The 164632-nt window shown below is 36.2% G+C and carries 161 protein-coding genes, 2 pseudogenes and 1 riboswitch; of the genes and pseudogenes, 88 read left to right on the top strand and 75 right to left on the bottom strand.

Annotated elements, in window-relative coordinates:
- Positions 1 to 639 precede the first annotated feature (639 nt).
- Complete coding sequence (locus tag CDA10_RS03395; protein WP_089604116.1) at positions 640 to 951, top strand: ankyrin repeat domain-containing protein; 312 nt, start codon at positions 640 to 642, stop codon at positions 949 to 951.
- 154 nt (positions 952 to 1105) lie between these two features.
- Here the strand turns inward: CDA10_RS03395 and CDA10_RS03390 are convergent, their stop codons facing one another.
- From CDA10_RS03390 to CDA10_RS03370, 5 genes are all read right to left on the bottom strand, one after another.
- Positions 1106 to 2170, bottom strand: a complete 1065-nt coding sequence (locus CDA10_RS03390; protein ID WP_089604101.1) for a porin — start codon at positions 2168 to 2170, stop codon at positions 1106 to 1108.
- A gap of 220 nt (positions 2171 to 2390) precedes the next feature.
- Positions 2391 to 2807 carry an HIT family protein gene (locus CDA10_RS03385; protein ID WP_089604100.1) on the bottom strand — a complete coding sequence of 139 codons (417 nt, stop codon included), beginning with the start codon at positions 2805 to 2807 and terminating at the stop codon, positions 2391 to 2393.
- Positions 2808 to 2835: 28 nt separating this feature from the next.
- On the bottom strand, positions 2836 to 3105 hold the full coding sequence (locus tag CDA10_RS03380; protein WP_089604099.1) for a YARHG domain-containing protein: 270 nt from the start codon (positions 3103 to 3105) through the stop codon (positions 2836 to 2838).
- An 81-nt stretch (positions 3106 to 3186) separates the two neighbouring features.
- The gene (locus CDA10_RS03375) at positions 3187 to 4074 is read right to left on the bottom strand and encodes an NAD(P)-dependent oxidoreductase (protein WP_228704590.1); all 888 of its coding nucleotides are present in this window, start codon (positions 4072 to 4074) and stop codon (positions 3187 to 3189) included.
- A gap of 1 nt (position 4075) precedes the next feature.
- Complete coding sequence (locus CDA10_RS03370; protein WP_089604097.1) at positions 4076 to 5167, bottom strand: alpha/beta fold hydrolase; 1092 nt, start codon at positions 5165 to 5167, stop codon at positions 4076 to 4078.
- A 140-nt stretch (positions 5168 to 5307) separates the two neighbouring features.
- Here CDA10_RS03370 and CDA10_RS03365 point away from each other — a divergent pair, with 140 nt between their 5' ends.
- From CDA10_RS03365 to trpB, 9 genes are all read left to right on the top strand, one after another.
- Positions 5308 to 6495 carry an O-succinylhomoserine sulfhydrylase gene (locus tag CDA10_RS03365; protein ID WP_089604096.1) on the top strand — a complete coding sequence of 396 codons (1188 nt, stop codon included), beginning with the start codon at positions 5308 to 5310 and terminating at the stop codon, positions 6493 to 6495.
- A gap of 113 nt (positions 6496 to 6608) precedes the next feature.
- The gene (locus CDA10_RS03360; RefSeq protein ID WP_089604095.1) at positions 6609 to 6938 is read left to right on the top strand and encodes a YbaB/EbfC family nucleoid-associated protein; all 330 of its coding nucleotides are present in this window, start codon (positions 6609 to 6611) and stop codon (positions 6936 to 6938) included.
- A gap of 10 nt (positions 6939 to 6948) precedes the next feature.
- Positions 6949 to 7545, top strand: coding sequence for a recombination mediator RecR (gene recR, locus CDA10_RS03355; RefSeq protein WP_089604094.1), 597 nt, complete (start codon positions 6949 to 6951; stop codon positions 7543 to 7545).
- Between the two features lie 351 nt (positions 7546 to 7896).
- Positions 7897 to 9039, top strand: a complete 1143-nt coding sequence (locus CDA10_RS03350; RefSeq protein ID WP_089604093.1) for a ribonuclease D — start codon at positions 7897 to 7899, stop codon at positions 9037 to 9039.
- A gap of 181 nt (positions 9040 to 9220) precedes the next feature.
- Complete coding sequence (locus CDA10_RS03345) at positions 9221 to 9526, top strand: YcgL domain-containing protein (protein WP_089604092.1); 306 nt, start codon at positions 9221 to 9223, stop codon at positions 9524 to 9526.
- On the top strand, positions 9519 to 9932 hold the full coding sequence (locus CDA10_RS03340) for a hypothetical protein (protein ID WP_089604091.1): 414 nt from the start codon (positions 9519 to 9521) through the stop codon (positions 9930 to 9932). Before CDA10_RS03345 ends, CDA10_RS03340 begins: the two co-directional genes overlap by 8 nt.
- A gap of 20 nt (positions 9933 to 9952) precedes the next feature.
- Positions 9953 to 10804 (top strand): AAA family ATPase, encoded by an 852-nt coding sequence (locus CDA10_RS03335; RefSeq protein WP_010114595.1) that lies wholly within the window; start codon positions 9953 to 9955, stop codon positions 10802 to 10804.
- A gap of 15 nt (positions 10805 to 10819) precedes the next feature.
- Positions 10820 to 12007 (top strand): vWA domain-containing protein, encoded by a 1188-nt coding sequence (locus tag CDA10_RS03330; protein ID WP_089604090.1) that lies wholly within the window; start codon positions 10820 to 10822, stop codon positions 12005 to 12007.
- A 136-nt stretch (positions 12008 to 12143) separates the two neighbouring features.
- Entirely contained in the window at positions 12144 to 13352 is a 1209-nt protein-coding gene (gene trpB, locus CDA10_RS03325; RefSeq protein ID WP_089604089.1) for a tryptophan synthase subunit beta, read from the top strand.
- A gap of 104 nt (positions 13353 to 13456) precedes the next feature.
- Here the strand turns inward: trpB and CDA10_RS03320 are convergent, their stop codons facing one another.
- The 3 genes from CDA10_RS03320 to CDA10_RS03310 form a co-directional block, all read right to left on the bottom strand.
- On the bottom strand, positions 13457 to 13888 hold the full coding sequence (locus tag CDA10_RS03320; RefSeq protein WP_089604088.1) for a CBS domain-containing protein: 432 nt from the start codon (positions 13886 to 13888) through the stop codon (positions 13457 to 13459).
- 140 nt (positions 13889 to 14028) lie between these two features.
- Positions 14029 to 14406, bottom strand: a complete 378-nt coding sequence (locus tag CDA10_RS03315; RefSeq protein WP_089604087.1) for a DUF2750 domain-containing protein — start codon at positions 14404 to 14406, stop codon at positions 14029 to 14031.
- 156 nt (positions 14407 to 14562) lie between these two features.
- Positions 14563 to 14796, bottom strand: a complete 234-nt coding sequence (locus CDA10_RS03310) for a hypothetical protein (protein WP_010114587.1) — start codon at positions 14794 to 14796, stop codon at positions 14563 to 14565.
- A 221-nt stretch (positions 14797 to 15017) separates the two neighbouring features.
- Here CDA10_RS03310 and CDA10_RS03305 point away from each other — a divergent pair, with 221 nt between their 5' ends.
- Both CDA10_RS03305 and CDA10_RS03300 read left to right on the top strand, forming a co-directional pair.
- Entirely contained in the window at positions 15018 to 15374 is a 357-nt protein-coding gene (locus tag CDA10_RS03305) for a hypothetical protein (protein ID WP_089604086.1), read from the top strand.
- A 275-nt stretch (positions 15375 to 15649) separates the two neighbouring features.
- Positions 15650 to 15976, top strand: a complete 327-nt coding sequence (locus CDA10_RS03300) for a hypothetical protein (RefSeq protein ID WP_089604085.1) — start codon at positions 15650 to 15652, stop codon at positions 15974 to 15976.
- A 10-nt stretch (positions 15977 to 15986) separates the two neighbouring features.
- On the opposite strand, the gene CDA10_RS03295 is transcribed toward CDA10_RS03300, so the two are convergent.
- Together CDA10_RS03295 and CDA10_RS03290 are read right to left on the bottom strand one after the other, a co-directional pair.
- Positions 15987 to 17540: a M16 family metallopeptidase gene (locus CDA10_RS03295; RefSeq protein WP_089604084.1), complete on the bottom strand. Its 1554-nt coding sequence runs from the start codon at positions 17538 to 17540 to the stop codon at positions 15987 to 15989.
- Positions 17541 to 17550: 10 nt separating this feature from the next.
- Entirely contained in the window at positions 17551 to 18915 is a 1365-nt protein-coding gene (locus tag CDA10_RS03290; RefSeq protein ID WP_089604115.1) for a M16 family metallopeptidase, read from the bottom strand.
- Between the two features lie 210 nt (positions 18916 to 19125).
- On the opposite strand from CDA10_RS03290, the gene ftsY reads away from it, so the two are divergent.
- The 5 genes from ftsY to CDA10_RS03265 all read left to right on the top strand — a co-directional run bounded on the left by ftsY (position 19126) and on the right by CDA10_RS03265 (position 23386).
- A complete protein-coding gene (gene ftsY, locus CDA10_RS03285) occupies positions 19126 to 20241 on the top strand; it encodes a signal recognition particle-docking protein FtsY (protein WP_089604083.1) in 1116 nt (371 codons plus the stop codon).
- A gap of 258 nt (positions 20242 to 20499) precedes the next feature.
- Complete coding sequence (locus CDA10_RS03280; RefSeq protein ID WP_089604082.1) at positions 20500 to 21093, top strand: nitroreductase family protein; 594 nt, start codon at positions 20500 to 20502, stop codon at positions 21091 to 21093.
- 551 nt (positions 21094 to 21644) lie between these two features.
- Entirely contained in the window at positions 21645 to 22310 is a 666-nt protein-coding gene (locus CDA10_RS03275) for a YccT family protein (RefSeq protein WP_089604081.1), read from the top strand.
- Between the two features lie 138 nt (positions 22311 to 22448).
- The gene (locus CDA10_RS03270; protein ID WP_089604080.1) at positions 22449 to 22994 is read left to right on the top strand and encodes a GNAT family N-acetyltransferase; all 546 of its coding nucleotides are present in this window, start codon (positions 22449 to 22451) and stop codon (positions 22992 to 22994) included.
- Positions 22995 to 23011: 17 nt separating this feature from the next.
- Positions 23012 to 23386: a hypothetical protein gene (locus tag CDA10_RS03265; RefSeq protein WP_089604079.1), complete on the top strand. Its 375-nt coding sequence runs from the start codon at positions 23012 to 23014 to the stop codon at positions 23384 to 23386.
- Between the two features lie 44 nt (positions 23387 to 23430).
- Here the strand turns inward: CDA10_RS03265 and CDA10_RS03260 are convergent, their stop codons facing one another.
- The 8 genes from CDA10_RS03260 to CDA10_RS03225 all read right to left on the bottom strand — a co-directional run bounded on the left by CDA10_RS03260 (position 23431) and on the right by CDA10_RS03225 (position 29513).
- Positions 23431 to 23727, bottom strand: coding sequence for a cyd operon YbgE family protein (locus tag CDA10_RS03260; protein WP_089604078.1), 297 nt, complete (start codon positions 23725 to 23727; stop codon positions 23431 to 23433).
- A 3-nt stretch (positions 23728 to 23730) separates the two neighbouring features.
- Complete coding sequence (gene cydX, locus CDA10_RS03255; RefSeq protein ID WP_004653762.1) at positions 23731 to 23832, bottom strand: cytochrome bd-I oxidase subunit CydX; 102 nt, start codon at positions 23830 to 23832, stop codon at positions 23731 to 23733.
- A gap of 41 nt (positions 23833 to 23873) precedes the next feature.
- On the bottom strand, positions 23874 to 25019 hold the full coding sequence (gene cydB / locus CDA10_RS03250) for a cytochrome d ubiquinol oxidase subunit II (RefSeq protein ID WP_089604077.1): 1146 nt from the start codon (positions 25017 to 25019) through the stop codon (positions 23874 to 23876).
- On the bottom strand, positions 25016 to 26608 hold the full coding sequence (locus CDA10_RS03245; protein WP_089604076.1) for a cytochrome ubiquinol oxidase subunit I: 1593 nt from the start codon (positions 26606 to 26608) through the stop codon (positions 25016 to 25018). Before CDA10_RS03245 ends, cydB begins: the two co-directional genes overlap by 4 nt.
- Entirely contained in the window at positions 26608 to 26799 is a 192-nt protein-coding gene (gene cydP / locus CDA10_RS03240) for a cytochrome oxidase putative small subunit CydP (RefSeq protein WP_010114557.1), read from the bottom strand. Before cydP ends, CDA10_RS03245 begins: the two co-directional genes overlap by 1 nt.
- A gap of 727 nt (positions 26800 to 27526) precedes the next feature.
- Positions 27527 to 28141, bottom strand: coding sequence for an OB-fold-containig protein (locus CDA10_RS03235; protein ID WP_089604075.1), 615 nt, complete (start codon positions 28139 to 28141; stop codon positions 27527 to 27529).
- Positions 28142 to 28181: 40 nt separating this feature from the next.
- On the bottom strand, positions 28182 to 28490 hold the full coding sequence (locus CDA10_RS03230; protein WP_089604114.1) for a Rieske (2Fe-2S) protein: 309 nt from the start codon (positions 28488 to 28490) through the stop codon (positions 28182 to 28184).
- An 18-nt stretch (positions 28491 to 28508) separates the two neighbouring features.
- Positions 28509 to 29513, bottom strand: a complete 1005-nt coding sequence (locus tag CDA10_RS03225; RefSeq protein ID WP_089604113.1) for an adenosine kinase — start codon at positions 29511 to 29513, stop codon at positions 28509 to 28511.
- A gap of 114 nt (positions 29514 to 29627) precedes the next feature.
- Here CDA10_RS03225 and CDA10_RS03220 point away from each other — a divergent pair, with 114 nt between their 5' ends.
- The 6 genes from CDA10_RS03220 to CDA10_RS03195 all read left to right on the top strand — a co-directional run bounded on the left by CDA10_RS03220 (position 29628) and on the right by CDA10_RS03195 (position 36600).
- Positions 29628 to 30095 carry a GNAT family N-acetyltransferase gene (locus tag CDA10_RS03220; protein WP_089604112.1) on the top strand — a complete coding sequence of 156 codons (468 nt, stop codon included), beginning with the start codon at positions 29628 to 29630 and terminating at the stop codon, positions 30093 to 30095.
- 316 nt (positions 30096 to 30411) lie between these two features.
- Positions 30412 to 30687, top strand: a complete 276-nt coding sequence (locus CDA10_RS03215; RefSeq protein WP_089604074.1) for a hypothetical protein — start codon at positions 30412 to 30414, stop codon at positions 30685 to 30687.
- Positions 30688 to 30864: 177 nt separating this feature from the next.
- On the top strand, positions 30865 to 31392 hold the full coding sequence (locus tag CDA10_RS16975) for a hypothetical protein (protein WP_228704589.1): 528 nt from the start codon (positions 30865 to 30867) through the stop codon (positions 31390 to 31392).
- Positions 31393 to 31449: 57 nt separating this feature from the next.
- On the top strand, positions 31450 to 32238 hold the full coding sequence (locus CDA10_RS03205; RefSeq protein WP_089604073.1) for a COG4705 family protein: 789 nt from the start codon (positions 31450 to 31452) through the stop codon (positions 32236 to 32238).
- 247 nt (positions 32239 to 32485) lie between these two features.
- On the top strand, positions 32486 to 35434 hold the full coding sequence (locus CDA10_RS03200; protein WP_089604072.1) for an insulinase family protein: 2949 nt from the start codon (positions 32486 to 32488) through the stop codon (positions 35432 to 35434).
- 17 nt (positions 35435 to 35451) lie between these two features.
- Positions 35452 to 36600, top strand: a complete 1149-nt coding sequence (locus CDA10_RS03195) for a phospholipase A (protein WP_089604071.1) — start codon at positions 35452 to 35454, stop codon at positions 36598 to 36600.
- A gap of 107 nt (positions 36601 to 36707) precedes the next feature.
- Here the strand turns inward: CDA10_RS03195 and CDA10_RS03190 are convergent, their stop codons facing one another.
- Both CDA10_RS03190 and CDA10_RS03185 read right to left on the bottom strand, forming a co-directional pair.
- On the bottom strand, positions 36708 to 38060 hold the full coding sequence (locus tag CDA10_RS03190; RefSeq protein WP_089604070.1) for a TrkH family potassium uptake protein: 1353 nt from the start codon (positions 38058 to 38060) through the stop codon (positions 36708 to 36710).
- A gap of 9 nt (positions 38061 to 38069) precedes the next feature.
- The gene (locus tag CDA10_RS03185; protein WP_089604069.1) at positions 38070 to 38720 is read right to left on the bottom strand and encodes a potassium channel family protein; all 651 of its coding nucleotides are present in this window, start codon (positions 38718 to 38720) and stop codon (positions 38070 to 38072) included.
- Between the two features lie 241 nt (positions 38721 to 38961).
- Here CDA10_RS03185 and CDA10_RS03180 point away from each other — a divergent pair, with 241 nt between their 5' ends.
- Both CDA10_RS03180 and CDA10_RS03175 read left to right on the top strand, forming a co-directional pair.
- Positions 38962 to 39507: a hypothetical protein gene (locus CDA10_RS03180; protein WP_089604068.1), complete on the top strand. Its 546-nt coding sequence runs from the start codon at positions 38962 to 38964 to the stop codon at positions 39505 to 39507.
- Positions 39508 to 39570: 63 nt separating this feature from the next.
- The gene (locus CDA10_RS03175; protein WP_089604067.1) at positions 39571 to 40167 is read left to right on the top strand and encodes a hypothetical protein; all 597 of its coding nucleotides are present in this window, start codon (positions 39571 to 39573) and stop codon (positions 40165 to 40167) included.
- Positions 40168 to 40239: 72 nt separating this feature from the next.
- On the opposite strand, the gene ilvA is transcribed toward CDA10_RS03175, so the two are convergent.
- On the bottom strand, positions 40240 to 41778 hold the full coding sequence (ilvA, locus tag CDA10_RS03170; RefSeq protein WP_089604066.1) for a threonine ammonia-lyase, biosynthetic: 1539 nt from the start codon (positions 41776 to 41778) through the stop codon (positions 40240 to 40242).
- A 115-nt stretch (positions 41779 to 41893) separates the two neighbouring features.
- On the opposite strand from ilvA, the gene rpiA reads away from it, so the two are divergent.
- Both rpiA and CDA10_RS03160 read left to right on the top strand, forming a co-directional pair.
- A complete protein-coding gene (gene rpiA / locus CDA10_RS03165) occupies positions 41894 to 42565 on the top strand; it encodes a ribose-5-phosphate isomerase RpiA (protein ID WP_089604065.1) in 672 nt (223 codons plus the stop codon).
- 143 nt (positions 42566 to 42708) lie between these two features.
- Positions 42709 to 43389 carry a YgjP family zinc-dependent metalloprotease gene (locus tag CDA10_RS03160; RefSeq protein ID WP_089604064.1) on the top strand — a complete coding sequence of 227 codons (681 nt, stop codon included), beginning with the start codon at positions 42709 to 42711 and terminating at the stop codon, positions 43387 to 43389.
- 300 nt (positions 43390 to 43689) lie between these two features.
- Here the strand turns inward: CDA10_RS03160 and CDA10_RS03155 are convergent, their stop codons facing one another.
- The gene (locus CDA10_RS03155) at positions 43690 to 44505 is read right to left on the bottom strand and encodes an alpha/beta fold hydrolase (RefSeq protein WP_089604063.1); all 816 of its coding nucleotides are present in this window, start codon (positions 44503 to 44505) and stop codon (positions 43690 to 43692) included.
- Positions 44506 to 44509: 4 nt separating this feature from the next.
- Positions 44510 to 45262, bottom strand: coding sequence for an HD domain-containing protein (locus CDA10_RS03150; RefSeq protein WP_089604062.1), 753 nt, complete (start codon positions 45260 to 45262; stop codon positions 44510 to 44512).
- A 490-nt stretch (positions 45263 to 45752) separates the two neighbouring features.
- On the opposite strand from CDA10_RS03150, the gene CDA10_RS03145 reads away from it, so the two are divergent.
- The 6 genes from CDA10_RS03145 (at position 45753) to CDA10_RS03120 (ending at position 52061) form a co-directional block, all read left to right on the top strand.
- The gene (locus tag CDA10_RS03145) at positions 45753 to 46862 is read left to right on the top strand and encodes a GGDEF domain-containing protein (protein ID WP_089604110.1); all 1110 of its coding nucleotides are present in this window, start codon (positions 45753 to 45755) and stop codon (positions 46860 to 46862) included.
- A 119-nt stretch (positions 46863 to 46981) separates the two neighbouring features.
- Complete coding sequence (argC, locus tag CDA10_RS03140; protein ID WP_089604061.1) at positions 46982 to 48031, top strand: N-acetyl-gamma-glutamyl-phosphate reductase; 1050 nt, start codon at positions 46982 to 46984, stop codon at positions 48029 to 48031.
- Positions 48032 to 48110: 79 nt separating this feature from the next.
- Positions 48111 to 48860, top strand: a complete 750-nt coding sequence (locus CDA10_RS03135) for a DUF6776 family protein (RefSeq protein WP_089604060.1) — start codon at positions 48111 to 48113, stop codon at positions 48858 to 48860.
- A gap of 18 nt (positions 48861 to 48878) precedes the next feature.
- Positions 48879 to 49295 carry an ATP-dependent Clp protease adapter ClpS gene (gene clpS, locus CDA10_RS03130; protein WP_089604059.1) on the top strand — a complete coding sequence of 139 codons (417 nt, stop codon included), beginning with the start codon at positions 48879 to 48881 and terminating at the stop codon, positions 49293 to 49295.
- A gap of 9 nt (positions 49296 to 49304) precedes the next feature.
- The gene (clpA, locus tag CDA10_RS03125) at positions 49305 to 51581 is read left to right on the top strand and encodes an ATP-dependent Clp protease ATP-binding subunit ClpA (RefSeq protein WP_089604058.1); all 2277 of its coding nucleotides are present in this window, start codon (positions 49305 to 49307) and stop codon (positions 51579 to 51581) included.
- Positions 51582 to 51707: 126 nt separating this feature from the next.
- A complete protein-coding gene (locus CDA10_RS03120) occupies positions 51708 to 52061 on the top strand; it encodes a YnfA family protein (RefSeq protein ID WP_089604109.1) in 354 nt (117 codons plus the stop codon).
- 26 nt (positions 52062 to 52087) lie between these two features.
- Here the strand turns inward: CDA10_RS03120 and CDA10_RS03115 are convergent, their stop codons facing one another.
- The 9 genes from CDA10_RS03115 to CDA10_RS03075 form a co-directional block, all read right to left on the bottom strand.
- Entirely contained in the window at positions 52088 to 53161 is a 1074-nt protein-coding gene (locus tag CDA10_RS03115) for a hypothetical protein (RefSeq protein ID WP_089604057.1), read from the bottom strand.
- Between the two features lie 374 nt (positions 53162 to 53535).
- The gene (locus CDA10_RS03110) at positions 53536 to 54018 is read right to left on the bottom strand and encodes a lytic transglycosylase domain-containing protein (RefSeq protein WP_089604056.1); all 483 of its coding nucleotides are present in this window, start codon (positions 54016 to 54018) and stop codon (positions 53536 to 53538) included.
- Positions 54019 to 54249: 231 nt separating this feature from the next.
- Complete coding sequence (locus CDA10_RS03105) at positions 54250 to 54813, bottom strand: hypothetical protein (RefSeq protein ID WP_089604055.1); 564 nt, start codon at positions 54811 to 54813, stop codon at positions 54250 to 54252.
- A gap of 26 nt (positions 54814 to 54839) precedes the next feature.
- The gene (locus CDA10_RS03100) at positions 54840 to 55784 is read right to left on the bottom strand and encodes a phosphatidate cytidylyltransferase (RefSeq protein WP_089604054.1); all 945 of its coding nucleotides are present in this window, start codon (positions 55782 to 55784) and stop codon (positions 54840 to 54842) included.
- Positions 55781 to 56479 (bottom strand): lysophospholipid acyltransferase family protein, encoded by a 699-nt coding sequence (locus CDA10_RS03095; protein ID WP_089604053.1) that lies wholly within the window; start codon positions 56477 to 56479, stop codon positions 55781 to 55783. The genes CDA10_RS03100 and CDA10_RS03095 overlap by 4 nt, the downstream gene beginning before the upstream one ends.
- Positions 56480 to 56535: 56 nt before the next feature.
- Positions 56536 to 56970, bottom strand: coding sequence for a hypothetical protein (locus CDA10_RS03090; protein ID WP_089604052.1), 435 nt, complete (start codon positions 56968 to 56970; stop codon positions 56536 to 56538).
- Entirely contained in the window at positions 56967 to 58331 is a 1365-nt protein-coding gene (locus CDA10_RS03085; RefSeq protein ID WP_089604108.1) for a phosphatase PAP2/dual specificity phosphatase family protein, read from the bottom strand. The genes CDA10_RS03090 and CDA10_RS03085 overlap by 4 nt, the downstream gene beginning before the upstream one ends.
- A gap of 516 nt (positions 58332 to 58847) precedes the next feature.
- Positions 58848 to 60596, bottom strand: a complete 1749-nt coding sequence (locus tag CDA10_RS03080) for a bifunctional alpha/beta hydrolase/class I SAM-dependent methyltransferase (protein WP_089604051.1) — start codon at positions 60594 to 60596, stop codon at positions 58848 to 58850.
- A 24-nt stretch (positions 60597 to 60620) separates the two neighbouring features.
- Complete coding sequence (locus CDA10_RS03075; RefSeq protein ID WP_089604050.1) at positions 60621 to 61256, bottom strand: CDP-alcohol phosphatidyltransferase family protein; 636 nt, start codon at positions 61254 to 61256, stop codon at positions 60621 to 60623.
- A gap of 145 nt (positions 61257 to 61401) precedes the next feature.
- On the opposite strand from CDA10_RS03075, the gene ybaK reads away from it, so the two are divergent.
- The 15 genes from ybaK (at position 61402) to CDA10_RS03005 (ending at position 77071) form a co-directional block, all read left to right on the top strand.
- Positions 61402 to 61869 carry a Cys-tRNA(Pro) deacylase gene (gene ybaK, locus CDA10_RS03070; RefSeq protein WP_089604049.1) on the top strand — a complete coding sequence of 156 codons (468 nt, stop codon included), beginning with the start codon at positions 61402 to 61404 and terminating at the stop codon, positions 61867 to 61869.
- Positions 61870 to 62239: 370 nt separating this feature from the next.
- On the top strand, positions 62240 to 64024 hold the full coding sequence (locus CDA10_RS03065; RefSeq protein ID WP_089604048.1) for an IucA/IucC family protein: 1785 nt from the start codon (positions 62240 to 62242) through the stop codon (positions 64022 to 64024).
- The gene (locus CDA10_RS03060; protein ID WP_089604047.1) at positions 64017 to 65498 is read left to right on the top strand and encodes a lysine N(6)-hydroxylase/L-ornithine N(5)-oxygenase family protein; all 1482 of its coding nucleotides are present in this window, start codon (positions 64017 to 64019) and stop codon (positions 65496 to 65498) included. Before CDA10_RS03065 ends, CDA10_RS03060 begins: the two co-directional genes overlap by 8 nt.
- Positions 65495 to 67312, top strand: coding sequence for an IucA/IucC family protein (locus CDA10_RS03055; protein WP_089604046.1), 1818 nt, complete (start codon positions 65495 to 65497; stop codon positions 67310 to 67312). Before CDA10_RS03060 ends, CDA10_RS03055 begins: the two co-directional genes overlap by 4 nt.
- A gap of 33 nt (positions 67313 to 67345) precedes the next feature.
- Entirely contained in the window at positions 67346 to 67993 is a 648-nt protein-coding gene (locus CDA10_RS03050; RefSeq protein ID WP_089604045.1) for a GNAT family N-acetyltransferase, read from the top strand.
- Positions 67990 to 68361, top strand: a complete 372-nt coding sequence (locus CDA10_RS03045; RefSeq protein WP_089604044.1) for a hypothetical protein — start codon at positions 67990 to 67992, stop codon at positions 68359 to 68361. The genes CDA10_RS03050 and CDA10_RS03045 overlap by 4 nt, the downstream gene beginning before the upstream one ends.
- On the top strand, positions 68358 to 69608 hold the full coding sequence (locus tag CDA10_RS03040) for an MFS transporter (RefSeq protein ID WP_089604043.1): 1251 nt from the start codon (positions 68358 to 68360) through the stop codon (positions 69606 to 69608). The genes CDA10_RS03045 and CDA10_RS03040 overlap by 4 nt, the downstream gene beginning before the upstream one ends.
- Before the next feature lie 9 nt (positions 69609 to 69617).
- The gene (locus tag CDA10_RS03035) at positions 69618 to 71873 is read left to right on the top strand and encodes a TonB-dependent receptor (protein WP_089604042.1); all 2256 of its coding nucleotides are present in this window, start codon (positions 69618 to 69620) and stop codon (positions 71871 to 71873) included.
- A gap of 51 nt (positions 71874 to 71924) precedes the next feature.
- Complete coding sequence (locus CDA10_RS03030; RefSeq protein ID WP_089604041.1) at positions 71925 to 73142, top strand: MFS transporter; 1218 nt, start codon at positions 71925 to 71927, stop codon at positions 73140 to 73142.
- A gap of 322 nt (positions 73143 to 73464) precedes the next feature.
- Entirely contained in the window at positions 73465 to 74472 is a 1008-nt protein-coding gene (locus CDA10_RS03025) for an alpha/beta hydrolase (RefSeq protein ID WP_089604040.1), read from the top strand.
- Between the two features lie 136 nt (positions 74473 to 74608).
- The gene (locus CDA10_RS03020) at positions 74609 to 74833 is read left to right on the top strand and encodes a hypothetical protein (RefSeq protein ID WP_089604039.1); all 225 of its coding nucleotides are present in this window, start codon (positions 74609 to 74611) and stop codon (positions 74831 to 74833) included.
- Between the two features lie 455 nt (positions 74834 to 75288).
- Positions 75289 to 75411: a hypothetical protein gene (locus CDA10_RS17080; protein ID WP_267284012.1), complete on the top strand. Its 123-nt coding sequence runs from the start codon at positions 75289 to 75291 to the stop codon at positions 75409 to 75411.
- A 722-nt stretch (positions 75412 to 76133) separates the two neighbouring features.
- Positions 76134 to 76478 (top strand): SMR family transporter, encoded by a 345-nt coding sequence (locus tag CDA10_RS03010; RefSeq protein ID WP_089604037.1) that lies wholly within the window; start codon positions 76134 to 76136, stop codon positions 76476 to 76478.
- A gap of 37 nt (positions 76479 to 76515) precedes the next feature.
- Entirely contained in the window at positions 76516 to 76686 is a 171-nt protein-coding gene (locus tag CDA10_RS16965) for a TetR/AcrR family transcriptional regulator (RefSeq protein WP_228704587.1), read from the top strand.
- On the top strand, positions 76646 to 77071 hold the full coding sequence (locus CDA10_RS03005; protein WP_228704586.1) for a TetR/AcrR family transcriptional regulator: 426 nt from the start codon (positions 76646 to 76648) through the stop codon (positions 77069 to 77071). The genes CDA10_RS16965 and CDA10_RS03005 overlap by 41 nt, the downstream gene beginning before the upstream one ends.
- A gap of 148 nt (positions 77072 to 77219) precedes the next feature.
- Here the strand turns inward: CDA10_RS03005 and putA are convergent, their stop codons facing one another.
- The gene (gene putA / locus CDA10_RS03000) at positions 77220 to 80981 is read right to left on the bottom strand and encodes a trifunctional transcriptional regulator/proline dehydrogenase/L-glutamate gamma-semialdehyde dehydrogenase (protein ID WP_089604036.1); all 3762 of its coding nucleotides are present in this window, start codon (positions 80979 to 80981) and stop codon (positions 77220 to 77222) included.
- A 121-nt stretch (positions 80982 to 81102) separates the two neighbouring features.
- Between putA and CDA10_RS02995 the strand changes: the two genes are divergently transcribed.
- Positions 81103 to 81591 carry an Lrp/AsnC ligand binding domain-containing protein gene (locus CDA10_RS02995; RefSeq protein ID WP_010111721.1) on the top strand — a complete coding sequence of 163 codons (489 nt, stop codon included), beginning with the start codon at positions 81103 to 81105 and terminating at the stop codon, positions 81589 to 81591.
- Positions 81592 to 81739: 148 nt separating this feature from the next.
- On the opposite strand, the gene putP is transcribed toward CDA10_RS02995, so the two are convergent.
- The gene (gene putP, locus CDA10_RS02990; protein ID WP_089604035.1) at positions 81740 to 83239 is read right to left on the bottom strand and encodes a sodium/proline symporter PutP; all 1500 of its coding nucleotides are present in this window, start codon (positions 83237 to 83239) and stop codon (positions 81740 to 81742) included.
- A 367-nt stretch (positions 83240 to 83606) separates the two neighbouring features.
- On the opposite strand from putP, the gene aspA reads away from it, so the two are divergent.
- On the top strand, positions 83607 to 85058 hold the full coding sequence (aspA, locus tag CDA10_RS02985) for an aspartate ammonia-lyase (protein WP_089604107.1): 1452 nt from the start codon (positions 83607 to 83609) through the stop codon (positions 85056 to 85058).
- Between the two features lie 230 nt (positions 85059 to 85288).
- Here the strand turns inward: aspA and CDA10_RS02980 are convergent, their stop codons facing one another.
- The 3 genes from CDA10_RS02980 to CDA10_RS02970 form a co-directional block, all read right to left on the bottom strand.
- Entirely contained in the window at positions 85289 to 86587 is a 1299-nt protein-coding gene (locus CDA10_RS02980) for an MFS transporter (protein WP_089604034.1), read from the bottom strand.
- 413 nt (positions 86588 to 87000) lie between these two features.
- Positions 87001 to 87912, bottom strand: coding sequence for an alpha/beta fold hydrolase (locus tag CDA10_RS02975; protein ID WP_089604033.1), 912 nt, complete (start codon positions 87910 to 87912; stop codon positions 87001 to 87003).
- A gap of 7 nt (positions 87913 to 87919) precedes the next feature.
- Complete coding sequence (locus tag CDA10_RS02970) at positions 87920 to 88471, bottom strand: PadR family transcriptional regulator (RefSeq protein WP_089604032.1); 552 nt, start codon at positions 88469 to 88471, stop codon at positions 87920 to 87922.
- A 175-nt stretch (positions 88472 to 88646) separates the two neighbouring features.
- Here CDA10_RS02970 and CDA10_RS02965 point away from each other — a divergent pair, with 175 nt between their 5' ends.
- From CDA10_RS02965 to CDA10_RS02955, 3 genes are all read left to right on the top strand, one after another.
- Positions 88647 to 90671 (top strand): NADPH-dependent 2,4-dienoyl-CoA reductase, encoded by a 2025-nt coding sequence (locus CDA10_RS02965; RefSeq protein ID WP_089604031.1) that lies wholly within the window; start codon positions 88647 to 88649, stop codon positions 90669 to 90671.
- Between the two features lie 343 nt (positions 90672 to 91014).
- On the top strand, positions 91015 to 91422 hold the full coding sequence (locus CDA10_RS02960; RefSeq protein ID WP_089604030.1) for a nuclear transport factor 2 family protein: 408 nt from the start codon (positions 91015 to 91017) through the stop codon (positions 91420 to 91422).
- Positions 91423 to 91585: 163 nt separating this feature from the next.
- Positions 91586 to 92665: a YheT family hydrolase gene (locus tag CDA10_RS02955; protein ID WP_089604029.1), complete on the top strand. Its 1080-nt coding sequence runs from the start codon at positions 91586 to 91588 to the stop codon at positions 92663 to 92665.
- Between the two features lie 83 nt (positions 92666 to 92748).
- Here CDA10_RS02955 and CDA10_RS02950 read toward each other — a convergent pair whose 3' ends face one another.
- Entirely contained in the window at positions 92749 to 93195 is a 447-nt protein-coding gene (locus CDA10_RS02950; RefSeq protein ID WP_089604028.1) for an internalin, read from the bottom strand.
- Positions 93196 to 93423: 228 nt separating this feature from the next.
- Here CDA10_RS02950 and CDA10_RS02945 point away from each other — a divergent pair, with 228 nt between their 5' ends.
- From CDA10_RS02945 to eno, 3 genes are read left to right on the top strand one after another with little or no spacing between them, the layout of a single operon-like run.
- Complete coding sequence (locus CDA10_RS02945) at positions 93424 to 95064, top strand: CTP synthase (RefSeq protein WP_089604027.1); 1641 nt, start codon at positions 93424 to 93426, stop codon at positions 95062 to 95064.
- Positions 95065 to 95093: 29 nt separating this feature from the next.
- On the top strand, positions 95094 to 95951 hold the full coding sequence (gene kdsA / locus CDA10_RS02940) for a 3-deoxy-8-phosphooctulonate synthase (RefSeq protein WP_089604026.1): 858 nt from the start codon (positions 95094 to 95096) through the stop codon (positions 95949 to 95951).
- A gap of 45 nt (positions 95952 to 95996) precedes the next feature.
- Entirely contained in the window at positions 95997 to 97286 is a 1290-nt protein-coding gene (gene eno / locus CDA10_RS02935) for a phosphopyruvate hydratase (protein ID WP_089604025.1), read from the top strand.
- Positions 97287 to 97360: 74 nt separating this feature from the next.
- Here the strand turns inward: eno and CDA10_RS02930 are convergent, their stop codons facing one another.
- Complete coding sequence (locus tag CDA10_RS02930) at positions 97361 to 98242, bottom strand: HNH endonuclease (protein WP_089604024.1); 882 nt, start codon at positions 98240 to 98242, stop codon at positions 97361 to 97363.
- A complete protein-coding gene (locus tag CDA10_RS02925; protein WP_089604023.1) occupies positions 98229 to 100151 on the bottom strand; it encodes an AbiJ-related protein in 1923 nt (640 codons plus the stop codon). The genes CDA10_RS02930 and CDA10_RS02925 overlap by 14 nt, the downstream gene beginning before the upstream one ends.
- A gap of 229 nt (positions 100152 to 100380) precedes the next feature.
- Here CDA10_RS02925 and ftsB point away from each other — a divergent pair, with 229 nt between their 5' ends.
- From ftsB to CDA10_RS02900, 5 genes are all read left to right on the top strand, one after another.
- Complete coding sequence (gene ftsB, locus CDA10_RS02920; protein WP_089604022.1) at positions 100381 to 100767, top strand: cell division protein FtsB; 387 nt, start codon at positions 100381 to 100383, stop codon at positions 100765 to 100767.
- A complete protein-coding gene (gene ispD / locus CDA10_RS02915) occupies positions 100730 to 101449 on the top strand; it encodes a 2-C-methyl-D-erythritol 4-phosphate cytidylyltransferase (RefSeq protein WP_089604021.1) in 720 nt (239 codons plus the stop codon). Before ftsB ends, ispD begins: the two co-directional genes overlap by 38 nt.
- A gap of 99 nt (positions 101450 to 101548) precedes the next feature.
- A complete protein-coding gene (gene rodA / locus CDA10_RS02910) occupies positions 101549 to 102685 on the top strand; it encodes a rod shape-determining protein RodA (protein ID WP_089604020.1) in 1137 nt (378 codons plus the stop codon).
- Positions 102686 to 102879: 194 nt separating this feature from the next.
- A complete protein-coding gene (locus CDA10_RS02905) occupies positions 102880 to 104196 on the top strand; it encodes a D-amino acid dehydrogenase (RefSeq protein WP_323807399.1) in 1317 nt (438 codons plus the stop codon).
- Positions 104197 to 104311: 115 nt separating this feature from the next.
- Positions 104312 to 104400: riboswitch (glycine riboswitch) on the top strand.
- A gap of 173 nt (positions 104401 to 104573) precedes the next feature.
- Positions 104574 to 105818 (top strand): D-amino acid dehydrogenase, encoded by a 1245-nt coding sequence (locus CDA10_RS02900; protein ID WP_089604018.1) that lies wholly within the window; start codon positions 104574 to 104576, stop codon positions 105816 to 105818.
- A 345-nt stretch (positions 105819 to 106163) separates the two neighbouring features.
- On the opposite strand, the gene nfsB is transcribed toward CDA10_RS02900, so the two are convergent.
- From nfsB to CDA10_RS02885, 3 genes are all read right to left on the bottom strand, one after another.
- The gene (nfsB, locus tag CDA10_RS02895; RefSeq protein WP_089604017.1) at positions 106164 to 106817 is read right to left on the bottom strand and encodes an oxygen-insensitive NAD(P)H nitroreductase; all 654 of its coding nucleotides are present in this window, start codon (positions 106815 to 106817) and stop codon (positions 106164 to 106166) included.
- 109 nt (positions 106818 to 106926) lie between these two features.
- Positions 106927 to 107649 (bottom strand): UDP-2,3-diacylglucosamine diphosphatase, encoded by a 723-nt coding sequence (locus tag CDA10_RS02890; RefSeq protein ID WP_089604016.1) that lies wholly within the window; start codon positions 107647 to 107649, stop codon positions 106927 to 106929.
- 105 nt (positions 107650 to 107754) lie between these two features.
- A complete protein-coding gene (locus CDA10_RS02885) occupies positions 107755 to 108264 on the bottom strand; it encodes a peptidylprolyl isomerase (RefSeq protein WP_089604015.1) in 510 nt (169 codons plus the stop codon).
- A 165-nt stretch (positions 108265 to 108429) separates the two neighbouring features.
- On the opposite strand from CDA10_RS02885, the gene CDA10_RS02880 reads away from it, so the two are divergent.
- Positions 108430 to 110151: a glutamine--tRNA ligase/YqeY domain fusion protein gene (locus tag CDA10_RS02880; RefSeq protein ID WP_089604014.1), complete on the top strand. Its 1722-nt coding sequence runs from the start codon at positions 108430 to 108432 to the stop codon at positions 110149 to 110151.
- Positions 110152 to 110352: 201 nt separating this feature from the next.
- Entirely contained in the window at positions 110353 to 110796 is a 444-nt protein-coding gene (locus CDA10_RS02875) for an SRPBCC domain-containing protein (protein WP_089604013.1), read from the top strand.
- 94 nt (positions 110797 to 110890) lie between these two features.
- On the opposite strand, the gene CDA10_RS02870 is transcribed toward CDA10_RS02875, so the two are convergent.
- Complete coding sequence (locus CDA10_RS02870) at positions 110891 to 111427, bottom strand: lecithin retinol acyltransferase family protein (RefSeq protein ID WP_089604012.1); 537 nt, start codon at positions 111425 to 111427, stop codon at positions 110891 to 110893.
- Between the two features lie 204 nt (positions 111428 to 111631).
- On the opposite strand from CDA10_RS02870, the gene CDA10_RS02865 reads away from it, so the two are divergent.
- Positions 111632 to 112387 carry a phosphodiester glycosidase family protein gene (locus CDA10_RS02865; RefSeq protein WP_089604011.1) on the top strand — a complete coding sequence of 252 codons (756 nt, stop codon included), beginning with the start codon at positions 111632 to 111634 and terminating at the stop codon, positions 112385 to 112387.
- Positions 112388 to 112476: 89 nt separating this feature from the next.
- Here the strand turns inward: CDA10_RS02865 and CDA10_RS02860 are convergent, their stop codons facing one another.
- The 6 genes from CDA10_RS02860 to CDA10_RS02835 form a co-directional block, all read right to left on the bottom strand.
- A complete protein-coding gene (locus CDA10_RS02860; RefSeq protein WP_089604010.1) occupies positions 112477 to 112722 on the bottom strand; it encodes a hypothetical protein in 246 nt (81 codons plus the stop codon).
- A 195-nt stretch (positions 112723 to 112917) separates the two neighbouring features.
- Positions 112918 to 114159 carry an OmpP1/FadL family transporter gene (locus tag CDA10_RS02855; RefSeq protein WP_089604009.1) on the bottom strand — a complete coding sequence of 414 codons (1242 nt, stop codon included), beginning with the start codon at positions 114157 to 114159 and terminating at the stop codon, positions 112918 to 112920.
- 269 nt (positions 114160 to 114428) lie between these two features.
- Positions 114429 to 114659, bottom strand: coding sequence for a hypothetical protein (locus CDA10_RS02850; RefSeq protein ID WP_089604008.1), 231 nt, complete (start codon positions 114657 to 114659; stop codon positions 114429 to 114431).
- A gap of 246 nt (positions 114660 to 114905) precedes the next feature.
- Positions 114906 to 115988 (bottom strand): tRNA (uridine(54)-C5)-methyltransferase TrmA, encoded by a 1083-nt coding sequence (gene trmA / locus CDA10_RS02845; RefSeq protein ID WP_089604007.1) that lies wholly within the window; start codon positions 115986 to 115988, stop codon positions 114906 to 114908.
- A 152-nt stretch (positions 115989 to 116140) separates the two neighbouring features.
- Positions 116141 to 117040, bottom strand: coding sequence for a LysR family transcriptional regulator (locus CDA10_RS02840; RefSeq protein WP_089604006.1), 900 nt, complete (start codon positions 117038 to 117040; stop codon positions 116141 to 116143).
- A 112-nt stretch (positions 117041 to 117152) separates the two neighbouring features.
- A complete protein-coding gene (locus CDA10_RS02835; RefSeq protein ID WP_089604005.1) occupies positions 117153 to 117581 on the bottom strand; it encodes a guanosine-3',5'-bis(diphosphate) 3'-pyrophosphohydrolase in 429 nt (142 codons plus the stop codon).
- Positions 117582 to 117702: 121 nt separating this feature from the next.
- Between CDA10_RS02835 and CDA10_RS02830 the strand changes: the two genes are divergently transcribed.
- Positions 117703 to 118029, top strand: coding sequence for a hypothetical protein (locus tag CDA10_RS02830; protein ID WP_089604004.1), 327 nt, complete (start codon positions 117703 to 117705; stop codon positions 118027 to 118029).
- Positions 118030 to 118050: 21 nt separating this feature from the next.
- Here the strand turns inward: CDA10_RS02830 and ppk1 are convergent, their stop codons facing one another.
- The 5 genes from ppk1 to CDA10_RS02805 form a co-directional block, all read right to left on the bottom strand.
- A complete protein-coding gene (ppk1, locus tag CDA10_RS02825) occupies positions 118051 to 120141 on the bottom strand; it encodes a polyphosphate kinase 1 (RefSeq protein WP_089604003.1) in 2091 nt (696 codons plus the stop codon).
- Positions 120142 to 120327: 186 nt separating this feature from the next.
- Positions 120328 to 120798 (bottom strand): hypothetical protein, encoded by a 471-nt coding sequence (locus CDA10_RS02820; RefSeq protein ID WP_089604002.1) that lies wholly within the window; start codon positions 120796 to 120798, stop codon positions 120328 to 120330.
- A 58-nt stretch (positions 120799 to 120856) separates the two neighbouring features.
- On the bottom strand, positions 120857 to 121594 hold the full coding sequence (locus CDA10_RS02815) for an NAD-dependent epimerase/dehydratase family protein (RefSeq protein ID WP_089604001.1): 738 nt from the start codon (positions 121592 to 121594) through the stop codon (positions 120857 to 120859).
- A 60-nt stretch (positions 121595 to 121654) separates the two neighbouring features.
- The gene (gene argF / locus CDA10_RS02810) at positions 121655 to 122575 is read right to left on the bottom strand and encodes an ornithine carbamoyltransferase (protein WP_089604000.1); all 921 of its coding nucleotides are present in this window, start codon (positions 122573 to 122575) and stop codon (positions 121655 to 121657) included.
- A gap of 126 nt (positions 122576 to 122701) precedes the next feature.
- Positions 122702 to 123355, bottom strand: a complete 654-nt coding sequence (locus CDA10_RS02805; RefSeq protein ID WP_089603999.1) for a TetR/AcrR family transcriptional regulator — start codon at positions 123353 to 123355, stop codon at positions 122702 to 122704.
- 244 nt (positions 123356 to 123599) lie between these two features.
- On the opposite strand from CDA10_RS02805, the gene prpB reads away from it, so the two are divergent.
- The 3 genes from prpB (at position 123600) to CDA10_RS02790 (ending at position 126287) form a co-directional block, all read left to right on the top strand.
- Positions 123600 to 124484: a methylisocitrate lyase gene (prpB, locus tag CDA10_RS02800; RefSeq protein WP_010111653.1), complete on the top strand. Its 885-nt coding sequence runs from the start codon at positions 123600 to 123602 to the stop codon at positions 124482 to 124484.
- Positions 124485 to 124488: 4 nt separating this feature from the next.
- The gene (gene prpC, locus CDA10_RS02795; protein ID WP_089603998.1) at positions 124489 to 125625 is read left to right on the top strand and encodes a bifunctional 2-methylcitrate synthase/citrate synthase; all 1137 of its coding nucleotides are present in this window, start codon (positions 124489 to 124491) and stop codon (positions 125623 to 125625) included.
- Positions 125626 to 125750: 125 nt separating this feature from the next.
- Entirely contained in the window at positions 125751 to 126287 is a 537-nt protein-coding gene (locus tag CDA10_RS02790; protein WP_089603997.1) for a hypothetical protein, read from the top strand.
- 84 nt (positions 126288 to 126371) lie between these two features.
- Here the strand turns inward: CDA10_RS02790 and CDA10_RS02785 are convergent, their stop codons facing one another.
- From CDA10_RS02785 to CDA10_RS02760, 6 genes are all read right to left on the bottom strand, one after another.
- Positions 126372 to 126995, bottom strand: coding sequence for a hypothetical protein (locus tag CDA10_RS02785; protein WP_089603996.1), 624 nt, complete (start codon positions 126993 to 126995; stop codon positions 126372 to 126374).
- 207 nt (positions 126996 to 127202) lie between these two features.
- Positions 127203 to 127736 (bottom strand): DUF2058 domain-containing protein, encoded by a 534-nt coding sequence (locus CDA10_RS02780; RefSeq protein WP_089603995.1) that lies wholly within the window; start codon positions 127734 to 127736, stop codon positions 127203 to 127205.
- A 15-nt stretch (positions 127737 to 127751) separates the two neighbouring features.
- Positions 127752 to 128426 (bottom strand): YoaK family protein, encoded by a 675-nt coding sequence (locus tag CDA10_RS02775; RefSeq protein ID WP_089603994.1) that lies wholly within the window; start codon positions 128424 to 128426, stop codon positions 127752 to 127754.
- Between the two features lie 33 nt (positions 128427 to 128459).
- A complete protein-coding gene (gene sstT / locus CDA10_RS02770) occupies positions 128460 to 129656 on the bottom strand; it encodes a serine/threonine transporter SstT (RefSeq protein WP_089603993.1) in 1197 nt (398 codons plus the stop codon).
- 178 nt (positions 129657 to 129834) lie between these two features.
- A complete protein-coding gene (locus CDA10_RS02765) occupies positions 129835 to 131568 on the bottom strand; it encodes a SulP family inorganic anion transporter (protein WP_089603992.1) in 1734 nt (577 codons plus the stop codon).
- Positions 131569 to 131681: 113 nt separating this feature from the next.
- Positions 131682 to 131993: an ArsR/SmtB family transcription factor gene (locus CDA10_RS02760; RefSeq protein WP_089603991.1), complete on the bottom strand. Its 312-nt coding sequence runs from the start codon at positions 131991 to 131993 to the stop codon at positions 131682 to 131684.
- Between the two features lie 437 nt (positions 131994 to 132430).
- On the opposite strand from CDA10_RS02760, the gene CDA10_RS02755 reads away from it, so the two are divergent.
- From CDA10_RS02755 to CDA10_RS02725, 7 genes are all read left to right on the top strand, one after another.
- On the top strand, positions 132431 to 133582 hold the full coding sequence (locus CDA10_RS02755; protein WP_089603990.1) for a serine hydrolase domain-containing protein: 1152 nt from the start codon (positions 132431 to 132433) through the stop codon (positions 133580 to 133582).
- A gap of 136 nt (positions 133583 to 133718) precedes the next feature.
- Positions 133719 to 133985, top strand: coding sequence for a hypothetical protein (locus CDA10_RS02750; protein ID WP_089603989.1), 267 nt, complete (start codon positions 133719 to 133721; stop codon positions 133983 to 133985).
- 6 nt (positions 133986 to 133991) lie between these two features.
- Entirely contained in the window at positions 133992 to 134738 is a 747-nt protein-coding gene (locus CDA10_RS02745) for an ATPase (RefSeq protein WP_089603988.1), read from the top strand.
- Positions 134739 to 135050: 312 nt separating this feature from the next.
- Positions 135051 to 135470 carry a YeeE/YedE family protein gene (locus tag CDA10_RS02740; RefSeq protein WP_089603987.1) on the top strand — a complete coding sequence of 140 codons (420 nt, stop codon included), beginning with the start codon at positions 135051 to 135053 and terminating at the stop codon, positions 135468 to 135470.
- Positions 135470 to 135880: a DUF6691 family protein gene (locus CDA10_RS02735; RefSeq protein ID WP_089603986.1), complete on the top strand. Its 411-nt coding sequence runs from the start codon at positions 135470 to 135472 to the stop codon at positions 135878 to 135880. The genes CDA10_RS02740 and CDA10_RS02735 overlap by 1 nt, the downstream gene beginning before the upstream one ends.
- A 3-nt stretch (positions 135881 to 135883) precedes the next feature.
- A complete protein-coding gene (locus CDA10_RS02730; RefSeq protein ID WP_171333938.1) occupies positions 135884 to 136762 on the top strand; it encodes an MBL fold metallo-hydrolase in 879 nt (292 codons plus the stop codon).
- A 523-nt stretch (positions 136763 to 137285) separates the two neighbouring features.
- Complete coding sequence (locus CDA10_RS02725; RefSeq protein ID WP_089603985.1) at positions 137286 to 138341, top strand: 3-deoxy-7-phosphoheptulonate synthase; 1056 nt, start codon at positions 137286 to 137288, stop codon at positions 138339 to 138341.
- Positions 138342 to 138422: 81 nt separating this feature from the next.
- Here the strand turns inward: CDA10_RS02725 and gcvH are convergent, their stop codons facing one another.
- From gcvH to CDA10_RS02675, 10 genes are all read right to left on the bottom strand, one after another.
- On the bottom strand, positions 138423 to 138797 hold the full coding sequence (gcvH, locus tag CDA10_RS02720; protein ID WP_089603984.1) for a glycine cleavage system protein GcvH: 375 nt from the start codon (positions 138795 to 138797) through the stop codon (positions 138423 to 138425).
- Between the two features lie 108 nt (positions 138798 to 138905).
- Positions 138906 to 139937, bottom strand: a complete 1032-nt coding sequence (locus tag CDA10_RS02715) for a helix-turn-helix transcriptional regulator (RefSeq protein WP_089603983.1) — start codon at positions 139935 to 139937, stop codon at positions 138906 to 138908.
- 154 nt (positions 139938 to 140091) lie between these two features.
- Positions 140092 to 140541 carry a MaoC family dehydratase gene (locus CDA10_RS02710; RefSeq protein ID WP_089603982.1) on the bottom strand — a complete coding sequence of 150 codons (450 nt, stop codon included), beginning with the start codon at positions 140539 to 140541 and terminating at the stop codon, positions 140092 to 140094.
- 365 nt (positions 140542 to 140906) lie between these two features.
- On the bottom strand, positions 140907 to 141761 hold the full coding sequence (locus CDA10_RS02705; RefSeq protein ID WP_089603981.1) for an FkbM family methyltransferase: 855 nt from the start codon (positions 141759 to 141761) through the stop codon (positions 140907 to 140909).
- A gap of 64 nt (positions 141762 to 141825) precedes the next feature.
- A complete protein-coding gene (locus CDA10_RS02700) occupies positions 141826 to 142164 on the bottom strand; it encodes an antibiotic biosynthesis monooxygenase (protein WP_089603980.1) in 339 nt (112 codons plus the stop codon).
- Between the two features lie 82 nt (positions 142165 to 142246).
- Positions 142247 to 142735, bottom strand: a complete 489-nt coding sequence (locus CDA10_RS02695) for a GNAT family N-acetyltransferase (RefSeq protein ID WP_089603979.1) — start codon at positions 142733 to 142735, stop codon at positions 142247 to 142249.
- A gap of 210 nt (positions 142736 to 142945) precedes the next feature.
- A complete protein-coding gene (locus tag CDA10_RS02690) occupies positions 142946 to 144145 on the bottom strand; it encodes an acyl-CoA dehydrogenase family protein (RefSeq protein ID WP_089603978.1) in 1200 nt (399 codons plus the stop codon).
- 35 nt (positions 144146 to 144180) lie between these two features.
- Positions 144181 to 145467 (bottom strand): acyl-CoA dehydrogenase family protein, encoded by a 1287-nt coding sequence (locus tag CDA10_RS02685; RefSeq protein WP_171333937.1) that lies wholly within the window; start codon positions 145465 to 145467, stop codon positions 144181 to 144183.
- Positions 145468 to 145722: 255 nt separating this feature from the next.
- Complete coding sequence (locus CDA10_RS02680) at positions 145723 to 147099, bottom strand: ABC1 kinase family protein (protein WP_089603976.1); 1377 nt, start codon at positions 147097 to 147099, stop codon at positions 145723 to 145725.
- A 155-nt stretch (positions 147100 to 147254) separates the two neighbouring features.
- A complete protein-coding gene (locus tag CDA10_RS02675; protein ID WP_089603975.1) occupies positions 147255 to 147560 on the bottom strand; it encodes a hypothetical protein in 306 nt (101 codons plus the stop codon).
- Between the two features lie 204 nt (positions 147561 to 147764).
- On the opposite strand from CDA10_RS02675, the gene CDA10_RS02670 reads away from it, so the two are divergent.
- The 5 genes from CDA10_RS02670 (at position 147765) to CDA10_RS02650 (ending at position 151883) form a co-directional block, all read left to right on the top strand.
- Complete coding sequence (locus CDA10_RS02670) at positions 147765 to 148130, top strand: DUF4124 domain-containing protein (RefSeq protein ID WP_157909339.1); 366 nt, start codon at positions 147765 to 147767, stop codon at positions 148128 to 148130.
- 430 nt (positions 148131 to 148560) lie between these two features.
- Positions 148561 to 148935, top strand: coding sequence for a lysozyme inhibitor LprI family protein (locus CDA10_RS02665; protein ID WP_089604105.1), 375 nt, complete (start codon positions 148561 to 148563; stop codon positions 148933 to 148935).
- A 122-nt stretch (positions 148936 to 149057) separates the two neighbouring features.
- On the top strand, positions 149058 to 150068 hold the full coding sequence (gene prmB / locus CDA10_RS02660) for a 50S ribosomal protein L3 N(5)-glutamine methyltransferase (RefSeq protein WP_089603973.1): 1011 nt from the start codon (positions 149058 to 149060) through the stop codon (positions 150066 to 150068).
- A gap of 12 nt (positions 150069 to 150080) precedes the next feature.
- Positions 150081 to 151175: a chorismate synthase gene (aroC, locus tag CDA10_RS02655; RefSeq protein ID WP_089603972.1), complete on the top strand. Its 1095-nt coding sequence runs from the start codon at positions 150081 to 150083 to the stop codon at positions 151173 to 151175.
- A 51-nt stretch (positions 151176 to 151226) separates the two neighbouring features.
- Positions 151227 to 151883: a DUF6988 family protein gene (locus CDA10_RS02650; protein ID WP_089604104.1), complete on the top strand. Its 657-nt coding sequence runs from the start codon at positions 151227 to 151229 to the stop codon at positions 151881 to 151883.
- 51 nt (positions 151884 to 151934) lie between these two features.
- Here the strand turns inward: CDA10_RS02650 and CDA10_RS02645 are convergent, their stop codons facing one another.
- Positions 151935 to 152405, bottom strand: a complete 471-nt coding sequence (locus CDA10_RS02645) for a hypothetical protein (protein WP_089603971.1) — start codon at positions 152403 to 152405, stop codon at positions 151935 to 151937.
- Positions 152406 to 152610: 205 nt separating this feature from the next.
- Entirely contained in the window at positions 152611 to 153339 is a 729-nt protein-coding gene (locus CDA10_RS02640) for a CTP synthase C-terminal region-related (seleno)protein (RefSeq protein ID WP_089603970.1), read from the bottom strand.
- A 385-nt stretch (positions 153340 to 153724) separates the two neighbouring features.
- On the opposite strand from CDA10_RS02640, the gene CDA10_RS02635 reads away from it, so the two are divergent.
- Positions 153725 to 153955 carry a hypothetical protein gene (locus tag CDA10_RS02635; RefSeq protein ID WP_089603969.1) on the top strand — a complete coding sequence of 77 codons (231 nt, stop codon included), beginning with the start codon at positions 153725 to 153727 and terminating at the stop codon, positions 153953 to 153955.
- Between the two features lie 80 nt (positions 153956 to 154035).
- Here the strand turns inward: CDA10_RS02635 and CDA10_RS02630 are convergent, their stop codons facing one another.
- Complete coding sequence (locus tag CDA10_RS02630) at positions 154036 to 154479, bottom strand: universal stress protein (RefSeq protein ID WP_089603968.1); 444 nt, start codon at positions 154477 to 154479, stop codon at positions 154036 to 154038.
- A 68-nt stretch (positions 154480 to 154547) separates the two neighbouring features.
- A complete protein-coding gene (locus CDA10_RS02625) occupies positions 154548 to 155009 on the bottom strand; it encodes a universal stress protein (RefSeq protein ID WP_089603967.1) in 462 nt (153 codons plus the stop codon).
- 312 nt (positions 155010 to 155321) lie between these two features.
- On the opposite strand from CDA10_RS02625, the pseudogene CDA10_RS02620 reads away from it, so the two are divergent.
- From CDA10_RS02620 to CDA10_RS02590, 7 genes and pseudogenes are all read left to right on the top strand, one after another.
- Positions 155322 to 155906: pseudogene (locus CDA10_RS02620) on the top strand (lysozyme).
- Between the two features lie 202 nt (positions 155907 to 156108).
- Positions 156109 to 158712 carry a type VI secretion system Vgr family protein gene (locus tag CDA10_RS02615; RefSeq protein WP_089603966.1) on the top strand — a complete coding sequence of 868 codons (2604 nt, stop codon included), beginning with the start codon at positions 156109 to 156111 and terminating at the stop codon, positions 158710 to 158712.
- Positions 158712 to 159677 carry a hypothetical protein gene (locus CDA10_RS02610; RefSeq protein ID WP_228704585.1) on the top strand — a complete coding sequence of 322 codons (966 nt, stop codon included), beginning with the start codon at positions 158712 to 158714 and terminating at the stop codon, positions 159675 to 159677. The genes CDA10_RS02615 and CDA10_RS02610 overlap by 1 nt, the downstream gene beginning before the upstream one ends.
- On the top strand, positions 159670 to 162612 hold the full coding sequence (locus CDA10_RS02605; protein ID WP_089603965.1) for a T6SS effector BTH_I2691 family protein: 2943 nt from the start codon (positions 159670 to 159672) through the stop codon (positions 162610 to 162612). Before CDA10_RS02610 ends, CDA10_RS02605 begins: the two co-directional genes overlap by 8 nt.
- A gap of 14 nt (positions 162613 to 162626) precedes the next feature.
- The gene (locus tag CDA10_RS02600; RefSeq protein WP_089603964.1) at positions 162627 to 163466 is read left to right on the top strand and encodes a putative type VI secretion system effector; all 840 of its coding nucleotides are present in this window, start codon (positions 162627 to 162629) and stop codon (positions 163464 to 163466) included.
- Positions 163466 to 164293, top strand: coding sequence for a putative type VI secretion system effector (locus tag CDA10_RS02595; RefSeq protein ID WP_089603963.1), 828 nt, complete (start codon positions 163466 to 163468; stop codon positions 164291 to 164293). The genes CDA10_RS02600 and CDA10_RS02595 overlap by 1 nt, the downstream gene beginning before the upstream one ends.
- Positions 164293 to 164632: pseudogene (locus CDA10_RS02590) on the top strand (putative type VI secretion system effector); the annotation flags it as partial. The gene CDA10_RS02595 and the pseudogene CDA10_RS02590, both read left to right, overlap by 1 nt.

Here is a 164632-nt window from a genome sequence, read left to right as displayed (position 1 = left end):
GCAATAGCAGAGGGTGTTTTTTTATTTGTATTTACTTTTAGACTAGTTTATAAAACTATTTTAAGTTCATTTTTGTATGGTAATAACAATATTCATAAGTATTTTTTCTATTATTGTTTCTAGCTTTTCCTTGTTCTTTGCAATTTATTCTTGGCGCCAAGCAAACCGACCATTGATAACTGCAAAAATATCAACTAGTTCAGCCGGAAATTGTGGAACAACCTTAAATATATGGATTGAAAATACTGGAAATAGACCAGCAAAAGAAATTTATTTTGTTGTTGATAAAATAGATGTAAGGAAAGCTTCTTTAAAAAAAAGAAATTCCTTTAGATGCCCAACGATGCTTTTATAGTAATATTTCGATACCAGTGTTAGCGAATAATCGATCAATTAAAAATGCATTTTGGCATTTAGGCTATGAAGATTCATGGAAACCTAACTCTAAAATTCCTATTTTGATTGTGTATCAAGATTTAAATGAACATGTGTACAAGGAAAAAATAAATTTATTTTTAGCCGATGATGAAGGATTTGCTCAAACATCATGGGAGAAGTCTTAGGAAAATGTTTATTAAAAATTCAATTAGTTTTAAAGGAAGTTTANTAAAAATTCAATTAGTTTTAAAGGAAGTTTATATGAAACTCAACTCATTCTCCCCAATTCCCGAAAATGATGAAGAATTACATCTTCCTGAACTTGTCTATTGGTCATCTTTAGGTGACTTAAAACAAGTCAAAAAGTGTTTGGCAGATGGTGCAGATGTAAATACGACTGATGATGAAGGCTATAGTGCTTTACATGCAGCAGCTGAGAATGATCATCTTGAAATTGTAAAGTTATTAATCAGTAAAGGTGCAGATGTAAATTATAAAGCTGAATATACGGCTTTAGAACTTGCAGAAATGGCTGAAAATAAAGAGATTATCGACTATTTAAAAAGCTTATAAAATCTAAACCCATAGATAAAAAGAAACCCCATCATTCTGATGAGGTTTCTTTTATAGTTTGTTTGTCGTTATTGTCTCTAAAGTTATCTTACAAAAAGAGAAACCGAGTTAGTAATTAACTCGGCTTAACCAAACTATTTATTTTAAGGCTTGATTAGAAGTTATATTCCATACCTAGGCCAAACACAGTTTTCTTATCGTTATCTGCATACCAATCACGTTTTTGTTGTGCAACTACACCATAAAAACGTGCTTGTTTGTTAAAGTTGTAATCAACACCTAAACCGTATTGATCAATTTTACGATCATTATTTGTCCAGTCAGTTTTAGCTGATTGATATTGTGCTTTTACAGCCCATGGCGTGCTTGGAATGCTATATGTTCCAGAAACTAACCATGCTTTTTCTTTTAGATCTTTGTATGCAACTACATCATCAGTAGGTTCAGCTTGTTGATAAAGTGCACCGAAGACTAAGCCTTCAGCTCCAACTGGTGTAAGGTCTAAAGAACCAGTAACACGGATCGCATCTGAGTAGTATTTTTTGCCATCAAGTGCATTATAAGCACCTTGTACACCGAAGTTACCTGCGATACCTGTCGCCAAACCAATATCTTTATTTTCATATGTTAAAGATGTTGAGAATGAGTCAAGGCTGTCACGTTTGTTGTCATCACCGGTTTCACCCGCTTTTGGGTCAGTGCTGCTTGATTCACCAGTTTGTGCTTGGAAGTTAAACTGTAAACCAGGAATTAATAAGTTTTTATCTGTTTCAAAACCAATGACGTTATTTAAACGTTCTTCACCGTACATTGTTTTGGTGATATCAAGGTTTGTATCATCATTGAAAATATCTTGATATTTTCCAGCTGAAGTTTTGAAGTATGAATCATATTTACCCGCTTTTAATGTACCTACTTTATTGAATTTAAGACCTAAAAAGCGGTTACGCGCGCTCCATTCTGCATCAGAACCAGCACCATCTGTTGCAAAACCAAACTCTGCTAGATAAACAACGCCAACATTATCTGTTAATTTTTCTTCGCCTTTAACCCCAATACGTGAAGCATTTGAATTTAATTGAGTTTCATTGTTACCAGTAGCATTCACATTGTCTACTTGGTTTAAAGATACATTGAGCTTACCATACAATGTAGGCGCTGCTTGAGCTGCGTTTAAACTAATAGTGGCGATTGCTGCAGCGAGTAGCACTTTTTTCATTGAGATTTCTCCAAAACATGTTCAATTGGCATTTGCCGTTGCTTTTTTTATTCAGCAAGTATTGAGAAATTCATTACTTACTAACTTGCATGCAGTATCAGCAAATTTTGTTACATGTTGGTGAAGAATAAATGACAGTTTGATGACGTGAGAACATTGTTTTAGTTGTTGAATAAAAAATGAGGCTATATGAGCCTCATTGATTCTAAAAAGATTTTAATTAAATAAGCGCTGCTTTAATTTTTTCAGCAAAGCCTTTAATTTTTTCTTGATCGCCCATTTGTGCTGCATGGCGACCTAATTCGTGCACAGAAGTTGGAATGAGGTGGAAGTGTACATGAGGTACAGTTTGCCCAGCAGATGCACCAGAAAGTTGCATTAAAACAATACCTTGAGCACCCAAACTTTTCTCAATTGCTTGCGCAATTTTCTGAACAATTTGAATGGTATAGGCTGCAACCGCTGGATCCAGATCCAATAAGGTAAGTGCGGGTGTTTTAGGAATAACCAGTGTATGACCATCGGCTTGAGGCATGATATCCATAAATGCAAGAACTTGATCATCTTCATACACTTTTATTGCAGGAAGTTCTCCACGCAAAATTCGTGCAAAAATGTTCTGATCATCATAAGCCATAATTATTTCCTTAAATTACCAAAAGTTGTTATTTACAATTCAATTCTTTCTGACGTTCCTTGATTGAGTCAAGGCGTTGTTGTTCTTTTTCAGAAAATTTAGGCTTACTGGTATAGCAATTATCATTGCCATATTTTGCTTTCGCTTCAGGATCTTTAAAACAGAAGCCTTTTGAAGCATAGATAACATTATAATCATCTTGTAGTTTTTTACATTCTTGCACATTATCGTTGGCAAAAACTTGAGTACCTACAAAAATTGATAAAGTAGAAAGTATTGCAATTACAGACTTATTCATGAGATGGCCTCAAATTTGACATATCAGTTTGTCACTTTATTAGATTATATGGTTAGATTGTGGTTATTCAATGGCGAAAAATTAATCCAATGTAATTTTATTCCATAATTCGTACATTTTTATTGCTGTAGAAAAGTCACTATCAGGTTCAGCTAAGCTATTTGCAGTTTGTATTAAACTTTGAGTTAAACCAATAACAGGTGCTGAAAGCTTTGCTTCACGAATTAAATCAACAGCAATACCCGTGTCTTTGGCTAATAAGGGTAGCGCAAAAGTTAGAGGGAAGCTACGATTAAAAACACGTTGCGGTAAAACCGCTTCTGTCACACCGCTTTTACCGCTCGATGCATTGATGCAATCTAGTGCTGCATTTAGGTTTACACCATGTGCTTTTAGTGTAGTAAAACCTTCTGCTGCCGCACATAGATGAACAGCCATCATCATATTATTGACTGCTTTTACAGCAAAGCCTGTACCAGAATCACCCACATGTTTAATTAATTTCCCCATCACTTGCATAGCAATTAAGGCTTGATCAAATGCAGGTTTTTCACCACCCACCATAAAGGTTAATGTCGCATTTTCTGCTCCGATGGTTTGTCCACTCACAGGTGCATCTAAAAATTGTACATTTTTTTCAGCAAGTTGTCGTGAGAGCTTACGTGCTGATTCTGGAACGCCACTGGTACAATCAACCCAAATAGCACCAGATTTAATTTCAAGCGTTTGAATTAAGTCTTCTACGTCCTGACTGATTGGTAAGCATGAGAAAATAATATCAGCTTGAACAGCTTGGCTTAATTCTACAGCTTGAGTGTTGTATTCAGTTGCATGTTGTTTGGCTTTATCAAAATTTCGATTCCAGACGTAAACAATATCGAAATGTTTCGGTAAATGAGCTGCCATGCGGTAACCCATTGCGCCTAAACCTATAAATGCAACTGAGGTATTCATAATATTCCTTAAAATTTTAGATTTTTATCGAACGTTGTACTAACCATTGAGCGAGTGTAGGCCAAAATTCATCAGCGCTTTTTTGACTCGACATCAAGCCTAAATGTCCACCAGGAATAAGAGTAAACGTGACATCACTACTATTTGTCAATTCGATTAATGGCTTAACTGAATCAGCAGTAACCATTTGATCGCCTTTTCCTGCACCAACCATTAAAGAACAATCGATATTTTTAAGTTCAATTTTATGTTTACTCAGTTGAATAGCACCATCTTTTAACGGATTTTGTAACCACACATTAAACAACATATCTTGGTTTACACCACCAGGGTAATCGATCATATGATTGAGAAAGTTGCCAAGTGTTGCGTGTTCATGTAGCAATTGCTCATCATCTAAATTGAGTAGTAATTGTTTATGGCCCTGATACCAGCCTTTAGGATCTAGAATTTTAAATCCGATCGAATTTAAAATGCCTGGCGTGTGAATCAGCTTTTTAGGAAGCCCGCCTTTATAGAGTGTATTTTGTAATTTAGGACTTTTAAGGATGAGATTGTTAATCTTTTTATAAAGTTTTCCAATACCGCCAGAAGCATAACTGTCTATTGGGCTGCCTAAAACAATTAAGTTTTTGACATGGTTTGGTTGCTTAAAGGCAGTATAGAGCAGCACAAAAATACCTGCCATGCTCCAACCATGCAGTGAAATCTGATCACTTTGAGAATGTTCACGGATTTCATTAATGCAGTAGGGAATTGATTCATCGATGAAATTTAAAAAATTAAGAAAACGATCATCATAGTTGAGCTTACCCCAATCCAACAAATAGACATCAAAACCTTGTTCTGAGAAATATTTAACCAAAGAGCGATATGGATACAAGTCATAAATCGCCATATTAATCGCTAAAGGTGCAGCAAATACCAACGGTTCTTTAAATCTTCTTTCAGGCGCAGCATAGTATCTCACTTTAGTTTGATTATGCTCTGCAATAATTTCATAAGGCGTACTTTGAGATAACACCAATGACTCACCATTGAAAATACGGGTAGATAAATTTTTTAATTTCGATTTTCGTTCTTGGAACTTCGCCATAATGTGTGCCATAAGTGCTTTTTGTCTCATTTTTGTACAGAATGCCCGAAGTGTAAGTGATAATTTTAGATTATACCTTGACCTTAAATACATCGCGCGCTCAAAATGTTGGCAATATTTTACAAAGGCAGTTTTAGAACTGAGTAGTTGAAATGAGCCAGCACGACGACATTGAATACCAACTTGATACATTAGCCCTTCGCACAGGTCATACACGCAGTTTTGAAGGTGAACATAGTGAGCCTATTTTCCTCACTTCATCTTTTGTTTATGAAAATGCAGCAGAAGCAGCAGCTAAGTTTTCGGGTGCTGAACCAGGTAATATTTACTCGCGCTTTACCAATCCAACAGTTGCAATGTTTGAAAAACGTTTAGCGGCTATGGAAGGTGGAGAACGTGCTGTAGCAACCAGTTCAGGTATGGCTGCAATTATGGCTGTGGTTATGTCGTTCCTTAAAGCTGGTGATCACGTCATTTGTTCACGTGCAGTGTTTGGGTCAACGGTGTCGTTGTTTGAAAAATACGTTGCTAAATTCAATGTCGCAGTTACTTTTGTCGATTTAACAGATTTAAATGCATGGGAAAATGCAATTCGTCCTGAAACTAAGTTGTTATTTGTAGAATCACCATCAAATCCATTGTCTGAAGTTGCAGATATTCAAGCTTTATCTGACCTTGCACATTCGCATGATGCTTTATTGGCAATTGATAATAGTTTCTGTACGCCAATTTTGCAGCAACCATTAAAGTTTGGTGCTGATCTAGTGATTTATTCAGCAACTAAATATTTAGATGGACAAGGCCGTGCATTAGGTGGCGCAGTGGTTGGAAGTCACAAATTACTTGAAGAAGTATTTGGTTATGTACGTACAACAGGCCCATCAATGAGCCCATTCAACGCATGGGTATTTTTGAAAGGCTTGGAAACTTTACGTTTACGTATGAAAGCACATTCTGAAAGTGCTCAGAAAATTGCAGAATGGTTAGTTTCACACCCAAATGTTGAGAAAGTTTATTTTGCAGGCTTAAAAGATCATGTTGGACATGAGCTTGCAGCAAAACAACAAACAGGTTTCAGTGGTATTGTCTCATTTGAAGTGAAGCATGCGCGTGAAGGCGCGTGGAAAGTCATCGATAACACAAAATTTATTTCGATTACAGGTAACTTGGGGGATGCGAAGTCTACAATTACGCATCCAGCGACCACCACTCACGGTAAACTTTCTCCTGAAGCGAAAGCGGCTGCAGGAATTCGTGAAGGTTTAATTCGACTATCTGTCGGTTTGGAAGATGCTGATGATATTATCCGTGATCTTTCACATGGTTTAGATTTAATTTAATCAATTAACCTGTATATAAGCCATTATTTAACAATTGCTCTAGGTTTGGATCGTTTTTGTTTTAAACCTAGATTACAATGTCTGCCAAATTAGGATTTTGTTCGGAGAATTTTATGAATATTAATATGCTGATGCAACAAGCTCAACGCATGCAAAAAGACATGGAAAGCAATGTTAAAAAAGCAAAAGAACAGCTTGCACAAACTGAAGTTCAAGCGGAAGCGGGTGGTGGTTTGGTAAAAGTTACCATGACTTGTCGTAACGTGGTTAAACGTATTGAAATTAGCCCTGATTTGTTACAAGACGATCCAGATATGATTGAAGACTTGATTGCTGCTGCAATGAATGACGCTGCACGTCAAGTAGAAGTGATTTCTGAAGCAAAAATGAAAGAAGCAAACTCTGGTATGGGTTTACCACCGGGTCTTTCGGGTTTGTTCTAAGGATTAGCAGGTGTTTAGCGACCGTTTTGATCAGCTTGTACAAGCTTTGCGAATTTTACCTAGTGTTGGGCCGAAATCGGCTCAACGTATGGCATTGCATTTGATCATGAAAAATAAAGAGGGAGCGATTGGTTTGGCGCATGCGCTCAATGAAGCGACCTCTTATATTCATGAATGTAGTCTTTGTCATTCACTGACTGAAAATGAAGTCTGTGATATTTGTTGTTCAAATGACCGTGATGATCAGTTGCTTTGTGTGGTTGAATCACCAGCAGATGTGATGGCAATTGAACAAAGTGGCAGTTTTAGAGGTAAATACCACGTATTAGGTGGGCATTTGTCTCCTTTGGATGGTATTGGGCCTGAAGAAATTGGTATTCCATATTTAGTGCAACGACTGAGTGCTGGTAAAATTACTGAAGTGATTTTAGCTACCAATGCAACTGTAGAAGGGCAAGCAACTGCACATTACTTGGTCGAGGCAACAAAGCATCTGTCTTTACAAATGACACGAATCGCTCAGGGTGTACCACAGGGTGGTGAGTTGGAATATGTCGATAGCCATACGCTTAGCCAAGCTGTACATAATCGCATGCGTATGAAATAACAAGCCAAAAGTGCGACTTAAGGGTTTGTTGATCTTTTGGATAGCTTTGCGATAATGCAACTGGTCTGAAATGATGAACAAATCCTTTTTTATTTAAAAATATTTACATTTGTTCAAAAGTTTTATGTAGACTCAAAAATGCAATTTAAGAAATGCTTATATTCATCATTTTTATAAAAATTTTTTGCTTTAGTAAGCTGTAAAAACTATATATAAATTAGCTATACAATGTTAATTTTGTTGAAAAATAAGATATTTATGGAGAATTAGTTGAAAAATCTTATATTTAAATTTTATATATTCAGGTAAAATCATATTTTATTTAAATGTAACATTTTGACACAAACTGACATGTTTCAATTTATCAATCAACAGACCGAACTCGAAAATGTGTTGGATTTAATGCAACATACATCGACTTATGGTCTAGACACTGAATTTATTAAAGTCGATACGCTTTGGCCTAAACTCGGTGTGTTTCAAATCAATGTCAATGGTCAAGTGTTTCTGCTCGACGGTACAACTTTAGATTTAGACAATTTTTGGAATAAGCTTTTTCAAGCACAACAAAATATTTTTCACGCATGTGGTGAAGATATTGATTTGATTTATCATTATTCAGATAAGAAAAATTTAGAAAATGTGTTTGATACACAAGTTGCTTTGTCTTTTTTAGGACATGGCTTGCAAGTGAGCTATCAAAATGCTTTGAAACTGATACTCGATATCGATATCGATAAAGACCAAACTCGTTCAGACTGGTTAGCACGTCCATTGACCAATGAACAAATGAATTATGCAGCCAATGATGTTTTATACATTATGCATTTGGCTGAAAAAGTGAAGTTAGAATTAACGCAGAAAAATTTGTATCAGCAAGCTGTTGAAGACTGTCAGAATTTGACCTTTGAAATCGCCTTAGAAACACCAAAAGAAAAACTTTATAGTGAAATTGGGAACTATCGACATTCTCGTAAACAGTTGATGCAATTGCAGCAATTGAGTGTTTGGCGTGAAGAAATGGTCAAAGCATTGAATCAGCCACGAAGCTTTATTCTTAAAAGTTCGACGATGATTGATTTGGTAGAAATGAATCCCAAGAATAATTTTCAATTATCTCAGGTTAAAGGTATTCGACCGAATATTGTACGTGAACACGGCAAGACCATTTTAGATTTATTGAAGTTCTTACCTGAAATAGATGAATGGCCTTTGCGTATCGCTCGACCGATTAAGCATTCTTCAAAAGGCGTTACGCTTGAAGTGGATGAATTGATTTCAAATATTTCGCTAGAAACGCAAGTACCCAAAGAAGTACTTATGCGCAAAAAGTGGTTGAATGCTTTGTATCATCATGTGGTTTTTCATGGTGATGAACAAGATTTGCCGCGTTATTTATTGGGGTGGCGTTATGATTTATTAACGCAACCGCTCATTCGTATGTTGCATAATGATTTGAATTATTTAAGCACCCAAATGAAAGTGAATGAGTAGTTTTTAACTTATTCATTCATTTTGAATTGCAGGCATTTTGTAAATTTAAAAAAGATTTAGAGTTGATCAAATATTTAACAATTGATTATAAATAACGACTGATGCGTTAATTTTCGATAATGTATCCGTCGTTTTTTTCATGTATGCTGTGATATGAGTTTAATTGAAGCTGTTGTTTAAAATGCATTGTGATATTTATAAATCGAGCAAAAAAGACGAAATGTATCTTTATGTGGCTCGTCCAAATCATCCAAATGAAGATGAAAATGCTGATCCTTTAGCGGTCTTGTCTGAACCTTTACGTGCTGCTTTTGGCCGTGCAACGCATGTTATGCATCTTGAATTAAATGAAGATAAAAAATTAGCACGTGTGAATGTGTTACATGTTTTAGATTCATTGAACACAAAAGGCTTCTTTATTCAAATGCCGCCAGAGGGTTTAATTAACCCAAATGCGGTTGAACCAGAGGGACTACGTGGTGCTTGAACAGTTATCAGGAATATGGGCAAATTTCCTACACCTATTTGATTCTATACCAGAAGATAATATTGCGATCTCAGTCTATGTTCTTGGAACAGTTTTGATTTTGTGGTGCTGGTATTCGATTGCAAAGCGTTTACCTTCACCACTTGGCGGTATTTCATGGATGATTGTATTTGCAATAATTGCAACTCCGACAATTTCTGAAGGACCTAACTCCGAAGTCGCGCCTGCTGTCTTTGGATTGTTATTTGGTATTTTAACTAAAGATTCTCCATTAATTTGGTCAAATCTTGCATTAATCGTTTTTGTGATCGGTGTGGGTTTGATTGTTGGATTCTGTTGGTCTAAATACAAAGCCAATAAAAATATGAAACGAAGCATTGTAGCAAAAAATATTTCACCACTTTAAATAAAAAATAAAGGTTATTTATGTCTGTTGATTCTCAACAATTCACAGGTACTGAGCAATATATTGCGACTGATAGTTTAAGACTAGCTGTAAAAGCAGCTCGTGCATTACAAAAGCCATTATTGGTGAAAGGTGAGCCGGGCACAGGGAAAACCTTGCTTGCAGAACAAGTCGCAGAAAGTTTAGGCTTAAAACTGATTACTTGGCACATTAAATCTACAACCAAAGCCCAGCAAGGTTTGTATGAGTATGATGCTGTTTCACGCTTACGTGATAGTCAGCTTGGTGATGATCGTGTTTACGATATCAAAAACTACATCAAGCCGGGTAAGCTGTGGGAAGCATTTACCAGTGAGGAACGTTGTGTTTTATTGATTGATGAAATTGATAAAGCAGACATCGAATTTCCAAATGATTTGTTGCATGAATTAGACAAAATGTCTTTCTTTGTTTATGAAACAGATGAAACGATTACCGCCACACAACGTCCGATTGTAATTATCACATCAAATAATGAAAAAGAGCTTCCAGATGCGTTCTTGCGTCGTTGTTTTTTCCATTATATTGAATTCCCAGATGAAGCGACGATGCGTGAAATTATTGCCGTGCATTTTCCGAATATTTCAGGAACTTTGGTTTCAGAAGCTTTACAAGTATTCTTTAAATTACGTCAAGTTCCAGGTCTGAAAAAACCACCTTCAACATCTGAATTAATTGATTGGTTAAGCTTGTTGATGGCTGACGATATGCCAGAAGATGTATTGCGTAATCACGATAAATCGAAAGCGATTCCACCATTGTATGGCGCATTGATTAAAAATGAACAAGATGTGCAATTGTTGGAACGTTTAGCCTTTATGTCACGTCGTTAATGGGGGAGTCGCAACATGTTTGTGCGATTGTTTTATACCCTGCGAAAATATGGTGTACCTGTTTCAACACGTGAATTGATCGACTTAAACCAAGCGATTAGTCAAGGTTTGGTTTTTGCAGATCAAGATGATTTCTATCAATTGGTGAAAACGGTCATGGTCAAAGATGAAAGATTCTTTGATAAGTTTGATCGTGCCATGAAAGATTATTTTGAAGGTATTCATACTTTCGATCTTGATGATTTACTCAGTAAGGTTCAAAAATTACCGAAAGATTGGTTTGATTTGGAATTACTCGAAAAGCATTTAACACCTGAACAACGTGCTGAATTGATGAAAGCAGGTTCGCTTGAAGAATTGATGAAAATGTTGGAAGAACGCTTGCGTGAACAACATAAAAAACATCAAGGTGGTAACCGCATGGTAGGTACAGGCGGAACATCACCTTTTGGTGCTTTTGGTGATCATCCTGAAGGTGTTCGGATTGGTGGACCTAGTCGTAAGAATTCGGCTGTAAAAGTTTGGGAACAGCGTAAATATCAAAATCTTGATGATGAGCAAATTTTAGGTACACGCCAAATGCAAATGGCTTTGCGTCGTTTGCGTAAATTTGCTCGTCAGGGTGCAGCTGAAGAGCTAGATATTAATGGCACGATTTATGAAACTGCGAAACAAGGCATTTTAGATGTTCAAATGGTGCCTGAGCGTCGTAATCGTATTAAGGTTCTTATGTTGTTTGATGTGGGAGGATCTATGGATTCACACATTGCACAATGTGAAAAGCTGTTTAGTGCTGCGAAAACAGAGTTTAAAACATTAGAATATTTTTATTTTCATAACTGTTTGTATGACTATGTTTGGAAAGACAATCATCGTCGTTCTTCGACACGGATGAACACGTGGGATTTATTCAATACCTATGGTAAAGACTACCGTGTCATCGTGGTTGGTGATGCGAGTATGGCACCGTATGAGTTAAAGTCAGCTGGTGGTTCTGTTGAGTATATGAATGAGGAAGCAGGTGATGTTTGGCTACGTCGTTTACGTAATCATTTTGAAAAAACAGCATGGTTAAATCCTGAAGAACAAGGGTATTGGCACTATACGCAAACGATTAATATGATTAAGCAAATATTTGACGATCACATGTTTCCAATGACCTTAAAAGGCATTGAAGATATGACCAAATATTTGTCTCGATAAATTGGATTTTTAGCATAGGATCTTTGCTGGCCTCTACAGGCTACAGATTTTTTGAATCTCAAAGATCCTAAAAATATACAAATAAAATTGAAAGTTATAATTCTTAAAAACTAAGATTCTTAAATGAGGAACTCAAATGGATCATCAAATCAATGGTGTTGCTTTACCGAATGAAAACGGATTTTTTGGTGAATATGGTGGTCAATTTATACCGCCTCATTTAAAACAAGCTATGGATGAGATTAATGTGGCTTATGAAGAGATTCGTAAGACACCGGAATTTCAAAATGAGTTGGTTGATTTATTTACCCACTATGTTGGTCGTCCAAGTCCTTTATTTCATGCTAAACGCCTTTCAGATCAATTGGGCGGTGCGCAGATTTATTTAAAACGAGAAGATTTAAATCATACGGGCGCACATAAAATAAACCACTGTTTAGGCGAAGCATTGCTTGCTAAATATATGGGTAAAACCAAGGTGATTGCTGAAACTGGGGCAGGTCAACATGGTGTAGCGTTAGCAACAGCATGTGCCTTAGTGGGTATTCCATGTGAAATTCATATGGGGCAAGTGGATATTGAAAAAGAACATCCTAACGTTGTGAAAATGAAGATTTTGGGCGCAAAACTGGTTGCGGTAACTCAAGGTACTGCAACATTGAAAGATGCTGTAGATAGCGCATTTGATGAGTATTTAAAAGATCCTGAAAATTACATCTATGCCATCGGTTCAGTGGTTGGCCCACATCCATTCCCGAAAATGGTTCGTGATTTTCAATCGATTATTGGTGATGAAATCAAAGTTCAAACTCAAGACCGTTTTGGGGCTCAACCAGATTATGTTGTGGCCTGTGTCGGTGGTGGTTCAAATGCAATTGGTGCATTCACAGCATTCTTGAATGATACGGATGTGAAACTTGTTGGTGTAGAGCCAGCAGGTCATGGTTTAGACACGGATATGCATTCTGCAACATTAACATTGGGCAAACCAAGTCAAATTCATGGTATGGCATGTTATGTCCTTGAAAATGAGCAGGGTGAACCTTTACCAGTACATTCTATTGCTTCTGGATTGGATTACCCTGGTGTTGGCCCTCAACATAGCTTCTTGAAAGATATTGGGCGTGTTGAATATTCAACAGCAACAGATCAGGAATGTTTAGATGCGTTTATGACACTTTCTCGTGTAGAAGGTATTGTTCCAGCATTGGAAAGTTCACATGCTGTAGCTTGGGCAATTCGTGAAGCACCGCAGATGGCAAAAGATATTAAAATCGTTGTGAATTTATCAGGTCGTGGTGATAAAGATGCTGATTATGTTGCAGGGAAATTGGGTTTAAACTAATCCGGTAGTTACCAATTAAATCGGTATTTTAATCATGTTAAAATACCGATTAGATAATTTTTTTCAAAATTCAAAATTCAAAATTCAAAATTCAAAATTCAAAATTAGCCTGAAATATATTGTTGTAATTGTTCAATCAGTTTTCTTTGATCTTCCATTGTTGCTTTGACTAAATCACCAATAGAGATAAATCCAACCAGTTTTTCACCTTCCATCACAGGTAAATGACGTAAATGACCATCGGTCATGAGGTTTAAACACTCTTCTACAGTATGACTTGGCATCACTGAAATGACTTTAGGTGTCATAATTTCTGCGACAGTTGTATGGTCTGAGGTACGCTGCATCAAGGCAATTTTACGTGTGTAGTCACGTTCAGATAAAATTCCAACGACTTTAGAATCTTGAGTGACAACCAGTGCACCAATCCCTTTATTTGCCATGAGGGTAATCGCTGCTAAAACGGTAGCAGTTGGTGAAATGGTATGAATTTCTAATCCTGCTTTATCTTGAATTACTTGTGCTACTGTCGTCATAATTATTTTTCCTTTTGTATTGATGCTTATACTGCATTCTATTAACTTAACTGTATTTTTAAAGATTTAAAATACTTTGCAGTTAAAAATATAACAATAATTTTTTACAATGCTCTTAAAACTTAAGAACAATGCTTAAATTAAATCGCTTGAAATTGAATGTTGTTGTTAAAGAAGAAATGATGCATTTGAGTCGTTGAAAGTTTAAATTTACGTGATGATGAGTTAAACAAAGCAGGTTTAACATTGAGGCGCTTTAATGTCGGTAGCAATGATTCTTCAAAATCTTTTGGTGTGATTCTGCGAGGAGTGTAATGTGGCCAATGTATTTTGGCATATTGAAATGCTTGAGTAGAATTGAGCCAAAAGGGAAAGAATACTTCATTTTGATCGGACTTCATTGCCCAACCTTCATGGTACAAACCCCATAATACGCCACAATACATTAATGATTTTAGAACCGAAATTTTAAGAAACAACTCATTAGAGATGGGTTGAAGGAAAATATATTTTTTCATGATTTACAATCGTGTCTAGTGCATCAACCATTCTAAAGGAAATTCAGTCAAGAACCGTTACCACTTTATGCTGAATCGTAAGCATTTATTAAAATTGATTGAAAAATAAATCATTTAAAGCAGACATAAAAAAAACGCCACCGAGGTGACGTTTGACTAGGCTTGCATCGTGGCCATTTTTTGCCAGTACTGCGCTTTGAGTGAATCTCGTTCTACGCGAAAACCTTGGAAATAAAGTTCTGCAAGAAATGTTGCTGCTTTACCATGTCCAGCTTTTGCTGCATCTTCTAACGCTTTTACCGCATCTACAAAGTTCATTTCACATTGAATTGTATTTACTGCATTTGCATAAACATGTTCTAAGTCTTGATGAGAGATTTGATGAATCATATATAACTCCTTATTGTAATTATGATCTTTAACTTGGCTCCCCATCGGAGCCTATACTTAACTAATCTAACTTAACTTTATTAAAGTAATATTACAATTTACTTCACTTGTCAAGTAATTTGCAAAAGACACTTGACGAATACAAAATTACATGATTAAACATTAATCAGAAATAATATTTATTAAAATTAATATGAGAATTATGACAAAGGGAGAACAACATGACAAATGTAATAGATGGATTTACTTTTGATGTACCTCCAGCTGAATCTCAAATCGTTGAATTAGCTCAGTATCATCGTAAACAATTGGACGAAGCAATTTTCCATCAAGAGATACATCTTGGTGATTATTGTTTGGCACAACGAAAACGTGTGTACGATTATACCAAAGATTTGAATCCAACGCAAAAACTGGGGTTTTATCGGATTTATGATGGCGAATTAAGACGACTTGCAGACGATGATGATTTGCATTCTTCACATACTGAAAATGGGGTGGGGGTTTTTGCTGTGAGTATTGTGCTGATCATTATTGCGGTTATTTTGTATTTCGCATTTTTAAGAGCTGTTATTTGATAGAATGTTTAATAGGGAAATTTGATTCAAACTTTTTCAACTGAATAATGCAAAAAACCTTATTTAATTTCTGTACGAATAAGGTTTTTTTGTCGATAAAAGTTTTTATCGGCATGAGGAGGAGGCTACTGAATTTGTCTAAAATTTCACAATTAAATTGCGAAATTTTTAAATCATATCGGCACTATTTTTAAATGTTATTGTAGTACAAAGCTAAGAAAGCGCTATATTTTTCTGTAAAGGATGATTAGACTATCGCAAGTTAGAGGTAGTTCATGCGCAAACTCAAAGATCATTTTCAAAAACGATATTCTTCTTTTCCTGTGGAAAATGTTTTGAATTATTTCATTATCAGCATGATTTTTATCATTTTGACTGTTGCGACTTTTGCATTGCTTCGACCGATTAATTCTGAACAATATCGTTTAGTGACTCAATACTCAAAACAAGCGGCACTTCCCAAAACACAAAAAATTGCCAATCATTTAAAACATCAAGACGTCATTAAAAAGATTGAATATCTTAGGTTGTTACGTGCTTATCATTTTGAAAATAGTCATGTTAAAAAATATCCCGCAGTGGATATAGCTGATCCTGAGTAAAATTTAAGCTTTATTTAGATGGTCTGATTGTGGTTTTAATGATTAAATTGGGTGTATTCGGTTTAAAAAATTGCCCTGAATTTACATTGCTATTTAACATGTTCTTTAGTGCTTTTTCATCTAACTGATTGGCTACAATCACGAGCGTTAAACGGTTTGCATGTAAGTTTTTTTGAATAGCACGTTGTAATTGCTGAGTTGTGATCTCACTGAGCTGTTTTTGATATTGTGTTAGAAAATCTGCAGGAAGTTGATAAAAACCAATCGCTGCAATTTGTGCATTGATATTGGCATTTGAACTGAACGTCATTGGAAATGAACGTAGCATTCCTTCTTTAGTTTCTTCAAGTTGCTTTTTGGATATTGGATTTTTTATAAAATCGTACAACGCTTGGTGCGTAACACGAATACTATCCATTAACTGATTTTGTTCAGTTGCATAGCTCAAACTGAACAGACCACGCGCCGCAGTTGAGCTTAGTGTGCTATATGCGCCGTAGGTATAGCCACGCTTAACGCGTAATTCTTTCATAAGTATAGAGTTAAAGCCATTGCCACCAAACATCTGATTTGCGACTTCTAAAGCAATACGATCTGGATCATTACGTTTGATAGCCAAATGCCCCATCATCACATGCGCTTGGGTTGAATTGTATGGAATATATTGAATATTGAAATCTTTTTGATCTTGTGGTTCAGGAAGCGGTGGCGCAGTTTGACCTTGAACGATATTTTGACTGATTAAATTAGAAATTTCTGTGGCTTCAACATTGGTCAAATTGCCTGTAATAGCAATATTCATATTTTGTGCAACGAGCAGTTTATCTCGAAATGCTTTTAACAATTCTGGAGTGATTTTTTGAATACTGCCATTGGTTCCCACCGTGGGTTCGGCATAAGGGTGCTGTCCGTATAAAGTCCGATAAAATTTTATACCCAACAGTCTGCTTGGATTTTCTTTAAGTTGCTTTTGTCCTATTTTGGTATTGTTTAAAGCAAGGTTTAAGCTAGAAGCTTTAAACTGAGAATGATTGATCACATGAAGCATCATGTCGATGGCAGGATCAAGTTTTTTAGGATCAGATAAAACTCTAAGCTTGACGATAAACATATCGCGGTAAGCACTGACATCGAATTGTGCTCCTAAGCCTTCAAATGTTGAAGCAATTTCTTTGGCTGAATATTGTTCTGTACCTTCAGTTAGGAGTTTTGCTGCCATATTTGACATACCAAACAGACCTTTACCAAGAGTTTCATCTTGAGATGAACCTGCATTAAAGGTCAGTTGAATATCGACAATCGGTAAATCTTGCGCGGCTACAAATAAAGTTCTAACATTCTGAGTATTTTGTAAATCTTGCACAAAAGGTGCTTGATATTGTTGATGTTCACCTAAATTTTTGAGGCTTTGCAGTGATTTGAGCGCCTTTAAATTTGTATCTGAAATATGAACGACAGCATCTTCACGCTCGTCAGGTGTTGTGTCAGCATAATTTAGCGTTGGGTACAGTAAAATACCTAGCAAAAGCAGAGGGGCTTTTAAGGTTATTTTGTTTAAGCACATTGTTATTATCCTATTTTTCTTCTGAATTTTCTGGCATCAAATACAAACTACTTAGGTTTTCTTTGACAAAGTAAATATTGGCAATACGCTGCAAGTCTTGTGCTGTAACAGTTTCATAATATTTAGGTAATTCATCAATTAAGCGAAAACTCAGACCATTGACTTCAAGTTTACCAATCATATTGGCTTGTCCACTGATGTCATCTTGACTATAAATTAAATTTGAAATGAAGTTGTTTTTAACTCGATCGAGTTCAGTTTGATTGACCAATTCGGTTTTGAATAAATTCATTTCTGTGTCAATCGCTTTTTGTGCTTCTTCCAATGAGATGCCTTCACTTGGAATTGCTGAAATCATAAATAAACTATCGCCACGATTGTATGGGTCATAACTGACACTGATGGCGGTTAAAACTTTTTTATCTCGAACTAAGCGGTCTTGTAGTCGTGCAGAAATGCTACCATCCAATAAAGATTGAATAATCGTGAGTGCATAAGCATCTTGTGGGTTCTTAGCAGTCGCAATAGATCTGACATTCCAAGCCATAAATAAATTGGGAACTTGAACAGGAAGTTGAATTTCCATATGGCGATAACCAACCCGATCAAATTCAAGAACATCATTTCGATCAGGCAGTTCTTTTTTCGGAATCATTGCAAAATATTTTTCAACTTGTTTTAAGGCTTGCTCGGCATTGACATCACCAACAATCACTAAAGTTGCATTATTGGGGGTATACCATGTTTGATACCAATGCTTCAAATCATTGACTTGAATGTTCTTCAAATTTTTCATAAAACCAATCACAGGTTGACGATGGTGACTGGTTGGATAAGCAATCCATTTAAAACGTTCATATGCTAAATTTCGAGGATTATCATCTGTTCTTTGGCGTCGTTCTTCCATAACGACTTTAATCTCAGGCTCAAAATCTTGTTGTTTCAATACAAGATTTTTCATCCGATCTGCTTCTAATTCTAGAGCTAAAGGAAAATATTTTTTAGGATAAAGCTGGTAATAATTGGTGTAATTATTATAGGTTGTGGCATTGGTATACCCGCCATACAGTCGGCTCAGACGAGTAAATTCGTCATCGGGCACTTTTTGTGTGCCTTTAAACATCATATGCTCAAGTACATGTGAAATACCAAGTACATTGCCAGATTCATCGCTGCTGCCCACGCCGTACCAAATTTGTGTCATCACGATGGGAGAACGATGATCTTCACGAATAATGACTTTTAAACCATTTTTTAATGTCGTTTCAAAAGTCGTTCTTGCCAACTGACTCTGTGTTTGGGCCTGAATATGACTTGTCCAAATACTGATAGAGGCAAATAGTATAGAGGTAATAACGATTTTATTGTGTTGCATAGGTCTGATGAATTTCGCTTTGAAAATACGCACAAATCGCCTAGATATTATTTTAAAATTTAGAACTATTCTCAAAAAATTAACACTTTAAAGCAAGTGTTTCATGTTGCATTTTGGTTCGAGTACTTTAAAGCCAGTGAAACGCTAAAAATCAGCGTAATTTATGCTAAACTCTTTCTTTTTTAACGCTATGCTTTTCAAGGAATCGGCATGCAAGAACAGCAAAATAAATTCTTGATTGATGCGGATATCGGGGATGACGATGTCACTTTACCTAGTTTACCAGCCGTTGATGTGCCTATTATTGAAAATAATAAAATAGAAGCTGCTCCAACTGAAACGCAAGAATCTGTAAAGGCTACAGATACAGAACAAACCACTGACGTTGAAGAAACAAGCAAAAGTGGTTTCTTTAGTCGAATGAAGGAAGGTTTGACCAAATCACGCAAGAATTTTGCGGATGGTATGGTCAACATCCTCATCGGTGGTAAAGAAATTGATGATGAGTTGTTAGAAGAAGTTGAAGAACAGCTTTTAGTTGCTGATATTGGTGTTGATGCAACGAAAACAATTATTGCAAATTTGACTGAACGTACAGCGCGTGGTGATTTGATTTATTCACATTCATTGTATAAAGCATTGCAAGAAGAACTTGTTGCATTACTTGCACCACGTGTAAAACCTTTGCATATTGATCCAAATAAAAACCCATTTGTGATTCTAGTGGTAGGTGTCAACGGTGTAGGTAAGACTACGACGATTGGTAAACTTGCTAAACGTTTACAAGGTGAAGGTAAGAAAGTCATGCTGGCTGCGGGTGATACTTTCCGTGCTGCTGCAACTGAACAGCTTCAAATTTGGGGCGAACGGAATAATATTGCCGTTGTGGCGCAAGGTCATGGTGCAGACAGTGCTTCGGTTATTTTTGATGCTTTTGAGAGTGCGCGAGCTAAAGGTGTTGATGTACTCATTGCCGATACAGCAGGGCGTTTGCATAACAAAAGTAACTTAATGCAAGAGTTGACTAAAGTTAAACGTGTTATGCAAAAAATTGATGCAACAGCACCGCATGAAATCATGTTGGTTGTTGATGCAGGTACAGGGCAAAATGCGATTAATCAAGTTGAGACTTTTGATGAGGCTGTTGGTCTGACAGGTCTAACCATTACCAAATTGGATGGTACTGCGAAAGGTGGTGTGTTATTTAATATCGCAAGTCGTAGTCATGTACCTATTCGTTTTATTGGTGTGGGTGAGAAAATTGATGATCTTCGTCCATTTTCTGCAAAAGCATTCGTTGCTGCATTATTTGAAACAGATAAATAATTTTAAATATTTATTTTTGTTCATAACATGTTGAATAAATGATTTATTTTAAAAACTTCGCTTTATGCGAAGTTTTTTATTGTCTTAAATTTATTAGGAAAAAATTGAAAATACGAAAATATAGAATTAGCATAAATATTATTGTTCCAAAAATAGAACACTTTGTTATTGATATAAGGCTGATGCCATCGTAGAGATCACCTACACTAGCATCATCTTAAAGAACACGACCAAAATGGTCAGCGAAGGAATACTGTAATGTCTTTTTTAAATCAAATTAAACAACGTCGTACAATTTATGCAATTGGTAAAGATGTAAGTTTAGATCAAGCTAAAATAGAAGAACTTATCAAAGAAGCAGTGAAACAAAGTCCATCATCATTTAACTCACAATCTTCACGCGCTGTGATTTTATTTGGCGACTCACATGTTAAATTTTGGACGATCGTTTTAGAAACTTTACGTAAAATTGTTCCTGCGGAAGCATTTGAAGGTACAAGTGCAAAAATTAATAGTTTTATTGCAGGCGCAGGTTCAGTATTGTTTTATGAAGACATGGCTGTGATCAAAGGTTTGCAAGAACAGTTTGCTTTGTATGCAGATAACTTCCCAGTTTGGTCTGAGCATTCTACCGCAATTGCACAGTTTGCAACGTGGACAGCTTTGTCAGAAGCGGGTATTGGCGCTTCATTACAGCATTATAATCCGATTGTAGATGAAGAAGTTGCAGAAGTGTTTGGTGTACCAGCAGATTGGAAACTTCGTGCACAGTTAGTATTCGGTTCAATTGAAGCACCTGCTGGCGAAAAAACATTTATTGATGATGCAACACGTTTTAAAACTTTTAACTAATTGTTTATTTGAACAAATTTTTAAAAATATTAAAGAGCACTTCGGTGCTCTTTTTTTATTTGTAATTCTATTTTAACGTCAGTTCGGGATAAACTCTGATGTAAGTTATTGAAAAAATTGATCAGGTGCAGCGGAGTCTTACCGTTTAAAGTCAGATGTAAGGATTAACCCACTTCGTCTTGCACTTCGCTTGAAATATATTTCAATCTTGTTCAGGTTCGACCTGAGAGGTATTACCTCGCAAGGCTTTCGGGATGAGTGGCACTGCCACGCAAGGGCAAAACCATTTGTCAGTCGCCAACTCGACAGATACTATCAAGTACCAAATGTATTGCAAAAACAGTATATTACAGATGTAGTCCTGCCTCGAACAATGCGACTGACGTTTCCGCGTATCATATGGTTGGGAATATGCCTTATCCCGAGCTTAGGTTATTTTAACTAAATTTAAGCAACAAATAATACCCAATATTCATTTGTCATAAAACTGTCATCACGACATTGCATAGTGCTTTAAATTTTACAGTTTTTTGACAAAAGAGTAGCGCGACATGACATTTAAATACGGAATTGCTGCATTTGGTTTAATGCTCAGCGGATCAGTTTTTGCAGCAGTGACGATTTCTGCACCTGAGGAAATTGTGTTACTTGCGGTGAATGATCAAGAAGTGAATGCAGGATTATTCCGCTCAAAAAACAATGAATATAAAGTTGATGCAGGGACGGTAGATTTGAGTGTGCGCTATCAACAGTATTTTGAGCATTTAAATGGTGAACATGACATTTTAAAATCGGGTGTTGTGACGATTAAAGCGCCTAATTTGAAGGATGGTCAAACTTATAAATTGGCTTTGGTCAATGCACCTAAAAGTTTTGATGATGCTAAAAAGTATGCGGAGCAGCCTACTGTGGCAATCTATGACCGCAATAATCAATTATTGGTACAGCAAACAGGTGCGAATAATGAGCAAAAACCGTGGTTAAGCACTGGTGTTTTTGGAAAGGTTGTTGATTTGACTTCACGCAATAAAGCACCGAGCAATCAACCAGCAGCAGTATATACAACAGCACAAACTACAACCGTGCAACCAGTTTCAATCAATAACACAAGCGCAGTTTCTAGTACAAATTCAACAGATCAACAATTGATTCAAATGTGGCAAAAAGCGTCTAAGGCAGAACGTCAAAAGTTTATGACGTGGTTGGCTGAGCAATAATTTAGAAATTTAAAGAGTTCAACTTTAAAGACCATTTGATGGTCTTTTTTTGTAACTCAGAAATGTTGATATAAGCTATGTTTTGATTTTTTAAAGCTGTTATATTTGCCGTGATGAGAATATAGAAAAATAAATGAAATGAACCATTTAAAATTTAGAATTGCACAAAGTGTGGATATTGCAAAACTTGTGGATTTAGTTAACTCCGCATACCGCCAACAACAAGGCAATAGTTGGACCAGTGAAGCTGAAATTGTCACAGGGCAACGTATAAATAGCTCACAGCTTGAACATGCATTATCTCAAGACAACGTCCAATTATGGATTGCTATACAGGATGGGGAAATCGTTGCTTGTATCGGTTTAACGTTTAATGAGCACGATGTAGAAATAGGTATATTTTGTATCGCACCGCATTTTCAAAATCAAGGTATGGGTAAACAGGTTTTAGACTATGCTGAGCAGTGTGTTAAGCAGAGTGAATTATCAAATTATCCAAAACATCGTCGTTTAAATAACTTTGTGATGTGGGTATTGAGTGTAAGAACTGAATTGATTGCGTATTATGAGCGCCGTGGTTATGTGCAGACGGGTGTGATAGATAATTATCCTTTAGATGCTGATGTTGGAAAACCGATAGTTGATTTGCATTTAATTGAGATGCGAAAAGCAATAATTAGCTGAAATATAATGGGTAATGTATGAATTATAAAATTAAGTTTATTTCAAGAGATGAACTTGTAGAAGAATCTTTTTGGATTCAAGTCGGTGGTATTGCAATAAATGTATTTTGTAATGATTACAATTTCAAGTTTGAGCTACTTGGAGAATATCAAGTTGAATTGGAATTTAATATTTTCGATGAATATAAGATCTGTGAATCAAGTTTGACCCCGCAAGTTCGCAAATTAGATCACTCTTTCGCTTATGAAATCATCGGTGTATTAGAAAACGGAACTTTAACCGTCGGTGACTTTTCTATATTTGATGAAATTTTATTGAGTAATTATGGCTATTTGGATGATAAAAATATTAGTTGGATTGTAGATCGAATTGATATGTCTATTGATTGGTAAATAAAAAACCCTGAATTCATCAGGGTTTTTCTTATTTCTTTAACTTAGGTCAAGAACCAAGTGTAATAGCCCCAAAGCATGAGTGGCCATGCAATATAAGGGCTAAACAGCCATTTCCAAACCCAAAACTGTGGCAGAAATCCTACACCGTGAATGAATCCACCTGAAATTCCAATCATCACCATCATCAAGGCACTATGATTATAGTGACCATTGACATCTAGCATCATGGCAGGGTGAATTAATAAAACACTTGCAAGCGGCAATGCCATCAAAAATGAAATGGCCATCGCAATTTTGTTCGGCTTGTTTTCTTCTGTTGTCATTGCAATTTCTGTCATGGTTTATTCCTCATCCAAATCTTGATGATGTTCGATATAAAGTGCGCTTAAAACACCTGCAAAGCACGCCATCAAAACCCCAAGAATCCAAGCAAAATACCACATAGCTTATTCTCCAATGATATTAATTAGGTTATGACACAGCCTTAATAAAGGCTGTGTGAATTGTCTTGAATGTGTTTGTTGGTAATCACGCCCCACATTTTGTAATAACACCATGTGGTATAAGCCAAAATAAGCGGAACAAAAATAGAAGCAACAACGGTCATTACGGTTAGGGTATTCTTACTTGAAACAGCATCCCACATGGTCAAACTGACTGTTGGGTTAATGCTAGAAGGCATTAAGAATGGGAATAGCGCAAAGCCAGCAGTTAAGATCGAGCCAGTTACAGCTAAAGTAGAGCCTGCGAAGCTAATTCCAGCCTTATTCTTTCCTGCGCCCAAGACAATCATGATTGCACCTAAAATCGCAGCGATTGGAGCAAGCATGGTGATAGGATACATTGAATAGTTATTCATCCAACCTGGGTTCATATTGGTGAGTACTTGTTTTGCTAAAGGGTTGGCAACACCATTGGTATTATAAGGCGTAACAAGGGTATAACCTTGAATACCACCAAAATATAACCATGCGCCAGCGCCTAAGAAACAAACTAAGAATACAATGCCCATCAACTGTGTTGCTTTAGCAGAGCGTTGACGTAGGTCACCATCTGTACGTAACATTAACCATGCACCACCGTGTGCACAAAGCATAGATAAACTTACAAGCCCACAGACCAATGCAAATGGATTAAGTAGGGCAAAGAAGCTACCTGTATAGGTTGAACGTACAGTTTCATCTAAAGTAAAGGGTACGCCCAAGAACATATTACCAAATGCAACGCCGAAAACTAATGCAGGTACAGCACCACCGATGCATAAACCCCAGTCCCATGATGTACGCCATTGGGTATTGGTCAGTTTAGAACGGTAGTCAAAGCCCACAGGTCTGAGAAAGAGTGCGAATAGGACTAAGAGTAGCGCCCAATACATACCTGAGAAGGCAGTTGCATAAACCATTGGCCATGCAGCAAATAGCGCACCACCAGCAGTCACAAACCAAACTTGGTTGCCTTCCCAGTGAGGTGCAATGGTATTGATGGCTGCACGACGTTCATCGTCAGTTTTACCTACAAATGGCATGAGTGCCATAGAGCCCATGTCGAAACCATCGGTTAGGGCGAAACCAATCAATAAGACCCCAACCAATACCCACCAGATGATTTTGAGAAGTTCATATTCGATCATGATTGAGTCTCCCCAGCTTGATTTGCATTCGTGTTTGCTTCAAGTTTTTCGAAATGGTATTTACCCGTATGTAAAGAACTTGGCCCTAAACGAGAGAATTTGATCATTAAATACATCTCAATAATCAGCAATACTGTATAAAATGCAGCTAATGCAATGATTGAACCCCAAACATCACCTGTACTCAAACTCGATGCAGATAGATGAGTAGGAAGTACTTCACCAATTGTCCATGGCTGACGACCACCTTCAGCAACGTACCAACCTGTTTGAGCAGCAATCCACGGTAAAGGTAATCCAAACAATGCAAATTTGAGTAACCATGGTTTTTTTTCAGCATTGCGTTTAGCTACGGCAAATGTGGCTAAGATAAACAGCAATAACATGAGAAAACCTGAAGCAACCATTGCACGGAATGACCAGAATAAGCTTGCTACATGAGGAATAGTGTCTTTAGTTGCAGATTTAATTTGTGCTTCAGTAGCATCTGTAACATTTGGCGTATATTTTTTCAGAAGTAGGCCATAACCTAAGTCTTTTTGATTTTCTTTAAATGATGCCATCAGTTCAGGAGAACGATCACCTGCACGAAGTTTTTCAAGTTCGCTATAAGCCACCATACCATTACGGATACGTACTTCATGTTGAACCATCAAATCTTTTAAGCCAGTCACCTGTTTATCAACTGAACGTGTTGCAATAATCCCCATTGCATAAGGGATTTTAATTGCATAGTCAGTACGTTGTTGTTCTTGGTTTGGAATACCAAACAACGTGAATGAAGCAGGTGCAGGGTGTGTTTCCCACTCAGATTCAATCGCTGCTAATTTAGTTTTTTGAACATCGCCAAGTTCATAACCTGATTCATCACCTAGTAAAATAACCGATAATGTAGATGCTAAACCGAAGATTGCAGCAATTGCGAAAGAGCGACGAGCGAATGGCAAATCACGTTTTTTCAATAAATAATAACTAGAGATTGCCAAAACAAAGATTGCACCAGTGACATAACCCGCAGAAACAGTGTGTACAAATTTTACTTGAGCAACTGGGTTGAAGATCAAAGCACCGAAATCTACAAGCTCCATACGCATGGTTTCAAAATTAAATTCTGAACCGACTGGATTTTGCATCCAACCATTGGCAACTAAGATCCATAAAGCAGATAAATTAGAACCAATTGCGACTAACCATGTCACACCTAAGTGTTGAACTTTTGAAAGGCGATCCCAGCCAAAGAAGAATAAACCGATAAAGGTTGATTCAAGGAAGAAAGCCATTAATCCTTCAATAGCGAGTGGCGCACCAAAAATATCACCTACATAGTGTGAATAGTACGCCCAGTTTGTACCAAACTGAAATTCCATGGTTAGACCAGTGGTTACCCCTAAGGCAAAGTTAATGCCGAAGAGTTTCCCCCAGAACTTGGTCATATCTTTGTAAATTTCTTTACCTGAAATCACATAAGTGGTTTCCATGATGGCAAGAATAAAAGCTAAACCGAGTGTCAGCGGTACAAAAATAAAGTGATACATCGCGGTCATTGCAAATTGGAACCGCGAAAGATCGACCACGCTTTCAGAAATCATCAACGTGTCTCCTTGGTTTGGGAAGGACTGCCAGCGATACGCTCAGCAACTTGATTGTCAAAATTTTTAGGAATTGTCGGTGCATCAAACCAGATATGTTTGATCGTCATTAAAAGAACAATCTTAATTATTAATATGATTGTTATTTCTTTGACTAGACGACGATTTAAATCATTTGATTTTAAGCTCATGGTTAAAGCCTATAATTTAATTACTTTTATATTATTAAACAAAACACTACATAAAATAAATAGAAAATACATTTAAAATAAAAATATTTTATTAAGTGTAATTAAAACAATGGGTTATATTATTGATTTATCAAAAAATAAACTAAAAATATTTAAAATAAAAGTTGATTAAAACAGTCGTATTTAATCCATTTAAAACCAACTGAAATAGTAATGTTTAATAAATTAATTCCTACCAATTTGGTTTGAATTAATTTTTAAGAATTTTTAAAATAAAAATGGAGTAAAATTAATCATAGTAAAAGGGTTGGTTTAAATGTTTATTCTCAAAAATAAAACCGACTAAATTAATAGGTTATTTATTTGGTTGAGTGTAGGGGGATTTATTCTGATGAATTTATGAATGAGAAACACTGCAATTATACGGTTTTGATACTGGATCGAGTTGGTAATATCAAACAGGAATAGAATAAGTTGCTTATGTTATATATGAGCTTATAAAACGTGATTGAATATGCATGATATTCTTAGGTTATTTTATAAAGAAACATGTAAAAATATGATCAAGATACGTTTAAATTTAAGCGCTAATATGATAATAACTTGAGTTTTAATAGTGACTTAAAGATAAAAAGAGCAGGGTGCAATTTACTTATTTTGAGAGTGTGATGAGCATTTTATAGCACATGAAAATAATCATGTGCGTGTTATTTTTCAAATTATAGTATTAAAAATTTTCAGAACTGAATAAATGATTTGAGATCGAGATTTTCTTTGCAATATAGTGTGATTTTCGGAAGCGGATCAAAATAATTTGTGATTGAAACTCTAACTCGCCAAATTCAGGCTCTACTTGTACATAATGTAATTGCCCATATTCATCTCGAACCCGTGCTTGTGCGGAAAACCCTGGACGAGCATTTCCACTAGATACGGTGGCTAAACGCCCAAGCAGATTTACTTGATTTGTGATGACTTTGGGTTTAATCACCTGATCCAAGCAATGGATCATGAAGACGGTAAAGAATATTGCGATCACTAAAGCAGGTAAGATGACGTAATACCAAGCGACAAAGTGTTGTTGCGTGGCAAACATGACCAATTGAAGAAAATAACCAGCGAAACTAAAATTAATTAATAAGAATACAAAAATCAATACTTTGGAAAACTTCACTTGTACCAGTGGAGATACAATTAACCAATGTGGGGAGATTTTTTTTAAAAAGGTACTTGGGCGTATTCCGATATAATATCCCGCGGTTTCTGCCATGCTGAGCAGAAATAGCGCCACCACAGAAATGTGAAACGGCATTAATTCAGATTCTGATAAGAATTCCAACATGACAGTCCTTTGGTTTATTGATTATTTAAAATAATTTAAATTAATCAATGATATAAATACCACCATCCGAGTGAACAGCGATATTTACTTTTTCAAGTTTATCACCCATACATGGCCCTGAAATACATTCACCTGATTCAACCTCAAACAGTGCACCGTGTGTAGAACACTGAATATATTCACCATCTTGATCTAAGAATTGATTTTCTAAAAACTCAAGTTCAGTCTGTAAATGCGGGCATACATTTTGGTAAGCATAGAATGCACCATCACGTTGGGTAATAAAAATAGTATCGCCCGTCATTGTGTCAAAAGCACGTGCTGTGCGCTCTTGAATTTCTTCTGTCATTGCAATTTTTTCAGACATTTATGCACATTCCTTTTTGAATGTTTCAAGTAAATTGGCATATTCTGCAATTTCTAAACGAGGGCCGAATTTAGAAACCACTTCACTTGAAATAAGAATAGCAAGCTGTGCCGCAGTTTGTAAATTTTCACCTTGATTTAAGGCATATAAGAATGCACCTGAAAATGCATCACCGGCACCATTTGCATCGACAGCAATGACTTTACGTCCTTGTACATGAAAGTGCTGTTCTTGGTTTGAAACAATGGCACCTTTTGCGCTTAATGTAATGACAACTTCATTGCTCAGTAATTTCAATTTTGCCAATGCAGCTTCAACTGAATCTGTTTTTGTATACATCATGGCTTCATGTTCATTACAGAAGATTAAGTCTACACCATCATCAATCATCTCATCTAAGCCAGTACGTGCGTACTGAACCATTGCAGGATCAGATAAAGTCAGTGCGATTTTTACATTATTTTCACGTGCAATTTGACGCGCTTGTTTTACTGCCGCACGTGCAGAATCGCTGGACGATAAATAACCTTCAATATAAAGCCATTGTGCTGTTTTTAATGGTTCGAAATCCATTTGAACATCTGAAAGTTCAGCAGTAATGCCTAAGTAAGTATGCATGGTACGTTCAGAATCATCGCTGACCAAAACCATGCAAGTGCCAGTTACACCTTCACTGATTGATTTTGCAGAGGTTTGAATACCTGCTTCAGTTAGACCATTGAGGTAAATTGTACCTAAATCATCATTCCCTACACGACATGCATAAAAAGCAGGAGCACCGAGTGCGCTGAATGCAACAGTTGTATTGGCAGCTGAACCACCTGAAGCTTGTCCCTTATAAATTTGGCTTGCTTTTAAATTATTGTAAAGTTGGGCCTGAGTTTCACCATCGGTCAATTGCATGGTGCCTTTTTGCAAATTTTGTTCGGTTAAGAACGTATCAGATACTTTAAATTCTTGGTCAATGAGTGCATTACCAATTGCAAAAAGGTCAACTGTAGCCATGTTTTTCATCACATCTAACATTAAAAACACAAAGTTTACACCAATGCTCAGCTTAGCAGTAGTTTGTTGAATAAATTTCAATTACATTTGTCATATAAATGCATTGGAGGTTGTGTGGGTATTTTAATTCAACAGGTAGATCAATTACCTTCGCAGATTCAAGATTTGGTTGTTGCTTCAGAAAAAGAAGGCTTCCATTTCATTCAAAAACTTGTTGATGAGTTTCAGCAAGGCACAAATCAATTTAATCGTCATGGTGAGTTTTTACTGGTTGCCTTTGATGGGCCAAAACTTGTTGCCTGTGGTGGGTTAAATATTCAGATGAGTGATGATGAGGAAGCCAATAAAGCTGAAGCAAAATATAAAATTGGTCGAGTACGCCGTTTTTATGTATTACCTGAATATCGCAGGTTTGGATTGGCGAGGAAGTTGTTACAAGAACTTGAGAAAAGGGCAAAACCTAATTTTTCAGCTTTGTGTTTATTTACAGGTACTAAAGTTGCTGCACAGTTTTATCAAAAGCAGAATTATGTATTTGTAGAAAATCATTCAAATTATAATTACTTTAAGTATTTGATTTAGTTTTAAATGATGAGAAAAGTTACTGAAATATTTTAAAAACTAGTGTGATATGACGGTTTTATCGAATTTTGTTAAATTATTCTTGTCTAAAACCGTCTTAATTGAGACATCATAATATTTTAAATTTAAAGGACGGTTGGAATTGAATGAATTGTCTGAAAGGTTATTCGTTAAAATACTAGAAATGTTTGAAATATTGGATAGTTAAGTTTGCACTAAAAAGTAAACATGTATTTAGAGCCAAACTTAAGAGGGTTGAAGAATTGTTGAGAGAGTCTCAGATAATGAATGATTGGAAATTTAAGTGATAGAATTTATGGATAATAACTTAGAAAATGATACTGTAGTTATATGTTGTGAGCATGTTTTTCATAAAATCCGAAAAATTCGTTATGTTGTTCATATTGATAATGATTGGCAGTTCTTATGTGGCTATGATGATGTTGAAATTGATAATATTCACCATGTAGGTTATGGGCATTTAAAAATAGGAGAACCAACTCTAGTTCAAATTGAAAAACTCCCAGAAGGATACTTTGCATTTAAAAATGCTTCTGATCCAAAATGGAGTATTGGTAAGATTCAAGATTGATATGGTATTGAAATTAAAAATATTTGAAATAGTATTAGGTTTAATTTTATTATCTTTTGAGATAGACGAGATAAGTTGACAAATTTAACTTACAGACAAATGGATCAAACCTATTTTTTATGTTTTTATAATTCATAAAATGTGAATTTCAATTCTAAGTGGAAAGAGAACAAGTACATGCATATATTGAAATCACCTTTAAATATAACTGAATTTAATAAAATTAAAGATTTTTTTAAAGAAAATAAAGAATTAATGATTTTAAGTGAAAATTATAGTGATCTTAATGATTTTATTGAAAAAATTCCTGAATTCAATGAGCTAATAAGAAATCTGAATGATGTAGAAAAAAATAAAGCTTGGTTCTATCTATATGACTTAGCAAAGAATGAATCCTTTGGAAAGACTGAAAGTGATTCTATACGTAAAAAAGAATCTTGGTTTAATTCGGGAAAAATACAGTTTTTTATTGGTATTGGTTTTATTTCTATCATTTTGTTAATAATTTTTTCTTATTTGAAGAACTGGGACAGTGGAAAAACTGCAACAAAATTATCTCAATATGATCAATGTGTTGTACAAGGCATTCAATATTATAAGGATATAGGTTCATACCCAATGTTGAAAACAGAAAATATTTCTGCAGACTTAAAGGTACAAAAAAATTGTATGAATAGTGTGGTTGCTTTTGGTTCAGTAAATTGATTTTAATTTTGCTTTAAGACTAGAAACGCATGATGTAAATCATCTCAATAATAAGTCATGGCTGAACTGATCATGAAGCAAACACAGCTCTCTGAATTAGTCTCGAAAGTTCCCCAAGTTACACTGTTATTTTGGATCACTAAAATTTTTGCCACGACCTTTGGTGAAACGGCAGGTGATGCAGTTTCAATGTCTTTAAATCTCGGCTATTTACTCAGTACATTTATTTTTGCTTTTGTATTTATCCTCTTTGTATTTTTTCAAATTCGTACCAAAACTTATCATCCTTATTTGTATTGGTTTACGATTATTGCCAGTACCACAGTCGGGACAACTTTAGCCGATTTTGTCGATCGTTCCTTAGGAATAGGATATTTAGGTGGAAGTACTTTATTACTGAGTTTAGTCGTTTTGTCTCTATTTACTTGGCGCAAAGTTGAAGGCTCAATTTCACCTCATGTTCAGCAACCTCGAGCTGAAATTTTCTATTGGTTAACCATTACTTTTTCTCAAACATTGGGTACAGCTTTAGGCGATTGGTCATCTGATACAGCAGGTCTAGGTTATACGGGGGGAATCATGTTGTACGTGATCTTGCTCGGTATTGTTATTGGGTTGTATTTCTTCACTAATTTATCTCGCATTTTACTTTTTTGGACAGCTTTTGTACTCACTCGTCCTCTCGGTGCAGTCGTGGGTGATTTTCTAGATAAACCATTAGATCACGGTGGTTTAGCATTAAGTCGCTTTGTGGCTTCAGCTGTTTTACTGGTTGCTATTTTGCTTTGTATTTATATTGATAATCGTAGGAAAAAGAATCTGAATTTGGAATTAAATAAGGTGTAATGTTGTATTTAGACAAGCTTATTTCTCTACTTTTTTAGTCATTTTTATCGTGATGATCATGATTTTGATCATCACTTTTTTATTCTGCTTTGACAAATTTATACAAACTTAGATTTTTATATCAATTTATTGATGTTTCGTATAATCCTGACTAAATGAATAAGAATTAGTGATAAGAATGAATCGCATTTATTTAACTTTGGGTTATACTTAAAAGCATAGATAAATATTTAATTTTGGAGATCGCATGACTGTAGATGTGACTGAAACCTTAGCCCAAACTGTTCATCCTGCGTTTCAGTTGGTACGTCAACACCATGTTGAAGCTTTAGACATTTTAGTTTCAGAATATAAGCACAAAGTTACAGGTGCAGTGCACTATCACTTAGCAACAGATCACGATGAAAATGTTTTCTTGGTTGCTTTTCGTACGCAGCCTATGGATTCCAAAGGTGAAGCACATATTTTAGAACACACCGCATTATGTGGTTCTGAAAAATTCCCTGTGCGTGATCCGTTCTTTTTGATGATTCGCCGTTCATTAAACACGTTTATGAATGCATTTACAGCAGCGGATTGGACAGCATATCCATTTGCGACACAGAACAAAAAAGACTTCCAAAACCTACTTGAAGTGTATATGGATGCAGCATTTGCAGCCAATTTGAATTCTTTGGATTTCGCACAAGAAGGTATTCGTATTGAGTTGGAAAATGATGAGCCTGTGTATAAAGGCGTGGTATTTAATGAAATGAAAGGGGCAATGAGTTCTCCTTCAGATCAGCTTTATCATCAATTAGCGCATCACTTATTCCCTAAAACAACGTATCACTACAATTCAGGTGGTGATCCTAAAGATATTCCAGATTTAACTTACGAAGAGTTAGTGACTTTCTATAAGTCACATTATCATCCAAGTAATGCGGTATTTATGACCTTTGGTGATGAGTCAGCATATAACTTACAAGAACAGTTTGAAAAATTAGCACTGTCTAAGTTTACAAAAGGTGAAACGCTTTATTCTAAAGCTGAGCAGCGTTTAACTGCGCCGATTGAAGTACAAGAAACGTATGCGGTTGATGCAGAAGACTTAAAAGATAAGACGTATCACATCCTTTCATGGCTATTGCCTCAAACCAGTGATGTGAAATTACGTTTAGGTATGCGTTTGGTTGAAGGCATTCTATTAGAGGACTCGGCTTCACCATTACGTCATTACTTGGAAACATGTGGTTATGCGCAATCTACAGGCCCAATCATGGGTGTAGATGATTCAAACTATGAAATGACCTTCTATTGTGGTGTACAAGGTTCAAACCCTGAACACGCAGCAGAGTTTAAAAATGGTGTCTTGAACATTCTTCAAGATGTTGCTTCTAAACCTGTAGATACAGACATGGTTGATGCGATTTTGCATCAAATTGAATTGCATCAGCGTGAAATTGGTGGTGATGGTACGCCTTATGGTTTAACGCTTATTTTGAATGGTTTAGGCAGTGCAATCCATCACAATGACCCAATTCATACTTGGGATGTCGATAGCGCTATGGCCAGTGTGAAGGAAGAACTGAAAGATCCAATGTGGTTGTCGAATTTAATACAGACCCATTTATTGGACAATCCGCATCGTGTGCAAATGACTTTAGTACCAGATGCAACTAAGTCGGCAAAAGAAGCTGAAGACGAAAAAGCACGTTTGGCGAAAATTGGTGAAGCATTAACAGAAGCGGATAAAGCTGAAATTATTGCGCAAACTGAAGCCTTAAAAGTTCGTCAAGAAACACCAGATGATTTGTCTTTATTGCCGAAAGTAGGTTTAGAAGATATTCCTGCGGAACTTGCGATTGTACAAGGTCAATTGCGTGAGATTATTTCTAATGGTTTAGATACGCCGTTAAATCTGTATCATGCAGGAACCAATGGTATTTATTATCAACAAGTTTTAATCCAAATTCCTGACCAAATTGTAAAGTCTCCATATTTCAACCTGTTATCTATTCTCATGGGTGAAGTTGGTGCAGGGCAGTACGATTATTTAGAATTACAACAATTACAAACTGCCGTAAGTGGTGGTTTGGGAATGGGTGCATCTTTACGTTCAAAAACCGATGATAAAGGTCAAATCAGTGCATGGTTAACCCTTACAACCAAATCATTAACAAATAAATTTGATGCAATTCAATTGTTAAAACTCGCTTTTGAGCAATTACGTTTTGATGAAAAAGACCGAATTATCGAGCTTTTACAACAACGTAAAACACGTTGGGCATCTCGTTTATCTGGGTCAGGGCATAGTTATGCGATGCAAATCGCTTCACGTAATATGAGTGCTTTGGCAAAACGTGATTATGACAGTACAGGGCTGGGTGCGCTGAACTGGTTAGGCGATCTCGTTGAAAAAATCGAACAAGATGATGTTGCTTATAATGCGTTAATTGACGAGTTGAAAGCCATTCATCGTGGTTTGATGCTTGCACCAAAACAATTCTTATTGGTCTGTGAAGAACATCATTCAGATCGTTTAGTTGAAGAAGTTCAGACCGTTTGGGATAAACTTGCAGTCGACAAATCACCTGTTTATTTAACTGAAGTTGAATTTGATGAAGCGAATTCACAAAACTTAGATCAAGCTTGGCTCATTCAAGCCAATGTTCAGTTCTGTGCGTCAGCATATCAAGCGGTAGATGTTGCACATCCTGATGCAGCGCCATTGATGGCACTTGCAGGCTATTTACGTAATGGCTTCTTACACAGCGCGATTCGTGAAAAAGGTGGCGCTTATGGTGGTGGTGCGAGCTATGACGGCAATGCTTGCTCATTCCGTTTCTACAGTTATCGTGACCCACGTCTTGCAGAAACATTTGAAGATTTTGAAGCAAGTGTAGATTGGTTGTTGAATAAAGAACAGCATGCTTATCAGCTTGAAGAAGCGATTTTGGGTCTTGTTTCAAGTATGGATAAACCGGGTTCGCCAGCAGGTGAGGCAATTACGGCATGTTATGCTTTGCTTCATGGACGAACACCTGCGTTTAGAAAGCAATTACGTGAACGTTTATTAAACGTTACTATGGATGATCTTAAGCGTGTTGCGCAAACCTACTTGGTTGAACAAAAACCAGTGAAAGCAGTGGTTGCGCCAGTTGCGAAAAAAGAAGTTTTAGAAAAGCTAGGTTTTGAAATTAAAAAAGTGAATTAAATAGACTGGAGAGTTTTATGTCGTTCAAAAGTTTTGAACGTACATCATTGAATCTGAGCACCCTTATGGTGCTCAGTTTTAGTTTGGTGGAGGTTGCACAAGCAGATGATGCGACACTGATTAGCCCTGCAAGTACACAAGCATGTGTGGCATTAGAATCTAATGCAGATCGTTTGGCGTGTTATGACAAAATTTTCAAGACACCAAGTGAACCTGCTCCCGTGATCGTTTCGGAGCAACGTGCTGCGCAAGAAATTGAAATTCAGAAAAATGAACCAATTACGTTAACAGAGAAGATCGGACAAAAAGCAGAAACTGTTTTTGCTATTCATGGCGATAAAATTGATCCAAATACCTCTTTATTGGATAAACGTTGGGAACTCTCTCAAGACAGTAAATTAGGAACGTGGAATATTCGTGCGCACCAACCTGTTTATTTGTTGCCCGCATTTTGGACGACAGAAAAGAATTCATTTCCACACAGTCCAAATCCTCAAAACGATGTTGAAGAAGATCAAAACTTAAAATCAATGGAAGCCAAATTCCAAATTTCATTAAAAACCAAAGCGGTTGAAAATGTTTTTGGTAAAAATGGTGATCTTTGGTTAGGCTATACTCAGTCTTCTCGTTGGCAAGTTTATAATGCAGACGAATCACGTCCTTTCCGTGAAACCAATTATGAACCTGAAGCAAGTTTGATGTTCCGCACCAACTATAATTTGTTGGGACTCAACGGGCGACTTTTAGGTCTTACTTTAAATCACCAATCTAACGGACGTTCAGATCCACTTTCAAGAAGTTGGAATCGCGTTATGTTGAATCTTGGTTTTGAAAAAGATAACTTTGCCTTGATGTTGCGTCCTTGGTATCGTATGGAAGAAGATTTTAAAGACGATAACAACCCAGACATTAAAAATTATATGGGTCGTGGTGACATGACTGCATTTTATCGTTGGAATGATCATGATTTTTCATTGATGTTACGCCATTCTCTTAAAGGTGGTGATGACTCTCATGGCGCAGTTCAATTTGATTGGGCATTTCCAATTAAAGGAAAACTTCGAGGTAATTTCCAAATTTTTGATGGTTATGGCGAAAGTTTGATTGATTATAATCACCGTGCGACCTATGTCGGTTTAGGCGTATCTTTGATGAATTGGTATTGATTATTTCGAATAGTTGATCATTCAAACTCGTGAATAAACCGTTGTAGATAAACCCTCACTTTGAAGCAAGTGAGGGTTTATTGTTTTTGAATTTATCTTTTAATCTTTTAACCGATTTGAATTTCTGTTGTTGGACGGCTGACTCGACTCTTATTTGGTGTTGCAATGAGATAGGCCAAGGTTAAAGGCCCTAAACGACCTGCGAACATTAAAAACATTAAGGCGACTAAACTGCCGGGTTGCAGATCTTCAGTGACTCCACGTGATAGACCAACAGTGCAAGCAGCAGAAACAGCTTCAAATAATAAATCTAAGAATTTTTTATTGGGTTCTAAAATCAACAAGGTGAAAAAGCCAATTAAAATCAGCAATGATGTAATGGCAATCACCGCAAGTGCTTTAAATGTTGCTTGATGTGAAACTGAACGACCGAAAACAGTAATTTCATCTGAACGCTTTAGAAAAGTGATCACACTTAAGATCATAATAATAAATGTGCCGACTTTAATTCCACCAGCAGTACTTAAAGAACCACCACCAATGAACATCAGAACCATAGTCACTAAAGTTGAAGCATTGCTCATATTACCCACTTCTAAGCTGTTAAAACCTGAAGAGCGGGGTACAGTCGCATGGAACCATGCATTCAAAGCTTGATCACCTACAGACATTGGTGCAAGTGTTAGCGGATTAGATGCTTCTATTAACCAAATGACAATAAAGGCAAATAGGTTGAGTCCTGCAATGGTCGAAAGAATGAGTTTGCTGTTGGTTGAAAGCTTTTTCCAGCGTTTTGCTCGCTTAATATCCATAAGCACGACAAAACCAATACCGCCAATAATATAGAGCATACTGATGGTAAAGGTGACCATGTATTGATCTGAGAAGCTCATTAAACTATTGGGAAATAAAGAAAATCCACCATTATTAAACGCTGAAACACTGTAAAAGAGAGCGTAGAAAAAAGCATTATCAAGATCATAATGATGCGACCAAGCCATGGTTAAGATAGCTGTACCAATCGCTTCAAAAAATAATGAGTAAAGAAAAACACCTTTTACTGTAAATGTGGCTTTAGCTAAGCTGGTTTGTCCAATAGTTTCTTGCGCCATGATTTGCTGTTTAAGCCCAACTTTGGAAGATAGACTTAATGCTGCAAGAATAGCAAAGGTCATAAAGCCTAAACCGCCACATTGGATCAGTAACATGACAATGACTTGACCAAAGGTGGTAAAAGACTCACCAATATTGACCACAGAGAGCCCAGTAATGGTTACCGCAGAAGTCGCTGTGAAGAGTGCGTTTATCCATGTTAAATCGCCGTGATGGGCGAAAGGAAGCTTCAGCAACAATGTGCCGATAATGATGAAACTTAAAAAACCTAAAGCAAGTAAACTCGGTGGACTGAGATTAATACGATTATGTTTTTTATCAACCAGTTCATTTTTAGATAAACGCATAGATTACAACTATAAAAACCGTATTGAAAATTGTCTTAACATTTCTACAGGACCTTCAAGAATTAAAATATCTTTTTCCTGTAAAATGGTTCCAGGCGCAACCTCATAGAGTACATGAGAGCCACGTTGTAACATTAAAGTTTTAATTTCAGGTGAGTTTTCCATGACTGTTTGAAATTGAGCGCCTTGCAAATTTGCAGCGATCTCAATTTTAACGATATAGCGATCATTGTTCAGCGCCATATAACGTCGTACCATCGGATAACTTAGAGATTGTGCAACCCGTATCCCCATATCCTCTTCAGGATGGATGATTTTAGTAATGCCTAAATGCGACAAAATCATATGATGTGCTTTAGATTTTGCTTTGGCGTAGATTTTATCAATTCCTAAATTTTTTAAATGTAGGACACATAAAATACTGGCTTCAATATCTTCACCAATCGCAACCACTACAGCATCGCAGTTTTTAACATTAAGCTCTTCTAAAACGTGCTCATCTGTTGCATCTGCAATCACTGCATGGCTAATTTTATCTGCGATATTTTCAACATATTTTTTGAGGATATCTATCCCAATCACATCGTGATTTAAGTTGGTGAGTTCTAAAGCGGTCGCTTCTCCGAAACTCCCTAAACCGATAACAGCAAATAATGCCATAATCTAAAAAATCCTTATCATCATGCGAAACTCGCATTGATATCATCATATTTAATTTATACACATTTTATATTTAAACTATTCAGCAGCCAATCTGTAAAAGGACAATAAAATAGGCTAAATGTAAAAATAGTCATTTTTCTTGTCATATCTTGTCATAAATATTTAAAAAACCATAAATATACTTCATTTGAAGAGATGGATTTTCACTCTAAAACTTAGCTTAAGTTGAAGTATAAAAATGGATGATAAAAAAATTTTCAAAATACTCCAGCACTGGTTCCCAGAATTGCTGGAAAGAAAAATACCCAAAAAGAAAAAGCGTAAAGATTTTGAGGAGTTTTTAGGCTGGTTAGTTGCAGAAAAAGTGGTAAATCATTTACGTGCTTATGTAATGAAAATTGATCGGCATACTTTTCATGAAAATGAAATCGAGCGTAGTGCTATTTTTCAAGATCATCATTTAGATGCTCAGCATGTGCAGACCACAATTCGCCTACGAGCTAAACCGATCTTAGACCATTTCGAAAAACATAAAGCTGTTATTGGACGCTATTACAATGTACAAGATCAGGTCTTTGATATCGTTTTTGAAGAAATTTTAACAATATTGAAGATGCATAATTTTGAATTGCTTTTAATTTACGCAGATGATTATTATTGGTTAGCTGTTCCTAATCAAGACCATAAGATTGAAAAATTTTGTAAACATTTTAATAAACAATTCCATGATGAAGATATCACTATAGAACATTATGCTTTGTTTGATTGTTCGAGATCGACCTGAGGTTTGAAACATTAAGGCTTTTTAAAGTATAGTTTTGTTCTCTTTTTAAAAACTGAATAAACAATGGATGATAAAAAGATATATCAACACTTACAAGCATGGTTTCCAGAGTTGGAGTCGCTGAAAATTCCAAAGAAAAAATTTAGAAGGGATTTTGATACTTTCTATTATTGGCTATCTCCTAAAAATATAACAGAGCCTACGACTGAGGATGATCTTCAAGAATACAAATATCGTGGTTATTTTTTAAGTATTGATCGTGATCAACATTTTGATAATGGTATTGAGACTTGTGCATTATTTCAGGATTTAAGTGTGGATGTTGATGCAATCCAAAACAGGATTGAGTTAAGAACAGCGCCATTATTTGAACATTTTGAAAAATATAAAGATTTAATTGGTAATTTTTATGCTTTACGTAGCCATGTTTACGATATTGTTCTGGAAGAAATTTATAACGAGGTGAGAAAGCAGGGGTATCGAATGTTGTTGATTTACGCATCTGAACAGATTTGGATGGCTGTGCCAGATCAACCTAAAAAAATAGAACAATTTATTAAGTTATTTCGTAAGCAATTTATTGGATCGCATCCATCCATCGAATATTATGAACGATTTAAACCATTTAATTTGAGTAGTTTTTTGTCAGATGATGATTGATTGTTAAATTCAAAATACTTATATACATCAAGCTCTATTTGACAAGAGCTTGATGTGCATTGAAAGACAATTCTATTTCAAGAAACGCTGATAACCTAAGTTATTGGTAATTTCTGCATAAGGATAAGTAATACTTTCCAATGTTTCAATTAAACCATCAGGATTTTGTTTAGCATCAGTCGCTTCAAGACCAACCAATACACGACCTTCTGCCGCACCATGGTTACGGTAATGGAATAGGGTAATGTTATGTGTTGGCCCCAAACGTTCTAAGAACGTTAATAAAGCACCTGGACGCTCAGGGAATTCGACACGGAAAAGACGTTCATTTTCAATATCTGCATGACCACCAACGAGATAACGAATATGTAATTTCGCAACTTCATCATCAGATAGATCATCAACATCATAATGTAGCTTTAATGCTTCGTAGATATCGTGGCGCTCTTTTTCGCCCGCTTTTAAACTGATTCCAACAAATACTTGCGCTGCTGATGCATCACTCGCACGGTAGTTAAACTCAGTGATATTACGACCTTGTAAGGCACGACAGAAGTTAAGGAAAGAACCTTTTTCTTCAGGAATCGTGACTGCAAAAATAGCTTCTTTACGCTCACCCAGTTCTGTACGTTCAGCAATATAACGTAAACGATCGAAATTCATGTTTGCACCACAAACAATCGACACCATGTTTTTGCCAGAAAGTTCATGTTCAGCAACATATTTTTTGATCCCTGCTAAAGCCATCGCCCCTGAAGGTTCTACAATGCTACGACATTCATCATAAGTGTCTTTAATTGCGGCACAGATTTCATCGGTATTGACTAAAATAACCTCACGTTCAACGATAGGACCTGAGTTATCCGATTTTTGTAATTGAATCACTTCAAAAGGTTTTTCACCAATTTGCGCAACCGCTGTGCCGTCTGCAAATAAACCGACAGTCGGTAAAATCACACGTTCATTGGCTTCAAAAGCCGCTTTTAAACACGCAGATTCATCATATTCAACTGGAATAACTTTGACGTGTGGTGCAACATCGCCTAAGTAAGCAGCAACACCTGCAATTAAACCGCCGCCACCTACAGCGACGAAAACATATTCGACATCACGCCATTGACGTAAAATTTCATTGGCAATAGTACCTTGACCAGCCATGACCAATTCATCGTCATAAGGCGGAATAAAGCTCATGCCTTCATCTTTGGCACGTTGGATGGCGTATTTATTGGCAACATCAAAAGAATCGCCATGCAGTACCACTTCACCGCCTAAGCGTTTTACAGCTTGGACTTTAATATCAGGTGTGGTTTTTGGCATGACAATAATGGCACGAATTCCTAACTTTTGACCAGATAATGCCACGCCTTGAGCATGGTTACCCGCAGAAGCAGTAATAACGCCACGTTCCAACTGAGATTTCGGTAATTGACTGATGCGGTTATACGCACCACGCAGTTTGAAAGAAAAGACAGGTTGTAAGTCTTCGCGTTTAAAGCGAATGTTATTGTTTAGTTTTTCACTAATTCGTGGCGCTGCTTCGAGTGGGGTTTCGATTGCAACGTCATAGACGGTTGCCTGTAATATTTGTCGAACCAAACGAGACAGCATGTTAATTTTCCATCTAACAGTTTAAAATGAGCGATCATTGTAACAAACCGCTGTACATTTGCGTTTTAAAATTATGCAAAATGTGCAGGAAATTGAAATTTAATTGAGAGATGTCATGAGCCTTTATGCAACCCAAGATGAGAAAAAACAAGCAGCAGCCAAAGCCGCTTTAAAACACTTACCAAAAGGGGGCATTTTGGGAGTAGGTACTGGAAGTACTGTAAATTTCTTAATTGACCTTTTACCTGAATTACAACTGGAAGCTGCGGTTGCAAGTTCTGAAGCAACGGCACAACGTCTTAAAAAGCTTGGCATCGAAGTGGTTGATATGAACCATGTTGGTGGTTTGGATGCTTATGTTGATGGTGCTGATGAAATCGATCGTCATCTGCATATGATCAAAGGTGGTGGTGCTGCATTGACTCGTGAAAAAATTGTTGCATCTATTGCTAAAAAATTCGTTTGTATCGTTGATGATTCAAAATGGGTTGATCAGTTAGGTCGTGATTTCCCAGTACCAATTGAAGTGATTCCAATGGCACGTTCTGCTGTTGCGCGTAAAATTGTTTCTTTGGGTGGTGATCCTGCTTATCGTGAAGGCGTAGTCACCGACAATGGTAATGTGATTTTAGATGTTTTTAATTTGAATATTTTAAATGCATTAGAACTTGAAAAAACACTGAATGATATTCCGGGTGTAGTTTGTAACGGCATTTTCGCAATTCAAAAAGCGGATATTGCCATCGTTGCGACCAATAATGGTATTGAAGAGCGTACAGCGGTTTAACTATTTTTTAATCTCCCCAAACCCCTCTTTAAAAAGAGGGGCTTTCACTCCGTTAATTCATTTACAATGGAGCCTTCCCCTTTATGAAAGGTAAGGAATGAAATGACGCAAGGAGGGAGATTCTATGTGTAATTATAGAATAAATGATCTCAAACTTACCCGAAATACAAATTACGCATCATGCACGGGCAACACGTTTACGTTTACGTGTAGAACCTACGCAGATTCGTTTAACTGTGCCAAAATTTTGCTCAAAAAGGCAAATCCAAGATTTTCTCAGTCAGTCTGAACAATGGATGATTGAAACATGGCATAAACAACAAGAAAAAATCGTTCAAGTTGAGCGAACTTTGCCAACTGAATTAATGCTTTTTAATTTAGAACAACCTTTACAGCTCATTTATCAAACTCAAAAAAATTCTTATATTTATGATGAGAAAAATCATCAGCTTTTAGTCAGTGATCGTCAGCCTGAACAATACTTAAAAGCATTTGTGATCGCCTACGCAAAACACCATTTACCGATCTATTTAAAACAAGTCAGCCATGAGACTAGGTTAAAGTTTGGTGAATGTTCAGTTCGCCAACCTAAAACACGTTGGGGAAGCTGTACTTCACGGCATGATATTATGTTGAATAGTGCTTTGGTATTGCATGTGCTTGAAATTACACGTTATGTTTGTGTGCATGAGTTAGCACATACTCAACACTTTGATCATAGTGCTGCGTTTTGGGCAGAAGTTGAAAAGCATGATGGTAATTTTAAAAATCATCGGAAGATTTTAAAAAGTGGTGCAATGCCATGGTGGTGGATTGAAAAATAAACAACTTTTATAAAATCATATTATTTCGGTTAAAAGAAGGTTTAGTGATATATCCGCATAGCAAATGGGGCGAACGTGTAAAGGAGCTATATTTAAATTTACCAATTCAAAATAGTAATTATGTTGATATACAACAAACAGGTTCTAAAAAAGATTGGCAATTATGGGAGTTATGGATATAAAAAAGCCAACACGTACAAATTATAAAAATTGAAGAGGTGTTGGGCATATTACAAATTAGGCTAGAGCATAGTTAGGATGGCGTCAATATTTTATTACATGGACTTACAAAATGATTTTTCATGAATTCTTTACCCAATCCTTAATCACTTTCACTGCTTCCTCAGGTTGTTTAATCCATACAGCATGTTGGTTTCCTTTGAGCTGTTGTGATAAATCTACGGTTTCAATGTTCGGATGATTAAAATAACGACTTAAACCAAGCATTGAGCTCATTGGTGCGAAATTATCACCTTTTAAATGGATAAATAGAGCATTATTCTCAACGATTTTTTCATGTCCAATGATATGTTGATAATTTCCCGTAAAGACGACTTTTGACCAATCTCGCATCAGCGATTTAGTTTCACGATTTCCAAACGCAATTTTATAACCTGCAAAATAGCCATCTTTTAAAATCATGGCATTAATCACAGTGACAGCTTTTAAAATATTTATTTTACCTTTTAAGTCCCAATTTTTTAGACCAATGTTTCCAGTTGCAACACCAATCACTTTATTTGCATGGTTTTGAGCATAAAGTGTTGCTAAATGTCCTCCTAAACTATGACCGAATAAAATAGGCGTGTGCGTATTTAAATCAAAAGCAATTTGTTCAAGTTGAGGAATAAAATCATTGAGTAAATCCGCATAGTTATAATCAATATCGGCTGAAACCAGCGGAAGATTACGACCACAATTTGGATAATCTGCCACAACAACATTAAGATCATTTTGCTTTAACGATGCAATTAACTTTTCGTATTTACTGATTGCTACACCCAGTGCAGCAAGCAGAATAATACTCTGTTTATTTTCAGGATTTGAGTGAATATCAACAAGGATCGGTTGTTGGTTAAAATGAATCGTTCTTTGAGTGAACGTGTTATGGATCATTTGATCATTCCTTAAAAATATTCATTCGAATCATTAAAGGTAATCCGACTTGTAGCGTAAGTGCAGTACGAGATTTAGGATTTCTTTGAGCTTCAATTTTGATCAATTTTCGCATTTCTGTATTAAAATTAAAGCGCGGATATTCTGCTAAAACCTCATCTTTAAAAGCTGTTGAGAACGTTGATAAATCTGTACCAATAACATCACAAGAAGTAGCCTTTTGTAAAAGTATGACTTCTTTCGAAAGATTTTGATCATTTTCATTTAAATAGCCATTCAAATGCATGCAAATTGCTTCTGAAATATTGTCTGTTTTTTCTTTTGGATAGTGATGTTTTGAGCATAAGTTTTCTGCACGTAAAGCACTTTCGAAAGTAAAACATTGACAGGAATATTGTTCTAAATGCTCAACTAAACCCAAATCATGCATCAAACTAGCGACTGCAAAACTTTCCTCATCAATTTGCCATTTTTTTGAATCAGCCATTGCGAGTCCCCAAATATAGGTTCGCCACGAATGGTTGATGATTGCTTTAGAATCAGTGTGTTCTAATTCCGTTATTGCTTCTTTTACAATCGCTGTATCTGGAATTTTGAAATCTGTCAGTTTGAGTTGTATTGGATTAGCACCGGGTTTTAAAAAAGTTTTGCCATAGCCTAAAACAGCAGGTAATAGTACGGCTCTAATCATTTGTGTTTTTTCTTTAAAGCTTAATTTTCCGTTACTTAAGCTCATCCACTCTCTAGATCCAATCATTTTATTTATTCCTGTTTTATTTTTTAGAGTAATTACTCTAAAATATTATGCATGGAATTTTATTAAATACAAGATGGCTTTATCTGTATTTTAATGGTCTATTTTATTACAGCTAATTGGGGTGTAATTGGGGAGTTAATAAAAATTTAGAGATTAACCCTAAAGATTTATGGCTTAATTGTTTTCGCTACTGAATTTGTTAGCTTCATGTTTTGAACTGTAGAGTCAGAAAGAATGATGGAAATGATAAAAATTATTGGAAAATCTTTAACGTAGAATAAACGTATTATTGGTGGTTTTATGAATAAAGTTTTAATTTAATCACAAAAAAAATGAGTTTTTTTTAAGCATAAACTAAAGCTAAATTGGAAAAATGCTTTAAACTTCACGGCTTAAAGTAAACACTCTCTCATTTAGCCAAAAGATATCAGACGTGGATTTTGCAGATACTCACTATTTTTTATTAATTGTTCCTATCTGCTTGATATTGATGGGCGGTTTATTCTTTATTTGTTATTTTTTCTTTAAAGCACCAGCTTATTTATTTTGGTTAGGCCTTGGATATGTTGTGCCTTCTTTTGCCTTAGCTGCGCAAAGTTTTTTATCGAATGACATGCTAACGTTATGTGCACCATGTTTAGGGGCAATGTATTTATTTGGCGCGTGGGCGAGTGCGTATGCAATGGCTTTAAGAAAAAATGCCAATGCACATTCTAAACTCGCTTTTGTCTTGATTTTCTCTGCAGTATCGTTTTTAACTTATTATTCTTTGTTCAATGATCAGCTTTGGGTGCGAATGTTGGTTTTGAATCTGACGATTGCAATCGTTGAATCTCTGGTTCTTTTTTCTATTTTTAAAAATTATAAACAAACTGATTTATTAAATAAAATTGTTGATTATTCTTATTTACTGATCGTGTTATACGGCTTTGTACGTGGATTAATTATTTTCATATTTTTAAAGAATATTGAAATGCATATGTTAGTCACTTCCGTTTGGTGGTTAATGATGTTGGCTGCCAGTATTTTATCGAGTTTATGGTTTGCAATTGTTTTATTGGGGACATTGGTTCGGGATATTGTGGCTAAATTAAATGATGAGCGTTCAAGAGATCCTTTAACACATCTATTGAATCGGCGCGGGTTTTATGATGCTGTAAAGTTAAAATTTTCACAATCACCACAAAAGAAATGCTTTTTAGTCATGTGTGATGTAGATCATTTTAAAAAAATTAACGATACATATGGCCATTCAACAGGGGATCAAGTTTTACAGCAGATTGGACAGATGATCAGTAAAAACATAGGTGAAAATGATTTAGCAGGGCGTTTCGGCGGTGAAGAGTTTATTATTTTAATACAAGTTGAACAGATAGAAGCTGCTTATAATTGTGTTGAAAGAGTACGTATCGCAATCGAAAATGAGCAATTTTCTGCTCAAAAAATATCACTAACAGCAAGCTTTGGGTTAACACCATTGCAGCAACGTAATCTGTTAAAAAGTATAGATATTGCTGATAAATTATTATACGACGCAAAACGCGCAGGCAGGAATCGGACTGTTTTAAATCAACAAAAACCGAGACTAGCGAGTTATTGAGTTTAATTTTGATCGTGCACAAAATATCGTAAAACCCAAGCAAAATAGTTTGGAAAAATCAAACTTCCTGTCATACTACAGCCTCACAAAATGGATACTTTTGAATTGAGGTGAAGAACGTGATTTCAGTTGGAATTGTCGGTGGAACAGGTTATACAGGCGTTGAATTGTTGCGTCTTTTACTACGACATCCAAATGTTCAAGTCAATGTACTGACCTCACGTACAGAAGATGGCCGCCGTGTAGATGATATGTTCCCGAGTTTACGTGGTCATACAGAGCTTAAATACTCAGATTTAAACATCAACGAATTAAAAAAATGTGATGTCGTATTCTTTGCCACACCGCATGGCGTTGCGATGCAACATGCACAAGATCTGTTAGCTGCAAATACCAAAGTAATTGATCTCGCAGCAGATTTTCGCTTACAAGATTTAGAACAGTTTGAAAAATGGTATGGTATGCAACATACCTGTCCTGACATTTTAAAACAATCCGCTTATGGTTTATCAGAACTGAATCGTGACAAAATTAAAAATGCAAATGTAGTCGGTAATCCTGGTTGTTATCCAACAACAGTACAATTGGGCTTAGCACCATTATTTAAACATGCTGAAACATTGGTTAAACCTGAAAGTATTATTATTGATGCAAAATCAGGTGTTTCTGGTGCGGGTCGTAAAGCCAGTTTAGGTATGATCTATTCTGAAAATGCAGATAATTTTAAAGCCTATGGTGTGTCTGGACATCGTCATCATCCTGAGATTGTTGAAGCATTAGAAAATATTTCAGGTCAAAAAGGTGTGTTTGACCATATTGTTTTTGTACCGCATTTGGTACCGATGATTCGTGGCATGCTCAGCACAATTTATATCGATTTAACAGATATAGGTGCTGCGTTAGATTTACAAAGTATCTATGAGCAATTTTATGCCAATGAAACTTTCGTCGATGTCATGCCAGCAAATAGTTCGCCTGAAACGCGTTCAGTACGCGGTTCGAACCAGTTGCGTATTGCATTGTATAAACCACAGCCGAATAAATTGATTGTTTTATCTGTTCAAGATAACTTGGTGAAAGGCGCAGCAGGGCAAGCTGTACAAAATATGAATTTAATGTTTGGTTTTTCTGAAGATGCTGGCTTGCTGGGCATTGGATTATTACCATAAGAAACGCTTTATAACTTCACACACATTTAACTTTGCGGTTAAATGTGTGTTTTGATTTTATCAATAATCAGAGATGACGATGCAGAACACAGAAACCAATACCACGTCACAACCTACTCAGACAGTTAAAAAATCTTTTATACAAGAGAATATGCCATTGCTTGTGGGTGGTGTTGTACTTTGTTTAGGGAGCTCTCTTTTAGGTTATACGGTCGGACATCGCCAAGGGCTGACAGCCGTTGGTTATGATGCGGATGCTGAGCAATTGGTCGAAGTTGTGAAGCAACAAAAAGCAAGCTTAAGTAATTTAAATAAAAATTTGAATGCGGCAGTGCAAGAACGTGATGTTGCTGTTTCTAATTCAAATGATTTATTAGAAGCTTTGAATAAAGCCAATGCGGAAAAAACGCAAAGTGATGTAACAGGATTAATTTATCGTGATGTTTTAAAACAGCGTGGTGGACTAAGCCTGACAGTTCAAAATCTAGCGGTAAAGTCATTACCTGAAAATGCTTATGAATACCAAGTGGATTTAATTCAAGTGAGCCCAAGCAATAGACGTGCAACGGGTACTGTTGAAATTCGCCTCATCAGTGGAACAGAAGTACTTACCGTACCAATGGAGGACGCTAACTATAATTTTGCAGATTATGAGCGTCTGACAGGTCGTTGGGCAATGCCGAAAGGGTTTAATCCACAATTCATTGAAATTCGTTTAAATGGGGCAACACCTGTGATTAAGCGTTTTGCATGGTCACGTGGACAAGCTGTTGAAAATACAGCTGCATTTGCTGCTGAAGTTCCACAAGCTGAAGCAAATTCTCAATAATTTATGTATCTAAATATTATGCGAAGTATAAAGCGTCAAATCAGCCTCAATGAAGTCAAGTCATCATTCCAAGATTCAGGCTATGTCGATTGGCATTTGAACACACGTATGAGTAATACTGACGATCCTGACCATGGGCAAGATGATGTTGCAGTGCAAACAGCGCCGCCTGAAGTTAAGCGACCACCGATGTATGCTGTCGTTTTAATGAACGATGACTATACGCCAATGGACTTTGTTATTGAAATTTTACAACAATACTTTGCTTTGAATCTTGACCAAGCTACTCAAGTAATGTTAACAGTACATTATGAAGGTAAGGGTGAAGCTGGAGTGTATCCGCGAGACATTGCAGAAACGAAAGCTAACCAGGTAAATAACTACGCTCGATCACAAGGTCATCCGCTACTTTGTCAGATTGAGCCAAAAGAATAAGGGGGTTTCATGCTCAGTCGTCAATTAGAGGTTTCACTACGTTTGGCTGTTAGCATGGCTCGTCAAAAGAGACATGAGTTTCTTACAGTTGAACATTTATTGTTGGCTTTGCTTGATAATGATTCTGCCGTGAATGCATTGAAAGCATGCGGTGCTGAAATTATAAGCTTACGTAAAGAGTTGGAAGAATATGTTGAGCAACATACACCTAAATTAGGTGAAAACAGCGATCAAGCTCCGCATCCAACTGAAAGTTTTGACCGTATTTTGCAACGTGCCATTTTCCATGTTCAATCGAGTGGTGGCGATCGTACTGTTGAAGGTGCAGACGTACTGGTTGCAATGTATTCTGAGCGAGATTCATTTGCAGTCTATTTACTTAAACGTCATCAAATCAACCGTTTGACTTTGACACAATATTTGTCACATGGCGCACGTAAAGAAGAAATTCAAGTTGAAGAAGAATCTGATGATTTAGATGGTGAATCAAGTTCTTCTGCAAATGCAGGTCCTTTAGAGCTTTATACGCTTAACTTGAATATAGAAGCGCAAAAAGGCAAAACAGACCCTTTAATTGGTCGTGAAAAAGAAATTGAACGTGCTGCACAAATTTTATGCCGCCGCCGTAAAAATAATCCACTTTTAGTCGGTGATCCAGGGGTCGGAAAAACCTCCATTGCAGAAGGTTTAGCTTGGCTCATTGTGAATGGTAAAGCACCTAAACCACTAGAAAATGCTGAAGTTTTTAGCCTTGATATTGGTGCATTGGTTGCAGGTACAAAATACCGTGGTGATTTTGAAAAGCGTTTAAAACAACTTTTAAATGCATTGAAAAAGAAACCAGAAGCGATTTTGTTTATTGATGAAATTCATATGATTATTGGTGCTGGCTCAAGTATGGGCAGTACGATGGATGCATCAAACTTAATTAAACCTGCTTTGGCAAATGGAACATTACGTTGCATCGGTTCTACGACATTCCAAGAATATCGCCAAGTCTTTGAAAAAGATCATGCATTGTCACGCCGTTTTCAAAAGATCGATGTGAATGAACCTTCAATTTCAGAAACCATTGATATTCTTCGTGGTTTAAAAGTGAAGTTCGAAGAATTCCATCATGTTAAATATGATGATATGGCTTTAATTTCAGCAGTTGAATTGTCTGCTAAATTTATCAACGATCGTTTTTTACCTGATAAAGCCATCGATGTAATTGATGAAGCTGGTGCACAACGCCGCTTAAAAGCAGAGCAAGATGATACGCTGATTACAGTTGAAAATATCGAAGATATCGTGTCTAAAATTGCACGAATTCCGCCGAAAACTGTATCTAAAGACGATAAATCTGTACTTGAATATCTTGAGCGTGATCTTAAACGTGTGGTATTTGGTCAAGATGAAGCGATTACAGCGCTTGCTTCTGCAATTAAATTGTCACGTGCAGGCTTGAAATCACCAGATAAACCAGTAGGTAGTTTTGTTTTTGCAGGACCTACAGGGGTCGGTAAAACTGAAGTCACCAAACAATTGGCTAAACAGTTAGGTGTAGAGCTTGTACGTTTTGATATGTCAGAATATATGGAACGTCATGCAGTTTCTCGTTTGATTGGTGCGCCTCCAGGCTATGTCGGTTATGATCAAGGTGGTTTACTGACAGATGCGATTCACAAAAATCCGCACTGCGTTTTGTTACTCGATGAAATTGAAAAAGCGCATCCAGACGTTTTTAACTTGTTATTGCAAGTCATGGATCATGGTGCTTTAACGGATAATAATGGACGTAAGTCAGACTTCCGTAATGTGATTATTGTCTTAACCACCAATATTGGTGCTGAAAGCATTTCACGTACCAGTATCGGTTTTACTGAACAAGACAATAGCAATGATAATCAAGAAGCAATGAAACGTGCTTTTGCACCTGAGTTCCGTAACCGTTTGGATGGCGTGATTCAGTTTAAAGCATTGCAAACATCTGTTATTGAATCTGTTGTTGATAAATTCTTGACCGAATTACAAGCTCAGCTTGATGAGAAGAAAGTTGTTCTAGAAGTAGATCAAAGTGCACGTGATTGGATGGCTGAAAATGGCTACGATCGTTTAATGGGTGCACGTCCAATGCAACGTTTGATTCAAGAACACTTGAAGAAACCACTTGCTGAAATGATTCTATTCGGTGAATTGGCAGATCATGGTGGTAATGTGGCAGTATCTGTTAAGAAAGAAAATGGTAAAGCTGTAGGGCTTACATTGGAAGTGTTTGAAGACCAAACTGCAGAACCTGCTTAAGACGTTATGATTTGCTGAACAAAGATAACCCGTGTTTACACGGGTTTTTCTATATATGATGTTTTTAATTTATTATTTTAGAAGTTCTACAAAAGTAGAATGAATCAAGGTATCGATTATATTTTTATGGACATTCAACTGACTAAAATGATCACCACATTTTTATTACTTTTAGTGACAGCTATTGCAGAGATTTTAGGTTGTTATTTTCCATATTTAATTCTGAATCAAAATAAAAGCCATTGGTTGTGGATTCCAACGGTTATAAGCCTAGCAGTATTTGTATGGTTATTAACTTTACATCCTGCAGCCTCAGGGCGAATTTATGCGGCTTATGGGGGAATTTATATTTTCACTGCATTGATGTGGTTAAAATTTGTTGATCAAGTGAGTTTAACGCGTTGGGATCTATTTGGTGGCGCCGTGGTCTTAATAGGTGCAGCTTTGATTATATTACAACCACAAGGTTTAGTTCGTTAATCAGTCAATATTCAGCACTCTATATTTTAGGGCTGAACAGCTTCAAGTTGAGTAATTTTACACAGTTTAGGAATTGCTTTACGATATTCCTCATAATCATGTTTATATTGTTTAAACCAAAGTTGATATTCAGCATTTAATTTTAAATTTGCTAGATTAGGTTCTTTTTCCATAGAATCAGGTTCTGTTGTACTTTCATCTGAAATTTCAAGTCGTTTTAAATAATATAAAGCCTGTTCAGATTGTCCAAGTAGGGCATAGAATTCAGCTAGAAATTCATTTTCACGCTGCGAAAGTGTAGATTTTTTCTGTACGATTGCTTCTATTTTCGATTGGTTGTTGATCAACCATTTCTCGGCAGTTTGAGGGTTTTCTGTATTCAAAATTTTATAGTACTGTTGTACAAGAATCAGAAAATTACCGATATCAACATTATCTAACTGTTGTTGTGAATGAGATAAATATTGAAATAGTGGCTTTTTGAGCAAATTCATCAAGCGTTTTTGCTCATTAAAATCAAGATGATGTTTTTGTAAAAGCATCAGCTTGTCACTAAGTACTGCATCGTAGTTTATTTGATGTTCTTTATCTTTTGGGTCAATTTTTATTAATAATGAAAATAATTGTTCAGCTTTAATCAAATTTTCTAAACGTGGTGTTGGATCGGTATTCTTGCGGTAATAAACTGACATTTTTGCATAAAATAATCCTAAATTATTGAGTGCGATTTTATCGTTTGGATCACGTTTTTGTAGTGCGAGATATGCATCCTCAGTTTTTTTCTGATAGGGAATAGATGGCGCTGTACAATGTTGTTCAAGTAAATATTCAGCATATTGTGAGGTGATAATGGCATAATTATGCAAATATACAGAATCGTTATAACTCATATCATTTGATTTTAATAATTTTTGAACATTTTGCTGTGCTTGGTAAATCTGTATTTTAATTTGTGCTTCTATTGCTGATAAATTCTTTGCTTCCATGACTTGATCGGTGAAATCTGTAATTGATTCTATTTCAGTCATTTCAATATCAGCATATAGCGCTGTATTTTGAAGTGAAAGTAATAACACTATGCTTAGGTATTTTATTTTCATGGAGTACCTCTTTTTTATTCTTTACGTGTATAGATCAAAGGACCGAAACCAATCAAAAGACCTAACAAATATGAAATCCCATTTATTTGATTAATCTTATCAGAGAAAGAAAAATAAAAAATTATTGCACCAAGAAATATAAAACTAGAAATAAAAATACACAAATATAATATCGAAAATAATATCAGTAGATATTTATTTGAGCATTTTTCCATATAATCCATAAAAAAACTGTAGGATTTCCTATAACAATACAGATCGTATCTTCCAAAAATAATACCTAAAATTATTCCACACAAAAAACAATATCCAAATAAAGATCTCCTTTATGAACAAATCTATTGTTGAATTATGACTTCACTATATCTCACCTTTTATAAAGCAGACTTCAATTGTTTTTGATGTTTCTTTACTTGTTTTGCATATTTTTTGCCTTGGCGGCGCATTTTCCAACTTGACTCATAATTGCTTGGCCCAACATTATAATAAGCCAAAGCTTTCTTCCAACTGCCCGCAGATTGATTATATTTGGACAAAATCATCGTGCCGCAACGAATATTGGTATATTCATTGTATAAATCACCAGGACACGATTGTTGCCAATAACGAGGCATTACTTGAGTGAGTCCGACAGCACCAGAAGGTGATACAGCATTACTTCGATAGCTTGATTCTTGACGAATGGTTGCAGCGATCAATAATGGATCAACATCAAATTGTTCAGCGCTTTGTACAATCATTGGTGACACACGATTGGCGACATCAGGCGAAATAGAATATGCTTTTTGAATACCTGTTGAGAGCTTTCCAGCACGTTTTTGTATAGAGCCACCACCTAAAGAAGAACAGCCTGTCATAATCAGTATAAGGGAGAATATAGCGGTATTTTTTAATGTGCGGCTGTTTCTTAAAGGGTTGCGAAAATTCAAAATAAAACCAATAACGTGTCGTCTAAATGTGTTTTGATGTTATGTGGCATAAGGCATTGTGTCAATTATAGAAGTTTTATAAAATTATTAAGAGATTAAGTTAATATTTAATCAATTTTTGGTTTCATCACATTCATGATTCTACAAATTTGACGGCTGTTAATTGGCTTTTTTTAACATAATCGCAAGCATTAAATGTAGTGTGTTTTCAGGGCTATATTGAACATCATACGGTTTATTACCATCTTGCGTATAGATCGCATAAATGATCGGAATATTCAGCTTATTCTTATGAATTAGTTTTGAATTTTCTGGGCTCAGTTGTTGAGCGATTTCAGTTAATTTTGATGTATTAATCTCTTGTTTGATCGTTGCTTTGCAAATGTATTGCGCACCTTCGAAACGATCATGAATAATATCGAGAATTGCTTGTGATTCTTGGGTATTCTCAGTTTCTAATTTTTCAATATTCAGTTGTTTAATCTGTTTTAGCTCGATACCCACTATAGATTGGGAATCTTTCTGAACAGGTGTAGAACTTTGCGTTAGGCGTGCTCGCAATTGGTCAATTTTTGAAAGTGGATTGATATTGATCTGATTGGCATATAGCCTTTTAACCGAATCAATCACTTGTTCGTCATGACATGGGCTATTATTGAAAAAACTACAACCTTGTAAGACAAAAGCTAGGCTTAAAAAAGTAAAACTTCTTTCGATTTTCATTTATTTTTTTCCTATGTATCAGCCGATTAACTCCACCAATATCTTAAAATATGAAAGAAAATAGGTGCAGAAAAACAAATAGAATCAATACGATCTAACATTCCACCATGTCCGTGAATGAGTTGCCCCCAATCTTTAACCCCGCGATCACGTTTAATCGCAGACATCACAAGACCGCCAAAGAAGCCAAAGATACAAACCACCAATCCAATACAAGCCGCTTGAACATAGCTAAAAGGCGTTAACCACGCCATTGCAGTACCCAAAGCCGTTGCTAAGAAAATACCACCGAGTAGACCTTCTACAGTTTTAGATGGCGATAAAACAGGTGCAACTTTGTGCTTTCCAAATAATTTACCGCAAACATATTGCAAAACATCAGAGACTTGAACCACCATGATTAACCAGATGGCTAACCAAATTGGTTCACCTTTAAATTCAGGTAATTTCAAATTCAACAAAGCTGGAACATGTGAAATACAGAATACACTGACCATGAGTCCCCATTGAATTTTTGAACTACGCTCTAGAAAATGGGTTGTATCTTCTTGTTTTAAACTGGCAATTGGAATCAACAAAAATACATAGAGTGGAATGAAGATTGAATAAAGCCCATACCAGTCGGTATAAACCAAATAATACTGATAGGGAATAACAAAATAGAATGCAATGAGTAGAGGAAAATAATCGCCACGTCTGGTGGGAAGCAGGCTGATAAATTCACGAAGTGCGAAGAGTGAAATAATTCCGAATAAGACAATAAATGCGGTTTTACCCAATAGAATGGCCGCAGCGATCACGATCAGCATGACCCACCATGCATTGATTCGTGCATTTAAATTATCTATAACCGATGATGGTTGAGCTCCCGCTTTTTGTTTGAGAATAAAACCAACAGTAGATGCAAAAACTAAAATTCCTGCAAAAATAGCAAATAAGAGATAGGTTTTATCAAGATTATTTAACATCATTGATTCTCAACCTCTTTTAATTCTAATAATTGTTTTTGCGCATAATCAATAAAGCTTATTTTATCCATTTCTAAATGTTGCTCTAAAGGACACCCAAAGCATACTGTAGAAAGTAATGGCAGCGGGATAAATGCACCTTTAGGCATGACACGTCTTAAATTGGAAATCCAAACAGGAACAATTTCAATTTCAGGGAATTGTTTGTGCAAATTATACAAACCACTTTTGAAAGGCAGTAATTCAATATCATCATTCAGATTACGCGTACCTTCAGGGAAAAAGATAATAGAATAACCTTGTTCAAGAGCATCTTTCACAGGTTGTAAAGGGTCAGTATTATCTTCTTGATTACGTCGAATCGTTACACCATTGAACGTATCTTTAATTAGAAATTGTCGAAATCCATCTTTAAGCCAATAATCGGAAGCAGCCACAGGCTTGGTTTTTCGACGCATCATTTTAGGTAAAGATGACCAAAGCAAAATAAAATCGATATGACTATTATGATTTGCATAATAAATTCGCTGTTTTGGCACAGGCTGACAACCGATCCATAAACTACGCGCGCCAGTCAGTAGACGTGCGCCACGACGTGTAAAAAATGCAATCAGACGAGCAATAGAACTGCTCGCAAAATGATTTTGAGTTTGCGCTAGTGGTACATTTTTATCGTTCTGAAGCGGAGTTTTATTCATTCTGCAAACCAATTTTATCAATAATTTCAATGGGCTTTCGACCAAAAGAAAAAGGCTTATGGTGTCAATAACTTATAAATTAAGATAATTAAAACAAAATATTGTATGAACAGTAAAGTAATTTGCAGTTTAAACAAACGGTAACAGCCTGTAAAACGTAGAGACCAATCACGACCAGCTTTCGACTCAGGTATGAGTTTAAATTGCATCAATGATTGATCAAACTGCTGCGTTAAGTTTTCGATTGAGACAGTATCAGATTGTTGCGCCATAATTTCAATCAGCTCAGCATCAAATTTCAACCTGAGTGACACGTAATGGTGAATCATCATAATGCCGAAGCTTAGAATAATAAATATCCAAAATTCAAGTGATTGCCAACCTTTAAGTAATATTGCTATAACGGATAATATGAAAGCAATGTAGCCTGAAAATAGTAAACCATTAGTCGCAGATAAAAGTTTAGCCACCACATAAAAATTCATTTTCATGGGGCTAATCCTTTCAATTTTAATTGATAAGTATTGAGGTTTTTGATTTGGACTTCGTTGAGCTTAACCCACGGTCTAGCGGATTGAACAATTTGAATTGCATCATTTACATGCATTGCATGCTGTTGTTGTAACAGCCAAGCACATAAAATAGCGCTACTTCTCGAATAACCTAAGGCACAGAAAATCAATACATTCTGTTGTGACTTCTGCGTTGAAGTTGAATCAATCAATTGGTTAAAAGATTCAACAGCGTGTTGAAGTTGGTCTGCTTGTAAGGGGATTAAGTCTAAACTGGTGTATTGAAAATATGAACTGTCAGGATTCACGGGTAACTCTGCAACACAATCAAATACTGCTTGATATTTTTGAGTTGTGGAATGCGTTGGAATGCGTCCTAAAAAAATGGTTGTATTTTCAAATTTAAAAATTTGGGAATCTTCAGGATGTTTCTTTGTCCAAATTCGACTGTTCAACCATGCAAATATTAAGTAGGGCGCAAATAACATTTTTGCTGCGATGCTCAAGTTACCATCTGCTTGTTTTTGGAAGAAATGTGGTCGAACAAAACCGTAGCTTAACGCTACGCCAAATAGACTGATCGCTGGGTAGAGTAACCATAATCCCCAAGGTTTGAGTTCATATGCCAAGATAAGACAAATCACTGCGCCACAAAGGTAGTAACTGCCTAATTTTAAATGCTTTGGTGTTAAAATTTGCAAGCCATCTTTTTTAAAGGGTGATTTTGCTGTGATTGGAAATAGCCATAGACAGAATGCACCTGCCAATAAACCAGTTGGAATATCGATAAAATGGTGTTGCCATGTGGTAAGTACAGATATTCCAATTAACAATGACCAAATATCGACAAGGTATTTCCAATGACCTGTGCTGTGTCTGCGGAAAAAGTCCCAAAGAATGACCAATAAAACGATATGTAAAGAAGGTGCTTGGTTAAAAGGTTTATCAAACCCCATAAGTACATCAAACCATAGACCAAAGAATCCGTCTAATGGAGGACGTTCAAAACTAAATTTGAGTGGAAAAAGCAGAAAGCAACTGATTGAAATGAGCTGTGCTGTAAATAGCCTAAGCGCATGCTGTTTAAGCTCAAATTTATTCCAACATAACAGCAAAGACAGTCCATAAAATAAGTCAATAGACCAATAGGGCACAATGGTCCATGCCCAAAGCGGAATGTGTTTTTCCCAGTCATAAACAATACTTGGTACATTTAGCAACTGCGATGCGTAGTTATTTGCAAATCCATAAGTGAGAAAGAAAAAGGGTGCAAGGACAACTAAACAAAGGATTCCCCATTTCCAAGTGCCTGTTTGTTTGAGTTGATTATTGAGTATCATATTTTTTGAGTTGATTGTTGGTTTTTGATTTGTTGAAGAAGTATTATTGCTGTGTGTTTCCGTTCGAATATTATATTTGGAATAGTCAGAATTTTTCGGTACTTCATCATCAATTCTTTTGGGTGGAAGATTGTTATCATCAGCAAGAATTTCTTGAATTTTTAAAGATAGTTCAACAGTTTCTGCTTCAATCCATATCATAGAAAAAAGAAAATCATTTCCAATAATGATTTTACTATTGTTTAAAGTGTAAGTGAGGTCAACAAAATCCTCTTTAGGTTCAAAAGGTGGTTCTGAAATAACTTCTAAATGATAATATTTTTTCAAAACTTCAAGAATATGAGTTACGCATTCACGCCATTCATGATTATCCCCACCTAAATCAACATCATAATTGATTCTAAAGGTGTTTTTAGTCCAAAGCGGGAAATTACGCATATCTTCGGGTGTATACATATTCTTCAATCCATTTTTGAATTTTAGATTTACTAATAAAGCATCCTTGCTAAATGTAATTTAAAGTTTCTGTGCGACTGAAACTGTAAAAATTCCAAATTCATCAATACATTGATCTACTTTTTTAAAGCCAGCCGCTTCAACAAGCGCATCCATTTCCGCTTGTGAACGTAAACGCATGACCCATGCATCACCTTCACGATGTGAGGTTAAAGCACGTGCAATAAATTCTTGCTGAGGGTGCCAAATTTGACCTGTATAGATTAAATAACCATCTTTGAGAATGGCTTTACTTAAACCTTCCAGTGACTGTCGAAGTAAGTCATTATCACTAAACAATTCATATAAACCAGAAACCACAGCCAAAGACGGTTTTGGTTTGACTGATGCAAGTGATTGAGTATCAAAGGCATCTGCTTGAACAAATTCAGCGATGTCACTTAAACCACGTTCAGCAATCATTTTTTGCCCAGCTTGGACATTAATATCACTATAATCACGCAGTAAAATCGAGTCTGGGCGTTTAGGTAATTGCGAAACAGCATCGAGAATATAACGACCATGCCCTGAAGCAATATCCATAATTCTGAGTGGTTTACGCTTTTTGATGAGAATGTCAGCGTATTTCTGTACGAGATATTCAATATTCTGTTTACGAACACGGATACCACGCCAACCAATCGCATTGAGATATTGTCGATCTATAATTTTTCCAATTGGATTGCTACTTTCAGTCTGGTTACGATAGACAAAATCTAGTGTGCTGCCTGAATCATAGCCTGTATCTTCACCAATTTTTAAGCCTTTAGATAAATGACTTCCTATTTTCAAATTCTTTTTAGTGATTTCCCAAAATGCATTTTTTATGGATTTTGCAGGCAGTGGTGAACTTAAGTCTTCAGCAATCGCACAACTTGAACCAATTTTATCGGCATTTAACAGATCAGGTGCTTGATATTCCACAGCAAAACATTGCTGAATAAAACGACGAATTTTTTCAGTTGCAATATGACGGTCTTTTTCACCCAAAGTATCGTGAAAGAAGCCATCTAATATATGAAATTCTTTTTTAGGATGCGGTAGTTTTTGATAAAACTGTTGTTGCGGTTTTTGGAAGACCACAAAATCTGAGCCTGAACATAAAACCTGTGTTGGAACAAAGATGTTTTGTGCATCCGCGACAATACGTTTTGAAGCATCGTATAGCCCCAATAACATTCTGACTGAAATCGCTTTGGCAATTTTAGGGTCGGTATCATAGCTCTGCGCACGTTGTTTATCATGCGTGAGCATATTGGCTTTTACATAGCTTTGTATAAAGAAATTGCCACGTAGTTTTGCCATAACTCTTAAGCTTGGTTCAGCAAAAGGCACATACAATTTAATATCAAAAGCAGGAGAGGCTAGGCAGAGTGCACGAATTTTAGGTGCATAATCATGAACCCAAGTTGCAGCTAAAACAGCACCAACACTTTGCGCGACTACAGCGATATTTTCCGCTGAAATTGCATATTGTTGTTCAATATGTTGCACGAAAGATTGAATGTCTTTAACACATGCTGAAAAACTTAATGCATCACCACGCTCGCCAGGCGAATCACCATGACCACGTGCATCCCAAGCGAAGAAATCAAAATCAGGTAAATTGAGTTCGTTGACTAAATGCGCCATACGCCCAGAATGTTCATGTCCACGGTGAAATAGAATGATGGCTTTTTTTGTTGCAGATGGATTAAGGGTTGCCCAATGTTGATAAAACAACGCAGTTCCATCATGACTCGTAAAGGTTTGTTGAGTATTGTTATACATCTGTTTTTACCCTGAATAATAAAATTACGAAACTGTCTTTAAACTATTTTTAATTCGGTTATAAATGGTGAGCGTAAGTAGTAGGCCAATTAGAATCAGTATGCCATTACAAATCCAACTGAGAAGTTGCAAATTTGTACTGATTAGTGGAAATATCACAATAATAACAGCAATTAAACTAAACCAAAAAGCACGATCACTTTTCCCCATTGGGCCATCATAACGGCGTTCTTGACCAATCAGAGGTGCCATTACACCTGTATATTCGCTTAGAAGGGAAAGAAAAACGATAAATAACAATAGTTTTGCATTTATAAAACCAAAGGCAATAAAACAAAGATAGAGTGCTGTATCGGAAATAATGTCACACAATTCATTATAAAAAGCGCCCAAATTGGACTGCTGTTTAAACTCACGTGCCAACATGCCATCAATTGCATTGAATGCCATGCGAATCAGCATCCATAGCGGAAATAGTAATAAAAGCCAAGAAATAGAATGCGTTAAATAATGTTGATACAGAAAATAGCCTAAGCAAATTGAGATAAACATCGCTAATAAAGTGACTTGATTAGCTGTGATTCCCAATTTGAATAATCTTTGCACAAAGGGACGTAATAAATTCTGAAATGCTGGTTTTAATTGATAGATAGAAGGCATCGTTTTAATAAATGTTCGTAATTGTTGAGATTTTAAGCAGATTGCTGATAATTTATCAAGTGCTATAAATAGCCTAAGCAAATTTAAATTTTATTTAAAAAACGCTTATACTTGTCTCTCTAAATACTTTATATCCTAGATCCAAATGACACCTGCTTGCAAAGTTTTGAAATCAAATAAAATCGAATTTTCAATACATGAATACCAACATGACGCCAATGCCAAAAGCTTTGGTTTGGAGGCAGCAGAGAAACTTGGGTTAAAAGTAGATGAAGTATTTAAAACATTGATGGTGACTGATGATAAAAATTATTTTATCGCCGTACTCCCTGTAAATCATCAACTTAATTTAAAAAAAGTTGCCAATGCTTTTGGTTGTAAAAAGTTGCATATGGCAGATCCGAAGGATGCGGAACGTTTAACAGGCTATTTAGTCGGGGGTATTAGTCCACTCGGGCAGAAGAAGCGCTTAAAAACGGCGATTTCTGATAAAGCAGTAGGGCTGACAAAAATGTATATCAGCGGTGGCAAAAGAGGGCTAGATGTCGGGCTACACCCAAATGATTTGGCAAAGGTTTTAAGTGCAGCTTTTGTTGATATTGTAGATGAATAATTGCATGAGTTTTTATTTTTAAGGCGTAAGCTATTAATTTATAATACTTAATATATAGAAATGATTCTAAATAAGTATTTCCCTAATTAAATGAAAAGTTGAATAGTGCAAAATGTGAATCATTCTGAATGTAAATAAAAATAAAAAACTCTGAATTCAATCTGTTAGATATATTTTTAAAACCTTTTTTTCGATTTCTATTGAATTATTAAATGATAATAATTATTATTATCAATATTCTTAGGTTTTACAATCTTCGATCAAGAAACATAAATAAATTTAAAGTGACTGCTCAAGGTTTTGAATTTAATCAATTTATAACTTTTATGGAACAGGCTTATTTTACTCTTTTGTGAAGAGGACTCGTAAGATGCAACAACTAGCCAATCGGTTGGCGATGCAACATTTCATTAATGCTTATACGCAAGAAACTGGCAAAGGTTATTTGCTTAAGCATGATCAACAAAGTTCTCAACAACATGCGTTTAGCCAAGGTTTGACGCTGTTATCCATTCCAATCCACTCTATTCAAGCGCAATGCTATTTCCCTCTATCCTATGTCAGTCGAGTAGGACGTCACCGTTTAGCAGATCTTCCACAGGTGATTATTCACGGACAAATGAAGACTTTAAGCCCTATTACAATTATAGGTCTCCTGCTTGAAGAACTGGTTTTTGAATCTTCGATTCCATTAGATGCTGCTTCATTGGTTGAAAAATGGATTCAAAGTCGGGATGCATTGCAACAATTTTTAGTACAACGTGAAAATGATTTTGATGATCTCGTTAAAGCAGGTCAGAGTTTTATTGAAACTGAACAAGCTTTGATTTTGGGGCATAGCATGCATCCTGCGCCCAAGAGTAGAACAGGCTTTATTCACGAAGATTGGTTAAAGTTCTCTCCTGAACATAAAGGCAAGACACAACTGCATTATTGGTTGGTTCATCAAGACTATATTTCTGAAGGGAGTGCGATTGATGAGAGTATTTCAGCTCAACTCAAAGCTGCTTTACAGTGGTATTTATCTGAACATGATCTCAATCTACTCAAAACTCATACTGAATATAAATTACTGCCTTTACATCCTTGGCAAGCGCGTTACTTACAAAGTAAACCGTGGTTTGAACGTCTTAAACAAACAGGACAACTGATTGATTTAGGGTTGCGTGGCTGGCAATTTTCGCCAACAACATCGATTCGTACACTTGCGAGTTTTAATGCACCTTGGATGGTGAAACCCTCACTTTCAGTGATGATCACCAATTCTATTCGCGTCAATTTAGCCAAAGAATGCCATCGTGGCGAGCTGACGCACCGTTTATGGCACAGCGAATTTGGTCAAAACATTTTAAAACAGTGCCCAAGTTTAAAAGCGGTGAATGATCCAGCGTGGATTGCATTAAAAATTGATGATGAAGTGGTCAATGAAAGTATTTGTATTTTCCGTGATCAGCCATTCCATCCTCAACAGCAAGTCACTTGTATTGCATCCTTATGTCAGGATCATCCAGATAAACCTTTAAATCGTTTTAATGCTTTATTCGCAAAAATTGCAAAAGCACATCATGAAAATCATTTTTCAGAAATCGCTTTGGATTGGTTTAATCGTTTCCTTGACGTCAGTTTGCAACCGTTGATGTATCTATACCATCGCTATGGCATGGCATTTGAATCACATCAGCAGAATGTACTGTTGGAATTAGAAAATCATTTGCCAAAAACCTTGTGGTTACGTGATAACCAAGGTTTCTATTACATTGAAGAATTTGCCACTGAAATTCTGCAAGCCTTACCTGAACTAAAAGAAAAAGCGTTTGCGGTTGGGCCTAAAGATTTTGTGGATGAACGTTTTAGTTATTATTTCTTTGGAAATACCTTGTTTGGCATGATCAATGCGATTGGTGCAACAGGCTATATCACCGAAGATGAATTGCTTGAGCATTTAAAAACTTTCTTACAGGTGCAATTACAGCAATATCCTGATAGCACATTATTGCAGGGGTTATTATTCAATCCAACTTTACCTTATAAAGGTAATTTGCTCACACGTTTGCATGAGTTAGATGAACTGATTGCACCTGTAGAACATCAATCTGTCTATGTACAACTGCCAAATCCGCTGCGTATCTCACAGAAGGATGTCAGTTATGCTTGATTTTATTGGAATTGGTTTAGGACCTTTTAACTTAAGTCTGGCAAGCCTTTTACAGAACAAAAGCTCACTCGATTATGTGTTTTTTGAGCAAAAGGCGCAATTCGATTGGCATGCGGGAATGCAGTTACCGAATACGGTATTACAAGTGCCATTTATGGCGGATTTGGTGTCGATGGTTGATCCAACCAGTCCATTTAGCTTTTTGAATTATCTGCGCCATCAGCAACGTTTATATAAGTTTTACTTTTTAGAACAACCACATATTCCGCGTTGTGAGTATAACCATTACTGCCAATGGGTTGCAGAGCAACTTGATTGTATCGAATACCAATCTCGTGTTCTGAAAATCGAACCTCAAACTATTGGTTTTAAAGTCGTGGTGGAATCGGAGGGTGTTCAGCACAGTTATTTATGCCGTCATCTATTGATTGGAAGCGGTAATGTGCCTTACTTGCCTGAATGCTTGGCCAAAGTGCAGCAACAGCAACCACAAAAATGTCTGCATTCTGCACAATATATGACGCATGCCGATACAGATTTACAAGGCGATGTCGTGGTGCTTGGTTCAGGGCAATCTGCGGCTGAAGTCTTTATTGATCTGTTTGATGAACAGCAAGATGAGGCAAATCATTCATTTGATTTGCATTGGTTTACCCGCTCTCAAGGTTTTTTCCCAATGGAGTATGCACCATTGGGACTGGAGCACTTTAGCCCTGACTATGCGCAGCATTTTTATGATTTGCCAGTCGAGAAAAAAGAGCAGCAATTGCAGCAGCAAGCTTTGTTGTACAAGGGGATCAGTGCAAAAACCATTCGTGAAATCTATCAAAAGTTTTATCATCGCAGCATCGCGGGTCAAAGTTTACAAACACATTTACATAGCCAATGTGATTTGAAAGATGCCGAAGTGTTGGATACACAAAAGATTCGACTGCATTTCCAACATCGTGCCACGGCGCAAAGCTTCCATCTTGATTGTGATTTCCTCGTTGCTGCAACAGGTTATTTCACACCTGACTTTGGTTTTATGCAGTTGCTGAAACCTTATATTGAATTTGATCATAAACAGCGCTGGCAAATTACTGAGGACTATCGGGTTGTACATCATCTGAATGGTCATATTTTTGTTCAAAATCAGGAAATGCATAGTCATGGGGTTGGTACACCAGACTTAGGTCTTGGCGCTTATCGTGCAGCTACGATTATTAATCAATTGGCTGAGCGTCAGATTTATGAGCTTGGGCAACAGGTACAGACTTTCCAGCATTTTGACCTCTCTCAAAATCCTAAAATTTGCATGGCAGATAAAAGAGCCGTTTCAGAAGATTGTCTTTGTGAAAAGACGGCGAGTAAAAACCTTTCGATTTTAAAGACAGCAGAACAGAACACGATAACGACACCTTCAACCAGTCGTGGTGCAGGCACACGCACACAAACTGCTGCTGTATATTCAACTTATGAGAAATTGATATGAACTTTGCAACTTTAAAAATTAATCAGCAGCAATGGCGTGCCGCAGGGCAACGCCTCATTGAAATGGCGATTGCAGAGTTTCTCTATGAAGAAATTATTGAAGTTAAAGCCTTATCAGTAGGACGTTATCAGCTCGATCTCGGCAATCGTCATTATGAATTTCAAGGTCATCAATATCGACTTGGGCACTGGAATATTCAGGAAGGTTCAGTACGTGATGTAAGCAATGGTCAGCAGAGTGATCAACCCGCTTGGAATTTACATGAGTTTATTGTCGCAATGTCTGACAGCTCGAATGTCAAGCCATTCACCAAAGCGTATTTGATTAAGGAAATGAACAATACTTGGTTGGCAGAAGCACATTTGTTCAATGAAACGCGTTTGCCAAGTGCTACGGTTTTAACTGAATCGCATTATAAAGTTGAAGGCATGTTACGCGGTCATCCTTGGCTGATTATGAGTAAGGGGCGTATGGGCTTTGGTTATGATGATTATTTAAGCGCTGCGCCAGAGCTTTCACCAGAAGTCAAAGTATTATGGTTAGCTGTACATCGTGATTTAGCGGAATATCGTAGCACTGAACAATGGGATGCTTGTGCTTTGTATCAACATGAGTTTGATGCAAATGAACTTGAACAATTCATTGATGTTCTAAAAGAAAAAAATCTCGACCCTCAAAATTATTTTTTGATTCCTGTGCATGCTTGGCAATGGCATCAATGGCTCGTTCCAACTTATGCCAATGAAATTGTCGATCAAAAAATTATTGAGTTGAATATTAGCCAAGACAGCTATGTGCCCATGCAGTCTATTCGCACACTATGCAATACATCTAACTTACAACGTCATTACATTAAACTGCCAGTGAGTATTTTTAACACGGCTGTTTATCGTGGATTACCTTCAAAACGTAATCTTGCAGCGCCTGCTGTTACTGCATGGTTAAAGCAAATTCATCAACAAGATCAAGACCTACAAAAAACTGGCGTGATTTTCTTGGGTGAAGTGGCGACCTTAACCATTCATCAACCCTGTTTTGACCGAATTGAAGGTGCACCTTATCAATTTAAAGAACTCTTTGGCTGCTTATGGCGTGAAAGTGTCGATCGCTACGTTGACCCATCACAGCAAGTACTTTCTCAAGCTGCCTTATTACACCGAGATATTTTAGGTCAATCCATCCTTAGTGTACTGATTCAAGCATCAGGTTTAAGCCCTTTAGCTTGGTTAACGCAATTTGCACAAGTCTGTTTAAGTCCGTTATTACTCTGTTTGTATCGCTACGGTTTAGCATTCTCACCACACGGCGAAAACACCATGTTGGTGCATGAAAATGGCGTGCCAAAAGCATTGGTCTTAAAAGACTTCATTGATGATATCAATTTGGTGGATGAAGATTTCCCTGAGTTGGCGCAATTGCCCTCTGAAGCTAATTTGTTATTACGTCATGAAGCCACCGATTTAAGTCATTTCATTTTCACAGGTCTGTTCATGGTGCATTACCGCTATATCTGTAATGTGTTCTTGCAAGATTATCCTGAATATTCAGAACTCGATTTCTGGCAAACCATTTCCAACGCTATCGTTGAGTTTAACCAACAGTATCCTGAATTGGCTGAACGTGCTGAAAAATTTGCCATGTTACGACCAACTTACACCAAGATTTGTTTGAACCGTGTTCGTTTATTTACCACAAGTTATAACGATGAAGCAGAACGTCCTGTTCCTGTTTTCCTAGATCCAATTGCAAACCCAGTGAGTCCAGAGACATTGGCGGAATGGGGCACTCAACAAGCTAAATCTAAAGCTGGCTAAATATTTCTAAGATTGAATAAATAAAGGTCTGATATGAACACAATCTCTCAGCGACTCCCTGATTACTATGAATACCATGAGAATGGGACGCAATATTATTTAAGACAAGTGCAATATCCACAAGATATTCCTTTATTGCATCAATGGATGCATGAGCCACATGTGATTCCACAATGGCAATTGAATAAATCTGAACTGGATTTACAGGTGTATTTCGACAAGATGCTTGCAGATGACCATCAGCGATTATTGATTGTTGGGGTAGATGGTAAAGATGTGGGCTATACCGAGATCTATGAAGGTAAACGGGATCGTTTAGGTCGTTATTACGAGGGTGATGATCACGATCTAGGCTGGCATCTACTTTTTGGCGATAAGTCTGTATTTGGTAAAGGATTTTTGCGTCCAACTATTCGCTTGCTCAGTTTCTATATTTTTGAAAATTCTCAAGCCAAAAAAATTGTGGGTGAACCAGATCATACGGTTAAGCCTTATGCGGCAGTCGTCGAGGAAATGTGCTACGAAAGCCAACGTCTCATTCCAATGGCTGAGAAAACCGCCATGTTGTACTACTGCTTTAGAGAAACTTTTTATAACAAGTTTGGTCAATCGCTCCAAACATCACAGCAATTACAACAACAGCTCGCAGATCAACCAGCCAAAATCCTGAGTGTTACATGAGTTTATCAATCAATGAGATGCACATCTTAGACATGCGCTTTGCCGCGCATGTCTCGGTGGCAGAATTTGAACAATGGTTAGCGCATATCCAACAATATTTCGAACAAAAAAGAAATTTTGTGTTGATTATGCAAACTGAGCTGAATACCGAATTTCCCGAAGAATATCGGGCAATTCAAACGAAATGGTATAAGCAATATAAACCTGATTTTTATCAATATTGTTTGGGATTTGTCCGTATTGCCCAAGATGAAGCAGATCGAATTCGATTGGACACACCAGCTTTGCAAAAAGCGTGGCATGTGCCTTATTTCGTTAGTTTGAACCAAGTCGATGCTGTGCAATGGGCTGTGCAGAGGTGGTTATGAATCAACAATTGAATCATGACAATGCCTTTCCCAATAGAACAGTATCCGCGCTGAGCTTATCGGTTGTGGTGGTACTGTACCTTGCACATGCCTTGCCATTGTATTTTTACAATGTGGCTTTACCTACGATTCTACGCCATCAAGGCGTGGATTTGCGTTGGATTGGGATGTTGTCACTACTGTATATCCCGTGGGCATTTAAGTTTTTTTGGGCACCATTGCTTGATCGCTTTTATTTGAAATCACTGGGTAAACGCAAAACTTGGCTGTTATTCACTCAGATTGCATTGGTCTTGGGCGTGGTGGCTTTGGCATTGACACAGTTTGACTATGGTTTAGGTGTCTTTGTGATTGTGGGTTTATGGATTTCGACTTTTGCTGCAACCCAAGATATTGCGATTGATGGTTATACCGTTGAAACATTTTCCGAGTCTGAATATCGTCTTGGTAGTATGGCGCAAAGTATTGGGGTTGCTTTAGGCAGTATGGTGGGGGGGGCTGGCACTTTATGGTTGTATCAACTCTATGGTTGGCAAACGGCATTGATTGCTTTAGCTGCAATGACAGCACTGACCATGTTGGCTATTTTCCAAATCAAAGAAAGATCGAATACAGAAAAAATTGCCAAGCAAGCACCGAGCCTTATTCGTGCTTTTAAACGCCCTGAAATGTTATGGGCTTTGGCTTTGATTGTCTGTTATCGCGTGGTTGAAGCCCCCGCGATGGCAATGCTCAATCCCATGTTGATTGATCAAAAGTGGTCATTGGCACACATTGGCGTACTGATGTCTGTTGTCGGGGCTGGCGTAGGTTTATTGGCAGCAGTATCCGCAGCATTCTTATTAAAAAAATTAGCAGCAACTCAATTATTGATTTGGGCAGGTTGGGCACGAACTTTGATTTATGCCTTACTTGGGGCTGCTGTCCTACTGAGTTGGTTTGATCAATGGCAAATGTTACTTGGTGTCTTTGTCGTTGTCATTTTAGCTATTCGTTACGTCGCGATGACCGCTTTATATGCTCATTTCATGCAAACCAGTTCTAAGGAGCAAGCAGGAACAGACTTTACGATTTTAGTCTGTTTTGAGCTGCTTGTTTATTTCATTGGCGGAGCGATGTCGGGTTTCTTGGCTAAGGCATTTGGCTATGGAAATTTCTATCTCATTCTCGCAGCCGCATCTGTACTGAGCATCTTGCTCAGTCAAGTTCTAGTTCACAAAGCAAAACAAACGCAACAACATACCTAGGGGTAATTTATGAAAGTTCGTTCACTTTCGACATCATTCACACTTTTGAGCTTAGCCATAAGTACACAGCTTTATGCTCAAACTGTTGAAACAGCACCATCTACTCAAGCAGTTGCTGTAGAAAGTCAAAAAACAGCACAACTTGCACCGATCGTAGTGACAGCAACTCGTTCAGCTCAAAGTATTGCGGAAATTGCAGGGACAGTACAATCAATTGAACAAAAACAAATTGAGCAACAAGCTGCTGCTGGGCGAAAACTTGCAGATATTTTGGCTCAACTCGTTCCTTCACTGAGTCCAAGTAGTGGTACAACCACCAACTATGGTCAAACCATGCGTGGCCGTCAGGTACTGGTTTTGATTGATGGTGTCGCACAAACTGGTTCACGTGATGCTGCTCGTCAACTGAATAGTATCAGCCCAGACTCAATTGAAAAAATTGAAGTGGTTTCAGGTGCGAGTAGCATTTATGGTTCTGGGGCAACAGGCGGTATTATTAATATTATTACCAAAAAAGGTACTAAGGACGGTTTAAGCTTTGAATCAAAAGTTGGCGTGACCTCTGGTGATAATTTTAAAAATGATGCACTTGCTTATGAGGCTTATCAATCAATTGCGTTTAATCAAGGGGACTGGAATGGTTTCTTAGGTGCTGGTTATACCAAACGTGGGGAAATTCAAGACAGTCATGGTCACCGTATTGGACCTGAAATCGCACAAACTGATCGTCAAGACACTGAGACAGTCGATGTAAATGGTCGTTTAAGTTGGCAATTAACAGACAAGCAAAAGTTAAGCTTTGGCGCTCAATATTATGATGATCAACAAGATTCAGAATATGGCCCTGATTATGGAGCAAATTTTGCAGTTTTAAGAGGGAATGCACCAAGTTTAAAAGCGTTAAAAGGTTTCGAGATTGATAATCAACCTTTTACCAAACGTTATGCGGTGAATGCGCAATATCAAAATACGGATGTATTAGGGCAAGAGCTAAACATTGAGACCTATTATCGCAATGAAAAAGCAAGATTTTATCCAACCATTTTAAGCAATTTTATTCCAGCAGGCTATTATTTAGCCTACCAATCAGAATCTGATATTGATGTTGCGGGTGTACGTGCAGCCATTACCTCAAAACTCAATCTTGCTGATCGTGATTTAAAACTGACTTATGGTCTTGATTATGATCATGAGAAAGATAAGCAAACAGCAGATCTTTATAGCTTTACCAATAATGGGTTGAAATATAAAAATACAGGTCGTAGCTATGCTTTTGGTCCAGATGCAACCATTAAAAATTTAGGTGCATTTGTTCAAGGGAATTATGATTTAACTGATGCTTTGAATGTTCAAGCTGGCTTACGTTACCAACGTATTGAAAGTGATACTGGGGCATTTAAACCAACCGTTGCCGCGATTCAAGGAGATATCACGGGTCAGCCTGTAGGTAAGGTTGCAGCAGGTTCAGTCAAACATGACAAAACCTTATTTAATTTAGGTGCAGTTTATAAATTAAATGACCAGCAACAAGTATTTGCTAATTTCTCACAAGGCTTTAGTTTGCCAGATATCCAACGTGTATTACGTGATGTTTCAGCAAGTTATATTGTACGTTCTGAAAATGTAGATCCAATTACCGTCAACAACTATGAGTTGGGTTGGAGAATGCAGAATGATCATGGAGCGAATTTAGGTTTAACCTCGTTCTACAATACATCTGATAAGGTGATTCAGTTTAAAGCCGATCGTTCCGTGACTGTGGCTGACACAGACCAGCGAGTTTATGGCTTAGAAGCAAATGCAAGTATGCCAGTACTCGATCAATTTAATGTTGGTGGAACAGTTTCTTATACTAGAGGTCAATTTAAAGATGCTGCTGGTACTTGGCGAGAGCTAAATGCTTTACAAGTTTCTCCAATCAAGGGAACAGTATTTGGTGAGTGGCAAGATACTCAAGGTAATGGACTACGAGTACAAATGCTTGCAGTCAAAGGTACCGATAAAGCCTATGAAGATGCTCGAGTTGCAAAATATGATGCCAATGTTCGCCCTAATGCTGCGACAAAAATCAAAGGTTATGCTGTGATGGATGTGATTGCCAATGCAAAAGCAGGCCCTGGAACAGTTGGTTTTGGTGTCTATAATGTCTGGAATACAGAATATAAAACGGTATACAGTCAAGCTGCTGAAGCTGTATATGGTGCAATCTCAAGTTTACCTGCACAAGGTCGTACTTATGGTTTGAGCTATACCCTCAAATACTAATTCAATCAAAAGGCATCTTTTTAGATGCCTTTTCTTTTTATGACATTTATTATGCAAAGAAATTTTAAATTATTGGCTTGGGCAACTTTAGCCAACGGCACTTGTTTTTCCATGATTTTGCCTTTGCTTGCACCTTTAATTCGGCAGTTACACTTAACCGAGCTTCAGGGTGGCATGATTGTATCTGCGGGTGCGATTTGTATGGCAATTGCTTCAATTTTTATTGCTAAGCATCAGAAAATACAAACACCATATCAATTGATGAATTATGGTTTTTGGGGAATGACCATTACATGGGCGATTTTTACACTCATCCTTTATTTTGGTATCAATCAAAGTTTAGCTCCTGTCGCAATTTTTATACTTCTTATACTCAGCCGTGCAAGTACAGGGGCATTCATGGCAATGCCACAAATTGGTTTACAAAGTTATGTGATGCAGCATGTCACTGATACAGAACAACGAAGTCAGAAAATGGCAATGTACGGTGCAATGAACAGTTTAGGGATGATCATTGGGCCATTTGTAACTTCTATTTTGTTGCTAGGTGGGATTTTATTGTCAATGTGGGTGGCTGTTATTGTACTGATGATCTTTAGTGTTTTACTGACCGTGTTTTTTCATAAAGATACGATTGCTCAGATTAATTCAATACAACAAAGCTTAAAAGATGAATCAACAGCGTTTTCAATCAAGCCAGCTTTACCGTGGTTAATCCTTGGTTTTAGTACTTATATGGCAATCGTGACTTTGAATATGACAGCAGGATTTTATATTCAGGATCGCTTTCAACTCAACATACAGCAGAGTGCAAGCTACTTTTCTCAGTGTATGTTAATTGTTGGTTTTAGTTTGGTTCTGACTCAGATTATTATCGTAAAAATTGTCAAATTGAGCTTACAAGCCTTGGTAGGCTTAGGGATTACGGCAATGATTGCAGGAATATTATTGTCTTTAAATGCGAATCAGATGATTTATTTCCAAGCGAGTTATGCACTCTATGGCGTCGGCGTTGCATGTCTAATTCCTGCATTCACCACAGGGGCAGCACAATCAGTCAGCCAAAATGCACAAGTTAAAATGGCGAGTTTATGTACCGCAATTCAGGCACTTGGTTTAATTATTGCACCGTTATCCAGTACCTTTTTATACCGTTATGCGATCCATTTACCTTTTTATTTACTCTTGGTCTTAATGCTTACTGTGGGTTTGTATCTGGCTTGGATTTTAGCGAAACAAACGAAGACCGAGCTTAAGTTACAGGTGTGAGAGGGCAGCATGAAAGGGTTGGGCATTTAAAATAGATCCAAATAATCAAATGGTTAGGTGGGTAAATTGTAAAGGTGGATTTTGAAACTAATTATTTTAAATACTAAATATGTGAAATATATCACAAAGTTGAAAAATAATTGAGATGCATGTACATTCGAGCCAAACAGCATGCTTTGATCATTAGATACACCTGTGTTTATGGTTTTGATTAAAGATTTAAATTCGAAGATCAAATTCAAAGAAACGAGTTTTCTTGAATCTATTTGCAGATACAATTTTTTGATTTTATAGCATCTTATTTTAATGATTAGAGGTAAAAATGCGATTACCCAATTTTCTAGGCTGTATTATTTTAATGTTTATGCTTTCAGGTTGCCAAAACGTGCAAACCAATAGCAAAGTTATTGCCACGGCATTTGATACATCAACACATTTTCAACGTATTTTGTTAGATCATTATGCACCTGAAAATGTACAGGTTATGACAAATATAAGTTATCAAAAAGAGCCTCAACTCAGTTTAGATATTTATCAAAGACATGATATACAACAACTTGGGAAACGACCAACGGTTGTTTGGATTCATGGCGGCGGTTGGGTATCTGGTGCAAAAGATAAGGCAAGAGGATATTTCAAATTACTGGCAGCGCAAGGTTATAATGTTGTTTCGGTGCAATATACTTTTGCTCCAGACGCTGTTTATCCGACACAACTTTATCAAATTAATAATGCCTTAGCGTTTATTAGTCAAAATTCAAAACAATATAATATTGATGAAAATCAATTATTTTTGGCAGGGGATTCTGCTGGTGCAAATCTTGCGAGTCATTATGCAGCTTTACTGAGCAACCCTACATTTGCAAGGCAATCAGAATTTTCACCTAAGATTCAAGCCTCTCAGTTGAAAGGGCTGATCTTGCATTGTGGAATTTATGATATGAATGCTTTTGTAAATACCGCACCAGATGAAATTAAGCTGATCGAATGGGGAGTGAATACACTCGTGCAAGCTTATACAGGTAATCAAAAGGACAATACTGAATATTTAAAACGCATTTCTCCTGCACAGCACCTTACTTTGCAATATCCACCGGTATTTATTAGTGGTGGTAATAAAGATTTCCTAACCGATACGCAGTCCATGCCTTTTGTAAAAGCATTACAAGAAAATAAGATTCCTGTTGAAGCAGTATTTTATCCAAACTCAAAAGAATGGTTGGTACATGAGTATCAGTTTTTTTTGATCAATAAAGCCAGCCGAAAGACTTTTGATAAAACGATTCAATTCATAGAAGAATATCGACGCAACGAAAAAAATGCATCATAGTACTTTAAAATTCAATGTTATAGCTGATGAATTTAAGATTTTTTGATTTGCTATAAATAAACAATGATTTTTGCATTGAAACAGAACTGTCATAATAAGATGCTATATCTATATGAAAGTTTAGAGAGTTGTGCAGATGGATATTAGTGTCAAAAAAGTGAATAAGCGTATTGACGAATTTTTAGAATCTGGCCAAAAACCTCAAATATTAGAAATAGGTTATAAAACGTTTTCAAAATTGATGCATGAAGATAAATTCGTAAATGCGTTAAAGAAAGACCAAGATGATCCAATGTTGAGATTTTACAAAGATATCACCATTAAAATGGTGACTGAAAAACATCATTTTGAAGTAAAGTAGCAGCCAAAGTATGGTCAGGATGTGTTGTCTTTTTACATGATTGTTTTCTAATTTTATAAAAGAGCAACATATCCAACGTATTCAAATTGATGTTTTATCTATAATTATATTTTAATAAAAAATTTATCCTTTCAAAGTGTTAAGGTGTATTTCCTTTTAACTATCTTATCAAATAAATCTATATGCATTTTCGCTTATAGGATTCCTAAGAGAAATTAAATTTAAAAAAAATAATTTCAAATCCTTAATTTATATATCAAAAATATTTTATTGCAGTCCTTAAGTTAACTTTTAGATTTCAAAAATAATGCATATTCTCAGAAAAGTTTTTAAAAAAACTTAAAAACATAAAACATGTACTTCATACAAAAGGGCCGCAAAAAGGCCTCAGAAGGACACAGTTAAAGATGTTAGATTGAAATACGAATTTTTATCAGCAAGTAGTAAGGTGATGTATGAAAGTTTTAAAAATTATCGGTGCGAGTCTTTTAGCTGGTTATTGTTATAAGAAAGTGAAAGCGAAAAGAGCACAGATAAAGCATAATAAATCCGAAGTAAGAGAAAATTCGTTAGCATAACTAATGAATATTATTTTAATCTAAATGGAAAGCTTCGTTAAGTACACGGAGTTTTCCTGTGAATATTTAAAGTAGTAGCGAATAGTAAGCGTATAAAAATAATATAATTCACGTTCTTTTTGTTATGTTAAATTTAAGAATGTTTAATTTCATTCATGATTTTTTAATAGAATTTCCTTAAGGAAGAATAAATGTTTTTACCAAGCATTAAATAATAATGATTCTTATTTGTTATTTCGTTGTGTATCGTAATTATAATGTGATTAAAGTTATACGACTAAAGTATAATGACTTTAAGGAAAAATTAATTTTTTTGCTCATTTTTTTTCTAAAAATATTACAAAATAGAATAAAGTATAATAGAATAAATCAGGATTTGTTTGGTGATGTTATATAATGGAAATATTTAAATTTATTAGAAGTTTCAATACGTTGAACACATATTTGTTTTTATCAGTTACGATTTTAATGATGTTAGCTTCATTTTTTTATTTTGTTAACCCCAGCTAATTAAGAAAAATATCCTAAAAGGAGAAATATTGAGTAAATATTTCTCCTTTTTTTATTGGTTTAATCAGTATTTATTTTTTGTATGTCAATTTAAAAAATAATCAATATTGAATACCTTTTAATGATTTAGAAAATTAAGTTTCATTTTTCAATTTGGTTTTTTAAAAATATTGATTTAACATACCATCCAATTGGTATGTTTTGGTGTAATCATGAATTCTCTGCTATTTGCCTATATTTTATTGGGCTTTGCGATTCTGTCAGAAGTGACAGGTTCAACATTCCTTGTTAAATCTGAAGGCTTTACCAAATTGTGGCCGTCCTTGGCTGTTATTGTATTGTTTAGTTTGGCTTTCTATTTATTATCACAGGTCATTAAGGTGATTCCTTTAGGTATTGCTTATGCGATTTGGGCAGGTGTAGGAATTATTCTCACAGCGATTATTGGTTATTTTGTGTTTAAGCAAAGCTTAGATGTAGCGGCAATGATTGGAATTGGATTAATCGTGTCAGGTGTGATGGTGATTAACTTATTTTCAGCTTCAGCAGGACATTAAAGCACACGACTTAAAGTTGTAGAGGAGAGATGAAAGCATGGAAAATCCACATCAGCGTAAGAAAGATCCTGAACGAGTACGACAATTAATTTTGGATCATGCGATTCAACTTGCTGCTAAACATGGTGTGCAAGGTATGTCTATTCAAAATGTAGCAACACTGGCAGGTGTCACTAAAAGGTGGCGTATTCCATCATTTTGCCAATAAGCAAATTTTGGTTACAGCAATGCTAGAAGACTTAATTCGTCAGCTAGATCGTGAGGTAAGCACTCAAATTGAAAATGATTCAGTTGCATATGGCTGTTTTACTCGAGCGTATATTGAAGCGACCTTAAGCTCAAATCTTGGTGTAAATTCTGCTTGGGGTGCATTATGTATGACGGTCATGACAGATAAATCATTTAGTGAAATGTGGAATCAATGGTTAAACAACCGTTTGAATCAACATGCTGTAACGGATCAGTCTATTGATTTAAAAATTTTACGCTATGCAGCAGATGGGGCATGGTTTATTGAAGGGTTAATACCTGAACCGCAAGATGATTATGAATTGATTAAAGAAGAATTGATTTTAAGAACCTATCCAAAATGATATTTGTCTTATTTAATAATCATCGATATAAAATTAAAAACCAAGCCAATATTGGTTGGCTTGGTTTTTAATTTTCGGAGTGTATCTTAAATTTAAATAATATTTTAAAAATTTAAAAACCACGCTTCTAAATGAATGAGTCTAAAAATCAGAGATTATCTAAAGTCATTAAACTCGCATTACCACCTGCAGCAGCAGTATTAACACTAATTGCACGCTCAATCACTAAGCGCTCAAGTGGGATATGTTCATTTGAGTCATTGAGATGAGTAATTCCAATAATCGCACCTTGTTTTTGCGCAATAATACTTTGTAAACGCATTAAGTTTTTAGCAGAATCCTGATGCAAAATTGCATCAAACTCACCAGATTTCAAATCATTGATCATGATAAATTGTTGTTTTAGTGCTTTTGGCATGCTTTGAATCATTTTAAGCACAATTGCATTGTCACTTAAAACACAAACCTTCGCACCGACTGCTAAAATCGCATTGAATTGATTTAATAATCCATATTCATCATTTGAAATCGCTAAAACATGAGATCTCGCAACCACTTGATATTGGTTCAATTCACCAGTAGGCCCAGGAAGTTCATACAAGCCGATTGGTGATTGATAATTTTGTAACGTGTACGTTGGATAGTTTTGCTTGATCCATGTTTTGAATTGATCAAACATTTCTGGCGTTTTAAGTTCAAATTGCGCTGCAATATTCTTTAAAGTGCCAAAAGGTTTATTTGGTAATTCAATATGTTGCAATAATTTATATAAATAAATTGGACCGCCAGCTTTAGGGCCTGTACCTGATAATCCTTCACCACCAAAAGGCTGCACACCAACAACAGCGCCAACAATATTACGGTTGATATATAAATTTCCAACTTCTGCATGTTCAATAGTGGTTTGAATGGTTTCATCAATACGTGTATGTAAACCCATCGTTAGACCATAACCTTTACTATTGATATGATTAAGTAATTGTTTTAACTCACCATATTTATAAGTAATAATGTGCAATACAGGACCAAATACTTCACGTTCTAAATTATTTAGATTCGGCAGTTCGATAAGCGTTGGGACAATAAAAGTTCCTTTGCTTAAATCACTTGTTGGCGTATTTTCAGCAAGTTGATGTACTGAATAGCCTTTACTACGCATTTTTTCAATATGTTTTTCAATATTTTGCTGTGCTTCTAAGTCAATCACAGGGCCAATATCGGTTTTTAATGCAACTGGATTACCCATTTTCAGTTGTTGCATTGCACCTTTTAACATTTTGATTAAGGTCGGAGCATTATCTTCTTGCACACACAAAATGCGTAGGGCAGAACAGCGTTGACCCGCACTATCAAATGCTGAGTTTACGGCATCTATGACCACTTGTTCTGTAAGTGCAGACGAATCAACAATCATAGCATTTTGTCCACCAGTTTCTGCAATTAATGGAATTGCTTGACCTGTAGGACTGATTCTTTGTGCCAAAGTTTTTTGCAAGATTTTTGCAACTTCAGTTGAACCTGTAAACATAATGCCTTGAATACGTTCATCTTGGCTTAATTTGGCACCAACCGTTTCACCACGACCGGGCAGAAGTTGTACAACGGCTTGAGGTACACCTGCTTCCCATAATATTTGAATTGCTTGCGCTGCAATTAAAGGAGTTTGTTCAGCTGGTTTTGCAATCACTGTATTGCCTGCAACCAATGCTGCTGCTACTTGTCCTGTAAAAATTGCCAATGGGAAGTTCCAAGGGCTGATACAAAGAATTGTGCCTAGCGGTTTGAGTTGCACATCATCTGAAAGATGTTGTACTTGTGATGCATAATAGCGTATAAAATCAACAGCTTCTCTAACTTCAGCGATACCATTGCTATATGTTTTACCACTTTCACGGCAGAGCAGAACCATCAGCTCTTGCATACGTGATTCCATAATATCCGCTGCTTTTAATAAAGCATCTGCACGGAAGTTCTTTGACGCATTTTTCCAATTTTCAAAAGCTAGATGTGCATTGTTCAATGCCAAATCAACTTGTGCTGTTTCAGCCTCAATTACATAGCCAACGAGGTCATCGTGATTGGATGGATTACGAATTTCTTGGGTATTTTGATCGGACAAATCTTGTAAATCTAAATTATCGACTAAGCTGTAACTGTTCCATTGGTGGTTTGAATACTGTTGAACAATTTGATTTAGTTGACTTAATTCACTGTCATTGGCTAAGTCTATACCGTGTGAATTTTGGCGAATACCTTGATAAAGATCTTGTGGCAATGGAATAGCAGGGTGTTTTAATCCAACTGCATGTTCTTTTTGTGCCGTTGCTAAAATCTCTTGAGTTGGATTCTCAATCAAGTCTTCGATTTTAATATTCTTATCTGCAATGCGGTTTACAAAAGATGTATTGGCACCATTTTCTAATAAGCGACGAACTAAATAAGCCAGTAATGTTTCGTGATTTCCTACTGGGGCATAAATACGACACGGGATGCCTAATTTATGGTCTGATTTATTTCCAACTACTTGCTCATAAAGCGGTTCGCCCATGCCATGTAGGCATTGGAATTCATATTGCCCCGTATAATAGTTGCTTGGATTTGCAAGTTCATAGATCGTTGCTACTGTTTGTGCATTATGCGTTGCAAATTGCGGATAGATATTTTCAGGCGCAGCCAACAGTTTTTTAGCACAAGCAATATAAGACAAATCTGTATGAACTTTACGGGTAAAGACAGGGTAGTCAGACACGCCATCAATTTGTGCTTTCTTAATTTCACTGTCCCAATATGCACCTTTCACTAAACGAATCATTAAACGTTTATTGCTGCGTTTAGCAAGGTCTACAATATAATCAACGAGATAGAAGCAACGTTTTTGGTAGGCTTGAATCACAAAACCAATGCCTTTCCAATCTGCGAGTTGAGGTTCAAAGCATAAGCGTTCGAGTAATTCTAAAGAAAGTTCTAAACGTTCAGTTTCTTCAGCATCGATATTTAGACCAATATCGTAAGTTTTAGCGAGCAATGCTAAATTTAGAATTCTAGGATAAAGCTCTTGATGCACACGTTCATTTTGTGAGCGTTGGTAACGAGGATGCAAGGCAGAAAGTTTGATTGAAATGCCTGGCCCAGAATAAACATCTTTACTTTCAGAAGCTTTGCCAATGGCATGAATCGCTTGGGTATAATCCTCAAAATAACGATCAGCATCATGCTCAGTCAGTGCAGCCTCACCCAACATGTCATAAGAATAACGGAAACCTTTATCTTCAAGAACTTTGGCATGATCCAAAGCTTCTTCAATGGTTTCACCCGTTACGAACTGTTCGCCCATCATACGCATAGCGACATCAACTGCTTTACGAATGATGCCTTTACCAGTACGTGCTAGCAAAGAGGTTAAAACACTTGAAAGACTGGTTTGTTTAGGTGTTTCCATGAGCTTACCTGTGAGCATTAAGCCCCAAGCAGCAGCATTAACAAACATCAAATTGCTTTGACCTAAATGATCTTTCCAATTGCCTTGGTTGATTTTGTCACGGATGAGTAAATCACGTGTTGCACTGTCTGGGATACGCAATAAAGCTTCTGCCAAACACATGAGTGCAATCCCTTCTTGAGAGGAAAGCGAAAACTCTTGTAGTAAACCTTGAACGATACCTGCTTTACCCGATGAGCTTTTACGATCACGTAAACTGTGCGCTAAATTGAAAGCAATATCATAAATTTTTTGATTGAGTTCTTGATCGATTTGAGTCTGTTCAAGTAAATATTCGACACATTCAGGCTCAGAGCGGCGCCAAGCAGTGTTGACTGCTACTTCATAATCATTTTTATCTTTAAATTCAGTAATATAATCTGAACTAGCGGAAGCGTAATCGGTATGAGGAAAACTTTCAATGCTACTCATGTCAACATCCTGTGACTTGTTAAAACTTTTAGTTGAACTTACAACTTTATATAATTTATGATTACAGAATCATTGACGAATAACTCACTATAATTTCCATATTTTTTAGAGGATAATTCAGATGAATAGCGATATTTTAAGCCTCGACCGTATAGATATTAAGATTTTAGATATCTTGCAAAAAGATGGACGTATTTCCAATATCAAACTTGCAGAAGCAGTGAATCTGTCACCAACTGCGGCTTTGGCTAGGGTACAGAAACTGGGAAATGAAGGATTTATTCTCGGTTATGAAGCTAAGCTCAACTATGAGAAATTAAACTCAAACTTTGTGGTCTTTGTGGAAATTCTTTTAGACAAAACCACGCCGAATGTTTTAGATGAATTTTCGTATGCTGTTGTGCAATACCCAGAAATCATGGCATGTCATATGATTAGTGGGGGATTTGATTTTCTAGTGAAAATTCGCTGTAAAAATATGGAAGAGTTTCGTCGTATTTCAGGTCAAATTTTATGGCAATTGCCTGGGGTGAAAGAGACACGCAGCTATCCAGTGATGGAAGTGATTAAAGACAGTTCTCAGATTTATTTGAATAATAAAATTAAGTAATATCGTTATTGTTAATGTGAATCTTACCGATGTAGCAGTAGGCGTAACGGTAAGAGTATTAAGTGTTTTTATTTTCAATAGACAAAATTAAAGGGGCTTTCGCCCCTAAAATTTACACTACAATCATTCAAAACAAAGTTGCAACAACTTAATTCATTTCACGATCATAGATTTGTTCAGCTTTTTCAAAACGATCAACAACATCTTGTTGAGGGGCTTTACCCATCAAACTCACCACGACAATACTGATAAACGATAGGATGAAGCCCGGTACGATTTCATATAAACCGGTATCTGCCATCGTGTTTTTCCAAAGAATAACCGTTACAGCACCAACGATCATTCCTACTAAAGCACCATTTAAAGTCATACGCTTCCAGAACACTGAAAGAATAATCAATGGGCCAAATGCAGCACCAAACCCAGCCCATGCATAAGAAACGAAACCAAGTACTTTACTTTCAGGATTCATCGCTAACAAAATCGCTAATACTGCAATAGCAAGTACCATAAAACGACCAACCCAAACTAATTCTTTTTGAGAAGCATTTTTACGAAGGAAAGCTTTGTATAAATCTTCAGTTAAAGCGCTAGAACATACCAAAAGTTGACAGCTGAGTGTGCTCATAACAGCAGCTAAAATTGCAGCTAGAACTACACCTGCAACCCATGGATTAAACAGAACTTTGGTTAATTCCATAAATACAGTTTCAGGATTTTTTGCCACGATTGCTGCTGAAGGAATATCTGGATGTGCTTGGAAGTAAGCAATACCGATATAACCCACAGCAACAGCACCTGCTAGACAAAGAATCATCCAAGTCATACCAATACGACGTGCATTTGGAATAGACTTTACAGAATCTGCAGCCATGAATCGCACTAGAATATGCGGTTGACCAAAATAACCTAAGCCCCAAGCCATCGAAGAAATGATGGCAATCGTACTCACACCAGTAAACATACTTGCTGCTTGAGGACGTGCTGCTTCAATTAATTGATTAACATGTTGCAGATCACCAATGGCCAAGAAGGTCATAATTGGTGCGAGTAATAGGGCAAAAATCATTAAGCCGGCTTGAAAAGTATCTGTCCAACTAATGGCTAAGAAACCGCCAATACATACATAACTCATAGTCGCAATAGCACTTACCCATAAGGCAGTGGTGTAATCCATCGCAAAAATACTTTCGAACAATCGAGCACCAGCAACCATACCAGATGCACAATAAATACCGAAAAATATTAAAATAACCAATGCCGAAATAATGCGAAGAACTTTCTTTTTATCACCAAAACGACTGGTAAAATAATCAGGTAAAGTTAATGCATTGTTTTGAACTTCAGTGTGTACGCGTAAACGTCCTGCAACTAAATACCAGTTCAACCATGCGCCAATGATTAAACCAATTGCAATCCATGATTCAGAGAGTCCAGTCACATAAATTGCGCCTGGCAGCCCCATGAGTAGCCATCCACTCATGTCGGAAGCACCTGCCGAAAGTGCAGTAACAAAACTACCTAAGCTACGACCACCTAAAATATAATCTGAGAAATCTGTGGTTTTTCTATATGCGTATAATCCTATGCAGACCATCGCAATAATATAGAAAATAAAAGTAACCACTGTGGGGTTAAGCGAGTCCATAATCAATCCTTTTCCATTTGGAACATTATCCAAGCATTATTTTTTTATAGCTACAGATTTATGTGCAGATTCTTCCATAGAATTAAAAAAAATCGCTGTAATTTTTATAAGGTGATTATGAGAGTATTGTGTATCTGATTGTACATTTAGATACAATTCAAAAAACAATAAAAAAGAGCCGTTTTTTTAATCATAAAAAATGACTAAATATTAAACTTACACAAAGTTACAAACAGTACATATATTAATATTCGTATAAGAAAATTTATCGAAAAGATGTATTTTGCTAATAGAGAAAAGTATTAAAAGGAATATGATAGATTCGTTGCACACCTACGGTGCATTATAAGAGTAAACTTAAATGGAAATTGAAACGGTTCAAACAGAGACAACGAGAATAGAAAAAGATTTACTTGGTGCAAAAGAAGTACCATTAAATAGTTATTACGGTATACACACATTAAGAGCGTTAGAAAATTTTAAAATCTCTAAACATACTGTTGGAGAGCAAAGTTATTTTATTCGTGCGTTGGCTCAAGTGAAAAAAGCTTCTGCGCAAACCAACCAGCAATTCCATAAAATTTCAGATGAGATCAGTCAAGCAATACAAAATGCATGTGATCAACTGATTCAAAACCCTGAACAATGGTGTGCATCATTTCCATCCGATGTGTTTCAAGGGGGGGCAGGTACATCGATCAACATGAATGCCAATGAGGTGATTGCAAATATCGCTTTAGAATCTTTAGGATATGCAAAAGGTCGTTATGACATTATCAATCCGAATGATCATGTAAATAAATCACAGTCAACCAATGATGTTTATCCGACAGCTTTACGTTTAGCAACTTATTATTCATTAGATTTACTTTTTGAAAAAATGAATCAGCTCATTCACTCACTGCTGATTAAATCGACTGAATTTCAAACTGTTTTAAAAATGGGTCGTACTCAATTACAAGATGCAGTACCCATGACTTTAGGGCAAGAGTTTCATGCTTTTGCAACATTATTAAAAGAAGACGTACGCTTAATTAAAAAAACACGAGAGCTTTTATTAGAAATTAATTTGGGTGCAACGGCGATTGGTACAGGTGTAAATACACCACATGGTTATGCAACGCAAGTGAATGAGAATTTAAAAATAATCACAGGGTTAAATTTAATCGGTGCGGAAGATTATGTTGAAGCAACGAGTGATTGTGGTGTATTTATTTTACTTTCAAGTACATTAAAACGTTTAGCCGTAAAACTTTCTAAAATTTGTAATGATTTACGTTTACTCAGTTCTGGGCCTCGTACAGGTTTATGGGAAATTCGATTACCTGAATTACAAGCTGGTTCATCGATTATGCCTGCAAAAGTCAATCCTGTAATTCCAGAAGTGGTTAATCAAATTGCTTTCAAAGTAATTGGTAATGATTTGACGATTACTTTTGCGGCAGAAGCAGGCCAATTACAGCTGAATGTGATGGAACCTGTGATTGCGGTTTCATTAAATGAATCAATCGAATTATTGATCAATGGTATCCAAACCTTGGATGAGAAATGTATCCAAGGTGTCGTTGCCAATGAAAAAACTTGTTTTGATTCGGTGATGCGCAGTGTCGGTATTATCACTTTACTTGATCCTATTTTGGGTCATGCGAAATGTGATGAAATCGGTAAGCAATGTATTGCTGAAAATAAAACCATTCAAGAAGTCGTACTTGAGCAAAAATTATTGACGCAAGAGCAGTTGGATGAAATCTTCTCATTTGGGAATATGCTTTCTGAAATTGCGGTACAACCTTATGAAGAAATAGGAAAAGCAGGCTGATTGTATGATTGTGTTTTTTAATAAATGCAATGGATCAGTTTAATTTGTTCTTGAGCGTTATGTACTAAACACAAATTTTAAAAATATGAATACGGCATTTCGATGCCGTATTTTTATATTATTATCTTGGAAAAGAAATATTTATTATGTTTGAAAAATGGCCTGTATAAACAGACCATTTTGATTCTAAATCGTTAGTTACTATCGATCGATGATAATGCACAATTGTGTTAATGATCGTGATGTAAATATTTAGGCTGCTTTGGCAACTGCATACTACAGAACAAACAAATAATAAGCATAACAATCACATAAACGAAGAATGTATTTTCATGTCCTAAGTCTTTCAGCTTTAAAGCAACAGCAGGAGCTGAACCACCAAATATTGCATTACCTACAGCATAAGCAAAACCGACACCTAAAGCACGAATATACGGAGGGAACATTTCTGCTTTAACCAATCCACTAATAGATGTATAAAAGCTCAATAAGAACATCAAAAATATCAGTAATAGTGTCACAATCACTGCCGAGTCATGAAAGTACGGCATTGCAATAACCATTACAGGATAGATGAAAATCGCACAGGTGATACTAAACAGCATCATAGAAGCACGACGTCCAATTCTGTCTGAAAGTATTCCAAATAAGGGTTGAGCGCACATGAATACAAAGAGTGCAAAGGTCATCATATAGCCCACAGTTTTATCGTCAAAACCTAAGCTAGTGATGTAGGTTTTTGAATAAACGGTGATAATATAAAAGCATAATGAACCTGCAGAGGTATAACCAACCACCAAAAGGAACGTTTTCCAATTGTGTTTAAACAGTTCTTTTAAACTTCCAGAACCTTCTTTTTTGCCTTCATCTTCAGACAGTGTCTCTTTTAAATGACGACGCGCAAAGAAAGATAATATTGCCACAACCCCACCAATAATGAATGGAATGCGCCAACCACCATCCATCAATTGCTCTTTAGACATAAATGCTAACATGATTACACCAAGCGCACTTGCTAAAAGCTGTCCGCCTGAAAGTGTAACATATTGAAAAGAAGCATAAAAACCACGTTGTCCTTTGAGAGCAACTTCACTCATATAGGTTGCAACTGTTCCATACTCGCCGCCGACTGAAAGCCCTTGCAGTAAACGGACAGCAAGTAGTAAAAATGGTGCAGCCATACCAACTTGTTCATAAGTAGGTAATGCAGCAAATAAAAATGAACTAATCGCCATTAACGTGATGGAAATAATCATGGACTTTTTACGTCCATAAGTGTCTCCAATCCATCCAAATAACCAACTACCGAGTGGTCGCATAAAGAAACTAGCTGCGAATACGCCCCATACATAAATTGCTTTTGATGAGTCACTCATGTCAGGTGCAGTTAAAGCATGAGTAAAATAGATGGCAAATGCGGCATAGATATAAAAATCGAACCACTCGACTAAATTCCCCGAAGCAGCCCCAACAATGGCCATGACCCGATCACGTTTTTCATGTGGCTGATAGCTATGTGTTTCACTCATAAAACATCCTTATCATTGTGATTAATCTTGTGCTTATAAAATGAAAGCAAATTTTTAGACTTTTTTTATTCTAGGATTAAATCGTTATTGCATATTTATTTGGAACAAAAAAATACAGCTTAAAACATTTTTTTCTCAAAATTAAAGCATATCTATTATTGTAATTATTTGCATATTGTGAGAATTTTATAGGTATATTGCCATTTTTTTGGATGGTTTATAATTTGGATTCTAGAAATAATCATAAAATCAAAAATGGTGATTTGGGTACATTTTGAGTGAATGAATCACTTAACATAAAAGATAGCATTAATTTGATTTTTATATATTTTTTATAGGAATACGATCAATTGTGATTCAAGAGGTGACTATGTTGAGTCACCTTGAGTACTTAGAATAAATAATATTTTCTTTTAACTTACTCTTTTTAAAAATGCAGAAATTTCACGACTAAACTTTACAGGTTCAGTGACCAATGGGGTATGCCCAGATCGTTTAAAAATAACGTTTTCTGCATGGTTTACAGTTGTTGAAATTTTGATCTGACCTTTGGCTGGATATAGGGTTGATTTTTCACCAATAAAGAAGGTTGTTGGACATGAAAGTTGAGAAATCGCTTCGCGATAATCTTCATCATGATTTAAATAATTGTCGATATACCACGTGAGATAATCCATACGTCTGATTGGCAATAAATATTTTTGTAATTGTTGATGTTTCAAAGCGATACTAAAGATAAAAGGACTAATTTTATTGCTGCCTTGCAATTTAATAAAATTTGACCACATTTGAACAAGTTCAGTTCGTGTTGCAACAGGTAAATCATCGACTAAACGATAATTTGAGTTTTGATGGAGCAAGTCAGAAAAGTCTTGGAGTAAGCGTTTAAATTTAGAATGTTTTTTGCCAAATAAGCCAAATTCCCATGTATCGTCTGTTGGAATTTTGGGGGTTTGGTCGATGTGTAAGTATGCTTTTAATTTATTGTGTAAATTTCCATATTGCATGCCATGCATGGCCGTGGTTGCACCCATTGAATAACCCATAAGAATAAAATTATTCAGATTGATTTGTCCAATTAAGCTTTCTACATCACGCCAATGATTTTGAATCGCATCGATATCTTGCGGGATTTTACAATGACTCGAACCACCAAAACCACGCCAATCTGGGATATAAAATTTATATTGTTTTATATTGGGCAATAAAAAGGGAAGCCATTGCCAACTTTGCATACCTAAACCTGAAAGTACGAGGACAGGCTCACCTTGACCAATTTCACGAACAAATAATTGCTCACCATCAAGCATTGTATAGTGTGGCATAACGTTCCTATCTATTGTCTTGATTTTCAAATATTTTAAGCTGTGAAATGACTTGATTTAGCCAATTGATCCAACCATTTTCTAAGTCAATTCCCAATTGTAAAATCATTTTATGAATATATAAAGTTCGGTCTTGTGCATCTGTATGGGCAAAATCTTTGGCAAATATCTGCTGATATAACTTTAAATTTTCACGATGCAACACCAAGTGCCGTTCTAATTCAGGTAACACAGAATTTCCACCGAGTTGCGCTTCTACACGTAAACGTACCATAATTTCTTCGCGTAGTTGAGCAGGTTGTCCTTGTTTGACCAACCATTCAGCCAATTCGATTCGCCCAAGTTGCTCAACTTGATAGGTCTTTTTACGTCCCGTATCTGCTTGATCTTCTAAAGTGGAAATCCACCCTTTTTTCTGCATACCATTCAGTTCGCGATAGATCTGTTGATGCGTCGCATTCCAAAAGAAACCCATTGAACGATCAAAACGGCGCGCCAATTCAAAACCTGTACTGGGTTTTTCGATCAAACTTGTCAATAAAACATGGGCTAATGACATTTTAGTAATATTTCGCAAATAAAATGGATGTGTAGTCATTATGCAACATGTTGCATAAAAATCAAATCTAGATTATAAATATAAAAACTATGCAACTTGTTGCATTAAATTTATCAGTTTTAACGTTTGTATTAAACACACATACCAGCCAGCGAAAGCACGCCAAGGAGTATTCATGTCTAATTATCCGCATTTACTTGCGCCTTTAGATTTAGGCTTTACCACACTAAAAAACCGCGTATTGATGGGTTCAATGCATGTTGGACTTGAAGAAGTTCCTGGTGGTTATGAACGTATGGCTGCTTTTTATGCAGAACGTGCTGCTGGCGGTGTTGGCTTAATCGTTACTGGTGGTATTTCACCCAATGATCATGGTGTGACTTTCGTTGGCGGGTCTAAGCTAGATACTTTGGAAGAGGCTGAAAAGCATAAAGTCATTACCCAAGCGGTACATGATGCTGGTGGAAAAATTGCTTTGCAGATTTTACATACAGGTCGTTATTCTTATCAGGCTGAAAATGTTGCACCCTCTGCAATACAAGCGCCAATTAATCCTGTAAAACCACATGCATTGACTTCTGCTGAAGTGAATCAAACCATTGCTGACTTTGCCAATTGTGCGAAATTGTCACAAATTGCAGGCTATGATGGCGTTGAAATCATGGGTTCAGAAGGTTATTTGATCAATGAGTTTATCGCTGCTCGTACCAATCATCGTGATGATGAGTGGGGCGGAAGTTATGAAAAGCGTATTCGTTTCCCGATTGAAATCGTAAGACGTACACGTGAAGAAGTGGGTGAAAACTTTATTATTATTTACCGTCTTTCTATGTTGGATTTGGTTGAAGGTGGTTCAACGTTAGAAGAAGTTATTCATCTTGCTAAAGAAATTGAAAAAGCAGGCGCAACCATTATCAATACTGGTATTGGTTGGCATGAAGCGCGTATTCCAACCATTGCGACTAAAGTTCCTCGTGCAGCATTTACATGGGTCACTAAAAAATTAAAGGGTTCAGTCAATGTTCCTTTAATCACTTCAAATCGTATCAATACACCTGAAATGGCTGAACATGTTTTAGCGCAAGGTGATGCAGATATGATTTCGATGGCACGTCCAATGCTTGCAGATTCACAATTTGTTTTAAAAGCTGAACAAGGCCGTGCAGACGAAATTAATACGTGTATCGGCTGTAACCAAGCGTGTTTAGATCATATTTTCTCAATGACAATTGCAACATGTTTGGTGAATCCACGTGCATGTTACGAAACTGAGCTTATTTTCAAAGAATCAACAGCAGCTAAAAATATTGCTGTGATTGGTGCAGGCCCAGCAGGTTTAAGTTTTGCGACTTATGCGGCTGACCGTGGTCATAACGTAACGATCTTTGAAGCATCGAACCAAATTGGTGGTCAATTCAATATTGCGAAAACGATTCCGGGTAAAGAAGAATTTTACGAAACTTTACGCTATTTCAAACGTAAAATTGAATTACAACCGAAAATTAAATTAATGCTGAATCACACAGCAACCTATGAAGCATTAAGTGCTGAAAACTTCGATGATATTGTTGTTGCAACAGGTGTGACACCACGTCATTTGGATATTGAAGGTATTGATCATCCTAAAGTATTGACTTATATCGAAGTATTACGTGAGCGTAAACCAGTCGGCAAGAAAGTTGCTGTAATTGGTGCAGGTGGTATTGGTTTCGATACGGCTGAATATTTATCTCACGAAGGTGAAAGCGGTAGTTTGAATCCTCAAAAATTCTATGATGAATGGGGTATTGATACGTCTTATGCATATGTGGGTGGTTTGAAACAACCTGAAGTTGAACAGTCTCCACGTGAAATTTACCTCTTACAACGTAAAGCGTCATCAGTTGGTGCAGGTTTAGGTAAAACTACAGGTTGGATTCATCGTACAGGTTTAAAACACCGTCATGTCAATATGATTCCGGGTGCGAGTTATGACAAAATTGATGATCAAGGCTTACATATCACTGTAGGTGATAAATCAATGATCCTTGATGTTGATAATGTGGTGATTTGTGCAGGGCAAGAGCCTTACACAGCAATGTTCGATCAATTAAAAGCAGATGGTAAATCTGTACATTTAATTGGTGGTGCAAAAGAAGCAGGTGAGTTAGATGCAAAACGTGCAATTCGCCAAGGTGCTGATTTGGCAGCAGTGATTTAATTTTATTTGCCAAGACAATTCGCTTCAAAAATTTAATGGGTTCCCTCTCTATGTAGGAGAGGGTTAGAGAGAGGTTTTTTTGAATAGTAATCCCCCTAACCCCCTTTATATAAAGGGGGAACTACTCCCTTTAAAAAAGGGAGGAGTATTTAGAATTAAATGATGAGTTGAGATACAAATTTCTTCTCCTTTTCTTATGCCTTATATGGCTCAGGATTAGGGGAAGGCATTTTTTAATAAAATCCCGCTAATCCTCTTTATAAAAGGGGGAGCTTTTGACCCTAAAATCTATTGAAAAAGATACCTTCGCTTAGCGAAGACTGAACATTAAAAGGATATAAAAATGAGCTACATCAATACAAAAGCTTCACTCGAAAAATGGCACACTATGATAGAAAGCCGTGATATGGGCATTCTGAATGAGTTATTGGCTGATGAAGTGGTTTTTCGTTCACCTGTGGCGTATAACGCATATGAAGGCAAACAAGTTGTATTTTTTATTTTAAGTAATGTGATTCAGATTTTTGAAAACTTTACGTATCACCGTGAGTTTTATACAGAAGACCAACAAAGTGTTGTACTTGAGTTTTCTGCCAATGTGGGAGAAAAGAAATTAAAAGGGATTGATATGATTCGTTTTAATGAGCAAGGCAAAATTGTAGATTTTGAAGTGATGTTACGTCCAAAAAGTGGTTTAGAAGCTCTAGCTGCACAAATGGGGCAGCGTATGGCTGCATTTATGCCTAAATAAGGATCTGCATTTGAGATTTTTATCTATAAAATAATCGTAAAAGTGTTTCTAATCATGAGATATAGATGATTAGAAACAACGTTCATCTGCGATGAAATATAATTTTTTTAATTAAGCTTTTGTAATTGAATTGTTTTAAATGTATTGAATAGAGAGTCATATCATGTCAATCATCAATAAGCTCACTCAGCTTGCTCAATCTATATTGGATCAAGTGACTGGTGCTGAACTCCCTAAAATGTACTATGACCAGAATGGGCAATTTAAAGATTTGGTCGATAAACTACCTCAATTACAACAAAAATACCGACCTACACCGTGGTTGAGTAATCAGCATGTGCACTTAATTTATTTCGATGTGATTAAGAAGCAAACAATCAAACTTGAATATGACCGCATTGAACAACTCACGATGCAAGATGGTGGCGTAACGGCAATTGCTTGGTATGGTTATGATTTACCAAAAGAAGCACCAACAATCATGATCATGCATACCATTACAGGGACACCTGAGAGCATGCGTGAATTGGTGAAAGATTTGCATGAATATACTGGATGGAGAATTGCACTTTGCTTACGCCGTGGACATGCGGGTTTACCTATGCCTGTTCCACAAATGTCGATTTTTGGCTCAACTTCAGATTTAAAAGAGCAGCTTGTCCATGTTCAAACAGTATTTCCACAATCGAATTTGTATGCGGTAGGTTCGTCTGCTGGTACAGGTTTATTGGTCAGGTATTTGGGTGAGCAAGGATTAGAGACACCTTTTAAAGCCGCTTTTGCAATGTGTCCGGGTTATAACACGCAAACAGGTTTTGAGAATGTTCATCCTTTTTATAGTAAAATGATGACACAAAAATTATTCAAAGCCTTTGTTTATCCATATAAAAACACGTGGGATGCTGTTGCTTCGGTTGAAAAGGTGCTGACAACAAAGACTTTACAAGAGTTCCAAACCACCTATTATGAAATGGCAGGTTTTGCTGATTATCAAAGCTATGATCAGGCCATTAACCCGATTTATGTCTTTGAAAATGTAAAAATCCCACTATTAATTTTAAATGCAGAAGATGACCCTGTATGTTCAATTAAAAACTTAGAACCATATAAAAGTGTTATTCAACAGATGGATAATATAATGGTAGTGACGACCAAAAAGGGCAGCCATTGTGGGTTTTATGAAGGTTTGAATAGTAAATCGTGGGCATCCAAGCTGATTGCGGATTTTTTAAAGCAGTATTAGCTTCTGATTTGACCATCAGTTTGATCGGTGAATAGATTAAAAAACCAGTCAATCATGACTGGTTTTTTATAAAAGACTAAAAATTAATTTTTCAAAGCAGGAGTCGCAGCGGCAATCGCAGCGGCAACAGCATCATCTTCAGACTGCGCAGCGCCTGTTGTTGCTTTTGGTGCAGCTTGAGTTGTTTCAGTTTTTACCGATTCAGCTTTAGCAGGCTTAGATTCTTCAGCAGGTTTGGTTTCAGCTGCTTGATTTTGAGTTGTTGCATGTGCTTCATGCGTTTCACGACGAATTTCAGTGGTGGTATTTTCAGTTTGTGTGCGTTCAATTTCAACTTGTGAAGGTGCTTCTACTTGTTGAGTATTATTTTGTTCAGCACTTGGCAAATTTTCGAATTGTGCCGGTTCAGAAGTTGCAGTTTGAGTGGTCTCAACTTCATGTTCCTCTTCTTTAGGTGTTTCTTTTTTTACACAAGCAGATACAAGTAACACAGTCGCAATTGCGCCACAAATTAAAAGTTTCTTATTCATAGTCACTCTAAACAATAGATATTAAACAGATGATATTAGTATAACAGCAAAATCATATTTGAAAATCATCTTATCTAGAGCTAATTTTTTATTGGAAATGCTGATAGAATAGTCAATTGTTTATTGTTCTATGAATTGATGTGAATTGACTTTGCTTTCTTGGTACAGAGTAAAGTAAAATCGCACAACATTGTAGGCCAATTTAGGCTCCATTGTACGAGAAACTTAATGACCCATTTTATATTCGTAACTGGTGGTGTTGTATCATCACTAGGTAAAGGTATTTCAGCTGCTTCAGTTGCTGCACTTTTAGAAGCCCGTGGTTTAAAAGTAACCATGGTCAAAATGGATCCATACATTAATGTCGATCCTGGGACTATGAGCCCATTCCAGCACGGTGAAGTTTTTGTCACAGAGGATGGTGCCGAAACTGACTTAGACTTGGGTTATTACGAACGTTTCTTACGTCGTGCAAAAATGACCAAACTAAATAACTTTACTTCTGGCCGTGTTTACCAAGATGTTTTAAATAAAGAACGTCGTGGTGATTACCTCGGTGGAACTGTACAAGTTATTCCGCATATTACGGATAATATTAAAGAACGTGTACTTCGCGCAGGCGAAGGCTATGACGTTGCCATCGTAGAAATCGGTGGAACTGTGGGTGATATCGAATCACTTCCGTTCATGGAATCTGTACGTCAGTTAATGGTTGAGCTTGGTCATAAACGTACCATGCTTATGCATTTGACTTTGCTTCCTTATATCAAGTCTGCGGCAGAACTTAAAACCAAACCGACACAACATTCTGTAAAAGAATTATTGTCGATTGGTATTCAGCCAGACATTTTGATATGTCGTACTGAGTACGATGTGGATGCGGATACCACACGTAAAATTGCATTATTCACAAACGTTGAAGCACGCGCAGTTGTGGTGTGTAAAGATGCCCGTTCAATTTATCAAATTCCTCGTACATTCTATGAACAGAATGTTGATGATTTAATTTGTGAACGTTTTGGTTATGACGGTTTACCTGAAGCAGATCTTTCTGATTGGGATCACGTTGTAGATGCATTATTGAATCCTCAATACACGGTTCGTGTTGCGATGGTCGGTAAATATGTTGAATTACCAGATGCTTATAAGTCTGTAAATGAAGCACTTTTACATGCAGGGATTCAAAACCGCGTTAAAGTTCAAATTGAATATGTCAATGCTGAAGAACTTGAAACTCAAAATGTAGCTGAAGTATTAAAAGATATGGACGCGATTTTAGTTCCGGGTGGTTTTGGCGAGCGTGGTACTGAAGGCAAAATGAAGGCAATTCAATTTGCTCGTGAAAATGGTGTGCCATTCCTTGGTATTTGTTTAGGTATGCAGTTGGCTGTGATTGAATTTGCACGTCATGTTGCAGGTATGCCAGAAGCAACTTCAACTGAATTTAACCGTTCTACTAAATTCCCATTGATTGGTTTAATCACTGAATGGTTAGATGAGCGTGGCGAAATTCAACACCGTAACACTGAGTCGAACCTTGGTGGAACGATGCGTTTAGGTGCACAAACATCTGAATTGGTTGAAGGTACGAAGACTCGTGAAGTTTATGCGAAAGCTGAAATTACAGAACGTCATCGTCATCGCTATGAAATGAATGACCGTTTTATTCCTGCAATTGAACAAGCAGGTATGAAAATCTCAGGTTACTCAGCAGTACAACACCTTGTTGAAACTGTAGAAATTCCTGAACATCCTTGGTTTATTGCTGTACAATTCCACCCGGAATTTACAAGTTCACCACGTGATGGGCATCCATTATTTGCTAGCTTTATCGACGCTGCGAAAAAACAGCATCAAAACAGTAAATAAGTGTGTAGCAACATAACTAGGAAGTTTAAATGTCGCAATTAAAACCACAAGAAATTGTACGTTTAGGCGATATACAAATGGCAAATCATTTGCCATTTGTATTATTCGGCGGAATGAACGTACTTGAGTCGAAAGACTTAGCCTTTGAAATTGCTGAAACTTATGTAGATATCTGTAAACGCTTAGATATCCCATACGTGTTTAAAGCAAGTTTTGATAAAGCCAATCGTTCTAGTTTGCATTCATTCCGCGGTCCAGGCTTGGAAAAAGGAATTGAGTGGTTAGCTGACATTAAGAAACATTTCAATGTACCCATCATTACTGATGTACATGAACCTTATCAAGCTGCACCTGTTGCGGAAGTTGCAGATATTATTCAACTTCCCGCATTTCTAAGTCGCCAGACTGATCTTGTTGAAGCAATGGCTAAAACACAAGCCATTATTAACATCAAAAAAGCACAATTTTTAGCACCGCATGAAATGCGTCATATTCTGAACAAGTGTTTAGAAGCTGGAAATGACAAACTGATTCTTTGTGAACGTGGTTCAGCATTTGGTTATAACAACTTAGTTGTTGATATGCTTGGTTTTGACACCATGAAAGAAATGAATGTTCCTGTGTTCTTTGATGTGACACATGCGTTGCAAACACCGGGCGGTCGTGAAGATTCAGCAGGCGGTCGTCGTGCTCAAATCACAACTTTGGCACGTGCGGGCATGGCTACAGGTTTAGCAGGTCTATTTTTGGAAGGTCATCCCGATCCTGAAAAAGCCAAATGCGATGGACCATGTGCTTTACGTATGTCGCAACTTGAGCCTTTCTTGGCGCAATTAAAAGAATTGGATACCTTGGTTAAAGGTTTCAAAAAACTAGATACACATTGATGCCTTTAAGAGGCATCTTATTTTTAATCAACTGAGGAATTATTCATGAGCCAAATCGTTGACATTCGTGCACGTGAAATTTTGGACTCTCGTGGTAACCCAACCATCGAAGCTGACGTAATCCTAGACTCTGGCGTTGTTGGCCGTGCATGTGCACCATCTGGTGCTTCAACTGGTTCTCGTGAAGCTTTAGAACTTCGTGATGGCGATAAAACCCGTTACTTAGGTAAAGGTGTTCGCACTGCGGTTCAAAACGTAAATGGTCAAATCAAAGACTTATTAAAAGGTCAAAACGTATTTGAACAAAAAGCGCTTGATGACAAAATGATCGCGCTTGATGGTACTGAAAATAAAGAAAAATTAGGTGCGAATGCGACTTTGGCTGTTTCTTTAGCTGCTGCACGTGCTGCTGCAACTGAAAAGAAAACTGAATTATTTCAATATATCGCTGACTTACGTGGTCAAACGACATTAACAATGCCTGTACCCATGATGAACATCATCAATGGTGGTTCACATGCAGATAATAATGTTGATATTCAAGAATTTATGATTGAGCCAGTAGGCTTTACATCATTTGCAGAAGCGTTACGTGCAGGTGCTGAAATCTTCCATTCTCTAAAATCAGTTTTAAACAAAAAAGGTTTAAACACTGCTGTAGGTGATGAGGGTGGTTTTGCGCCGAACTTACGTTCAAATGAAGAAGCGATTACTGTTATTCTTGAAGCGATTGACAAAACTGGCTATAAAGCAGGTTCTGACATCATGCTTGCACTTGATTGCGCATCTTCAGAATTCTACAAAAACGGTCAATATATTCTTGCAGGTGAAGGCAACAAAGCATTCACAAGCAACCAATTCTCTGATTACTTAGCGGGTCTAGTTAATCAATATCCAATTATTTCAATCGAAGATGGTTTGGATGAGTCTGATTGGGAAGGTTGGTCTTATTTGACTTCTATCCTTGGTGATAAAATCCAATTGGTCGGTGACGATTTATTCGTGACAAATCCTAAGATTTTACAGCGTGGTATTGATGAGAAAGTCGGTAACTCGATCTTAATCAAATATAACCAAATCGGTACGTTGTCAGAAACTTTAGATGCCATCTACCTTGCTAAAGCAAATGGTTACTCTACAGTGATTTCACACCGTTCAGGTGAAACTGAAGATTCTACGATTGCTGATTTAGCAGTAGGTACAGCAGCGGGTCAAATTAAGACGGGTTCATTATGCCGTTCTGACCGTGTTGCAAAATATAACCAATTACTTCGTATTGAAGAATTGACTCATGCAGCTTATCGCGGTAAGGCTGAATTTAAGGGTTTAAATTAATATTAATTTATTGATTTAGATTGAAAAAACCACTCTGAAAAGGGTGGTTTTCTTTAAGAAATGAACCAGTATTACTATTTAGGTGAAATGTAAAATTTCGACTTTAAGTACTCGCTAAGCGCTGTTCCATTGCATAGTTCAAGTTCTAAAATATTTTTAAAATGATTGTGTCCTATGCTAGATTTCTGTAAAGGGAGGCGGTTTCTCGCATTATTTAATAAACTTTCTAAAGTATTATTTTCTAAATTTGAAATAATGGAATTGATAAACTCAGAAATTATTTCATTAGATCTGCGATTGAATCTTTCAATAAGTTTCAAGTTTTTGAAGTGATTAGAAATAATTTTGAAAAAGATGGTATCGATATTATTTTTATTAGATAAATAGAAAGATACATCAAAAATTTTTCCATTATAATTTAAATCAACAAATAAATATTGAGTTAATGGCAGTATATCAGAATACAGATTTAAAAAAGAAGATTCGCCTGATTCTAACCATTTAGACATTTTTAAACTATTACATTCCGAGCAGGCTGGAAATAAATTTTTTGGATGAACAACAAATTCAGGAAAAATACTTTTGGGTAAAATATGATCTAGTGTGCTTATGCTATTAATTCCACAATACTGACATGTATCAAATGAACTACCATCTGATAATTCAACAAGCTCATTTTTTAACTTTATAAAAGGTTTTGCCTTATAAGAATATAAATCTAGTAAATCATTTTTTAAATTTTTTTCACTGAATTGAGGGATACTGCTCAGAGTTTGTAGTGCCTGATTTGTGAATGCATCGTCATAGCATAAACAGGTAGGTTTAAGTTCTGGTAAAACTTGTCTCATTCGGTCTTTATAGAATGGCTGAATTTCATTTGGTCGTTTACGTTTGGAGTCTATAACACTTTCTAAGAAATTGAAGCTATCTTTAGAATAAGGTTTAATGTTGATCATTGTGATTCACTAAATTATTTAGCAATATGGATGCATTTAGACTAAGTGATGTATTTTCTGAGGTTAATAATGAGTTAATTTGATCATAGTTATAACCTGCTTTAACTAACTGTTCTAATTTACTTTTGAAGTATGATTGTGTATCACGACTTCCGAAGATGTCGTCTGTGATTCTTGTTAAATTTTCGCCAAAAGTCTCTAATGATGGATGCCGGATAGAAAGAATATTTGATTCGTTTCTTATAACATAGACATTTTGGGATAATATACCTTGTACAATAATAGGAGAGTGGGTGGCGATAATGCAATATGATTGAAATCTATCTAATAGCAGATGGATACTATTAATCAGTTGTGAAATTGCATTAGGATGTAAGTGTGTTTCAGGTTCATCAAATAAAATTAATGAATCATAGCGTATATTTGCAAGAATTTCTGTAAAAATATAAACAAATATAGCTTGCCCAGAACTAAACTTACTATGATCTTGTAAAAAAGCATCTTTTTTAAATTTCAGATTTTTACCTGTTTTATTTCGAAAGAACCAGCTGTCAACTGATTCTTTTGATAAAAAGTTCTCAATAATTTCAACCCAGCTTTCAAAATAATTGTTTTTTCCAATTTTAGATATTGAACTAAAAAACCTATTTAATAATTCGTCTGAATTCAATAAATACTCATTATTATCTTTTTTGATACGTAGTCCACAATATAGATAATTAAATGTTGATGAATTATTAGGTATAGGAAATTTATCAAAAACACTATATGAAACGGCTATTATTTTACTAAATAGTGGTTTTTTTGGGGAAAATAATTCTTGGTTATTATTAGCAATATCTAATGGTAATTTTGAAATAAGCTGTGTTTTTCCAACTCCATTTTTCCCTATTAATGCATAAATCCTATTAGCTAATGGTTCTTTTGCATTAAACTTAAAATTTATGTTTAGGTTTGTATCATCAGATAGGTAGGTCGGCTTAAAAATATAATTAAATGAATATAAGTTACTTAAATCATAATTATCAAGACGATATTTAGCTTGTCTAATTAATTGTTCTTGTTGTGGAAATCTTATTAAGCTTAATGTAAAGTAAGGGGTAGTTTCAAATTCTTCAACTATTTGAACAAAAAAAGCAGAGTCATTCAATGCTTTGAGAATTGATAAAAAACTAGTGCTAAATAAGTTTTTTAGGGTTTTATAGTATTCAAAACTTTGCCCCAAAGAACAAAAATCTGCAGGTAATTGATAAAAGGTATCATTTATTAAACTAGTAGAGCTAAACTTTTCCTTTGAGATGATTTTTAATTCACCAACTTTAATAGTAGTGGAAGCTTCTTTGAAATATAAAATAAAACTATTTTCACACCCAAAGTCATTCCATTTGGATTTCTTTAAGATAAATCTTTGATTAATATTGTTATCTTCCATAAGAAATGGAATTGTATTATCAGGAATGTCTTTAAATCGCTTGTTAGAGTCTAATCTACCTACTTTGTAAATTGGAAGGTTATTTTCATCATACCCCTTTGGTATATATTCAAATTTTTCTTTCGCTAATAAACTATTTAATGTATAAAAGAAAAACTTAATTTCATATTCATTACTATTTACTTGTGAAGAAATTACAAAGTTTAAAAGATTGATAAAATTAATATCTGAATTAATGAAGTTAAATCTATCTAAAAATACTTCTTCTAATGTCCAATCACTATTATTTATAAAATGTTGGATAAAATCTCCCCTAGCATTTTGATATCTTGAATCATTTGAAGGTAGTGATCGCAAGTCTAAGATTTCTTCAAAGAAGTCTACGGAATCAATGTTTTGAAATAATTTTACTTCTTCTATAGATAATAATTTTAGAATTTCAATTTTTAAATTTCTTGATAAAGTTAAATTATCCATAGTTCAAATTTGGGAAAAAATATACTTTATTTTAAATAAAAACTATTTATTATCAATAGTCTTTTGTGTTTCAAGCATATCTAAAAACGAATAGATGTGAGCCATTTTTGCACAGAAACTGTAGTATTGTTCACGATTTGCATATTTACCACAGTAAAATATTCTCTACACAAAATATTTGATGTATATTAGCAGCTTAATTTAATGCTGTTAAACAAGACACGAATGCATGTTAGAAGTATTTAAAACAACTTCAAGTAAAGTGATCTTAGTGATTGCGATATTGATTATCGCAATACTACAGTATCGCTTTTGGTTTGGTGAGGGTGGTTATTTCCCTCACCAAGCTTTAGTTCAGCAAATCCAGCAACAAGCTGAAGTGAATACTGATCTAAAAGAAAGAAACCGTATTCTCGCTGCGGAAGTGTATGACTTAAAAAATGGTGCCGAAGCCATTGAAGAACATGCACGTTTAGACCTCGGTCTAGTGAAGCCACATGAAACATTTGTACAAATGAGTACGATTAGTACCCATTACAAACCGATTTATATAGATCCAAATACCGATTTAAGAACCAATGAAGACGATGACGATCCTGCGCCAGACCAACCGTAAAATATGGGCAATTATTCCTGCTGCTGGTACAGGGAGTCGTTTTTCTAAAACAGAACTTAAACAATATCAAATCATTGAAAATAAAACAGTACTAGAACATACCATTGACCGTCTAAATCAATTGCCACTAGCGGGTTATGTTTTAGCCATTGGTGAGCAAGATGATTTTGCGCAAACACTCAATTTGACCAATAAAGAAATCGCTCACTTTTGCATAGGCGGGGCAGAACGTGTAGATTCGGTTTTAAATGCCTTAAATTATCTTTCACATATTGCAGATCCACAAGATCTTGTCTTTGTACACGATGCAGCCCGACCTTGTGTTACAGCAGAAAGTTTAAAAAACTTACTGAATACCGCAATTGAGCAAGATTTAAGTGCAATATTGGCAATTCCAGTTAGAGATACACTCAAATTTGTTGCAACTGAACATCAGATCAATAAAACCATCAGTCGTGATCAGTTATGGCAAGCGCAGACACCACAGATTTCAACACTTGCAAAACTTAAATTTGCGATTGAATCTGCTTTAGAGAATGATATTGTCATTACAGATGAAGCCAGTGCGCTTGAATATATCAATGAACCTGTCAACGTGGTGATGGGGCGTTCAGACAATATCAAAATAACCTATCCAGATGATCTTGAATTGGCAAAATTGATTTTACAGTCACAGCAATGAAAATAGGGTAAAATCAAAATTACTGTTCATTGATAGATTTTCTTACTTAAATTTATCTTATCATTTTATCTTAAATAAGCATGTTTACAGATTTGATCCATGACGCCATCACCCCAGTATAAGTTTTTACGCCAATCTGTTAGAGATGGTTTGAGCATTAATCAAAATGTATCTAGATGGGATAAATTACATTTAGATCCTTGGTTGCTTGGCTTCCTGATTATCAATACGATTCTTGGTTTGTTGATGGTGTATAGCGCATCTTCAGAAGATGTGTCTATGGTGATACGCCAAGGGATTAGTTTTGGTGTTGGTTTTGTACTCCTCTTTATTTGTGCTCAAATTCCCCCAAAAGTTTATCAAGCGGTCAGTCCGTGGTTTTATCTATTTGCGATCTTATTATTGATATTGGTATTGCTGATTGGTGATGTTCGTTTGGGAGCAAAGCGTTGGTTGACGATTCCGGGTATCGGCAGTATGCAACCCAGTGAATTTATGAAGTTTGCCATGCCTTTGATGATGGCTTGGTATTTTTCTCGTAATCCATTACCACCTAAATTTAGACATATCGTTGTTGCGCTCGTTATCATGCTCGTGCCTTTTGTATTGGCGTTATTACAACCCGATTTAGCGATTGGAATTATTATTGGTGGTGTTTTTGCACTATTTTTGAGTGGAATGTCTTGGACGTTGATTATTGGTACTTTGGGTGCATTGGCACTCGCATTTCCAGTGATCTGGACTTTTGTTCTTCAGACTTATCAGAAGAAGCGTATCCTGACTTTATTTGATCCAGAGTCTGATGCTTTAGGCGCAGGTTGGAATATTATTCAGTCTAAAATCGCCATTGGTTCTGGGGGCGTCTCTGGTCGTGGTTTTCTAGAAGGCACCCAATCTCAATTGGGCTATTTACCTGAACACCATACCGACTTTATTATGTCGACCTATGCAGAAGAGTTTGGATTTATTGGGGTTTTTTTCTTATTTGTACTTTATGCTGCAATTATTTTTAGATGTTTAATGATTAGCTTAAATTGTTTTCATAATTATGGCCGCTTATTGGCAGGAACTATTGGGTTATCTTTATTTTTCTATGTGTTTGTAAATTCAGGCATGGTTAGTGGTATTTTGCCTGTAACAGGTGATCCTTTACCTTTAATGAGTTATGGCGGGACGGCAGTCATCGCTTTATTAGCCAGTTTCGGTATTGTGATGTCGATTCATACGCATCGTTAATTTAAAATATTAAAGTATAAGTATTCAATTTTAAGGATATTGGGATAACTCAATATCCTTAATTTTTTCTAAAATTAAAATTACATATAATCATAAATTTTGATAGTGAATTGACACTTCATCACCAAATCTTTATTGCGAAAAAGATGAAAAGTGCTAAATTTAAACAATGATAAATATATTTATCATTAGTTATAAAATTTTATTATAAGACGAATGATTCGTTTAAGGATCGGTTTATTATGCATATAGTCGTTCTTGGTGCAGGTGTCATAGGTACAACGTCAGCATATTATTTAAAACAAGCAGGACATGAAGTCACAGTCATTGATCGTCAGCCAAATGTCGCTCTAGAAACCAGTTTTGCCAATGCTGGGCAAATTTCCCCCGGTTATGCATCGCCTTGGGCTGCTCCCGGTATTCCTTTAAAAGCCTTCAAATGGATGTTTCAACCGCATTCCCCCCTTGCCATTAAACTCACTGGAGATATGTTTCAATATCAGTGGATGGTACGCATGTTGGCTGAGTGTAATATTGATCGCTATCAAATCAATAAAGAACGTATGGTGCGGATTTCTGAATATAGTCGTGATTGTTTAGATGAATTACGTGCCGAAACAGGGATTCATTTTGATGAACGTCAATTGGGAACATTGCAATTATTTAGGAAGCAAGAGCAATTAGATGTCGCAGGTAAAGATACCGAAGTTTTAAAGCATGAAGGTGTTCCATTTGAGTTATTAGATAAGCAAGGTGTGATCAAAGCTGAGCCTGCACTTGCACATGCTACGGTAGATTTTGTCGGTGGATTACGCCTTCCAAATGATCAGACTGGAGACTGTCAAAAATTTACCACTGAGCTTGCTGAATTGGCGGCAAAGCAGGGTGTGAATTTCTTATTTAATGCAACTATAGAATCTATTGAAAAAAATGCAGACCAAATTACAGCCATTCAATTAAAAGATGGTACAAAAATAAAAGGTGATGCCTATGTGATTGCATTGGGTAGTTATAGTCATGAAATATTAAAACAGTTGGGAATAGATGCACCTGTTTATCCATTGAAAGGTTATTCAATTACCACGAAAATTATCGACCCAGAATTATCACCTGTTTCCACTATTTTAGATGAAACTTATAAAATCGCCTTAACCCGTTTTGATGATCGTATTCGTGTTGGGGGAATGGCTGAAATTAATGGTTTTGATCGTTCTTTAAAATCCAGTCGTGAAAATACCTTATTGATGGTTTTACAGCAATTGTTCCCCAATGCCAGTGATATTTCAGAGGCACACTTTTGGACAGGTTTACGACCTGCAACCCCTGATGGTACGCCGATTGTGGGCAAAACCAAGTATCAAAATCTTTATACCAATACTGGACATGGAACACTGGGTTGGACAATGTCATGTGGTTCTGCAAAGTTACTCTCTGACATTATTTCAGGGACAAAACCTCAAATTGAATATGATGATTTGAATGTGTTTCGTTATGATTCTGTCAATTATTAAGTACTATTTTTAGCTAAACAATAAGCGGAGTTTTAGCCAATTTGCTTACACAAGTCTACGAATATGTAGTGTATTTGTGTCTGAAAATGGCATATAAGTTGCTTTACTATAATTAAATATTATTGCAGGAGAGAAGTCTCTTGTAGACTCGCCGAAGGAGCAACGACCCCGGAAACTCTCAGGCAAAAGGACTGTAATAATTTTTAAAATCTGGAGAGAAGTCATTCTATTGTAAAAATAAGCAAATGGCTCACCGAAGGGGATGGTAAAACTTAAATGGTTTAAGTTTTATCGAAGCTCTCAGGTAAACATGACAGATGGGGCATGCTTGAAATAATGCATTTTAAAAAGTATTGCATTTTCAAAGGAGTGTGCATATGTGTCATATTGTTGTGATTGGTTCAGGGATTACAGGAGTAACCTCGGCCTACGAGCTTGCTCAATTGGGCTACCAAGTTACGGTGATCGATAAACACCTTTTCCCTGCGATGGAAACCTCGTTTGCTAACGGTGGTCAGCTATCGGCTTGCAATGCTGAGGTTTGGAATCAAAAATCTACAGTATTAAAAGGCATTAAATGGATGGCGCGTAAAGATGCGCCATTATTGCTCAATCCATCTTTTGATTTGCACAAATATGCATGGTTGGCAGAATTTCTAGGCAATATCAAACATTATGAATCCAACACACAAGACACAGTAAAAATGGCGCTGTTGGCTCGTCAGCGCTTATTTAATATCGCTGAACAAGAAGGTATTCATTTTGATTTAGAAAAACGCGGCATTTTGCATTTTTATCATACTGAGCAAGATTATGAAGTGGCGACTCGGGTCAATAGCTTACTGTGCAAAGGTGGTTTAGAGCGCCATGCAGTGAGTTCTGAAGAAATTAAAAGTATTGAACCAAGCTTAAAAGGTGAATATTACGGTGGATTCTATTGCCCAGGTGATGCGACAGGCGATATTCATAAATTCACTACGGGTTTAGCCAAAGTAACTGAAAAATATGGTGTGAAATATATTTTTGGCATGGAAGTCGTCAATGTTGAGCACACTGTCAAAGGCGTGAATATTCAATATCATCCAAGTGGTGAACATAAAGATGGTCAATCAAAAGTCATTGAACAGTTGAGTGCCGATGCAGTTGTGGTTTGTGGTGGTGTGGGAAGCTATCATTTGGCCAATCAATTGGGTGATCGTGTCAATGTTTACCCAGTGAAGGGGTATTCAATCACCGTGCAATTGGATGATGAAAAAAGTATCAATGGTGCACCTTGGGTCAGTTTGCTCGATGAAAGTGCCAAAATCGTGACTTCTCGTTTGGGTGCAAATCGTTTACGTATCGCAGGAACAGCTGAATTTAATGGTTATAATCGTGATATTCGGTCTGATCGTATTCAGCCTTTGACCGATTGGGTGAATAAAAACTTTGATATTTCAACGGAGCATTGTATCCCTTGGGCAGGTTTAAGACCGATGATGCCGAATATGATGCCAGTGGTGAAACGTGGTAAACGTGAACGAGTATTTTATAATACAGGACATGGGCATTTGGGGTGGACATTGTCTGCTGCAACTGCGGTGATGATTAGCCAAGAAATTGCAAGAAGTCATCCTGTTTAAAGATTGATAGTTTTTATTATTCGTAAAAATTAAAAAATAGATATAAGCGGTTTTCACAGCCTTATTTTTCTGTGAAAATTTTTAGATTGATTTGTGTAGGCGATACTCTACTTTTCTCGGGCGAAAAGTAGCAAAAGCCCTCTGTTGTTCGGGAGGTACGTCCTGTACCTCCGAACAACGACGGCATCCTTGCCGCCTAACGCGATAGTACACACGATGTATTTAAAAATACAAAAACAAAAAAGTTTTTATAGATTCATTTTTAAATACTAATGCGTAAATGGGGTATATCCTCACCCTCAAAAAAACACCTGCAATTACATGCATTAATATTAAATAGTGTAATTAAAGCTGAGTAAAAATTTCTTCTTTATCTAAGCGAGATTTAGGGAGTTTGGCATTAAAGTCACACTCACTGCGATAACCTAAAGTGAGAATGACAGACGGAATTAAACCTTTTTCAGCTAAGCCTAACTCTTCAGTGATAATTTGTTCATCAAAACCGCCAATTGGTGTGGCGTCAACACCTTCAATACCTGCGGCTAATAGCATTTGACCTAAAGCAATAAAGGTTTGGTTTTCAGCCCAACGTTGGATATCGCCTTTTTCATTACGATAATAATCAACATAACCTGTACGACTATCTTTTTGACCTTGTTTGGCTTTTTCATCTTTAAAACGACCACTTAAATTATCTTGATTCAATAAGCTAGCAAGATGATCTTCGGTAATGTCAGCTTTGGTGCAAAATAAAATCGTATGAGAAGAATCCAATACTTTAGCTGCGTTATAGGTATATTTACCGACCAAAGCTTTTGCAATGCGTTCTTTCGCTACTTGATGATCTGCAATAAAAAAGTGCCAAGGTTGAATATTGATAGAAGATGGTGCTAAACGTAGGACTTCAAGTAAGCGTTCAAACTGTTGTTGCGGAATTTTCTGAGTTGCATCATAAGCTTTGGTGGTATAACGCGTTTTTGAAATGCTTAATACATCCATGAGTTGATCTCATATATCGTAAAATTTCGATATAGTATATTCTCAATTTTAATTTTTTAAATGTTTTTAAGCGAAATAAATGTGAGAAATCACGATTTTTAAAAGCTAACTACTCAGCGATGATCCATTTGAACAATTCCCAATCACCATTTTGATTGATTTCTAAAATCATAGCTTCAGAGGTTTTTTCACGCCAATCACCTAAAACGATTCTAGGTTTGCCATTCACATCATGGATTTGTGGGCGATGAGTATGTCCATGAATCAGTACATCAACTTTATGTAGAGCTTGTTCAACAGCTTGTTGATTCACATCCATGATTTCATAGGATTTATTTTGTTGAGATTCTCGGCTCTTTTTACGAAAACCATTGGCGAGTTTTTGCCTAAAGCTAAGTGGTGTGCTTTTTAACAGACCTAGAACGATTGGGTTTCGAATAATTTTTTTAAATCGTTGGTAGGAAATATCATCGGTGCATAAGGCATCGCCATGTTCAAGGCGGAATATTTTATTGCCAATATGAATCGAGTGAATATCAGGAAGTAATACGCCATTAAATTGATTTAAGAATTTTTGACCTAAAGCAAAGTCACGATTACCCACTTGAAAGTAAATATGATTTCCAACATCTGTAAATTTTTTTAATTGTTGAATAATTTCATCTAACCATGGAGCAGTGTAGTCATCGCCAATCCATGCATTGAACCAATCACCTAAAATATAAAGCTCGGTATTTTTATCTTGATAGTGTTCTAACAAATCTAAAAACCCCCGAACGAGTCGAGGGTGATCAGGTGACAAATGTAAATCAGCGATAAACAGATAGGTCACTTATTTTCCTATTTAATAATCCCTCCTGAGGAACAACGTTCCGCAAGTCCCTTTTTAAAAGGGAGGAAAGTCCCTCTTTTATAAAGAGGGATTTAGGGAGATTAATTATTCCGAAATGATTTTCGCAGATTCGATCACAACATTTTCTAAAGGAACGTCAGCGTGATAACCACGGTTACCTGTACGTACACCTTTGATCGCGTCAACGATGTCTAAACCTTCTGTTACTTTACCAAATACTGCATAACCCCAACCTTGAGCTGTTTTACCCGTGTGGTTAAGGAAAGAGTTATTTTTCACGTTAATGAAGAATTGAGCAGATGCAGAGTGAGGCGCTTGAGTACGAGCCATTGCAACCGTACCTTCATCGTTACTTAAACCGTTGTCAGCTTCGTTTTCGATTGAATCACGAGTTGCTTTTTCTTTGAAGTTTTCATCCATGCCGCCGCCTTGGATCATGAAACCTTCAATAACACGGTGGAAGATTACGCCATCATAAAAACCATCACGAACATACTCTAAGAAGTTAGCGACTGTTTTAGGCGCTTTTTCAGCATTAAGTTCAAGAACAATGCGTCCTTTGTTGGTGTTTAATTCGACTTGAGGAAAACTCATTCTATAATCTCCTAATCATGACAAAAAGCCATGGGTTTATGGTTGAGAGAAGCATAAGCAAACTGTAAACTACATAGCAAGCAAAAACGCTATTTTCTTTGTTAATATTTCCAGAAAAGCGTTTTTATTTATCTTATTTTAACTTTTAAAAGTGATTTATCAACTATGAAGCCAAATGATGTTGTTTCAGAACTGCCAAAGAACCCGACAACCAGTACTACACCTGTCGATGCTGTGCAGCAAGAACAACAGGCAGGCTTGGACTTTGTACGTCAAGTTATTACTGACGATTTAGAAGCAGGACGTACTCAAACGGTTGTTACACGTTTCCCACCTGAGCCAAATGGTTATTTGCATATTGGTCATGTTAAGGCAATTTGCTTAAACTTTGGGATTGCAGAAGAATTTGAAGGTTTATGTAATTTACGTTTTGACGATACAAATCCTGATGCTGAAGAACAAGAATATGTCGATGGTATTGCCAATGATGTGAAGTGGTTGGGTTTTGACTGGAATGGCGAACCTCGTTATGCATCGAGTTATTTCGATCAGTTACATACTTGGGCGATTCAATTGATTAAACAAGGTGATGCTTATGTCGATTTGCAATCACCCGAAGAGATTCGATTAAATCGTGGTAACTTCGTAGAACCGGGTAAAAATTCTCCATACCGTGATGCGTCTATAGAAGAAAATCTGACTCGTTTTGAACAAATGAACAATGGTGAATTAGGCGAGGGGCAAGCTGTTTTACGTGCCAAAATCGATATGACATCACCAAATGTGCATATGCGTGATCCAATTTTGTATCGTGTACTTCATTCTGAACATCACCAAACAGGTGATAAATGGAAGATGTACCCAATGTATGACTATGCTCATCCATTGTCTGATGCAATTGAAGGGATTACCCATTCACTCTGTACTTTAGAGTTTCAAGATCACCGTCCATTCTACGACTGGATTGTTGAAAAAGTACATTCTAAAGCTGTGCCACGTCAGTACGAATCAAGCCGTTTAAATATTGATTACACCATTACCTCTAAACGTAAATTACGTAAATTGGTTGAAGGTAATCATGTCAATGGTTGGGATGATCCGCGTATGCCAACAGTTGTAGGCATGCGTCGTCGTGGTTTTACCCCTGAAGGTTTACGTGATTTTTGTAAGCGTGTTGGTGTGTCAAAGACTGATGGTATTGTGGATGTTGCAATGCTTGAGTTCTGTATTCGTCAATCGCTTGAAAATACAGCAGCACGTGGCATGGCTGTGCTTAATCCATTAAAAGTGACGTTGACCAATCTTCCTGAAGATATGGACTTAACTCACGCGCGTCATCCAAATGTAGATATGGGTGATCGTGTTATTCCTTTAACTTCTGAAATTTACATTGATCGTAAAGACTTCGAAGAAGTTCCACCGAAAGGCTTTAAACGTTTAATTCCAGATGGTGAAGTACGTTTACGCCATGCTTATGTGATCAAATGTGATGAAGTGATTAAGGATGCCAATGGTGAAGTGATTGAATTGAAATGTTCAATCGATCCTGAAACTTTAGGTAAAAATCCTGAAGGTCGTAAAGTCAAAGGGGTGGTTCATTGGGTTTCTGCAACAAAGGGGATTCCTGCGGAAGTTCGTATCTATGACCGTTTATTTACCGAAGAAGCGCCAGATGCAGATGATGATTTCCTCGCAAATCTAAATCCTGAATCATTAAGCATTGTTCAGGCAGTGATTGAGCCTGCATTAGCACAAGCAAAACCTGAAGATCGTTTCCAATTTGAACGAGAAGGTTATTTTGTTGCAGACCAATATGATTATACTGCTGAAAAGCCAGTGTTTAACCGTATTTTGGATTTGAAAGATAGTTTTAAACCTGGGAAATAATTTAGCTTTTTGGATATGAGAACCTCATCTTAGGATGGGGTTTTTTATGCAATGTAAAATCTATAGATTCTCAAAACGATGAGTGATTTAATATTGGCATAATCAATTCCCACCAATATAAAAAGATTAACAAAATCATGTTGGCTAAGTTATTTTAGTTATGGTATCACTTTGTTAATACAATAAATTTGGAGAATAACAATGAACCCAACCATTGAAACCCAAATGCTGATCCGCAATCCAGTCCAAGAAGTTTTTGAAGCTTTTATTGATCCTGAGATTACGCAACGGTTTTGGTTTAATTCTTCTACAGGAAAATTAGAACAAGGGAAAACAGTCACATGGTCTTGGGACAAATATCATGTCGATACGCAAGTCAAAGTATTGAATATTATTGAAAATAAACAAATTCAAATTGTATGGGGTGAGCCTAAGTCGACTGTAGATTTTATTTTTGAAGAAGTTAGCCCAGACAAAACTTATTTACGTATTCGAAATTACGATATTCCACTGCAAGGCGCTGAACTTATTGCCTTTATTATCGATGCTACAGGTGGTTTTACTAGCGTTATTGACAATTTAAAAGCCTATTTAGAACATGGTCTGAGATTGAATTTAATAGAGGATAAATTTCCTCCATTTTAATAGTATTGTTATGATCTTAAATTTGTTTAAATTTTAAATAAAGCTTAGTTCTAAAATAGCGAAGTGGTTTTATGGACTTTGCTCAACTAGGCTTTTATTTTTTAACTTGTTGTTCTTTTAGAGATAAATATGTAGGCAGTTTTAATTTAGCTTGGGCTTTTAGCTTCATTTTGATATAGAGAACGAGTGCAAAACAAGTTGTCGCTAAAGTAAGAAATAAACCATTCATATAGGTCATGATTGAGCTGATATAGCCTATCGTTGTTAAGCGATTCATCATTTTTACAACTTGAGGACTACTTTCAATATCAGTAATCGCCCAGCTACAGAGATGTTCGCAGTTGTTAATAATCAAATGGTAGTTATTTTCATGCATGCGTAAACGCATACGGCGCACGATATGACGACCTTTATATTTAGGTGAATCATAATGGCGAATCGCAATACTTTTGCCATGCGCAAATTTTTCTAAAGATGTGACTTCGATTGGACGCTTTTTAAAAAGATGTGCAAAGCCTGAATAATGAATGACTCGACCTTTTCCTGCATAGATTCCATGATGGCTATAACCAAAATGATTAACGATGAGATGAGCACCTAAAGGATAAGGATATAAGCGTTTTTTCAGCATATTTCACTCAGTTCAAATAAAGTATACACATGTATTTAATTGAAAGGATAAAATCATTATAACTATACCTAAAGAATATGGTAGCGTTTTAATTGAGAATTAAGTAAAAAATTGCAACTAAAGTGATAAATACTATTCATTATGGTTTGCTATGCAAGGTAGAATAATAAAAGTTAAATAATTAAAAGCTTGATTTAGGATTCCATGAATTTAAAAACAATAATTTTGCGTTTAACAGCATTACTCGGAGTGAGTACCTTGGCGATGAATGTTCAGGCCAATACAGATTATATTCAAATCAAACAAGATAAACGCATTATTGCAGATGCTGTGCGTATTGATGATTTGGCGAAACTACAATTATTACTGAAGAATCAACAGGGTGTACCTTATAAAAAGTTTAATGCGATTCAAAAGGCAATGCCTAATTGTAAAATAAGCTTTGCAATGAATGCAGGAATGTATCATGCAAATTTCTCCCCAGTGGGATTATATATTGAACAATTTAAGCAACTGAGTGCATTGAATACCAGTACAAATCAATTTGGTAATTTTTTTCTACAACCGAATGGTGTGGTCGCTTGGAATAAGAATAAAGCGGTGCTTTTAACCACACAGCAGTATGCACAATCCAATTTTAAAGCAAAATTTGCAACGCAATCTGGCCCAATGTTAGTGATTAATCGTGAGATTAATCCAATGTTTAAATCGGACTCAGATTCTTTAAAAATTCGTAATGGCGTGGGTATTAAAAATAATCAGCTCTATTTTGTGATTAGTCGTGAAAAAATCAATTTTTATCATTTTGCGGATATTTTTAAGACACAGCTTAAAGTGGATCAGGCTTTGTATCTCGATGGAACAGTCTCAAGTGCTTTTATTCCAGAAGCTAAACGGCATGATCAGATTTATGATCTGGGGCCGATGTTTGTTTATGGTGAATCTAAGCATTGTGATTAATTTATGACATGAATAAGTTGTATTGGTATCTGAAAGATACAGTCACAGAATATGAATTATGCAACTGTATTTTGAATCGTGTGATCGATCTATTTCACCATACTCAGAATAGATGATTGTGCTTTACAGGTTTGAATCGCTTCATCTTTAGATAAACTTTTGATTTGTTCTTCAAATGCTTTCTTTTGCTCTTTCAGCGCATCTTCTGGAATGCCACTTTGTTTAGCGATTTTTTCCATGTGTTTCCAAGATTCTTCACACTCTTTTGGCATATTGCTACATGCAGTTAAAAGTGTTGCAACAGTGAAGACTGGAATTAAAAGTAAACGTTTCATATTTATATCTCTCAATTTTTTATGTATAGGTTATCGTTAGAACAGCAATTGATTTATAACATAAAAGAAGATCATTTCGATGAATTTGTAATCATTTACTAGAATAAGACGATCGGCTTCTTTTGCCCGATATTGATATAAAGAAGCCGATCGTTCGTCAGTTAACAAAATATATTATCAAAACCTTTCAAGTCATTAAAAGCGATAACCTATTTTCAAACCGTATCCAATCGCGGTATTGTCACTGTAGTCACCTTGTTGCGCTATTTCAGAAGCACCAGGCACAGGAATGTAATAAGTGCCATCTTGAGCGGTAACATCACCAATCCAGAAATATTTAAAACCTGCGGCAATAAAATAATTTGGCGCAGGTGCATATTGAACCCCAAGACCTAATCCCCATCCGCCTTTCGTTGGATTGAGCACAGATGCAGGATCACCAGTGCCAGAATCCCAGCTTACATCTGCTGAAGCACTCCATTGATCTGTAAATTGATGTCCCAAGCCGAGAGTAATACTGTATTGATCTTTTTTATATTCATCGAGATTAAAGCCTTTGGTATATGAACCTTGACTCAACTCTGTTGTCACCAGTTCAGTGAGCGCGCCAAACTGAGTAGGGCGAATCGTCATGTCTTTCCAATTGACCCAACGTGCATTTAAATAAGCCAAAGTGTCTTTATAAACACCTGTTTGAAAGTCTAAATTGACCGACTGTGGTGTTGAAATTTCAGTGTCACTGGATTGAGTGATGATTAGAGGTTCAGAAAATATTGTTTCTTGTGCATCCATTTTATGTTTGATTTTAGAGCGATAGGTGATTGCTGCTTTGAGTGCTATTTCAGGCACTTGAAATGAAGCACCTGCTAACCATCCCATAGCGCTATCTTGTTTCATCTGGGCATCATAGCCATTGAAAATGCTCATGGAATTACCACGTAATGCGACTTTTCCTTTGACTGTCTGATATGCAGCGCCACCGTATACGTTTAGATGAGAACAGGGTTGAAAGCCAAATAACATACTTATATTTTCAGAGCTGACATCAACCTTTGTCCCTTGTTGGCTAATTTTGTTGTCTGAGAATGTATTATTGCTGCGTAACGGATATTCAACTTCAGCACCATAAGGTTGGTCATAAATAAGTCCAAATGAAACTTTGGGTGCAATTTGCAACTTGAGTGCAGCATTATAATATTGAAAAGATTGCGCCATATCACCTGTATTCAAATCGCGGCTATCTGCATTCACAAGATCGGGGCGATCACGTACACGCCCTGAAATATCAGGATCGATGGTTGTTGCATTCACTTCAAAATAATTTTTATCCTCAAGAAAGGCAAATATAGATTGCCCAGATTGATCCATCGCTGCTGAATGGCAATATGTACTTGCGAATATACTTATCATACTGAGAATAAGTGGTCTGGTTTGCATACAGTTCTGTCCTTGAATGTATTTTTGTGATTGCTCAAAAATCTATTTAAATAAAAAGCCAAGCTCAAAATCATTGTTAAGCTTCAGTTTTATTTAAATTTATGGAAATGTTTTAGTTGTTTTAGTGAATCATTTTTGAAATGTTTAAATAAGGGGAAGGCTGACGTATTTACGGGGGGATTTTCGGACAGTATCTATAGTTTTCAAGAACTCAAGACAATAAAAAAGCATCCAGTAAACTGAATGCTTTTCTGTACCATCATCCATGACTATTGAATCGGTGGATGTTGTAATTGGTTGAGTTCTTTCTTACTGAAACCACGTGAGATCAATACTTTTTTAATACCGATAATCACATCTTGATCTGTCGCATTTGATAATGCTAATAAAAGTTGATCATTGGATTTACAAGAACAATCATTTTCAACACATGCAATTTGATTCTTGTGTTCATTTTGCAGTGTATCTTCTGCCATAAACAGCTTTTGCCAAAAACTCATAGAGCCTTTCATATGCAACCTAACATAGTTCGAAATATAATCTTTTTTTTTGAAAATACAAGAGATATGCGTTTAGAGAAGAAGCAATTGGGTATGAAATTGGCAATAATTTTAATTTTCTATCCATGCATTTAAATAGTAATTATAAAATTAATAGATCTCAATGTATTGATATTTATGTATTTAATTTAAATTTACAACAATGCCGAATTGTTTATCGGCATTGTGATTGTTGTAATAAATTGTTTAAATTTTTTCTAAAAGAACACCAGACTCAACATGATGTGTGTATGGGAATTGATCAAACATTGCAAATTTCACGATTTGATGTGTTTTAAGTAAAGTTTTTAAATTGTCATGTAAAGTATCAGGATTACATGAAATATAGAGAATGCGATTAAAACCTTGTAATAGTTTTAAAGTATCATCATCAATTCCTGCGCGTGGAGGGTCTACAAACACGCTGTCAAAATTGTAGCTTTGAATATTAATTTCGGCTTCTTGTAGACGACGGAATTCTCGTTCACCATTATAAGCTTGGGTAAATTCCTCAGCAGAAAGTCGTGCTACTTGGATATTTTCAATGTTATTTTTTTCGATGTTCCATTGTGCGGCATACACAGAGGATTTAGCCAATTCAGTTGCAAGTACACGATTGAATTTTAAAGATAAAGGTAGGGTAAAATTACCATTACCACAATACAATTCGAGTAAATCTTGATTAGATTCCTCTACGCTATCGCATGCCCATTCCAACATCTTTTGGCAGACTTGAGCATTCGGTTGGGTAAAACTACTTTCAATTTGTTTATATTGAAATTTACGGTCAAAAACTTGCAATTCTTCAACCACAAACTCATCACTGATAATAACTTTTTCACCACGGCTGCGACCAATTAATTTGATATTCAGCTTTTCAGCCAGTTGTTTGGCTAAGGTTTCCCATTCTTCAGTTAATGGCGCACGATAAATCAGCGAAACCAGCATTTCACCTTTAAGTGTCGCTAGAAAATGAATTTCAAACAGACGTTTAGAAAGCAGTGTATTATTTTTTAACTCTGCCAATAAGATTGGCATAAGTGTGTTAATACTTTGATCTGCAATAGGAAACTCATCAATACGAACTACAGTTTTTTGCTGATCTGCATCACGCTCAAACATGGCATAGAACATATCATCATCAGTATGCCAAATACGGAATTCTGCACGCATCCGAAAATGTTGCTCAGGTGAAGCAAAAACTTCTAAAGATGGTGGATTGAATTCTGCAAATTGAGTTTGGATTCGTTCAATTTTGGCATCAAGCTGCTGTTGATAAGATGAAGTCATAAAAATCAAGAAAACACTGGAATTAAGCAGTAGCGATGGTATCAAAAATAGGGAAGGATGGACACTCATTCCTGCCCATCTTTGACAATAAAACCAAACGAAATTGTATTTAATTGACGATCAAACGATTAGGATAATAAGTCATAATAGCGTTAATATCGACTTAAATGTTCAACCAAATAATCGATGAAAACACGTACAGCAGGTAGTAAACCGCGACGAGATGGATAAACGGCATGGAAGATACCATGTGGTGCTTTCCAGTCTGGGAGTACACGTACCAATTCACCAGTTAAAGCATAATCATTGGCAATCGTGTCGGGAAGTAAAGCAATACCGCAATTCTGACTGGCCAATTTAGCCAACATCATGAGGTCTGAACCCATTAGAATAGGATTGATTCGGATTTTTTGAGTCTGATTTTGGTCATCATGTAACACCATTTGCTGATCTAAATGTTCATCTACCATACTTAAAATACGATGTTCAGTTAAATCTTCAGGCTTTTTAAGCATTCCGTATTCATTTAAATAGGCTTGGCTTGCAAATAAATGTTGTTCTATATGTGCAAATTTTCGTAATACTAAACTTGGATCATCATCTAAATTGGCACGAACACGTAAAGCGATGTCAAAGCCTTCATTCACAATGTCTACGCGGCGATTACTGACCAAGAGTTGTACTTTAATTTCAGGATAAGTCTTTAAAAAATCAGGTAATATCTTTGAAAGTTCATTTTGTGCAATAGAAACAGGAACACTGACTTTGATCACACCGCGTGGTTGTTCACTTAAATGATCAACTAAATCATGTGCAGACTGCGCTGCATTCATCATCACTTGTGCATGACGATAAATATTCATGCCGATATCTGTTACAGCAAAATGGCGTGAACTGCGTTGAATGAGCCGAACACCTAATTTTTCTTCTAAATTATAGACACGACGACTCAACTTTGATTTGGGAATATCTGTTGCACGTTCAGCTGCACTAAATCCACCATGCTCAACGACTAAGCCAAAACAGTAAAAATCATCTAAATCGGAGAGCATTAATATATTCCATAATTGCAACAATAACTTGTTATTAAACTTGATTGTTGCAAAAAGTCAATTTTAAATTGTGTCAATAAAGTAAACTTAATCAAAAGCCTACACATTAAAACTATACTGTTGCTGTAAGCAGAATGTATTGAACTTTTTTATATTCTTCCAAGCGTAGCCAGTCTTTGGCACTTGGCTGAGGAATCCGTGTTAAATCCATATTATCTGTAACATCTGCAAGTTTAACGACTCTTGCAATTGGATTTTTTACAGCACGATAGGCTGCTTCAATACGAGATTCACCTTCTTTTTTAGTCAGTGCCAAAATTGCATCGACAATAACTTGACTAAATCCTAAAGAAATCAGATCGACTACGGTGGTATCTGTATCCTCTAAAATATCATGCAATACAGCAACGATTTGCTGGTCAGTCGTTTTAACTTTAAACATGAGTCTGAGTGGGTGGAAAATATAGGGTTGTTGAGCTTTATCTTTTTGACCTGAATGTTTACGAGCCGCTAAAGCAATTGCTTTTTCAATTGTTGACATAATATCCTTATCTTTCTTTATAAATATCAAAATCATTAGAGTTATTGAAGCATATGTTTAATACGAGTATTTAATTTTTACAAACTCGTTTAAAATATAATTTTATTTTGTTCCAAACGTTATGCCATTTCAACTGATTACATTAGAAAATTATCAAGAAAATGTTACATGCCCACATTGTCAGCATGCTGTTATTGATTGGAATGAAGAACAATATATTCAGCCGTGTGAACACACATTGTTTATTGCGATGGACTTAGGTTTTGAATATATCTCTGATGAATTTGAAAATACGATGCAACGCAGTGTTGATGAGATCCATGCACATGATGATCAAGGTCTAAATATTTTGAGTGAATTAACCCATTCTACTTATCCTAACTATTTAATTTATAAAATGAGTTTAGGTATAGAAGGGTATTCTCGATATATCGGGTTTACTCAATAAAACCCAATAGCTTAAGTTAATTTAAGCGGTGGTTGGAATCACACGTTGTTGCATTAATATTTGTTGAGCAATATAAGCTTCTTCATCTTTTTTAGGGCGAACAACGTGCCATTGTTCATTGCTGTCCAATTCCCAAGCTCGGGTATTGTCTTTTAAATAATTGAGTAAGCCAAACTCAATAATCTGCTTTTTCAGTTTTTTGTCTTCAACAGGGAAACAAGTTTCCACACGTGAGAATAAATTACGCCCCATCCAGTCTGCACTTGAACAATACAGCTTTTCATCTCCACCATTTTGAAAATAATAAACCCGTGTATGTTCTAAAAAGCGTCCTACGATTGAACGAACTTTAATATTTTCAGACAAATCTGGTATTTGTGGTCTTAAACAGCAAATTGAACGGATAATAAGATCTATTTTAACACCAGCCTGAGATGCTCTATATAAAGCAGCAATCAGTTTAGGCTCAGTCAAAGCATTGACTTTGATAATGATACGTGCAGATTGACCTGATTTTGCGAAAACGATTTGATTTTCAATCAATTGTAGTAATTGAGCATGCAAAGTAAATGGTGCATGGAACATTTTTTTAGACTTTGCCATACGTCCCATACCTGTAAGCTCTTGGAAGATTTTATGTACATCTTCACAAAGATCAGGCTCAGTGCTGAGCAATCCATAATCGGTATACATTTTAGCATTGCCTGCATGGTAGTTCCCTGTACCAAGATGTACATAACGTTTTAATTTTTCACCTTCACGTCGCACAATTAAAATCATTTTGGCATGGGTTTTATAGCCTACAATGCCGTAAACCACGACAGCACCGGCTTCTTGTAAAATATTGGCAACGATAATATTAGACTCTTCATCGAAACGAGCGCGCAATTCAATAATCGCGGTAACTTCTTTACCATTACGTGCAGCCTCAGCCAGAACTTGAACAATTTCCGAGTCTGGGCCACTACGATATAAAGTCTGTTTAATTGCAAGTACGTTTGGATCTTTGGCTGCTTCTTTGAGTAAATTAATCACAGGTTGAAAAGAATCAAAGGGATGATGCAACAACACATCTTGCTTGCTTAATACTTCAAAGATTTTGTGTGGATTACGTAATGCTTTTGGAATGACAGCTTGAAAAGGCTTAAAACGTAATTCTGGAATATCAAAATTTGCGATTAAACGAGTTAAATTCACAGGCCCATTGACCTGATATAAATGTTGCGGATCTAAATCGAATTGTTCTAATAAATAGGAGTTGATCGAGTCTGGACAATTATTGGCAATTTCTAAGCGAACGGCACGACCAAAACGACGAGAAGACAACTCATCTTTTAAAGCGACAGCTAAATCATCTACATCCGCAGCCAGTGTTAAATCAGCATTACGTGTAACACGAAATTGATAACAACCTGTTGCAGTCATGCCTGGAAATAAATCATTAATATGCTGTTGAATAATGGCTGATAATAAAATGTAATGCTCTTCGCCATTGCTTAGTTCATCAGGCAAACGAACAATTCGAGGCAACGAACGTGGAGCAGGGACAATCGCCAATTCAATCTGACGTCCAAAAGCATCTTTACCCTCAAGGGTGACGATAAAATTCAGGCTTTTATTTACCAAACGTGGAAAAGGGTGCGCAGGATCAAGACTAATTGGCGTAACAACAGGTTGAACTTGTTTAAAAAAGTAATTTTTAATCCATTCTAAATGCTTTTTTTGGATGTTGTTGTATTGAATAAATTTAACGCCGTATTCTTCCAACTGTGGCAATAAAACCTGATTCAATGTGTCATATTGGTCTTGAATGGCCTGATGCGTATTTTCAGAAATTTGTTGCAAAATGACTTCATTGGGAATGCCGTCAGGCGCCGTCGTTATACTATTCAGGTCAATTTGTTTCATTAAACCCGCAACACGTATTTCAAAGAATTCATCTAAATTCCTTGAAAAAATAATTAAAAAGTTTAAGCGCTCTAATAGCGGGTGGTTGGTATCTTTTGCTTGCGCTAAAACTCGTAGATGAAATGCTAGAAGTGAAATTTCACGATTTATATAGGTTGTTGAACTGTGTTGAAAACTGTTTAAAGCGGGCATGATCTGCGTCATTTGAAACTATCTAAAAGACTTTGTAGGCATAGTAAGATTTCAATATGACAGAATGGTTAAATATTCAGGCATACTGAAAACTAATCGATTTTAAATGGTTAAAAAATATTAATTTTTAAATACAATAATTTAGCAGAATATGCAATTAGTCGAATGTATGAGACAACAAAGCCAATAGGTGATCAATTAAAACTTACATTGGTTATTGTTAATTTTAAGTTCATAACTTTTATGATCTGAAACCAATTTCATTTTCACATAATAAGGATTTTTTCTTTGGAATTCGTTCTCAAATATTAAATCACAGTTTTCAATCATACTTTTGATCAGTAAGCTTTGAATCTGTTCTTTTCCAACACTATTTGCGAATTGATTAAAATCTGCTGATGTAATAATTCCTTGTAGATCAATATGATCATGAAATAAATCGATCTTTTCAATGAGCGTATTTTGGTCAATTTGCACAGGTAATACACGTGAATCTTCTTCACTCAACGCAGTTAATACATCATTTAAGTTCTTTTTATCTTTAATTTTATAATTTTGATCGATCAAATTTTTCTGAACCAAATAATTGTCGAGTTCAGTTGCATGGGTAGACATTGAGAAAAGAACAAATAAAGTGACTGAAATTTGAGAAATTATTTTGAAATTCATTGGAATAATACACTTAATTAATATATGGTTTTAGTATACGGAAAGTTTTTATAAATTGCTAAAATTTCCAACGATAAGATGAATCAAAACCTAAAATCTCTTGAGCTTTTTTACAGCTATAAACACCATCATTTTCAATGATTTGAAAAATACCTTCGCCAGCATTTATGGCAAGAAAGGCAGCATAAGCAGCGGCATCGACATGAATACGACCATGTCCAATTGGTTCACAGCCTGTAGCAGCGCCGTAAAGTTTACCATATCTTAAAATTACACTTTTTAAACCACTATTTTCAATTTGTAATTCCATGTTGGCAATACTTTCAGCATTCTTTCGAAGAATTTCATTATCAGAATTCACTGCTAATGCAGTATCTTCATTGATATGTGTTAAATGTGGCTCATGCGCAAAGGCGATACTTTGTGCAATAAACTTTTCACATGAAACGGTTTGCGCTGCTTTGATTAAATTTTGTGTGCCAATTTCTCGCAGTTTAGCATTGCGAACCCTTGCTTCAGACATGAGCGTTGGATTTAAACCATAGGGCAAATCAGTTAATTGATGAATAATATATTGAGGTGAAATTGTTTTAATTTTATTGATGAGCTGATTTTCATTAAAAACATCAACGATTACAGGTTGAACACCTATAGCATCTAGGAAATTTGCTCTATTTTCAGAACGAGTAGAACCAAAAACATTATAATTATGCTGTTTTAAAATTAAACAAAGCTTATAACCGATGGCACCTGTCGCACCTGCAACAAAAACAATAGGTTGATTTGTAGTATTCAAAATTTTACCTATACATAACTTTTACTGATCATAAATAAAGCATGTATAGGTAAATTGCAATTAATCTTGCTTTAAATGCTCATTCAACAAAAATTCAACCAAGGCTTTTTGTGCATGTAAGCGATTTTCTGCTTCATCCCAAACCACAGCGTTTTTATGATCAAGCATGTTTTCTGAAATTTCTTCACCACGGTGCGCAGGTAAGCAATGCATAAACAAGCAATCAGGATGAGCTAAATCCATCAACTTTTCATTCACTTGGTAGTCAGCAAATGCTTTTTCACGAATCTTTTGTTCTTCTTCCTGTCCCATGCTTGCCCAAACGTCAGTTACGATCAAGTCAGCATTTACTGCTGCATCTTCAGCAGAATCCACCAGTTCAACACAATGTGCAAACTCTGAAAGGAATTCAGGTTTAGGTTCATAACCTTTTGGTGATGCAATTTTAAGCTTAAAGCCCCACATATGCGCTGCTTCAATATATGAGTTACACATATTATTGCCATCGCCAATCCAAGCAATGGTTTTGCCTTTGATTGGGCCACGATGCTCAACAAAAGTTTGTACATCTGCAAGCAATTGGCAAGGATGATGATCATCTGTTAAAGCATTAATCACTGGTACACTTGAGTATTCTGCAAAACGTTCAACAATGTCATGTCCAAAAGTACGGATCATCACAATATCAAGCATGCTTGAAATAACACGTGCAGAATCTTCAATCGGTTCACCACGACCCAATTGGGTATCGCGTGAAGATAGAAAAATAGCACTACCACCAAACTGATTCATACCTGCTTCAAAAGATACACGAGTACGTGTGCTCGACTTTTCAAAAATCATGCCCATCACTTTGCCGACAAAAGGCTGAAAAACCTCATGTTGATGTTGTTTTCGCTTTAATTCTTGAGCACGTTCGATGATGCGATTTAATTCAGCAGTAGATAAGTCACGCAGGGTAAGAAAATGTCGTAGAGCCATGGTTACTCCACAATAATTGATAGGTCAAAGTCAAATAGGTATTGACCAACAATGTATTGTTGGTTGTTGATGAATAAAAAACAGCAAGAAGCTAATATACTATAAGAAAAGAGAAATGCAAAAAAACTAAATCTTTTGATGACCTTCTAAGAAGCGATCTACGCAATAACTGATATAGTTGTACACTTCTTGTTCATCTTCTTGAACGCCAACATTCATAAGTACATACCATTCAATATTGCGAATAATACCAAAGTAAAACTGAGCAGAATAAATAGGTTGTTTACAATGAATAAGACCTAATTCATCTGCTCTAGCAAGTGTATGAGCAATTGCCGATTGAATATGTTTTGGCCCTTGTTCATGAATATATGTCGCTAATTTAGGGCTTCTTTGCGTTTGCTCTAAAATTAGACGGATAAAAGCTGCATTTTCTGGGATGACCAAATGCTTTTTAAAATTCATTAAGGTTTGAATGAGATATAAACGTAAATCATCGGTATTAAAATTAAATGGCACACAAATATCTTTAAAAAACTGCTCACGGCGATAATCACAAATTGCAGTAAATAAGCCTTCTTTATTACCAAAATATTTATAAATTGAAGCTTTAGAACCACCAGCATGCTGGACAATATCATCTAAAGAAACTGCATCATAACCGCGATCGAGAAACAGTTCATTGGCACTGAGCAATAATGCAAGACGGCGTTCATGACCACGTTTAGTTTGTGGTAAATCACAGCATAAGGTTCCGATTTGCGTTAAGTCGTTGTGCATAAAATTTAAAATACTGCTTCAAATAAATGGGTTGCTACGAGTATAGCAAAGATGTCAATAAATATCTTAAGCAATATGAAAATGAAAAATAATAGTCAATAAAATCAAAATATTAAAAAAATGAATCAAAATTCATTTTTCTTTACCTAAAGTTTTATGTACACTCAGGGAATAGCCATTTTGGAAGTAAGCATTATGGCTATGTTCAGAACTCAATAGAAAAGTGACCGCTGTGGAAGGGAATATGACAGAACAGACATCTGCAGGCTTAAGATTTAGACAAGCTCTCGAAGTGGAAAAACCATTACAAATCATCGGTACAGTCAATGCTTATGCAGCAATGATGGCGAAACAAGTCGGTTACAAGGCGATTTATGTTTCGGGTGCGGGTGTTGCGAACTATTCTTACGGTTTACCTGATTTAGGTATGACCAGTCTGGATAATGTTTTAGAAGATGTACGTCGTATTACAGAACGTGTAGATACACCATTACTAGTCGATATCGATACAGGTTGGGGTGGTGCATTTAATATTGCACGTACAGTAAAACAAATGATTAGCGCAGGTGCTGCGGCCGTTCATATTGAAGACCAAGTGGCACAAAAACGCTGTGGTCACCGCCCAAATAAAGAAATTGTTTCTCAACAAGAAATGGTTGATCGTATTAAAGCTGCGGTAGATGCGAAAACTGACTCTAATTTTGTTGTCATGGCGCGTACAGATGCCTTACAAAAAGAAGGTCTACAAGCAGTGATTGACCGTGCATGCGCATGTGTAGAAGCGGGTGCGGATGCAATTTTTGCAGAGGCGATGACTGATATTACTATGTACAGAACCGTATGTGATGCAGTCGGGGTTCCTGTATTGGCAAATATCACAGAGTTTGGTGATACACCTTATTACACCACAGATGAATTGGCGGAACAGGGCATTCGTATGGTGTTGTACCCACTTTCGGCAACCCGTGCAATGCAAAAAGCTGCGCTTGAAGTTTTCCGCTCAATTCGTGAAAACGGTACACAAGTGAATGTATTGGACACAATGCAACAGCGTAAAGAACTTTACGAATTCCTTGATTATCATACTTTTGAAAATACATTAGATAAACTATTCACCCAGGAGAAATAATAAAATGGCTGAAGGAAAAGTACTTACAGGCGCAGGATTGCGTGGTCAAGTTGCAGGTAAAACAGCACTTTCAACCGTTGGTAAAAGCGGTGCAGGCTTAACTTATCGTGGTTATGATGTGCAAGATTTAGCTGAAAACTGCCAATTTGAAGAAGTTGCCTATTTAATCTTCTTTGGTGAATTACCAACAGCAGAGCAGTTAACAGTTTATAAAGCTAAACTAAAATCACTTCGCCAATTACCGCAAGCTTTAAAAGAAGTCTTAGAGCGTATTCCTGCAGATTCACATCCGATGGATGTGATGCGTACAGGCGTATCAATGCTCGGTAATTTAGAAACTGAGCAATCTTTTGATGAACAACAAGATGTTGCCGATCGTATTTTAGCGACACTGCCTGCAATCATTTGTTATTGGTATCGTTTTAGTCATGATGGCGTACGTATTGAAGAAAATACAGATGATGATTCTATCGGTGCTCAATTCTTGCATTTACTTCGTGGTGAAAAACCAAATGAATTGCATGAGCAAGTGATGAATGTTTCGTTAATTCTCTATGCAGAGCATGAGTTTAACGCATCAACATTCACTGCACGTGTATGTGCATCAACATTGTCAGATATGCATTCATGTATTACGGGTGCGATTGGTTCACTACGTGGTCCATTACACGGCGGAGCCAATGAAGCTGCGATGGAAATGATTGAAAACTGGACGTCTCCAGAAGAAGCTGAGCGTGAAATGCTTGGTAAACTTGAGCGTAAAGAAAAAATCATGGGCTTTGGTCATGCGATTTATAAAGACAATGATCCACGTAACGGCATTATCAAAATTTGGTCTGAGCGTTTAGCAAAAGAAGTTGGCGATACAGTGCTTTATCCTGTTTCTGTACGTTGTGAAGAAGTGATGTGGCGCGAGAAGAAACTTTTCTGTAATGCTGACTTCTTCCATGCATCTGCATATCACTTCATGGATATTGCAACCAAATTGTTTACACCAATTTTCGTGATGTCACGTGTTACGGGTTGGGCTGCTCATGTCATGGAACAGCGTGCTGATAACCGTATTATTCGTCCAAGTGCTGAATATACAGGTCCAGAATTGCGTAAAGTTGTACCAATTGAAGAGCGTTCAGCTGCTTAAATAAATTTAAAAAGTTTGATTTTTTAGGATAGCTACAATATAAGTATGTTGTAGCTATTTTTTTGTGCATCATAATAAAATGAAAATAGTTATTAATAAATAAATTTATATAATTCGAGGGAAAAATGACTAAAGATCAAGAATATATTTTAGATATTGCTGCTAAGTTTTTTAAAGAAAAAGAAATTAAGAAAAAATTTCAAATTATTCAAAGTAGCAATATTACCGGTTGGGAAATTTGGTTACAAATTGAATTTGCATATTTTTTAAATGGATTTGATGATCAACCTGAGTGGTATAGGGAGTTTAGTTATGAATATGACCGAAGAAAAGAAAAAATTAAATTGAAATTAAAACCAGATTTTTTAATTAGAAAAAAGGGTTGGAAACTTGATGAATACATGGCGCTAGAGTTTAAACAGGATGTGAAACCAGTCAGTTGTTTAAAAAAAATGTTATTAGATTTAGACAAGTATTCAAAAGTCAGAATGTCAAATGACGATATAAGAAGTGTATGGACCCTAGGAATCTTCTATACGGAAGATATTGGAAGCACAGAAGATAAATTTTCTAAAGTTTTAGAAGAACATGGTTGTTATAAATTAAGTAATTTAACGATTGGACAAATAGATAAAACAAACTATTGGTTTGTTTTATTGTAAAAGCCTCTTGTGAGGCTTTACTCATTTTTATTCTATGAAAAATAAACCCATCCTAGTAAATATTGAGGCATGTGTTTAAGTTCCTTATTTCTTAGGAAGTAATAAAACAGGATCTTCAATGTTATAGCCTGTTTCAAAAGGGATGCCTAAATATTGAATCACGATCAACATTTTATTCTGTTTAGGAATGATAAAATTCTGAGTAATTTTTAATTTGTTATCGTAATTTACCGCTATTTGATTTTTACTCTGATATGAAGGACTCGTGACTTTATATGTGGTTTTATACTCGGTAATTTTTTCAGAAGGATCATACCAAGAGGGAATTTGTGTTTTGCTCTGATTCAAGATTTGTATTTTTGCAGTCTTTGCATTACCTACAATCAAAGGTGTTAAACGTTTCCTAATTTTAGTTAAATCTTTTTCAAACTGAACACCGTCTTGATCATAATCAACTTTTTGAGTCTTTGGATTGATATACAGTGATCGAACTTCAATTGGTTTTTCAGGTGTTTTACTGTTGAATTGGTAATAATACAATTGTGGCAAACGACCACGACCATCTTCATAATGTCTTAAAAGATAAAGTTTCTGCTCTTTTACTTCATAACCTAATATTTCAATATGTTGTCCACCACCTACAGTGGCATGGCAGTGTAATGACGTTGTAAGGATAGTGCTTGCGATAAAGTATTTTAAGATTTGCATAGCAGTGTCATTCATTTATTTTAATGATTTATTTTGCATTTTTTTGCTGTGAAATTAAAATGAGTTTTGTATTTATTCGTTTTGTATTGAAAAAGCAAACTAGATTGTAAATGTTTAAGCATATTATTCAGTATTTTATTTCTTGAAAAATAAAAAAACCTAGTGAATTTCAATCACTAGGTTTAGTCATCTTATATTGATGGTGAATTACCACATTAAGTCATCTGGAATAACATAAGCTGCGTATGGATCTTCTTCATCTGTAGTTTGTTCATTTTTCTCTGAATTATTTACAATAATAAAACCGGTCATTTTGTCATTGATACGATCGGCCAAAGCTTTTGGTAAAATAGCATAACCATCAGCATCGTTAGCAACCACTAAGCTTCCAGAGACCAAGGCATTATAAACTTGCTGATTGATATAGATTTTTTTAACCGAACCATCAATAAATTGATAAACCGATTCACCATCTGTATCTCTGATTTTATGCTGCGAAATCATTTGCATGATTGATGCCTTCAGTGCTTTTTCATCCAATATTTTTTTCTTTTCTAAGTCCAAGGCTTGGTCTTTTGATAGTTTTTCTTGCTTGTCTTGTTCAATCTTAGCTTTGATTTCAGCTTCATTGCTTTGCCCAGTACGTTGTTCGTGCTGTGCTTGCTTAGACAGTTTCTTTGCTTTTTTATTATCAACTAAGCCGGCTTTAAGCAACTGAGCCTGCAATGCATTTTTAACCATATTAATAACCAACCATTAACTGTGTATTGAGCGATATCGAAAATAAATAAGCCAGTACACTAAACTTAAAATTAGGCTTAATCCCGCAGGAATAAGAAATGCATTCAATTGTAAATAAGGATGTAGCACGCTGGCAATGATTCCACCAAGAAAAAATCCAAGAAGAATCAATAAATGTAGGGTAATTCGGCGTTTTTCAGCATTCAATCCACGAAATAAATAGCCCAATGCTAAACCTAAATCGGTCAATACACCTGATAAATGCGTAGTACGAATAATCGTGCCTTTATAATGACTCACCATCGCATTTTGCACACCCATTGCAGCACTTGCCCATAACAATGCATATCTTGGGTATTGTGGAATAAACAACCAGCAAAGTAGTATAAAGAATGCGACAAGGCTGAGCGGAATACCATATCTACGGCCCAGTTGGAAATGACTATTTCCTAGAATGAAACCGCTATAACTTGAGCCAAGCACATAACTACAAATCACCCAAAACAGATAAATAATCGTATCTGTTTGATGCAGAATAATGGCTTGCGCCAATAAACTGGTATTACCTGTCATATGGGAAATCGATTGGTGTAGAACAGTGATTAAACCGAGAACATTAATCATGCCTGCATTGACTGCAAGCATGAAAGCAGCGAATTGAATCCAAATTGGTAAGCGCTGTAACGGCATAAACCCTTCTTTTTATTCTACACCTGTGATGTATTACTTTTTAGAAAGATCTACGGCTGCTGTAAATAAGACATCAGTAGAAGAGTTTAACGCTGTTTCCGTTGAATCTTGTAAAACACTGATCACCATACCAATCGCAACCACTTGCATTGCGATTTCTGAAGGAATGCCAAATAAACCACATGCAACAGGAATCAGTAATAATGATCCACCTGCTACACCTGAAGCGCCGCATGCGGTTACTACAGAAACAACAGAAAGAATAATCATGGTAACCATATCTACCTGAATACCCAGTGTATTTACAGCTGCTAGCGTGAGTACGGTAATCGTTACAGCTGCACCTGCCATATTGATCGTTGCACCTAATGGAATGGCAACATTGGCAGTTGCATCTGAAACACCAAGACGTTTTGCAAGATCAAGGTTTACAGGAATATTTGCGGCAGAACTACGTGTAAAGAATGCCGTAATACCACTTTCTCTTAAGCATTTTAAAACCAAAGGATATGGATTTTTACGCATGACTACAGCAACAATGAGTGGGTTAATAACTAGCGCCACAAAAATCATTGTACCAATAAGGACTGCGATCAATTGTGCATAGTTTTTAAGTGTTTCTAAGCCAGCTTGTGCAAAAGTTGCAACAACTAGACCAAAAATACCTACAGGTGCAAAGGCAATAACAATACGGATAATCGAGTCAATCGCACCTGCAACATCAATAATCATTTGTTTGGTCGTGTCAGATGCATGACGAAGTGCAGCACCTAAACCCACAGCCCAAGCAAGAATACCAATAAAATTGGCTTGATCTAATGCTGAAATTGGATTGGAGATAAAACTCAATAAAAGATTTTTCAGTACTTCCGCGACACTACCCGGTGGTTGCAACGCTGCATCGGATGCATGGGTAAAGATTAAAGTACTTGGAAAAGCCATACTTGCAACCATAGCGCTCAGTGCTGCCAAAAGCATCCCAATTGCATATAACCCAAGAATAGGTTTAAGGTTTCCTGCACCTTGACCTACTTTAAAATTGGCAATCGATGCGGTAACCAATACAAAAACGAGAATAGGCGCTACAGACTTCAAAGCCTTAATAAACAATTCACCCAAAATATTAAAATATTCAGCAGAACTTGGAAAAAGATAGGCAACTAAAAAGCCCAAAATAATAGCAATGAGAATACGACTAACTAAACTTAAACGTGCTAGGGCAGTGAACATATGCGAACCTTAAATGCCTAAACTGGCCTAAAATCAATAAACAAGCTGACTATTCTATACCTAAACAGGTTCACATAAAAAATACAATTTTGAGATAAAAAGTAAGGTATTAAAAAATATACAAGTTTTTTCAAAATTAAATATAAAAAATGCTTTTAAATCAATCCATTTCATTGAATCAAATCTGATGAAAACTCTGAGCATCCAATTTATGCATGGCTTGGTAATGTGTTAAAAAAACCTTGCCACTGAGTTCATTAATCAAATTTGACTGCTTAAGACGATCCATGACAGGGCCTTTTACCTCAGATAAATGTAATTGAATTTTGAGTTTATCCAATTCATGGTTAATTTCTTCTAAGGTTTCCAAAGCGCTTAAATCAATATTGCTAATACTGGAGCAATTGATCACCACATGATGTAAATCAGGATTTTTACTCACTTCAGAAATCACAAATTCTTTAAGGGTATTGACATTTAAAAAGGTTAAATTTTCATCAATACGAATAGACACAATATTGGCGCTGGTTAAAACATCATGACGAGAAATATTTCTAAAATGCTGTGTGCCTTCAACTAAACCAATGACAGCAATATGTGGTCGGCTAATCCGCCATAGCAATAATAAAAAGGTAGAAACAATACCAATGATTAAACCTGTCGAAATATCAATACACAATACACCGAAAAAGGTCACCCACATCGCGATACCATCCGCTTTTGAATAGCGCCACGTTTCAATAAAGGGTTTAAAATCGACCAATTTCCAAATCGAAACCATGATTGTTGCAGCGAGGATCGCCAGAGGCAATTCTTTGAACACCCCTGTAAAATACAAACTGACAATCACAATAAAGATTGAAGATAAAACACCTGCCATGGGCGTCTTCGCACCTGCATCGGCATTGACAACAGTCCGAGATAGACTACCTGTTACTGGGAATGCAGCACTGATTCCTGCGCTGATATTTGCCAAACCAAGTGCAATCAGTTCCTGATTACTATTCAGTTCACTACGTTGTTGAAAAGCAGTTGCTTGGGCAATTGAAATGGATTCAACAAAACTGACCATGGTGATCATCGCTGCACCGGGTAGAAGCTTTAAAACTAAGTCCCAACTCCAAAACGGCATGGTTAATGGGGGAAATCCTGAAGGAATTTCTCCAACCGTTTTAATACCCAATTGATCGATATGAAAGAATTGCACCAAACCAATCGAAATAAAAACCAACAATAAAGGCAGTGCTTTAACCCAAAATTGAATGGCATTTGAAAATGATTTAAAAAACTCTGAATTCAATAATTTAGGAACATAAATTAAAAATAAAATTGAGCCAATTCCAAAGATAACCGTTGCCATATTCATCAATGCTAAGTATTGCCATGCACTTTGGAAAAACTCGATGATATCGCCTGATTTTAATGGTACATCGAGTATAAATTTAACCTGACTCAGTGCAATTAACAGTGCAGAAGCAATAATAAAACTTTTAATGACAGGGTGACTGATGAGGCGAATTAGAAATCCAAATCTGAAAATACCCAATAACGTTGAAAGTATGCCGACCAGTAATGCCAATAAACATGCTGCTTGAATATACACAGGTGAACCGACTTCATATAAAGGTTCAAGCGTTGCAAAGGTCATCATGGAAATCAGTGCGACAGGGCCTATAGACAGCGTTGGGCTTCCTCCGATCAAGGCATAGACGATCATGGGTAAGATACTGGCATATAAACCCATGACAGGTGGCAAACCTGCAACCATTGCATAAGCCATACCTTGCGGTACAAGCATCGCAATCACGATCAGTGCTGCAAGCAAATCCGCTCTAAATTTTGGGGCACTATAGTCCTGAAGCCATAGCCATGCAGGGAGAATTTTACTCAGTTGAAACTTAGGAATGGGCATTACATTTTCATTATCATAATTTCATATATATTATGCATAAAAAATGCTAAGAAAGCAGTTAAAATTAAACTTAACTTATCTATGTGGTTGTTATTAAAAATAATTTAATAAAACTAAGCCTCGGGGCAATACAGGTTGTATAAGGTGTTTAAAACAATATGTAATTTCTCATCCTTAATCGAATAATAAATTTGCTTACCATCACGCCGTGTTGAAACAACATTACTTTTACGTAGCATCGTCAGTTGTTGAGAGAGTGTAGGCTGATTAATTTGAGTCTTTTCTTCAATTTGTGAAACATTCAGTTCTTCCTGAGCGAGATGGCACAAAATGAGTAAACGATCTGTATTGGCTAAAGATTTTAAAATGGTGACCACAGATGATGCAGATTCCCGCATAACATCAATTTCAAGATCATTAGACATATCGACTTTCCATGTTGTTTAAGCAAGTATAACCGCAGCATTATATACTGTATGTTTTTAAATGAGATGAATCCAAGCTCAAATAACCAAGGTTCAAGAAGAGTATTGTTTAAATAAAGGAGAAAACAGTAATAAAGGAAAGATCAGTCTCAAATTTTCATCAGTATCGTCTATCGCGAAAGTCGGCTCTCTGATCGAGTTTAAGCTTTTAGACTTTTAATAGTATGTAAAATAGCCTCTACCGTTTCTGCCACTTTTATAGGTTGTCTTTTAGCGACTTTGTTCGTCTTTAGATGATAAATAGTAACAAGGATTGATAAGTTCAGAATATTTTACTTAATGTGATTGTTAAGAAAAAATTGGCCTACAATTGAGTTGGCTTATAATGTAATCACTTTTTATGTAAATTTTTATCAAAATTAAAATGAGCATCTATAATGAAAATAACTTCTATTATTTTAATACTACTTTTAGTCATTGTTTTATCATCAATTATTTATTTTAAGTATAAAATAGACCATATAGCTGATCGTAAAAATCTTGAAGCCTCGATAGATGTTGAGGTTGAAAAAGCAATGCGTGGTGGGCAATTTCAAAGTATTGTCGTTGGAGTTTATAAAAACAAACGTACTTTTATCAAAGGATATGGAACAGTGGCTAAAGAAAGTCAGCTTTCCCCCGATGCGACAACCATATTTCAAATAGGTTCTATCAGTAAGCTTTTCACGGCATCTTTATTACAGACACTTTGTGATCAAGGTGCTGTATCCATGGATGATACTTTGGAGGAACTCATTGGAGATCAAATACCACTTTCATCAAATGCAAAAAATGTCACGTTAAAGCAGCTCGTTACACATACTTCAGGCTTTCCCAGTATTCCAAAATCGTTAGAAAGAAAAGTGCAACAACAAGTAGATAAAGAAAATCTACTCTTAGATCCTTATAGTCATCTCCATTCAAAAGACATATTTGGCTATCTTGCAACAACAGAAGATAAACGCAAATCAGGTCAATTTGAATATTCAAATTATGGTATGGGCTTATTAGGTCATGTGCTTGAATTAGTCACTGGTAAAGATTATGAGTCTTTAGTCAAAGAGATGGTTTTAACGCCTATTGGAATGGATGCAACGGTCATCCCCCCAACATATCAAACACAGGAAAAATTAGCTCAAGGTTATACTTCTCAAGGAAATATTACACCTGTATGGACATTTCCAGTTCTTGCAGGCGCAGGTGGTTTCTATTCTAATGCAGATGATATGTTGAAATTTATTCAAGCCAATCTAGAAGAAAAAGGGGCTAGTTCTAAAGTATTTGAAGAAATGCGTAAAACTCAAGCCAGTGGCAATACAGGAATAGGTTGGATGCAACCCACATTTTTAGATCGTTTCTTTGGCAATCGTAATATCGTATGGCACAACGGTATGGTTGGAGGGTACGCAACTTATCTATCTATAGATGCTGAAACAAATACAGGTGTTATTGTATTAACAAATCAAGCGAACAGTGTAGATATGTTGGGAATGATGCTCACTCACCAAGTACGTACTCAATCTTGGTCACCTGATACATATCCCAAGTAATCACATAAACTAGTTTTACTTACTCAGTAAAAGTTGGTGAGATTTAGGATAAATTGAAAGCTGCTACAAAATAGACAAAAATATGGATTATGATAAGATGGTCTAAACATCTAACAATTAGATGCTGGAGTAGAATATGAGCACTTCAACAACAATGACAGTGATGAAAACCACATTACGTGAAGAAGCAACCATTCCTAAATTGGCCATTCAATCTTTTTCGAATGCATTTGAATATGCAATTCAATCAGAACATCAAGTTGTTTATGCTCAAGATTTTAAATTGATCGCTGTGCAACATGGGGAAAAAGTTATTGTTAAAGATTTATCCAAAGCTTATGTTGTTCCGCAACTTAAACGTAGCGTGTTAAAACGTAAAAATAAACAAGAGGTGATGGCATAAGCGTCTATGCGTCAACCAAGAATTAGAATGTTTGCGGGGCCAAATGGTTCTGGTAAAAGCACGATTAAAGATTATTTAGCGCCTCATCAAATTGGGGCTTATTTAAATGCAGATGAATTAGAAAAAGATTTAAAGCATTCACAAATTTTAAGATTAGAAAATTATCATCCCGATTTAAATACAAATACACTGATTCAATTTTTAAAACAGAAAAAACGTAAACAAGCAACTGATTTTATTCCATTATTATCAATTAATCCGCAAATTTTAAGCGATGGCTCTATTTATTTTGAGAAGCAAGAAATAGATTCCTATTTGTGTGCTCGAATTATTGATTTTATTAGAATGGAGTTTCTCAGGTTAAAGATCAGTTTTACCTTTGAAACGGTAATGTCACATATCAGTAAAGTCGACTTTTTAAAGGACGCGCAGAAACAAGGATTTAAAACCTATTTGTATTATGTTGCAACGGTAGACCCTGAAATTAATATAGGTCGAGTACATTATCGTGTGCAAGAGGGTGGTCATACAGTTCCAGAACAAAAAATTCGTGAACGTTATTATCGTAGTTTAGATTTGCTCATGTCTGCGATCGAAGCCTCAGATCGTGCCTATATTTTTGATAATTCAAGTCATGGTGAAAAAGCGGCCTTTATTGCCGAAATAGAAAAAGCAGAAATGTTAAAACTCAATCCAGCCATCGAATATTTTCCAAAATGGTTTGTCGATAAAGTATTGGAAGAGTTTAGCTAATTTTTATGACTTAAATTTGCTGTTTGAAAAACAACTTAAATAAAGACATAAATAAAAGAATAATTAAACGCATAAAATTGAACCGTAGATAAAGCTTTTAAAATCATAATTTTATCAAAAAATAATCGATAGTTTAGAGATTTGTGAGGCCAATTAGTGCAAAACAAAGAATGAGATGATTCAATGCATTAGGCATTGGTCAATCTAATAATTGCCACTTTTATCTCTATGAAATATTCAAAGATTGAAAATGAGTTGATTAGTTTATTAATAAATATATTATAAAAACATATATTGTTTGAATTTTAAAGCATGCATGATTATTTATTGGCTTTCTTAGGTGGTCTTTTACTCGGAATATCTGTTGTAGGCTACTTATTTTGCAATGGCCGCATCGCAGGGGTGAGTGGTCTAATCGCTCAGGTATTGAATCCACAGACTATGTTTAAAACACCTGCAATATGGTTTTTATTGGGTTTATTGATCACCCCATTTTTCTATGGATGGATTTTTAAACCACACATTGCCATGGTGGTTACTAGCCCAATACTTTTAATTTTTTCGGGTTTATTGGTTGGATTTGGCACAAGTTTAGGCTCAGGTTGTACCAGTGGGCATGGGATTTGTGGAATCAGTCGTTTATCTAAGCGTTCTATTGTTGCAACGAGTATTTTTATGTCGGCTGGATTTATGACGGTTTATATTATTCGTCACTGGGTAGGCGTTAAATGATGAAAAATATTTTAGCTTTTGTTTTTGGCGGATTATTTTCAATAGGACTCATGCTTTCGGGCATGTCAAATCCAGCCAAAGTTATTGGTTTTTTAGACTTATTTGGAGATTGGGATCCCAGTTTAGCATTTGTAATGCTTGGCGCGATTGCTGTGGCATTTTTTCCTTTTCAAAAAGCCATACGTAAGCCTGTGACGATTTTTAATGAAACGATTCAGCTTCCTGAAAAGACTCAACTAGATCAAAACTTAGTTTCGGGTGCTTTTATTTTTGGTGTAGGTTGGGGAATAGCTGGGATTTGTCCTGCACCTGCCTTGACACTGATTGGTTTGGGCTATACACAAGCGCTGTATTTTATTGTCGCCATGTTAGTTGGTATATTGATCCAGCGTCAGGTCGCAGGAGTATAAGCAATGATTCGTCCATTGGTGCAAGACTTTTTTGATGAATCGAGCCATACCTTTAGTTATGTGGTTAGCGATCCTCAGACGCAGTGTTGTGCAATTATCGACAGTGTTTTGGACTATGATGCAGCGTCAGCAACGACATCGACCGATCATGCAGATCAAATCATTGATTACATTCAAAAACAGCATTTAACAGTACAGTGGATCCTTGAAACGCATGTTCATGCAGACCATTTAACGGCATCACAATATTTAAAAGAGCAGTTAGGCGGACAAATTGCAATGAGTGAAAAAATTGCGATTGTTCAAGATACTTTCTCGCATATTTATAATATTGATATTAAAGCATTAAATTCTCGTCAAGCATTTGATTATCTATTTAAAGATCAAGAAGTTTTTAAAATAGGGGCGTTAGAGGCATATAACATTCCGACACCAGGTCATACACCCGCATGTTTGAGTTATGTGATTGGTGATGCTGTATTTGTTGGAGATACGTTGTTTATGCCAGATTATGGAACAGCTCGATGTGATTTTCCCAAAGGAAGTGCATCTCAACTTTATGATTCTGTGCAACAAATTTTTAAATTACCTGAAAATATACGAATGTATTTGTGCCATGATTATTTACCTCAATTGGCCAACGCTAGGCAAAACTATATGTGTCAAACAGATATAAAAACACAGCGTATGGAAAATATTCATATCCATATAGGTGTTCATAAACAAGCATTTATTGCAATGCGTGAACAACGTGATGCAATGTTATCAATGCCTAAACTGATTTTAGCTGCCATTCAAATTAATATGGCAGGCGGAAAGTTTCCAGTGCCAGAAGCGAATGGGATCTGTTATTTAAAATTACCTTTTAACTATTTTAAATAGCTGTTTTTAAAAGTATTTAATGAAAATAGTTAGGCTTAAATGTTAATAGTTCGTTGAATTGAATATTTTCCAACAAAATTGCTTAAATTTAAACATCAACAATTTTCGTCAATCCATCAAAAACATGAAAAAACGCTTGTAAAGTCTGTGAACAGGGAGTATTGTAAATTTAATACAGATTTTATGAACGACATGAAGATGTTAAAGCAACCAGTAATCGCTACTTCTTATTATTTTTGGCAATTCTTTAAATAGTTGCCTGAAGTCGTTCGGGCAATGAAATAGTTGCCCATCAAAGTTAATACCTGATCGGCAACACCGATCAGGTTTTTTTATGCCTTTTACTTTATAAACGTTTGATTTGAGAAATTTGGAGAACATCATGATGACATTGAATAACGTATATTTTAGCAACTTTTATTGGTTTTATTTTGGTCAGATGAACAATCAGATTCCACGTTCGAATAGATCACATACGCTCAAATAAAAGTGAGGACTGCTGAAGAGTCCAAAGGAATACATCATGAATGCTTTAAATATCGCTTTACAACAAAATCAAAGTCAAGAGATTGAACTCAGTTTACCATATGATTTAAAAAGAAAATTTCCATTAAACCATACACTGGCGATTCAAATCGCAGAACAACGCCAAACCATACAAAATATACTTGATGGCACAGACCCTCGTTTACTGGTCATTGCTGGACCATGTTCAATTCATGATGAAAAAGCAGCACTCGAATATGCAGAAAAATTAAAACACATACAAAGTAAAATCTCAGATCAAATTTTTTTAGTGATGCGTGCATATATTGAAAAGCCACGTACTACAATTGGTTGGAAAGGTTTTTTATATGACCCAAATCTTGATGGTTCATCAAATATGCAACTTGGCTTAGAAAAATCACGCCAACTTTATTTAAATATTATTGAAATGGGTCTGCCTATTGCCAGTGAAATTTTAAGTCCGATGGCTACAGCTTATTTTGATGATTTATTGGCTTGGGGTGCAATTGGTGCACGTACTAGCGAATCTCAGATTCATCGTGAAATTTCAAGTCATATGCCTTTCAGCATCGGCTTCAAAAATGGTACAGATGGCTCAATTCAAATTGCATTGGATGCAATTCAGTCTGCAAGCCATGCGCATCAATTTTTGGCAATGAGTCAAAAAGGTAATCCATGTATTTTGCAAAGTCAGGGGAATCCTTTACCCCATTTAATTTTACGTGGTGCAAACCATGGTCGTAATTATGATGCTCAATCAATTCAGCACATTCGTGATCAATATCAAGGTCATTTACCAGCTTTAGTGATAGATTGTAGTCATGGTAATAGTGCGAAAGACCCACTCAAACAACCTTTGGTTTTACAACAAATTATTGCGGAAAGACACATGACACAGGTACGTGGTGTAATGTTGGAGAGTCATTTACTGGATGGAAATCAAAAGATTTCATGTGATATGACCTATGGTCAGTCTGTAACTGATGGTTGTTTAGGATGGGATAAAACCGAACATTTGTTGTTGAATATTGCTGAACAATTATCCGTTAAACCGTTATTACGCACAGCCTAGTTTGAAAATTTTACATAAAAAAGATCAGATGAGTCTGATCTTTTTTATGTTTTTAAATCACTGTTAATGTTGAATAACAGATTATAAACCTGCTTCGTATTCAGTATTGCTGAGCAATTTTTCAACATCTGCAATATTGTCAGGTTTGATTTTATAAATCCAACCTTTACCGTACGGGTCATCATTTACAAAATCGGGATCATCTTCTAAAGCTGTATTGATTTCAACCACTTCGCCTGAAACAGGTGCATGAATATCCGATGCAGTTTTAACAGATTCAACCACACCAGCTTGAACGCCTGCAGTTACATGGCTGCCAACTTCTGGCATTTCCACATAAACTAAATCACCTAATGCATCTTGGGCATGATCTGAAATACCAGTAATCACAAGATCACCTTCAATTTTTACCCATTCATGTGTATTTGCATACTTCAAATCTGAAGGATGATTCATAATGACTCCTTAATATGACAATTTCTTTTTGCTAAGCGTTATACAGGTTTTTCAGTTAAAACAAAAAGCAGAGATACTGATAACCTTATTCATTCAAGCAAATAATGCTTATAAATATGGATCTTTACGCCAACTGCTTGGACTACGACCACTCCAACGCTTGAAAGCGCGACTGAAGTTCGCAACATCGCTATAACCCAATTCATCTGCGATTTGCTCAAGCGTATAATCTGTTCTTGAAAGTAGCGATGTCGCATGACGATAGCGGACTTCATCGACCAATGTTGAAAAAGATGTTCCCTCAGCAGCTAGCTGTCTTTTGAGGGTTCGATCTGACATATGTAGTCGGTCGGCGACATTCTCAATACTTAAATAATGCTGTTCTGAATGGGTCAAAATATCACGAACACGCATCGCTAAACGACGTCTTTCACCCAACGCAGAAAGCTCTGCTTCACATTGGTTAATTGCAATTTGACTGGCAATAGGATCTGCATTGACCATTTTCAAACCTAAATATGCTTTATCAAAACTTGCAATGAGGTGAGGTTGGTCAAAACTCATGTTGTAACGAGTTGCTAATTTTTCTATATATTTATCAAAACCTTCTGGTTTTGGAAAATCAAAATCGATATCACCATGTAAGCTTTCAATACCTGTTAAAGCCTTTGCCATGGTCATAATACCGAAGGTAAGACCCATCACGATTTCAGTACGTAAAGGTTCAATATCAATATCACATTGCAATTGTAATGTTGCTTTTTCTCCAAAAGTAGAGAAATACAATTGTAAAAAAGGCATGCGTAACTGGATAAAACGGTTCGCGAGTACCAAGGCATCGGTAATATCATGCGCCGTCATAATGGCATAGCCGATAAAACCGTGAATCGAAATACGCATTTGCGTACCCAAGTGGTAACCAAGGGTCGTTTCACCTGTTAATTTTAATGCATGTTTAACTAATTCATTGGCAAGGGGCGTCGGAATTCGACACTCAGGTTCTGCCAATTGCTCACTGGTAAAATTAAAAGGTGCAAAAAGCGTTTCTGCGCTATAACCCCAGCGAGAAACAATATCTAATACTAATAGTCCATATACACCAGGAATTCCCTGATCTTGGCGACCTGAGACTGTCTTCATTTGCTATCCGTTGCTCTCAACATGTGCTTTACTTCATTCCTTGTTTGTTTAATTTTGGCCTACATCGCAGGCTATTGATAAAATGTCTACAAACCCTAAATATATTGTCATGGAATATGTAAAAAATACTCAATATTGTAAGACAAATTGAGAATTAATGAGCATCAAAATCACGTTTAAATACCACTATTTTGGTGGTTGAAATCAATAAAACATCATCGTGCTGATTTTTGGCTTGCGTTACATAAGTCACAATAGCACGATCATTTTTAGTTCTTGATGGCGTAATAGAAACAATTTCAACTTCAACATGTATTTTATCGCCAACACGGGTTGCTTTTGGCCATCTTAAACTTGATTCAGAACCAATTAATCCATAGGCAACAGGGAAGCATTCCGTCCAAAGACGCATTGTTACCGCAGAGGTGTGCCATCCACTGGCTGCCAATCCTTTGAAAATAGGGTGATCTTTGGCTTTTTCTACATCGGTATGGAAAACTTGAGGGTCATATTTGTTAGCAAATTCTAAAATTTCTTCAAGCGTCATTTCATATTCACGACTGGTGAAACGATCGCCGATATTGATATCTTCTAAATACAACATGATCTAAATTTTCCTCTATTTTTGGCACAACGTACAAATATATTACTTTAAATACGATTTCATAACAGAACCTTAGTCTGATAAAAAATTAAAGTTTTTATCTACTAGACTTCTTGTGTAAGTCGAATTGTGATGAACATTTATTTATAATTGAAGTTCCCTCTCCTTTTAAAGGAGAGGGTTAGGGTGAGGATTTATATGATAAATTTCCCTCATCCTAACCATCTCCCTGAACTATATGGCGCAAGAGAAGGGACTTTTCAATATTAATTTCGATCGTTTTTTGCCTTTTGTAAAATATCTATTCAATGAATTAATTCATCAGCGATATCATTGTAAAAAATCATTAAAATTGAGCTTTAAAATCAAGTTATATGACGTGAACTATTCAACATGTTGACATAAACTTGTTGCGAATGAGCAGGTAATGCAGCACGTTGTTCCAATAGATCTATACAGCGTAAAGTTAAATCAAAGGATTGATAACAACAGTGGGCAATCAATGCAAGATGCTTTAATTGTTCATCGCTGATATTTTGTGGTTGCGTAAAATCTCGAACGTAAACAATATCGGCTTCAAGTAATTGATTAACAGCCTGTAAAGGCTCATTTTCATATGTGAAAGGTGCGATTGGCCACTTTTTTATGGCTGCAAAACAATGCGGTATAAATCCCTGATTTCGCAGTTCAATATCAATTTCTCCAAAACTTGGCTGATTTTCATAAATCGTCACAAAGGATATTTCAGTTTGTATAGCAACAGCATTGTTGAGTTTTTCTCTGCCTGATCGGAAAACGGAAAGTTCTGTACCTTGTATATCGATTTTTAGAAAATCAAGCTGTTGTATTTCTTGAATATCATCTAACTGGCTTGTTGGGATAGAAATTCTTTCTAAGACAGTTGCATTTGTTTTTAATGCGACAAAATTGTCTAAGGTGTTCTGATTTGGCTCAAGTAAACTGGTCATACCCGAATATTGGCAAATTTTTAAAGTATGAGTATTTCCATCGCCAATGGCGTAGGGGAGATACTGTTCTAATTCACTTTTTTGTTGATTGAGCGTTGCTAAAGCTTCTACTTGAGGTTCAAAACCTGTGACTCTGCACAATTTTGATTGTAAAAGTGTTTTATAGGGCGGATCTCCATCGATTGGATTTGCACCAATATCCACAATTTCTGTTAAACGCAGTGGTTGTAATAAGTGAATGAGTTGATGCATATCATGTCCATAAGGTTATTTTTATCTCATCATTATTGATGAAGAAAACACATATATTTCTGATCTAAACAAATGCAAAGGGAAATTTATGTAGATAATCAGCTTCAACTTCGAGTTCTAAAACTGTTTCAGAATGCTGAATTGTTTTCTTCATAATTTCTCCCGCTTTTTTATAATCAGGATAAGTGTCCGCGTTCAGTCGATCAAATTGAACATTTTCCCAATGTTCCTGTGTAGGCCATTGTGCATAGCCAATATAATCGCCCGTTTTAGTATCTTTATGAAGTCGTGAACCTAGTGATCCTAGTAAAAGATAAATGCCTTCGGTGCGTACTTTCCATGCCTGTATAAAATCAGCTTCCATTCCTGCATGTATCTGAAAACGATATACGGCAATAAACATATGATTCTCTTTCTGATATTTTCTGAATGAACACAATTAATATAATTGAAATTTAAGAATATCCTAAATTGAAAATAGTGTTTTATTTAATCGTTTTTAACATCCAAATCTCACAAGCATGGCTATGTCCAGTATTCCCTTTGGGCTGCGAAAGATGCTCAAAACCTAATTTTTCATAAAGCTTGACCGCTTGCCAAAGTTCTTTAGTGGTTTCTAAATAACATGACTGAAAACCTTGCTGTTGAGCAAACTCAAAACTTTTTTCAAGAATCTGTTTCGCAAAACCAAGGCCACGTATTGCAGATGTAAAATACATTTTTTGAATTTCGAGAATAGAATCATCATCGTTTAATGGTGAAAGACCGCCGCCACCATGAATTTGGCCAGTTTCATCTTCAATAACCCAGTACCTTGCATGAGTTTGATCATAGACTGTATATAAATTGTCTAAAATCGGGTCGGCAACGGCAAAACCTGACTCAGGTGCTAAACCAAACTCTTGTGAAACATCACGAATAATTTGAGCAATTGCAGCATTATCCTTGGCTTGAATAGGCCTAATTTTAAACATTCAATAATCAATCTTAGAATTAAAAAAGAGATGAATTTTTATAGCAAAAAATTCATCTCTTGTGTTCGATATTAAATTTAACTGATTAAAAAGTTATCAATGATGTGCGGAGATTCATTCTCAAATCATTGATACATTAAAAATCTCTTTTCCCTGTGGAACAAAGAGCATGGTTCCACAAGACAAATGATAATAGAAGCTAAAAAATAGCTACTTCAATTCACTCGATGATTTTCCTAACTCACGACGTGCAATAATCAATTGTTGAATTTGTTGTGTACCTTCAAAAATATCAAGAATTTTAGAATCACGTGCCCATTTCTCTAGTAACTCCGTTTCGTTATAACCTAGACTTGCTGCTAATTCGACACATTTTAAAGTAATTTCATTGCCAATTCGCCCAGCTTTAGCTTTGGCAATAGACGCTTCACGCGAATTAGGCTTTCTGTTATCTGCCATCCATGTTGCCTTTATGGTGAGCAGACGAGCAGCTTCCCATTCAGCCTCCATACGATAAATTTGCGCTGCGATATTTGATGTTTGCAAATAAGGTGTTGCGTAGTTTGGGTCAAGTTCATCTTTAAAAATTTCTTTAATACGTTCTAATGATGCTTTAGCACAACCTACAGCCATTGCAGCAACTAAAGGGCGGGTATTATCAAAAGTTTCCATAACACCCGCAAAGCCTTTGGCTACATCAATTTCAGCATTCCCCAATAAGTTTGCAGCAGGCACACGACAGTCAATAAAACTGATTGCAGCAGTATCAGAAGCTTTGATCCCCAATTTATGTTCAAGCCTTTCAACTTTCATGCCTGGTGTACCTTTGGGTACTACAAAAGATTTAATCGCGGCACGACCGAGTTTTTTATCTAAAGTTGCCCAAACAACAACTGAATCGGCACGTTCACCTGAAGTCACAAAAATCTTTTCACCATTGAGAATATAGTCATCACCATCTTGAGTTGCTGTGGTACGAATTGCAGCAGAATCAGAACCACAACCTGGCTCAGTGATTGCCATCGCAGCCCATGTACTTTTAAAGCGCTCAAGTTGTTCATCATTGGCTACAGCGGCAATTGCGGAGTTCCCTAAACCTTGACGTGGCATGGATAGGAGTAAGCCTGTATCGCCATAGCACATCTCAATGATGCTTAGCGCAGTACTCATATTTACACCATTTTTATTGCCCACTTGAACATCACCACGCACATTTACAGCAGCACCTGCATTTAAACCTTCGCCACCATCATTCATACCATCAAGTAGTGATGCCAACATGTCTAATTCTTTTGGATAGGCATGTTCAGCTTTGTCATATTTACGTGAAATTGGACGAAGTACATTGAGTGCTGTTTCATGTGCTTGATCTAAAAGTACTTTGAATTTTTTTGGATTTTGTAAATTCATGATTGTTATCCTATTATCTGTTCATTTTTTTCAAATTAAGCATGTAAGCCTGAATGTAAAATGGCTGTAGCACGTAAATCACGATACCAACGTTCAGCAGGGTGTTCTTTGGTAAAGCCATGACCCCCTAAAATTTGCACACCGTCAGTACCGATTTTCATGGTTTTTTCAGCACACAATAAACGTGCTAAATAAGCTTCTCGATGGAAAGGTTGCCCAGCCTCGGCAAGGCTTGCTGCATTGAGTGTCAACATGCGCATGGCTTCAATTTCAATCGCCATATCTGCAATCATGAATGCAACACTTTGACGATGTGAAATAGGCTCACCAAATGCAGTGCGTTCATTGGCGTATTGAATGCAATATTCTTTCGCAGCTTCACATGTCCCGACAGCCATTGCACACCACATTAAATTACCTAAATCAAGGAAAGCAGGGTAATTAAAGTCTTCATCACCAAGACGTTGCGCAGGGCTATTGTCAAATTTTAAAGTTACTGTTTCTGTTGCCTTAAGTCCCATTGCAGATGATTTTTGTACAGTAATGCTTTGATCACGATTTACGACAAAAACATCGGCTTTACCATTAAAATCAGCACTGACTAAGAATACATCGGCTGTTTCACCGAGCATGACTAAGGTTTTTTCACCTGTAATGCTTAACTGTCCATGATTTGAAATAGCTTTGGTTTTTAATTTCATAGGGTTAAATGCAGCAGTCGCTTCTTGTACTGCAAAACTGGCTTGAATTTCAGTGTCATTTGCAAAGCTTGGTAAATAAGTTGCCTGAATCTCTTCTGAACCCCATTGAGTGATCGCGTTAATTACGCTAAATGTTGAAAGCAAACCTGCTGCAAGTGAAAAATCACCTTTAGCTAAACGTTCTGCAATGAGAATGTTACTTACAATGTTTTTTTCTGAAGCCACTCCACCTAAAGCTTCAGGAAGTGCATAGTAATTTAGACCCAGATCGGTACTGTATTGCCAAAGCTGAATTGGGAATTTTTCATCATGATCTGCTTGGTGAGCAAGAGGATAGAGAACTTCGGATGCAAATTGATCCATTGCATCTACGGTCATTTGTTGTTCTTCAGTTAAGCTTAAGTCAAATAATGATTTCGACTGATTGGGTAAACGCTGTTTTGATACATTAGAATCTGATTTGAATGCTTTTTGAGTTGCAGTGAGTGTTTTAAAACCAGCTTTAGAGCCTTGATAAAGTGATTTTTCGACAAATTTTCGAAGTTTAAATTGATCAAGTAAGTCGCTACCTGCAATTTTTGTTATTAAGTTTAAGCCCAACCCCTGAGCTTTATTGACCATGTTTGTCATTCCGTCGTACCCTGTTTTTTGTATTGGTATAGCAACATCCTGACATGCAAAAAAATAAAAAACTATGTCAAAGCTGACAAAGTCATTGACCTTAGATAAGTGGTTAAAGGGTGCTTAAACTTGTATTTAATCTATTGTATTTTAAATGTTATTTAGAAATAAAAATACCCAACAAAAGTTGAGTATTGACAAATCTGACATTTAATTTAAATGATTAGATTCTATTTGAAATAGAAAATTTAGCTTTTATTTAAAAAAGGGAGTGACCATTTTACGTACATTGGTTTTAGCATCAATCACGGTCATAAATGTGTAAGCACCAATAAATTTACGGCTAATAAACATAAACTCTTTTGGTGGAATACTAAAGTAACGTGAAGCCATCGATTTAGATGCACGTTGCATAACACGACTATGTAATTGACTCTTTTTCCAGTCATATCGGTTTTGTTCATCCATCACACCAGCAGGTAGGTCAGGATTGTTTAATAGTGTGCTGAATGCTTCTGTGGCAAGAAGAAAGACTTTAGCCATATCAGGTTTAATGCTTAATGGCATTTCGTCGAAAAATTCATAGCCTGACATTGAATGAACCATTTCTTGGCTATCATGGTCATAACCTGATTTGATTAAATTACGTGCAACTTGAAGAAGTTGTGCATCAAATTGGCGAATTGCACCAAAATCTAACAAAATGATTTTATCTTTAATCTCTTCACCATTGCCTAAACGAACCAAGTAGTTACCAAAGTTCGGATCGGTTTGCATTTCACCCCATTCAAACAGCTCACGAACTGCGATTTCGAGTGAAGATTCACCGAGTAAATTACGACGCTCTTGTGGTAAAGACAGCATGACAGGGCTATTGATCGGTACACCACGTTCAAAAGTCATACATAGAACTTGGTCAGTACAATAATGATCAATCACTTGTGGAACGACATAACGTGCATCTGTTTTAAGTCTTTCACCAAAACGACGAGTAGTGTCAGCTTCTAAATGATAGTTAACTTCACGATGCATCATTTCACGAACTTCATCAAACCATTGATCAAATTCACGTGTTTGTGGAACCATACGTGTGAGTTTGAGCATGTTTTTAAACAAGCTCATATCTGAATCAATCGCATTAGCCACGCCAGGGTATTGGACTTTGAGTACCAATTCCAAGCCATCTGATTTTCGAGTGGCGCGATGAACTTGGGCCAGGGAAGCTGTCCCTATAGGCTCATGATCGATGGTTAGGTCGTCAAGCTTAGAACCTAATTGGCTGATTAATTGTTCTTTAATCGCTGGCCAAGCAAGTGCAACGGTTTGATTATTCAGTGTATTCAGTGCTTGAGTGATTTCTTCAGGTAAAAAGTGCTCACCATAAAGCGCCATCATTTGACCAATTTTAACAATTGAACCTTTAAGTTTACCTATTTCTTGAACAAGATAATTGGCTTGTTCTTTCATGGCTTGCTTACGTTTCTTTTCTTTCTCTTCTTCACTTGAAAACATTGAACTAGCACTTGAAGCCGCCCAGCGTGTTCCCGCTAACAATGACGCTTTTGCAATTGATAAGCGACGATCCATTGAAGAGGTTTTTAACTGTTTGAGCTTTTCGTTCTGATCTGACATGAAGATAAAATCCTTATAGAGATTCGAAAAGATGATGAATTGTGAAGAATATTACATGCAATAGCGCTATTTAAATAGTTCAAATCGCTAAACGGAGCGATATATTTTTACTTTCATTGATTTGAATCGCACATTTAGCAGAATTATTTTGAAGTTCACATTCTATATTGAATTTTAATCTCTTTTTTGAGCATTAAAGATTGTTTATTCGTTTCAATATGATGTGTAATCATGTCTTGAACACTTCGATTTGTAAATCCAAGTGCATAACCTTTTACAATGATAATGCTAGGTAGGCTAAAGAAAAAGTATTTCACATCGTCAAGTGAAGGCGTTTCATAGACACCGAGTGCAGTTAAGGTATTTTGGAAAAACTGTTTTTCAGTTTGAACAGATGGGTTTGATTCATCATCCCACCATGATTGACGCATCGCTAAAAGGTTGTTGTGTTTGTAGCTCATAAATTGCCTGAGTTCTGCATAAGTTTAAAACTTATTGCTATATATAAAGGTCAATATTGGTAATTTCAAGTGAAAGGTTGGATTTTAAGAACTGCATCACATATAAAATTATTTTTAGGATTAAAGTTGTTGATTTGTTTTAAAAATAAACAATAATGAATAAGAAAATAAATCTAAAAAACTTAGATGCGTGGTGGGTGCGTAGTGAAACAAATTTTAGGGGTGGTTGCATTGTTGTATGTACAAAGCACATTAGCAGAAGTTTATACCTGTACCAATAAAGGTCATACGGTATATCAGGGTAAACCGTGTACAGGTTCAGCATCAAAAAATAGTTTAAATCATGCGCAAGCTTCGTTGAGCGATGCGCAAAAATATCAACAATGGAAAGCTACACGAGAGCCCAAAGTAGGAATGAAAGGTGATCAAGTCATTAAAACTACAAACTGGGGAGCACCAGAGCGAAAAAGATCCTATACCACGTCAAGAGGTAAAGATGAAACTTGGTATTACCCTGAATTAGGTTATATCACATTAAAAAATGGGGTGGTGATATCCATTAGCCAATAGATCGTGATATGAGTACAGAGGATAAAAGCTAATTTAACGTCAGTTCGGGATAAACTCTAGTGTAAGTTATTGAAAAGATTGATCAGGCGCAGCGGAGTCTTATCGTTTAAAGTCAAATGTAAGGATTAACCTTCGGTTCGACCTACTTTTCTTTCGGGAAAAGTAGGCAAAACCATTTGTCAGTCGCCAACTCGACAGATACCATCAAGTACCTAATATATTGCAAAAACAGTATATTGTAGATGTAGCTCGGCCTCGAACAATGCGACTGACGTTTCCGCGTATCATATAGTTGGGAATATATCTTATCCCGAGCTCAGGTTAATTTAATCATTCACTTTCTTATTGATTGTATTTTTTATTAAATCTTTTAAACTGAATGCGATGAAATACTTAAATTAAAATAATGATTTTTGATAGGGAAAATTTAATGTCGTTAAAATACTTGGGGTTAACAGTAGCTTTACTATTGCCAATGCCTATTTATGCAATGGGGTATAGTTCCGACTATCTAGCTTGTGTCAGTTCTAGAAGTGCAAGTTATGCAAACTGTGCAAAAGATGAGTTCAAGTTTCAAGACGACCGTGTAGAAACATTATTTAAGAAAACTTTAGTTTTATATTCAGGAAAAGAAAAGAAAGCACAAAAAAAATATCAAAAACAATGGGTTAAATCTAGGGATCAGCGTTGTGATGAAACAAATAAGTCCGTATCAGAAGTTTATAAAAGTAAATATTACACTTGTGCTTTGAAAGAAACAGTCAACCGAGCAAATATGCTAGAAAGACTTTCATTCAGATTATAAAAATTTATTGTTTTGGGATCTGTTTTGAAATCAGATCGTGAAAAAGTTTGAAAGCATTATAAAAGTCACTCAAAACAAGGTATCATAAGCTGTTTAAAAATATGACCTTGGAGAAACCTTAAGTGGATCGACCGACTATTAGCCCTGAACATTTACAGGAAGCTGCTGAAAACTTAACAACAATTCGTGATTTTATTCGCTTTGGTGTTACAGCATTACGTCAATACGATGCACATTTAGGTCAGGGTACAGAAGATTATTTTGCTGAAAGTTCAGCTCTGGTTTTGCAAACAATGTCACTAGAATGGAAAGCAGATGCTGAAATTCTGGATGCAAAATTATTACCAAGTGAAAAAGCAGAATTTTTAAGTCTTTTAGAACGCCGTATCAACGAAAAAGTTCCGACATCTTATTTATTGAATTTAGCTTATTTCTGCGATAAACCTTATTATGTCGATGAGCGTGTATTGATTCCACGTTCACCAATCGCAGAATTGATCAATAATCGTTTTGCACCTTATTGTTTAGACGAAAATGGTCAAACGCGTGAAGCGAATAATCAATTACCTGAAAATGCACGAGCTAAAACGCCACAACGTATTTTAGATATGTGTACAGGTTCAGGATGTATCGCGATAGCATTGGCTTATGCATTCCCTGATTCAGAAGTAGATGCAACAGATATTTCTAAAGAAGCCTTAGAAGTTGCCTCAATCAATACGGAACACCACGATAAGCAATATCAAGTGGCATTACTTGAATCGGATTTGTTTGCAAAAATCCCTGCTGAAAATCAATATGATTTAATCGTTTCAAATCCTCCATATGTAGATGCAGAAGACATGGCGGATTTACCTGATGAATTCCACCATGAACCTGAACTTGCACTTGCAGCAGGTCAAGATGGTTTAGATTTAGTGCGTAAAATGTTAGCACAAGCAGCAGATTATCTGACTGAAGATGGCTTAATTGTGATTGAAGTGGGTAATTCGGAATGGGCAATGCGTCAAAACTTTAATACAGTTGATTTCTATTGGTTACAGTTCCAAAACGGTGGTTCAGGTATTTTTGCTTTAACTGCTGCGCAATGTCGTCAATATCGTGATTTATTTATTCAATCTACTCAAGTTTAAGGAGTCGTCAGCATGGCCGGTAATAGTATTGGACAACTCTTCCGTGTAACGACTTGTGGTGAATCTCATGGCGCTGGCTTGATGGCCATTGTGGATGGCGTTCCACCAGGACTTGAATTGTGCGAAGCAGATTTACAAAAAGATTTGGATCGACGTAAACCCGGAACATCTAAGTTTGCGACACAACGCAAAGAACCTGATGAAGTTGAAATTATTTCAGGGGTTTTTGAAGGTAAAACTACAGGTACATCGATTGGTTTATTGATTCGCAATACTGACCAAAAATCAAAAGATTACGGTAATATTGCGCAAACATTTCGCCCTGGTCATGCAGATTATACCTATACGCAAAAGTATGGTTTCCGTGATTATCGTGGTGGTGGGCGTTCTAGCGCACGTGAAACAGCTATGCGCGTTGCCGCAGGTGCAATTGCCAAAAAGTATTTAGCTGAAAAATTCGGTATCGCTGTTCGTGGACATGTCACTCAGATTGGAACAGAAGTTGCAGAAGTTCTGGACTGGAATGAAGTTCCAAACAATCCTTTTTTCTGTGGCGATGTTGAGGCTGTACCACGTTTTGAAGCTTTAGTTACTTCACTTCGTGAACAAGGAACAAGCTGTGGTGCGAAACTCGAAATTTTAGCGGAAAAAGTACCTGTGGGTTGGGGTGAACCTGTTTTTGATCGCTTAGATGCAGATATTGCCCATGCCATGATGTCAATCAATGCCGTTAAAGGTGTTGAAATTGGAGATGGCTTTGCAGTAGCAGGTCAGTTTGGTCATAAAACACGTGATGAATTAACCACAGATGGTTTCTTGGCGAATCACGCAGGCGGTATTTTAGGTGGGATTTCTTCTGGTCAAACCATCCGTGTTGCGATTGCGTTAAAACCAACGGCTTCAATTACCACACCGGGTAAAACGATTAATATCAATCGTGAAGATACCGACGTTTTGACCAAAGGTCGTCATGACCCATGTGTAGGCGTTCGTGCTACACCGATTGCAGAAGCCATGCTTGCGATTGTTTTAATGGATCACTTTATGCGTCACCGTGCGCAAAATGCTGATGTTGTTGCACCATTTGCACCGATTGAACCGAAGTAGTTGTTTAATTTAAGGCCAGATTTCGATCTGGCTTTTTTTGCAAGGAAGTTTATGAATTTATTTGATAAATCAATGGAAATGATTGATGAGCTATATTTAGAACTAGAACAATCATATTTTATAGATGGTGGAATACGTTTAGATTTAGTTTACCAATGTTGTAATTTATCAATCGATCATGGTATTGCTGTAAAAACTCTATTAAAAGATAAACTAATTACATCTGCTTTAGCTTTATTTAGAATTCAGTTTGAATCAGTTGTACGAGCATATTGGTTATTAATGGTTGCATCAAATAACGATGTATTGAAACTACAAGTCTCATCGATAGATGATTTATTCAGAAATTATAAAATACCTATGGTATCGGCAATGATTGATGAATTAAGCCATGTCCAAGAAATTAGTCATATAGTTGAACAGTTCAGACAATTTAAATTTTATTCGATGAATCATTTAAATAACATTGTCCATTCCGGAAGCCATTCTATTATTCGTAGACAAGTTGGATTAGATGATAGGCAAATCGCTATAGTTATTAAACAATCTAATAATTTTACGATAATGGTTGCTCAAATTTTATTGAGACATGGATCTAAAGAAAAGTATATTCATCAATTACATAGTGTGTATCGTGAATGTTTTCATATGGAGGAAGATATTTCAAATGAAGAAAAGGCTAAAATTGATGCAATGTATAAAAAGTAAAAACCAGACATCTAGTCTGGTTTTTTATTTGTTAAATGTTAACGATTCAAATTATTGTGTAATTTGACCTGTATAACCTTTTAAGAATGTTAAGTAAGCAGATGATTGTTGACCATTTGCTTTTAAAAGAGGACGTTCAATATCACCTTGGTCAGTGACTAATTTGAGTGTGATTTCTTTTCCATTACGGAAAGAGTTTAAGAAACTCACTGGAACATTGATCGAGTTAGATGAAGTTTGTCCAATATATTGCGTTGGGTTAATGGTTGAATAAGCATAAGGTTGACCATCAACTAAAAATACAAATTGTTTAATGTCGTATTTATTTGAATTATTGATTTCAGCTGTAATTTTAAATCCATTACGTTTTTCTTCATTCCAACGCATTGCAAGCTCAGGGCAAACTTCGTTTGCTTCACAGATTAAAGGTCCTTTGGTTACCACTTTTTCAGGGTAAGAACCTGCACAACCTACTAAAGTTAAACATGCTATAGAAGAAATTAAAGCAAATTGAAGTTTCATAACGCTTCCTATTCATTTGTGTTATTGCTTGTGCAGAATGTGTAAAATTTACCGTTTTTTAGTAAAAAAGTGAATCAATTTATTTCAATAGCCGTAGTAAAATTGTATTTATTCAATTTAATGAGTTATTTATGAACGATTAATCGAGTGCAGTAGGTCTGGTATTTCTGTTGTCTATACTTTTAGTTTTCTACATTAAAAAGTATTAGCCACTCTCTGCAAAGCGTACTACAGAATATTTTATTGCTGAAAGAAAAAAATGCTCAACTAGTGGATGTAAAGCCCCTTTAAGCGCACTACGTTCAGGTTGGAATGATGTTCCAATATAAAATGGATGGTCTATAAGTTCAAATGCACGAACCTCATCTAATAAATTAAAAGCTGAAAATTTAAATGATAGAGATTTAAATTGATTTAAATAATGATGGTTAAACCCAAAGCTACAATGAAATTGTTCTTCAAACTCAGTATTAGCATAAATTTGGGAAAGTAATGAATCTTTCATAACCATTATTTTTTCAGTTTTTTCAATAAGTGAACAAGACAACGGCAGAATAATTGGATTTATTGCATCAGAATTGATTTCTGCATGATCAGCATCATGAATAAAAAGAACATTCTTGGCATATTCAATAAGTGCATGCTGATAACCACCACAAGTACCTAAGAAAGGAATGTGTTGCGTTCTTATATAGAATAAGACATCTAAAACACCTTGAGTATTCTCATAAGGACTTGCTGGGACAATCCAAACAGCATCAAAATTAGAAAATTGAGAATGAATGTCTTGAGCGATATCAGAAGTTTGAACCCATTGATAAAACAGTTGATCTTTATATTTTTCTTTAGCAATTTGCATCGATGCAAGTATAGCTGTGTGTGCTAAAACTTGATCTGAATAATCCCCTAATAAACAAATATTTATTTTATTCATTGCATTTCCAAGATCTTTTAAATTTTTGAATATCTAAGTTATTAAACAATACTAAATTATGAGTCAAGTTTATATAAGGGTGAGGAAAATACTTCTTCAATCTAAGAAAATACAGACTTTGCAATAACGCTGTCATATTTTACTGAGATAATACATTCAATAAGAAAAAACTAAAGAGAATGACAAGAACTACAGCATTTGAATAATGATAATTTAGCGTAATCAGGCTGTACGTTTACGGTCGACCCACTTTAAATAAAGTGGGTTTTCTTTTTTTAGGGCTAATTGGGGAATAACTAAACAATTTAATGATTTTTTATATTTCAACTGTGCAAAAAAGTGATATAAATAAAAATAAAGTGCATATGAAAAAGGAGTGCGTTATATGAAAACTACAGTTAAGTATGTTGTCCTTAAAAGTAGAGAATACCAACTAGGCACACCTTTATTTGAAGAAAGTATAGAAGCCGATGCGAATTATTTCGACCAAATTCCAAATATAGTTCATTATCAAAATCATGATTTTAAAGTGAAATCTAAAGAATTAACACGTAAACAAATTTTTGATGATTTTGAGGAATCTCAAACCATATTGGTTAAAGTGATTGCTGTCTAAACCAACGCTTAAATCTAAAATGTTTGATTTAAAAATAAAAACCCACTTTACTCAGTGGGTTTGAATGAGCATATATAGAATTACTGTTTCACAATCAAAACAGGCAACTGTGTTTGACCCAAAACATCTTGAGCAAAACTACCTAGAAAGAACTTTTGAAAGCCTTTCCGACCATGAGAACCAATCACAATAAGATCTGCTTTTAATTCCTCAGCGGTTGTTACGACTGTTTCAGCAGAAACAGCATCTTTAACCACTTGAGTGCTGATAGTAATGCCTTGTTGTTGCGCAATTTGTTCTGCTTTGACTAAAGATTCTTCTGCATTTTTAACAGCTTCCTTAACGTAATCCTTCAACATTGCAGAAGTGTAGTAAAAGTCTGCTGCTGCAAACGGGTCTTCAGATACAACACTAATAGCAGTTACTTTACTTCCAAAAGCTTTGGCTATTTCTGCTGCATGTTGAATTGCAGAATAAGAAATATCAGAACCATCAATTGGAACAAGAATATGTTGATATGACATGAGGAAATCTCCTATTTATTTTCAATAAATCAATCTATTAATCACTAAAATCCACGACATATGAGCTATTAATCAATCCCATTAACCGATTTAATAATCAATACAGGCAAGGGACTGATAGACAATACCTCTTGTGCAACGCTACCTAAAAAGAATTTTTTGAAACCAGTGCGACCATGTGAACCCATGACAATTAGATCTGCATTCAATTCATCCGCTGCATTTAAAATACCTGTTGCAGGTGGAACTTCTCTAACAATTTTAGTATCGACGGCACTTACACCATGGTGGATTAAGGTTTCTTGAACGTCTTTTAAGCGATTGACTGCATTCTGTTCTGCTTCCATTAAGTATTGGGTAACAGCAGGAGCAACTTTATAAAAATCGACCCCCTTAAATGGATCAACAGCAACCACGCTCGTCACCGTTATTTTACAATTCAAAGCAATTGCGAGTTTTTCTGCATGTGCGATAGCAGCATAAGAAATAGGAGAATCATCTATTGCGAGAAGAATGTGTTTATAAAGCATAATATTTCTCCTTAATTTTTAATTGTTCACTTATTTATTGATAGCACATTAAACATAGTAGAACAATTCAAAATCTGGGTATTTCTTTGAACAAAATTGTAGTATTAGCAATGTTATGTGATATACACATACTTTTTGTATGGTTTTATTCTTAGATACTTGAAAATCTCTTATTTTTTGAATAAGGAAAATAATGTTATTGATGTCAGTCTTTGGAAATACTTAAGATAGTTTTTACAAAATTTATCGTATAAAGATTTTATATTGATAAAAAGAACGCTTAAAATACAAGTAATTTTATTGAGTTAAATTATGAATATATCGTTTTCTACAATCATTTCAAAATTGATCTCAGCAATTTTTAACTCAAAAAAACATCATTCAAATAATGATTTTGCAATTGCTGTTGATCAAGCATCAAATCAAAATATTGGTTATGCGCAGGATAGGGTAGCTCAGATTAGTGAAAAAGGCGTTCAACTGATTTCTAACTTTGAAGGCTTACGCTTAAATGCTTACCAAGACAGTGTAGGTATTTGGACAATCGGATTTGGTACAACGGTTTTTCCGCATGGACAGAAAGTACAAGATGGCGACTGTTGTACGATTCAACAAGCTCAAAACTATATGTTTCATGATTTAAAACGGTTTGAAACTGCTGTATTTAAAGCTGTACAAGTACCATTAAATTAGCATCAATTTGATGCATTAGTATCGCTAACATATAACATTGGTATTGGTGCTTTTCAGAGTTCAACCTTATTGAAGCTTTTAAATACTGGGAACTATGCTGCTGCAAGTGATCAATTTGATGTTTGGATTAAAGCGGGTGGGAAGACTGTTCAGGGTTTGGTCAATCGTCGAGCGATAGAAAAAGCATGCTTTTTAGGTCGATAATGAGAAAGTCTTAAAAAATTTAATTTCTAAATAAAATAAGTAGAAAACTATAATAATAACTGCAATTAAAATACATGAAAAATCAAACAAATATTATTTTATTACAATGGTTTATGTTGAAAAATAATGATTACAACAATTGCTATAAGCTCATAATAATGTTAAGTTTGGCTAATAAATAATAATCAATCAAGAGTCACCAATGTACAATAATATTTATACCGCCCTAGAACGCATTGGACTCACTGCACAAAAACGCGCCATACACCTAAAATTCAGCAATAACCACTTAAACCAACAAGTCTTTCTACAACATATCGAAGGCACACATGCCCTCAACTCAGGCATCAAACTACAACTCATCTGCCTATCGACCAACGATAAAATCCCATTAAAACAATTCATTGCCAGCCAAGTCGCGATCGACATAGTGACAGATCGATCCGAACTGACACGAACTTCAGGCATCATCACCCAAGCAGAAATAGGCGCAAGTGATGGCGCACTCACGATTTATCGCCTCACCGTTGAAGACCCAACCGCACTGTGGAAACACAGAAGAAATTCACGCGTGTTTATGAATAAAACAGCGATAGACGTCATCCAAATACTATTTAAAGAATGGCAATCCAAAAGCCCCTTATTCGCATCCAGCCTCAGCCTAGACCTAAGTGGACTCTGCAAAGACTACGACGTACGTCCCTTTATAATGCAGTACAATGAACGTGATATATGTTTTATTCAAAGACTGCTTGCTGAAGAAGGAGTAAGTACATTAATAGACGAAGCCCAACTCAGCGTACCGCATACAAAACACCCCATCCAAGCACAAAACCTCAGACTGATTGACAATAACAGCGCATACAAATCCCTAGAACGCCGCAACATCCGCTTCCACCGTAGCAGTGCCGTCGAACAAACAGACAGCATTACCCACTTTATTGGACAACGCTCAATCCAACCCACAGCAGTACACCTGCAACGCTGGCAAGCGGACATTCTCGATATTGAAGAAGGTGTAGGCTCAGTCCTAAGCAAACAACAACACAGCGACAACCAAGACAACAGCCGACTCTCCCTTGAACAAGCATGGTATTACAGTCCGGCATGGATACCCGACCTAAATGGCACAGATGGCGTAAGCCCATCAGGTAATCGCCAAATCGAAAAAATTAACGACAACCTCAACAACTACCACAGCCTACAAGCCAAACAATTCACAGCCACATCCACAGTACGAGATGCCCACGTCGGCTACTGGTTCGAATTCACCGAACATCCAGAAATAGAACAACATACAGACGCAGACAACGAATTCCTGATCACCGCAAAAAGCTTCTACAACCAAAACAACTTACCCAAAGACCTCAACGACCAAATCAACCACTTACTTAAACAAAGCCATTGGCAAAGCAATAAGCAAAACAACACAGAACAACGCCAAGCCAACACCCTGACCCTACAACGTCGCAACATTGCTATAGTTCCAGAATACCACCCACTCAAACAGCGTCCAATCGCACACCCACAACGCGCCAGAGTGGTTGGGCCGAGTGGCGAAGAAATCCATGTCGATGAATGGGGACGCATCAAAGTCCGCTTCCTATTTACCCGCAATGAAGACCACAGCCATGATAGTGGCGCAGGTGCGAACGACAACGATACCGACTCGGCTTGGGTTGATGTACTGACCCCATGGGCAGGCGAAGGCTATGGCGCCAGATTCCTCCCTCGTATAAACGAAATCGTGGTGATCGACTTCTTTGAAGGCGATATCGATCGACCCTTTGTCACAGGACGCATCCACGAAGGACAACGCCAACCGACCCAATTCGATAACACAGGCAAACTACCCGCAACCAAAAAACTGGCAGGGATCAAAAGCAAAGAATACCAAGGCACAGGCTACAACCAACTGCGCTTTGACGACACAAAAGGACAAATCAGCAGCCAACTCCACAGCAGTCATGGTACAAGCCAACTCAACCTTGGTAAACTGAGCCATCCGAAAACCCAAGCAGAAAGCGAAGACCGAGGCGAAGGTTTTGAACTGAGAACCGAACACTGGGGAGCAGTACGAGCAGGACAGGGCTTACTGATCAGCACCGATGCACAACAACAGGCGCAAGGCGACCACCTTGATGCAGCACAGGCCAAACAACAACTCGAACATAGCCAAAGCAACACAAAAGCACTGAGTGAAATTGCCAAAAACCAACACATAGATGAAATAGAATCGATTCAACAACTCAAAGCCTTTGCCAGTGAAATCAAACAAGACATTGCTAAATTTAACAAAGCTTTATTACTACTTAACTCACCCGATGGTATTGCACTCACAACACAAGAAGATATTCATTTCTCGGCAGATGGACAGATTAACCATTATGCAGGGAACAGCATTAATGTCAGTACACAGAATAATTACATCGTACATGCCCTAAACAAAATGAGCTTGTTTTCAATACAGGACGTTAAGTTCGTTGCAGCTCAAGGCAAGTTCAGTATTCATGCCCAATCGAATGGGATGGAGATCTTCGCCAAATTAGACATGAAAATCAGTTCTGTAGATGGTCAGATTGTGATTAGTGCGCCGAAAGGGGTATCGATTACGACTGATCATGGACAAATTAAATTGGATGATGCGGGAATTACATTGATCACGGATCTTGTGTTGGAACATCGAGGTGGGCAGCATGTGTTTACTTCACCTGAGTCTGTGAATTTACCTGCAATAAATTTACCAGATTGTTCAGCAAAACAAGGGCAAGCGGCGCAGAATGGTGCTGCAAAGGTGGCTTTATAATGCAAAAACATTATTTGAAGCGGACAGAAATAACACAAGAATCAAATACAGTTGATGCTGTTTATAATGAAATGGAGCAATTATTTAATCAACATAATCGACTTTTAGTTTTATTGGATGAAACGCTAGTACCGAATATATTTGATGATTTAAAGCAGAATTTGAATAGTGATAACATTATTTACTTACCTTTAGCTTTAGGAAATAGTTATAAAGATACCCAACTATTTTTTATTGAAATCATTGATGTAGAAGTACTTAAAAATGTTGGGCAAGAGCTTGCTGAACATATAGTAAATAATCGTAAAGTAGAGAATGATCGGTATCTTGTACATGGTTTTGGAACGACTCATTTTAAGAATAATGAATTAAATGATAGGTTTAAGAAAAGCTTAGTTGTAGATGATATTGAATCTAAAATTTTATTCAGATGGTATGACCCAAGAGTAATGATTTATTTAGATGCTATTTTTAATGAAAGTTATATGAATAGCTTATTTGGCATGTTTAGTTCATGGCGTTTTATTCATCCTACAGGTAATTTTCATTGGGAAAAAACAAATGAGAAAAAATGGGTAAGTTACTCGATAAGGAAAATAAACCAACAGCAATCTTTGGCTTTAGATCTGATTGAAATTTGCAATTTGGTTTTTAGAAAGTCTAGTGAATTTGATCAGATTGACATTAATAAAATTGAACCTAAACAAATACTTAAAAATTTGTATCTAGCACATGAGCAGTATCAGATTACAGGGTATGCCGATTTAGTTACGTATGGTTTATATAGCGAAGTCTTAGGTCGCCACTTTATGAAGCATCCATATGTAGAAAGTGTTTTAAAACAATGTTGGAAAACTGAGCCTGAAAATTACAATTTTACGGAAGCTATGGATTTCATCGCTGAAGAATATTGGGGTTCGATAAAAAATGATTTAAATCTTTTAATGGATGGTCATCATGGCTAATAATAAAAATAAAACTCCAGTCTATAAACCTTTTGGACATTTGGAAGAAATCCAAGCAACAACAACGTCTAAAAATGACGCAACCTTTGCTGGCACATTGAATAAATATGGGGCTGTTGATAAATCTAGCCGTAAAATTGAAATAGATACAGGCGGCAAGATCAAAGAAATGACCCAACAAGCTGTGGGTGCAAATCAGCAAACATCTACAGCAAAAGGTGGTGCAAATAAATGTAATTTTTGCCGAAAACCTGGCTTACAAATTTTACCTTTGCGTTATAGCGTCACGCAGACAAAAGCACCAGAACTTTCTGGTTTATTGGGTAAAAATGTAAAAAATATCGCTTTATCTTATTCAAAATATACAACGGAAATGATTGATTCTGGCTATGTTTATGCGATGGTGAAGCGTAAAAAAGGCTTTGAGTGGATTGGTTATATTGTTACGCCATTAGGTCATTTATCCTCTTTTCCCCTAGATAAAACTGCACCAGCGAAAGTACAAGAATTTTCTTGTAATGGAAATGAACATGCTTTGTTTTCCTCATTTGTCACAGTTGAATATATTGCATCGAACTTGGCTGAGAAAGTTTATTTAATTTATACGCATGTCCCAATGACCAAGGCGAAAAGAGATGAGTATCAAAAAAAAGCAGATGAATATGTACGTTTAGGTCGCTGGCAACAGGTGGATGTAGCGGCTTGGGCAGGAGGTTCATCACAACAAGCGCATTGTTTAAATGCTCAAACCTTAAAAGGTGCAATTGATCAACCGTTAACGTTTGGTGCAAGCCGATGGGGTAAAATTTTAACGAAATTTAATGAAAAACCGAAAGCCTTTGCTTCTATTGCGTTGTATGACCCTATTGGGATCACGGTTAAGTTAAATGATTACAGAAATGAAGCCTATGCACCTGTAGATGATTACTTAGAAGCAAAAGATAAAAATGGGATGAGCAATCAAAGAAAATTAGATGCTGTGCAACGTTTAGATACGTTGAAAGGAAGTTTAGAGCAAAAAGCACATCAATCTATTTTAACAAATGCTCAAAATACGGCATCTCGAATTGATTATTTAGAAACAAAAGATCGGTTTTATTTAAATGTTATAGATACACAAATTGCGGATGCAAAAAAAGCCAGAGATTTTGCCGAGGTCGCAAGGCTTGAAAAAAGTCGAGATATTATGATTCAAGATCATAAACGAAAAGTGAATGCGCAAAATCAACAATATGGAATAGAAAAGCAATCTCGACTGGAAAAGTTAAAAGCAGACTTTCAAGTCTGTGAAGACAATATCGATTTTAAAGAAGCAGAAGCGTTTAAACAGGAAGCAGCAGGGAAATATAGTACTGCGCTTCATGTTGCTAACCAGCGTGCGCAAGAGCATTTAAATTGGATTAATTCAGAAAGCTTACTTGATGCTTTGGATGTATATGATGATCATGATTTGCAAAATGGTTGTGCGTTTAAAGCGCATGTCGCGAGTATGCTTTTTGGGATGGAAGGTGCTACAGCAAGTGCTGAAAAAATAGATAGTTGGATCAAAAAACCTGAATTTGAGCGTAAAAATCTTTTTATACGTGGTTTATATAGCAACCAACTCGAAGCGAAAGCTAAGCATGATGATGCTAAAAAATACGCCACTGATTTTACTGCTGTTGGCATCAAAGCTACAAAATTATTGGTAGATTTTTTAAAGAAAACTGATTCTGCTTGGGATGAATGGGCGAGAAATCAGGATAAAAATAATACTTGGAATGTAAAGTTCTTCAAACCTGAAAAGAAAGTGATGCTCTATGTCTCCAACTTTGCTCGTGTTGTTTTTAGGGCAGGTATGGGAAGTAATGCAGAAAGCCAATTTATAAGAGCAATTTCACAAAAGTTGCTTTTCGCTCAAATGGGTGAATTGGCATCTAAATTAGAATTTAATCATGTGGTCTATGGTATTAATCCCGAACAATTACCGCAACATACGGTAAGAGCAAACGTAGATGTAAATCAAAAAAACTTAGGCTTACTTTCTGCTCAAGCAGCAAAACAGGCGACCATTCAATCTTTAGATAGATTAATGGACGATGCAATGGCGAAAAAACAACAAGTAGCTCTAACCCTAGAAGAAATTGAAAAGACCGGTAGTAAAGGCATGGCAAACCATACCAATAACTACCATCAAGTCAGAGCATCTGGAATTTTGGTGTTAATCGAGTCGATTAATTTAGCCCATATGCTTAGTTCAGGAAAATATCAAAATGCAGCACAAATCGCAGCTTTAGTCGCATCTGTATCAGGATTATTGGCTTTTGGCTTGGATATTTTTTATGGATTGGCAAAAGGTGCTCGTGAGGTTGCCAGTCAGAGTGTTTATAGTGGAGCAGGTGCTGCTGCAACCAAAGGTGCAGCCAATATACAACGCGCAGGGATCAAATGGGCGGCAGGAAGTTTGAGTGCTTTTTCTGGAAGTATTACTTGTGGATTAGATTTTATAAAAGGTCAAAAATATGGTACTCAAGTTGGAGATATTAATCGTTCACTTAAATATCTTTATTATGTCAGAGGTCTAACTGGTGTTGTTAGTACTGTATTAGGAATATGTGCCGCTTTAACTTATATTGGCCCACTGATGAATTATTTAAAAGAAGTGGGAGGAAGCCCTGCGATTCAAAGGCTAGGAGCCCGACTTTTTGGTTCAACAGCAATGGTGGTATTGAATAAGGCTACACGGGAGATTGTTCGAAATGGACTCTTACGTGGTATTGCATGGGCATCAGGTATAGGTCTTGTTTTAACACTTGGGGAGGTTGCTATATTGATTTATATGGACTTTACCAAATTAGAGCGCTGGTGTAAGCATTCGACATTTAGAACATTGAAAACAAATAAATTAATGCCTGAACAGCAAGAAATAGAAGATTATCAGGCGCTTTTTGTATAAAAGGTAAAAATATAATGGGCTTTAAAAAAACTGATCAAATCATTGAAGAATTAGAAGCACGACTTTTTATCATCGAAGGTGAAGTCACAGATTTATTGACTCGTGAAACAATGCAGAATTTAAATGCCAGTACTCAATCTGTAACAGGTGCAATTGCAGTGGGATCTGTACTGGCTGGACAAATAGGCAATGCCGCCTTAGCCAGCTTTGCAGCCAGTGATGAAGGAATCGAAGTTAGTACATTTGTTGTAGAAATAACAGATAACAATAATGAAAAACATATTTTTAAAGGTTGTTTCCCTGTAGTGATCTTTAAAAAAGGCGATGTGGTTAAATTGATAGTAGAAGCGAATCCTTATGATCGAAAATACGACCGAGTGGCTGCTGTGATTGATCAAAAGAATCATTATATGTGGACAGGGCAAGAAGTCGTTAAGGGGAGGATGAAATATCGAATATTTGGAATGAAATTAATGGGAGGAATTAGTTTTTTTGCTTTTATTGTCTCCTTAGTTTTTGATTTTTTTATATCAGATTCAATAGCCCAAATGTTAATTAGTGATATTGGAATCCAAATAATTACTGTTATATTTATATTTATATTTATATTAATTGGTTGGAGAATAGGTGCAAGTTTTGATGAACAAAGTATCGAGTTAGAAGCCATTTTAAAAAAATTGGGTTTTTATAAACCGAGCCGAATGAATTTACAGGAATATGCTTTAAACGATTTAAGTTGGAAAAATAAAGAGGATAATAAAGGATATGGACATGAACGTTGGAAAGACTACACCTACCGTATAGATTTAGCTCAACAAGCTGATAAAGAAAAATATGGTAAGTCGGCAAAATAATGAGCTTTAAAAAAACTGATCAAATCATTGAAGAATTAGAAGCACGACTTTTTATCGTTGAAGGTGAAGTGACTGATTTGCTGACTCGTGAAACGATGCAGAACTTAAATGCGAGTACTCAACCTGCAACTGGTGCAATTGCTGTGGGTTCTGCACTGGCTGGGCAAATAGGCAATGCAGCTTTAGCCAGTTTTGCAGCAAGTGATGAAGGGATAGAAGTTAGTGCTTTTGCTGTAGAGATAACAGATAAAAATAATGAGAAACATATTTTTAAAGGTTGTTTTCCCGTAGTGATGTTTAAAAAAGGCGATGCGGTTAAATTGATAGTAGAAGCTAATCCTTATGATAGAAAATACGATCGAGTGGCTGCCGTGATTGATCAAAAGAACAATTATATTTGGACTAGTCAACAAATCATAAAAGGTAGAATGAGGTATCGAATATATGGGTTAAAGTTAATAATAACATTAGGAATTATTTCGATATTATTTGGAATCATTTCTATTACTTTAATGGGGGCTTTTGAAGCTTTGTTAGAGGACTATATATTAATAACCATTTTTGTAATTTGTATAACTTTTATTTTTATTGGTTGGAAAGTTGGTGCAAGTTTTGATGAACAAAGTATCGAATTAGAAGCTATATTAAGAAAATTAGGTTTTTATAAACCAAGTATGGCAAGTTTAAATAATTATTCAGTTTTTGCAATTAATCGGAAAAATAAAATAAAAATGGATGAATACCCTGATCGTTGGGAACAATATACATATCATTTAGATTTAGCCCAACAAGCCGATAAAGAAAAATATGGTAAGTCGGAAAAATAATGAGCTTTAAAAAAACAGATAAAATCATAGAAGAATTAGAAGCACGACTTTTTATCGTTGAGGGTGAAGTCACAGATTTATTGACGCGTGAAACGATGCAGAACTTAAATACCAGTACTCAATCTGCAACAGGGGCAATTGCAGTGGGTTCTGCACTAGCGGGACAAATAGGCAATGCCGCTTTAGCCAGTTTTGCAGCGAGTGATGAAGGAATCGAAGTTAGCGCTTTTGCTGTAGAAATAACAGATGAAAATAACGTAAAGGACGTTTTCAAAGGTTGCTTCCCCATAGTGATGTTTAAAAAAGGCGATGTCGTTAAATTGATAGTAGAAGCGAATC

This window comes from Acinetobacter piscicola, from assembly GCF_002233755.1.
GTDB lineage: Bacteria > Pseudomonadota > Gammaproteobacteria > Pseudomonadales > Moraxellaceae > Acinetobacter > Acinetobacter piscicola.
The sequence above is the reverse complement of the archived record's forward strand: the minus strand, read 5'-3'. Positions and strand labels throughout refer to the sequence as shown.

Excerpts from the sequence above, each read along its gene's own strand:
- CDA10_RS03105 (WP_089604055.1), bottom strand. The coding sequence starts at position 54,813 with ATGAAAATCGAAAGAAGTTTTACTTTTTTAAGCCTAGCTTTTGTCTTA.
- CDA10_RS16965 (WP_228704587.1), top strand. The coding sequence starts at position 76,516 with ATGGAAAATCCACATCAGCGTAAGAAAGATCCTGAACGAGTACGACAA.
- prpB (WP_010111653.1), top strand. The coding sequence starts at position 123,600 with ATGACAGAACAGACATCTGCAGGCTTAAGATTTAGACAAGCTCTCGAA.
- CDA10_RS02640 (WP_089603970.1), bottom strand. The coding sequence starts at position 153,339 with ATGAATAAAATAAATATTTGTTTATTAGGGGATTATTCAGATCAAGTT.
- CDA10_RS03025 (WP_089604040.1), top strand. The coding sequence starts at position 73,465 with ATGCGATTACCCAATTTTCTAGGCTGTATTATTTTAATGTTTATGCTT.
- CDA10_RS03175 (WP_089604067.1), top strand. The coding sequence starts at position 39,571 with ATGGATGATAAAAAGATATATCAACACTTACAAGCATGGTTTCCAGAG.
- CDA10_RS02615 (WP_089603966.1), top strand. The coding sequence starts at position 156,109 with ATGTACAATAATATTTATACCGCCCTAGAACGCATTGGACTCACTGCA.
- CDA10_RS02750 (WP_089603989.1), top strand. The coding sequence starts at position 133,719 with ATGAGCACTTCAACAACAATGACAGTGATGAAAACCACATTACGTGAA.
- ftsY (WP_089604083.1), top strand. The coding sequence starts at position 19,126 with ATGCAAGAACAGCAAAATAAATTCTTGATTGATGCGGATATCGGGGAT.
- CDA10_RS03040 (WP_089604043.1), top strand. The coding sequence starts at position 68,358 with ATGAATCAACAATTGAATCATGACAATGCCTTTCCCAATAGAACAGTA.
- CDA10_RS02840 (WP_089604006.1), bottom strand. The coding sequence starts at position 117,040 with ATGCTCTCCGATTTAGATGATTTTTACTGTTTTGGCTTAGTCGTTGAG.
- CDA10_RS02760 (WP_089603991.1), bottom strand. The coding sequence starts at position 131,993 with ATGTCTAATGATCTTGAAATTGATGTTATGCGGGAATCTGCATCATCT.
- CDA10_RS03100 (WP_089604054.1), bottom strand. The coding sequence starts at position 55,784 with ATGATGTTAAATAATCTTGATAAAACCTATCTCTTATTTGCTATTTTT.
- CDA10_RS02630 (WP_089603968.1), bottom strand. The coding sequence starts at position 154,479 with ATGTCATATCAACATATTCTTGTTCCAATTGATGGTTCTGATATTTCT.
- CDA10_RS02975 (WP_089604033.1), bottom strand. The coding sequence starts at position 87,912 with ATGCCACACTATACAATGCTTGATGGTGAGCAATTATTTGTTCGTGAA.
- CDA10_RS03050 (WP_089604045.1), top strand. The coding sequence starts at position 67,346 with ATGAACACAATCTCTCAGCGACTCCCTGATTACTATGAATACCATGAG.
- putA (WP_089604036.1), bottom strand. The coding sequence starts at position 80,981 with ATGAGTAGCATTGAAAGTTTTCCTCATACCGATTACGCTTCCGCTAGT.
- CDA10_RS03155 (WP_089604063.1), bottom strand. The coding sequence starts at position 44,505 with ATGATCCATAACACGTTCACTCAAAGAACGATTCATTTTAACCAACAA.
- CDA10_RS02625 (WP_089603967.1), bottom strand. The coding sequence starts at position 155,009 with ATGCTTTATAAACACATTCTTCTCGCAATAGATGATTCTCCTATTTCT.
- rpiA (WP_089604065.1), top strand. The coding sequence starts at position 41,894 with ATGAGCCTTTATGCAACCCAAGATGAGAAAAAACAAGCAGCAGCCAAA.
- CDA10_RS03365 (WP_089604096.1), top strand. The coding sequence starts at position 5,308 with ATGAGCCAGCACGACGACATTGAATACCAACTTGATACATTAGCCCTT.
- CDA10_RS02960 (WP_089604030.1), top strand. The coding sequence starts at position 91,015 with ATGAGCTACATCAATACAAAAGCTTCACTCGAAAAATGGCACACTATG.
- CDA10_RS03095 (WP_089604053.1), bottom strand. The coding sequence starts at position 56,479 with ATGAATAAAACTCCGCTTCAGAACGATAAAAATGTACCACTAGCGCAA.
- ilvA (WP_089604066.1), bottom strand. The coding sequence starts at position 41,778 with ATGCTGTCTCGTTTGGTTCGACAAATATTACAGGCAACCGTCTATGAC.
- CDA10_RS02995 (WP_010111721.1), top strand. The coding sequence starts at position 81,103 with ATGAATAGCGATATTTTAAGCCTCGACCGTATAGATATTAAGATTTTA.
- CDA10_RS02705 (WP_089603981.1), bottom strand. The coding sequence starts at position 141,761 with ATGCATCAACTCATTCACTTATTACAACCACTGCGTTTAACAGAAATT.
- sstT (WP_089603993.1), bottom strand. The coding sequence starts at position 129,656 with ATGTTCACTGCCCTAGCACGTTTAAGTTTAGTTAGTCGTATTCTCATT.
- CDA10_RS02685 (WP_171333937.1), bottom strand. The coding sequence starts at position 145,467 with ATGGTCAATAAAGCTCAGGGGTTGGGCTTAAACTTAATAACAAAAATT.
- trmA (WP_089604007.1), bottom strand. The coding sequence starts at position 115,988 with ATGACTTCATCTTATCAACAGCAGCTTGATGCCAAAATTGAACGAATC.
- CDA10_RS03120 (WP_089604109.1), top strand. The coding sequence starts at position 51,708 with ATGGACATTCAACTGACTAAAATGATCACCACATTTTTATTACTTTTA.
- CDA10_RS03320 (WP_089604088.1), bottom strand. The coding sequence starts at position 13,888 with ATGACGACAGTAGCACAAGTAATTCAAGATAAAGCAGGATTAGAAATT.
- CDA10_RS02870 (WP_089604012.1), bottom strand. The coding sequence starts at position 111,427 with ATGCTGAAAAAACGCTTATATCCTTATCCTTTAGGTGCTCATCTCATC.
- trpB (WP_089604089.1), top strand. The coding sequence starts at position 12,144 with ATGGATCATCAAATCAATGGTGTTGCTTTACCGAATGAAAACGGATTT.
- CDA10_RS03075 (WP_089604050.1), bottom strand. The coding sequence starts at position 61,256 with ATGCCTTCTATCTATCAATTAAAACCAGCATTTCAGAATTTATTACGT.
- CDA10_RS02595 (WP_089603963.1), top strand. The coding sequence starts at position 163,466 with ATGAGCTTTAAAAAAACTGATCAAATCATTGAAGAATTAGAAGCACGA.
- CDA10_RS03135 (WP_089604060.1), top strand. The coding sequence starts at position 48,111 with ATGCAGAACACAGAAACCAATACCACGTCACAACCTACTCAGACAGTT.
- CDA10_RS02790 (WP_089603997.1), top strand. The coding sequence starts at position 125,751 with ATGACTAAAGATCAAGAATATATTTTAGATATTGCTGCTAAGTTTTTT.
- CDA10_RS02835 (WP_089604005.1), bottom strand. The coding sequence starts at position 117,581 with ATGTCAACAATTGAAAAAGCAATTGCTTTAGCGGCTCGTAAACATTCA.
- ybaK (WP_089604049.1), top strand. The coding sequence starts at position 61,402 with ATGACACCTGCTTGCAAAGTTTTGAAATCAAATAAAATCGAATTTTCA.
- CDA10_RS03345 (WP_089604092.1), top strand. The coding sequence starts at position 9,221 with ATGCATTGTGATATTTATAAATCGAGCAAAAAAGACGAAATGTATCTT.
- CDA10_RS03230 (WP_089604114.1), bottom strand. The coding sequence starts at position 28,490 with ATGACAGAAGAAATTCAAGAGCGCACAGCACGTGCTTTTGACACAATG.
- CDA10_RS03085 (WP_089604108.1), bottom strand. The coding sequence starts at position 58,331 with ATGATACTCAATAATCAACTCAAACAAACAGGCACTTGGAAATGGGGA.
- CDA10_RS02765 (WP_089603992.1), bottom strand. The coding sequence starts at position 131,568 with ATGCCCATTCCTAAGTTTCAACTGAGTAAAATTCTCCCTGCATGGCTA.
- cydB (WP_089604077.1), bottom strand. The coding sequence starts at position 25,019 with ATGATCGAATATGAACTTCTCAAAATCATCTGGTGGGTATTGGTTGGG.
- CDA10_RS03150 (WP_089604062.1), bottom strand. The coding sequence starts at position 45,262 with ATGATTGGATCTAGAGAGTGGATGAGCTTAAGTAACGGAAAATTAAGC.
- CDA10_RS02680 (WP_089603976.1), bottom strand. The coding sequence starts at position 147,099 with ATGTCAGATCAGAACGAAAAGCTCAAACAGTTAAAAACCTCTTCAATG.
- ftsB (WP_089604022.1), top strand. The coding sequence starts at position 100,381 with ATGTTAGAAGTATTTAAAACAACTTCAAGTAAAGTGATCTTAGTGATT.
- CDA10_RS02880 (WP_089604014.1), top strand. The coding sequence starts at position 108,430 with ATGAAGCCAAATGATGTTGTTTCAGAACTGCCAAAGAACCCGACAACC.
- clpA (WP_089604058.1), top strand. The coding sequence starts at position 49,305 with ATGCTCAGTCGTCAATTAGAGGTTTCACTACGTTTGGCTGTTAGCATG.
- CDA10_RS02715 (WP_089603983.1), bottom strand. The coding sequence starts at position 139,937 with ATGAAGACAGTCTCAGGTCGCCAAGATCAGGGAATTCCTGGTGTATAT.
- CDA10_RS03160 (WP_089604064.1), top strand. The coding sequence starts at position 42,709 with ATGATCTCAAACTTACCCGAAATACAAATTACGCATCATGCACGGGCA.
- CDA10_RS03270 (WP_089604080.1), top strand. The coding sequence starts at position 22,449 with ATGAACCATTTAAAATTTAGAATTGCACAAAGTGTGGATATTGCAAAA.
- CDA10_RS02700 (WP_089603980.1), bottom strand. The coding sequence starts at position 142,164 with ATGTTTATTGCCGTATATCGTTTTCAGATACATGCAGGAATGGAAGCT.
- CDA10_RS03065 (WP_089604048.1), top strand. The coding sequence starts at position 62,240 with ATGCAACAACTAGCCAATCGGTTGGCGATGCAACATTTCATTAATGCT.
- CDA10_RS02785 (WP_089603996.1), bottom strand. The coding sequence starts at position 126,995 with ATGCAAATCTTAAAATACTTTATCGCAAGCACTATCCTTACAACGTCA.
- CDA10_RS03305 (WP_089604086.1), top strand. The coding sequence starts at position 15,018 with ATGACAAATGTAATAGATGGATTTACTTTTGATGTACCTCCAGCTGAA.
- CDA10_RS02970 (WP_089604032.1), bottom strand. The coding sequence starts at position 88,471 with ATGTCATTAGCCCATGTTTTATTGACAAGTTTGATCGAAAAACCCAGT.
- ispD (WP_089604021.1), top strand. The coding sequence starts at position 100,730 with ATGAAGACGATGACGATCCTGCGCCAGACCAACCGTAAAATATGGGCA.
- CDA10_RS02650 (WP_089604104.1), top strand. The coding sequence starts at position 151,227 with ATGAATTTATTTGATAAATCAATGGAAATGATTGATGAGCTATATTTA.
- CDA10_RS02860 (WP_089604010.1), bottom strand. The coding sequence starts at position 112,722 with ATGAAACGTTTACTTTTAATTCCAGTCTTCACTGTTGCAACACTTTTA.
- nfsB (WP_089604017.1), bottom strand. The coding sequence starts at position 106,817 with ATGGATGTATTAAGCATTTCAAAAACGCGTTATACCACCAAAGCTTAT.
- CDA10_RS03385 (WP_089604100.1), bottom strand. The coding sequence starts at position 2,807 with ATGGCTTATGATGATCAGAACATTTTTGCACGAATTTTGCGTGGAGAA.
- clpS (WP_089604059.1), top strand. The coding sequence starts at position 48,879 with ATGCGAAGTATAAAGCGTCAAATCAGCCTCAATGAAGTCAAGTCATCA.
- CDA10_RS02675 (WP_089603975.1), bottom strand. The coding sequence starts at position 147,560 with ATGAGCTACAAACACAACAACCTTTTAGCGATGCGTCAATCATGGTGG.
- rodA (WP_089604020.1), top strand. The coding sequence starts at position 101,549 with ATGACGCCATCACCCCAGTATAAGTTTTTACGCCAATCTGTTAGAGAT.
- CDA10_RS02980 (WP_089604034.1), bottom strand. The coding sequence starts at position 86,587 with ATGAGTGAAACACATAGCTATCAGCCACATGAAAAACGTGATCGGGTC.
- CDA10_RS03080 (WP_089604051.1), bottom strand. The coding sequence starts at position 60,596 with ATGTATAACAATACTCAACAAACCTTTACGAGTCATGATGGAACTGCG.
- CDA10_RS02775 (WP_089603994.1), bottom strand. The coding sequence starts at position 128,426 with ATGCCGTTACAGCGCTTACCAATTTGGATTCAATTCGCTGCTTTCATG.
- CDA10_RS03215 (WP_089604074.1), top strand. The coding sequence starts at position 30,412 with ATGGATAATAACTTAGAAAATGATACTGTAGTTATATGTTGTGAGCAT.
- CDA10_RS03370 (WP_089604097.1), bottom strand. The coding sequence starts at position 5,167 with ATGGCACACATTATGGCGAAGTTCCAAGAACGAAAATCGAAATTAAAA.
- CDA10_RS02710 (WP_089603982.1), bottom strand. The coding sequence starts at position 140,541 with ATGTTGTATTTAGAAGATATCAATATCGGCGATCGTTTCACCAGTCGT.
- CDA10_RS02730 (WP_171333938.1), top strand. The coding sequence starts at position 135,884 with ATGATTCGTCCATTGGTGCAAGACTTTTTTGATGAATCGAGCCATACC.
- CDA10_RS03145 (WP_089604110.1), top strand. The coding sequence starts at position 45,753 with ATGGGCGGTTTATTCTTTATTTGTTATTTTTTCTTTAAAGCACCAGCT.
- cydP (WP_010114557.1), bottom strand. The coding sequence starts at position 26,799 with ATGAGCTTAAAATCAAATGATTTAAATCGTCGTCTAGTCAAAGAAATA.
- CDA10_RS02925 (WP_089604023.1), bottom strand. The coding sequence starts at position 100,151 with ATGGATAATTTAACTTTATCAAGAAATTTAAAAATTGAAATTCTAAAA.
- CDA10_RS03265 (WP_089604079.1), top strand. The coding sequence starts at position 23,012 with ATGAATTATAAAATTAAGTTTATTTCAAGAGATGAACTTGTAGAAGAA.
- CDA10_RS02690 (WP_089603978.1), bottom strand. The coding sequence starts at position 144,145 with ATGAATTTACAAAATCCAAAAAAATTCAAAGTACTTTTAGATCAAGCA.
- CDA10_RS03060 (WP_089604047.1), top strand. The coding sequence starts at position 64,017 with ATGCTTGATTTTATTGGAATTGGTTTAGGACCTTTTAACTTAAGTCTG.
- CDA10_RS03205 (WP_089604073.1), top strand. The coding sequence starts at position 31,450 with ATGGCTGAACTGATCATGAAGCAAACACAGCTCTCTGAATTAGTCTCG.
- CDA10_RS02665 (WP_089604105.1), top strand. The coding sequence starts at position 148,561 with ATGTCGTTAAAATACTTGGGGTTAACAGTAGCTTTACTATTGCCAATG.
- CDA10_RS02930 (WP_089604024.1), bottom strand. The coding sequence starts at position 98,242 with ATGATCAACATTAAACCTTATTCTAAAGATAGCTTCAATTTCTTAGAA.
- CDA10_RS03290 (WP_089604115.1), bottom strand. The coding sequence starts at position 18,915 with ATGCAACACAATAAAATCGTTATTACCTCTATACTATTTGCCTCTATC.
- CDA10_RS03200 (WP_089604072.1), top strand. The coding sequence starts at position 32,486 with ATGACTGTAGATGTGACTGAAACCTTAGCCCAAACTGTTCATCCTGCG.
- putP (WP_089604035.1), bottom strand. The coding sequence starts at position 83,239 with ATGGACTCGCTTAACCCCACAGTGGTTACTTTTATTTTCTATATTATT.
- CDA10_RS02735 (WP_089603986.1), top strand. The coding sequence starts at position 135,470 with ATGAAAAATATTTTAGCTTTTGTTTTTGGCGGATTATTTTCAATAGGA.
- CDA10_RS02950 (WP_089604028.1), bottom strand. The coding sequence starts at position 93,195 with ATGAATAAGAAACTTTTAATTTGTGGCGCAATTGCGACTGTGTTACTT.
- CDA10_RS03330 (WP_089604090.1), top strand. The coding sequence starts at position 10,820 with ATGTTTGTGCGATTGTTTTATACCCTGCGAAAATATGGTGTACCTGTT.
- CDA10_RS02885 (WP_089604015.1), bottom strand. The coding sequence starts at position 108,264 with ATGAGTTTTCCTCAAGTCGAATTAAACACCAACAAAGGACGCATTGTT.
- CDA10_RS03055 (WP_089604046.1), top strand. The coding sequence starts at position 65,495 with ATGAACTTTGCAACTTTAAAAATTAATCAGCAGCAATGGCGTGCCGCA.
- argF (WP_089604000.1), bottom strand. The coding sequence starts at position 122,575 with ATGGCTCTACGACATTTTCTTACCCTGCGTGACTTATCTACTGCTGAA.
- CDA10_RS03195 (WP_089604071.1), top strand. The coding sequence starts at position 35,452 with ATGTCGTTCAAAAGTTTTGAACGTACATCATTGAATCTGAGCACCCTT.
- aroC (WP_089603972.1), top strand. The coding sequence starts at position 150,081 with ATGGCCGGTAATAGTATTGGACAACTCTTCCGTGTAACGACTTGTGGT.
- CDA10_RS03350 (WP_089604093.1), top strand. The coding sequence starts at position 7,897 with ATGTTTCAATTTATCAATCAACAGACCGAACTCGAAAATGTGTTGGAT.
- CDA10_RS03280 (WP_089604082.1), top strand. The coding sequence starts at position 20,500 with ATGTCTTTTTTAAATCAAATTAAACAACGTCGTACAATTTATGCAATT.
- CDA10_RS03395 (WP_089604116.1), top strand. The coding sequence starts at position 640 with ATGAAACTCAACTCATTCTCCCCAATTCCCGAAAATGATGAAGAATTA.
- eno (WP_089604025.1), top strand. The coding sequence starts at position 95,997 with ATGAGCCAAATCGTTGACATTCGTGCACGTGAAATTTTGGACTCTCGT.
- kdsA (WP_089604026.1), top strand. The coding sequence starts at position 95,094 with ATGTCGCAATTAAAACCACAAGAAATTGTACGTTTAGGCGATATACAA.
- CDA10_RS03295 (WP_089604084.1), bottom strand. The coding sequence starts at position 17,540 with ATGTGCTTAAACAAAATAACCTTAAAAGCCCCTCTGCTTTTGCTAGGT.
- CDA10_RS03090 (WP_089604052.1), bottom strand. The coding sequence starts at position 56,970 with ATGAAAATGAATTTTTATGTGGTGGCTAAACTTTTATCTGCGACTAAT.
- CDA10_RS17080 (WP_267284012.1), top strand. The coding sequence starts at position 75,289 with ATGAAAGTTTTAAAAATTATCGGTGCGAGTCTTTTAGCTGGTTATTGT.
- CDA10_RS03045 (WP_089604044.1), top strand. The coding sequence starts at position 67,990 with ATGAGTTTATCAATCAATGAGATGCACATCTTAGACATGCGCTTTGCC.
- CDA10_RS03310 (WP_010114587.1), bottom strand. The coding sequence starts at position 14,796 with ATGATTCATCAAATCTCTCATCAAGACTTAGAACATGTTTATGCAAAT.
- CDA10_RS02820 (WP_089604002.1), bottom strand. The coding sequence starts at position 120,798 with ATGAATTTCAAAATAATTTCTCAAATTTCAGTCACTTTATTTGTTCTT.
- CDA10_RS02830 (WP_089604004.1), top strand. The coding sequence starts at position 117,703 with ATGCCATTTCAACTGATTACATTAGAAAATTATCAAGAAAATGTTACA.
- CDA10_RS02965 (WP_089604031.1), top strand. The coding sequence starts at position 88,647 with ATGTCTAATTATCCGCATTTACTTGCGCCTTTAGATTTAGGCTTTACC.
- gcvH (WP_089603984.1), bottom strand. The coding sequence starts at position 138,797 with ATGAATCATCCTTCAGATTTGAAGTATGCAAATACACATGAATGGGTA.
- CDA10_RS03190 (WP_089604070.1), bottom strand. The coding sequence starts at position 38,060 with ATGCGTTTATCTAAAAATGAACTGGTTGATAAAAAACATAATCGTATT.
- CDA10_RS02725 (WP_089603985.1), top strand. The coding sequence starts at position 137,286 with ATGAATGCTTTAAATATCGCTTTACAACAAAATCAAAGTCAAGAGATT.
- CDA10_RS03245 (WP_089604076.1), bottom strand. The coding sequence starts at position 26,608 with ATGATTTCTGAAAGCGTGGTCGATCTTTCGCGGTTCCAATTTGCAATG.
- CDA10_RS03275 (WP_089604081.1), top strand. The coding sequence starts at position 21,645 with ATGACATTTAAATACGGAATTGCTGCATTTGGTTTAATGCTCAGCGGA.
- CDA10_RS02740 (WP_089603987.1), top strand. The coding sequence starts at position 135,051 with ATGCATGATTATTTATTGGCTTTCTTAGGTGGTCTTTTACTCGGAATA.
- CDA10_RS02855 (WP_089604009.1), bottom strand. The coding sequence starts at position 114,159 with ATGCAAACCAGACCACTTATTCTCAGTATGATAAGTATATTCGCAAGT.
- CDA10_RS03030 (WP_089604041.1), top strand. The coding sequence starts at position 71,925 with ATGCAAAGAAATTTTAAATTATTGGCTTGGGCAACTTTAGCCAACGGC.
- CDA10_RS02635 (WP_089603969.1), top strand. The coding sequence starts at position 153,725 with ATGAAAACTACAGTTAAGTATGTTGTCCTTAAAAGTAGAGAATACCAA.
- CDA10_RS02955 (WP_089604029.1), top strand. The coding sequence starts at position 91,586 with ATGTCAATCATCAATAAGCTCACTCAGCTTGCTCAATCTATATTGGAT.
- CDA10_RS02695 (WP_089603979.1), bottom strand. The coding sequence starts at position 142,735 with ATGTTTAAAATTAGGCCTATTCAAGCCAAGGATAATGCTGCAATTGCT.
- CDA10_RS02945 (WP_089604027.1), top strand. The coding sequence starts at position 93,424 with ATGACCCATTTTATATTCGTAACTGGTGGTGTTGTATCATCACTAGGT.
- CDA10_RS03235 (WP_089604075.1), bottom strand. The coding sequence starts at position 28,141 with ATGTTGGAATTCTTATCAGAATCTGAATTAATGCCGTTTCACATTTCT.
- CDA10_RS03035 (WP_089604042.1), top strand. The coding sequence starts at position 69,618 with ATGAAAGTTCGTTCACTTTCGACATCATTCACACTTTTGAGCTTAGCC.
- CDA10_RS02900 (WP_089604018.1), top strand. The coding sequence starts at position 104,574 with ATGTGTCATATTGTTGTGATTGGTTCAGGGATTACAGGAGTAACCTCG.
- CDA10_RS03300 (WP_089604085.1), top strand. The coding sequence starts at position 15,650 with ATGCGCAAACTCAAAGATCATTTTCAAAAACGATATTCTTCTTTTCCT.
- cydX (WP_004653762.1), bottom strand. The coding sequence starts at position 23,832 with ATGTGGTATTTTGCTTGGATTCTTGGGGTTTTGATGGCGTGCTTTGCA.
- CDA10_RS02875 (WP_089604013.1), top strand. The coding sequence starts at position 110,353 with ATGAACCCAACCATTGAAACCCAAATGCTGATCCGCAATCCAGTCCAA.
- prpC (WP_089603998.1), top strand. The coding sequence starts at position 124,489 with ATGGCTGAAGGAAAAGTACTTACAGGCGCAGGATTGCGTGGTCAAGTT.
- CDA10_RS03180 (WP_089604068.1), top strand. The coding sequence starts at position 38,962 with ATGGATGATAAAAAAATTTTCAAAATACTCCAGCACTGGTTCCCAGAA.
- CDA10_RS03335 (WP_010114595.1), top strand. The coding sequence starts at position 9,953 with ATGTCTGTTGATTCTCAACAATTCACAGGTACTGAGCAATATATTGCG.
- CDA10_RS02865 (WP_089604011.1), top strand. The coding sequence starts at position 111,632 with ATGAATTTAAAAACAATAATTTTGCGTTTAACAGCATTACTCGGAGTG.
- CDA10_RS02850 (WP_089604008.1), bottom strand. The coding sequence starts at position 114,659 with ATGAGTTTTTGGCAAAAGCTGTTTATGGCAGAAGATACACTGCAAAAT.
- CDA10_RS03115 (WP_089604057.1), bottom strand. The coding sequence starts at position 53,161 with ATGAAAATAAAATACCTAAGCATAGTGTTATTACTTTCACTTCAAAAT.
- CDA10_RS03315 (WP_089604087.1), bottom strand. The coding sequence starts at position 14,406 with ATGAAAAAATATATTTTCCTTCAACCCATCTCTAATGAGTTGTTTCTT.
- CDA10_RS02755 (WP_089603990.1), top strand. The coding sequence starts at position 132,431 with ATGAAAATAACTTCTATTATTTTAATACTACTTTTAGTCATTGTTTTA.
- ppk1 (WP_089604003.1), bottom strand. The coding sequence starts at position 120,141 with ATGACGCAGATCATGCCCGCTTTAAACAGTTTTCAACACAGTTCAACA.
- CDA10_RS02605 (WP_089603965.1), top strand. The coding sequence starts at position 159,670 with ATGGCTAATAATAAAAATAAAACTCCAGTCTATAAACCTTTTGGACAT.
- CDA10_RS03390 (WP_089604101.1), bottom strand. The coding sequence starts at position 2,170 with ATGAAAAAAGTGCTACTCGCTGCAGCAATCGCCACTATTAGTTTAAAC.
- CDA10_RS03110 (WP_089604056.1), bottom strand. The coding sequence starts at position 54,018 with ATGACAGGCTGTTCTTCTTTAGGTGGTGGCTCTATACAAAAACGTGCT.
- CDA10_RS02805 (WP_089603999.1), bottom strand. The coding sequence starts at position 123,355 with ATGCACAACGACTTAACGCAAATCGGAACCTTATGCTGTGATTTACCA.
- CDA10_RS16975 (WP_228704589.1), top strand. The coding sequence starts at position 30,865 with ATGCATATATTGAAATCACCTTTAAATATAACTGAATTTAATAAAATT.
- CDA10_RS03185 (WP_089604069.1), bottom strand. The coding sequence starts at position 38,720 with ATGGCATTATTTGCTGTTATCGGTTTAGGGAGTTTCGGAGAAGCGACC.
- CDA10_RS02645 (WP_089603971.1), bottom strand. The coding sequence starts at position 152,405 with ATGAAACTTCAATTTGCTTTAATTTCTTCTATAGCATGTTTAACTTTA.
- CDA10_RS03360 (WP_089604095.1), top strand. The coding sequence starts at position 6,609 with ATGAATATTAATATGCTGATGCAACAAGCTCAACGCATGCAAAAAGAC.
- CDA10_RS03225 (WP_089604113.1), bottom strand. The coding sequence starts at position 29,513 with ATGGCTACAGTTGACCTTTTTGCAATTGGTAATGCACTCATTGACCAA.
- CDA10_RS03010 (WP_089604037.1), top strand. The coding sequence starts at position 76,134 with ATGAATTCTCTGCTATTTGCCTATATTTTATTGGGCTTTGCGATTCTG.
- CDA10_RS02600 (WP_089603964.1), top strand. The coding sequence starts at position 162,627 with ATGGGCTTTAAAAAAACTGATCAAATCATTGAAGAATTAGAAGCACGA.
- CDA10_RS03380 (WP_089604099.1), bottom strand. The coding sequence starts at position 3,105 with ATGAATAAGTCTGTAATTGCAATACTTTCTACTTTATCAATTTTTGTA.
- CDA10_RS02745 (WP_089603988.1), top strand. The coding sequence starts at position 133,992 with ATGCGTCAACCAAGAATTAGAATGTTTGCGGGGCCAAATGGTTCTGGT.
- CDA10_RS03260 (WP_089604078.1), bottom strand. The coding sequence starts at position 23,727 with ATGACAGAAATTGCAATGACAACAGAAGAAAACAAGCCGAACAAAATT.
- CDA10_RS03020 (WP_089604039.1), top strand. The coding sequence starts at position 74,609 with ATGGATATTAGTGTCAAAAAAGTGAATAAGCGTATTGACGAATTTTTA.
- CDA10_RS02780 (WP_089603995.1), bottom strand. The coding sequence starts at position 127,736 with ATGGTTAAAAATGCATTGCAGGCTCAGTTGCTTAAAGCCGGCTTAGTT.
- CDA10_RS02610 (WP_228704585.1), top strand. The coding sequence starts at position 158,712 with ATGCAAAAACATTATTTGAAGCGGACAGAAATAACACAAGAATCAAAT.